General features: G+C 50.7%; 215 protein-coding genes, 3 tRNA genes, 2 pseudogenes and 1 riboswitch (2 of these 221 cut by a window edge). Of the genes and pseudogenes, 112 read left to right on the top strand and 108 right to left on the bottom strand.

Annotated features, from left to right (window positions below; translation table 11 throughout):
- A protein-coding gene (locus tag O4H47_RS04365) for a pyridoxal phosphate-dependent decarboxylase family protein (RefSeq protein ID WP_269392716.1) crosses the window boundary here: on the bottom strand, window positions 1-1,015 show its 5' portion. 452 nt of this gene lie to the left of the window's left edge; the window shows 1,015 of its 1,467 coding nt (coding positions 1-1,015); the start codon lies at window positions 1,013-1,015; the stop codon falls past the left edge of the window.
- A 256-nt stretch (window positions 1,016-1,271) separates the two neighbouring features.
- Here O4H47_RS04365 and O4H47_RS04360 point away from each other — a divergent pair, with 256 nt between their 5' ends.
- Window positions 1,272-2,843 (top strand): putative bifunctional diguanylate cyclase/phosphodiesterase, encoded by a 1,572-nt coding sequence (locus tag O4H47_RS04360; protein WP_269392715.1) that lies wholly within the window; start codon window positions 1,272-1,274, stop codon window positions 2,841-2,843.
- Between the two features lie 15 nt (window positions 2,844-2,858).
- Here the strand turns inward: O4H47_RS04360 and O4H47_RS04355 are convergent, their stop codons facing one another.
- Window positions 2,859-3,344 carry a TspO/MBR family protein gene (locus tag O4H47_RS04355; protein WP_269392714.1) on the bottom strand — a complete coding sequence of 162 codons (486 nt, stop codon included), beginning with the start codon at window positions 3,342-3,344 and terminating at the stop codon, window positions 2,859-2,861.
- A 288-nt stretch (window positions 3,345-3,632) separates the two neighbouring features.
- Here O4H47_RS04355 and O4H47_RS04350 point away from each other — a divergent pair.
- Window positions 3,633-5,057: pseudogene (locus O4H47_RS04350) on the top strand (NAD-dependent succinate-semialdehyde dehydrogenase); the annotation flags it as partial.
- A pseudogene (locus tag O4H47_RS18160) lies at window positions 5,042-5,101 on the top strand (hypothetical protein); the annotation flags it as partial. The pseudogenes O4H47_RS04350 and O4H47_RS18160, both read left to right, overlap by 16 nt.
- Here O4H47_RS18160 and O4H47_RS04345 read toward each other — a convergent pair.
- Window positions 5,098-6,108 (bottom strand): zinc transporter ZntB, encoded by a 1,011-nt coding sequence (locus O4H47_RS04345; RefSeq protein WP_269392712.1) that lies wholly within the window; start codon window positions 6,106-6,108, stop codon window positions 5,098-5,100. The pseudogene O4H47_RS18160 and the gene O4H47_RS04345 overlap by 4 nt on opposite strands.
- A 114-nt stretch (window positions 6,109-6,222) precedes the next feature.
- Between O4H47_RS04345 and O4H47_RS04340 the strand changes: the two genes are divergently transcribed.
- The 3 genes from O4H47_RS04340 to O4H47_RS04330 all read left to right on the top strand — a co-directional run bounded on the left by O4H47_RS04340 (window position 6,223) and on the right by O4H47_RS04330 (window position 8,805).
- Window positions 6,223-7,572 carry a mechanosensitive ion channel family protein gene (locus tag O4H47_RS04340; protein ID WP_269392711.1) on the top strand — a complete coding sequence of 450 codons (1,350 nt, stop codon included), beginning with the start codon at window positions 6,223-6,225 and terminating at the stop codon, window positions 7,570-7,572.
- A complete protein-coding gene (gene pcp, locus O4H47_RS04335) occupies window positions 7,569-8,213 on the top strand; it encodes a pyroglutamyl-peptidase I (protein ID WP_269392710.1) in 645 nt (214 codons plus the stop codon). The genes O4H47_RS04340 and pcp overlap by 4 nt, the downstream gene beginning before the upstream one ends.
- 112 nt (window positions 8,214-8,325) lie before the next feature.
- A complete protein-coding gene (locus O4H47_RS04330) occupies window positions 8,326-8,805 on the top strand; it encodes a tryptophan-rich sensory protein (RefSeq protein ID WP_269392709.1) in 480 nt (159 codons plus the stop codon).
- A 24-nt stretch (window positions 8,806-8,829) separates the two neighbouring features.
- On the opposite strand, the gene O4H47_RS04325 is transcribed toward O4H47_RS04330, so the two are convergent.
- From O4H47_RS04325 to O4H47_RS04275, 11 genes are all read right to left on the bottom strand, one after another.
- Window positions 8,830-10,218, bottom strand: a complete 1,389-nt coding sequence (locus O4H47_RS04325) for a serine hydrolase domain-containing protein (protein WP_269392708.1) — start codon at window positions 10,216-10,218, stop codon at window positions 8,830-8,832.
- A 347-nt stretch (window positions 10,219-10,565) separates the two neighbouring features.
- A complete protein-coding gene (locus O4H47_RS04320; RefSeq protein WP_269392707.1) occupies window positions 10,566-11,840 on the bottom strand; it encodes an NAD(P)/FAD-dependent oxidoreductase in 1,275 nt (424 codons plus the stop codon).
- Between the two features lie 70 nt (window positions 11,841-11,910).
- On the bottom strand, window positions 11,911-13,041 hold the full coding sequence (locus O4H47_RS04315; protein WP_269392706.1) for a Gfo/Idh/MocA family protein: 1,131 nt from the start codon (window positions 13,039-13,041) through the stop codon (window positions 11,911-11,913).
- 8 nt (window positions 13,042-13,049) lie between these two features.
- On the bottom strand, window positions 13,050-14,108 hold the full coding sequence (locus O4H47_RS04310; protein ID WP_269392705.1) for a sugar phosphate isomerase/epimerase family protein: 1,059 nt from the start codon (window positions 14,106-14,108) through the stop codon (window positions 13,050-13,052).
- Window positions 14,108-15,751 (bottom strand): glycoside hydrolase family 43 protein, encoded by a 1,644-nt coding sequence (locus O4H47_RS04305; protein WP_269392704.1) that lies wholly within the window; start codon window positions 15,749-15,751, stop codon window positions 14,108-14,110. Before O4H47_RS04305 ends, O4H47_RS04310 begins: the two co-directional genes overlap by 1 nt.
- 21 nt (window positions 15,752-15,772) lie before the next feature.
- A complete protein-coding gene (locus tag O4H47_RS04300; RefSeq protein ID WP_269392703.1) occupies window positions 15,773-16,894 on the bottom strand; it encodes a Gfo/Idh/MocA family protein in 1,122 nt (373 codons plus the stop codon).
- Window positions 16,895-16,907: 13 nt separating this feature from the next.
- A complete protein-coding gene (locus O4H47_RS04295; RefSeq protein WP_269392702.1) occupies window positions 16,908-17,654 on the bottom strand; it encodes a sugar phosphate isomerase/epimerase family protein in 747 nt (248 codons plus the stop codon).
- 27 nt (window positions 17,655-17,681) lie between these two features.
- Complete coding sequence (locus O4H47_RS04290; protein WP_269392701.1) at window positions 17,682-18,758, bottom strand: ABC transporter ATP-binding protein; 1,077 nt, start codon at window positions 18,756-18,758, stop codon at window positions 17,682-17,684.
- A 2-nt stretch (window positions 18,759-18,760) separates the two neighbouring features.
- Complete coding sequence (locus O4H47_RS04285) at window positions 18,761-19,675, bottom strand: carbohydrate ABC transporter permease (RefSeq protein WP_269392700.1); 915 nt, start codon at window positions 19,673-19,675, stop codon at window positions 18,761-18,763.
- A complete protein-coding gene (locus O4H47_RS04280) occupies window positions 19,665-20,561 on the bottom strand; it encodes a carbohydrate ABC transporter permease (protein ID WP_269392699.1) in 897 nt (298 codons plus the stop codon). The genes O4H47_RS04285 and O4H47_RS04280 overlap by 11 nt, the downstream gene beginning before the upstream one ends.
- 123 nt (window positions 20,562-20,684) lie before the next feature.
- Window positions 20,685-21,920 carry an ABC transporter substrate-binding protein gene (locus O4H47_RS04275; RefSeq protein ID WP_269392698.1) on the bottom strand — a complete coding sequence of 412 codons (1,236 nt, stop codon included), beginning with the start codon at window positions 21,918-21,920 and terminating at the stop codon, window positions 20,685-20,687.
- A 207-nt stretch (window positions 21,921-22,127) separates the two neighbouring features.
- Between O4H47_RS04275 and O4H47_RS04270 the strand changes: the two genes are divergently transcribed.
- Window positions 22,128-23,147, top strand: coding sequence for a LacI family DNA-binding transcriptional regulator (locus O4H47_RS04270; RefSeq protein ID WP_269392697.1), 1,020 nt, complete (start codon window positions 22,128-22,130; stop codon window positions 23,145-23,147).
- Here the strand turns inward: O4H47_RS04270 and O4H47_RS04265 are convergent, their stop codons facing one another.
- The 5 genes from O4H47_RS04265 to O4H47_RS04245 form a co-directional block, all read right to left on the bottom strand.
- Window positions 23,148-23,957, bottom strand: a complete 810-nt coding sequence (locus O4H47_RS04265; RefSeq protein ID WP_269392696.1) for a pentapeptide repeat-containing protein — start codon at window positions 23,955-23,957, stop codon at window positions 23,148-23,150.
- A 92-nt stretch (window positions 23,958-24,049) separates the two neighbouring features.
- Entirely contained in the window at window positions 24,050-25,705 is a 1,656-nt protein-coding gene (locus O4H47_RS04260) for a U32 family peptidase C-terminal domain-containing protein (RefSeq protein ID WP_269392695.1), read from the bottom strand.
- An 83-nt stretch (window positions 25,706-25,788) separates the two neighbouring features.
- A complete protein-coding gene (locus tag O4H47_RS04255; protein WP_269392694.1) occupies window positions 25,789-27,966 on the bottom strand; it encodes an EAL and GGDEF domain-containing protein in 2,178 nt (725 codons plus the stop codon).
- Window positions 27,967-28,208: 242 nt separating this feature from the next.
- Window positions 28,209-29,147, bottom strand: a complete 939-nt coding sequence (locus O4H47_RS04250; RefSeq protein WP_269392693.1) for a helix-turn-helix transcriptional regulator — start codon at window positions 29,145-29,147, stop codon at window positions 28,209-28,211.
- A gap of 552 nt (window positions 29,148-29,699) precedes the next feature.
- Window positions 29,700-29,774 (bottom strand) — tRNA-Thr (locus O4H47_RS04245).
- A gap of 169 nt (window positions 29,775-29,943) precedes the next feature.
- Here O4H47_RS04245 and O4H47_RS04240 point away from each other — a divergent pair.
- The 23 genes from O4H47_RS04240 to O4H47_RS04125 all read left to right on the top strand — a co-directional run bounded on the left by O4H47_RS04240 (window position 29,944) and on the right by O4H47_RS04125 (window position 51,104).
- Window positions 29,944-30,093: a hypothetical protein gene (locus O4H47_RS04240; protein ID WP_269392692.1), complete on the top strand. Its 150-nt coding sequence runs from the start codon at window positions 29,944-29,946 to the stop codon at window positions 30,091-30,093.
- Window positions 30,094-30,244: 151 nt separating this feature from the next.
- On the top strand, window positions 30,245-31,537 hold the full coding sequence (gene murA, locus O4H47_RS04235) for a UDP-N-acetylglucosamine 1-carboxyvinyltransferase (RefSeq protein ID WP_269392691.1): 1,293 nt from the start codon (window positions 30,245-30,247) through the stop codon (window positions 31,535-31,537).
- Window positions 31,538-31,653: 116 nt separating this feature from the next.
- On the top strand, window positions 31,654-32,088 hold the full coding sequence (locus O4H47_RS04230; protein WP_269392690.1) for a DUF2948 family protein: 435 nt from the start codon (window positions 31,654-31,656) through the stop codon (window positions 32,086-32,088).
- Between the two features lie 15 nt (window positions 32,089-32,103).
- A complete protein-coding gene (gene hisD, locus O4H47_RS04225) occupies window positions 32,104-33,396 on the top strand; it encodes a histidinol dehydrogenase (RefSeq protein WP_269392689.1) in 1,293 nt (430 codons plus the stop codon).
- A gap of 82 nt (window positions 33,397-33,478) precedes the next feature.
- Window positions 33,479-33,859 (top strand): hypothetical protein, encoded by a 381-nt coding sequence (locus O4H47_RS04220; RefSeq protein ID WP_269392688.1) that lies wholly within the window; start codon window positions 33,479-33,481, stop codon window positions 33,857-33,859.
- Between the two features lie 35 nt (window positions 33,860-33,894).
- Window positions 33,895-34,854, top strand: a complete 960-nt coding sequence (locus tag O4H47_RS18125) for a UPF0262 family protein (RefSeq protein WP_331283664.1) — start codon at window positions 33,895-33,897, stop codon at window positions 34,852-34,854.
- 63 nt (window positions 34,855-34,917) lie between these two features.
- Window positions 34,918-35,136, top strand: a complete 219-nt coding sequence (gene infA / locus O4H47_RS04205) for a translation initiation factor IF-1 (RefSeq protein ID WP_269392687.1) — start codon at window positions 34,918-34,920, stop codon at window positions 35,134-35,136.
- 34 nt (window positions 35,137-35,170) lie between these two features.
- A complete protein-coding gene (locus O4H47_RS04200; RefSeq protein WP_269392686.1) occupies window positions 35,171-35,806 on the top strand; it encodes a Maf family nucleotide pyrophosphatase in 636 nt (211 codons plus the stop codon).
- A 1-nt stretch (window position 35,807) separates the two neighbouring features.
- On the top strand, window positions 35,808-36,026 hold the full coding sequence (locus O4H47_RS04195; protein WP_269392685.1) for a DNA gyrase inhibitor YacG: 219 nt from the start codon (window positions 35,808-35,810) through the stop codon (window positions 36,024-36,026).
- Window positions 36,027-36,207: 181 nt separating this feature from the next.
- Window positions 36,208-36,282 (top strand) — tRNA-Phe (locus tag O4H47_RS04190).
- A gap of 204 nt (window positions 36,283-36,486) precedes the next feature.
- Entirely contained in the window at window positions 36,487-37,479 is a 993-nt protein-coding gene (locus O4H47_RS04185) for an MDR family oxidoreductase (protein ID WP_269392684.1), read from the top strand.
- Between the two features lie 232 nt (window positions 37,480-37,711).
- Entirely contained in the window at window positions 37,712-38,641 is a 930-nt protein-coding gene (locus O4H47_RS04180; RefSeq protein WP_269392683.1) for an MraY family glycosyltransferase, read from the top strand.
- Between the two features lie 84 nt (window positions 38,642-38,725).
- Complete coding sequence (locus O4H47_RS04175; RefSeq protein ID WP_269392682.1) at window positions 38,726-40,603, top strand: polysaccharide biosynthesis protein; 1,878 nt, start codon at window positions 38,726-38,728, stop codon at window positions 40,601-40,603.
- Window positions 40,604-40,743: 140 nt separating this feature from the next.
- Window positions 40,744-41,655: a carbohydrate kinase family protein gene (locus O4H47_RS04170; RefSeq protein WP_269392681.1), complete on the top strand. Its 912-nt coding sequence runs from the start codon at window positions 40,744-40,746 to the stop codon at window positions 41,653-41,655.
- Between the two features lie 238 nt (window positions 41,656-41,893).
- The gene (locus O4H47_RS04165) at window positions 41,894-42,685 is read left to right on the top strand and encodes a GntR family transcriptional regulator (protein ID WP_269392680.1); all 792 of its coding nucleotides are present in this window, start codon (window positions 41,894-41,896) and stop codon (window positions 42,683-42,685) included.
- Complete coding sequence (nagA, locus tag O4H47_RS04160; protein WP_269392679.1) at window positions 42,685-43,878, top strand: N-acetylglucosamine-6-phosphate deacetylase; 1,194 nt, start codon at window positions 42,685-42,687, stop codon at window positions 43,876-43,878. Before O4H47_RS04165 ends, nagA begins: the two co-directional genes overlap by 1 nt.
- Complete coding sequence (locus O4H47_RS04155) at window positions 43,878-44,798, top strand: ROK family protein (protein ID WP_269392678.1); 921 nt, start codon at window positions 43,878-43,880, stop codon at window positions 44,796-44,798. Before nagA ends, O4H47_RS04155 begins: the two co-directional genes overlap by 1 nt.
- Window positions 44,798-45,547 carry a copper homeostasis protein CutC gene (locus O4H47_RS04150; protein ID WP_269392677.1) on the top strand — a complete coding sequence of 250 codons (750 nt, stop codon included), beginning with the start codon at window positions 44,798-44,800 and terminating at the stop codon, window positions 45,545-45,547. Before O4H47_RS04155 ends, O4H47_RS04150 begins: the two co-directional genes overlap by 1 nt.
- A 174-nt stretch (window positions 45,548-45,721) precedes the next feature.
- Window positions 45,722-46,921: a Gfo/Idh/MocA family protein gene (locus O4H47_RS04145; RefSeq protein WP_269392676.1), complete on the top strand. Its 1,200-nt coding sequence runs from the start codon at window positions 45,722-45,724 to the stop codon at window positions 46,919-46,921.
- Window positions 46,922-47,812, top strand: a complete 891-nt coding sequence (locus O4H47_RS04140; protein ID WP_269392675.1) for a carbohydrate ABC transporter permease — start codon at window positions 46,922-46,924, stop codon at window positions 47,810-47,812. It abuts the gene before it with no gap.
- Window positions 47,809-48,651, top strand: a complete 843-nt coding sequence (locus tag O4H47_RS04135) for a carbohydrate ABC transporter permease (RefSeq protein ID WP_269392674.1) — start codon at window positions 47,809-47,811, stop codon at window positions 48,649-48,651. The genes O4H47_RS04140 and O4H47_RS04135 overlap by 4 nt, the downstream gene beginning before the upstream one ends.
- A gap of 42 nt (window positions 48,652-48,693) precedes the next feature.
- Entirely contained in the window at window positions 48,694-49,908 is a 1,215-nt protein-coding gene (locus O4H47_RS04130; protein ID WP_269392673.1) for an ABC transporter substrate-binding protein, read from the top strand.
- 71 nt (window positions 49,909-49,979) lie between these two features.
- The gene (locus tag O4H47_RS04125; RefSeq protein ID WP_269392672.1) at window positions 49,980-51,104 is read left to right on the top strand and encodes an ABC transporter ATP-binding protein; all 1,125 of its coding nucleotides are present in this window, start codon (window positions 49,980-49,982) and stop codon (window positions 51,102-51,104) included.
- Between the two features lie 76 nt (window positions 51,105-51,180).
- On the opposite strand, the gene O4H47_RS04120 is transcribed toward O4H47_RS04125, so the two are convergent.
- A complete protein-coding gene (locus O4H47_RS04120; protein WP_269392671.1) occupies window positions 51,181-51,570 on the bottom strand; it encodes a nuclear transport factor 2 family protein in 390 nt (129 codons plus the stop codon).
- 166 nt (window positions 51,571-51,736) lie between these two features.
- On the opposite strand from O4H47_RS04120, the gene O4H47_RS04115 reads away from it, so the two are divergent.
- Window positions 51,737-52,183, top strand: coding sequence for a PaaI family thioesterase (locus O4H47_RS04115; RefSeq protein ID WP_269392670.1), 447 nt, complete (start codon window positions 51,737-51,739; stop codon window positions 52,181-52,183).
- Between the two features lie 3 nt (window positions 52,184-52,186).
- On the opposite strand, the gene O4H47_RS04110 is transcribed toward O4H47_RS04115, so the two are convergent.
- The 3 genes from O4H47_RS04110 to O4H47_RS04100 are packed head-to-tail and all read right to left on the bottom strand — an operon-like array spanning window position 52,187 to window position 55,281.
- Window positions 52,187-53,278: a D-TA family PLP-dependent enzyme gene (locus tag O4H47_RS04110; RefSeq protein WP_269392825.1), complete on the bottom strand. Its 1,092-nt coding sequence runs from the start codon at window positions 53,276-53,278 to the stop codon at window positions 52,187-52,189.
- A 24-nt stretch (window positions 53,279-53,302) separates the two neighbouring features.
- Window positions 53,303-54,784 carry a M81 family metallopeptidase gene (locus tag O4H47_RS04105; protein ID WP_269392669.1) on the bottom strand — a complete coding sequence of 494 codons (1,482 nt, stop codon included), beginning with the start codon at window positions 54,782-54,784 and terminating at the stop codon, window positions 53,303-53,305.
- An 11-nt stretch (window positions 54,785-54,795) separates the two neighbouring features.
- Complete coding sequence (locus O4H47_RS04100) at window positions 54,796-55,281, bottom strand: hypothetical protein (protein ID WP_269392668.1); 486 nt, start codon at window positions 55,279-55,281, stop codon at window positions 54,796-54,798.
- A gap of 109 nt (window positions 55,282-55,390) precedes the next feature.
- Here O4H47_RS04100 and O4H47_RS04095 point away from each other — a divergent pair, with 109 nt between their 5' ends.
- The 7 genes from O4H47_RS04095 (at window position 55,391) to O4H47_RS04065 (ending at window position 62,878) form a co-directional block, all read left to right on the top strand.
- Window positions 55,391-55,789 carry a RidA family protein gene (locus tag O4H47_RS04095; RefSeq protein WP_269392667.1) on the top strand — a complete coding sequence of 133 codons (399 nt, stop codon included), beginning with the start codon at window positions 55,391-55,393 and terminating at the stop codon, window positions 55,787-55,789.
- 8 nt (window positions 55,790-55,797) lie between these two features.
- On the top strand, window positions 55,798-56,664 hold the full coding sequence (locus O4H47_RS04090; RefSeq protein ID WP_269392666.1) for a MurR/RpiR family transcriptional regulator: 867 nt from the start codon (window positions 55,798-55,800) through the stop codon (window positions 56,662-56,664).
- Between the two features lie 27 nt (window positions 56,665-56,691).
- Window positions 56,692-57,471, top strand: coding sequence for an SDR family oxidoreductase (locus tag O4H47_RS04085; RefSeq protein WP_269392665.1), 780 nt, complete (start codon window positions 56,692-56,694; stop codon window positions 57,469-57,471).
- Between the two features lie 54 nt (window positions 57,472-57,525).
- Window positions 57,526-59,445: a beta-N-acetylhexosaminidase gene (locus O4H47_RS04080; protein WP_419719595.1), complete on the top strand. Its 1,920-nt coding sequence runs from the start codon at window positions 57,526-57,528 to the stop codon at window positions 59,443-59,445.
- A gap of 13 nt (window positions 59,446-59,458) precedes the next feature.
- Window positions 59,459-60,910, top strand: coding sequence for a M81 family metallopeptidase (locus O4H47_RS04075; protein WP_269392663.1), 1,452 nt, complete (start codon window positions 59,459-59,461; stop codon window positions 60,908-60,910).
- 109 nt (window positions 60,911-61,019) lie between these two features.
- Window positions 61,020-61,952: an AEC family transporter gene (locus O4H47_RS04070; protein WP_269392662.1), complete on the top strand. Its 933-nt coding sequence runs from the start codon at window positions 61,020-61,022 to the stop codon at window positions 61,950-61,952.
- A complete protein-coding gene (locus tag O4H47_RS04065) occupies window positions 61,949-62,878 on the top strand; it encodes a 2-hydroxyacid dehydrogenase (RefSeq protein ID WP_269392661.1) in 930 nt (309 codons plus the stop codon). Before O4H47_RS04070 ends, O4H47_RS04065 begins: the two co-directional genes overlap by 4 nt.
- A gap of 56 nt (window positions 62,879-62,934) precedes the next feature.
- On the opposite strand, the gene O4H47_RS04060 is transcribed toward O4H47_RS04065, so the two are convergent.
- Together O4H47_RS04060 and O4H47_RS04055 are read right to left on the bottom strand one after the other, a co-directional pair.
- Window positions 62,935-64,104: a M20 aminoacylase family protein gene (locus tag O4H47_RS04060; RefSeq protein ID WP_269392660.1), complete on the bottom strand. Its 1,170-nt coding sequence runs from the start codon at window positions 64,102-64,104 to the stop codon at window positions 62,935-62,937.
- A gap of 133 nt (window positions 64,105-64,237) precedes the next feature.
- Window positions 64,238-65,068 carry an FG-GAP repeat domain-containing protein gene (locus O4H47_RS04055; protein ID WP_269392659.1) on the bottom strand — a complete coding sequence of 277 codons (831 nt, stop codon included), beginning with the start codon at window positions 65,066-65,068 and terminating at the stop codon, window positions 64,238-64,240.
- A 146-nt stretch (window positions 65,069-65,214) separates the two neighbouring features.
- Here O4H47_RS04055 and O4H47_RS04050 point away from each other — a divergent pair, with 146 nt between their 5' ends.
- Window positions 65,215-66,402, top strand: coding sequence for an aromatic amino acid transaminase (locus tag O4H47_RS04050; RefSeq protein ID WP_269392658.1), 1,188 nt, complete (start codon window positions 65,215-65,217; stop codon window positions 66,400-66,402).
- A gap of 138 nt (window positions 66,403-66,540) precedes the next feature.
- Complete coding sequence (locus O4H47_RS04045) at window positions 66,541-66,894, top strand: DUF1801 domain-containing protein (RefSeq protein ID WP_269392657.1); 354 nt, start codon at window positions 66,541-66,543, stop codon at window positions 66,892-66,894.
- A 20-nt stretch (window positions 66,895-66,914) separates the two neighbouring features.
- Here the strand turns inward: O4H47_RS04045 and O4H47_RS04040 are convergent, their stop codons facing one another.
- A complete protein-coding gene (locus O4H47_RS04040) occupies window positions 66,915-67,346 on the bottom strand; it encodes a MarR family winged helix-turn-helix transcriptional regulator (protein ID WP_269392656.1) in 432 nt (143 codons plus the stop codon).
- 77 nt (window positions 67,347-67,423) lie between these two features.
- On the opposite strand from O4H47_RS04040, the gene O4H47_RS04035 reads away from it, so the two are divergent.
- Window positions 67,424-68,095: a glutathione S-transferase family protein gene (locus O4H47_RS04035; RefSeq protein WP_269392655.1), complete on the top strand. Its 672-nt coding sequence runs from the start codon at window positions 67,424-67,426 to the stop codon at window positions 68,093-68,095.
- Here O4H47_RS04035 and ctlX read toward each other — a convergent pair.
- Window positions 68,092-69,057, bottom strand: coding sequence for a citrulline utilization hydrolase CtlX (gene ctlX, locus O4H47_RS04030; RefSeq protein ID WP_269392653.1), 966 nt, complete (start codon window positions 69,055-69,057; stop codon window positions 68,092-68,094). The genes O4H47_RS04035 and ctlX overlap by 4 nt on opposite strands.
- Window positions 69,058-69,062: 5 nt before the next feature.
- Complete coding sequence (locus O4H47_RS04025) at window positions 69,063-70,130, bottom strand: ornithine cyclodeaminase (RefSeq protein ID WP_269392652.1); 1,068 nt, start codon at window positions 70,128-70,130, stop codon at window positions 69,063-69,065.
- Between the two features lie 156 nt (window positions 70,131-70,286).
- On the opposite strand from O4H47_RS04025, the gene O4H47_RS04020 reads away from it, so the two are divergent.
- The gene (locus tag O4H47_RS04020; RefSeq protein ID WP_269392651.1) at window positions 70,287-70,724 is read left to right on the top strand and encodes an Lrp/AsnC family transcriptional regulator; all 438 of its coding nucleotides are present in this window, start codon (window positions 70,287-70,289) and stop codon (window positions 70,722-70,724) included.
- Window positions 70,725-70,835: 111 nt separating this feature from the next.
- On the opposite strand, the gene O4H47_RS04015 is transcribed toward O4H47_RS04020, so the two are convergent.
- Complete coding sequence (locus O4H47_RS04015) at window positions 70,836-71,372, bottom strand: hypothetical protein (RefSeq protein ID WP_269392650.1); 537 nt, start codon at window positions 71,370-71,372, stop codon at window positions 70,836-70,838.
- Between the two features lie 238 nt (window positions 71,373-71,610).
- On the opposite strand from O4H47_RS04015, the gene O4H47_RS04010 reads away from it, so the two are divergent.
- Both O4H47_RS04010 and O4H47_RS04005 read left to right on the top strand, forming a co-directional pair.
- Window positions 71,611-72,333, top strand: a complete 723-nt coding sequence (locus O4H47_RS04010; RefSeq protein ID WP_419719586.1) for an ABC transporter ATP-binding protein — start codon at window positions 71,611-71,613, stop codon at window positions 72,331-72,333.
- Window positions 72,333-74,879, top strand: a complete 2,547-nt coding sequence (locus tag O4H47_RS04005; RefSeq protein ID WP_269392648.1) for an ABC transporter permease — start codon at window positions 72,333-72,335, stop codon at window positions 74,877-74,879. The genes O4H47_RS04010 and O4H47_RS04005 overlap by 1 nt, the downstream gene beginning before the upstream one ends.
- Window positions 74,880-74,897: 18 nt before the next feature.
- Here O4H47_RS04005 and O4H47_RS04000 read toward each other — a convergent pair whose 3' ends face one another.
- The 9 genes from O4H47_RS04000 to O4H47_RS03960 all read right to left on the bottom strand — a co-directional run bounded on the left by O4H47_RS04000 (window position 74,898) and on the right by O4H47_RS03960 (window position 81,700).
- Window positions 74,898-75,986 (bottom strand): acyltransferase family protein, encoded by a 1,089-nt coding sequence (locus O4H47_RS04000; RefSeq protein ID WP_269392647.1) that lies wholly within the window; start codon window positions 75,984-75,986, stop codon window positions 74,898-74,900.
- An 87-nt stretch (window positions 75,987-76,073) separates the two neighbouring features.
- Entirely contained in the window at window positions 76,074-76,805 is a 732-nt protein-coding gene (locus O4H47_RS03995; RefSeq protein WP_269392646.1) for a DsbA family protein, read from the bottom strand.
- Window positions 76,806-76,815: 10 nt separating this feature from the next.
- Complete coding sequence (locus O4H47_RS03990; protein WP_269392645.1) at window positions 76,816-77,292, bottom strand: c-type cytochrome; 477 nt, start codon at window positions 77,290-77,292, stop codon at window positions 76,816-76,818.
- A 7-nt stretch (window positions 77,293-77,299) separates the two neighbouring features.
- Window positions 77,300-77,977, bottom strand: coding sequence for a L,D-transpeptidase (locus O4H47_RS03985; RefSeq protein WP_269392644.1), 678 nt, complete (start codon window positions 77,975-77,977; stop codon window positions 77,300-77,302).
- Window positions 77,978-78,050: 73 nt separating this feature from the next.
- Entirely contained in the window at window positions 78,051-78,377 is a 327-nt protein-coding gene (locus tag O4H47_RS03980; RefSeq protein ID WP_269392643.1) for a hypothetical protein, read from the bottom strand.
- 63 nt (window positions 78,378-78,440) lie between these two features.
- Window positions 78,441-79,847 carry a multicopper oxidase family protein gene (locus O4H47_RS03975; RefSeq protein WP_269392642.1) on the bottom strand — a complete coding sequence of 469 codons (1,407 nt, stop codon included), beginning with the start codon at window positions 79,845-79,847 and terminating at the stop codon, window positions 78,441-78,443.
- Window positions 79,834-80,733 carry a c-type cytochrome gene (locus tag O4H47_RS03970; RefSeq protein WP_269392641.1) on the bottom strand — a complete coding sequence of 300 codons (900 nt, stop codon included), beginning with the start codon at window positions 80,731-80,733 and terminating at the stop codon, window positions 79,834-79,836. The genes O4H47_RS03975 and O4H47_RS03970 overlap by 14 nt, the downstream gene beginning before the upstream one ends.
- Entirely contained in the window at window positions 80,733-81,308 is a 576-nt protein-coding gene (locus O4H47_RS03965) for a c-type cytochrome (protein WP_269392640.1), read from the bottom strand. The genes O4H47_RS03970 and O4H47_RS03965 overlap by 1 nt, the downstream gene beginning before the upstream one ends.
- A 44-nt stretch (window positions 81,309-81,352) precedes the next feature.
- Window positions 81,353-81,700, bottom strand: coding sequence for a hypothetical protein (locus O4H47_RS03960; RefSeq protein ID WP_269392639.1), 348 nt, complete (start codon window positions 81,698-81,700; stop codon window positions 81,353-81,355).
- A gap of 194 nt (window positions 81,701-81,894) precedes the next feature.
- Between O4H47_RS03960 and O4H47_RS03955 the strand changes: the two genes are divergently transcribed.
- The gene (locus O4H47_RS03955; protein ID WP_269392638.1) at window positions 81,895-83,145 is read left to right on the top strand and encodes a type IIL restriction-modification enzyme MmeI; all 1,251 of its coding nucleotides are present in this window, start codon (window positions 81,895-81,897) and stop codon (window positions 83,143-83,145) included.
- Window positions 83,146-83,172: 27 nt separating this feature from the next.
- Window positions 83,173-85,119 carry an Eco57I restriction-modification methylase domain-containing protein gene (locus O4H47_RS03950; RefSeq protein WP_331283666.1) on the top strand — a complete coding sequence of 649 codons (1,947 nt, stop codon included), beginning with the start codon at window positions 83,173-83,175 and terminating at the stop codon, window positions 85,117-85,119.
- A gap of 1,375 nt (window positions 85,120-86,494) precedes the next feature.
- Here O4H47_RS03950 and O4H47_RS03945 read toward each other — a convergent pair.
- From O4H47_RS03945 to O4H47_RS03935, 3 genes are all read right to left on the bottom strand, one after another.
- Window positions 86,495-87,454 carry an MBL fold metallo-hydrolase gene (locus O4H47_RS03945; protein WP_269392636.1) on the bottom strand — a complete coding sequence of 320 codons (960 nt, stop codon included), beginning with the start codon at window positions 87,452-87,454 and terminating at the stop codon, window positions 86,495-86,497.
- Between the two features lie 12 nt (window positions 87,455-87,466).
- Window positions 87,467-88,042, bottom strand: a complete 576-nt coding sequence (locus tag O4H47_RS03940) for a TetR/AcrR family transcriptional regulator (RefSeq protein WP_269392635.1) — start codon at window positions 88,040-88,042, stop codon at window positions 87,467-87,469.
- A gap of 228 nt (window positions 88,043-88,270) precedes the next feature.
- On the bottom strand, window positions 88,271-88,789 hold the full coding sequence (locus O4H47_RS03935) for a hypothetical protein (protein ID WP_269392634.1): 519 nt from the start codon (window positions 88,787-88,789) through the stop codon (window positions 88,271-88,273).
- Between the two features lie 203 nt (window positions 88,790-88,992).
- Between O4H47_RS03935 and fsa the strand changes: the two genes are divergently transcribed.
- The 3 genes from fsa to O4H47_RS03920 all read left to right on the top strand — a co-directional run bounded on the left by fsa (window position 88,993) and on the right by O4H47_RS03920 (window position 92,269).
- Complete coding sequence (fsa, locus tag O4H47_RS03930; RefSeq protein ID WP_269392633.1) at window positions 88,993-89,646, top strand: fructose-6-phosphate aldolase; 654 nt, start codon at window positions 88,993-88,995, stop codon at window positions 89,644-89,646.
- 44 nt (window positions 89,647-89,690) lie between these two features.
- Window positions 89,691-90,743 carry an Mrp/NBP35 family ATP-binding protein gene (locus tag O4H47_RS03925; RefSeq protein ID WP_269392632.1) on the top strand — a complete coding sequence of 351 codons (1,053 nt, stop codon included), beginning with the start codon at window positions 89,691-89,693 and terminating at the stop codon, window positions 90,741-90,743.
- Between the two features lie 377 nt (window positions 90,744-91,120).
- Complete coding sequence (locus O4H47_RS03920) at window positions 91,121-92,269, top strand: Shedu immune nuclease family protein (RefSeq protein ID WP_269392631.1); 1,149 nt, start codon at window positions 91,121-91,123, stop codon at window positions 92,267-92,269.
- A 64-nt stretch (window positions 92,270-92,333) separates the two neighbouring features.
- Here O4H47_RS03920 and O4H47_RS03915 read toward each other — a convergent pair whose 3' ends face one another.
- Both O4H47_RS03915 and O4H47_RS03910 read right to left on the bottom strand, forming a co-directional pair.
- Window positions 92,334-93,428: an ATP-dependent DNA helicase gene (locus O4H47_RS03915; RefSeq protein WP_269392630.1), complete on the bottom strand. Its 1,095-nt coding sequence runs from the start codon at window positions 93,426-93,428 to the stop codon at window positions 92,334-92,336.
- A gap of 74 nt (window positions 93,429-93,502) precedes the next feature.
- The gene (locus O4H47_RS03910) at window positions 93,503-94,252 is read right to left on the bottom strand and encodes a hypothetical protein (RefSeq protein ID WP_269392629.1); all 750 of its coding nucleotides are present in this window, start codon (window positions 94,250-94,252) and stop codon (window positions 93,503-93,505) included.
- Between the two features lie 82 nt (window positions 94,253-94,334).
- Here O4H47_RS03910 and O4H47_RS03905 point away from each other — a divergent pair, with 82 nt between their 5' ends.
- The 5 genes from O4H47_RS03905 to O4H47_RS03885 all read left to right on the top strand — a co-directional run bounded on the left by O4H47_RS03905 (window position 94,335) and on the right by O4H47_RS03885 (window position 99,482).
- On the top strand, window positions 94,335-94,883 hold the full coding sequence (locus tag O4H47_RS03905) for a MarR family winged helix-turn-helix transcriptional regulator (RefSeq protein ID WP_269392628.1): 549 nt from the start codon (window positions 94,335-94,337) through the stop codon (window positions 94,881-94,883).
- A gap of 16 nt (window positions 94,884-94,899) precedes the next feature.
- Window positions 94,900-95,586 (top strand): MOSC domain-containing protein, encoded by a 687-nt coding sequence (locus O4H47_RS03900; RefSeq protein ID WP_269392627.1) that lies wholly within the window; start codon window positions 94,900-94,902, stop codon window positions 95,584-95,586.
- A gap of 295 nt (window positions 95,587-95,881) precedes the next feature.
- Window positions 95,882-97,183, top strand: a complete 1,302-nt coding sequence (locus O4H47_RS03895) for an ABC transporter substrate-binding protein (RefSeq protein ID WP_269392626.1) — start codon at window positions 95,882-95,884, stop codon at window positions 97,181-97,183.
- Between the two features lie 113 nt (window positions 97,184-97,296).
- The gene (locus O4H47_RS03890; RefSeq protein WP_269392625.1) at window positions 97,297-98,295 is read left to right on the top strand and encodes a carbohydrate ABC transporter permease; all 999 of its coding nucleotides are present in this window, start codon (window positions 97,297-97,299) and stop codon (window positions 98,293-98,295) included.
- On the top strand, window positions 98,295-99,482 hold the full coding sequence (locus O4H47_RS03885) for a carbohydrate ABC transporter permease (RefSeq protein WP_269392624.1): 1,188 nt from the start codon (window positions 98,295-98,297) through the stop codon (window positions 99,480-99,482). The genes O4H47_RS03890 and O4H47_RS03885 overlap by 1 nt, the downstream gene beginning before the upstream one ends.
- A gap of 67 nt (window positions 99,483-99,549) precedes the next feature.
- Here O4H47_RS03885 and O4H47_RS03880 read toward each other — a convergent pair whose 3' ends face one another.
- The gene (locus O4H47_RS03880) at window positions 99,550-100,551 is read right to left on the bottom strand and encodes an SH3 domain-containing protein (RefSeq protein WP_269392623.1); all 1,002 of its coding nucleotides are present in this window, start codon (window positions 100,549-100,551) and stop codon (window positions 99,550-99,552) included.
- 369 nt (window positions 100,552-100,920) lie between these two features.
- Window positions 100,921-102,009 (bottom strand): LacI family DNA-binding transcriptional regulator, encoded by a 1,089-nt coding sequence (locus tag O4H47_RS03875; RefSeq protein WP_269392622.1) that lies wholly within the window; start codon window positions 102,007-102,009, stop codon window positions 100,921-100,923.
- Window positions 102,010-102,236: 227 nt separating this feature from the next.
- Between O4H47_RS03875 and O4H47_RS03870 the strand changes: the two genes are divergently transcribed.
- Both O4H47_RS03870 and O4H47_RS03865 read left to right on the top strand, forming a co-directional pair.
- On the top strand, window positions 102,237-103,895 hold the full coding sequence (locus tag O4H47_RS03870) for an alpha-glucosidase family protein (protein WP_419719585.1): 1,659 nt from the start codon (window positions 102,237-102,239) through the stop codon (window positions 103,893-103,895).
- 23 nt (window positions 103,896-103,918) lie between these two features.
- Window positions 103,919-104,920, top strand: a complete 1,002-nt coding sequence (locus O4H47_RS03865; protein ID WP_269392620.1) for an ABC transporter ATP-binding protein — start codon at window positions 103,919-103,921, stop codon at window positions 104,918-104,920.
- 181 nt (window positions 104,921-105,101) lie between these two features.
- On the opposite strand, the gene O4H47_RS03860 is transcribed toward O4H47_RS03865, so the two are convergent.
- From O4H47_RS03860 to O4H47_RS03795, 14 genes are all read right to left on the bottom strand, one after another.
- Window positions 105,102-105,515 carry a hypothetical protein gene (locus tag O4H47_RS03860; RefSeq protein ID WP_269392619.1) on the bottom strand — a complete coding sequence of 138 codons (414 nt, stop codon included), beginning with the start codon at window positions 105,513-105,515 and terminating at the stop codon, window positions 105,102-105,104.
- Between the two features lie 69 nt (window positions 105,516-105,584).
- Window positions 105,585-106,139, bottom strand: coding sequence for a hemerythrin domain-containing protein (locus O4H47_RS03855; protein ID WP_269392618.1), 555 nt, complete (start codon window positions 106,137-106,139; stop codon window positions 105,585-105,587).
- An 83-nt stretch (window positions 106,140-106,222) separates the two neighbouring features.
- Entirely contained in the window at window positions 106,223-107,581 is a 1,359-nt protein-coding gene (locus O4H47_RS03850; protein WP_269392617.1) for a diguanylate cyclase domain-containing protein, read from the bottom strand.
- A gap of 204 nt (window positions 107,582-107,785) precedes the next feature.
- Entirely contained in the window at window positions 107,786-108,145 is a 360-nt protein-coding gene (locus O4H47_RS03845) for a helix-turn-helix domain-containing protein (protein ID WP_269392616.1), read from the bottom strand.
- Between the two features lie 18 nt (window positions 108,146-108,163).
- Window positions 108,164-108,412, bottom strand: a complete 249-nt coding sequence (locus tag O4H47_RS03840; protein WP_269392615.1) for a peptidase — start codon at window positions 108,410-108,412, stop codon at window positions 108,164-108,166.
- Window positions 108,413-108,563: 151 nt separating this feature from the next.
- On the bottom strand, window positions 108,564-108,803 hold the full coding sequence (locus tag O4H47_RS03835; RefSeq protein WP_269392614.1) for a YdcH family protein: 240 nt from the start codon (window positions 108,801-108,803) through the stop codon (window positions 108,564-108,566).
- 200 nt (window positions 108,804-109,003) lie between these two features.
- A complete protein-coding gene (locus O4H47_RS03830; protein WP_269392613.1) occupies window positions 109,004-110,542 on the bottom strand; it encodes a dipeptide ABC transporter ATP-binding protein in 1,539 nt (512 codons plus the stop codon).
- Complete coding sequence (locus O4H47_RS03825; protein WP_269392612.1) at window positions 110,529-111,389, bottom strand: ABC transporter permease; 861 nt, start codon at window positions 111,387-111,389, stop codon at window positions 110,529-110,531. The genes O4H47_RS03830 and O4H47_RS03825 overlap by 14 nt, the downstream gene beginning before the upstream one ends.
- A complete protein-coding gene (locus O4H47_RS03820) occupies window positions 111,382-112,344 on the bottom strand; it encodes an ABC transporter permease (RefSeq protein WP_269392611.1) in 963 nt (320 codons plus the stop codon). Before O4H47_RS03820 ends, O4H47_RS03825 begins: the two co-directional genes overlap by 8 nt.
- A 38-nt stretch (window positions 112,345-112,382) precedes the next feature.
- The gene (locus tag O4H47_RS03815; RefSeq protein ID WP_269392824.1) at window positions 112,383-113,771 is read right to left on the bottom strand and encodes an ABC transporter substrate-binding protein; all 1,389 of its coding nucleotides are present in this window, start codon (window positions 113,769-113,771) and stop codon (window positions 112,383-112,385) included.
- 366 nt (window positions 113,772-114,137) lie between these two features.
- Complete coding sequence (locus O4H47_RS03810) at window positions 114,138-114,896, bottom strand: metallophosphoesterase family protein (protein ID WP_269392610.1); 759 nt, start codon at window positions 114,894-114,896, stop codon at window positions 114,138-114,140.
- A gap of 228 nt (window positions 114,897-115,124) precedes the next feature.
- Entirely contained in the window at window positions 115,125-116,783 is a 1,659-nt protein-coding gene (locus O4H47_RS03805) for an ABC transporter permease (protein WP_269392609.1), read from the bottom strand.
- A gap of 62 nt (window positions 116,784-116,845) precedes the next feature.
- Complete coding sequence (locus O4H47_RS03800) at window positions 116,846-117,877, bottom strand: extracellular solute-binding protein (protein ID WP_269392608.1); 1,032 nt, start codon at window positions 117,875-117,877, stop codon at window positions 116,846-116,848.
- A gap of 207 nt (window positions 117,878-118,084) precedes the next feature.
- A complete protein-coding gene (locus O4H47_RS03795) occupies window positions 118,085-120,970 on the bottom strand; it encodes a histidine kinase dimerization/phospho-acceptor domain-containing protein (RefSeq protein ID WP_269392607.1) in 2,886 nt (961 codons plus the stop codon).
- Window positions 120,971-121,200: 230 nt separating this feature from the next.
- Here O4H47_RS03795 and O4H47_RS03790 point away from each other — a divergent pair.
- A tRNA-His gene (locus O4H47_RS03790) sits at window positions 121,201-121,277 on the top strand.
- Window positions 121,278-121,297: 20 nt separating this feature from the next.
- Here the strand turns inward: O4H47_RS03790 and O4H47_RS03785 are convergent.
- The 3 genes from O4H47_RS03785 to O4H47_RS03775 all read right to left on the bottom strand — a co-directional run bounded on the left by O4H47_RS03785 (window position 121,298) and on the right by O4H47_RS03775 (window position 124,425).
- Window positions 121,298-123,094 carry a TadE/TadG family type IV pilus assembly protein gene (locus O4H47_RS03785; RefSeq protein ID WP_269392606.1) on the bottom strand — a complete coding sequence of 599 codons (1,797 nt, stop codon included), beginning with the start codon at window positions 123,092-123,094 and terminating at the stop codon, window positions 121,298-121,300.
- A gap of 57 nt (window positions 123,095-123,151) precedes the next feature.
- Window positions 123,152-123,796, bottom strand: coding sequence for a L,D-transpeptidase (locus O4H47_RS03780; RefSeq protein ID WP_269392605.1), 645 nt, complete (start codon window positions 123,794-123,796; stop codon window positions 123,152-123,154).
- A gap of 143 nt (window positions 123,797-123,939) precedes the next feature.
- Window positions 123,940-124,425: a response regulator gene (locus O4H47_RS03775; protein WP_269392604.1), complete on the bottom strand. Its 486-nt coding sequence runs from the start codon at window positions 124,423-124,425 to the stop codon at window positions 123,940-123,942.
- 86 nt (window positions 124,426-124,511) lie between these two features.
- Here O4H47_RS03775 and O4H47_RS03770 point away from each other — a divergent pair, with 86 nt between their 5' ends.
- From O4H47_RS03770 to hisG, 4 genes are all read left to right on the top strand, one after another.
- Window positions 124,512-125,132 carry a DNA-3-methyladenine glycosylase I gene (locus tag O4H47_RS03770; RefSeq protein WP_269392603.1) on the top strand — a complete coding sequence of 207 codons (621 nt, stop codon included), beginning with the start codon at window positions 124,512-124,514 and terminating at the stop codon, window positions 125,130-125,132.
- Window positions 125,133-125,254: 122 nt separating this feature from the next.
- Window positions 125,255-126,739: a histidine--tRNA ligase gene (gene hisS / locus O4H47_RS03765; RefSeq protein ID WP_269392602.1), complete on the top strand. Its 1,485-nt coding sequence runs from the start codon at window positions 125,255-125,257 to the stop codon at window positions 126,737-126,739.
- 4 nt (window positions 126,740-126,743) lie between these two features.
- Complete coding sequence (locus O4H47_RS03760) at window positions 126,744-127,832, top strand: ATP phosphoribosyltransferase regulatory subunit (RefSeq protein WP_269392601.1); 1,089 nt, start codon at window positions 126,744-126,746, stop codon at window positions 127,830-127,832.
- Window positions 127,829-128,560: an ATP phosphoribosyltransferase gene (hisG, locus tag O4H47_RS03755; RefSeq protein ID WP_269392600.1), complete on the top strand. Its 732-nt coding sequence runs from the start codon at window positions 127,829-127,831 to the stop codon at window positions 128,558-128,560. Before O4H47_RS03760 ends, hisG begins: the two co-directional genes overlap by 4 nt.
- 53 nt (window positions 128,561-128,613) lie before the next feature.
- On the opposite strand, the gene O4H47_RS03750 is transcribed toward hisG, so the two are convergent.
- On the bottom strand, window positions 128,614-128,997 hold the full coding sequence (locus O4H47_RS03750; protein ID WP_269392599.1) for a DoxX family protein: 384 nt from the start codon (window positions 128,995-128,997) through the stop codon (window positions 128,614-128,616).
- Between the two features lie 208 nt (window positions 128,998-129,205).
- On the opposite strand from O4H47_RS03750, the gene O4H47_RS03745 reads away from it, so the two are divergent.
- The 3 genes from O4H47_RS03745 (at window position 129,206) to O4H47_RS03735 (ending at window position 132,352) form a co-directional block, all read left to right on the top strand.
- The gene (locus tag O4H47_RS03745; RefSeq protein WP_269392598.1) at window positions 129,206-129,970 is read left to right on the top strand and encodes a TSUP family transporter; all 765 of its coding nucleotides are present in this window, start codon (window positions 129,206-129,208) and stop codon (window positions 129,968-129,970) included.
- 126 nt (window positions 129,971-130,096) lie between these two features.
- On the top strand, window positions 130,097-131,809 hold the full coding sequence (locus tag O4H47_RS03740; protein WP_269392597.1) for a globin-coupled sensor protein: 1,713 nt from the start codon (window positions 130,097-130,099) through the stop codon (window positions 131,807-131,809).
- 162 nt (window positions 131,810-131,971) lie between these two features.
- Window positions 131,972-132,352 carry a hypothetical protein gene (locus tag O4H47_RS03735; RefSeq protein WP_269392596.1) on the top strand — a complete coding sequence of 127 codons (381 nt, stop codon included), beginning with the start codon at window positions 131,972-131,974 and terminating at the stop codon, window positions 132,350-132,352.
- Window positions 132,353-132,936: 584 nt separating this feature from the next.
- On the opposite strand, the gene O4H47_RS03730 is transcribed toward O4H47_RS03735, so the two are convergent.
- Window positions 132,937-133,095, bottom strand: a complete 159-nt coding sequence (locus O4H47_RS03730; RefSeq protein WP_269392595.1) for a hypothetical protein — start codon at window positions 133,093-133,095, stop codon at window positions 132,937-132,939.
- A gap of 207 nt (window positions 133,096-133,302) precedes the next feature.
- Here O4H47_RS03730 and O4H47_RS03725 point away from each other — a divergent pair, with 207 nt between their 5' ends.
- Window positions 133,303-133,716, top strand: coding sequence for a hypothetical protein (locus O4H47_RS03725; protein WP_269392594.1), 414 nt, complete (start codon window positions 133,303-133,305; stop codon window positions 133,714-133,716).
- 60 nt (window positions 133,717-133,776) lie between these two features.
- Complete coding sequence (locus O4H47_RS03720) at window positions 133,777-134,655, top strand: hypothetical protein (RefSeq protein ID WP_269392593.1); 879 nt, start codon at window positions 133,777-133,779, stop codon at window positions 134,653-134,655.
- 590 nt (window positions 134,656-135,245) lie between these two features.
- On the opposite strand, the gene O4H47_RS03715 is transcribed toward O4H47_RS03720, so the two are convergent.
- From O4H47_RS03715 to O4H47_RS03705, 3 genes are all read right to left on the bottom strand, one after another.
- The gene (locus O4H47_RS03715; protein WP_269392823.1) at window positions 135,246-135,530 is read right to left on the bottom strand and encodes a GIY-YIG nuclease family protein; all 285 of its coding nucleotides are present in this window, start codon (window positions 135,528-135,530) and stop codon (window positions 135,246-135,248) included.
- 625 nt (window positions 135,531-136,155) lie between these two features.
- Window positions 136,156-137,802 (bottom strand): chaperonin GroEL, encoded by a 1,647-nt coding sequence (gene groL / locus O4H47_RS03710; protein ID WP_269392592.1) that lies wholly within the window; start codon window positions 137,800-137,802, stop codon window positions 136,156-136,158.
- Between the two features lie 52 nt (window positions 137,803-137,854).
- Window positions 137,855-138,145 (bottom strand): co-chaperone GroES, encoded by a 291-nt coding sequence (locus tag O4H47_RS03705; protein ID WP_269392591.1) that lies wholly within the window; start codon window positions 138,143-138,145, stop codon window positions 137,855-137,857.
- Between the two features lie 333 nt (window positions 138,146-138,478).
- Between O4H47_RS03705 and O4H47_RS03700 the strand changes: the two genes are divergently transcribed.
- Both O4H47_RS03700 and O4H47_RS03695 read left to right on the top strand, forming a co-directional pair.
- A complete protein-coding gene (locus tag O4H47_RS03700) occupies window positions 138,479-139,618 on the top strand; it encodes a glycosyltransferase (protein ID WP_269392590.1) in 1,140 nt (379 codons plus the stop codon).
- A 1-nt stretch (window position 139,619) separates the two neighbouring features.
- Window positions 139,620-141,476, top strand: coding sequence for an ArnT family glycosyltransferase (locus O4H47_RS03695; protein ID WP_269392589.1), 1,857 nt, complete (start codon window positions 139,620-139,622; stop codon window positions 141,474-141,476).
- On the opposite strand, the gene O4H47_RS03690 is transcribed toward O4H47_RS03695, so the two are convergent.
- Both O4H47_RS03690 and O4H47_RS03685 read right to left on the bottom strand, forming a co-directional pair.
- Entirely contained in the window at window positions 141,430-141,915 is a 486-nt protein-coding gene (locus tag O4H47_RS03690; protein ID WP_269392588.1) for a GNAT family N-acetyltransferase, read from the bottom strand. The two genes, O4H47_RS03695 and O4H47_RS03690, sit on opposite strands and share 47 nt — an antisense overlap.
- Window positions 141,916-141,921: 6 nt before the next feature.
- Complete coding sequence (locus O4H47_RS03685; RefSeq protein ID WP_269392587.1) at window positions 141,922-143,376, bottom strand: sigma-54-dependent transcriptional regulator; 1,455 nt, start codon at window positions 143,374-143,376, stop codon at window positions 141,922-141,924.
- A 216-nt stretch (window positions 143,377-143,592) separates the two neighbouring features.
- Between O4H47_RS03685 and O4H47_RS03680 the strand changes: the two genes are divergently transcribed.
- Both O4H47_RS03680 and O4H47_RS03675 read left to right on the top strand, forming a co-directional pair.
- The gene (locus O4H47_RS03680) at window positions 143,593-144,840 is read left to right on the top strand and encodes an EAL domain-containing protein (protein WP_269392586.1); all 1,248 of its coding nucleotides are present in this window, start codon (window positions 143,593-143,595) and stop codon (window positions 144,838-144,840) included.
- Window positions 144,841-144,864: 24 nt separating this feature from the next.
- Window positions 144,865-145,722 carry a TIGR01459 family HAD-type hydrolase gene (locus tag O4H47_RS03675; RefSeq protein ID WP_269392585.1) on the top strand — a complete coding sequence of 286 codons (858 nt, stop codon included), beginning with the start codon at window positions 144,865-144,867 and terminating at the stop codon, window positions 145,720-145,722.
- Between the two features lie 10 nt (window positions 145,723-145,732).
- Here the strand turns inward: O4H47_RS03675 and O4H47_RS03670 are convergent, their stop codons facing one another.
- Both O4H47_RS03670 and O4H47_RS03665 read right to left on the bottom strand, forming a co-directional pair.
- The gene (locus O4H47_RS03670; RefSeq protein ID WP_269392584.1) at window positions 145,733-146,371 is read right to left on the bottom strand and encodes a protein phosphatase CheZ; all 639 of its coding nucleotides are present in this window, start codon (window positions 146,369-146,371) and stop codon (window positions 145,733-145,735) included.
- Window position 146,372: 1 nt separating this feature from the next.
- Window positions 146,373-146,747 carry a response regulator gene (locus tag O4H47_RS03665; RefSeq protein WP_419719584.1) on the bottom strand — a complete coding sequence of 125 codons (375 nt, stop codon included), beginning with the start codon at window positions 146,745-146,747 and terminating at the stop codon, window positions 146,373-146,375.
- 230 nt (window positions 146,748-146,977) lie between these two features.
- On the opposite strand from O4H47_RS03665, the gene O4H47_RS03660 reads away from it, so the two are divergent.
- From O4H47_RS03660 to O4H47_RS03625, 8 genes are all read left to right on the top strand, one after another.
- Complete coding sequence (locus O4H47_RS03660) at window positions 146,978-147,955, top strand: bifunctional riboflavin kinase/FAD synthetase (protein ID WP_269392582.1); 978 nt, start codon at window positions 146,978-146,980, stop codon at window positions 147,953-147,955.
- A 344-nt stretch (window positions 147,956-148,299) separates the two neighbouring features.
- The gene (ileS, locus tag O4H47_RS03655) at window positions 148,300-151,254 is read left to right on the top strand and encodes an isoleucine--tRNA ligase (protein ID WP_269392581.1); all 2,955 of its coding nucleotides are present in this window, start codon (window positions 148,300-148,302) and stop codon (window positions 151,252-151,254) included.
- A gap of 5 nt (window positions 151,255-151,259) precedes the next feature.
- On the top strand, window positions 151,260-151,733 hold the full coding sequence (gene lspA, locus O4H47_RS03650; protein WP_269392580.1) for a signal peptidase II: 474 nt from the start codon (window positions 151,260-151,262) through the stop codon (window positions 151,731-151,733).
- Window positions 151,734-151,816: 83 nt separating this feature from the next.
- Complete coding sequence (locus tag O4H47_RS03645) at window positions 151,817-152,443, top strand: hypothetical protein (protein WP_269392579.1); 627 nt, start codon at window positions 151,817-151,819, stop codon at window positions 152,441-152,443.
- 47 nt (window positions 152,444-152,490) lie between these two features.
- Window positions 152,491-154,155: a pseudouridine synthase gene (locus O4H47_RS03640; protein WP_269392578.1), complete on the top strand. Its 1,665-nt coding sequence runs from the start codon at window positions 152,491-152,493 to the stop codon at window positions 154,153-154,155.
- Window positions 154,156-154,176: 21 nt separating this feature from the next.
- On the top strand, window positions 154,177-154,731 hold the full coding sequence (gene rsmD / locus O4H47_RS03635) for a 16S rRNA (guanine(966)-N(2))-methyltransferase RsmD (protein ID WP_269392577.1): 555 nt from the start codon (window positions 154,177-154,179) through the stop codon (window positions 154,729-154,731).
- Window positions 154,732-154,837: 106 nt separating this feature from the next.
- Window positions 154,838-155,533, top strand: a complete 696-nt coding sequence (locus tag O4H47_RS03630) for a DsbA family protein (RefSeq protein ID WP_269392576.1) — start codon at window positions 154,838-154,840, stop codon at window positions 155,531-155,533.
- 30 nt (window positions 155,534-155,563) lie between these two features.
- The gene (locus tag O4H47_RS03625; RefSeq protein WP_269392575.1) at window positions 155,564-159,022 is read left to right on the top strand and encodes a chromosome segregation SMC family protein; all 3,459 of its coding nucleotides are present in this window, start codon (window positions 155,564-155,566) and stop codon (window positions 159,020-159,022) included.
- Window positions 159,023-159,276: 254 nt separating this feature from the next.
- Here the strand turns inward: O4H47_RS03625 and O4H47_RS03620 are convergent, their stop codons facing one another.
- Both O4H47_RS03620 and mutL read right to left on the bottom strand, forming a co-directional pair.
- Window positions 159,277-159,768, bottom strand: a complete 492-nt coding sequence (locus O4H47_RS03620) for a GFA family protein (protein WP_269392574.1) — start codon at window positions 159,766-159,768, stop codon at window positions 159,277-159,279.
- A 198-nt stretch (window positions 159,769-159,966) separates the two neighbouring features.
- On the bottom strand, window positions 159,967-161,835 hold the full coding sequence (gene mutL / locus O4H47_RS03615) for a DNA mismatch repair endonuclease MutL (protein ID WP_269392573.1): 1,869 nt from the start codon (window positions 161,833-161,835) through the stop codon (window positions 159,967-159,969).
- A 100-nt stretch (window positions 161,836-161,935) separates the two neighbouring features.
- Here mutL and O4H47_RS03610 point away from each other — a divergent pair, with 100 nt between their 5' ends.
- Window positions 161,936-162,391 (top strand): nucleoside deaminase, encoded by a 456-nt coding sequence (locus tag O4H47_RS03610; protein ID WP_269392572.1) that lies wholly within the window; start codon window positions 161,936-161,938, stop codon window positions 162,389-162,391.
- Here O4H47_RS03610 and O4H47_RS03605 read toward each other — a convergent pair.
- A complete protein-coding gene (locus O4H47_RS03605; RefSeq protein ID WP_269392571.1) occupies window positions 162,354-163,226 on the bottom strand; it encodes a patatin-like phospholipase family protein in 873 nt (290 codons plus the stop codon). The two genes, O4H47_RS03610 and O4H47_RS03605, sit on opposite strands and share 38 nt — an antisense overlap.
- A 146-nt stretch (window positions 163,227-163,372) precedes the next feature.
- Here O4H47_RS03605 and O4H47_RS03600 point away from each other — a divergent pair, with 146 nt between their 5' ends.
- Window positions 163,373-164,269: an aminoglycoside phosphotransferase family protein gene (locus O4H47_RS03600; RefSeq protein WP_269392570.1), complete on the top strand. Its 897-nt coding sequence runs from the start codon at window positions 163,373-163,375 to the stop codon at window positions 164,267-164,269.
- Between the two features lie 58 nt (window positions 164,270-164,327).
- A complete protein-coding gene (locus O4H47_RS03595) occupies window positions 164,328-164,741 on the top strand; it encodes a cytidine deaminase (RefSeq protein WP_269392569.1) in 414 nt (137 codons plus the stop codon).
- An 18-nt stretch (window positions 164,742-164,759) separates the two neighbouring features.
- On the opposite strand, the gene O4H47_RS03590 is transcribed toward O4H47_RS03595, so the two are convergent.
- From O4H47_RS03590 to purD, 3 genes are all read right to left on the bottom strand, one after another.
- Window positions 164,760-165,536: a crotonase/enoyl-CoA hydratase family protein gene (locus tag O4H47_RS03590; protein WP_269392568.1), complete on the bottom strand. Its 777-nt coding sequence runs from the start codon at window positions 165,534-165,536 to the stop codon at window positions 164,760-164,762.
- Window positions 165,529-167,175: an AMP-binding protein gene (locus tag O4H47_RS03585; RefSeq protein WP_269392567.1), complete on the bottom strand. Its 1,647-nt coding sequence runs from the start codon at window positions 167,173-167,175 to the stop codon at window positions 165,529-165,531. Before O4H47_RS03585 ends, O4H47_RS03590 begins: the two co-directional genes overlap by 8 nt.
- A 153-nt stretch (window positions 167,176-167,328) precedes the next feature.
- Window positions 167,329-168,597, bottom strand: coding sequence for a phosphoribosylamine--glycine ligase (gene purD / locus O4H47_RS03580; protein WP_269392566.1), 1,269 nt, complete (start codon window positions 168,595-168,597; stop codon window positions 167,329-167,331).
- 108 nt (window positions 168,598-168,705) lie between these two features.
- Between purD and xseA the strand changes: the two genes are divergently transcribed.
- The 3 genes from xseA to O4H47_RS03565 are packed head-to-tail and all read left to right on the top strand — an operon-like array spanning window position 168,706 to window position 171,600.
- Window positions 168,706-170,196 carry an exodeoxyribonuclease VII large subunit gene (xseA, locus tag O4H47_RS03575; protein ID WP_419719594.1) on the top strand — a complete coding sequence of 497 codons (1,491 nt, stop codon included), beginning with the start codon at window positions 168,706-168,708 and terminating at the stop codon, window positions 170,194-170,196.
- A gap of 47 nt (window positions 170,197-170,243) precedes the next feature.
- Window positions 170,244-170,450: a DUF2093 domain-containing protein gene (locus O4H47_RS03570; RefSeq protein WP_269392564.1), complete on the top strand. Its 207-nt coding sequence runs from the start codon at window positions 170,244-170,246 to the stop codon at window positions 170,448-170,450.
- Window positions 170,451-170,463: 13 nt separating this feature from the next.
- Window positions 170,464-171,600 (top strand): hypothetical protein, encoded by a 1,137-nt coding sequence (locus O4H47_RS03565; protein ID WP_269392563.1) that lies wholly within the window; start codon window positions 170,464-170,466, stop codon window positions 171,598-171,600.
- Here the strand turns inward: O4H47_RS03565 and O4H47_RS03560 are convergent.
- From O4H47_RS03560 to O4H47_RS03550, 3 genes are read right to left on the bottom strand one after another with little or no spacing between them, the layout of a single operon-like run.
- The gene (locus O4H47_RS03560) at window positions 171,597-172,313 is read right to left on the bottom strand and encodes a lysophospholipid acyltransferase family protein (RefSeq protein ID WP_269392562.1); all 717 of its coding nucleotides are present in this window, start codon (window positions 172,311-172,313) and stop codon (window positions 171,597-171,599) included. The two genes, O4H47_RS03565 and O4H47_RS03560, sit on opposite strands and share 4 nt — an antisense overlap.
- A 4-nt stretch (window positions 172,314-172,317) precedes the next feature.
- On the bottom strand, window positions 172,318-172,548 hold the full coding sequence (locus tag O4H47_RS03555; protein ID WP_269392561.1) for a DUF4170 domain-containing protein: 231 nt from the start codon (window positions 172,546-172,548) through the stop codon (window positions 172,318-172,320).
- 23 nt (window positions 172,549-172,571) lie between these two features.
- Window positions 172,572-173,390, bottom strand: coding sequence for a 3'(2'),5'-bisphosphate nucleotidase CysQ (locus O4H47_RS03550; protein WP_269392560.1), 819 nt, complete (start codon window positions 173,388-173,390; stop codon window positions 172,572-172,574).
- 246 nt (window positions 173,391-173,636) lie between these two features.
- On the opposite strand from O4H47_RS03550, the gene O4H47_RS03545 reads away from it, so the two are divergent.
- Entirely contained in the window at window positions 173,637-174,146 is a 510-nt protein-coding gene (locus O4H47_RS03545) for a DUF6101 family protein (RefSeq protein ID WP_269392559.1), read from the top strand.
- 42 nt (window positions 174,147-174,188) lie between these two features.
- Here the strand turns inward: O4H47_RS03545 and ubiA are convergent, their stop codons facing one another.
- The gene (gene ubiA, locus O4H47_RS03540) at window positions 174,189-175,118 is read right to left on the bottom strand and encodes a 4-hydroxybenzoate octaprenyltransferase (protein ID WP_269392558.1); all 930 of its coding nucleotides are present in this window, start codon (window positions 175,116-175,118) and stop codon (window positions 174,189-174,191) included.
- Between the two features lie 72 nt (window positions 175,119-175,190).
- On the opposite strand from ubiA, the gene O4H47_RS03535 reads away from it, so the two are divergent.
- Together O4H47_RS03535 and O4H47_RS03530 are read left to right on the top strand one after the other, a co-directional pair.
- Window positions 175,191-175,943 (top strand): 16S rRNA (uracil(1498)-N(3))-methyltransferase, encoded by a 753-nt coding sequence (locus O4H47_RS03535; RefSeq protein WP_269392557.1) that lies wholly within the window; start codon window positions 175,191-175,193, stop codon window positions 175,941-175,943.
- Between the two features lie 90 nt (window positions 175,944-176,033).
- Window positions 176,034-177,404, top strand: coding sequence for a glutamate--cysteine ligase (locus O4H47_RS03530; RefSeq protein WP_269392556.1), 1,371 nt, complete (start codon window positions 176,034-176,036; stop codon window positions 177,402-177,404).
- On the opposite strand, the gene O4H47_RS03525 is transcribed toward O4H47_RS03530, so the two are convergent.
- On the bottom strand, window positions 177,401-178,273 hold the full coding sequence (locus O4H47_RS03525) for a LysR substrate-binding domain-containing protein (protein WP_269392555.1): 873 nt from the start codon (window positions 178,271-178,273) through the stop codon (window positions 177,401-177,403). The two genes, O4H47_RS03530 and O4H47_RS03525, sit on opposite strands and share 4 nt — an antisense overlap.
- A 132-nt stretch (window positions 178,274-178,405) precedes the next feature.
- Between O4H47_RS03525 and O4H47_RS03520 the strand changes: the two genes are divergently transcribed.
- Window positions 178,406-178,675, top strand: a complete 270-nt coding sequence (locus tag O4H47_RS03520) for a DUF1127 domain-containing protein (RefSeq protein WP_269392554.1) — start codon at window positions 178,406-178,408, stop codon at window positions 178,673-178,675.
- Window positions 178,676-178,746: 71 nt separating this feature from the next.
- Here O4H47_RS03520 and O4H47_RS03515 read toward each other — a convergent pair whose 3' ends face one another.
- Entirely contained in the window at window positions 178,747-180,129 is a 1,383-nt protein-coding gene (locus O4H47_RS03515; RefSeq protein ID WP_269392553.1) for an MATE family efflux transporter, read from the bottom strand.
- A gap of 133 nt (window positions 180,130-180,262) precedes the next feature.
- Window positions 180,263-180,928: an invasion associated locus B family protein gene (locus tag O4H47_RS03510; protein ID WP_269392552.1), complete on the bottom strand. Its 666-nt coding sequence runs from the start codon at window positions 180,926-180,928 to the stop codon at window positions 180,263-180,265.
- Between the two features lie 192 nt (window positions 180,929-181,120).
- Here O4H47_RS03510 and coxB point away from each other — a divergent pair, with 192 nt between their 5' ends.
- The 11 genes from coxB (at window position 181,121) to O4H47_RS03455 (ending at window position 193,526) form a co-directional block, all read left to right on the top strand.
- Window positions 181,121-182,047: a cytochrome c oxidase subunit II gene (gene coxB / locus O4H47_RS03505; protein ID WP_269392551.1), complete on the top strand. Its 927-nt coding sequence runs from the start codon at window positions 181,121-181,123 to the stop codon at window positions 182,045-182,047.
- Between the two features lie 81 nt (window positions 182,048-182,128).
- The gene (gene ctaD / locus O4H47_RS03500; RefSeq protein WP_269392550.1) at window positions 182,129-183,784 is read left to right on the top strand and encodes a cytochrome c oxidase subunit I; all 1,656 of its coding nucleotides are present in this window, start codon (window positions 182,129-182,131) and stop codon (window positions 183,782-183,784) included.
- A gap of 72 nt (window positions 183,785-183,856) precedes the next feature.
- On the top strand, window positions 183,857-184,789 hold the full coding sequence (locus tag O4H47_RS03495) for a heme o synthase (protein WP_269392549.1): 933 nt from the start codon (window positions 183,857-183,859) through the stop codon (window positions 184,787-184,789).
- Window positions 184,789-184,944 carry a hypothetical protein gene (locus tag O4H47_RS03490; RefSeq protein ID WP_269392548.1) on the top strand — a complete coding sequence of 52 codons (156 nt, stop codon included), beginning with the start codon at window positions 184,789-184,791 and terminating at the stop codon, window positions 184,942-184,944. The genes O4H47_RS03495 and O4H47_RS03490 overlap by 1 nt, the downstream gene beginning before the upstream one ends.
- 10 nt (window positions 184,945-184,954) lie before the next feature.
- Window positions 184,955-185,503, top strand: a complete 549-nt coding sequence (locus O4H47_RS03485; RefSeq protein WP_269392547.1) for a cytochrome c oxidase assembly protein — start codon at window positions 184,955-184,957, stop codon at window positions 185,501-185,503.
- 17 nt (window positions 185,504-185,520) lie between these two features.
- A complete protein-coding gene (locus O4H47_RS03480) occupies window positions 185,521-186,357 on the top strand; it encodes a cytochrome c oxidase subunit 3 (RefSeq protein WP_269392546.1) in 837 nt (278 codons plus the stop codon).
- A 73-nt stretch (window positions 186,358-186,430) separates the two neighbouring features.
- Window positions 186,431-187,213: an SURF1 family protein gene (locus tag O4H47_RS03475; protein WP_269392545.1), complete on the top strand. Its 783-nt coding sequence runs from the start codon at window positions 186,431-186,433 to the stop codon at window positions 187,211-187,213.
- Between the two features lie 31 nt (window positions 187,214-187,244).
- A complete protein-coding gene (gene thrC, locus O4H47_RS03470; protein ID WP_269392544.1) occupies window positions 187,245-188,648 on the top strand; it encodes a threonine synthase in 1,404 nt (467 codons plus the stop codon).
- Between the two features lies 1 nt (window position 188,649).
- Window positions 188,650-189,912: a M16 family metallopeptidase gene (locus O4H47_RS03465; RefSeq protein WP_269392543.1), complete on the top strand. Its 1,263-nt coding sequence runs from the start codon at window positions 188,650-188,652 to the stop codon at window positions 189,910-189,912.
- Window positions 189,913-189,933: 21 nt separating this feature from the next.
- Window positions 189,934-190,533, top strand: coding sequence for a GNAT family N-acetyltransferase (locus O4H47_RS03460; protein WP_269392542.1), 600 nt, complete (start codon window positions 189,934-189,936; stop codon window positions 190,531-190,533).
- 77 nt (window positions 190,534-190,610) lie between these two features.
- On the top strand, window positions 190,611-193,526 hold the full coding sequence (locus tag O4H47_RS03455) for an EAL domain-containing protein (protein WP_269392541.1): 2,916 nt from the start codon (window positions 190,611-190,613) through the stop codon (window positions 193,524-193,526).
- Window positions 193,527-193,529: 3 nt separating this feature from the next.
- Here the strand turns inward: O4H47_RS03455 and O4H47_RS03450 are convergent, their stop codons facing one another.
- A complete protein-coding gene (locus O4H47_RS03450) occupies window positions 193,530-194,111 on the bottom strand; it encodes a YqgE/AlgH family protein (RefSeq protein ID WP_269392540.1) in 582 nt (193 codons plus the stop codon).
- A gap of 124 nt (window positions 194,112-194,235) precedes the next feature.
- Between O4H47_RS03450 and O4H47_RS03445 the strand changes: the two genes are divergently transcribed.
- The 7 genes from O4H47_RS03445 to gcvPB all read left to right on the top strand — a co-directional run bounded on the left by O4H47_RS03445 (window position 194,236) and on the right by gcvPB (window position 200,996).
- The gene (locus tag O4H47_RS03445; RefSeq protein WP_269392539.1) at window positions 194,236-195,096 is read left to right on the top strand and encodes a protein-disulfide reductase DsbD domain-containing protein; all 861 of its coding nucleotides are present in this window, start codon (window positions 194,236-194,238) and stop codon (window positions 195,094-195,096) included.
- 47 nt (window positions 195,097-195,143) lie between these two features.
- Window positions 195,144-195,656 (top strand): peroxiredoxin family protein, encoded by a 513-nt coding sequence (locus O4H47_RS03440; protein WP_269392538.1) that lies wholly within the window; start codon window positions 195,144-195,146, stop codon window positions 195,654-195,656.
- 11 nt (window positions 195,657-195,667) lie between these two features.
- Entirely contained in the window at window positions 195,668-196,252 is a 585-nt protein-coding gene (locus O4H47_RS03435) for a hypothetical protein (protein WP_269392537.1), read from the top strand.
- Between the two features lie 43 nt (window positions 196,253-196,295).
- Window positions 196,296-196,381: riboswitch (glycine riboswitch) on the top strand.
- Between the two features lie 159 nt (window positions 196,382-196,540).
- Window positions 196,541-197,677, top strand: a complete 1,137-nt coding sequence (gene gcvT / locus O4H47_RS03430; RefSeq protein ID WP_269392536.1) for a glycine cleavage system aminomethyltransferase GcvT — start codon at window positions 196,541-196,543, stop codon at window positions 197,675-197,677.
- 27 nt (window positions 197,678-197,704) lie between these two features.
- Entirely contained in the window at window positions 197,705-198,073 is a 369-nt protein-coding gene (gene gcvH / locus O4H47_RS03425) for a glycine cleavage system protein GcvH (RefSeq protein ID WP_269392535.1), read from the top strand.
- A gap of 17 nt (window positions 198,074-198,090) precedes the next feature.
- The gene (gcvPA, locus tag O4H47_RS03420; RefSeq protein ID WP_269392534.1) at window positions 198,091-199,431 is read left to right on the top strand and encodes an aminomethyl-transferring glycine dehydrogenase subunit GcvPA; all 1,341 of its coding nucleotides are present in this window, start codon (window positions 198,091-198,093) and stop codon (window positions 199,429-199,431) included.
- Window positions 199,431-200,996 (top strand): aminomethyl-transferring glycine dehydrogenase subunit GcvPB, encoded by a 1,566-nt coding sequence (gene gcvPB, locus O4H47_RS03415; protein ID WP_269392533.1) that lies wholly within the window; start codon window positions 199,431-199,433, stop codon window positions 200,994-200,996. Before gcvPA ends, gcvPB begins: the two co-directional genes overlap by 1 nt.
- A 101-nt stretch (window positions 200,997-201,097) precedes the next feature.
- Here the strand turns inward: gcvPB and O4H47_RS03410 are convergent, their stop codons facing one another.
- Window positions 201,098-202,237 (bottom strand): fascin domain-containing protein, encoded by a 1,140-nt coding sequence (locus O4H47_RS03410; RefSeq protein WP_269392532.1) that lies wholly within the window; start codon window positions 202,235-202,237, stop codon window positions 201,098-201,100.
- 317 nt (window positions 202,238-202,554) lie between these two features.
- On the opposite strand from O4H47_RS03410, the gene O4H47_RS03405 reads away from it, so the two are divergent.
- On the top strand, window positions 202,555-203,007 hold the full coding sequence (locus O4H47_RS03405) for a GNAT family N-acetyltransferase (protein ID WP_269392531.1): 453 nt from the start codon (window positions 202,555-202,557) through the stop codon (window positions 203,005-203,007).
- Between the two features lie 7 nt (window positions 203,008-203,014).
- On the opposite strand, the gene O4H47_RS03400 is transcribed toward O4H47_RS03405, so the two are convergent.
- From O4H47_RS03400 to O4H47_RS03360, 9 genes are all read right to left on the bottom strand, one after another.
- On the bottom strand, window positions 203,015-203,449 hold the full coding sequence (locus tag O4H47_RS03400) for a VOC family protein (protein ID WP_269392530.1): 435 nt from the start codon (window positions 203,447-203,449) through the stop codon (window positions 203,015-203,017).
- Window positions 203,450-203,724: 275 nt separating this feature from the next.
- On the bottom strand, window positions 203,725-205,278 hold the full coding sequence (locus tag O4H47_RS03395; protein WP_269392529.1) for a hypothetical protein: 1,554 nt from the start codon (window positions 205,276-205,278) through the stop codon (window positions 203,725-203,727).
- A gap of 151 nt (window positions 205,279-205,429) precedes the next feature.
- The gene (locus tag O4H47_RS03390; protein ID WP_269392528.1) at window positions 205,430-206,764 is read right to left on the bottom strand and encodes an 8-oxoguanine deaminase; all 1,335 of its coding nucleotides are present in this window, start codon (window positions 206,762-206,764) and stop codon (window positions 205,430-205,432) included.
- A 159-nt stretch (window positions 206,765-206,923) separates the two neighbouring features.
- Window positions 206,924-207,412, bottom strand: a complete 489-nt coding sequence (locus O4H47_RS03385) for an ATP F0F1 synthase subunit B (protein WP_269392527.1) — start codon at window positions 207,410-207,412, stop codon at window positions 206,924-206,926.
- A 5-nt stretch (window positions 207,413-207,417) separates the two neighbouring features.
- A complete protein-coding gene (locus O4H47_RS03380; protein WP_269392526.1) occupies window positions 207,418-208,035 on the bottom strand; it encodes a F0F1 ATP synthase subunit B in 618 nt (205 codons plus the stop codon).
- A 153-nt stretch (window positions 208,036-208,188) separates the two neighbouring features.
- Window positions 208,189-208,416: a F0F1 ATP synthase subunit C gene (locus tag O4H47_RS03375; RefSeq protein WP_269392525.1), complete on the bottom strand. Its 228-nt coding sequence runs from the start codon at window positions 208,414-208,416 to the stop codon at window positions 208,189-208,191.
- An 81-nt stretch (window positions 208,417-208,497) separates the two neighbouring features.
- Complete coding sequence (locus tag O4H47_RS03370; protein ID WP_269392524.1) at window positions 208,498-209,265, bottom strand: F0F1 ATP synthase subunit A; 768 nt, start codon at window positions 209,263-209,265, stop codon at window positions 208,498-208,500.
- 17 nt (window positions 209,266-209,282) lie between these two features.
- Window positions 209,283-209,684, bottom strand: a complete 402-nt coding sequence (locus O4H47_RS03365) for an AtpZ/AtpI family protein (RefSeq protein ID WP_269392523.1) — start codon at window positions 209,682-209,684, stop codon at window positions 209,283-209,285.
- Window positions 209,685-210,034: 350 nt separating this feature from the next.
- Window positions 210,035-210,328 carry a DUF1330 domain-containing protein gene (locus tag O4H47_RS03360; protein ID WP_269392522.1) on the bottom strand — a complete coding sequence of 98 codons (294 nt, stop codon included), beginning with the start codon at window positions 210,326-210,328 and terminating at the stop codon, window positions 210,035-210,037.
- A gap of 95 nt (window positions 210,329-210,423) precedes the next feature.
- Between O4H47_RS03360 and O4H47_RS03355 the strand changes: the two genes are divergently transcribed.
- The 3 genes from O4H47_RS03355 to O4H47_RS03345 all read left to right on the top strand — a co-directional run bounded on the left by O4H47_RS03355 (window position 210,424) and on the right by O4H47_RS03345 (window position 213,280).
- A complete protein-coding gene (locus O4H47_RS03355; RefSeq protein ID WP_269392521.1) occupies window positions 210,424-211,041 on the top strand; it encodes a TetR/AcrR family transcriptional regulator in 618 nt (205 codons plus the stop codon).
- A gap of 83 nt (window positions 211,042-211,124) precedes the next feature.
- On the top strand, window positions 211,125-212,111 hold the full coding sequence (locus O4H47_RS03350; protein WP_269392520.1) for a Gfo/Idh/MocA family protein: 987 nt from the start codon (window positions 211,125-211,127) through the stop codon (window positions 212,109-212,111).
- Between the two features lie 326 nt (window positions 212,112-212,437).
- Window positions 212,438-213,280 (top strand): carbohydrate ABC transporter permease, encoded by an 843-nt coding sequence (locus tag O4H47_RS03345; RefSeq protein WP_269392519.1) that lies wholly within the window; start codon window positions 212,438-212,440, stop codon window positions 213,278-213,280.
- Between the two features lie 167 nt (window positions 213,281-213,447).
- On the opposite strand, the gene O4H47_RS03340 is transcribed toward O4H47_RS03345, so the two are convergent.
- The 8 genes from O4H47_RS03340 to O4H47_RS03305 form a co-directional block, all read right to left on the bottom strand.
- Complete coding sequence (locus tag O4H47_RS03340; RefSeq protein ID WP_269392518.1) at window positions 213,448-214,692, bottom strand: RNA polymerase sigma factor; 1,245 nt, start codon at window positions 214,690-214,692, stop codon at window positions 213,448-213,450.
- A gap of 2 nt (window positions 214,693-214,694) precedes the next feature.
- The gene (locus tag O4H47_RS03335; protein WP_269392517.1) at window positions 214,695-215,057 is read right to left on the bottom strand and encodes a YciI family protein; all 363 of its coding nucleotides are present in this window, start codon (window positions 215,055-215,057) and stop codon (window positions 214,695-214,697) included.
- Window positions 215,058-215,096: 39 nt separating this feature from the next.
- Entirely contained in the window at window positions 215,097-215,522 is a 426-nt protein-coding gene (locus tag O4H47_RS03330; protein WP_269392516.1) for an MAPEG family protein, read from the bottom strand.
- 1,308 nt (window positions 215,523-216,830) lie between these two features.
- The gene (locus O4H47_RS03325) at window positions 216,831-219,959 is read right to left on the bottom strand and encodes an efflux RND transporter permease subunit (RefSeq protein ID WP_269392515.1); all 3,129 of its coding nucleotides are present in this window, start codon (window positions 219,957-219,959) and stop codon (window positions 216,831-216,833) included.
- A complete protein-coding gene (locus O4H47_RS03320) occupies window positions 219,956-221,314 on the bottom strand; it encodes an efflux RND transporter periplasmic adaptor subunit (RefSeq protein ID WP_269392514.1) in 1,359 nt (452 codons plus the stop codon). Before O4H47_RS03320 ends, O4H47_RS03325 begins: the two co-directional genes overlap by 4 nt.
- Entirely contained in the window at window positions 221,311-221,913 is a 603-nt protein-coding gene (locus O4H47_RS03315; protein WP_269392513.1) for a TetR/AcrR family transcriptional regulator, read from the bottom strand. Before O4H47_RS03315 ends, O4H47_RS03320 begins: the two co-directional genes overlap by 4 nt.
- On the bottom strand, window positions 221,910-222,329 hold the full coding sequence (locus O4H47_RS03310; RefSeq protein WP_269392512.1) for a hypothetical protein: 420 nt from the start codon (window positions 222,327-222,329) through the stop codon (window positions 221,910-221,912). The genes O4H47_RS03315 and O4H47_RS03310 overlap by 4 nt, the downstream gene beginning before the upstream one ends.
- A 258-nt stretch (window positions 222,330-222,587) precedes the next feature.
- Entirely contained in the window at window positions 222,588-223,097 is a 510-nt protein-coding gene (locus O4H47_RS03305) for a DUF721 domain-containing protein (protein WP_269392511.1), read from the bottom strand.
- A 67-nt stretch (window positions 223,098-223,164) separates the two neighbouring features.
- On the opposite strand from O4H47_RS03305, the gene mutY reads away from it, so the two are divergent.
- The gene (mutY, locus tag O4H47_RS03300) at window positions 223,165-224,256 is read left to right on the top strand and encodes an A/G-specific adenine glycosylase (protein ID WP_269392510.1); all 1,092 of its coding nucleotides are present in this window, start codon (window positions 223,165-223,167) and stop codon (window positions 224,254-224,256) included.
- Between the two features lie 147 nt (window positions 224,257-224,403).
- On the opposite strand, the gene O4H47_RS03295 is transcribed toward mutY, so the two are convergent.
- The 5 genes from O4H47_RS03295 to O4H47_RS03275 form a co-directional block, all read right to left on the bottom strand.
- Entirely contained in the window at window positions 224,404-225,558 is a 1,155-nt protein-coding gene (locus tag O4H47_RS03295) for a site-specific DNA-methyltransferase (protein ID WP_269392509.1), read from the bottom strand.
- A gap of 123 nt (window positions 225,559-225,681) precedes the next feature.
- Window positions 225,682-226,332, bottom strand: a complete 651-nt coding sequence (locus tag O4H47_RS03290) for a ribonuclease HII (RefSeq protein ID WP_269392508.1) — start codon at window positions 226,330-226,332, stop codon at window positions 225,682-225,684.
- 39 nt (window positions 226,333-226,371) lie between these two features.
- Window positions 226,372-227,346, bottom strand: coding sequence for an NAD(P)-dependent alcohol dehydrogenase (locus O4H47_RS03285; RefSeq protein WP_269392507.1), 975 nt, complete (start codon window positions 227,344-227,346; stop codon window positions 226,372-226,374).
- Window positions 227,347-227,386: 40 nt separating this feature from the next.
- On the bottom strand, window positions 227,387-228,217 hold the full coding sequence (locus tag O4H47_RS03280) for a DUF2306 domain-containing protein (protein ID WP_269392506.1): 831 nt from the start codon (window positions 228,215-228,217) through the stop codon (window positions 227,387-227,389).
- A 93-nt stretch (window positions 228,218-228,310) separates the two neighbouring features.
- Window positions 228,311-229,510: a multidrug effflux MFS transporter gene (locus O4H47_RS03275; protein WP_269392505.1), complete on the bottom strand. Its 1,200-nt coding sequence runs from the start codon at window positions 229,508-229,510 to the stop codon at window positions 228,311-228,313.
- A 167-nt stretch (window positions 229,511-229,677) separates the two neighbouring features.
- Here O4H47_RS03275 and O4H47_RS03270 point away from each other — a divergent pair, with 167 nt between their 5' ends.
- Window positions 229,678-230,686: the 5' portion of an AraC family transcriptional regulator gene (locus tag O4H47_RS03270; RefSeq protein WP_269392504.1), read on the top strand. It continues 5 nt past the right edge of the window; 1,009 of the gene's 1,014 nt are visible here — the first part of the coding sequence; its start codon is at window positions 229,678-229,680; its stop codon lies off the right edge, out of view.

The raw sequence follows: 230,686 nt of genomic DNA, 5'->3' as shown, positions 1-230,686 counted from the left end.
GAGAAGGGGCGTTCGCGCCATCTTGGTAATCAACAGAACCCTCTAAGTAATCGGCGGGTTCTTGGGTAAAGGCGCGGTGCAAAATTTCCCTGTCTCGAATAAAGGTGGCTGCAATGCCAACGCATGCCCCCAGCCATTTGTGCGGGTCGACAATCACGCTGTCAGCCAATTCAAGGCCCTCATAAAGATGGGCAATTCGCTCATCTAAAATGCCAGGCAATCCATAAGCGCCATCCACATGGAACCAAATCTTGTTGGCGCGGGCGATTTCGCCAATTTCTTTTATGGGATCAATCGCGCCTGTGTTTGTGCTGCCCGTATTGGCCACAATAGCGATGGGTAAAACATTTGCTGCCAAATCTTCTTTGATGGCCGCAGCCAATGCTTCGGGCAGCATCCGCTTTTGTGCATCGCATTGGATCAAACGCACGGATCTGCGCCCTAGTCCTAAGACGCCGGCGGATCGTTGGATGGTGTGGTGACATTCTGCACTGGCGTATATCCGTGTAGGGCGGTCAATGCCCAATGCGGACACATCATGGCCCACTTGTTCAAATGCCCATTGGCGCGCCCCACCAAGCGCGATCAGATTGGCCACCGATCCGCCGGTTGAATAGATGCCTTTCATATCTGGCACACCGCACATTTGTGCCAACCACTCAAGCGACAATTCTTCCAAAAAGTTGAAGGCGTTTAACGTATAGCGTTGGGGGGAACCAATTGACCCAGCAACGGATGCAATGGCCGAAGCGGTTGTGCCACCTGTTGTAATGAACGAAGTGAAACCGGGTCGAATAATAGCTGAGCCATTTGCAATGACATCGTGCACCAACAGTTCGCTCACAGCTTCCAGTCCAACGCCTTGTTGAGGCAAGGGTTCACTCAGTTTTTCTCGCCACACTTTACCAGGTGCCAAAGCGTCTTCATGTTCAAATTTCACAAACTCATCAAGACCTGCGCCGATCTTTGAAAGGTAGGATTGGAAGTCGCCAGTTTCTGCAAAGTCTTTGGACATCAATTAAGCCGCTCATCATTGGTGAGGATTCGGTGGGTGTTTGAGTTGAACGACTTCGGTCGGCAATTTCAACTCTAAAATTTGTATCAGTCACGCGCCGGGGCCTTTTGTTGCAAAGTGGGTCCCAGAGCTTGGCAAATATGTAAAGCTTTAACTATCGCAAGAATTAGCACAATCACGTCAAATCGCTTTTCGTGAAAATTAACGACACCCGCCTTACCCTGACCCTAACGTATGAAGGCCATCGGGGAAATTCATGGGCAAGGGCATAGGGCCAAGTCGAAACAGTGCGAGAAATGAAATATTTGTCATTGCCGCTATTGTGGTTGCGGCATGGTACTGTTTTGCTCAACTAGATGTGTTTGAATATGTCATTGAGTTCATCCATGAGATGGAAACCTATGAATTAGATGAAGTGGTTTTAGGCATATTGCTCGCCGGAATTGGTGGCACTGTTTACGCATTTCGCAAGCACCGTCAACTTAAGCGAGAATCTGCAAAACTTGAACAAGCGGAAGAAGAAGTTGTTTGGATGGCGCAGCACGACCATTTAACTGGTCTGCCGAACAGAAAGTTCTTGCACCAACTTTGTGAACATCCCGACTTCAAGAGCTGCGCTGAAACTGGCCAATCTCATGCTGTTTTGGTTTTGGACCTTGATGGGTTTAAATCGATTAACGATCTATTTGGCCACGCTGGCGGCGACGATTTGTTGATACAGGTTGGTGATCGATTGAATTGGCTGATGGCAGAACAAACTGTCCTAAGAGTTGGTGGCGACGAGTTTGTGATTGTATTGCGAAATGTTGACACTGCTCAGGCGAAGTCCGCCGCAAGAGAAGTTGTGAAGGCGCTGAACGAACCATTTCAGATCAACGGAAATCAAACAGAAGCGAGTGCGTCCGTCGGCATTGCTATGATGCCGGATCATGCACCAACGCTTGAAATTGCAAGGGTGAATGCTGACGTTGCGCTTTATGAAGCTAAGCATCGCAGCAAGGGCTCATTCAAGATGTTTACCAAACAGCTTGGAACGGCCATGTCAGAGCGTTCGCGAATAGAACAGCAATTGCGCGGTGCCATTCGCGATGGCCAATTGTCGGTGCACTACCAACCCTACATTGACCTGCAAACCAAAGAGATTATTGGATTTGAAGCGCTTGCGCGCTGGGAACAAAGCGATGGCACATTCATCCCGCCTTCCACCTTTATCGATATTGCAGAAAAGTCGGGCCAAATACTGGAACTATCTGAACTCCTTTTCCGCAAGGCCTGCAAGGATGCCTACAATTGGCCGGGCAACAGAACCCTGTCGTTTAATCTGTCCGCCTCCCAATTGCGGGATCGGCTCATGGCAAAGCGTGTCTTTAGGCAACTTGAGCAATCAGGTTTGTCGCCCGAACGTTTAGAGCTAGAAGTGACAGAGAGCTGTTTTGTGCATGACCATGAAGCGGTCATAGCGACGCTGATCGACCTCAAAAACGCAGGCGTGCGTATTGCATTGGATGATTTTGGCACCGGATATTCAAGCTTCTCTCGGTTAACAAAAGTCGAGTTCGACAAGATCAAGATAGATCAACTGTTCGTGCAGGAGTGCAATGATAGCGCGAGAATGAAAAAGATCGTGGGCGCCATTTTCGCCTTAAGCAAAAGTCTTGACACCACCATCGTCGCTGAAGGAATTGAGACACACGAGCAGTTGCAAACGATGCAACAGTTTGGTTGTGATATTGGGCAAGGCTATTTGTTTGGTCGCCCCGTGCCCGCTGAAAAAGCGTTGGAATTGCTTGCCGCTGACCAGATCGTGATCAGCGACAGCGCTGGTTGAAACCCATATTGGCGATTAGCCGTTCAACATCCAAAACGATGCATTCAATATGCTCGCAAAGCTGATCCACGCCAAATAGGGAATGGCCAAATAAGCGCTAATTCGGTCTTTATTCCAAATCAGTGCAATAAACGCCAAAACCACCACATCAAGCGCCACAATGTAAATGAGTGCCGCGCCCAAGTTGTAGGCACCAAAAAAGACCGGGGTCCAAATTGTATTTAGGCAGAATTGCAAGGTCCAAAGCGCAATAAGTAACGGCTTCCAAGCATCCTTTGCCATGTAAACCAGGCGAAATCCAATGGTTGCAACGAATACATATAGGATTGTCCAAACGGGCCCAAACAACCAATTTGGCGGCGCAAATGAAGGCGATGTCAGTTCAGCATAATAGCCCTTGATGTCCCAAAGGCCCGCGCTACTCGCCGCAACAATGGTTGCGGTGTAAAAGGTTGCCCATGTGGCAATCTTAAAAAGTCGTTCTTTATTTTGGTTTTCCATGACTTGCTCCCAATTGCCCATGTTCTCATTGTCTACGGTGCCCATAGTGTACCGGATCATGTTGGGGTCAAGTTGATTTCGTCTGGTTCAATATTATACCCAACAGACCGGCTCATGAATGTTTGTGAATGTGTCATTCAAAATGATCATGAAAATTTTGATCAAATTCTTGCGAATGGGCGTGACAGGCGTCAAATCACTCGCTAGGCTCACAGCTCTTCTTCAGTTTTTCCATCAACAATGATCATGCGCAAATCGGGATGGCGCGATTGTTGAGAAAGGTATGTCATGTTGGATATAGTGTCGAAATTCAAAAAGTCTGAGGCCTATATTGATGGTCAATGGGTGGGCGGCAGTTCAGGCAAAAGCTTTGCTGTAACCAATCCAGCCAACGCTGAGCACTTGGCAGACGTTGCTGATACCACCGGCGATGATGCACGTGCAGCTATTGCAGCTGCCAAAGCGGCATTTAAACCTTGGGCCGCAAAAACCGCCAAGCAACGATGCGATATATTGCGCAAGTGGAACGATTTGATTTTGGCCAATGTGGACCAATTGGGCGCTCTATTATCTACCGAACAGGGTAAACCATTAGCGGAAGCAAAAGGCGAAATTGTTTATGGCGCGAGCTATATTGAGTGGTTTGCTGAAGAAGCGCGACGGGCTTATGGAGATATTATCCCAGAAGCACGCCCCAACACTAAGATCGTTGTATTGAAACAACCGGTGGGTGTTGTCGCAGCGATTACACCGTGGAACTTCCCCAATGCCATGATTGCCCGCAAAGTGGCACCGGCCTTGGCCGCAGGGTGCACAATCGTTATCAAGCCAGCCCCAGAGACACCGCTTTCTGCGCTGGCGTTGGCCGTGTTGGCACAAGAGGCAGGTATTCCCAACGGCGTCCTAAATATTTTGCCAACCACACACACCGTTGAAGTCGGAGATGTACTGACCAAACACCCAGATGTTGCCAAAGTGTCTTTTACGGGCTCGACAAATGTGGGGCGTCTAATCATGAGCAACGGTTCACAAACCGTCAAAAAGCTATCGCTCGAATTGGGCGGAAATGCCCCGTTCATCGTTTTTGACGATGCAGACTTAGATGCGGCGGTGGAAGGGGCGTTGAACTCCAAATTTCGCAATTCTGGCCAAACATGTGTTTGTGCGAACCGTCTTTATGTGCAGGCGGGCATTTATGATGCATTCGCCACCGCGTTCGCAAAACGTGTGGAAAGCCTAAAAGTTGGTGACGCCTTTGAAGAGGGGGTGACGCAAGGCCCCTTGATCAATACCAACGCGCTCAAGAAGGTTGAGGAATTGGTGGCAGACGCGCGCGATAAGGGCGCAATTGCTGCAACTGGGGGGAAGCCGCACGAACTTGGTGGTCTTTATTATCAACCAACAGTGTTGCGCGACGTGCCCTTGAACGCACGGGTTCTCAAAGAAGAGATTTTCGGACCGGTCGCACCGTTGATCAAATTTGAAACAGAAGAAGAAGTTATCAACCTCGCCAATGATTCAGAATTTGGCCTTGCGGGTTATTTCTTCGCGCGGGACATCGGGCGGGTGTGGCGCGTTGCCGAAGCGCTTGAATGTGGCATTGTTGGTGTAAACGAAGGCATCACATCAGCGGTTGAAGCGCCGTTCGGCGGCGTCAAACAGTCAGGTCTTGGCCGGGAAGGCTCCCATTACGGTTTAGACGACTATATGGAAGTGAAATACGTGCTTATGGGTGGTTTGGGCAAATAACCGGCTAGACCAACCCAATCTTTTTGAAAAGCCAAAATTGAAATCCCCCAACTGCCAGCAACAATGCGCAGACAATGGAAAAAGCATAAGGGTTGTCGACCCCCGGCATGCCGCCAACATTTATGCCCAACAGACCTGTTAGAAGCCCCAAAGGCAAAAACAGTGCAGCGACAATGGACAAAACCAGCATTTGCTTGTTCATTGTCTCTGCACGTTTATCCATCAACTGATCGTGCACCACTTGGGAGCGGTCGCGAATGGCATCCAAGTCTTCGCCCAAGCGGGTAACCCGCTCGCTGGCTTCGCGCAAACGACTGCGATCACGTTCTTTCAGCCACGCCAGATCTTCAATCAACAATGTGGTCAACGCATCGCGCTGCGGCAGCATGTAGCGCCTCAAAACAATGGATGTCCGACGTATGTCGGCAAGCGAACCGCGTGATGTCTCGGCGACTGCATCCAGCACTTTTTCCTCTAGATCATCAATTTGGCTGTTGATATCAGCCACCAGCGGTTCAACCTCATCAACCAAACGAAGCGCGAGTTTTGCCACCAAATCACCTGGCGATTTGGGCGCTTGATCGCGGGCCATCGCGCTAATCAGATCGTTAAGAGCTTTCAGAGGACGCTGGCCGACACTCAGAACGCGACCTTCAGTGATCCACAAGCGTATTGAAACCATGTCCTCTGGTTGGGCGCCATGTTCGATGTTGATGCCGCGCAGGATCAACAATGCGCCATCGCCATGGACGGTGCAACGGGGACGCGTTTCTGCCGCGGTAAGGGCATCAACAACAAATTGATCGCCGGCAAGGGTCAGAAGTTCTGGCCGTGTGCGCTCATCATTGCGCAAGAAATGCTGCCATTGAAAAGCGCCGCGAACAGGCTTGCTCTTGCTCTCTTTGAGTTGATTTTGCGGGTCATCGGCCAACGCGTGGCCACGTCCATCAAGCATGTAAGAAAATGCGGTGGGTGTTGGTAGCTTGGGTTCATTTTGGGCTTGTTGTTCGGTCATACTGGGAAAATTGCACTTTGCTGGAGTTTTGTCATTCCTTTTTGATACTTGCCGCAATTTTGACGTGATAAAAACCATATTTCGTATTTCAAATAAACCCGATATGGTGCCCATATGAATGAGTTGAATCCACTATTAGAAGAAATCGTGAGGGCGCTGAACGGATTTTTAAAAATCTTCGGCTTGTCTTTGACCCAAGGCCACCTGTTCTGGGGGGCTGTTCAGCTGGCTGCGGCCATTGTCTGCTACCTTTTGGCCAAGTTCTTGGCTTCAAAAATCGAACCGCGCTTAGAAACCCGCTTGCGGGCCATGTCCATAAAAGGTGGTCGATTGCGCATGGCCGCTGTTGCGCTGCGCCGCACCCGCTGGGTCATTTTTGTGTTTCTTGCTTGGATTGCTGTGTGGATATTGAAGGTCGGCACGTGGGACAGTCGGTCATTTCTGCTAACAGCGATTGCTAGCCTTGCAACGTCTTGGCTCATCATTTCCTTTGCATCGCGTTTGATCAGAAATAAAACGCTTTCAAGGCTTGTAGCCTTGGCTGGCTGGGCAGTTGTTGCTCTCTACACGCTTGGTATTTTGCAACAAACCGTTGCCCTGTTCGACGAACTTGCGATTGAAATGAGTGGTTTCCGCTTGTCGTTACTTATGGTCATTCAAGGCATCGTGCTATTGTCCATATTGTTTTGGGCGGCGATGGCCCTGAGCCGATTGCTTGAAAAGCAATTCCATACGTTCGACGACGTGTCCCCGGCCATGCGGGTTTTGGTGGGCAAGATATCAAGGTTCATTTTGCTCACAATGGCGGGCGTGATCGGTCTGTCCATGATCGGTATCGACTTCTCTGCGCTTACACTGGTCTCTGGTGCCATTGGTTTGGGCATCGGCTTTGGTCTGCAAAAGGTCGTTTCAAACTTGATTTCGGGGGTAATCTTGCTTCTTGATCGCTCGATCAAGCCTGGCGATGTCATATCCGTTGGCAACACATTTGGTTGGATTACCTCACTCAACGCTCGCTATGTTTCCGTGACCGCGCGTGATGGGCGCGAATACCTTATTCCAAACGAAGATTTGATTACACAAAGGGTGGAAAACTGGTCATTTAACGATCCTTATATCCGTATCGAAATCCAATTTGGCGTGAGCTATAACGCGGACCCACACCTTGTACGCAAAATCGTTGTTGAGGCTGCACTGGCGCACCCGCGCACCATACGGGCGACGGGCGAATATCAGACTGTCTGCCACGTAATTGGCTTTGGTGAGAGCTCTATTGATTTCACGCTCCGCTTCTGGATTTCCGATCCGACAAACGGAATTACAAATATTCGAGGCGACGTTTTCTTGGCTGTTTGGGATGCGTTCAAGGAGCACAATATCGAAATTCCATATCCGCACCGCCATTTGATAATGGACCCATCGCTCAAAGCCGATTTGCAAAAAGCTGGGTCGACTGCACTGTGAAACAAAGGATCCTAGTAACAGGCTTTGAACCCTTCGGCGGGGAGGAAAGTAACCCCTCAATGCTGATCGCAAACGCCTTGGATGGTGAATGCCACGAGGATTTTATTATTCGCTCTGCCATTTTGCCTGTTGAGCGATTTCGAGCCGTGGAAACGGCGGTGCAGCTTATCAATTCGCATCGCCCACGTGTTGTTATTGCGCTGGGCGTGGCTGTTGGGCGCACCGATATTACGCCGGAAAAAGTGGCCATCAATTTTGATGACTATCGCATTGCAGACAATGGCGGAAACCAGCCCATTGGTGAGCCGATTGTAACTAAAGGGCCAGCTGCGTATTTTTCTACATTGCCCATCAATCGCATGTGCCAGGCAATGCAGGACACGGGGATGCCCAGTTCCGTTTCCTTTTCCGCAGGCACCTTTGTGTGCAACCATTTGATGTATGGTATTTTGAACCATATTGCACGCAACCAGCACGATATTCGCGCGGGGTTTATTCATGTGCCCCAAGCAAAGGAGTTTGCAAGCAACGACACGCCTTCAGCGCCTTTGGAGCAAATGATCAAAGCCGTTCGCAGTGCGATACTGGTTTCAAGATCCAGCGCGACGGATGTGCGCAAAATTTCGGGTCAAAGTCACTAGTCAGCTAGTGCAAAAATCCTGAGGGAGAAGGTTCGCTCAACCAAGGCGCTTAACTAAAACCTGCACAAAACTATGTAGCCTAGCCTCGATTTTGGTTTTTGGGAGCAGACTGGTGAGTGATGCGCAAGGTCAATTTGAAGCCCATGCGGCGAGCCGAGTTGGCAGCACATTCGTGGTGTTTGCGCTAACAATTTTGCCAATTCTGGTCGGGCCTCGGTTCATGGCTGACGTAGATTGGTTCCGATCAATTGATTGGCCCCTGTTTACACCACTTAGCAAATTCTGGGCCATCGGGTTTTTGCTTTCCCACATTTTGGTCGCTTATGGTGTCGCGACAGAATGGTTGGAACACCAAAATAGGTTCACGGTACTCCTATGGGGCGCGCAACTCGTTTTGACGTGGGTTTTTGTGCTCGTGTTCTTCGTTGGCCAAAACTTAATGCTTGCAAGCATCAGTGAGTTTTTGCTGGCAATGGGTTTTTTGGTCGCCATTTTTATTGCACGGACCAAATGGTATTTAGCCGCCGTGACATATCTACCGGCCGCTGCTTATTGCGGATTTGCCGCCTACATCCTCATCAATACAATTTGACAAATGGGTTGGCCCGCCTTCAGCTTATTCTTTTAGCGACTTTATGATCTGAGACACCATTTCTTGCGGGCGATAACCTAGACCAGATGGGGTTAAACCCATACGCACCACCACCAAACCTTCAGATGGAATAATGGCAATGGACTGACCATCATGCCCCAACATCCATCGGATATCGCTGGGTAGGTCAAATCCCGCATCGGGGTCTTCCCCTTCTGGAACGCCCGCATCTGGCCCGTGCAACCAAATCTGCCCGTTGCCATATTCAGGACGCCCCCAACTGGCTGTTGACGATTGTGCTGCTCCGGTCATCCAATTGATGTAGTCGGTGTCGATCAGCTGTTGAGCGTTCCATTGACCACCATCAAGAATGAGTTGTCCAAGACGCGCCCAATCCAGTGCGGATGCGTAAAGATAAGATGAGCCCGCAAAGGTCCCCACCGCATCCGTTTCAAGCGTGGCGCTGCGCATACCCAATGGGCCAAATAGCTTCTCATGGGGGAAAGAAAGAGCTTTATCACCGATCAAATTTTGCCAAATACGAGAGAGCAAGACAGTTGTTCCAGATGAATAGTGGAAAGGTTCAGTTTCACCTTCCTTGGCAAGTGGCAATGATGCACCAAATGCGGCCATATCGGGTTCCAAATAGAGCATGCGCGTCACATCAGAAACGCTGCCGTAGCCCTCGTTCCATTGCAGACCCGAACTCATGCTCATCAAATCCTGAATGCGGATTGCGCGTCGTTCATCATCTTGCCATTGTGGAAACAGGTTAGCAGATTCAACATTGAAATCTTCGCCCAAAACCGCTCCCATGATGAGGGCCGTCACCGTTTTGGTCATCGACCAGCCCAAAAGCGGCGTCTCAATATCAAAACCAGGCCCATAGGTTTCAGCAATAAGCTCTGCGTCCTTAATGACCACAACGGCACGCATTCCAGGACCAATTAGCTCTTCGTTGGCGAGAATATTGTCCATCTTCAGGTTATGAGCACCCATTGGCCATTTTGAGGTGCGGGTGAACTGCTCAATGTTTTGGTTGGCTAGTGAGATGGATTTGAGCCTTGCAATATCGCCATCTGGCGCGCTGGCGCAGCCTAACCCCTCTCGATATACCGCTGTGCCAGTTGCAAAAAGACCCAGCAGTCGTGCAACAACAACGCCTGAGGGTTCATCTATATCAATTGAAATATAGCCAAGGATAGGGTGCCCACCTGCCTGCACATCTATGTCTTGAACTTCAACGGGATCGCGCCCAGCCAAGAACACGTTGGAACAGACCATTTTTGCAGAATAATTGGTGGCCACACGCAGCAAGTCAGGTGGCGCCACAAACAAATAAATGCATGTCGCCAATACCAACAACGCAAAAAAGCCCGCGAGAGCTTTAGTGCAAAGAACAATCCACCGCATTTGCTCCGCCTCCCAGAGTAGAACAATTGGGGCGCATCAAACCACATTTGACGCAAGGTGCAAGCACTTTATCTATTGGTAAATCTGGGAAGGGGAATGGGTTTAAAGCTTCTTAGTTGATTTCCAGGACCAAAAACAGGCCGCTGGCCCAAACAATCAGTGCACCAACAATTACGCAAGTCATGCCAACTCGATATTTGCGCCCTTTTGAATCAATAAACAAGCTTACGAAATCTCTCATTGCAAACGACCACTCAGTTTCTCTTTAAAAAAACCATGATGCAATTTGAGGGCCAAAAAAACAATAAACAATAGGTTTAGTACTTAACAGGCGTCCTTAACTACAATTATCGTTCATCCCACGCGTCTTGTAGTTGCATGCCCCAATAGGCCATTTGTGCAGCCACTTGGCCAAACGGGCCCCCGTTCCATTGTGCTTTGAAAGGCGCGAAAAGCTTGTACCGATCCGATTTTTGAGCAATTGCCTCTGCCACCACAATGCCAATTGCCGCTGTTGTGTTCAATCCATGCCCCCCGGTGGCGGTCGCCGCCCAAATACCGGGCTCCAATTCGGCCAAAATAGGCATCTTGTGTGCACAATAGCCCATAAGACCAGACCATGCTTTGTCAATTTCGAGCCCTGATAATTGAGGGTAGATTGCCTCGATGTCCCGCCTGAGAAGATTGGACAAAGCCTTTGGCTCCGACTTCTGCGTTGTAATGCGGCCGCCCCAAAGCAAGCGATCACCACCTTCAATAAGGCGATAATAATCCCCCGCGCGCCGATTGTCAGAAATGCATCCCTTATAGGAAATCGCTTCTCTTAGTTTGTCTGGCATCACTTTTGTGGTGACCACATAAGTAGCAACGGGCAAAACGGCGGCTTCGAATTTTGGAAATAGGTCGTGCATATATGCGCTGCCACATAAGACCACTTGCCCCGCTTTTACTGAGCCATGCGCTGTTTCAATCATGAAATGGCTGTGGTGCTTATGCAGTGCGCGCGCTTGTGTTTCTTCAAATATCACGCCGCCACCGGCTTGGATGTCTTTTGCCAGTGCCACGCAATAGTTGAGTGGGTGGATGTGAAATGCGGAACGGTCTTCCAACGCCTGAAAATAGCGGTTGGACTTTAGGTGCTGGCGAACCTGATCCGTTGACCAATAGGCATAGTCTGCACCATAGACGGTCGTTAGTTTTTCGACCGACTTTTCAAGCTTGTCGCCAACATCGTGGCGCACCACGCCGAGCCAGTGATACTGTGGGTCTTGCCCGTCTGCGGCAAAGCCCTCAATGTTTTGCCGCACATATTTCGTACCCTCACGGCTGATGTTAAACAGAGCTTTTGCGTGTTCAACCCCAAGCTTCTTTTCAAGGTTCAGCACGTCTTCAGCGTAGCCGTCTGAAACAAAGCCACCATTGCGACCCGATGCGCCAAACCCCACTTTGTTGCCTTCCAGCAAAACAACAGATTTTCCAAGCCTTAATAGCTCGCGGGCTGTTGTCAAACCCGCCAATCCACCACCGACAACACAAACGTCTGCTTCAATGTGGGTTGTAAGCGGTTCAAAGTCGCAAGATACGGCTTGCGTGGCGGCATAGTAACTGTCGATGTGCGGCATGGAGTTGGTCTCAACGTGTGACGATTGAGCGACATTTGCACATCAACTAAGTGCTGGAAAGTCCAATCTATCAACCAAGAGGTGTCCATTGTGCATTGGCGTTAGATGATCTAATCGCCGCATCGATGAACCGCATCCCCAAAATTCCCTCTTCAATCGTGGGGCTTAGGTCGCTTGGCTTGCGCCCACTTCGAATAATGTTGGCCGCTTCAGTATAGATTGTCGCAAAGCCTTCTAAGTAACCTTCAGGATGCCCGGCGGGCACGCGCGTAACACTCTTCGCCAAATCGCCTGTGCGGTGACCGCCGCGGGTCAGCAGTTGTTTGGGCTCCCCAAGCATGCTCACCCATAATTGGTTTGGGTTTTCCTGGTGCCATTCCAAGCCGCCGTTTTCGCCAAATATGCGAATGCGCAACCCGTTTTCGTTACCCGGGCAAACTTGGCTGGCCCAAAGATACCCTTTGGCCCCGTTTTGATAACGCAACATCATATGCGCGTCGTCGTCCACCAATCTTCCAGCAACAAAACTGGTCAAGTCTGCAGCCAACTCCTTTAGCGGTTCACCGCAAATAAAATCCGTTAGTTGAAACGCGTGGGTGCCAATGTCTGCGATCGCTCCGCCCAGTCCGGAACGTTTTGGGTCAGCCCGCCAATCGGCTTGTTTGTTTTCGCCTGCGCTAATCGATGCACTCAACCAGTCTTGCACATACTCGACATGCACTTTGCGCAGGTTGCCGATTTTGCCAGAGCGCACCATCTCGCGCGCTTGGCGCACCATGGGGTAACCTGAATAGTTGTGGGTGAGTATAAACTCAGCGCTGGAGTCTTTGGCAATTTCGCCAAGCGCAATCGCATCCTCCAACGTTGAGGTGAGGGGTTTATCGCAAATCACGTGAATACCCGCCTCCAAAAAGGCTTTGGCAACTGGATAATGCATATGGTTGGGTGTCACCACAGAAACCGCTTGAATGCCATCTTTGCGTGCGGCTTCAGCCTTTGCCATCTCTTCGAAAGACGCATAGGAACGTACCGGATCTATGCCAAGTTCCGCACCAGACGCTGCTGCACGTTCAGCGTTTGAAGAAAGGGCACCTGCCACCAACTCAAACTGATCATCAAGCCGCGCCGCCATGCGGTGCACGGCACCGATAAAAGCGCCTTGTCCGCCGCCAACCATGCCCAGTTTTATGCGTTTATGCATATCGTATCCTACTCTATGCCCATCATTTTGCGCAAAGCCGCGCGATCAACTCCGCTATCCGCAAAATCGTCAAAAGCGCGTTCTGTGCGCCGGATCATATGGTGTTCGATAAAAGGAGCGCCTTCGCGCGCGCCGTCCTCCGGGTGCTTTAAACAGCATTCCCATTCCAGCACAGCCCAACCTTCATATCCATAAGTGGCAAGTTTTGAGAATATGGCGGAAAAATCAACCTGCCCATCGCCAAGGGAGCGAAAACGTCCCGCTCGGTTGAGCCAGGGCTGATACCCAGAATAAACCCCTTGGCGTCCGTCAGGGTTGAACTCTGCGTCTTTTACATGAAAGGCGGATATGCGTTCATGATAGATGTCGATAAAGGCAAGATAGTCCATTTGCTGCAACAAAAAGTGCGACGGATCATAATTGATCATGCACCGTTTGTGACCATTCACCGCGTCCAAAAACATCTCAAAAGTAGCGCCATCAAAAACGTCTTCACCCGGGTGGATTTCATAGGCAATGTCGACGCCATTTTCTTCATAAACGTCTAAAATCGGCGTCCACCGTCGCGCCAATTCAGCAAATGCTTCTTCCACCAAACCGTCCGGGCGCTGGGGCCAAGGGTAAATATAGGGGAAGGCAAGGGACCCGGTAAAAGACACTGAAACATCAAGGCCAAAATTGCGTGAAGCCTTTGCGGCTTTTACCATTTCGCCTGTTGCCCATTCTTGGCGCGCCTTGGAGTTGCCGCGCACCGCGTCAGGAACAAACCCGTCAAACTGCGCATCATATGCGGGGTGCACAGCCACCATTTGTCCAAGCATATGAGTGGACAATTCAGTTATTTCCACCCCGTTTTCACTACAAATACCTGCAATTTCATCGCAATAGGTTTTAGATGTCGCCGCCTTGTCAAGATCGAATAGCCGGTCATCTCCCGCGGGCATTTGCACACCCTTATAGCCCAATTCACCTGCCCACTTCGTGATTGTGGAAAGGGAATTAAAAGGGGCTTCATCGCTCATGAATTGCGCAAGAAAAATGCCCGGACCCTTCATATTATTCGCCATCATTTTTCTCCAATTGTTATTGCCGCACATAGCGGGTCATAGATAAAACTCTTAAAATCGGCCGTTGCGGCGCGACCGGATGTGTCAAATGCGGCCATGCCCACAAAATTGCCGGTAAACGAAGCATGTTCACCGCGTCCGCCTTCATCCGAAAGCTCGGAAGCGTCTAGTTCTGGCCCAACCATCGTCCAATTGTTGGCTTTGCTTCGCCAGAAAAACTGCAGCTTGTCGAAATTAATGGAAAGGCCAAGTTCAATCTCTTTGTCGTCGCCCAATGAAATGATTTCCTTCAGGGGAAAGCTTAGTCGACATTCTGGCCAGTCGCCATCGCAGCTCAAAATGGTGAGAATGCGCCCAACATCAGCGTCGTAGCTGATGCATAAATAGTGAAACTTGTGCCGATTGTAGTAGGCAACAAGGCCTGCGCTTTGTTGGTAGTCCTTGGCATCAAAACTGACAATCGTTGTGGCGTGCAACGCAAAATGTTCTTGCCGTCGTGCCACCAACGATTGTTCAAACCAACTGCCGATGCTTTCGCGACCGATGAGGCGCAATGCGTCTCCGGTTAGGGTGAAGATGCGGTCGGGTTCTGGCGTTCGAAGCCATTGGAAATCGAGCGGCAACTCATCTGTAAATGTGTAAGTGATGGCTTTGTTTTTGTCAGCGCCTTGCACATAAAAAGGTGCCTGTTCATCTACTTCAGGCAACATTGTTCCATTCGCCAAATACAACCAACCATCGTCACGCCACTCACATTTGGCTATACCGGTTTCTCGCCCCAATGGACATCTGTTCTGAGGTGCCGGGCCGTTTAACGCCAACGGGCGGCCACACAAAAAAGTGTGATATGTTTCCCCGGTTGGTGTGTCGATAATTTGCCCGTGCCCAACGCGCTGAAGCGCCGACGAAGGACTGCTCGCCGCTGTCATTAGATGCTTTTTGGGGTGCAACTCGTATGGTCCGTTGATCGATTTCGAACGCGCCATCGTCACCGCATGTTGATAGCCGGTGCCACCTTCTGCAACGGTTAGATAATAGTAGTCGTTTCGTTTAAAAAGATGCGGAGCTTCGGTCAATCCAAGATCGCTCCCCGAAAAGATACTTTTGATGTCGCCAACCAACTTGCCGGCGCGCTCATCAAACTCTTGGCACACGATACCATCAAATGCTGGGTTGGCTTTATGTGCCCATGGCGCTTCTGATCGGTGGTTCCACTTCATGTTGACGAACCACTTTTTCCCATCATCATCATGAAAAAGGGAAGGGTCAAATCCAGATGAATTGGCATAGACGGGGTCGGACCATGGACCCTCAATTGCCGGCGCGGTTACGATATAATTATGTGCATCTTTAAAATCGCCATCATAGCGTTTCACATCGGTGTAAACGAGCCAGAACTTGCCATCAGCATAGGAAAGGCAGGGCGCCCAAACACCGCAACTATCAGGGTTGCCGCGCATATCGAGTTGGCTAGCGCGGTCCAAGGGGCGTTTTACAAGCGCCCAATTGACAAGGTCTTTGGAGTGAAAAATCTGCACGCCTGGATACCATTCAAAAGTAGACGTCGCGATGTAATAATTCTCACCAACCCGACAAATGGAGGGATCAGGATTAAATCCTTTTAGGATTGGATTTTTGATCATTTGCATCGCGACGACCTAACTCTACACTTGCAGTGCTTTTGCCGCATCCGGGCCAAGTGGCGCCGGGCGTTCGCAACTGGTGGTCATTTCTACGAACTGTCCTTTTTCGCCGGAAATCAACACACTGGTCATCACCTCAACAACATGCAATGCAAGCTCTTGTGAGCAGCGATGTGGCCGGTTCTGCGCAATTGCAACAGCCATATCAGAAAGGCCCGCACAACGATAATTGGCGTTTCCATCATCATTGACCACAGCAAATGGGTGATCCCAATTGCCTGGCAGGTCTGCGGCCTCTTCTCGTTTGGTGATGCGGATTTCGCCGCCAAAGAAGTTTGGATCAGGTACATGGACGGTGCCCTGTGTGCCATATAATTCCATGTTCGTATGGCCATGTTCCCAAACGTCCCAACTTGTGACCATCGTCACCACCGCGCCGCTTTGAAATTCCAGCAGCGAATGAATGGTGGTGGGCGTATCAACAGGGATCTTTTCGCCGTTACGCGGTTCAGAAGTGATCAGACGTTCTTTGGACGGCGTCGATGTCAAAGCGCCAACCCGTTTTACCGGGCCCAGCAATTGCACCAAATTGGTCACATAATAGGGTCCAATGTCCAACATTGGACCGGCGCCAGGCTGATAGAAGAAATCAGGGTTTGGGTGCCAATGCTCCATGCCATGTCCCATCACAAAGGCCGTGCCGGACGTTATGGTGCCCAAATCACCTTGGTCGATCATGTGCCGGACATGCTGGTGCGCACCACCCATGAAGGTGTCAGGGGCTGAGCCAATGCGCAGGTTTTTCGCTGCAGCGATATCTGCGAGCGCCGACCCTTCCTCCAAAGTCAAAACATATGGCTTTTCGGAATAGACGTGCTTGCCCGCTTCCAAAATGCGCTTTGATACGTCAAAGTGGGCGGCCGGTATGGTGAGGTTGATGATGATTGAAACATCATCGCTTGCCAACAACCCTTCAACGGTTTCCGCGCGCACACCAAATTCTTCGGCACGGGCCTTGGCCGCATCCATGTTGATATCAGCAACAGCACGCACTTCAATGCCCACAAAATTTGGTGACAAGCGCAGGTAAGTTGCGGAAATATTGCCGGCGCCAATAATGCCGACTCCAAGTTTTTCAGTCATAATGTCTACTCAACTAAAGTGTTTTTGCGTAGGCGATTGAGTTCGCCCCAAAGGCGATCGCATCGGCAGGATTATCATGCTCCATGACAAAGATTTTTGCAGGTGTGTTGGATTTTATCGCGCTCATCAAAACAGCCCAATCAATGGTGCCACTGCCAACATCGGTCCAGCCATCTTGGTCCAAATTTTCACCGTCAGGCGCCTTATCTTTCATATGTACAGCCGTGATGCGGTTGCCATATCTCTTTATCCATTCGATCGGATCTTGGCCGCCAACAATGACCCAAGCAATGTCAGCTTCCCATGAGATATTTTGCGCATTGTCCAAAAGGATCGCCATCGGTATTTGGCCATCGGGCAAAGCGACGAACTCAAAGTCATGATTGTGCCAACCAAAGGTAACGCCATAGCCTGCTAACTTGTCGCTGACTTTGCTCAAACGCTGTGCAAAAACTTGCCATCCTGCCGCGTCAGTTGGGCGTTCTTCTTCCACCAAATAGGGGGCATAAACCTGTCGGACAGCCAGCGTGTTGATGATTTCAAGCGCCGCGTCAAAATCATCTTCCAAAAGCTCAAGCGCCAAATGAGTGCTTGGCATCTTCAAGCCCACATTATCAAGGTCGGCGGCCAATTCCGCCACATTGTCGAACATTCCGCCAAAGCCTTCAACCTGTGTGTAGCCTTGATCTGCAAGCGCAGAAAAAACCTTGGACCAAGGTGTTGCATTTCGTGCGCTATAAAGTTGATAACTCAAATCCATGAGCATGTTCCTTAGTAATCTTGGGGTCTAAACCCGCAATTCAGTTTCTTTGTCAAAAATTGAAGCCCGCGCAGGATCAAAACCCAACGTGAAAGCGTCGCCAGTAGAAATTTTTGCTTGCCCGTCCATCCGTACACGGAAAGCCTGATCTTCGATCTTGGTCCACACAAGCGTGTCAGAACCCATTGGCTCGACAATCTCTGCGACCACCTGGAATGTTGCAGGTTGATGCTCCGCACCTTCGCCGGCAACCGCATGCTCGGGCCGAAAGCCGAACCAAACAGGGCTGGCAACGGGACCATCCACATAGTCGTAACCCTTAAGATCAATCACAGTACCACCAACCTTGAATTGGCCCTGACTGCTCAATTCACCTTCCAAGAAGTTCATGGAAGGGGACCCAATAAAATCGGCCACATATTTATTGACCGGGCGATTGTAGATCTCAGCTGGGCTATCCAATTGCTGAATTAGTCCGGCTTTCATAATCGCTATACGATCCGCCAATGTCATCGCTTCCACTTGATCGTGGGTTACATAGATCATCGTGTTGTTCAGCTTTTGGTGCAACCGTTTGATTTCAACCCGAAGGTCAGCCCTAAGCTTCGCGTCAAGGTTGGATAGTGGCTCATCAAATAAGAAGACATCAACATCGCGCACCAAAGCGCGACCAATCGCAACCCGCTGGCGTTGACCGCCAGAAAGCGCTGCGGGCTTTCTTTTTAGCAAGGGTTCAATTTGCAAAACCTCAGCCGCACGTGCCACGCGTTTGTTGATTTCGTCTTTTGGAACTTTTGCGTTCTTGAGACCAAACGACAAATTGCCCTCGACGGTCATTTGTGGGTAAAGCGCATAGGACTGGAAAACCATTCCAATGCCGCGATTGCTCGGCTCTTCCCAAGTGACATTGTTTTCGTTGATGAAAATCTGTCCATCACTCACATCTAGCAGGCCAGCAATACAATTGAGCAATGTTGACTTGCCGCACCCTGACGCGCCTAGAAGAACCAAAAACTCTCCGTGGTCGATCTCAAGGTTGAGTTGCTTGAGAACTTTTACCGACCCAAATTGTAGATCGAGATTGCGAATAGAAACACTGGTCATGATCAGCCTTTCACCGCGCCAGCGGCGATGCCGCGGACAAACAGTTTGCCAGAAACAAAATAAATGATGAGGGGAACAACACCGGTCAAAAGAGTGGCTGCCATATTGACGTTATACTCTTTGACCCCCTGAACGGAGTTCACAATATTGTTCAATTGCACCGTCATTGGATAGGTGTCCGGTTTGGTATAAATAACCCCAAACAAGAAGTCGTTCCAAATGCCGGTGACCTGCAAGATCATTGCCACCACAAAGATGGGCAATGACATGGGCAGCATTATGCGGAAATAGATGCCCCAAAACCCTGCGCCATCAACGCGCGCCGCTTTGAAAAGTTCTTCAGGGAGCGAGGTGAAATAGTTTCGGAACAACAGCGTCAGTATGGGCATACCAAAAACGGTATGCACGAGCACAAGGCCACCTAGGCTGCCAAAAAGTTTCAGTTCACGCAATATGATTACGATTGGGTAGATCATAACCTGATAGGGGATGAATGCGCCAAAGATCAGAATGGTGAAGAAGACATTTGCACCTTTGAATTTCCAATTGGCAAGCGCGTACCCATTTACCGATGCGATGGCGATTGAAAGGGCAACAGATGGCAAAAGAATACGAACAGAATTCCAAAAACCGCGGCTCAAGCCTTCACAGTTTAGCCCTGTGCACGCTTCGGACCATGCTCTAGTCCAGGGGGCAGTTGTAATCTCAACTGGTGGTGAGAAAATGTTGCCCAGCCGAATTTCTGGCATGCCTTTAAGCGAGGTCACCACCATCACATACAAAGGCAACAAGTAATAAAGTGCGACAACAATCAAGGTGCCGTAAAGCATGATGTTGCGAGGTGAAAGCAGCTTGGTTGGCTTTGGACCACGAGGGCCTGCCATTAGCGTTGAAGTCGTCTCAGTGTTATTTGTCATTTTTACGACCCCCAAATTCTAGATATGCCCATGGGATCAGGATCACCAACACGCTCACAAGCATCATGGTTGAAGCGGCAAAGCCTTGGCCCAGGTTTTGGTTTCTGAACATGGTGTCCATTACATATTTGGCTGGAACCTCAGACGCGATGCCCGGACCACCATTCGTTTGGGCGATCACAAGGTCGTAGACCTTAACAATGCCCGCAGAGATCAGCACCAGTGCTGTAATGAATACGGGGCGCATCATCGGGATAACGACGAATAGGTAGGTCTTCCATTTTGGAATACCGTCCACGCGAGATGCTTTCCAAATGTCCACATCGATGCCACGCAAACCGGCAAGCATAATGACCATAATGAAGCCCGTGCCTTGCCAAAGCCCAGCAATCAAAATGCCAAAAATTACGATCTTAGCATCGTACAGCGGATCAAAGGTGAAATTAGAAAAACCGATGCTGCGAATAACATTTTGGACGCCAAACTCTGGGTTCAAAATCCACTGCCATACAAGGCCCGTCACCACAAAGCTCAATGCAAATGGGTACAGGATGATGGTCCGAAACGTGTTCTCAAACCGGATTTTTTGATCCATAAGCGCTGCCAGCAAAAAGCCGACTGCAAATGAAAAGATCAATGAACAAATGCCGTAAATCGCTAGGTTCTCAATAGAGATCAACCAACGCCGAGTGGCCCAAAGGCGCTCATATTGTGCAAACCCTACAAAGTCGAGTTTTGGCAAAAGTTTGGAGTTCGTAAAAGAATGCACAACAGTCCAAATCGTACAGCCAACGAAAACCACCATTGCTGTCAGGACCATCGGGATCGCTGCGATTTTGGCGTTGACGTTTCTAAAGATTTGGTTTGGCCTCACGGATCTAGCCATGACTAACCACCTTTCAACTCAGATGAATTGTTCGTGCCGGGGCAACTAGACCCGACACGATGCTACGCTTCAATGAACGCTTGCCCCAAATCATTTTTGGGACAAGCGGTTCACGCGGGAGGATTATTCCGCTTCTGAGATAATTTGAGCGTATTGTGCTTGGGCGTCAGCTGGTGTCATGCTGGTGTCGTTCCAGAACTCAACGAGCAAGTCTTCAACACGTGATGTTGTATCAGGTGTGAGTACTTGAGCACCGTCTGGCATAATGTTGCCAGCAGCCAAGATTGATAGGCCTTTTTGCATGCAATCGTTGGCTGTGCTCATGTCGATATCACCACGAACAGGCAGCGAACCTTTTTTCAAGTTGAACGCAACTTGTACTGGTTGTGAAATCATCAGCGCGGCAAGTTCTTTTTGTGCGGCTGTAATCGCTGGATCGTCATTCTTAGGGAAGTAGAATGCATCACCACCAGTTGAGATGATTTCGTTCACACCCAAACCTGGAAGACAGCTGTAGTCCACTCCAGCAGTTTGACCTGCAACTTGGAATTCGCCTTGTGCCCAGTCACCCATGATTTGACCGCCAGCTTGACCGGTGATCACCATGTTTGTGGCTTGGTTCCAGTCTTGAACATTTGAACCGGCAGAAAGTGAACGTGCTGCACCAAAAGCTTCAAACACCTCTGCCATTTCTGGGCTTGCTGCTGCCTCGGCGTCTTTATTCACATTGATTTTGGTCCAAAGATCCAAGCCACCAATGGCAACGTTGATCACGCCAAACGCGCCTGAAGTTTGCCAAGACTGCTGACCCATAGCAAGCGGGGTGATGCCTTTTGCTTCAAGTGCGGGAGCGGCTGCAACAAACTCGTTCCAGTTTGCAGGAACATCAACACCTGCGTCTGCATATGCTTTGTGGCTCAACCAAATCCACTGCCAAGAGTGAATGTTCACAGGCACACAATAGATTTTGCCGTCAACAGTGCAGCTATCAAGCAAGCCAGTTGGGTTTACAACGTCGCGCCAGCCACCTGCGTCTGCAATATCGGTCAGATCGAGCATCAAACCAGCTTCAATAAGCTCTTCTGCTTGACGGCCGTGGTTCAACTGAGTGGCACCCATCGGGTCGCCGCCCAAAATACGGCTAACGATAATTGGGCGCGCCGTGCCGCCAGAACCAGCGATCGCACCATCAACCCAATTGTTGCCGGTGGCATTAAATGCCTTTGCAAACTCAGCAACCGCTGCGGCTTCGCCGCCTGATGTCCACCAATGAGTTACTTCCAAATCAGTAGCGTAAGCGCCAAATGTCGTACCGCAGATTGCCGTGCTGGCAACCAGTAGTTTTTTTAAAGACTTCATTTCTTCCTCCCTGGGGTGAGGCATGTGCCTCGATATAAACAAGATGCCAAAATCAAATTTCTCAACATCTCACTCAAATTCTGCAATCGATTACATTGAGCGCTGCAACACTCATTTGTAATCGATTACATAATATTTCACTACAGATTTGCATATGTCAAGAAAATGTTTACAACTGTTTATAAAGCGAAGGTTGGAATTTCCGATATGAATGCAAAAGGCCCAAGAATTCAAGAAGTTGCAGTGGAGGCAGGTGTGTCCACAGCAACGGTTAGTCGTACGCTTTCAAATCCAGATTTGGTGTCGGAAAAAACAAGGGAAGCAGTTTTAGCTGCGGTTGAAAAGACCGGTTATCGCATAAACAGGGCTGCGCAAAACCTGCGGAAGCGTCAAGCTGGTGCGATTCTGGTGCTGCTGCCAAACCTTGGAAACCCGTTCTTCTCTCAAATTCTTTCAGGCATAGAAAGTGTTTTTGCAACTTCAGATTTAAGTGTGTTGATCGCGGATACAAATGGGATCAAACAAGATCAACTCACGGGGTACTTTCGCGATACGCGTGCCGATGGCGTTATTCTGCTCGATGGTGGCATTCCGCGCGCGGTATTGAATGAATTGGCACAAACAACCCCTGATAATCGCATCGTATTTGCTTGCGAATGGAAGCCTGGAACAGACTTGCCTTCCGTTCGCAGCGACAATCGGGGCGGTGCGCAGCAGGCCATTGCGCATTTGGTGCAGCTCGGACACAGCAAAATTGGCCATATTGCGGGCCCCCGAAACAACGTTTTGACAAAAGAACGTCTAGCCGGTTTTGAAGCCGCGATGCGCAACCAAGGCTTAGAGATTGTGCCACGCTGGGTGGTTGATGGTGGCGACTTTTCGCTGGACGCGGGTGCGCAAGCAGCACGTCAATTCATCGAAATGGACGAACGGCCAACCGCTGTATTTTGTGGGTCCGATTTGATTGCCATGGGCTTCATTTCCGAAATGCACAAACGAGGCATATCCGTGCCCAACGATTTTTCCGTTGTTGGGTTTGATGACATTGAAATCGCCGACCGGTTTATCCCTTCGCTCACCACCATCAGGCAAAACCGCACCCAACTCGGCGTGTTGGCCGCAACCACTTTATTGGGGCAATTGTCTGGCCGGGCTGTTGCCGCACAGGACAATGTGCAATTGGTTGATGTGTTGCTGATCAAGCGGGGCAGCACCGCTGCGATTTAATTAGTCGTTCTTGATTTGGCAATTGTTGGCAATCGGCGTGATTTTGCCAACGTATTGGGGAAGAATTGTGGTTTCATCAAAACACGCCAAGGCAAGCTGAGTGCTTGTCAAACCAAGCGCCTTACTTAGATCAGTAAACCGAATATCCGCGTGGGCAAGGTTTGCTTTGTCCATAATTGTGTTCTCAAATGATGCAAAATGCATTGTCGTGAACTTGAGATCTGCGCCGGAGAAGTTAACCGCCTCCAAGTCTGATCGGATCAGGCTTGCGCCTTCAAGATCTGCTCGAACAAAGCGCACCCGGTCGAATTCTAGTCCATCAAGATTGAAGCCTTTTAGCTCTGCATTGGTGAGGTCAATTCCTTCCAAATCGGGAATGAAGTCTTTTAATCGACCGAGCTGATCAAGAAACGACAAAACGCGCCCGGCACGTTCTTGGCGAACTATTTGCAAGATGGCAGCGGTGTGCGCCTGCGCAACCGCATTTGTAACAGTTGCGTTGTGATCAAGAGGAGAAAGCACTAGGTTTGAAATTCGATCAATATATTGCTGGAATGCGCTCTCTTGTATGGTGGATTGGTTGGACTGCGCCTGGACATGGTTGACCACCAAAGTGGCCGTGGCAATGATCGAGGGGACCAGCAATAGCGACATCCAATCCCACAGTGTTTTGCCTTTGAAGCCTAACCAATGCGGCCGTAAAAAATGCAGAACAAGCAATGCCATGCCAGCAACGATCAACACTAATATCATGTCGAACCCGTCAGGTATAACAGATCCGATCGACAAATCGCTGTCTATGTCAAACAAAGCTTGGTCCCTAATTGTACGGGTGTAAACATTGGTTTACAAATTGCATGTGGGCTTACTTTTGTCCACACATACTGCCCGAAGTGATCCCGCTACTCCGCAGCCCCCTTCATGGCACTGGCCTCCGCACGGCTCAACAACTCACCCTGTTTGCGTTTTAGAACCTCTTCTCGCGCTTTGGCGTAAAGGTCGTCTTGCCAGAACATCATGCATCCGTTGCACCCTTTACCGCAGCACCCGTCTGTGCCCACGCGGTTAGTCTTGAAGCGGGTTGCATTGCCGCCTTCTTGAATGCTGGCCACCAAGGCATCGCGTCGCTTTTGATAAGCCGCGTCATTCGGCTGGCCTTTGATTTCGGCTTCTTGGGTAAGTTTGTCGAACTTGATCCGTTTCCATTGTTCGTCTGTCAATGCGCGCTCTTTGCGCATCACGGAATATTCGGGAAACCAAGCTTTCAAGTCACTGGTGTCTTCATGGTCAAACAGCGAGAAGGGCAAGCGGACGACGGTTTTGGTGCCCCCATGCACAGCATCCACTTTTTCGCCCGTTTCCGCACGTTCAAAATCATAAACCCGCAGTAAGATCGTGTGCCGCGCAATTGGGGAGATGAATTCGAGCACATCACCAGCCTCGAGCTTGTTTTTCACTTCAACCAAAAATGCTTGGTCTTCGACCTTGGTCACCACACCTGCATATTCCCACTGCGCGATTGAGGCGGTGTGTTCGTAATCATGCGCGTAATTGGTCAAACGACCTTCGTGAAAGGCGAGGGTGTAGCCCCGGTTGCCGACGGCATCCAACTCGGCCATATAGGGCTTTGGATTCCAGCCTTCTGGGTCGGCATAATAATCGTCAATTGCCATACGATAGGCGCGGGCCACAACGGCGCAATAATACTCAGACTTGCCGCGCCCTTCGACCTTTAGACTGTCCACACCGATTTTGAGGTAGTCATCCAGCTTGGGCATAATGCTCAAATCACGCGAATTCATGATGTAAGAGCCGCGTCCATCTTCTTCAATCGGCAAAAACTCTCCCGGTCGACAGCCTTCTTCCAGCAAGAACTCAAACATGTCCTTGTTGTCTTGGTTGATTTCAAGCTCTTCCACCGTGCCGTCTTTTAAGCGCATTTTCAGCTTGTAGTTCCAGCGGCAAGAATTGGCACAATTGCCTTGGTTCGCTCCGCGCTCCGCCATGAAGTTCGACAGTAAACAGCGCCCCGAGTAAGTCATGCACATGGCCCCATGCACAAAGGCCTCTAGCTTGATGTCGGGACACTTTTCCCGGATTTCCACCAACTCGGCGTAAGAAACTTCCCGGGCTAAAACACATAAGGACGCACCTTGATCTTGCCAAAATTGAACGGACAACCAAGAGCAAATGTTCGCCTGCGTGGAAATATGCAATTCCAACTCTGGGGCACGATTTTTGACATATTGAAAAACCCCCGGATCAGCGATGATCAACCCATCAGGTTTTACCCGCCGCACCGTTTGCACATATTCATCCAGCTTTGCGATGTCTTTATTGTGCGAAAACAGATTGAGCGTTAAATAGGCGCGTTTGCCGTGTGCATGACAAAACGCAACGCCTTCAATCACTTCTTCCAAGCTGAATTGGGATTTGGTGCGCAAGCTCATATCAGGCGTGCCCAAATAAACCGCGTCCGCGCCATATAGAATGGCCATCTTCAGTTTGCGCAAGTTGCCCGCTGGCATCAGTAGTTCAGAACGGTGATCTTTTTTCATGTCGCTTCGCCTCGCTGAAAGCGAGGCTTTTGCGCTCAAAACCGTTGAATTGCGTTGATTTGGGTCAATTGGAGCAAGGTGTTCTAAACCGCCAAAACATCAGGTAAATGGTGGATGGCATAACGTTCGCCACCTTTGCTCATCAAATCCGTCAACACATCCGCAGAACTTGGCACACCATAATAAAAGCCTTGAATTTCGTCACAGGCACATTCTTCTAAGAACTCACGTTGCTGGTCAGTTTCAACGCCTTCCGCAATGGTCGAGATATTCAAGCTTTGCGCCAATGAGATAATGCCGCGCACGATGCGTTGATCGCTGGCGCTCCAGTTCACATCTTTGATGAACGAGCGATCAAGCTTGATCCGGTCAATTTCAAACCGGCGTAGATAGCCAAGTGAAGAATAGCCTGTTCCAAAATCATCCAATGCAACACGGGCGCCAAGCTCTCTAATCGCATCCAGCGTCGCCTTTGTTTGGTCGGAATTATTCAAAAACAAGTTCTCTGTCACCTCAAGTTCCAGCATGTCGGGAGAAATACTATGCGTGCGACAGGCATTCGCTATGTAATCGACCAGCTTGTGGTCGTCGAATTGTCGAGACGACAAATTGACCGAAATGCGGAACGACTTATCAAATGAGCGGTTTAGTTTGGCTGTCTCAAGGCAAGCACGGTCCAAGACCTGTTTGCCCAGCTCATTTATCAGGCCCGTTTGTTCCGCGATTTGGATAAAGAGGTCGGGGCGAATGGCACCAAATTCGGGGTGTTGCCAGCGCGCGAGTGCTTCAAAGCCAACAAGCTGCTCGCCCTGAACAACAACTTGGGGTTGAAACGCAACGCCAAGTGATCCTTCGTTAACAGCCTTGCGCAAATCTTGTTCCAACTTGTGTCGATAAGCGGCTTCCTCGGCCATTTTATCTTCGAACTGCATGATGGTCTGGGTGGTTGATTTTTTGGCCCGATAGAGCGCAATATCGGCAGACTTATAGGCTTCAGCAATCGGTGTGGTGCTGTTTTCAATCATGAATATGCCAAAAGAGCAGCCAACAAAGACCTCACAGGATCCCAGTTTGATTTTTGCCGCAAGCGTACGTTCTATGTCTTCACAAATCTGCTTTGCGCCCGCCGCATCAATTTCTGTCGATATGATGCAAATGCCAAATTCATCCCCCCCAAGTCGGGAAACCAAAGTCCTGCCATCCATACGTTGCTTCAACCGTTCTGCAACAATTTGCAAAAGCAAATCACCCGCCGCATGCCCGTAGCAATCGTTAACGTTCTTAAACCCATCTAAATCCAAAACGATAAAGGCCGCTTTCAGATCTCCGCTTTCAGCAAGTCTGACTTCTATTTGTTTTACAAAAGCAGTGCGATTAAGGGTTCCGGTTAAAACATCATGGTTTGCCATATGCTGAAGATCCGCGGTGCGTTCTTCAACCCGCAGTTCAAGTTCGTCACGGGCGCGCAGAAGTTCAATTTCGGTGGTTTTTTTGTCGGTAATGTCCTGCAATGTGCCTGCATATTCAACAGGTGTGCCATCATTTCCCATCAAAGGTTCCGCAATTTCGCGCACATGTCGTTCAACCCCATCGCTCAACAAAATGCGATATTCAATGTCGTAACCGCCAAAGCCGATTTCGCCTTTTCGATTGTCAACTTCGCGAACCAGTTGGCGATCATCGGGGTGAATGATCTTATCGGCGCGGTTCTGCATGGTTGAAAATGCTTGGGTAAATGAAACACCCAAGATATTCGCAAATTGCTCAGAACATGAAATCAAACATTTATCGCGCACAGACCAACGCCAATTGCCTAGCTGTGCCATTTGTTGGGCTTGTGCCAAAGCTTCTTCAGCCATCGACTTCTCGGTGGTTTCAAAGGCTAAGCAGCCAAGACCGACCGGGTTGCCCTGTTCATCATTAACCACAAAACGGTTCTCTTCGTGCACCTCAAGTGCGCCAGATTCGTCACACGGCACAACCCGTTGCAACAATCCGTCGTTCATTACTTTGCGGTCCATAATCCGAACACGTTCTGCGCGGTCAGCACCAAAAACATCCTCAGGCGTGCGCTCAACAAGCTCAGCCTTGGTGCGCCCCATAGTGTTGGCGAAGTGCTTGTTTACATATCGGTATTGACTGTCTTTGTCCTTGAACCAAAGATCGAATTTGCCGTGCTCATCCAATGCGCGCAGCCATGACTCATACATGGCACATTTTTCGCGCAACGCCTGCAAATCTTCTTTTTTGCCTATTTTCATTTTGTTCCCCGTAATGGAGGAATAAAAGCAAATCCAAATGAGCGCTTTGTTAAATGGCGCCGTTAGATTGAAGGGATGGTTAAAAGAGTGAAAACCAAACCATCATGAGCATGACAGACCGTTGAAAGCAGCAGCCATTTTGAAATGCTCCTCCACAGCGCGCGCAATAGTTGCGACAATGGCGGGTTGATAAGTGAACAGCGAGTTGAATTGCTGCAAAAAGCTGGAACCAATTGGCCGTTCTAGCCAAGCGTATCATTTCTAAAGCTGCCCAGAAGGCGCACAAATTGGGTTCGTGTAGAGCATTGGGTTTTGCTCAAAATCGTCTTTGTGTGGAACTTAATCGTTTCGCTTGAGCGGTCGATCTTCTCCGCTATCTCGGCGTTCGTCAGGCCCTGACTTAGCAACCTAGCAACTTTGGTTTCAGCGGGGGAAAGGCGAAAGCAGGTCGCAACAGTATTGAAGTCAAAATCGAGTGGCTTGCTCGTGTCTTGACTGAAGACTATTGCGCCCGCATGCGATATTGTGCCCAGTTCATCAATTTGGTGTGTCGGAGAAACCTCAATGCACAAATATCCACCCGTTTGGGTTGCCACAGCCTCTTTTCGGGGCCTTGCGCCAAATTTGCCATTATTCAAAGCATCTGCTCTTAGTTGGTCAAATTTTAGCTGATCGGCCGATGTTTTAAAGTAGAGCTTTCCATCGTTGCCAATGGCAAAAACGCCATATTGATCAGCTTGGCGCACAAATTCGACATTCTGAGCAACGGCGCTTCCAAACTCATCTAAAACGCAAACCCCAATTGTAAGCTGGTCCATGGCCAACAAAATGCCATGATGCGCTTCAGAAATCTTTTTGATCGGTCGCCCGAGGTCCAACGCTTTTGCGATATGAGGCAATAAGGTCGCCAGCTGTTCTGCTTCGTCAGGCCGAATGGGGCCCCTATGATCACCGAATTGGAGCGTGAATTGTGTCCTGTTCAAATTGTCCTTGTTGAGGAACGAAATCGCCCTGTGTCTTAGCCCGAGCTCTCGAAGGTATTTCACATTATCACGGTCCAAAAACTCAGCGTAATCTGAGTAGGTGACTTCATCGCTGAGCACTTCAACACCGTCGGAACGTGAAAGGGCCAGCTTTGCTTGTCCCCTATCATTCAATTCTTGCTCTAGGAAACTATCCACATAAGCGTCCATTCCAAATTGTGAATATGTATTTGAACTGTGTGAGAGCGTGAAAATCTCTGATGTTGGCGCCCCAACTTGATCGAAAACTGCACTGCTTTGTGCCCCAACCGCGTGCGCGCACTTGTCCAAAACATCAGGCCACAAAGATTGATCTGCAACCGTGTCATATATTTGTAAAATGAGCTCGTTTAGCGTTTTCGTTGGAATGGTTTTTCTTTCGTCTATGCACTGTTTCAAAGAGATGACGTTGCGTTTCGATTTTGGCTCAAAAAACCAGCATCTCCAAGAGAAAATGCACTTTTGCCGACCAAAGAGACTGGGCATAGCCACCCATTTGGGGGTGGTGCACACAACTGTCTAGCGCTTAGCATTCAACAGTAAATGGCAGAATGCAGCAGCCAACAGTTGTACAGATAGACATTGGGATAGTTTGGATCATGGCAATGACTTCCGTTCAGGGTCTATTGCCAGGCGAAAATGTAGATGCCGAGACGCCTATTGTCGAAGTCGATAGAAGGGACAAAAATTGCAACGCTATTTCAGCGTTAATGGTGCTGCCGGAGAGACTCGAACTCTCGACCTCCTCATTACCAATGAGGTGCTCTACCGCTGAGCTACGGCAGCACAAGCCCTGTGAGGTTTCTCAACAAAGCGCCGTGGTAGTGCCACAAGCTTTTCAGCAAAGCAAGAGGGTTCTGGACCTGAACCCCAAAAATGTGCAAAAAAGCAGTTCCGCTGATCGGCGATCGTTTCAGCATTGATCTGCACAACACAGCAACTTATAGCCATATCCATGAATGAAAAACGTGAAAACACCGTCGAGACAAAACGCAAAGCCCGTGAAGAGCGGCTGACCCAGCAGTTGCGCGCCAATTTGCGCCGCCGAAAACAGCAAGTTAAAGCGCGCACTGACGCGGACAAGAATGCGCCCAAGCAGGATTGACCGCTGGACGGCGGACTTCAAATCACCTCTATATAGACCCAATTGGGCCCTCAATTGACCAAATTCTCAATCAAACATTCATCGCACTGGTAATTTGTGAGAGATCGCTATAATTAACGGCGAGCGACACGCGCCTTTTAAAGGAAAAAACATGGATCGAATTCGTATTGTTGGTGGTAATGAGCTTCGTGGAGAATTGCCAATATCGGGCGCAAAAAATGCCGCACTTCCGCTGATGATTGCGAGTTTGCTGACCAAAGAGCCGTTGACATTGAACAATGTGCCGCGTTTGGCTGACGTTAAACAGCTCGAGCGTATTCTGGAAAATCATGGTGTTGATTTGGCGGTACAAGGTCGCCGCCGTGGTGAAGATGAAATGCGCGGGCAACGGATCACGTTTTCAGCAGCAGACATTGTTGACACTTGCGCCCCGTACGAATTGGTTGCCACCATGCGCGCCAGTTTTTGGGTAATTGGCGCCTTGTTGGCCCGCGAAGGGGTGGCCCGCGTGTCCATGCCTGGCGGTTGCGCCATTGGCACACGTCCTGTGGATTTTTACATCGATGGGCTGCAGCAATTGGGTGCCGAGATTGAAATTGACGGCGGCTATGTTAATGCCAAAGCCCCCGGCGGTCGCCTAAAGGGCGGGTTGGTGAAACTGCCACGCATTTCAGTGGGTACAACCCATGTGATTATGATGGCGGCAACTCTAGCCGAAGGCACAACAACCATTGAAAACGCAGCGATGGAGCCCGAAGTGGTCAACCTCGCTGAATGTTTGGTGGCAATGGGCGCAAAAATTTCTGGCATTGGCACACGTACGCTAACGGTAGAAGGCGTTGAGCAACTGCACGGCGCAACCGTAGATGTGATCCCTGATCGCATTGAAACCGGCACATATGCGATGGCTGTTGCCATGACGGGTGGCGATGTTTTGCTCAAAGGCGCAAATGCTGACCATTTGGACGCAGCGCTTAAAGTGCTCGAGCAAACCGGCACCACGGTGACACGCGAAAAAGATGGCCTGCGCATCACTAAAAACGGCACGGCCATTCACGCCATCGACGCTGAGATTTCTGAATATCCGGGTTTCCCAACAGACTTGCAGGCGCAATATATGGCGCTGATGACCCGTGCCGACGGTACCGCCACAGTGCGCGAAACCATTTTCGAAAACCGCTTTATGCATGTGGCCGAATTGATGCGCTTTGGCGCAGATATTAGTGTTGACGGACAAAAAGCCCATGTGAAGGGCGTGCGAGAACTCAAAGGCGCTCAAGTCATGGCAACAGATTTGCGGGCTTCAGTTTCCTTAGTAATCGCAGGACTTGCGGCAAAGGGCGAAACAATTGTTAACCGCATTTACCATCTGGACCGTGGATTTGAGCGTTTGGAAGACAAATTGAGCCGCTGTGGCGCGCAAATCGAGCGGATTAGCGGTTAGCATAGTCAAAAAGCGCAGGCCTTTTTCATCCCGCTACACTTGTGAACTGCGCAGACGCGCATTAGGTAGTCAGGTGAACAGAATGGCCCACGCCCTGAATAGGAAGTTGTTGATCTATGACCGATCTCAAATTGCTCGCCTTAGATAGTGAAGATTTGGAAGTAATCTCTGCGCATACCCAAGACGCGGTTATCCGCGTGGGTGAAATGGGTTATGTGGCGGATGATCAACGCTTTGCCTTTTTGATGAACCGGTTTGCTTGGGAAGCAGATAGCAAGCGCGGCAAAGGCCAGCGCAAACGCGCTGCGATCCATTTTGATCGAGTGACCCAAGTCAAAGTGTCTGGGATTGATCTGGACGCAAAAGATGGCGTGTTGGAACTGCTTACGATGACCTTTGAGATTGCTGACGAGCCTTCGGGCGTTGTGCTTTTAGCCTTTGCTGGTGGTGGTTCAATCAAACTCAGCGTTGAGTGCCTTGAAGCGCGCATGCAAGATTTGGGTGCCGCTTGGGGGGCAAAAGGCACCCCGCAACACGATCTAACAAACTAAAAGAGTAGCGCAAATATGCCGGTAAGACTGGAACAGGCCGCAGCTGATTTTGAACAACAGTTTGCTGTGCTTTTGGGCGCAAAACGCGAAACCTCGATTGAGGTGGGTGACGCGGTTGAGAAAATCATCAATGACGTGCGTATGCGCAAAGATGCAGCCCTTGTCGATCTAACCCAAAAATTTGATCAACTAAATCTAAAAGAAACTGGCATTGCTTTTACCCAAGATGAAATTGACGCCGCCTACAATGAGACCTCAAGTGCTCTCATTGGCGCGCTCAACCATGCCTACAAACGCATAACCGCCTATCACGCGCGCCAGTTGCCAAAGGACGAATTGTACACCGATGAAGCCGGTGTAACTCTGGGTTCAAAATGGAACGCGGTCGATGCTGTTGGCATTTACGTGCCGGGCGGCTTGGCCAGCTATCCCTCATCCGTTTTGATGAACACGGCGCCTGCACGGGTAGCAGGGGTAGAGCGTATCGCCATGGTGGTGCCAACGCCGAACGGTGTGGTCAATCCAACTGTTCTGGCCGCTGCAAAGATTGCCGGCGTAACAGAAATATACCGGGTAGGGGGCGCACAAGCCATTGCAGCGCTTGCATTTGGCACGGAGACCATCAAGCCGGTCAATAAAATTGTTGGCCCGGGCAATGCCTATGTAGCGGCAGCAAAACGCCAGGTCTTTGGCACAGTGGGCATCGATATGATCGCGGGTCCATCTGAAGTTTTGGTGATCGCGGATAGTTCCGCAAACCCTGCATGGATTGCCGCTGATTTGTTGGCGCAAGCCGAACATGACAAGTCGGCACAATCAATTCTGATCACGCCTGATGCGGCACTGGCCGACGCGGTAGAAAAAGAAGTTGAGCGCCAACTAGCCATATTGCCCAAGAAGCATCTGGCTGGCCCATCATGGGAAGATTTTGGCGCGGTGATTGTGGTCAAAGACATTGATGCAGCACTTGATTTGTCCAACCGCATGGCGCCCGAGCATTTAGAACTAGCGGTTGATGACCCCCAATCATTGGTCGCAAAAGTGCGCCACGCTGGGGCAATTTTCCTTGGCCATCACACACCAGAAGCCATCGGCGATTATATCGGAGGCACAAATCACGTGCTGCCCACCGCCCGCTCTGCGCGCTATGCTTCAGGGCTGAATGTGCTTGATTTTATCAAGCGGATATCGATCCTTGGGTGTACGCCATCTTCACTTAGTGCGTTGGCACCAGATGCGGTTGCATTGGCAGAGGCCGAGGATTTGCAAGCCCATGGCCGTTCAGTTTCTATTAGGCTTAATCGCTAATTCGATCGACCTGTTTATTCTTGCAATAACCCAACTCTGTTATGCTGCTTAGTGAGTGGATAACAAAGGTGGTTTTTCAATAATGGCAGATGCAACCCGCGGCGCAGAAGACTATTTAGCAGAAGTTCAACAGCTGGAAGACTTGCTTTCACGTCAACTAAGCGAGGTTGAAGGTGAGGGGGTTTTGGCTGAGCTAAAGCGCAACGATTTCCGCGCAGCACATGAAGTCTTGGTTGAAGACGGGCCGGTGCGCACACTTGATGACAATGACACTGAAGCAACAGGTGTGTTACAAGGATTTACCACACGCGCCCGAAAATTTGCCCAGCAAGCCGTGTTCAATCAGCAGGCGCTGGCCCAATTTATGGTTGAAGAACAAAAGGCCACGAAAAGCTATCGGGCGTTTGTATTGGCACTTTTGGGATTGATTGTCGTCTTGCTTTGCGCTTTGCTGCTTAGATAAAGTCGGCACATCTCGATTCACTTTTTTGAGGCCTAATGGATATCGCACATCCTGACACGGATAAGCTGGTCACGGTCACACTCGATCCAGAAACAATCATTTCGATTGATCCGGACGAAGTGCATGAGCGCCGCATTGCCGTTTTTGATCTGGTTGAAGAGAACCAGTTTGCCCCCATTACCTCCATTTCAGAAGCGCATGGACCTTACGCTTTACACGTGTCGATCCGCGGAAACCATTTGGGCTTGGATGTGCGTAACCCCACGACCAACGAACCCATCGCTGCCCATTTTTTGTCTTTAACCCCGTTCCGTCATCTCATTCGCGACTATTTTCGTATTCGAGAAAGCTATTACGATGCGATCAAAAGCGCGCAGCCCTATCAAATAGAAACCGTGGATATGGCCCGTAGGGGGCTGCACAATCAGGCTGCAGAATTGTTGCGCCACCGTTTAGATGGCAAGTTGGAAATGGATGAGAACACAGCGCGACGCTTGTTCACCCTCATTTGTGCGGTGCAGCCCTACGCCGATCAGCGCGCTGACACCAAATCGGATATGCCAACGGTTTTGTTTGTGTGCTCGATGAATTCAGTGCGCTCGCCAATGGCCGCGGCATTGGCCCGTCGGGCCTTTCCAACGCGCATAATTGCCCGCTCGGCGGGAGTGCGTTCTGGCAAAGTTGATAATTTTGTCCATGAGGTCATGGAAGAAATTGGCGTTGATATGTCGGTGCACACCCCACATACGATGGACGAGTTGGTGGCCAATTCGTTTGATTTGATTGTCACCTTGTCCGACGAGGCACCAGAAGCTGTTGACGCACGCAATTATGAAGTTGGCAAGCGCTTGCATTGGCAGGTTGATGATCCAACTTTGATCGATGGAAATCGAGCCCAAAAACTAGATGCATATCGTGCCTTGCGCGAAGACCTAAACAACCGTATTAACACCGAGCTGCAATCGCTGGTGACAAATGGTTCACAAATCGTTTGAATTTGTATAGGTTGCCGCCAATTCAAGCGCTGTTGCGCTTGAAGGTGCTTATCAGGAGATAGAATGGCCAAAGAAGAAATGCTCGAATTTCCGGGCGTCGTACAGGAATTGTTGCCAAACGCGACATTCCGCGTGAAGCTCGAAAATGAACACGAAATCATCGCCCACACTGCGGGCCGCATGCGCAAAAACCGTATCCGTGTTTTGGCAGGCGATAAGGTGCTTGTTGAAATGACACCTTACGATCTTACCAAAGGCCGGATCACCTACCGCTTCAAGTAAGCGGTGCGTGCCCGAACATGAGCGATAAAACATAATGGTCGCAGCTCGTCCCGAACTCATTCTCGCCTCTGCATCACCGCGCCGCTTGGCGCTGTTGAACCAGATTGGTGTTGAGCCGGATCATCTGATCCCCGCGGACGTGGACGAAACTCCCTTAAAAAACGAGATACCGCGCAAGCTTGCCGCGCGCTTGGCGCACACCAAGGCGCTGGCAGCGCAGCACAAGGCGCGCCAAACCGGTATTGGCGACAATGCGCTGGTTTTGGGTGGTGACACCGTTGTGGCGGTGGGTCGGCGCATTTTGCCAAAGGCAGAAATGCTAGACGATGCAGCCGCTTCGTTGCGCCTGCTGAGTGGTCGTTCGCACCGCGTTTTCACCTCGATTTGCTTGCTCAACCCAGCAGGCGGCGCCAAACGCCGCGTGGTGGAAACCCGCATTCGGTTCAAGCGCCTTTCCAATGCTGAAATTGACGCTTATCTGGCCAGCGGCGAATGGGAAGATAAAGCTGGCGCTTACGCCATTCAAGGCATAGCGGGTGCATTTGTCATCAAGTTGCAAGGCTCGTTCCACGCGGTTATGGGCTTGCCCCTATATGAGACGGTGCAGCTTTTGCGCAGCGAAAACTATCCCATCGAGTTCAACTGGCTCAATTCCACATCAGGAATTTAAGATGAGCGACACCTCTAACCGTTCCAATATTACCGGCTTGCGCCCATCAAAACCCTGTGTGATGTGCGAAAAGCCAAGTGTACGTGCGTTCCATCCATTTTGCTCGAAACGCTGTGCGGATCTTGATCTGGGCAAGTGGCTGAACGGTTCCTACGCCATTCCCGTGGTCGAAGAAGATGGTGCTCAGCTTGACAATTATGACGACGAATTCGACGATTGAGTGATCGAAAACTGTCGCTAACACGCTGAAAATCGGTGCGTTTTTCTATTAGAGCGGGAAACTTTCAATATAAGTGATATTTTTTGTCTTTGACCGCTAGACAATATCAATTTCTCACCCTATAAACCCGCCACAGCATGTATGAATTGGTTGAACAAACGTTCCTGATTCACTACAGGATGCCCGGGTAGCTCAGGGGTAGAGCAGCGGATTGAAAATCCGCGTGTCGGTGGTTCAAATCCGCCCCCGGGCACCATCTTTTCAAAAACACAGTTCATTGGTATTCCGTCTTCTGGCTGCGCCAATATTGTGCTGCGCGCATGGTTGCGAAATCTCCGACGCTTAGCCGTGATTTAAATTGTCGCATGGTTTGAAGACCGATTTTTCACATTTCGATTTGCTCTTGCATGTCATCCACGCCAAACTGGTTTGAACAATTGGTCAAATCGGGAGTGGTTATATGACGTTCAATGCAATGGTGGTTCGTAAGGACGATGAGGGAAAAACATCGGCCAAGATCGAACAGCTCGAAATTGATCAGCTACCCGAAGGTGATGTGACCGTTGCTGTTGAGTATTCAACACTGAATTACAAAGATGGATTGTGCTTGGGCCCAGGCGGAGGTTTGGTCCGCAATTATCCTCATGTGCCCGGTATTGATTTTGCGGGCACCGTCGAAACATCCAGCGACGATCGTTATAAACCGGGTGACAAAGTTGTTTTGACCGGATGGAACGTAGGTGAGAACTGGTGGGGCGGCTACGCACAAAAGGCGCGGGTAAAAGCGGATTGGTTGGTGCCGCTGCCTAAAGGATTGAGCACCAAAGATGCCATGGCCGTGGGCACCGCCGGCTTTACCGCTATGTTGGCGACAATTGCGTTGGAAGATCATGGGTTGTCACCGGACAAAGGTCCCGTTCTGGTTACCGGCGCTGCCGGCGGTGTTGGTTCGGTCGCCACGGCGATTCTTTCTAACCTTGGCTACGAAGTGGCTGCGGTTACAGGCCGGCCAGAGACGGCTGACTATTTGAAATCGCTCGGGGCGACAACCATCGTGCCCCGCGATGAGCTGAACGAAACAACCAAGCGTCCGCTGGAAAAGGAAACTTGGGCCGGGTGCATTGACGCAGTCGGTGGCTCGATGCTGGCGCGTTTGCTCGGACAAATGCAATATGGCGCATCAGTTGCCGCCGTTGGTCTTGCAGGCGGTGCACAACTGCCCGCAACCGTGATACCGTTCCTTTTGCGGGGGGTGAACTTGCTGGGCATTGACTCAGTGCGCCGCCCTTATGAGGATCGTGTGCGCGCATGGCAACGTGTGGCCAACGATTTACCGATGGAAAAATTGAATGCCATGGTGGAGCCTGCTGCACTTGCCGATTTGCCCGACTTAGGCAAAGCGATCCTTGCTGGGGAAGTGCGTGGCCGCGTCGTTGTGGATGTAAACGCCTAATGCGCAATTTGACCAGATCTATGCGCTTGCCAGAATTTTAAGCGCTAGTATAGCGGTATATAAGCGACGTCTTGCGCCCACGGCGTTAAAAAGCTACCAACGGCCTCAGCATATTTCCGTTGGACCGATATAAAACCAAATGATGACAATTACGCCCATAGTTTTGCTGTCCCTGTGCAGTTTTATTGCGGCGTTTGGTTTGACGTATCTATTGTTCCGGTTGGCGCCAAAATTGCAATTGTTGCAGCATGCGAACGCCCGGTCGTCCCATAGCAAACCAACCGCCACCGGAGGCGGCGTTTCATTTGCCTTCATCGGGTTGATGGTCGGGTTTGCGTTTTGCTTCATGCAGCCAAAAATGCTGCCCTATATGTTGTTTGCTGCGCTGCTGACAATTGTGGGGTTGCTAGATGACTTGTTTGAGGTGCGTGCACTTTGGCGCTTCGCAATCCAGTTCTTGTCAACAATTGTACTGTTTTGGTCAGTCGGGACCATTGATTTTACCGTCAGTTTGCTCGGCCCCGGCCTTTTCTTTTTTGCACTGCTCGGTTGCCTCTTAGCTGCGATTTGGTGGCTAAATCTGGTCAATTTTATGGATGGAATTGATGGTTTGGTTGCGACACAATCTGCCGCAATCATGTTTTGCGCGGTGTTGCTTGGCTCTATAGCTGTTGGCACACCAATGGGCATTTTCGAGCTTTGGGGCGTCATTGTAGCCAGTGCCATCTTAGGTTTCTTAATGCTCAATTTCCCACCTGCTCGGATATTTATGGGTGATGCGGGCAGCTATTTTATTGCGGCTGCCATGTTGGCCATGTTTCTTTTTTCAAGTTTTCAAACACCGCATGTGATTGTGGCGTGGTTACTTCTCGCTGCCCCTCTGGTTTGTGACGCAACTGGAACCCTTGTTGTTCGCTTCTTGCAGCGCGAGAAATGGTATGCGCCGCATCGCCAGCATCTCTATCAAAAACTGAGCAGGCGTTGGTCTAGCCATCGTTTGGCCACGCTAACCTATTTAGCCGCAACGCTCTTCATCATGCTACCTTTGGCCGTGCTGAGCATCCTTTTGCCAGAGGTTGCGGTAATATTGCTGCTTGTGACTTATAGTGTTGGGATGGCATTTGTTATTATTCTGGGGGCAGGTCGCCCCGAACACGCGTAACTATGGTCCATTTTGCCAGCGTGCTCTAAAGTGCGCAACAAAACAAATGGGCGCAAAACAAAGAGTTTTGGGGAAAATCAGTTAATGAGACAATGGCTGCGTAAATTTGCGATGGCGATGCCAAGGGCGCAAAAAAGGCTCATCTTCTTGTGTTTTGATTTCATAACGCTGTTGGGCATTGTTTGGCTTAGCTATTCCTTGCGCCTTGGGCAATTGTTTGAGCCAAGTCTCAAGCAGCTCATGGTGATGGTTGCCGCCCCTATTGTTGCAATACCGATCTTCATTCGACTTGGCATCTATCGAGCGGTTATTCGCTATCTTCCAGACCGTGCAATTTGGACGATTCTTTTTGCAGTTGGCATTGCCACAGTGGCTTGGGTTTTCATCGCATTCGCCACTGAAATGACAGGTGGCGATGGTGTGCCCCGTTCTGTGCCAATTCTTTATTTCGCTTTTTCAGTTTTGGTGATTGGCGGCAGCAGGTTTTTGGCCAAAGCAATTGTAGTTGGGTCCAGTGGTTCCAGCTTGAGCAAAGACGCCGTGTTGATCTATGGGGCTGGGGACGCCGGTTCGCAATTGTGCTCAGCAATGATTGCTCAAGGCCACAGATATGTGGCGGGATTTGTTGACGATGACAAAACGATTTGGGGAACCGAGGTTGTGGGGGTGCGTGTGCATAGCCCCGAGCGCATCGATAGTTTGATTTCCGACTACGGTGTTAAGGAAATCATTCTATCCATTCCAACCCTTTCGGCAAACAAACGTCGTGAGATTGTTGACGGGCTTTCAAAACACAATGTCAAAATCCGAACGCTGCCCTTGCTGTCGGACTTGGTCGAAGGCAAATATCTGATCAATCAGATCCGGGTTATTGACATTGATGAACTGCTTGGACGCTCTTCCGTTCCCGCTCAGCCTGACCTCTTAGAGAGCGCGCTGCAAGACAAAACGGTGCTGATAACGGGTGCCGGCGGATCAATTGGTGCGGAGTTATGTAAACTTGCCATCAAATGGAAACCCAAAAAGATCGTGCTTTTTGAAGCAAACGAATTTGCATTGTACACCATCCAACAAACCCTGTTGGAGCGTGGCTATAAAGATATCGTTTCGGTGCTTTCCTCGATTGAAAATCGCTCCACCTTGCGCGAAGTAATTGAAAAAAATGACGTTGAAGTAGTGTTTCATGCCGCCGCGCATAAGCATGTGCCACTACTAGAAGAAAATGTGATCGAAGGCGTGCGCAATAATGTGATGGGCACACGCGCCGTGGCAGAAGTTGCGGCAGAAGAGGGGGTTGAGCGGGTCATCTTGATTTCTTCTGACAAGGCGGTCCGGCCAACGAATGTCATGGGGGCGACCAAACGTTGGGCAGAGGAAATCATCCGCCATCAGTCCAACCTGGCCGAAGAGCGAGGAACAGGACAGGTTTTTGCCTCAGTTCGGTTTGGCAACGTTTTGGGTTCAAACGGCTCCGTTGTTCCAAAGTTCAAGGCTCAAATTGAGCGGGGCGGCCCCATCACGCTTACCGACCCGGCAATGACCCGATATTTTATGTCTATTCATGAAGCGGCAGAATTGATTGTGCAGGCAAGTTCATTGGCCACAGGTGGCGACATATTCGTGCTTGAGATGGGCAAACCAGTGCCCATAACGGAACTGGCGCGCAACATGGTTCAACTGGCAGGGCTCAGCGTGCGCGATGGAGCAAACCCAAATGGCGATATTGAAATTGTCCAAACGGGCATTCGTCCCGGAGAGAAGCTTTTTGAAGAGCTTTTTTATGACGAAGGCTCAGTGAGTGTGACATCTCATTCCAAAATCATGCGTGCGAAAACCAAAAGCCAAAACTCGAGCAATAAATTGCCCGCAGAACTGGAAAAGCTGGAGGCGGTGCTGGCGAAAAAAGATGAGGACGCCGTGCGCAAAATCTTATTTGGATTCGTTGAAAATCGTACAGACTAAAAGCGCTTTAGGGCGCGGGTGCGATTTTGTTGAGCAAAACAGCTGATTTGCAGGAAAAATTGAACGGTTGGTCGATAATCCTTTGACAAGTTGGCCTGAAACAATAGCCTTGCCTTCGAGTCGAAGTTTCGGGGAACAAAATGGCGACACCACCACTGTTGGTTCTAGGAAATGTAAACCTAGAACTGATCTTAGGCACATTGTCAGAATGGCCTGAGTTTGAGAGCGAAACAATCATGTCGACCTCGAACTTTCGAGCAGGTGGCGCTGCGGGCAATACAGCACTTGCGCTTGCGGGATTGAGCGTAGAACATCGATTGATCGCAGCCATTGGAAATGACGAACTTGCCACATGGCTAAAAGGTGAATTCCAGCCCAGCACAACCTCGTGGACTGCAGTGCAAGCAAACACGTCTGTGTCGGTGAGCATTTTGCACGAACAGGGTAGGGTCTTTCTAACTTCGCAAGGTCATTTGAACGCGGCAACCGTTGATACGATGATCGACGCGATACCGCCGGCCACTTCAAGGTCTTCATTTGCTCTGCTTACCGGCATAAACTTAATGCCAGGTGTGACCGCTGGCATGTCCCAATTGCTGACAATGCTCTCCACCATGGGGTGGACTACTGTTCTAGACTATGGTCGCCCCCCGGAAGGGTGGAACGAAGATACGATATCAGTTTATCGCAATTGGGCACGCGCTTCAGACGTGGTTATCATGCTTGAAGATGACCTGCGCACAATCATGCATTCTGACGATACCGATACAGCAATGAATGAGTTGGCTGCTACACTTGCAACACATCAGATATTGGTGGTGTTGAGAGGATTGACCCGAGTTGATGCGGTTAACCAAGGAAAAATCGCAACTACAACTTGTGACAAATTTGCTGCCACAGATACGGTTGGTTTTGGGGATATTTTTAACGCAGGGTTCCTCAATTCACTCATGTCAGGTGAAGGTGTGCAAATGGCAATTGAATCTGGCCTAACGGTGGCCAAAATCGCCGTCACCACCTCGCCCAGGCTTTACGGTGTATTTGTCGATTGATCGGCAAATTGCGCCCGATTTCATCTCCCACAAACGAAATCGCTCAAGTATAGGCTGGGTTTTGCCCATCTTATGCAATTTTTTATATGCGACGCCGATCGTATAAATTCCACATGTTTTCAATATGTTAGATTGCTTGCTCTGCATGGACAATGCATTGCGTTGTGTTCATTGGTAATTTTTTGGTTGCATAATGGTATCTTATTGGTTTTATTTAGAGCCAAGGGAGGCCTTTCGGATGCAAAACAGCGCGATTGGCGGTGAGACAAGTTTTGATCGTTTGAACGATCTTATTTCCGCAATTCAGCCACGAGCTGAAATTGGAAATCAACTTTCACCGCAGAACAAAAAACTGCAGTTTGCCGTACGCCACGCGATTGATAGTGGCGTGTTGGGGCACGGTGACAGATTGCCGCCTGAAAACGAATTGTCTCGTGCATTTGGAATGCCTGTGAAATCCGTCAAACGGGCACTCGACAAAATGGTGGGTGAGGGCGTCTTGCGCCAAAGTGCCACCAGTGAAAAATTCGTTGCTCACCGCTATGCTACAACGCTTTCAACCTCCAATGGGTTTAGTTCGGATGCGGCGGTAAAGGGCCATGCCACGCGATTTGAAATGTTGAGCAAAGAAGTTGGGCAGCCCACAGAGCTTGAATTGGACATGCTGGAACTATCGCCAGGCGATTTGGTAACACGCATTCATCGAGTGCGTTTGGCCGATGAGAAACCGGTATGCGTTGAATTAGCGTGCCTTCCCTCCCGCATTTTGCCGGTTGAAAGCGATATCTCCCAATCTCTCTATGCGTTTCTCGCAGAACGAAACCTGCGCCCAGTTCGTGGCGTGCAAAGAGTTCGTGCTCAGGTGATGCAAGAGCGTGAAGCCAAGCTTTTACAAGTCGCACCGGGTTCACCTTGTTTGTTTGCAGAGCAACAGAGTTTCTTGAAATCTGGCGAGCCAATTGAATATGTGTGCACCCATTTTCGGGGTGACGCCTATGATTTTATCATTGAAATGAAAGTGGGCGGCTAATGGTGTTTAATAGTAGCCCAACCTCATCCAAAACCGTTGCTTCAAGCGTTGCAACGCTTCTGCGTAACGGACGGATATTTGACGGCACTGAATTTGTTGAGGGCAAGGCAGTGCTTGTCGAAGATGGTAAAATTTCTGCGATTATTGATGATGGTGCTAGCACCCAAGATTGCCAAATTGAAGATTTAGGCGGCAAGTTGCTTGTGCCCGGCTTTGTTGATGTGCAAGTCAATGGCGGTGGCGGCATGATGTTCAACGATGAGCAATCAGTCGATGCTCTTGAGACTATCGCCAACGGCCATCGCAAGTTTGGTACCACCACACTTTTGCCCACCTTCATCACCGATAGCTTCTCCCAGATGCAAGCGGCCAGCACGGCCATGCGCCACGCCATTGGCCAAGGTCTGCCTGGTGTCCGTGGTGTTCATTTTGAAGGTCCTTACTTCTCCATGGAGCGCAGAGGCGTCCACGCAGAACAATTTGTTCGCTCGGTAGATGAAGGCGCTTTTGACCTGTTCACTCAAACTGGCATGGGCGTGGTGCTTGTCACACTTGCGCCAGAAGTCGTGCCGGTAGATTTTGTTACAAGACTAAGCAGCGCTGGCATTCGTGTTTGCGCCGGGCACACCAATGCGACCTACGATCAAGCAACAGCTGGGTTCGCCGCTGGTATTTCAGGTGTCACGCACCTCTACAATGCCATGCCACCGATTATGAACCGCGAGCCGGGCATAATCGGTGCCGCTTATGACAATAAGGACATTTATTGCGGGCTCATTGTGGATGGGCATCATTTGCACCACGCAACCGCGCGAACTGTCATCGCCTGCAAGGGCACGAGCCGCATCATGTTGGTGACTGATGCAATGGCCACCGTGGGATCGAACAAGTCCAGCTTTAACCTATATGGTACCGAAATCTTTGCCAAAAATGGGCGCCTTGCGACCAAAGAAGGCAAGCTGGCTGGTTCAGATCTAAACATGATGGATGCCGTTCGATTGACCCGTGACGAGTTGGGGGTCGACTTTGGTGAGGCTTTGCGCATGGCTTCACTTTATCCCGCGACGTACCTAGGTCTAAACGACCAGATTGGCAAAATCGCAGCCGGCTATGATGCTGATTTTGCCCTAATCGATGAGGCGACCGACCAGGTTGTGCGTACGTGGATCAAAGGTGTGGGGGGCAATAGCTGATGCCTTATTGCTTTGACATTGGTGGCACGAACATTCGGTTTGGTATGCCAGAAGCAAACGGCAATGTGCCCGTTATTGCTTCTGTTGCAACACCAACAAAAAGTCTTGCGCACTTTGTTGAAGCAATTGAAAACCTGATCCAAACACATGGAAAAACGCGACACAATTCGATTGCTATTTCGCTGACAGGTGTTGTGCATCCAAAAACGCAAAAAGTGCGCGTGGCGAATATTCCTGCCATTGATGGTGTGAATATCTCACATGAAATAACCAAGCGATTGGGGCTACCGACAGTTGTTGCCAATGATGCGGACTGTTTGGCGCTAGCAGAGGCGCGCGTGGGCGTTGCCAAAGGGGCGAAAAATGTTTTCGCCATCGTTTTAGGCACAGGCGTTGGTGGTGGCGTTGTTGCAGATGGCCACATTGTTGCTGGCAGCAATGGCGCTGCAGGCGAATGGGGGCACGGACCTGTTGTTGACCCAACTGCGGGCGGCAAAATACCATCAGTTGGATACTTTGAGTGTGGCTGCGGCCAAGTGGGTTGCCTTGATACAGTTGGTGGCGCGCGCGGTATGGAAAAACTGCACAAAGCGCTTTGCGGCAAAACTCTTAAGAGCGAAGAGATTTCCGCCGCATGGATTATGGGTGAACCAGATGCATGCACAACGATTGATATTTGGTCCCAAATTCTTTCTGGCCCCCTTGCCATGATCGTCAACCTATTGGGTCCTGAAATTGTGCCTGTCGGTGGCGGTTTGGCAAACGCCGTTGAACTGATCTCTCTACTCGATGCCAAAGTGCGCGAGCGTGTGCTTTTCCCAACTGACCAAGCGCTTGTTGTACCCGCCACATTTGCAAAGAGTGCGGGCCTTGTTGGCGCGGCCCAACTTGATGTTGCTTCATTCAAAGGGGTTGCATAATGGCTGGTGTCATTCTTGAAATCTGTGTGGATAGCTTAGCTTCTCTAGAAGCAGCCGTTGCAGGTGGCGCAAATCGAATTGAACTTTGTGCTGCTCTTAGCGAGGGGGGATTAACCCCGAGTTATGGCTTCATGCGCGCCGCCCAGCGTTTTGATGTTTGCGTTCATGCGATGATCCGACCGCGCGGCGGCGACTTCTGCTATTCGATGTCCGAAATCGATATTATGTGTGCCGATATCGTGCAGGCGAAAAGCTTGGGTCTTGCCGGTGTTGTGTTGGGTGTTGCCAAGTCTGACAATAGGCTTGATCTAGATGCATTGGCAAAATTGCGAAGCGCAGCAAGCGGCATGGAATGTACCCTGCATCGTGCAATTGATTTAACGCCGGACCCCGTTGCAGCCGTTCAACAAGCACAAAGCGTCGGCATTGATCGCATTCTGACATCAGGTGGCGCAAAAACTGCCATTGAAGGCAAAGACACAATTGCTCAAATGGTTGAAGCTGCAAAAGAGCAACTTGAAATTATGCCCGGTTCGGGCGTTGATCTTTCCAACGTTGAAACGCTTTTAGGTATTGCTGGCATCAACAACATCCACGCATCATGCTCGGCGTGGCAAAAGTCATCATCAGGCAAAGTGGAGGCCATGTCTTTCACTCCCGCTCAAGGCGTGCGTCAAACGATAACGAAAAACGTTAGCAACCTGCGTCAGCTCATCGATTCTGTGCGTTTGGAGGTGGCCAATGTTTAGCGTCGCCATGTCAAAATCCGAACGGATTTTTGGATATCCGTCATATTCAATAGATGGAAATGTAAATAAATTTCACAATACACCCAATGTACGTGCCATTTTCGTTGACCTAATGAAAATATTCACCCAATATGAGAAAATAAATTACATAGGGTGCGATGGGAGGTCGACGCTGTGACAAAGATTGGAATAGTTGGTCTTGGTTATCGATTGGGCTATCTGGCGCAAGTAATCGGTCAAACCCAAACGGACGTAGAATTTGTCGGCTATGTCGATCCGTCGCCTGCTGGTTTGCCACTTGTAAAAGGTGAAGGTGTTGAGGGATTGAACATTGATCCTTCTACCCTGCGCGTGTTCAATCCTGGTCGTCAATTTGACAGCCTAGAGCAGATGATAGAAGAGGGCGACCTTGATCTATTGATGATCGGTTCCCCCAACCACATGCACCTTGATCACATTCGCACAGCGCTCGAAGCGGGTGTGAAAACTTTTACCGAAAAGCCGGTGGTAACCACCGAAGAGCAAACGTTTGAATTGCTTGATTTGTTGGCCAAAAATGGCGGGAACACCGATCAATTGATGATCGGCTTGGTGTTGCGTTATGCGCCGCTCTATCGCGACCTCATCAAGGCGCGCGACCAGGGCGTGTTGGGCGATATCGCTTCAATTGAAGCCTCTGAGCATATTGCACCCTATCACGGTGGATTCTTCATGCGTGACTGGCGCCGCTACTCGAAATTTTCGGGTGGTTTCATGCTTGAAAAGTGCTGCCACGACATCGATCTGTACAACGGTCTTGTGGGCACACGTCCCATGCGTGTAGCCAGCTTTGGTGGCCGCAAAAGTTTTGTGCCTGCGCGTGAAACTGAAAACGACATTGAAGTTTACCAGTCTAAACCTTCTGGCTGGATGGGGTCAGATAAAGTCTTTGGTGGCGACGGCGACATCATCGATTATCAAACCGCAATTATTGAATATGAGGGTGGTGCCAATCTGTGCTTCCACACCAATATGAATGTGCCCGACGAGTTTCGCCGCTTTGCCGTAATTGGTTCAAAGGGCATGGCGGAAGGCGATTTCATTCGCAACTACTTCAAGCTCACCGATGCCAAGTCTTGCGAAACACTAGAAGACAAAAGCTATCAAAGTTCGGAGCTTTCCGTTCATTATGGAGCTGATGAACAAATGATTGCAGACATCTTTGCGCATATGCGCGAAGGCACGCCCCTTCCAGTTTCCATCTTGGATGGGCTGGCAGCGGGTTTAACTGCAATCAAATTAGACGAAGCCTGTCAATCGCGCCAGGTCGTGGACCTCACAGCAATGTGGGCGCGGTTCGACAATTTTAACCTGCGTAATGGGGAGGTTGCATAAATGCAATCACTTGGGGGACGCCCAAACATTTTTCCATATCTGCTTCTGGTGCCAGCGCTGCTTATCACGCTGCTCATCGTTGCATGGCCACTTACTCAAACGTTCTGGCTGTCCTTTACCGATTCCTCACTGAAGCCGGTCACCAATTTTGTCGGGCTTGATAACTACGAGAAAATCTTTGCGAAGAAATTTCCAGAGGTTGTAGCCAGAACATTCTATTGGATGACGCTGTCTGTGGTCTTTAAAATGGTTGTGGGTATTGCCGGTGCGATGTTGTTAAACTCAGCCGTCGCGGGCCGTGGCTTCTTCCGTTTGTTGGTGATGCCGCCATGGATTGTGCCAATTGCGATTGGCGTATTTATGTGGCGCTGGATGTACAACGGCCAGTTTGGCATGATTTCAGGCGTGGCGCAGAATTTGGGCATCCTTTCAGGTCCATTTGAATTCCTTGCAACAAGAGATTCAGCCTTCTATTCGACAATCGTTACCGACGTTTGGGTTGGAACGCCGATGGTCACGATTTACCTTCTCGCTGCAATGCAGTCGATTTCGACCGACCTGCACGAAGCCGCTTGGGTTGATGGTGCAAGCCGATGGTATCGTTTCCGTCGCATTACTTTGCCACTGATCATGCCAGCGGTTGCCACAATGGGCTTGCTGTCAGCGATCTGGACCTTCAACTCTTTTGACATCATCTGGATTTTGACTGAAGGCGGTCCACGCGACGCCACAACAACGATGATTATTGATACTTATAAAACCGCGATTTCGCGCTTCAAATACGGTGAGGGCTCAGCCCGAGCGGTGATGATCGTGATCTTCTTATCCTCATTTGCCGGATTCTACTTCTACATGATTTCGCGCTTTGCAAAACGGAGCTTGGGCAAATGATCAACAAGTACAAATGGTGGGAAAAAGTCGGCATTTACGCAGGCATTGCGGTCTTCCTAAGCTTTACGCTAGCGCCGTTCTTTGAAGCATTTTTGGTGTCGCTGCGTCCGCTGAACAAAATCAATTCAGTGCCGTACAAAATCATCACCGAAAATATGAGCTTTGATGCCTATTTCACAATGTGGAAAAGCGTGCCCAAACTGCACGTCTACATTCTCAACAGCTTCTTCATTGCCACAGCGGTTACTGTGATTGCATTGATTGCGGTTATTCCGGCGGCCTGGGCGTTTGCCCGCTTCCAGTTTAGAGGTCGCGATGCATTGCTTGGCACATTCCTTGCCATCAACATGGTTGGCGGTGCTGTGCTGATTATTCCATTGTTTAAGCTGATGAGCGCTTTTGGTTGGTTGAACACCTATTGGGCCATGATTGTCCCAGGGGCAGCGTTCTTGATCCCAACAGGCATTTGGCTGTTGCGCTCATACTTGATGAAGATACCACGTGAGCTTGAAGAAGCCGCATGGGTTGATGGCGCATCACGACTATACATTTTGCGTCGTGTCATCATTCCAATTGCGATGCCCGGCATCGTGGTGGTGGCTATCGCCACTTTCATTGGGGCGTACGCACAACAGTTCTTGTTCGCATTGACGTTCAACTCGTCAACAGACCTACACCCACTACCCGTAGGGATCTACCAGTTCTTTGGTCGTCAGACCGTTCTTTGGAACGAATTGATGGCTGCGAGTTTGGTTGGCATCTTGCCAGTGCTAATCATCTACATCTTCCTTCAGCGATACATCATCGCAGGCTTAACCGCTGGTGCGGTGAAAGAGTAAGGACCGATGTTACAATCTTGGCAACAAAAAGGGAGTTCACAAATGAAACTAGCAAAAATTTTGCTCGGCACCGCGCTCGTTATGGGCGCAGCCACTGGAGCATCAGTCGCTGAAGACAAAGTCCTGCACATGATCCAGTGTGGCGACAATACTTGGGGTGGAGATTTCGCTGAAGCTCACATGGCTGAGTGGGAAGCTGCTAACCCAGGTTACAAAATCAACCTTGAGTATGTAGCTTGGGGCCAGTGTCAGGATAAAGCCACAACCTTGGCTGCGGCCGGCAACCCACCTGCGCTTGCATACATGGGGTCACGCACACTGAAGCAACTTTCAGCCAATGGGTTGATCGTTCCGCTTGAGTACACTGACGAAGAAAAAGCAACCTATGCTGCACCAGTTCTTGGAACTGTCACAGCAAATGGTCAGATTTGGGGTGCACCACGTGCGTTCTCAACCAAAGCGCTCTACTGGAACAAAGATTTGTTCGCAGCAGCTGGCCTAGATCCAGAAGCTGGTCCAAAGACTTGGGACGAAATGTATAACGCAGCGGCTGCCATTAAAGAAAAAACTGACGCCGATGGCTTTGGTTTGGCTGCTGCTTCTTTCGATAACACTATGCACCAGTTCATGAACTACGTTTACACAAACGGTGGTGAAGTGATCAACGCAGACGGTGATATCGTATTCAACTCACCAAACAACGTTGAAGCGCTAGAATTCTATGGCGTCAAAATGGCTTCAGTTGCTCAGCCTGGCCCTATTGCTTATGACCGCGCAAAACTGACACCATTGATGGTTGAAGGCCGTATCGGTATGTATATCGATGGTCCTTGGGCACGTGCTCGTCTTGCTGACATCAACTTCGGTGTTACTGGCGTTCCAGCTGGTCCACAAGGTGGTCCTGGTACACTGTTGATCACTGACTCATTGGCAGTGTTTGCAAATTCAGGCGTTGAAGAACAAGCTGTTGATTTGGCTAAATTCCTAACCAACCCAGAAAACCAGTTTGCCTTCGAAAAAGCTGCTGGCCTTACACCACTTCGTAACGTTGCCGGTGTTGCTGACTTGGTTGCAGAAGATCCAACTTGGTCTGCGTTCCTTGACACAATCCCAACAGGTGGTCCTGAGCCTTTCGTAACTGATTATGTTGGTCTTCAAGACGTAATCAACGAAGCAATTCAGTCTGTTATTTTGGGTGAAGCTACTGCTGCGGATGCTGTTGCAAACGCTGCAGAAGAACTCGAAGAATACAAATAAGCAAATAGTGAGATCCGGCGAAATTGGCCGGGTCTCACCCTTCAAGAATTCTAGTAATTGGGAGAATGGCCGTGGGTCAACTCAAGCTCGATAATGTAAAAAAGCGGTTCGGTACAGCTGAAGTCATCAAGGGTGTTTCACTAGACGTGAAGCACGGTGAATTCATCGTATTCGTTGGGCCATCTGGCTGCGGCAAATCAACCTTGTTGCGCATGATCGCCGGGCTTGAAGAAATCTCCGAAGGCGACGTGCATATTGACGACCTGATCGTAAATGCACTGGCGCCAGCAAAACGCGGAATTGCCATGGTGTTTCAATCCTATGCGCTTTACCCGCACATGACAGTTTATGAGAACATTGCGTTCCCGCTTCGCGTCGACAAACTATCGAACGAAGAAGTCGAAAAGAAAGTGATGATTGCATCAGGCATTCTAAAGCTTGATGATCGTTTGCAGCACAAGCCAGGCGAATTGTCCGGCGGTCAGCGCCAGCGTGTGGCCATTGGTCGAGCCATTGTGCGCGAACCAAGCGTTTTCTTGTTCGACGAGCCTTTGTCAAATCTAGATGCGGCGCTGCGGGCGACCATGCGCGTAGAATTGACAAAACTGCATCACGACCTAGATGCCACCATGATCTATGTGACCCACGATCAAGTGGAAGCCATGACCATGGCCGACCGCATTGTGGTTTTGGATGGCGGCATGATCGCACAAGTTGGTACGCCGCTTGAGTTGTATCACAAGCCTGACAATCTTTTCGTCGCCGGGTTTATCGGCAACCCAAAGATGAATTTCATTCAGGTTGAATGTACCGGCGCCACCAAAACCGGTGTAAAAGTCAAAGTTGCCGGTGCGGGTGAAGTAACCATTCCCGTCGCCCCACGTGACGGCCTTGAAGGCAAAACACTCACCCTTGGCATTCGTCCAGAGCACACGCGTTTGGAAAAATCAGACCTAACGTTGAGCCTGCACGCGAATGTAGTTGAACGCCTTGGTATTCACACGGTGACCTATGCCAATTTGCCAGGTGATGAGGAAGTGTTCTGTACTGTTCAAGAAGGTACGGCCCCCATCAGAGCCAATGCGGATTTCACTATCGGCGTTAACGCAGCAGATTGTCACTTGTTTGATGAAGATGGCAGTGCTTTTGAGCGCAATGTTGATCTATCGACTTTGGGTGTTCCCGAAATCGCCTAAGGGCGGTTCGGACAACCCCTAACGTTCCTCCCCACGACCCTAAAAAGCCCCGTTTTTGACGGGGCTTTTCTTTTGACTATTCGTTGTACTCTATCTCTGTTTTCCCTTCCAAACGCCAAACTTTGGAAACGATCTGCCATCCGTTTTCACCCAAGACCAAAGCCAGATGGTCAGCAAAAACATTGTCATGTGCGTGCAGCCGTAACTTCACCGTTGCGCTTATTGGCGACAACCAATCAATGGTGATGATTTCATCTTTGCGTTTTTGGTTGATGCTGGCAGGTGAGGGCCGGGACGCGACATCCGCACGAAAGCTTGCAATCGGGTCTACAAATATTTTGCCCTCGTCAGCATCAAAAAGGCTAGAGGCGGGGTGGAACACCTTGTCCAGTTTCTCCACGTCGCAGTAATAAATAGCGTCGAGATAGATAGACACAGCGTCCAATAGGTCTTGGTGTTGGTTCATAAGTCAGCTCCTTTGTTGGAGCCAATTTCCGCTAAAATGATCGATGTTGCTAGTGGCTTAAACGACAATGATCGTCAATATTACGCCAAAACGGACGGAGTTTACACCGCCAGCATAGTTGTTCTAAACTCGATGTAATTGAACAATCGTTCATAAAAGGTGGCAAATGATACCCGCGGTTGAGAAATTTGAAGAACGTGTTCGCAAGAGTTTTGCGCTGCAAGCGGCCTGCAAGTCGATTGGATTGACGATGCGAAGTGTTGAGCCGGGCAAAGTTGTTCTGGATCTGCCCTTCAATTCCAAATTCACGCAGCAACACGGGTTTATGCATGCGGGCATAATCACCACTGCCCTAGATACCGCGTGTGGATATGCGGCTTTTTCGCTGATGCCAGAGGATGCGGCTGTCTTGAGTGTTGAATTCAAGACTAGCCTTTTGCGGCCAGCGAGTGGCGAAACATTTACGATTGTTGGCCGGGTTATCAAACCGGGTAAAAACATTAGCTTTTGTGAAGCCGAAGTAATCGCGTTTGACCGCGACACAAAGTCAAAAACAGTCGCCACTATGACCGCCACAATGATGGCGGTCTTTAATCCAACTATTCGTGACTAGTCCTCACCAAACTTTGCCGCGCGCAGCCACGTCCAATTTGCGATCAAATACACCACTCTTGTGCACATATATGTGGCTCATCAAGTTTGAAACCACGCATGTATGGTTTGGAATGATGCGAATCTTCTCGCCAATTTTGGGTTTTTTCGAACAAGCTGAAAGATCAACAACCGCATGTTCCTCTGACAGGCCGGTAATCACGGCTTCGGGATAATCAACCACATAACCAAAATCGGCGAAGCCCAACAGGTCTGAGGTAAGGGCCTTAGAGCCAGCATCCAAAACAGCGCGGTCCTGCGTTGGACGCGACACAACGGTAGTCAGGATATGCATGGCGCAATCATCAAAACCGCAATGGCCAGCACGCACGAGTGATCGATCGTTGTAGATATAGGTGCCTGCGCGATATTCATTGGCAATGGTTGCGCGCTCAGCACTAAACAGGCTTGGCGATCCCCCGGTTGAGAAAACCTCGCACTCAAGCCCAGCTTCTTTTAACAGTCCAGCAGTCTGTTCGAAGAACGCTTCTACATCGTCTTCAGCGTTTGGCATTGGGTATGTCATCAACCCAATGAATGTAAGGCTTGGTTTGTCGGCTATATATTGCGCGAGATCACGTGCTTCGCGCGGCGTTTGCACGCCACAACGTTGACCGCCTGTGTCGCATTCCACCATCACCCGCAAGGGGTGTTTTTCGTCCATCGTGGCGGCTAAGCCATCAACAGTTTCACGGCTATCGGCGACAACCGATAGCGTGATTTGTTCATGCAAAGCTTTGAGGGAATCAAGCTTTTCAGCTCCCATAATGTTGAACGTCAACAAAATGTCAGTGATCCCAGCATCTGCAAAAATCTGCGCCTCAGAGATCTTTTGGCACGTAATGCCAATAGCGCCCGCGGCCAATTGCTTTTTTGCGAACTCAGGAATTTTGTGGGTTTTGATGTGCGGCCGCGCCTTCAAGCCTGCTTGGTCCATGTAGTTTTGCACCCGCATAATGTTCTTATCGACAATGGTTTCGTCGATCAAAACAGCTGGTGTGGAGAGGGAATAAATTGAACCTTGTTGTGCCATGGGTGCATACCGCTTCTTGCAAATATCAGTGACCTAGTGTCAAACAAATTAAACCGCGCTTGAAAGTCCATGTGGATCTTCAATCATAGGCCAAATGTCTTTTGGCGCTTTAATGTAAGCGTTGGTCGCTGGGTTGTTTGGATAGGGTCGTCCTGCGGAGCAATATAATATCTTTGCAGCGATTGGTGCAAATGAATCATAGAAATGATTGGTTGATTTTATCAACAAAATGTCTTTTGCCGCATAATCAATGCCCGCAACAGTGAAAAGGCTCTTATCAAAACTCTGCGCCCGCGTGGAATTCAGCACCACTTGAATGCCATCAAACTCGATGGTGGCGATATCGCCCATGGGCACAAAACTATCACCGAATCTCTGCTCGGCACCGGCGACCAGTTTCTTAATCGTCACACTCTTATCGATTGGCGAACCGGTATGCGGGGCTGATTTGGCGCCAAACCGCAAGGGAACGGTTGCGCCTTCGCCAGCAGCGAAACAAATCTGCACCGCAATCGGGTCCCAAATGGTGCCAACAGCGACATTTTTGGCCCCCTTCGCGATGAGTTCTGCAAGTAGTACGGTGGCGTCGCCCGCCGTGCCACCACCCGGATTGTCCCACACATCGGTGATCACAACCGGCTTATCGCTGGAGGTTTGCATGGCCTCCTTAACGGCCTGCACTTCATCCATCTGCTCGGGCATAACTTTGCCGCGCATGTCAAATAAACGCATGCCCAAATCGTGGGCCAACTTGTCGCCTTTTGCTTTATTGTTGTTGGTCACCACAACCAACTTGCTGCCCATTTCAGGCACATCGGACGCCATGAAGCCGTGGATGATGGAAACAGACAGCACTTCAGTGTCGGCATCTTCTAGCTTGATGATGTCATCAACAAATGAACGCATTGGCTCAAATGATGTCGGGAATACATCTATCATTTTGCAGTCAAATACCGACACTGAAGGCGTAACGTTGCCCGCAAGAGTCTCATCAAGTATGCGCAGCAAATCTTGCGCCCGTTCGACAAAATCAATATGCGGGAATTCTTTGAACGCGAGGAAGAAATCAAGCGCATCCACGCGCTGCTTTGTCAGTTGGCTGTGTGGATCAAACGTGGCACACACAATGACATCTGGTCCAACAATCCCACGAATGCGCGACAACAAATCACCTTCTGGATCGTCATACCCGTTCGCCACCATCGCGCCGTGTAAACCCAGCACAACCCCGTCCACCGGCATGGCTTTTTGAAGTTGCTCTAATATCTCATCTCGCAGCCCTTCATAGGCCTGTCGATTGATCAATCCAGCTGGATCTGCCCATGCGGCCGTGCCTTCGATCCACTCATAACCGCGTTCGGCTGCCCATTTTCGCCCTTCGGTCAAAGGTGCAGAACAAAGCGTTGGTGTTTCTGGGTGCTCGCCAGGGCGGGCATAAAGCGATGCTTCAAACCCACGCCGATCAATGGCGATAGGCGAAAACGTATTGGATTCGGTGGCAAGAACAGCGGTAAAAAAGCGTTTGGTCATAATAGGTGGGCCTAACCCATTGGGTTTGGCAAATAGCCATTAAAGCCAGCAATCTTCCAAGTGCCGCCAATTCGGTGACAATAATAGACTGTTTGCCAGTTCAAAATGTCTTTGCTGCCATCAGTTTTGGTGATGTGGCCGCCAAACTTCTTGTGCACAATCGCGCGGTCGCCATTGATTTCAATGTCGCGCAAAACAGTGGCAGAAAAAATTGCTGTCCGCGGGTCGTCTTGGTAGCTCTCTTTTTGGAACTCCTGCGCTTGACGCAGCCACTCGTCACGATATTCGTCAAGGGAAGGGAATGCCAAACGCCAGTGATCTGGGTTGGCATTATTATGACCATGTACGCCCATGAACCGATCTGGCGCGAAGTCATTTTCGACCGTTGACCAATCTGCCGCCAAAAAGGCAGTGATATCGCGCTCAACAAGCATCTCCCAAATCGCAGAACGATCTGGATCGGAATTTGGAAACGGATTTGTAAATTGTGATGACATGACAAATTATTTTCATTTTTTGTGTTTTTTCTATGGAAAAACTCGCCTAATTCTGTTGATATGTCAATCAACAAGAAAATAATTTACATAAATTCGTTGGAGAACTGAAATGTCAATCATCCGTTATGGTGCCGAAAAAAGCGGCGCAGGTGGCCAAAATCTCCCCTTTGCGCGGGCCGTGGAAGCCGATGGTTGGCTGCACGTTTCTGGTCAGGTTGCCATGGTAGACGGTGAAGTCGTTGGTGGCAATATTGTTGAGCAGACACATGTAGCAATCAAAAACTTGTTGGCAATATTGGATGAGGCTGGCTACGGCACAGAACATATCGTGCGCATTGGCGTTTGGCTTGATGATCCGCGTGATTTCTGGTCGTTCAATGGCGTATATAAGAGCTATTTTGGCGAACATCCGCCCGCGCGCGCCTGTGTGCAATCCGCGCTAATGGTTGACTGCAAGGTAGAAGTGGATTGTGTTGCTTTCGATCCCAATCGAAAGTCACGAGGCTAAATAGCAATATGGTCGATATTCTAGGTACATTAAGCCAAGAAATGGATGGGCTATCACGCTCAGAACAGCGCATAGCGGGCATCATATTTGATGATCGCCCCTTCGCGGTGAACGCGTCCATTATTGAGTTGGCAGCTCGTGCTGAAGTATCGCCACCAACGGTTACACGTTTTTGTCGCCGGCTTGGGTGTCAGAGTTTTTCTGAGTTCAAGGTCCGTTTGGCGCAGAGCGCCTTTATCGGTCAGCGATATGAAGAACCCCAATCTAACGCCACCAACGTGCAAGAAGTTGTCGAAACCATCTTAACCCGCGCCCAGTCGGTGCTACACTCTTTGCACGATCATCTAGATATGGACGCGATAGACGCAGCTGCGACAGCTATTGCCAAGGCTGATATGGTCTATGCTTTTGGTTCAGGCGGTAACTCGTCTTTGTTCGCTGGTGAGTTGCAAAACCGCTTATTTCGATTGGGTTTGCGCACATCCTCTTCAAATGACCACTCGATGCAACTGATGACCGCATCGACCGTGTCCGCAAATGACGTGGTCATTGGTCTATCCATTTCTGGACGCAATCGAGAATTGGTGCGGGCATTGGACGTTGCATCTGGCTATGGTGCGAAGGTGATCACGATCAGCAAACCAAATAGTTTGGTGGCGGAGACCGCAGCAACAAATATCGGCATCGATTTGGCTGAGGGCGTCGACGTATTGCGACCTTCTTCTGCACGTTTCGCCTTTTTGGCTGCCATCGACATTGTTGCCCATTTGGTTGCGATCAAGCGCAAAGACTTGGCGATCGAGCCACTGCGGCGGATCAAGAGCCAACTGGTCACTCATCGCGATGGTGATGATTCTCAACCTTTGGGCGACTAGCGCCATGACTAAATAGGGATACGATTTGTGAGCAAACAAGTTGCAATTATCACAGGGGCTGGCGGCGATATTGGCCGAGCAATTGCTATTCAGCTTGCAAATGATGGGTTTGCCGTTCTGTGCTTGGATATTCTTGAGGATCTCAACAAAGAAACTATCGATCTTTTTACCAAAAATGGCGGTACGGCCCGTGCACTTACATGCGATATTCTGAACGAGCAAGATCAGCAATCCATGTTGGCTGTGGCACAAGAACTGGGTACGCCAAAAGCGTTGGTCAATAATGTCGGTGCAATTACAGGCGCTTCCATTCAAGAAAGCACAATTGACAATTGGCAGCGTGATTTTGACATCAATCTAAAAGGCGCGGTTGCCTGCTTTAAAACACTGGAGAGTGCATTCAAAGCAAACCAAGGCATTGTTACCAACATTGCTTCGGTCAATGGCTTCGGTGTTTACGGGCACCCCGGCTATAGCGCCATGAAGGCGGCACTGGTGCACTTCACCCGGTTCGCATCGGTTGAATACGGCAAGTTCGGCATGCGCATTAATGCAGTTGCTCCGGGCACGGTGCGCACCCAAGCATGGAACGACCGGGCTAAACAAAACCCGCAAGTCTTTGAAGAAGCAAAGCGTTGGTATCCCTTGCAGCGCGTCGCGGACCCACAAGACATCGCTGATGCAGTGAGTTTTCTCACCAGCAATAAAGCAAATGCAATTACCGGGATTTGTCTGCCCGTTGATTGCGGTTTGACGGCAGGTCAAGCTGAATTGGCAGGCACATTTTCACAATCATCTGACTTCTAAGATCAGAGATAAACAAACGTTCACAACCATAAAACGCCCGTAAGAGGAGTTTATATCATGACATCACAGTTCCGTCTTAACGCCATTTGGCGAGAAACAGATCCAAAGAACGGGTCGATGATCCTTACCCTGACCAATCTGTCAGAGAAGCCCGTAAGTGGTTTTCGATTGGCTTACACCTCGCTGTTGCGCGTGTCCAAGGACGTGATCACTCACAACGCCACATTCATCCGTCGGTTTGCCAACTTCCACGAATTCGACCCCATCGATGGTTTGGTGCTTGCGCCGGGCGAAAGCTGGACATTTGAACTTGAAAAACTCACCCATATTCCAAAGCACCGCAACGACGGGCCAAAATCCGCCTATCTAACACTTGCTGACGGAACGCACGTCACTGTTGCCACGGGCGACATGGCGCTTGAAGGGCGACCAAGCAAAACAGCGGGTGTTTTGGTGCCAGAAGGTAAGTTGGAGTTGCCGATTTCGCTGTCGCCTTGGCCAAACAAAATCTCTGTTTCACAGTTCGCCGACGCACCTGTTGCACTGACCGTAGCGCGCGCCACAAGAGCAGAAAAAGCCGCCGCCGCAGATGTGAATGGCCTGAGCGATCGTTTGTTCACGGACATTCCAAACCCGTTCTCATTGATTGACGTACCGGCAGGTCTGCCGCTTAACCTTGAACAAAATGAAAAACTTGCTGAAGAAGCCTATGCAATCAAATTCGCTTCAGATGTTGTTTTAATGCAGTATGGTTCAGCCAAAGCGCTGATCAATGGCTTGATTTCCCTTGCACAGATCATCAATGGTCCAAAAGAAGACCCGAGCAAATTCCAATTCCCATCCGCTGGCTCCATTGAAGATGCGCCCCGCTTTTCGTGGCGCGGTTCTCACTTAGATGTTTCTCGCCAATTCTACCCCTTTGAAAGTGTAAAACGCTTTGTCGATATTTTGGCGTGGAACAAAATGAATGTGCTGCATTGGCACCTGAGCGACGACGAAGGTTGGCGCGTGGAGATTAAGGGTTATCCTGAACTCACTAACGCTGGCGCAAAGCGCGGCGCAAACGAAGCCATGCCCGCCCAATTGGGGTCGGGTTTTGAAACCTATGGTGGGTTTTATACGCAAGAGCAGATCAAACAGTTGATCGCCCACGGCCAGAGCTTGAATGTTGAGATTGTGCCCGAGCTGGATATTCCGGGACACTGTACGGCTGTTTTGGCGGCCTATCCCGAACTTCGCGACCCAGATGAGCCACAAGAAAGCTATCGCTCTATCCAAGGTTATCCAAACAACGCTATCAACCCCGGTCTACCGCAGACATATAAATTCATTGAAACGGTAGTTGAAGAGATCTCAGAACTCTTTCCTTCTAAATTCATCCATGTGGGTGGCGATGAAGTGGACGAAAACTCTTGGATGGAATCTCCAGCGGTTGAAGCCTTGATGAACGAAGAACGTTTGAACGGTACGATGCAGGTGCAAGCTCACTTCTTGGGCAAAGTGCAAAAGATGATCAAGAAGAAGGGCAAAATCGTTGCCGGTTGGGACGAAGTCTCACACGGCGGCGGCATCGACAAAGAAGGCGGTACGCTCATGTTCGCTTGGCAAAAGCCTGAAATTGGCATTGCCTTGGCCGAGGAAGGTTATGATGTGGTGATGACACCGGGCCAAGCCTATTACCTTGATATGGCACAGTCCGAAGAATGGCAGGAACCCGGCGCAAGCTGGGCCGGCACCGCTTCACCGCAAACCACATATGAGTATGAAGCCGCAGGAGATTTCCCTGACGAGCATCTTGAGCGCCTTAAAGGCGTGCAAGCGTGCATTTGGTCTGAACATTTGATCACACGCGAGCTGTTCAACCACATGGTGTTCCCGCGTCTTAGCGCCATAGCAGAAGCAGGGTGGACACAGCCGGAGAACAAAAACTGGCTGCGCTTTGCGGCGCAATCACGTTACTTGCCGCGCCTTTAGGGGAGCCAAGTTTATGCGCATTGCCGTAGGCGGTTTGCACACAGAATGCAGCACATACACAGATGTGCTGCAAAAAACAGATGACTTCAAAGTGTTGCGTGGCGACGATTTGATGATCTCTGATTTTTTCAGCTTTTTGCCCCGATCAAAGGCAGAAATTGTGCCGCTTATGCATGCGCGATCAACCCCGGGTGGTGCGGTCAGCCGCTCCACCTACGATCTGTTCAAACAAGAGTTCCTATCAAGGCTCGAACTCGCCTTAACCGATGCGCCTATCGATGGCCTCTATTTGGCCATGCACGGCGCAGTGCATGTTGATGGTTTGGAGGATGCGGAAGGCGATTGGATAGAAGCCGCCAGAAAACGTGTGGGGCCAAGTTGTCCAATTTCCGTTTCATTCGATTTGCATGGCAACTTGTCGCAAAAGATCATCGACCAAATCGATCTGTTTACAGCCTTCCGGCACGCCCCGCATATTGATACGCTTGAAACAATGGAGCGGGCGCTCAACAATCTGATTAATGTTGTTGAAACTGGCGAACGACCATTTGTTGGGTGGGTACCCATTCCGGTGCTATTGCCTGGCGAACGCACCAGCACTGTAGATGAACCTGCAAAATCGCTATATGCACAACTCCCCGGTTTCGACAAGATCGATGGTATCACCGATGCATCTTTGATGGTGGGCTACGTGTGGGCAGATGTGGAACGCGCAAACGCCGCAGCGGTAATTACAGGCACGAACGAAGTTACTGTCAGGCAATCCGCCGAGCAATTGGCACAAAGCTATTTCGACGTGCGAGCTGAGTTTAAGTTTGGGCCCGTCACGGGTTCATTGTCCGATATGCTGGCCAAAGCAATCAAAAGCCCAACGCACCCAGTGGTGCTAACAGATTCGGGTGACAATCCGGGCGGTGGTGGCGTGGGTGATCGCGTGTGCGTGTTGCGATATTGCGTGCAAAACAATGTTCGTGGAGCGCTCATCATCGGCATTGCTGACGCACCGGCGGTGCAACAATGCTTCAAATTGGGGGAAGGGGTGTTCACCGATATCTGGCTGGGTGCCACACTGGACCCAGCCCGTTCAACGCCATGGCAAGGTCATGTGCGCATTGAGAAAATTGCCAAAGACAATAAGCGCGGCAACAGGATTGCATTGCTCAACTGTAACGGCATCAGGATTGTCATCTCAGACAGGCGGTACACATTTCACGAACCTGAAAATGTCGAACCGCTTGGCCTTGACTTAACCAAAGAGCGGATCGTCGTTATCAAGTGTGGCTATATTTCCCCCGCCATGGCTCAAATCGCCAATCCCAACCTCATGGCGCTAACCGATGGAGCGGTGAACCAAGATATAGCCTCGCTGCAAAACTTGCATCGGCCAAAACCAACCTATCCGTTTGAGAGTGACTTTGCGTTTAGACCAAAGTGCAAAACTTCCGCGCGTGTGACATCAAAATAGGTTTGACCAATTGACGATCTGAAATTGCCCGATTAAGCTTTGCTGGCTTCTTTCCCCATTTGGTTGGGTTGGTCCAATTGGACACTCTGCCAGAAAGCCTGCCAGCTTTATGTATTTCGTCATAGATGTTATCGCCCCCGTTTTTGTGATCGTTCTGATCGGCTATGTGGCGGTAAAGCTCAAGATCTTCCCCGGCAGTGGCATCAGCGCGCTGATTGCATTCACGAATAATTTTGCAGCGCCAATGCTGTTGTTCCGCGCCATGCTGACGCTCGATTTTGCGACAGCGCTAGACCCAAAAATCATTGCGCCATTCTATGTTGCGGGTTTGGCGGGCTTCGTGTTGGGCATTGTGCTGGCGCGCAAAACCTTTGCCTATCGTCCCGGTGAGGCGGTGTCTGTTGGATTTTCTGGCTGGTTCACCAATACAGTATTGCTCGGCATTCCAATTGTGCAGCGCGCTTATGGTGTTGAAGCATTGCCGATCATTTTTCTTATTATTGGTTTTCATGCACCCAGCTTGATGACCATCGGCATGATGACCATGGAGCTTTCACGGCGCGACGGCCGCCCACTTGGTGTCGCCATAATTGATGCGCTTAAGCGCATCGCAACCAATCCTTTATTGATCGGCATCGCCTGCGGCGTCACCCTGAACCTGAGCGGCCTGTCGCTGCCAAAGGTTTTGGATGACGCCACTATCATGATGGTCGCAGCAGTGCTGCCAACAGCTTTATTCGGTCTTGGTGCAGCGCTCACGCAATACTCAATCAAAAAGGCCGTGTGGCCCGCAGCAATGATGTCGCTGATTAAAACGCTGCTACATCCGTTTTTGGCGTGGGTAATCCTGGTGCCCATTTTAGGGGTGCCGCATGAGGTGTCGCGTGCGGTTGTATTGTTGGCCGCTATGCCGTCGGGCATAAATGCCTATATTTTTGCCACCTACTATAACCGTGCGCTTGACGTGGCCACCAGCACTGTGCTGCTTTCCACATTGATCAGCGTATTCTCAATCTCATTCTGGCTGTGGTTTCTATCATGAGAAAAATCCTGCTGGCGGGGCCTCTCCCGGCCGATTGTATTCAAATGTTGGACGCGCAATTTGAACTGTTCAAATTGTATGAAGCGGACAATCGAAGCGCATATTTGTTGGAACACGGCTATAAGATTGAAGGATTGAGTGGCGGCAAGGTGAGTGCTGAGCTAATTGCTCAACTCCCCAACCTTGAAATCATCGCAAACTATGGCGTTGGTTACGACAATATCGATATTGACGCCGCAAGAGCGCGGGGCGTCCGCGTTACCAATACCCCAAATCGTTTAAACGCTGCTGTAGCGGAATTGACTGTTGGTCTAATGGTATCGCTCGCCCGTCAGATCCCACAAAGTCATGATTATGTACGCACTGGCCGTTGGTCAACTGATGGGCAATGGCCCCTTACCGGTCAGCTTGCCGGTGCAAAGGCAGGAATTTTGGGGCTAGGGCGGATCGGCAAAGCGATCGCTACGCGGTTGACGGCATTTGATATGGAAGTCGCCTATCATGGGCGTACGCACCAAGAGGACCAACCTTACCATTATTTCGATAGTTTGCTCGACATGGCCAGCAATGTTGATTGGTTGGTGGTGATCGCGCCGGGCGGCGAGGGGACAAACAGAATAATCTCCCGTAAAGTTCTGGAGGCGTTGGGTTCAAACGGTTCGTTTGTCAATATCGCGCGCGGCAATATGGTGGATCAAGGCGCGTTGATTGACCTGCTGACAAATGGTGGTTTGCGCGGTGCAGCGTTGGATGTGTTTGATGGCGAGCCTGAGGTGCCACAAACTTTGCGAGAACTCAACAATGTCATCCTGTCGCCGCACAACGGCAGTGCCACCCGGCAAACCCGTGCACAAATGAGCAGTCAGGTCGTTGAAAACCTGATCGCCTATTTTGAAAATGGCGAACTGCTCGACAAAGTGGTCTGAGCAAAAAAATGCCCCGCACAATGGCGGGGCGAGTGGCCTCTTCGGTCAGGAAGCTGCTAATTTGCGGGCATGGCCGTTTCAACCAATTGCGCCCAATACGATGATCCGTAGGGGATCACTTCATCGTTGAAGTCGTATGTGTCTTGGTGAAGGCCAGCGGTGTCGCCATTGCCGATCATGATAAAGGCGCCAGGGCGCGCATTGGCCATGAAGGAAAAGTCTTCGCCACCCATGGTCGGCTCAACGTTCGTATCCACACGCTCTTCGCCCACCAATTTTTGCGCAATTGATGCGGCAAACGCGGTTTGCGCTGGTGCATTCATGGTCACTGGGTAGCCATCTTTATAGTCAACGTCAGCTTTGCCGCCAAAGCTTGCTGCAATTGCTTGTGCGGTCGAGATCAGCCGTGCTTTCACGTTTTCACGCACTTCAGGGTCGAGCGCCCGCACCGTGCCACAAATCTCCACGTTCATTGGAATAATGTTGAACGCCGAGCCACCATTGATTTTGGTGGTTGAAAGAACCGCCGACTGAATTGGGTCCACATTGCGTGACACAATCGTTTGTAATGCTGTGATGATATGCGCAGAAATCACAACCGGATCAACAGACAGGTGGGGCATAGCCGCATGGCTATCAACACCAGTGACTTTTATTGTCCACTGGTCCGCCGCCGCCATGATGCCGCCCTCGCGAATAGCAAATTGACCAACGGGAATGCCGGGGAAATTGTGCATGCCAAACACTTCTTCAATGCCAAAGCGCTCCATCATGCCATCGTCAACCATGGCTTTGCCGCCCGCGCCACCTTCTTCAGCTGGCTGGAAAATCACAGCAACCGTTCCGTCAAAATTGCGGGTTTCCGCCAGATATTTAGCAGCGCCCAAAAGCATTGCAGTGTGCCCATCATGCCCACAAGCATGCATGGCACCATCGGTTTTAGAGGCGTGCTCTAATCCCGTTTTTTCAAAGATCGGTAGCGCATCCATATCGGCGCGCAATCCAATGACACGGCCAGAGCCGGTTTTATTGCCTTTGATTATGCCAACGACGCCGGTTTGGCCAATGCCCGGCACAACTTCGTCACAGCCAAAGCTTTTGAGCAATTCCTCAACCTTGCCGGCGGTGCGGTGCACCTCATACAAGATTTCTGGGTTTTCATGCAGGTCGCGTCGCCATGCAGTAATCTCGTCATGAAACTCGGCGATACGATTGATAATAGGCACTGTAATCTCCCCGTAAGTCTTTTGTTATTCGCATGCATGCTCTTTTAAAGAGTTAGCCTTTGCGCAGTGGTTGGACCATTATTGTGCACCAACCTTTTCGCATTGAAAAGGGAAATGTCAGACAATAATCAACTTAATGCAAGCCTATCTCATGCTGTGCACCATTTTCTAGCGTCACAACGACAATATATCGCTCGTTCTCCAATCTAAGCACAAAATCGCCGTCGATAGGGGCGTTCAGCGGCCATTGCGCAATCACGTTTGGCGTAGGCAGCAATGACACGGCGTAAAGCACATTCCGGTTTGGACCGGGCAGTACCAAATCGGATACGCCGTCTTTGTTCACATCCACGACGGCGCTCATCTGCTGATGGCGCGACCCATTGCGATGGTTAGAATATCCATCCAATTCGGCAACCCGCTGCAATTTCCCATTTTCCAATCGCCAGAATTCTAGTCGCTTTGTCAAATGCGGCTTTTGCACCAAGGCGATTTCAAGAAACCCGTCGCCGTCAAAATCGGCGATGCCTGCTGGGTTTAGCCAACGAAACGGCAACCCAATATGCGGCGTTTGAGCCAGCAATTTTATGTCGTCTTTGATGGCAAAAACCGCCAGCGATGCCCCTTGCACTGCCGAACTCATCACAACGATCAATTCGTCATTCCCATCATTGTTTAAGTCAGCTAACCGAACATGACGATCCTCGAACACCAAATGTTGGGGCAAATCATATTGCAAAATGTCGCCATTCCGCATTTCAGCAACAAGGCTCGCGGCTTCATATCTGTCACCCAAAACAAAGTGCTGATAGCTTGTGGTTGGGTTCGCAAGCCACGCACGTGCCACCTGGTTTTCGCCAATTGAAACAAAGCTGTTTGGCAGTGGCGTTGGAGCTTGGGCCATCGCTGGCAAGCATGCCGACAATAGAAAAAGTAAAATGCCAGGCAGGGAAAAGAAGCGCATAGACGTGAAATCCTGATCAACTGGTCCAGAATTCTTAGTCTGAATAGAACGAATGGACGAAGCAAATCACTTGCTTGTTACGTCTGCGCTGGTTAACACAAATACCGTGCCAAAAACGGTACAAACATCCAAACCGGAACAAGGTCATGTTTGAAAATCTATCACCCGCACCACAAGACAAAATCATTGCGCTCATCGCTGAATTTGCTGCAGACGAGCGTGACAATAAGATCGATCTAGGCGTCGGCGTCTATAAAGACGCGACGGGCAATACGCCCATTATGACGGCTGTGCAAAAGGCGGAAGCCAAACGGGTGAAAGACCAAACCACCAAGACCTACGTAGGTATGGCGGGCAATATTGGCTTTAACAATTCAATGGTCGACCTAATTTTGGGCGACAGCGTTTCGCGCGATCGTGTGCGGGCAGCCCAAGCTCCCGGCGGCACTGGCGCTTTGCGCTTGATCGCAGATTTGCTCAATATCGCAAAGCCTGGCGCAACCGTTTATATTTCTGACCCAACCTGGCCAAACCACATTCCGTTGATGGAAGCTGCGGGTCTTAAAACAGCAACATACCCCTATTTTGACGCAGAAAAGCGTAACGTGCGTTTTGACGATCTTTGCGCCGCTGTCACCAAAATGACCAGCGACGATATCTTGTTGCTACACGGTTGCTGCCATAACCCAACTGGCGCAAACCTGACCAACGATCAGTGGGACAAGTTAACTGACATCATTGAAGATGCTGGTGTGTTTGTGCTGGTTGATATCGCATACCTTGGTTTTGGCGATGGCTTGGAAGAAGATGCGTACGGCTTGCGTAAACTTGCTTCAACCTTGTCTGAGATGGCAGTGGCGGCATCATGTTCCAAAAACTTTGGCCTTTACCGCGAACGTGTCGGCTGTGCCATGATCATCGGAACAGATGAGAATTCAGCCAACACAACCTTCTCGCAATTGCTTGGTGCGGCACGTGCCAACTATTCAATGCCACCCGATCACGGTGCGGAAATCGTCAACATTATCTTGAACGACAAAGACCTGCGCGCCGAATGGGAAGCCGAATTGACTGACGTGCGCAACCATATGGTCACGATCCGTGAAAACCTGGCAGAAGCCATGCGTAAACGCTCCAACAGCGCGGATTATGATTTCATTGCTCAGCACCGTGGCATGTTCTCTTTGATCGGCATTTCGCCAGAAGACGTGGCCAAACTGAAAAAAGACTATGGCGTCTATATGGTGGGTAACTCACGCATGAATATCGCTGGTCTTGGTGTTGATAAGATCGACATTTTCGCCGATGCATTGGCCGATTTGGCCCGCAAGTAGGCACCAAAGCCTAAATGAATTACGGGGCCTTCGGGCCCCGTTTTTGGCTGTCACCCTCTCTGCTTCCCTTTTTGAGGTGCGTCAATTATGAAAAGCATGCGGTGTGCTAACTTCTTTTAAAAATGGAGGTTAATCACAATGCCAAAACCCACTGACAGCGTCGACGCGTATATTGCGGACAAGAGTGAAGTTGTGCAGACGCTGCTGGTCAGTCTGCGCGAACTCGTAAATACGCACTTGCCGGATTCAAAAGAGGGCATGAAGTGGGGCGCACCTGTTTACAAGAATAAACACGACACACCTGTCGTCTATCTTTATGGGGGCAAAGACCACGCCAACTTGGGGTTTGTGCATGGCGCAAAACTAGATGATCCAGAAAACCTTTTAGAAGGAAAAGGCAAAGACGGGCGGCACATAAAGATCTATGCACAAAGCGACATCATAGTTCCCCACCTGATCCCACTATTGCACCAGTGTGCTGATATTACTTAGCGAATTTTGGGAGGGCAAGATTAGGTGAGTTTTTTCAACATTGTTGCTAATTGTACCATTTCATTTTCGCTGAGTTTTTCGCCCAACGCTTTTTGCATCGCCGGGCCGTAAACGGCCCACATTTTAAGCCGCGTTTTTCGTCCTTGGTCGGTGATGGACAAGGCAACCCCACGGCCGTCTTCTGGGCAGTCGTGTTTGGCAATCAGCCCCTGTGCTTCCATCCGATTAATCAACCGCGACATGCCATATTGCGGCAACAATAATTTTGGTTGCAGCTCAAATGCGCGCAGGCCGCATTCAGAGGTTTGTTCAAGTTCCCACAACACATCATACCACGACAAGTTGGGAAGTCCGGCCTTCTTTAGTTCAGCTTCAATTGCCTCATGCGCCAGTGTGTGCGCCCGAAACAGTGCCGCCCATGCTTTTTGCGTATGCTCACTTGGTATCACCATAATGTGAAGGTAGATGCAGTTGCATCTAAATGCAAGTCCATATAGGTAGATGCAGTTGCATGTTTATGGAGATGAAAATGCCTAACTACAAATTGATAAGCTTCCCACTTTGCCCCTATGTTCAGCGCGCTCTAATCGTATTGGCGGAAAAAGACGTACCCTTCGAGCGGATTGATATCGACCTTGCCAACAAACCGGATTGGTTCTTGAAGCTCTCACCCTTGGGCAAAGTGCCGGTGCTGCAAGCTGATGACAACGTTCTGTTTGAAAGCCAGGTGATCGCAGAGTATCTTGATGAAGTTACCCCGGGTTCGCTGCACCCAACAGACCCGCTGCAAAAAGCCAAGCACCGCGCCTGGATCGAATTTGCATCCCAAACATTGGCAACCCTATGGGGGTTATATACCGCAGAAACACAGGAAGTGTTTGAAACAAAACGCAAAGAGCTCTTAGAAAAATTCGCGCGAGTCGACGAACAGATCGAAGGCCGGTTTTTTGCCGGTGACAATTTCCACCTGGTGGACGGCGTTTGGGGAACCGTTTTCCGCTACATCCAAACATTTGAAACGCTTGGCGACTTTGATTTTTACCAAGGGTCTGAAAAATTGCGCGCGTGGCACAATGCCGTTTTGGCCCGCCAGAGCGTAATCGATGCGGCGCCATCAAACTATAACGACCAGCTATTGGCCTTTGTTAAAAAGCGAGATGGCTATTTGGCAACTTTGGTCAAAACGGAAATCGCGGCCTAACTTGGCGGCAGTTTTACGCTTTCGTTGTTGAGGCGAGGCGTCAAATGAATACCCGCAATCATGCAACGCACAGAGCCGCCGGCCATTTCAATGGTCGGCACGTTCAAAGGAAGTAGCTTTGCGCTTTTGCTAATGATGCGTTTTTGATCCACGCTAAGTGCGTCAATTGCAGTCTGAGATAGCGCCAATAGGCGACCATCGGTGCCCGATAATTCGATCGCATTTCCCGCGAACGACGCGATCTGATCTGCGCTTAAATTAATAACAGTGCGGCCCGACTGCTCAAAGCGTTCAATAATTTCGGCGCGGCGCACTGGGTTGACAATCATATCGGTTGAAATCAGCACAAAGTCAGTGGCGATGCACATCAAAACATTCGTGTGGTAAACATCGGCGCCACTTTCATCTTGTGCCTCAAACACCATTGGCTCGTAACCAAAATGCGTGCAGAACCGTTCGAGCGCGATCGGATCGAGGCGGTTGGATTTGACCGCATAGGCGACCCGTTCAACATGGTCCAAAACCATTGCTCCGGTGCCTTCAAGAAAAATATGATCTGGCTCTAGGCCAGAATAATCCACGACTTCTTGAACGCGATAACAGCGCTTCAGTTCTTCGATAACGTCGGCCCGGCGTTCCTTGCGGCGGCTTGGCGCATACATTGGATAGATAGCAATGTGCCCGCCCGGATGGGTGGAAAACCAATTGTTTGGAAAAACGCTGTCCGGCGTTTCAGTGCCTTCATCATCAAATAAATGCACCCGTACGCCATATGTTTCAAGCTTGGCGACGGCCTGGGTCACTTCGTCAAACGCACGTTTGGCAATCTCATTTGCGCTCACGTCTGTCGGGTGCTTTTGAAATTTATTGTCGCCTGCGGTTTCCGTATTTGGGTGGAAATGGTGCGGGCGCACCATCACCACCGCGCTCGGAGCTTGAACGCTTCGCCGTTTCTGCAACATTGGTTTTAGCTCGCTGCCTGCTCTGGCGTTTTGGCGCGCTGCACCATGCCGAAAAGATCACGTGGATCGTCCGGGTCGGCAATCATGTCCAAATCTTCATAAAAGCCAGTGGCTTTATAGTGATCACGCAAATAGCGTAACGCAGAGAAATCCTCTACTGCAAAGCCAACACCATCAAACAGTGTGATTTGCCCATCATCTTTACGGCCCTGTGCTTTGCCCGTAATCACTTCCCACAATTCAGTCACCGGATAATCATCGTCCAATTGCTGAATTTCGCCTTCAATGCGGGTTTGCGGTGTATATTCCACAAAAATGCCAGAGCGCAGCAAAATGTCTTTGTGCAACTCAGTCTTGCCCGGGCAGTCGCCGCCAATGGCGTTAATATGCAAGCCGGCGCCAACCATATTGTCGGTCAGGATCGTCGCATATTGTTTGTCGGCCGTGCAGGTGGTCACAATGTGAGCGCCTTCAAGCGCTTCTTGGGAAGAAGTGCAGCTCACCACTTTCAGCCCACGACCGGCCAAATTGCGCGCGCACTTTTCAGTGGCAGCGGGATCGATGTCAAACAATCGGACCTCTTCAATGCCCAATATGGTTTTGAACGCCAACGCTTGGAATTCTGATTGCGCACCATTGCCGATCATCGCCATTGTTTTGGCACCCTTGGCCGCCAAATGCTTTGCAGCAACCGCTGAAGTGGCTGCAGTACGTAGAGCGGTCAAAATCGTCATTTCAGACAATAGAACCGGATAACCGGTTTCAACGTCCGCCAACATGCCAAATGCTGTTACGGTCTGCAGACCTTCTTTAGTATTGGCAGGGTGCCCGTTTACATACTTAAAGCCATAAACTTCACCATCGCTGGTGGGCATCAATTCAATGACACCTTTTTCGGAGTGGGAAGGAACTCGAGGCGTTTTGTCAAAAAGCTCCCACCGCTTAAAATCGTCCTCAACATAACCGGCGATGCCCTTGAGCATATTCTCTACGCCGATCTGCAACACGATTTTCATCATGTGATCCACACTTACGAACGGCACAATATTTAGCGAATTGGGGTCAAACTTCATTGATTTATGGCCCTGATGTTGCAACCCATAGGTTGTCAGAATTGGTAAAGACCAATTCTAGCGTGTGAAAATTTCAAAGAAAATGGCAAAAGCTTGCAAAATTTCGCATAAAACTATAAAAAACGTCAGACCAATATGTAAAAATGGCAGGTGTTTGTGCAAAGCGACAAATTCATCCTTGATTCACTGGACCATGAACTGGTTTCCCTTTTGCGATCCGATGGGCGCGCGTCCTTGGCCAAACTGGCGGAAGTGCTCAAAGTTTCGCGGGGCACCGTGCAAAACCGTCTTGACCGTCTGATGGCGTCCGGCACCTTGCTCGGCTTCACCGTGCGGGTACGCGAAGACTATGACAACGATCAGGTGCGTGCGGTTATGATGATCGAAATTGCTGGCAAATCCACAGCTGAAATCGTGCGCAAACTGCGGGGTCTGCCTCAAGTGAGTTCGATTCACTCCACCAATGGCAATTGGGACCTCATCGCCGACATTCGCGCCGGATCATTGTCCGAATTCGACAGCGTCTTGCGCAAAGTACGCATGATTGATGGGATCTTAAATTCGGAAACAAATTTATTGTTGGCTGCGGTCTAAGCTTGGGCGTTCTTTAAAAGGCGCACAGATCTTGGCATTGAATAAGCATCAAATGGTTCACCGCCCGGTGCGCCGCTGATCAAACCATCATGTGCCATGGATATTGAAGGCTTATCTTGCAAAGGGGACATCGGCCGTCATTACATTGCCAGAATCGTTGAACTCGACTTCAAAATAGACGATGATCGTTCCACCCTCGAGCACAAGCCTTGCGCCAATTCGCACATCGCTTCCGCTGCGGTCCTTCTTTTTCTCTTTCAAGTTGAAGCTGATGGTATCGCCCCGTTGGATACCAACGGCCAAACCTGTAAATCCAACATTTGTACTCATGGCACCTTCATAGCGACGGTTCTCTTCGACATATGCAATGGTGCCGTTGACGGAAAGAGTTGTCGTGATCAAGGTGCAACGACCTGAATAGTTGATTTTTGCGTCTTTGCCTTCTGTCACGGAAAGCCGACAGCGGAACGGATCGGGTTTGTCGCTTCCCACCAATATGCTTTCGCCGCGCCAGTTGCCGACATAGGAATTGAGCAAAGTTTGTTCTCTACTGCCTGACTGCGCAGCGGTTGCCCCAACAACAGTCAAACAAAAGGTCAATACAACTAAAAAGGACTTGGATATTTTCATCACGATTCGTTGGTCCATACATTCACAAGAGACAGACGTTGCACATATTTGCGTATATTAAACAGCAAAGCCGACTGCCTTTGAATAAAAAACACGAATTCTACAACTTCGTGAAGATTAAATACGAAAAACTTTGAAGAATGATGGACAACAGCGGCGAAAGACGCATTAATTTGCATTAAACGTATGTCCAAATTTATTTTCGCTTCCCAAAAACATCGGGTAGCATCGAAGGGGTTTAAGTGAATCGTGTTTTATGGAGCCGGATCAAGTGATTAGTTCAGGCGCCCCAATTATCAATGTCGCAGATGTGAATTACAGTTTGGAGATAGCCTCCGGCAAATTGCAAATCCTGCGGAATGTGTCCTTACAAGTCGAACCTGCCGAGGTTGTGGCCATTGTTGGCCCATCGGGAAGTGGCAAGACTTCTCTTTTGATGTTGCTGGCCGGGCTAGAGCAAGCAACTTCAGGGCAAGTGATTGTAAATGGCGAAGATCTTACGGGGATGAGCGAAGATGAACTCGCCCGCTTTCGGCGCAATACGCTTGGCATTGTTTTCCAGAGCTTTCATCTCATACCTTCATTGTCGACCCTTGATAATGTCGGACTGGCGCTCGAAATTGCCTCGCCTGAACTCTCATTGTCCGAAGTTCATAAATTGGCAACTCAGGCCCTTGCTTCTGTTGGGCTAGAATCTCGACTTGACCATCGTCCAACGGCTCTATCGGGGGGCGAACAACAACGTGTCGGGTTGGCGCGAGCAATGGTGGCCAATCCGCCATTGTTGCTGGCGGACGAGCCGACCGGAAACCTTGATCAGAAAACCGGCGAATTGGTCATTGAGTTACTATTCGACCTTGCGCGAAAACGCGGCACATCGGTTGTTTTGGTCACGCACGACCCGGCCTTAGCGGCGCGCGCGGATAGGGTCGTCACAATGACCGCAGGCGAATTGTCCGAAACCTTGGATGCACACTAATGACCGCTATTCGGGCTGCCATTCGAACTGGTCTGTTGGATATGCGCGGCGACTTGCGCCGATTTATACTGCTCGTGGTTTGCCTTGCCGTCGGGACGGCACTGATTGCCGGTGTCAGTTTTGTGGGGGCCAGCATCACCCGAGCGGTCGATTTGGATGCCGCCAAGCTGATGGGCGGAGATCTTGAACTCTCGCGCGCTGACCGGTGGGCAACCAACGAAGAACTGCAAATATTGAGCGGCTATGGGGCCATTTCGACCGTAATGGACACAAATGTGCGCGCCCAAGCAGGGGCGCGTGATGCATTTGTGGATTTGATGGCCGTTGGTGAAACATATCCGCTGCTTGGACAGGTTGTTGGTCAGCCATTGCCAAGCAAAGCATCTGTTTTTGAGTTTTTGTCAGAACGAGACGGCGTTTTTGGTGCGTTGGTCGACCCCCTTATGCTGGACCAGCTTGATTTAAAAGTGGGCGACACTTTCAGGCTTGGTGGCACTGATTTTCAGGCGCGCGGACAGCTGCTGCAACTGCCTGATGGGCCGGTGCGAGGCTATAGACTGGGCCTAACCACACTTATTAGCACCGCAGGGCTGAAAACCATATCTGATCGCTCATCTCCATTGCCGGGGTTGGGCAATTGGCTTCGCTATAAATTGCTCCTAGTTGATCATGACCGTAACGACGCAAAAGCTAACCTTGATCGCATCTTCGCCAGCTCAGGTTGGACCGTGCGCACTGCGCGCGACGGTTTGGGCGCGATGGTGAGATATTACGATCAATTCATGCGGTTTCTAGTGATCGTCGGGCTCGGGTCCTTGTTGATCGGTGGCGTCAGTGTTTGGACCAGCATGCAAGCCTACATTGCTGAACGTTCAAGCATGATTGCTGTTATGCGCAGTATGGGCGCTAAGCGATCGCGCATATTTGTCCATTTTTTTTCGCAAGTAACCATGTTGGCAAGCGTTGGTGTTGCCATAGGTTTGGCCGTTGGGTTGGGCTCTGCAGTTGTGCTTCTGCCGTTCGTCGGCGAAGCCATTGGTGTAAAACTTGTCCCTACCACTCAAGTGCAGCCAGCATTGGTGGCCGCCGGAAGTGGTTTCCTCACAGCCTTCGCATTCTCCTACATTCCATTGCAACAAGCGCAAGCCGTGCGTCCGGTGCTTTTGTTCCGCGCAAAAGGGTTGTCAGCCCTTCCTGTCAATTGGGGTGCGCTTGCAAGCCCTTGGCAGATATTGCTGATTGTGATCTCCATTGTCGCATTCGTCGGTCTGGCCTTCGCCATGACGGGTGATTTGGTTTTGGTCGCAGCATTTGGAGCTGCAAGCGTCTTGTCCGCAATTGCGCTGCAACTCTTTGTATGGCTTGTTCGTTTTATTCTGTTGAAACTGCCCGAGCCGCCAACAAAAATCCTGCGTCAAGCATTAAGGGCCATACTTGGGGCCGGGTCTAATGCCTCCGCCGTTGTGGTTTCAGTCGGCATGGCAATGGCAATGCTAATTCTTGTGATGGTATTGCAAGGCAACTTGAGGCAAGAGTTTTTGGGAGCCTCCGCATTTGACGTGCCAACATTGGTTGCGGCTGATCTATTTCCGGATGAAGTCGAAATCCTCGAAGAAATGGTTGGGCCAGCCAGTGGCATTACGTTGCTCAGCTCCACGCCAATGTTGCGCAGTGCGCTTGTTGAAATCAACGGCGCTGCTGCAACAGATGTGCGCACGCGCGGCCCAGAGGCTGGATTTCTGCTTTCAGGTGAAGTGCCCGTAACCGCTCGCCCCCAACTGCCCGCATCATCAAAGGTGGTTGCAGGTGAGTGGTGGCCACAAGATTACCAAGGGCCCGGACTTGTTTCCCTGCACCAAAACCTGCGTTCAGGGTTGGGCGTCGACATTGGTGACACCCTAACATTTTCATTTTTTGGCGAGCTGCTAACCGTCAAAGTCGCCAGTTTTCGCGATTACTCTTGGCAAGGCGGTATCGACTTTCTTGTAACGTTTTCTCCCGGCGTCGTTGAACAATATCCATCAACCCTGTTCGCAGCGGTCACAGCAGCGCCAGGTCAGGAAAATGCTGTTGAGCGCGCACTCGCTGCAGCTTTGCGCGACGTCCGCTTCATCGCCATTGGTGACACACTTGAGCAGATAACAGGCGCATTGAGCCAAATCTCAATTGCTGCATCGCTTGTTGGGGGGCTGGCTGTTGGCAATGGCTTGCTTGTCTTGATAGGCAGCTTGGCCACAGGCCGACGACAGCGCGAAACAGACACTTTGATCACCAGGGTGCTTGGCGCCACGCGGGGCACGCTTATCATCACTGCCCTCGTGCAATATTTGATACTTGCCGCCATTGCCGCGCTGCCAGCAACTGGAATTGGTGTGGGGCTAGGTTGGATCGTTAGTCTTTTGATGCTGGACGTCGATTTCACTTTGGACTTTTACGTTCTCGCAATTGTATTGCTTTTGGCGATCGTCACAACTGCGTTGCTCGGAGGCACGACAATCCTTCGTGCCGCGTCAGCGCGTCCCGCTAGATTCCTGCGAGATCTTTAATTTGCATTGCAGAAACGCTTATTTTCTCAAAGTGTTCTGCCCAAACCATGCTTGCATTCTGTCGGCAAAATCATGTCTCCAGCTTAAGGCTGGTTTTTCAACAAAGTAGTATGATGCGGCGGCAAGTGCGATTGTTATTGGAGTGGCAATTAGAAACAGCGAAGGCGCGCTAAGCCAAGGCAACACAGAAATCGCCATCTGTTTTACAGTAAATCCATAGATGTAAATGCCATAAGAAAAATCACCCCAATTATTGAACATTCGAATGGTTCCAGAAGGGACATATGCGGCCCAGATTGTGCCGTATCCAAGAGATACAATAAGCGCGAACTGATACGCGTCGGTTTTACTTAAGGCAAATGTTACAAGGCACAGCGCAAAGACCACCGGCAGATTCAAAGGCAACTTGTCTCGGTAGATATACCCAGTTGCGCCAACCAAATAGCACAAACCAAAACGCAGCATGTGATCAAAGGGTGCGAAATTGTCTCGCAAATCAGTGGCAACCGAAATCAGAATATATGCAATAGAGAAAGCGCCCAGAACGGCTGCAAATTTCTTCTTATCTGCCAATATGCCGAAAAGGCCCAGAAAGGCCACGCCAATGTACGCTGCGGCCTCCCATCTTAGTGTCCAAAGTGGGGTATTGATCTCACCTGCGGCAGGCAAGTTGTCAAATACGCCCGGCAAGAGCTGATTATCATCAACTAGGGAACCCGTAATTGGCACATACAGCCAAGTTTGCAGCTTTGCGAAATACTCCAAAAAACTCAACTGGGTGAAAACTGGGCCAAACACAAAAGCAGAAAGCAGCGCGGCAACAAATAGCCCTGGCAACAGGCGCAATATTCTTGCTGCAGCATACTTCCAAATGCTATTCGATCGCACATAGCTTTGAGCCATAAGGAAGCCGCTTATGACAAAGAAAACATTCACCGCCAAACTGCCCAACGTATATCCAAGTTCCACAGAAAGCGGTTCAATAGCGTCATTGCCGCCAACAACAATCGCAGCGTGGCTCCACACGACGCTGAGCGCCGCCAAAAACCGCAACAGATTGTAGTTATTATTGCGCCCGTCCATATAGTATTCGATAGTTTTAGCCATAATATCGATCCGTATCTGTTCCGCTGAATAAAGTGCAAAACGACGAGTTTCCTTGGTGCTGTTACTTGGTTGCGCTTTTGAACTCGCTCATTGGCGTCGCTGCCTTTCGATATCGACCAACTTTTGCATCTCGACCAATGGTATCGCGCCTGGCGCGATTTGATCGCCAAAGACAAATGATGGTGTGCCAGAAAAACCGATTGCATTTGCCAACTGCATCGAAAGGGAAATGTGTTGGTCTATTGCTTCACTTTTCATGTCTTGCTGCAGTTTTTTTAGGTCTAGATCTAAGTCTGCAGCGGCCGCTAATACTGTTTGCGGATTTGCTTGGCGCAGGCTCATCAACGCCCAGTGCATGGCTTCATACTTGCCTTGTTCCCTTGCTGCCAATGCAGCTCGTGCCGCAAATACTGAGTTTTCGCCCAAGACCGGCCACTCGCGGTACACTAACTTGATGTCGGCGTCGTGATTGATTAGCTCAAGGACATCTGGCGCGACTTGTTTGCAGTAGGGGCAATTGTAGTCAAAGAACTCCACCACGACGATGCTCCCATCTGGATTACCCAACACAGGCGCATTTGGATCGTTTTCAAGTTCCTTGCGGAAATGATCGAGCTTTGACTTAACGTTTTCCATTTGGCGTTGCTCATCTTGGGCACGCAAAAGGGTAATTGCTTGGGCTATTATTTCTGGATTTTCAAGTATGGCTTCCAAAGCCAACTGTTTGATACGAGCATCATCGTTTTGGTCGGCGATCGCGAATGACGAGAACGCTGCAAACAAGGCAGCAAAGAGGAAGGATAAGCTGGTCTTAAACATGGGTCGTTTCCTATTTCGATGGCTCATTCATTGCGTCATGTCGCAATTGAATTTCGGCGGGCCATTTTGATTTGATGTAAGCGAGTGCAGCCAGGATCTCTTGATCTTCCAGGACCCCATCATAAATGGGCATATCGGTTTGATAGTCAGGATTGTTGGTGAGTTTGGCAAGACCAAACTTGGTTATGGCGATGAGTAATTCGTCACGGTGATGCCAAGTGTGCCCGGTTTCATCGTGCGGAGGCGCTGGCAGTCGTCCCGTGTCCTTGCGCGTTTGCCAATTTGGCTCACCTTGCAACTCGTCGCCGTGACACGACGCGCAATTCTCGTTGTAAACGGCCTCGCCCAATCTCACACTGCTTTCGTCCGCATAGGGTATCACGGATGCTAAAGGGGAAGCGTTTTGGGAAACGCCAATGCTCGCCCACAAAATGGCTGTTAGCCCAACCGCACTAACGCCGCCAATGACCATTGATTTCATCTTCATATTGTCCTCACACCACAATGATTGGAGTTTTATTTGGAACCCGCTGATACAGGTCGATAATGTCATGATTGAATAGGCGCACACATCCGCTTGAGACGGCTTTGCCGATGCTCCAATATTCGGGCGTGCCGTGTAGTCGGTAGAGCGTGTCTTTCCCACCCTGAAAAATGTACAACGCACGTGCGCCCAATGGGTTTTCCAAACCAGGCGGCATGCCGCCATTCTCGTAGCTGTATTTTTCAAGCTCTGGCTGCCGGGCAATCATTTCTGTCGGGGGTGTCCAGGTTGGCCACTTTCGTTTCCATTGGATTACAGCGCGACCGGACCATGCAAAACCAGCGCGGCCTAACCCAACCCCATATCGAATTGCCCGCCCTTTGGGCTGGACCAAATAGAGGTAGAAGGCTGAAGTATCAACAACAACTGTGCCGGGTTGTTCGCTGGTGCGATATAGCACTTCTTGGCGATAGAAGCGGGCTTCGATTTTATCGGCGTCTATTGCGGGAATTGCAAATTGCTCACTTGGCAAAGGCCCATACATTGCATTTGCCGCATCGGATAACGGCGTTGGGTTTGTTTGTATGCCTTTGCTTGAAGCGCAAGCGCCAACTAGTCCAGTAATCGCCAAAGCGGAACCAGTTTGAATAAACCTTCGACGTGAAGGGGTACGCGTTTCATTCGTCATAAATATTGCCACATAGCTTTGCGGTCGCGTCCAAAAGACACGCAACCATTTGATTGAGAGTTTTGAGTGTTTGCTATGGAGCGATCGTGATCGGAGGTGGGGCGTTCAGAGCTAAAACGATGGCACGAAGTAACTTGCCGGTTTGGCGCTCTAACTCTGGCTTGTGCTGTCCAGACATTGCAGTGCCCAGACCAAACATGGCAATTGAACAATCGCTGGCGCAACGTGATTTGCTGTGATCCATTTTCTCGGTTTCACAGCAGTCTGTGTCATCCATTTGCATAATTGTTGCGATGACGAGGTCATGTTCGGCAGAAGCAGCGCGCGCACTTGCCATTGCCGCCACCAATTGGGTGGACAACAATATACAAGCAACAATGATAGTGATCAAAACGCGCATATTTCCCTTTTACTATGTCTCTAACTTCATTTCTACTGAGTTGAGGAAAACGTGATTACAAGTTTAACTTAATACCTTGAACCACGACGTCATGCCAGCTGCGGCATGTTCCAGCATGTGGCAATGAAATAACCATTTCCCAGGATTGTCGGCTACAAACGCAATTTTGGTGCTTTGCCGAGGGCTAATCAAAAACGTGTCCCGCCAATGATCCGGTTGTTCCACGCCATCACCGTCGCGATCTTCAATCAAGAAGTGATGCCCGTGCACATGCATGGCATGCATAAACGCTGTATTGTTGATGACTTCCAATTCGACGGTTTCAAACCGCCTTGCAATGAGCATCGGCTGTTCAGCCAGGTTTGCCGTTCCGTTGAATGCCCAAAGCTGCTTGGTACGTTGAAAATCTTCGCCTTCAAGTTTTTTACCTTGATAGGTGATGTCGCCCATCATGCCCATTGCGCCGCCGGTCATGTTGATTTGGAACTTCAAACGGTCCTTGGGGTGGGGAAGTGGGATTTTGTTTGGCTTGGGATGCACATAGGGCGCCGCTGGTAAGCCGCCGGTTCCAACTTCGAAAAAGCAGAACGGAAACGGTTCTCCAGAAACCTCTTCAAGCGCGAACTGTTCACGAGGTTGCACCAGAAGATCGACACGCTGCGCAGGGCCCAACAATAATGGCTTATATGCCAGTTGTTTGGGCTCGCCTTTAACGGGTTGCCCATCATACCCAACAATCTTTGCGCCAAAACGGATTGGATCAATTTCTAATATCCGTGCGTTGCAGGCATTGACCAGTCTTAGCAGCGTTGGCGCGCCCTGTTGAAGCTTGATTTTGGGCAGGCTCTGGCCATTAACAGTCAACCAATTGCCCATGCGCCCGCCGTGGCTCCAATCCATCAACGCGCCCAGGCTCTGCTCATCAAATCGCCCATTTGCATCAAGCCGCCAATCGTCCAACATAAGAACAATATCTTGCTCTGCAGGCAGCGGTGTGTGCTCAACAGGATCCACAATCAATGGTCCATAAAGTCCTCGGGCAACCTGCGACCAGCTGTTGTTGTGCGCGTGATACCAATAGGTGCCAGCGTCGGGCAATTCGAACTCATACTCAAAGGTTTCGCCCGGTTGAACCGGCGCTTGTGTTAAGCCAGACACGCCATCCATTGCGTTGACAATTCGGATGCCATGCCAGTGAACAGAAGTCGGTTCCACAAGATTGTTCGTGAAGCGGATGCGGGCGGTTTCACCTTGTTTGTATCTTAACGTTGGGCCACAGATTTGCCCATTGTACCCCCATAAATCGGAGGGTAGTGCTTGATCCGAATTGTGCAACTTGTGTTTGGTCGCACGAGCATCCAATTCGAGCCAGTTCCCATTTGGGGTGGCAAACAATTGCGATGGTGATGTTGCAACTGCAGCCGCGGCGCCGATAAGCTTCAATGCACTTCTACGGTCAATTTGTGACATTGGCTTCTCCAAGCAAATATGTTGCAATTGCTTCTCGATCGTTTGCCGACAGAAACGACGTGCCGTCACGAACGACTTCCACCATTGAGCCACCAAACACATCCCCGTCGTTTTTTACGCCAGTTTTTAAGGCATAGGCGAGGGAGTTTATTGACCAGCCTTTTTCCCTTAAAGCCGCAGAATTAATCGCTGGTGATTTTCCACCGTCGGGCAATTTGTCGGCACCGTGCAATTTTTGTTCGACCTGTCGCGCGCCGGCAAAGTTGCGCGGTGTGTGGCATGCACCACAGTGCGCTGGACCTTCCACAATATATTTGCCCCGGTTCCACGCTTCGGATTTGTTGGGATCCTTTTCAAATTCAGAAAAGTCCAAATAGGCTTGTCGCCAGAGTTTTAGCCCGGGCCGAAAACTAAATGGAAACGGCATGCCATGTGCTTTTGAGGGCTCTTCAACTGCGGGCACAGTTTTGAAAGCTGCCCACAAATCTGCCATATCTTGGTCAGTTAGCTTTGCATAAAACGGGTAAGGAAAAGCCGGGTAATATGGCTCACCTTGCGGCGAAACGCCTTGGCGCACGGCCTTCGCAAACATCTCTATTGACCAACTCCCCATACCAAATTCAACAGAGGTTGTAAGGTTGGGCGAATAAAATGTGCCAAAATCTGTTTTGAGTTCTAGCCCGCCAGCCAGCGGCGCACCGCCTTTCTCCGTATTTGTGTGACAGGCGATGCAGCCGGACATGCGGGCAAGATAGGCGCCCCGGCCCGCATCGCCCTGCAAAGTGGACATTTCAACTGGATTGCCGATGGGCCTGAGCGCAAGGGCGATTGCAGACGCAACGGCCATCGCCGCTGCGCCCAATAAAAGCATGAACCACTTTTTCATTACTTTTTCTCGATCCGGAATTTTGCATGGCAACTTGCGCAGGTTTGGGCGAGCATGTTGAAAACACCGTCAGCAGGCATGTCCGCAAGGGCGTCCAAATCCATGTTCGGTGCACTGCCCATCATCATCGCGCTATTGTTGCCCATCATCCCAGAACTGGTGGTGCCCATCATATCGACTGTTGAGGGCTGTTGCATCATCAAGCCGTTTGGCGCGGCCTGCTCAAGCGCTTTGGCATAGAGTTGCAGCTGGTTTGATATTTCTTCAAATTCAGCCCAATCGCTCCACACCGTTGGTTTTGCTTCAGATGGAGCACCGCCACTTCCGGTGGGAAACAGGCTTGTAAGCGTTTCGCCGGCATGAGTTTCAATAACCGCAGCTTCGCGTTTAACTTGCTCGGGGTCATATTCAACCTCACCGCGCATCATCATTGATAGGGTTTTGACAGCCTTGCCCATTGCGGACATGCCATCCATCCGTTCCTTAACGATGCCCGTTGCACCACCGTGTGCCAATGCAACGCCGCTCGCTGCAAGCGCCATGGTTAGTGCCAATGCCAGTTCAAATTTTTTCATGATTTTCTCTCTTGTTGAAATGCTGTTGAATGCTGCAATTCAACTCAGAGGCGAGGGGGTGGCAGTTCCTGGGCAATATCGATTGAAAGCAACCAGAGCAAACCAATTGGGGCGAACAGCGGTCGCAGCTTGAAAACTGCAGGCGAAACGCCATCTGCAGCCGCCATAATGTTCGAGCCGCAATGCAGCCCCGAACCATCATCACAAGAACTTTCGTACCCAACTGAGGCGTCGTGTGCGTGCGTTTCTGCATAGGCTGTTTCATGCCCATGGTTTGCTGTTTTGAGCAAACCATCAAACGAGGGGGCCGAAATCACAAACGCAAGCAGCAATGACAACCAAATGAATGCCAAGCTTTTTTGACGCTGCGTTTTGTGGGAAGTGTTAATCAATGCCGCTCGCTACCTTTGGTTTTCGACTGCAGGATACTATGGCGTTCATTTCTATTTCGTCAACGCCCTCAATGTGTGGCATGTCGGCTTACCGCCGGCGACGTTGCCGCCAACACTGAAGTGTTTGTAATGTGCGCTCAATCAGATTACCAATAATGACATAACCAACAAACCGCCTTCCTTAGAGTGTTCATTTGCAACTTTTTAATTCCAAAACCCTTGCCCGCCACATTAAGCCCGACTTTGCCATTCCCGCCGCCCATCGCGACGCGATTGAGAAATGGGTGGACTTGATTAAGTCAAATCGCATTAATTCCCTCAAGGAAGTGGCGCTGCACGGCGATTTTAAATCCATAATTGTCGAAGGCATTTTGGGCTACACAACTGCCGCCGCAGGCGAGCAATTCACCGTTGCAACCGAACAGAACATTCTCAAAGGATCTGTCGATTTGGCGCTCGGCAATTTCGGCGGCGAACGTGACGAAATAATTGCGCCGTTTGAACTCAAGGGCGCAAAAACCAAAGACCTTGATGCCATTATGCCGGGCAGGGCAAAAAGCCCCGTTATGCAGGCGTGGGAATATGCCACAAACGCGCCGGGCGTTAAATGGGTGATCGTTTGCAACTATCTCGAACTGCGCCTTTATGGCTTTGGCGAAGGCACGCAGGCCTACGAGCGGTTCGATCTTGTTAAGCTGGCTGATCCAAAACACTATCAACGCTTTATGCTGCTGCTCAGCGCAGAAAACTTGCTATCTGGCCGCTCCCTAGAAATTCTGGAGCAAAGCCGCAAAGAAGATAAAGACATCACCAACGCACTTTATGCTGACTATAAAGTGCTGCGCGATAGCCTGATTGATGCCGTGCAACAAGCCGCACCCCAAATTGAACCGCTGGCCGCCATTTCCGCCGCGCAAACTATTTTGGACCGTGTGCTATTTACCGCCTTTGCCGAAGATACAGGGCTGCTGCCAAATCGTATTTTGGAGCAAGCATACGAACATGCAGACCCGTTTAATCCACGCCCGATTTGGCAAAACTTTAAGGGCCTGTTTCGCTCTATCGACAGCGGCAACAAACAACTCAACGTCCCGCCCTATAATGGCGGGCTGTTTGCGCCGGACCCAACCATTGACGCACTCGAATTGCCAGATTTGGTGTGCGAAGGCTTTAAGCGCATTGGCGAATATGATTTTGCATCCGAAGTTTCGGTTACCGTTTTGGGGCACATCTTCGAACAATCCATTGCCGATGTGGAAAGGTTGCAAGCCATTGCACGCGGTGAAATTGCCGAAGACACCAAAAAGTCTGGCACCAGCGGCAAACGCAAGCGCGATGGGGTAGTTTACACCCCCGACTATATTGCCCGATTTATTGTCGAGCAAACCCTTGGCACTCATCTGCTGGAATTGTTTGAAACATCTTTTGTGCCCTTCATCAGCTAAACCAGTTCGGTTGATGATTACGAAAACATAAAATGGAAAAACAAAACCGCCGAAGCCAAAGCCTGGGCAGCATATCGTGATGCCATCAAAGCATTGCGCATTGTTGATCCAGCATGTGGGTCGGGCGTTTTTCTGGTCACCGCATTTGATTTTCTTAAAGCCGAACTTGCCCGCGTAAACGACAAAATCGCTGCGCTCTCGGGCGACCATTTGGGCGATTTGCTGGACCCAGATAGCGAGATTTTGACCCACAACCTTTATGGTGTGGATGTGAACGCAGAAAGCGTTGAAATCGCCAAATTGTCGCTCTGGATCAAAACCGCCAAAAAGGGTAAAGCGCTCGATAGTTTAGATAAGAACCTGTTGGTCGGTGACAGCCTGATTGAAGACAGCAATTTCGCCCATCTCAGCCACGGCTTTAGCTGGCAAACAGCATTCCCCGAAATCTTCGCCGCTGGCGGTTTTGATGTGGTGTTGGGCAACCCGCCCTATGTGCGCCAAGAACTGCTTTCGCCGCTAAAACCATATTTAGAAAATCGCTTTGAAGTCTATCACGGCGTTGCCGACCTTTATTGTTATTTCTTTGAGCGCGGGCTGCGGTTGCTCAAACCCGGTGGGCGCATTGGCTATATTTCGTCGTCGACATTTTTCAAAACCAATTCGGGCAAACCTTTGCGCGAATATCTGGCCAAAAATGCCACACTGGAACATGTGGTGGATTTCGGCGACCATCAAATTTTTGAAGGGGTCACCACCTATCCGGCCATTCTGACCATGGTCAACCACACGCCGAAAAAGGATCATCAGATCAGTTTTTGGACCATTGACGACATGCCAAAAACAAACTTTCGCGCAACTTACAAAACAAAAGCCCAAACCTATCCGCAACATCATTTAGATGGACAAAGCTGGGAACTAGAAGACCCACGCCTAAAAGCCCTGCGCGACAAAATCCGCAAGGACAAACCAACCCTTAAAGAGGTCTATGGATCGCCCCTATACGGCATCAAAACTGGCCGAAATGAAGCTTTCGTCATTGACCGCACCACACGTGATCGGTTGGTGGCCGAAGACCCAAATTCGGCCGAGATTTTGAAGCCGTGGTTGGAAGGAAAGGATTTAAAGCGTTGGCGTGCAGAAAGTCGTGACCGGTTTCTAATCCTTTTTCCGAAGAGCTGGACAAAAACACAGTTTGGTGAGCTACCGGAAGGGGAGGCCTGGTTGCGCCTCTCAAAATTGCATCCAGCTATATCCAGACAACTCGCGCCGTTCGCCGAGGTCTGCCGAAAGCGCACTGATAAAGGTGACTATTGGTGGGAACTGCGCGCCTGCGATTATTATGACTCATTTGATAGGCCAAAGGTTCTTTATCGCGACATTGCCGACAGTCCGCCGTTCCAATTGGATAAAAGCGCGTCGCTGACAGCGAACACTTGCTACTTCATGCCAACAAATGAGCACCATTTGGTCGCTTTTCTGAATTCGATGCCGCTTTGGTTCGTATATATTCATATGAGTTCGCAAATCAGGGGAGGGTTTGTAAGGTTCTTTAGCCAGTTCGTGGAAAAACTCCCAATCCCACCCACAAACGACGCCCAAAAGCAGCAACTCGCCATCCTTGCCGAACAATGCCAAGCCGCGGCTGAACAGCGCTATCAATTGCAGCAGGGGGTGCGCCGCCGCATTCCGGACCTGTGTCCGCCAGAACGTGAAGCAAAACTAAACAATAAGCTGAAAAGCTGGTGGGAATTCCCCAATTTCGCTGCCTTCCGCACCGAAATCAAAAAAACCTTCAAAGCCGATATTCCCCTTGCCGACCGATCGGATTGGGAAGACTGGCTGAACAAAGACAAAGCCGATATTGCCCGCCTTAGCGGTGAGATTAAACAGCACGAAACTGCGATCAACAAACTCGTTTACGACCTGTTTGACCTGACCCCGGACGAAATCGAGCTTTTAGAGGCCAATATATGACTTTCCCAACAGATAAATAAACGCCAAGGTCTGTATCCCCGCGCAGTCGGGGATCCAGGTCGGACTGTTTACAAACCCAAGGGTTATTGATCTGCTTCACATTCAGCACTGGATCCTCGGGTCAAGCCCGAGGGTGACGGGGGCGGGTTGCATCTGGTACGTACAGATTTCACTTTTGGGCATTGTTGGTTGCGGCGCGATAACTCCGGCGTGCGCGCCGTTTACCGCAAAACACATCGGTTGCCCTAAGTTCTATTGATCCCGCATCTGCCCGCGTGGCGCGAACGCCACTTGGTTGTGCGGGACGGTGCAATTTGTCACCCTGACCGTTCCCCCTCGCACCGCCCCGGACTTGATCCGGGGCCAGGTTTCCCTCCCCTTGATGGGGAGGGATTAAGGGTGGGGTGCACGGTTTGCGTGCGGCGGCGGTTTTCCCTTGTGCCCTTTCTTCGCAGCGATGAGCTTTTGGGCATTGTTGGTTGCGGCAGGATAGTTTTGGCGTGCGCGCCGTTTACCGCAAAACACTTCGGTTGCCCTTAGTTCCATTGGTCCCGCATCAGCCCGCGTGGCGCGAACGCCACTTGGTTGTGCGGGACGGTGCAGTTGCCACCCCGACCGTTCCCCCTCGCACCGCCCCGGACTTGATCCGGGGCCAAGTTTCCCTCCCCTTGATGGGGAGGGATTAAGGGTTGGGTGCACGGTTTGTGTGCTGCTGTGGTCTTTCCTTGTGACCTTTCTTCGCACCGATGAGCTTTTGACGTTCATTGTGATTTACGCCAAAAATATTTATCCCCGCCCCAAAACACCATGCCATACTGCCACCGTCTTTCGTTTAGCCACGCAGCTTGCTGACGAGCAGGGGGTGGCCGGGTGGTCCTTTAGTGGTTTTTACTGGGGTGATCCTGTCGGAAGATGGTGGTGGGTCGTGGCGACGGTTGCGGTACACGCGTTTTTGAAGCATCTGTCCAGTCAGACACCAATGGCACCTGTAGGCCGCTTGGCGGGTATTGTTTAACCGCCTTTTTGGGGCGTAAACCCCAAAATCATCCATTGGGCCAAGGCCCAAAGCAATATGGGTGGAGCGCAGGCAAAGGGGATAGAAGGGTAAGCACCCCGGGGTAGTTTGCCTCAAGCAACGCACATCACCACATGCGAGGTCCTTATGGTCTCTTCATTCTATTTCTAGCGCAAAACGAGACGATAAAGACCTCGCATGCTGCAAGAAAAATTCAACCGCGGTGCTCAATTGAGCATGGCGGCACTTCGCGTGGGTTTAAAAATGCCCCCCGGATCAAGTCCGGGGAACGGCGCAAAATTTGCCAGGTGGCGTAAACGAAAGTGGGGCCGTCCCGGAAATGATCCCGGGACCAGCCATTTATTCAAACTTAGGGAATTGCGCCAATAGGTCCACAATGGGGCCATCGTGGGTGGGCACAAATTGAATTTCGGGATTGTCCTTATAGACCTCGTGCAACAGCGCCAAAGTCAATTCAGTTTGTGCTTTATCGTGGTCCACTAGGCCCTGCACCAGCGGAATTTTGGGGTTGGCATTTTTAACCGCATCCAGCGACCAGCTGGCATCGCCGATAAAGAAATAGCGCTGGCCCTGATCTGTGGTGACGAAAACACCGATGCTGCCATTGGTGTGGCCGCCAAGGGGCACCGCCACAATGCTTCCATCCAAAAACATGTCAAAGCTTTGCTTGAATGGGCCATAGGGCACATCGCTAAGATCAAATGGCTGCCAATTGGTGTTTTTACGGTTCAAATGCTCTTCAAAAATCGAAAAATTGGTGGGGGCTTCAGCGCGGGCAAAGGCCAATTCTGCATTGGTGGTCATAATCGGTACGCCATCAAAATCTGGAATAACCGCCCCATGGTCCCAATGCAAATGGGTCAACAAAACCCTGTCGATTTTGCTTGGATCATAGTTTGCCCCAATCATCCGCTCTCTTGCAGTTTGCGTTTTGGTATAGGCAAACAATTGGCGCTCAAACGCATTGAAATTGGCCGCATGTTCTGCCCCAATATTTTCACCCACGCCACCTTCAAGCAAAATCGTTGCTTTTGGATGCTCGATGATGAAACCCGAATAAACGCTCTTATGGGTCTCAAAAACACTGCCGCCGCTGTAAATTACCGCTTCTGGGCTTTCATTATAGCCAGTGGAAAAGGCAGAAATTCTAACCCCGGTTGAGGTTGTGGGTGCGGGAATTTTTGCGTTTATATCTGCCAATGTTTCCACCGTGCGTGGCCAAAACTGATAGGTGAAAAACGCCAATAAGCTGATCAGTAGGACCGCCAAAACTGAGCCGGTAATTTTTAGAATGCGCATGTGATACTCCTTTTACGCAAATAGGGAATTGAGTTGGGTTGCAGCCCTCTCAATCGGCAAAGTGCTTTTTTGCGCCCGCGCCAAAACCATCGCGCCCTCAATGGTTGCGAACATAAATTCAGCTTTAGGGTAGGGGGATGCCATGCCCTCTTGCTCAAGGCGGTTGGCGCAAATGCTGATCCAATGTTCAAACGCTTGCGCACACGCCAAGCGGATCGGCTCTGATTCAGAGGCCATTTCCAAATTGATTGTGGTTATCGGGCACCCTTTGGTGAAATTTGAATTGGTGAGATTGTGACCGAACCCCGCAGCGACCAGTTGCATGAATTCGCCAATAGACTTTGCAGCGTCCGCCGCCGCTTCGAGTTGAACAGCAATCTCGCGCTGTGCCGCTTCAATCACGGCAACGGCAATCTCTTCTTTGCCCTTGGGGAAGTGATAATAGACCGACCCCTTGGGCAGTTCGCCCGCCGCACATATCTCGTTTAGCCCAATGGCATGGAATCCGCGCACCTGAAACAGATCCGCCGCCACCGCCACCAACTTCTCCCGCGTCACTTCGCCTTTGGTTTTCTTTTGTTTCGGCATCTAGTTTCCGTTTCGCTCTCATCAATCAACCAGTGCTTCATAACGGATAAAAATAGACCAGTCTATATAAAAATGACAATTATTAGGCTTGCGCAGTTGATCTGTTGTGGTTTGGAGGAACAATTGTGGTTTTCGGTATCCGTACGTGCGTTCAACATCTGCACGGCGATTGCATTTTGAGCGTCAAACAAACTGCAAAGCAGTTTTCAATCTGGAGTAGGCTTTCCCCTAAACCCGATCCCTTAACCCCGCGAAGAACGCACGAATTTCCTCAAACGTGCCGCAGGTTTGAAATGCGATTAGCGTGGCGCTGGTCCAAGGGGAGGTGGGGTTGAGTTCCGTTTCAAACGCTTCGATTTGGCTGATTTGAACTGCGTCGAGTTTTAACTTGCGCGCAGCTTGCAGCATGGCCAAAAACTCGTGCACATTGTGCATCACGCGGTAGGCATCGAACATGTCTTGTGCTTCGCTCGGATGGTCGCGCCATGAGCGTCCCTCAAATATTTCGCGGAACACCCGCTGCCCCGCGCCAAAGCAATTGTAGCGGATGCAGCCTTTAAAGCCTTGAGTGTCCAAATCATCGTGGATGGTGCAGCTGTGCGCTTTGTCTAAATGTTTGCAGGGTTCTGCCGCCTGCTTGTCATAGGCGAACATATTGGAGCGATCAAACGCCAGCGCCACGCAGCAATAAGCGGCGCAATTGGTGCAATCTGGTTCAAGTTTGATATTTGGCAAATTGGCAGGCATGGGCCAGTGCTATCCGACATGAAGAGAGATCGCAACATAGTTAAAATTTGACCATTTGATAAATAAATCAACTTCAATTATGGTCGCCGCCAGTCTTAGGGCAATTTCCGTATCAGTAAATGCGGATTTGCGCCTTGCGACAGGGGGGTAATTTGTGAGACAACGGCCCCACATTTTGACGCCAAACCCAAATTAGGTGAGCCATGAAATTTTTCGTCGACACTGCAGAAGTTGCAGACATTAAAGAACTCAATGAAACCGGTCTTTTGGACGGTGTAACCACCAACCCAAGCTTGATCGCAAAGTCTGGCCGCGACTTCTTAGAAGTGGTCAAAGAGATTTGCGATATCGTTGAAGGTCCCGTTTCTGCCGAAGTTGCCGCAACTGATTATGCTGGCATGGTCGCAGAGGGCGAGCACCTCGCCAAGATCGCTAAAAACGTTGTCATAAAATTGCCATTGACCATGGACGGCCTGAAAGCTTGTAAGTATTTCTCAGGCAAGGGCATCAAAACCAACGTCACATTGTGCTTTTCTGCTAACCAAGCATTGTTGGCCGCCAAAGCAGGCGCCACTTACATTTCACCCTTCATTGGCCGTTTGGACGACATCAACCTTGATGGCATGCAGTTGATCGAAGATATCCGCACCATTTATGACAATTACGGCTACGAAACTGAAATCCTTGCAGCGTCAATTCGCTCTGCAAATCACGTTTCGGATGCTGCCTTGTCTGGTGCTGATGTGGCCACCATTCCACCAAGCGTTATCCGCCAATTGGTTCAGCACCCATTGACCGCAAAAGGCCTAGACGCCTTTGTGAAAGATTGGGCGTCAACTGGTCAAAAAATCCTTTAACTGACCGGAGCCTAGGCTCCAACTTAGAGCGAACGGAATAAAAGATGAGCGATAAAGCTTTGGAAGATGAAGTGCGCGCAGCGCTAGCCACTGTGCAATTGCCCGGCGGTGCCCCATTGGCAGGCTATGCAGGCATGAGCGATATCATCATCACCAAAGGCGCCATCGCGTTCGCCATCACTATCGCACCGGGACTAGAGGCATCTTTTGCCCCGGTGCGCGACCAAGCTCAAGCAGCGGTCAGCAAAATCGCTGGTGAGCGCAAGGTGATGATTTCGATCACCTCAGATCGACAACAAGCGCAAAAAGCTACCGCGGCCCCACGCCAACCCGGCCCGCCGCCAAAAGAGCCGGTAAAAGGCATCAAATCCATCATCGCCATTGCTTCAGGCAAAGGCGGTGTGGGTAAATCTACAACGGCAGTAAACTTCGCGCTGGCCCTACAAGCCAAGGGCCAAAAGGTCGGCATTTTAGATGCGGATATTTACGGCCCGTCTATGCCCAAATTGTTGGGCCTAGAAGGCAAACCCGCCATGCGCGACGATGGCATTTTTACGCCGCACGAAGCCTATGGCCTCAAGGTTATGTCCATCGGCTCCATGCTCGAAGGCGACCAAGCCGTCGTGTGGCGCGGCCCCATGGCAACCTCCGCCCTGCGCCAATTGCTGCGCGAAACAGATTGGGGCGATATTGATACCCTCGTGGTTGATCTGCCCCCCGGCACAGGCGACGTACATATTTCGCTCGTCCAATCCGTGCCCCTTACTGGCGCAATCATCGTATCCACCCCGCAAGACTTGGCCCTCATCGACGCCAAAAAAGCCATCGACATGTTCGCCCGCACCAAAGTCACCATTTTGGGCATCGTCGAAAACATGAGCTATTTCCTCTGCCCATCCTGCGGCACCCGCTCCGACATTTTTGGCTCTGGCGGGGCACAAGAAACCGCGAAAAAACTAGGCGTCCCCTTCCTCGGCGCAATCCCCTTGCACATGGACATCCGCGAACGCTCAGACGCTGGTACGCCGATTGTGGCGACCGCTCCGGACAGTGCAGAAGCGAAAGCGTTTATGGATATTGCTGAGGTGGTTGGGTGATTGGTTATTGCTGAGGCGGTTGGTTAGCGAGTTGCCTATTTAGTTAGTGTGTCAGCCTTGATCCCGCATCAAGTGCGGGAATGCCCCATAGGGAAGCGCTGCATAACCTCTTGGCATCCCCGGACTTGATCCGGGGTCAGTTATTCTTTGCCGTGCCACTGGCACATATATTCCCGAACGCTCAAACGCATAAACACCTATTGTAGCGAGAAAATCGGAAAACGCAGTGGCGAACCCTATCTTTTGACGTCGCGAAGTTGGTTTGTGCTTGATTGACACATAACGCATTGAATTGGGCCGGCCATTTGGGCACTTTGCGGATATTATCAATATTGTAATGCTTGCGCGGCGATAGTTTGTGATTACAATATCCAAGTATGGATGAAGTAGATTTTTTTAACTTACGACGAGCCGCGAAGACTTATATCTCCAAGGTATTTAAGTTCAACGAGCAGAATGCCGAGCGCGTTCGGCAAGTGCGGATGGTACTCGAGGGGTCTGATAGGCTGCATTTGGGCGAGATCGAAGGGGCGTTGTGTCTGCGTCTAACCGGAGAGAAACGTAAAACCCAAGTCACTGCTTTGGTAACGCAGGATGACCGACAGGTCCGCCGTATATCACTGCAAACATATCAGTCCCGAAAAAACGATTGGTTTCAGGGCTACGACAAAGACGAGTTTACTTTCCGCAGCGACGAGTTCGCACGGTTATTGGCCTTTCTGCGACAAATTGAGTTTGTGGATTTGTCTAATGAGGAGACTTTCCAAATTGAGGACATATCGCAGAAGGCTGGACCAAAGGCAATTATAGATGCTTCTGATCGCGGTATCATTGAGCAGATGCGCAGAATGGACGTAAGCCAGCGCGAAGCCACGCTCGAGGCACTTAGCGCTTCTTTGACCTCAGAAGAAGTCAACGTACTCCTTGGACGCAGGCAGGGACTGAATGAATTCAAAGAGAAAATGGACGTCGGCGGATGGAAGGAAGCGGATTGGCAGGACTTCTTCGAGCGTGAGCAATGGGTTTTTGGGTATGGCCTCGACTATCGGATTATGCGGCAGTTTGGTCGTGAGATGGTCGTTGGTGTGGGCGGTGGTACAGACAACAGGGAAAAGCCGGTTGTTGACTTTCTTGGGTCGCTTACCGATTACACGATCCTTGTAGAAATAAAACGGCCTGACACCAGAATTTTCAAGCAGACTAAAGGAGGCCGTGCAGGGACCTGGGAGTTCAGCACAGAGTTTACTAGTGCCGTTTCTCAAATCATTCAACAAAAGGCAGAGTGGTTAGCATTTGCTCAGGGCAAAGATCACTGGAACAAGGATGGAAAGAAGCTAACTGCCCGAACCCGTAATACGAAATCGGTTTTAATCATCGGCTCGCGGAGTGAGTTTTCCAATAATGAACGTGACGCGCAGATTATGTATGACACGTTCGAGCTGTTCAGGCAGGAGACACGGACGGTCGACATTTTGACATTTGACGAGTTGCTGGAACGAGCCGAGTTTATTACGCGGAACCAGTGAACGAGTCGAGCGTTAGTAACACCTTTAAATCGGCATCGCGAAGACACTCTCTCACCCTCACCACCTACCGCACCACCGTAATCTTCTCCGCCGCCCGGGTTACCGCCGTATACAAATGCCTTGCGCGGTCTTCGCGGAAGGCCCAGCTTTCGTCGAACAGGTACACATTGTCCCATTGGCTGCCTTGGGATTTGTGTACGGTTAGGGCATAGCCGAAATAGAATTCATCGTACTTTTTGCGTTCGCCCCAGCCCAATTCAGCTTCTTTGCCGTGGAAGAATTTTTCGTGGGTGGTGACGTTGGCGCGGTTTAGCCTGTCGCCTGCATCGTCTGGGTTGAGCACCATGTCTAAGACGCCAAGGCCTTTATATTCAACGTCTTCGGCGATCCACAATTGGCCGTTTAACAATTGCTTTTGGTGGTTGTTGCGCAAGCAGATCAGGCGATCGCCGACAACTGGTGTTTGCGGGGGCAGGTTTTTGAGCGCACGCACGCGATCATTATAGGAGAGGCGGGTGGCGTTGGTGCCGCACAATATTTGCTCGGCCTCCAACACCTCTTCGCGCGCCACCTGATTTTTGCGCACCACTTTGCTCTCGCCGTAAGTGCCGTAATCCAAGCGACCATTTTCGCGGATTTCTAGTGACAATCGCACAATCGGATTGTCTTCGGCTTGCCGATGGATTTCGGTCAGCATAAAATCGGGTTCTGCTTCGGTGAAATAGCCTGTGTCATGGATCGGGGGCAGTTGAAACGGGTCACCCAACACCAAGATTTTGGTGCCAAACGACAATAGGTCTTCGGCCAATTGCTGGCCCACCATCGACACTTCGTCGATCACAATCAATTCGGCGTCGCAAATGTCGCTATCATCGTTCAGCTTGAACTGCGGCGTGCCTTCTTTGTCGTTCACAAACTTATAGATCAGGCTGTGGATGGTGGATGCACCCTCGCATCCGCGGCGCCGCATCACCAAGGCCGCTTTGCCCGTAAAGGCAGCAAACACAACGCTGCCCACCCCTTGCGCCAAATGCACCGCAAGGGTGGATTTGCCCGTGCCCGCCCAGCCAAACAGGCGAAACACTTGCGGCCCGTTTTTGTCTTTCAACCAGGCGTCAACTGCCTTTAAGGCTTCATCTTGTTGGGGCGACCATTGCATGTATGTTGGCTCGAATTGGTTTTGTGAACTTGCACCTTAAAGGTGCAAAAGATTCGAGCCAACATGCAGATTGCCTATTTAATCTCGCCCGGCAGGCTCAGATCACCAGATGCCACGTCAAATACATCTGTGACACACAATAGCGGTGCATGAAGATTGGCGTTCACCCGCAAAGCAGAAGTCACGCCATCGTATTTTGTGCCTGCCAATTGAACGCCTGCGCCAAATGGCACGGTGACTTTTACTTCTTCCCCGTCAAAAACTGGGGTGTAGCCCGGGCTATCAATAAACAGTGGCAAACCCGGCCAGGTGAGGGGCAGTTTGGGCGATGTGCCTTCTTTAATGTCACGCACAGCCAATGCGCCTGGGCCACAGGCTTGAGTTGGGGTCAGTACAACCCAGTGCGAGTGCCACAAATCGCCATCATTGGCCAGATCACCATCTTGGTTTTCGTCATAAAGAGGCGTGTCATCAAAATCGGGGTGGCTTGTTGCTGCAAGTGCCAAAATGCCGCTTTCATCCTCAAAACCGACAACGAGAGGGTCAAGTGAGGTTGGCCACACATAAGCATAAACCGGTGCGCCCGCCAGATCGCCTACGCTGCTGGGTCTTTCGCTGCCAGCTTGGCCCGCCGTGCTCATGTGGAACGTGACCAAATTCCCTTTTTGGTGCGCGTGGGCGGCCAAAATATCAAACGCAGCGTGCACTGCACCATTATGCTCAGATTTTACCGCATCATCCATGGCCGTGGCGTGTGTACCATCCGCAAAACTTGGGGCGCTGAACGTGGCAATCAATCCTGCCACCAAAACGAAGTTTTTCATTTCAATCTCCTTTGTTGAAGATGCGTTTATAGTAGCGAGTCGAAATTATTGCAATAGTAATTTCGATTCGCTACTATAAGGGATGAGAAAAAATGTATATCGAATCAGTGAGCTCCTTGATCGGTTGGCGCGGCTCAACCAATCAGAGTTGTGGACAAATGACCTGAATCCCGCACAAGTCGCGGCTCTAAAATATCTGATGGCCGCAAACCGGTTTTCCCGGGCACCATCTCATGTCGCAGACTATTTGGGCGCAACACGCGGCACCGTGTCCCAATCTTTGAAAACATTGGCGAAAAAGGGACTTATCGAGCAAATTCGGTCAGCAGAAGACAAAAGATCGGTCCGCTATGACGTAACAAAAACCGGCCACTCAGTGGTGGCAATTCGTACCAATTTGGATGAGGCGCTTGCACAATTAGATCAAAATGAAAGCGCAAATATTGCATTATTGTTAAGTAATGTGTTGCATAGCACATTGGCTGCTCGGGGCGGGCGAAGTTTTGGAATTTGTAAAAGCTGCAAACATCATGACAAATCAGCAAATCGGCCATACTGTCGTTTGTTGAATGTCGAATTGGCAGAAGAGGAAACAAGCCTCATTTGCCATGAACATGATAGTGCAGCCTGATATTTGAGAGCGCATTATGAAGTTTAATACAGCAATACTGGGTTTATATGTCGGCAAAGCCAAACAACGCTGGCAAGGCAAGCCGCCAAGCGCAATTGCAAAATTTGACGCGAACGGTGCGCAACAGCTTATAGAAACAGGTTTTATTTCTGACGCTCAGGCAGATTTGCGCCTACATGGGGGCCCCGACAAAGCTGTTCACCACTATCCTGCAGATCATTATTCAACTTGGCAGGCGCAAAAATTTGAAACCTCTTTTGCGTTTCGACCGGGCAGTTTTGGTGAAAATCTGTCCACGGCAGGCGTTGTTGAAAGCGATGTCTGTTTAGGGGACATTTTCGAGCTTGGCACGGCCCGCGTTCAAATCTCCCAAGGGCGTCAACCTTGCTGGAAGTTGAACCTACATTCTCGGGTTCCAGAGATGGCAAAACTGTTGCAGCAATCGGGCAAAACGGGTTGGTACTATCGTGTGTTGCAGCAAGGGGAAGTCAAAGTTGGTGACAAATTGAAGTTGATTGAAAGGCCACTTGAGAGCTGGCCACTTGATCGGCTTATTGCCGCGCGCTTTGACAAAGAACTACATCGCGCAATCGCAAAAGAGTTGTGTGAATTGCCTGAGTTGGCCAAAAATTGGCGACAATATTTTTACAAGCGCGCGTTTTCCGAATTTGTTGAAGATCATCAGCCCAGACTAGTCGGCTAGCGCCAGTTGTTCTCCGTTTTTTGAAACAGGACGGGTCGATATATCCATCTAATCATATGAATTATAAGCACTAAATCATATTTCATCGACCACCTAATTTTTGCTTGGCAATTTCTAAAAGATGTGTCAGCCTAAAGGGGAACCACCATTTGCGTGTGTTTGGGTCGAGTTTCCAAAACGTTTTGGTAGAATGAATTTCTGGCAAAATTGGCGCTCTAAATATCCAGACAAAATGCAAGGGAATGGTCGTGCAACTATCTATTGAGTTATGCTCGGCATGCGACGGGAGGAAAGCATGAAAATGAAATTTATCACTGGTGTTTCGGCAGCGGCTCTATTGTTGGCAGGTGGCGCAGCAGCGTACGCTGACAGCCATATGGACCTAAAAGGCGAAACCATTAAAGTTTTTGGACCTTGGCTTGGTGCCGATAAGGAACATATTGAAGCGGTGCTCGCGCCCTTTGAAGCCGCAACAGGTGCCAATGTAGAATATGCGGGCTCAGACAGCTTCGAACAGCAAATCGTCATCGACTCGCAAGCGGGATCTGCGCCAAACGTGGCCATTTTCCCTCAACCCGGTCTAGCCGCTGATTTGGCGTCCAAAGGCTATTTGACGCCTTTGAGTGGCGAAACTGCTGATTGGGTGAAAGAGAACTACGCCGCAGGTCAATCTTGGGTTGATCTAGGCACCTATGCTGATGAAAACGGCAACCCAGAGCACTATGGTTTCTTCTATAAAGTCGATGTGAAAAGCCTTGTTTGGTATTCACCAGAAAACTTTGAAGATGCGGGTTACGACGTGCCAGAATCCATGGAAGACCTTTTGGCCCTTAGTGACCAAATTGTTGCCGATGGCGGCACCCCATGGTGCATCGGTCTAGGTTCGGGCGGCGCAACCGGTTGGCCTGCTACAGACTGGGTAGAAGATATGATGCTTCGCACCCAGCCACCAGAAGTTTACGACCAATGGGTGAAAAACGAAATTCCATTCAACGATCCGCGTGTTGTTGCTGCAATAGAGCAATTCGGAAAATTCGCTCTAAACGACGAGTGGGTTGATGGTGGTTCAGCTGCAGTTTCTGCAACTGATTTCCGCGATAGCCCGAAAGGTCTATTCTCTGTGCCGCCTAAGTGCTACATGCACCGCCAGGCTTCCTTTATTCCTTCCTTCTTCCCTGAGGGTACTGAATTGGGCACAGACGCGGACTTCTTCTACTTCCCAGCCTATGATGGCCTAGCGCTTGGCTCGCCAGTTCTTGGTGCGGGCACATTGTTTGCCATCACCAATGAATCAAAAGGGGCACATGCCCTAATCGATTACCTCAAAACCCCTGAGGCACATGAAATCTGGATGGCACGTGCTGGCTTCTTGACCCCACACAAAGGTGTAGATTTGGACAAATATGCCAATGACACATTGCGTGGCCAAGGCCGTATATTGCTCAATGCAACTACATTCCGCTTTGATGGTTCCGACCTAATGCCAGGTGCAGTGGGTGCAGGTTCATTCTGGACCGGCATGGTGGACTACGCTGGTGGCAAACCAGCAGCAGAAGTTGCCAAAGAGATCCAGGATAGCTGGGACTCGATCAAGTAGATCGATCAACAAAAATAAGCTTGGTGGGCGCCAAATGGTGCCCACCTCGCCACAAGCCACCAATCGGTGCATGATGTTGGCAGTCAATTGCCAGTGTTTTGGGGGGAGACCAAATGTTTGATCAAGTGCTAAGCGCACTCACCACAGTTGTCATCGGCGTTGGCGTCTGTGTTTTGTATTTTTGGGGCGCAAATTGGGTCCTAGACCGCCTCTTGGGTGGCGACAATGAAACCTCAAAGAACGATGGTTTGCGCACCTCAATCCGCCCTTGGATCTTTCTGTTCCCCGCATTGTTTTTCCTCTCGCTCTATTTGATTTACCCCGTGTTTGCCACAGTCTGGCTCTCCTTGTTTGATTCAAGCGGCAGAAAGTTCATTGGGCTTGGCAACTTCATATGGGCCATCCAAGACGGCAATTTTTTGCAGTCGGTTTATAACAATCTGCTATGGCTAATTATTGTGCCCATCGGCGCAACCATATTTGGTCTCATTGTTGCGGTGATGGCCGATCGGCTTTGGTGGGGCAACTTTGCAAAATCCATGATCTTTATGCCGATGGCGATTTCGTTTGTTGGTGCATCGGTGATTTGGAAATTTGTCTATGACTATCGAAGCGGCGACAGCGAGCAAATCGGCATCTTAAATGCAATCGTCAACGGGCTGGGGATGGAGCCCCAAGTTTGGCTGCAAATTCCATTTTGGAATAGCTTCTTTTTGATGTTGATTTTAATCTGGATTCAAACTGGCTTTGCCATGGTGATCTTGTCCGCTGCGTTGCGAGGTATCCCCGAAGAAACGTTAGAAGCCGCCCGCATTGATGGGGCAAATGACTTGCAGATATTCTTCTCCATCATGATCCCGCAAATCTTTGGCACCATTATCGTCGTGTGGACCACCATCACGATTGTAGTGCTCAAAGTGTTCGACATCGTTTTGGCCATGACCAATGGGCAATGGGACACGCAAGTGCTCGCGAACCTAATGTTTGATTGGTTGACACGCGGCGTGGATTTTGGTCGCTCTTCAACCATCGCTCTGGTGATTATGATTGCGGTGTTGCCCATCATGATTTGGAACATCCGTGAAGTGAATAAAGAAGAGGGGACACGATAATGGCTAATGTCGCTGTTGCGGATTTGCCCGCAAGCAAACCTTCATTCACGCTCAATATCGATTGGTCCAAGCTCGCCACCCACATCGTTTTGTTGGCATTGGTGATCATTTGGACCTTGCCCACCGTTGGGCTGCTTGTGTCTTCCGTTCGGGATAAAGATCAACTAACCGTTTCTGGATGGTGGTCAGCCCTTACAACCACACAACGCACAGGTGGCGGACGCACATTGGCGGCCGACGCGCAGGTGCTGGAAAACGGTGTGTATGTAATTTCCGGCAATCTTTTATCTGAAGACGAGCAGGGGCGAACCCTTTCTGCCTATGGTCTGACCAACAACACATTTGGTGACAATCCAGTTGGCACAAGTGTGGCGCCCAAAGAAGGCGGGGAACTGACGGTGAATGCGGATGGTTCATACACCTGGGTGTCAGAGACTGAGTTCGACTTTAAGCGCGGACAGCGTGTGCTCTACACAGCGCAAATACCACCGCGATTCACATTAGACAACTACCGTGAAGTGCTGACATCTGAAGGTATTGACCGCTCGTTCATCAACTCTTTCACCGTCACTATTCCCGCAACCATCATTCCTATTCTAATTGCGGCATTTGCGGCCTACGCATTGGCATGGATGCAATTTCCAGGGCGTGGGTATTTGGTGGCCATTGTGGTTGGACTTTTGGTGGTGCCCCTGCAAATGTCGCTCATTCCGATCTTGCAGCTCTATAACGGTGTTGCGCCAATGCTGGGGGTCGAGGCTAAATCCTATCTCGGTATTTGGCTGGCCCACACCGGGTTCGGTCTGCCGTTGGCGATCTATTTGCTGCGCAACTATATGGCCGGCTTGCCAAAGGAAATCATGGAATCCGCCCGCATGGATGGCGCATCTCATTTTAAGATCTTCACCACAATGGTCTTGCCGCTTTCCTTCCCCGCGCTGGCAAGTTTTGCCATCTTCCAATTCTTGTGGGTGTGGAATGATTTGCTGGTCGCCACGGTGTTCTTAGGTGTTGGCGACAATGAGTTGGTGCTTACCGGTCGCCTGCGGGAGCTAATTGGTTCACGCGGTGACAATTGGGAAATCCTTACGTCAGGCGCGTTCATTTCCATCATTGTGCCGCTGATCGTTTTCTTCTCACTTCAACGTTATTTCGTGCGTGGACTGCTGGCCGGTTCGGTGAAATAACATAGTTCAAATGAAGTTAGGGAAAGGCCCGGGTGCAACCCGGGCCTTTTTTCTTTGCTCGCTCAACTCAGTTTGCCCAAGTTGTATATCCAAGTTTCATGGTGGTCCCAGAATATCCATTCAAACGGAATTGAGAGATACGACCTTGGCTGGTCTTGACGCAGACATAAGAGCCTACAGGCAGGGTCCAAATAGAGACCTGAGCAGAAGAGTAGCTCGCAACTTTACAGCCTGAATATCCGCGATTTGATTTGTTGCCTACAGCCAGTTTTGCGCCGTTGATGGGCTTGATGTATTTTTGCACTGCCGTCACAGCCCGGTACCAAATATCAGCTCCACCGCCGCCAATCGCACCATTGTCCAAATTCGCGGTATAAGTTTGCTGCAGGTTGATCGGACCGGTCGAATGGGTGACAGGGGTCACCGGTGGCAACGGAATGACGCCGGTGAAGATGCGAACAGATGACGCTTTGTTGCGAATTGTAATGGGCAAAACAGATTTTGATGTCGTGTATGTTTTGCAGGTGCCCGTCAAGTTTGCATTGCGGCAGAGTTTGGCCTTGGCGCTACCGTATAGTTTTACAGACGCAATATTGTCGTTAAACGTTGCATCCAATGTGTTCAGCGTTGCTGGCCCATGGCAGAATTCGGACCCCGTGTAGTTTGTGCCAGTGTAAAAACAAGCAACGTTGCCAGCCGGAGGCGTTGGTGTGGGCGTTGGCGTGTCCCCGCAAGAGATCGAAAGGCTTGGACCGCTTGGTGTTATGGTGAAACTAAACCCGCAATCCGGTTCTGCGGAACCGCCGCTAACTGGAGAGAGGTAGTTTGAACTGACCCAGCCGTCTGGACCTGTATGCTCAATATAGCACCAGCCGTTCGTTGCGCACTCGTTGACTTCGACGCGTTCGCCGGGCGTTAACGTATCAACAACGCCATATGACGTTCCAGGACCCGAGCGCACGTTGAGGGCGGTGGTTGCTTGCGCATCGGTCGCAAACGAAGCGCCGGTAGTAATGATAATGCTTGTGGCCGCAAAGGCGGCGGAAACTATTGCCTTGATAGGTGTCATGTTTCTCACTCCCAATCAGTTGTCATGCCCGGTATTGGGCTGGCCCCGCTGGAGATATGAAAACAAAAACGGCCTGAACCCTAAATGAACGCGGCTTTCACAGATCCTCATCTGAAAAAAATCCAAGCTCCAAACCGCCACGACGTTCCGCGCGGGCGAGTGCTCTATTAACGTGTGCAAACCCACTGAGACTGCTTGCACGCCGTCAATGGTCGCGCGCCAAAACAAACTGCGCATTGCGTCAGATCAATTTCTGGATTTTGCCTATGCTATCTTGCGCAACTCATGCTGCGTTCTTCTTGCCATCAACCGGTCCATTTTGGTGAATTTCATCAAGCGGGCACGCTAGTAAGGCAACAAACGCGTCGGTCAGGCGTCCTCAACCTCAAAGTGAGGCGGAATTTGTACGCGAGGTAAGTTTGGCCGCAGGCTGAACCGAGCTGGAATAAGTTCGCCTTCGGGCGGGCCCTTCTTTTGGATTTGCTTCATCAACTGCCGCACAAGAGCGTGCCCACTTTCGTTCAACGGTGAACGCACGAAACTAATTTGCCCTTCAAGCGAGGTCAGGTCCACATGGCGCAATTCATCATCCATTGTGGCAATCTCCAGGTCCTTGCCGATTTCGCGCCCGGAACTTGCTATTGCAGCTTGCCCCTCAACAGCCATAACTGCGGATGAATACAAAATGGCAGTGACCTTGGGGTCCTCAAGCGCTTTGGTGGTCAGTTGATAACCCGCATGCACCATCGGGTGAACGGCGTTGTATACTTTCAGCGCGTCACGTGTTGCGCCCATCGCTTCCAACCCTCGTTCAGCGCCCAAGCGCCGCTCGACGGCAAACGAATAGTTCTCATCGCCATTTATGAAGGCGATCTTTTTGTGCCCGGCATCCAGCATCACTTTGGTCAGCGTTTCAAACATCCCAAAGTTGTCGATATCAACCCATGCATATTGGTCTGAACGCTCTTCGCGCCCGTGCACCACAAAGGGCATGCCGGATTCAAGCAAATAGGTGATGCGCTTGTCATTTGGGCGCGGCAACTCCAAAATAAATCCATCAACGCTTTGGTCGCGCACATAACGATCAAACAACGAAACCAAATCTTCTTCGGCACCTGATGCAAATACCACATCATAGTCATAGTGTTTTACTTCGCGCAGAACCCCAGCGAACACTTCCACGAAGTGCGGATCAACAAAATGCTGCGACCCATCGCCTTTGATCCATCCAATTGAATGGGAGCGCTGGGTCACCAATCGTTGTGCATTCCGGTTCGGCGTATATCCCATCTCTTGTGCTGCTTTTTGCACGCGGTCACGCGTTTTTGCCCCAACATCGCTATAGCCGTTGAGAGCACGCGAAATGGTGGTGATCGACAAGTCAAGCTTGCGCGCGAGGTCTTTAATGGTGACCTGATTTTGCTCTTTGTTGCCGATTGGGTGATTATGTTGGGGCATAAGCTCCTGCGATTTTTTCAGCATTTTGTAGGGTATTGCGTGCGTAAGTGCAAAATCTCACCATCAACTTTCAACAATTGGTTGACGAGAGCAATCCATCTTGGGTAGAAATAGTTTACCAAAACGTTTTGGAAGCCCGATAACCAACGATACTCAACTTGGTGGAAACTGGCAACCTTTGCCCGGACCGCCCCAAGAAGTGGCAAGAAAGACCATTGATGAATCATATGACACAGCCTGATTCCCATTCCGCTGTCAGACTGACGAAGCAAAAAGACTGGTGGCGCGGCGCGGTCATCTATCAAATCTATCCACGTTCGTTTCAAGACAGCAATGGCGACGGCATTGGTGATTTGAATGGTATAACTGACCGCTTGGATTATGTGGCGGGTTTGGGCGTTGATGCGATATGGCTTTCGCCTTTTTTCACCTCCCCGATGAAAGACTTTGGGTATGATGTGGCCAACTATCGCGGCGTTGACCCGATTTTTGGCACATTGGAGGATTTTGACAAGCTTTTGGCCAAGGCGCATCGGTTGGACCTGAAAGTAATGATCGATCAGGTGATTTCGCATACCTCGGACGAACATGAATGGTTTAAACAAAGTCGCATCTCACCTGACAATCCAAAATCGGATTGGTATGTGTGGGCAGATGCGAAGCCCGATGGCACGCCGCCCAACAATTGGCTTTCGATTTTCGGCGGGTCCGCTTGGACATGGGACCCGCGTCGCTGCCAATATTATTTGCACAATTTTCTGACTTCTCAGCCTGATTTGAATTTTCACAATGCTAATGTGACAGCCGCATTGCTGGAAGAGGTTCGCTTTTGGCTTGATCGCGGTGTTGATGGCTTTAGGCTCGATACGGTGAACTTTTACGTTCACAATCAAAGCTTGGCAGACAACCCAGCACTGCCCAAAGATCAGATCAATGCAACCATCGCGCCGGCGGTAAACCCTTACAACTGGCAAGATCATATCAATGATAAAAGCCGACCTGAGAATATTGATTTTCTAAAGCGTCTCCGCGCGTTGCTTGATGAATATGACCATATCACCACCGTTGGTGAAATCGGCGACGCGCAGCGCCAGCTCGACATTATGGCCGCATATACTTCGGGCGGGGATAAGTTACATATGGCTTATACCTTTGATTTCCTGGGCGGTGACTTCAACGCCAAATATTTTGCGCTAAAGATCAGCGAACTTGAAGCCATCTTGACCGATGGCTGGCCGTGCTGGGCGTTCTCCAACCACGATGTGCAACGTCATATCTCGCGTTGGGGCATTGCCCCGGATCGGCAAAGTGACTTCGCCAAACTGTCCGCCGAAGTGCTTTTGTCGCTGCGTGGCTCTGTCTGTCTTTATCAAGGTGAGGAATTGGCCTTGCCAGAAGCCGAAGTGGCTTTTGAAGATCTTGTGGATCCTTACGGTATTGAGTTCTGGCCAAACTACAAGGGCCGCGATGGATGTCGAACGCCAATGGTTTGGGAAGTGGACGGCGGGCAGGCCGGGTTTACCACCGCCAACCGCACGTGGCTGCCCATTCCGGTTGAACACCAAAGCCATGCGGTTGATGCCCAGGGCGACGGTTCTGTGCTCAAGCACTATCAAGAGTTTCTTACCTTTCGCCGTGCAACATCTGCGCTGCGTGAGGGTGACATCAAAATCATCGACGCCACCGAACAAGTTTTGGCGTTTGAGCGGCAACTGGGCGAAGAACGCATATTGTGTGTATTCAATATGAGCGATCAACCCGCAACCATTGAGCTGGCGGCGTTTGAGGACTTTGACCACGCTGCCCGGCACTCAAATGCAACGCTTGAAGGCACCCGGCTTTCTTTGCCCAGCTTTTCATCATATTTTGGCGTGAACGCCAGCTAATCCATTGTTTCAGGGGAGGGAACATGGCTGACATTAAAATAACCAATCTCGATAAGTCATACGGCAATGTCCGTGTGCTTAAAGACATTAATCTCGACATTAAGTCGGGCGAATTCATTGTATTTGTGGGCCCGTCGGGTTGCGGAAAATCCACATTGTTGCGCACCATTTCAGGGCTCGAGAGCATTTCTGGTGGCACCTTGGAAATCGACGGGCGGGTGGTCAATGATGTGGCCCCCTCCAAACGCGGCATCGCAATGGTGTTCCAGTCTTATGCGCTTTATCCGCATATGACTGTGTTTGATAATATGGCCTATGCACTCAAAATCCAAAAGTTCTCTAAAGAAGAGATCAAGCAAAAGGTGGAAGCCGCAGCCGACAAATTGCAGCTGACCGATTACCTTAAACGCCTCCCCAAAGCTCTGTCTGGTGGGCAACGTCAGCGGGTTGCCATTGGCCGCGCAATTGTGCGCGACCCAAAAGTCTTTTTGTTCGACGAGCCATTGAGTAACCTTGATGCGGCGCTACGCGTAAAGATGCGCATGGAAATTGCGGGCCTCAAAGAGCAGTTGCCCGGCACCACCATGATCTATGTGACCCATGACCAAGTGGAAGCCATGACCATGGCCGACCGTATTGTAGTCCTCAAAGATGGTGTGGTCCAACAAGTGGGCACCCCGATGGAACTTTATGAGGCGCCTCAAAGCCTGTTTGTTGCTGGCTTTATCGGGTCCCCCAAAATGAATCTTTTGACCGGCGCCCACGCGGCTAAGTTTGACTGTACCACCGTTGGCATCCGCTCCGAACATCTCGATATTGTTGAAACGGGCGGCGACTGGGAAGGTGAGGTGGTCCACACTGAAATCCTTGGCTCGGACACTTACATTTACCTCAATATTGGCGATGAGGAATTGTTCGTTGTGCGCCAAGAAGGCAATGCGCCAATTAAGGTCCACACCAAAATCGCCATTAAAGCCAAAGAAGGTCGCCTGCACCGTTTCAATGCAGACGGAGCACCTATCTAAACCTTTCTTCCCCACATCGGCTCTTTTCCCCAATTGGCGGGGGTGCCGGGGTCGGGAGCGAAGCGGCCAACGGCGGCGCGAAAAAATGCGGGTGCCGGGGTCGGGAGCGAAGCGACCAACGGCGGCGCGAAAAAATGCGGGTGCCGGGGCAGGTCCAAGGGGCCGACGGCGGCGCTAAAAACTAGCTCACGGTTTTGGCGGCCGCTTCAAACAGCGTCTGCCAACCCACCCCCGCGGTAAAAATGGCGGCCAATTGCACCAAAATCGGTTTGTCCGGCGCGAAGCTGTTTTTGTAAACGCCGGGCAAAATCATGATGCCCATGACAATTGAAAAGGCCAACAATGGCCCAAGTGCGCCAAGGTCCATGCCAAAGCTTTTGGTGGCGATATAGTTTTTGATAAAAGGGTCCGCCACAATGCCCAACACCAACGCAATATACTGAGGCCAAACGGGCGCGAACTGCGGCGCCGTTGTCGCTTCTGGTGCACCTGGCGACTTGGTGTCCACCATGGTTTGCAAACCCAAATCCCGCGCCGTTTTCTGCTTTTTGCGCTCCTCAGATTGTAAATCGAAATAATCAAAAATGCTGCTCACAATGCCCTCCCAATGCTCAAATTATACCTAAACTATAAGGGGCGGGGACAATTGCGCAAATGACTTGCCTCAAATGCCCACGTCGTACAGGCCGAGCGCTGGCCCCACGCTGTCTTCTTCATAGCCGAAGTGGGAGAGCAACAAGGTCGCCAACCGTTCGTGAGCCAGAACAGTGGCATCGAACTGGCTTTCGCTCGGGTCTTTGATCAGCTTTTCGGCTTCCCCCGCCAGTTTAATCAGCAGCGCATGCACAACCTCATGCTCTTCGCGCAACCGTTGCACAATTTTGTCGAGTGCAGCGTTCTTTCCCTCAAGCGCTGGGAACATATGCGCGTCTTCAATCGAATGGTGTCCATTGACCAATTGGCAGTGCTGCCCGCACAGATTGCCGAACACCCGGTAATTTTCAACAATCGGGTTATCTTTGATATGGGCATGCAATTCGCTGGCGCTGGTATCGCCTTTGCGTACGCCTTCTAACATGCCTGCCATCATGCGCATATTGCGCCGATGATGCTCGTGTATCGCCCGCAAATGCCGCATGGGCTGGCGTTGTTGTTCGGTGAGTTCGGTTTGCGGGATTTCAGGCCGGGTACTGTCGTCGGGTATAATGATATCGTGCATATGGTCTATTTCGGTGTGAGAATGAAGCATTCAACTGAAGATGATTATCGAAACTAAGAAGGCGAAGTTGTGGCGGCAAGCGATCAAGCCGCATAGCAAACATATGTGCCGCGGCCCTGCGCTTTAGCGTCATACAATGCCTTGTCGGCGCGTTCCTGCAAATCGTCCAACTCGCCGCTCGTTGAAACCGCTATGCCGATGCTTATGCCATAACTTAGCAAATTATCGTCAAATCGCACTTCTCTCTTGCAATCATCGAGCAGCCGTTTGGCGATTTTTTCAGCAGCTCTTTGGGCATTCTTGGATAGTAAAACGACCACAAATTCATCCCCGCCAACCCGCGCAATAAAATCTTCAGATCGAGTAGATTTTCGCAGAGCGTCTGCGACCTTGCACAGCACCAAATCGCCCGCAGCATGCCCATACTCATCGTTGACCTCTTTGAAATGGTCTAGGTCGAAATGGATGAAGGCAACTTCAAAATCGGTCTTACCCGGCTTTGCAACCTGTTCAAGAAACCTTGTTAATCCACGACGGTTCCCAACGCGTGTGAGAGGGTCAGTCAGACTCGCTATTTCCGCTTCTTTTCGCGCTTTTTCCAGCGATATGGTCAGCTTCTCAAGCTCTTTCTTCTTTTGCTGGAGTTCTGTGACGTCCGTCCGCAAGCCGACAATATCGCCGTTCTCTGTTTCAATATCGTGGATCAGAATATGACGGTCGCCAGGCAACTCACGCTCCAAAGGTTTCGTCGAGCTCCGTCTGCGATCAAGGTGCCATTGAAACCAATCTTGCAACCATTCTTCTTCTCTGCCTTTTGCCTCAGGATATTGGCCATTTTCAACGCCGTAGCGCATAATATCCACGAACGAAGCACCCGGGTAAATCGCTGGCGCGGATGCCGCATAAAACTCCTTATATTTGTTGTTGCACACCACCAATCGGTCGTTGATGTCATACATAACAAAAGCATCGGGGAGCGCTTCAATAGCATCCCAAAGCCGCCGCTTATATAGTTTGAGTTCTTGGCGCGCTGTTTTGAGATCATTGCGCATGCTGTCGTTTTCTGTGTCGTCCCGCTGCAGCCCGATCCAGTATCTATTGGGGAACTTTTTGTCTTCAACTGGCCGAAGCGACAGGCAGACTTGGTAGCCCGTACCGTCTTTTGCGACGTTCTCAAAACGTTTTTGTATTGGCGTGGGTTGTTGCATTCGATCTGCTATCTCCACGAAAACTTTAGCGTCCTTTTGCCCGCCGATAATTCTGTAGAGTGGCTTCCCGCGCAGCTCTGAACTCTTGTAGCCAGATTGTTTACAGGCAGAACTGTTGCACCAAAGAATAGTGGGGAAAGACGAGCCGTCATTCACTAGTTCCGCCACGAAAATTCCGTCGCTTGCGAACTCGGCAATTTGGCCAACTAGTCTATCGATATCAATGGCGCTCATCCACTGTTTAAAACACGATCATTGGGTGTAAGCCTAGCTAACATTGCGTTAAGTGCAAGCCGAAAAAGTAACTATTATTTGAGTGCCATGTATTCGCGGTTACGCCGGGGCGATGACACTGGGCATAATACGTTTTAAATTGGACAATAATGCTCATCTTCTTCAAGAGAATAGCAAATCGTTTGTTCCCCCAAAAATGCACTCTTATGGTCCTTCGCAAACGACAGCCATCGCCGGTTTGCCAGCGATATGTAAAATACCCACCTGCAATGTTTCGCCATCGTCGCTGATGTGCCGCAATACGCGCAATGTCGCAAAGTGATTTTCTGCCTGGTAATCCATCAGTTGCAACACAAGAGACTCATCATCACCTGAAAACTGCAAAATATAGGCTTGTTGTGCCTTGTCATCGGCCATGCGGGGATTATAGCCATTCATTGCCGCGCTATTGCGCTTCACTTCTCGCGATATACTCGATGGCGCGCGATCCATAATTGTTGCACTTCGTTTGAAACTTCGGGGGATCCAGGTCTGACTACCGGCAAATTGATGCGCTGCGGTCATCAAAACGAAGACCAGCCCTCAAACACCCAAAACAAAATACCGAGCGATCCCATAAATGTAGAGTGCTGAGAATATGATGTTTATGTATTTTAGTTGTCGTTCGGTACGCAGCCAGCCGCAATATATCCAGATCAGACAGAAGGGCAGGCCAAACAGCATTGCAGCCAACTGCCAGCCTTGCACGATGGAAATTGTGCTGCAAAGACCCAAGCCGAGGGCGAGCCACTTCAGCATTTGTTCGACGTCAACTGGTGTCGAAAGTTTCATTTTTTTGGAATTTCCCGAAAATCAGCGCCGTGAACCCGGCGATCTGATTTGTCCTTCTACCAAAGCGCGGCCCGCAACGCAATTTAAGTTGTTGCGGGTTGAAGCCAACAAATTGGCTTGCGCTTTGTGGCCGGTGAAAAGGGAGTGCTGTTCACTCAGCTTTCAGCAAAGCGTAGATTTCATCTTTTAACACCATGCGTTGCTTGCGCATTTCTTCTAGGTTGGTGTCATCAGTGGGTTCAACATCTGTTTCAGCCCGGTGGACCGAGCGGTTTACGTCATGATAGGCGTCAAACAGTTTGCCGAAATGCGCGTCGCCTGTTTTTAGCTCGTGAATACGTGCCGAAAACTCGGGGAATTCTTCGTGTAACTCGTGTGGGGTGTGAGACATAAGCCTATCCTTTAGCCTGCGATCAAGAACGAAGCATTTCGCTTCGTTTAGGTGGCGCGAAAAACTGCTTCCCGAACCGTCAAACAAAGGCTACACCCGCTTGCAATGGCTGGTTTTGATGTGGGTCAAATGGTGCGGGTCGTTCTTTCTGACGCCGCCGGTTGGAGGTGCCCATTGTAGCGTCACAGCAATTGTTGCTGCTAAACCCCCAACCGTGCCCCCAACAGTTGTTGGGTAATCCTCGCCTTTGGCGCATCAAATACCGTGTCCACGTCGCCCTGCTCAACAATCTCACCTTTGTCCATCACCAACACCCGATCAGCCACAGCGCGGACCACGTCTAGGTCGTGGCTGACGAACAGATAGGCGATGCCAAAATTCTCACGTAAGTCCGCAAGCAACTCCAGCACATCGCCGCGAATGGAGACATCGAGGGCGGAAACGGGTTCGTCGAGCACCACCAGTTTGGGGCGCAGCACGAGGGCGCGGGCGATAGCGAGGCGTTGGCGTTGGCCGCCCGAAAAGGCATGCGGATGACGGCCCAACATGTCCGGCGTTAGGCCAACCCGTTCAAGCGCCATATGCACCCGCTCTTGGCGCTCAGCGTGGCCCAATTCAGGCATCAAATACAGCGGTTCGTAAAGTGATTGCGCCATGTTCAAGCGGGGGTCAAAACTGCCAAATGGGTCTTGAAACACCATCGAGAGTTCGCGCCGCGCCGCGTGGGGCATTTCCCCCAATTTGCGCCCATAGGTGTGTTGATCAAACGCAATGGTGCCGCGCTGGGCGGTTTGCAGCCCGGCAATAATCCGCGACAAGGTGGTTTTGCCACAGCCCGATGGACCAACCAAACCCACGCATTCGGATTCTCGAATGGTCAGCGAAATATCATTGAGCGCCTGTACATAAGCCTTTTGTGCCCAAAAGGGGCCGGGCAGTTTAAAGCGTTTTGAGATGCCATCAAGTTCGAGCAGTGGTGCCCCAATTTCCCGAGTTTTCAGCCGGCGGCGGGTAGGACGCGCCGCAGCGATTAGACGTTGCGTATAGGCTTCTTGTGGGGCTTTGAGCACCGTTTCAATTGACCCGCTTTCTACGCATTTGCCTTTTTCCAGCACATGCACATGTTCGCAAAGCGCGGCGACGGCCCCAAGGTCATGCGAGATGAACAAAAGCGCCATATTGTGCGTGTCGCACACCCGTTTGATCAGCGCGACAATCTGCGCTTGGGTGATCATATCAAGGGCCGATGTTGGCTCGTCCGCGATCAGCAGTTCAGGCTCTCCCGCCAATGCAATCGCCAAACCGATGCGCTGGCGTTGCCCACCCGATAGTTCGTGCGGATAGCGTTTGGCCACGCTGGCGGGCAGATCAACTTCGGCAATCAGTTCGCTAACCCGCGCGGTAAAATCAATGTCGGGCAGGTGCAATTCAAGCGCTTCGCGGATCTGATCGCCCACCCGCATTAAAGGGTTCAGCGCCGTCATCGGCTCCTGAAAAACCATGCCAATATGTTTGCCGCGTAAGCTTTCACCCGCAGGCACGTTGCGGATGATTTCGCCGGTTGTGTTGGCGCTTTCGGGCAGCAGGTCAATAATCGACAAAGCGGTAAGGCTTTTGCCCGATCCGCTTTCCCCCACAACGCCGACCCGTTGGCCGGGGGTAATGGACAATGACATTTGGTGCACCACCGTGTGGTCGCCAAAACCTATGGATAAGTCTTTCACCTCAACCAGCGACATCAACGCCTCCGGCTTTGGTGAGTTTGGGATCAAGCGTATCGCGTAAGCCATCGCCCAGTAGGTTGAAGCTGATCACAAACAGCACAATTGCCATGCCGGGGATAATCGCCTGCATGGGGAAGCCGAAGAAGAAACTCTGCGCCTCTTTTAACATCAATCCCAAACTGGTGTCCGGCGGTTGTGTCCCCAACCCAATGTAGGAAAGGCCAGCTTCGGCCAAAACCCCAAGCGAGAGTTGAATGGTGGCCTGTACAATCAGCAAACTCGCCACATTGGGCATGATATGGCGCAAACTGATCTGCGCGTTTGAAAGTCCTGAGAGTTTCGCTGCGTCCACATATTCAAGCGTCCACAGGCTCAGCGCGCCGCCGCGTGCAACCCGGGCGAAAACAGGGATGTTAAAAATCCCAATCGCCACCATCGCATTAATCGCGGAAGGGCCAAAAAGTGTGGTGATGATGATCGCCGAAATGATGGCAGGGAAAGCGAAAATGAAATCATTGAACCGAAGAATGACAGCTTCCAGCCAACCGCGCTGCGCCGCTGCCATCAGCCCCAAAGGCACGCCGATCAAGGCGCCAATCGCCACGGCCAAAAGCGCGACTTTTAAACTCGACGCGATGCCAACCATCAATAAACTCAATTGATCGCGACCTAGATAATCCGTGCCCAGCCAATTGTTGGCGTTGACGTTTGCGAACCGATTTGGAATGTCGACAATATCAGTTGGGTGGGGCGTCCAGACCAGCGAGATCAGCGCCAGCAAAACAAATAAAGCACTGCCTAAGAGACCTAGTCGAAAACTGGGGTGGTGCAGCGCGCGGACGAACGTGGATTGCTCAGCCATCGTCTTGCCCTCCACCAGTGCGGATGCGCGGGTCAACCAACGCATAAGCCAAATCAACGATGAACATCACCAAAATCACCATAGCCACCAATACCAATATGGCGCTGCGCACCACAATTAGGTCGCGGGCGGAAATGGCGCTGAAAATCAATCGGCCCAATCCGGGCAGGTAGAACACGTTTTCAACAATGATGGTGCCGGCGATCAAAAACGCGAATTGCAATCCCATGATCGTCAGCACCGGAAGTAGCGCATTGCGCACCCCATGCCGCCAAATGGCTTGACTTTGCGAGAGGCCCTTGGCGCGCGCCGAGCGGATGAAATCGGCCTGCATCACATCCACCAATGATGTGCGCATCACCCGTGCCAAAATAGCGGCTTGCGGCAACGCCAATGCAATCGTGGGCAACACCAAAGAGCGCAGCGCCAGCAATGGGTTCTCACCCCACGGCACAAAACCGCCGGGCGGGAGTATGCGCCATGTGACAGCAAAGGCGAGCACTAAAAGCATGGCGAACCAAAAGTTGGGGATGGCAATGCCGATCTGCGCCAAAACCATCGCCAATGTGTCGCCCAATTTGCCACGATGTTGCGCGGCGAAAATGCCGATGGGCAATCCAATGAGGGTGGAAAGGGCAAGCGCCCCAAGTGCCAGCGGCAAGCTGACTTGCAACCGTTCGGCCATCAATTGAGTGACGGGCATCCGTTGTGAAAAGCTGATGCCAAGGTCGCCTTGAAACAAGCCCAAGAGCCAAATGAAGAACCGATTGAAAGCGGGTTGATCTAAGCCCAACTCGGTACGCAATGCAGCCACCGCGTCCTCGGTAGCGTTGATCCCCAGCATAAACCGCGCCGGGTCGCCGGGCAAAATATCCAGCAGAAAAAACAGGATCGCCGCGGCCACCAAAAGGGTAACCGCGACGCCAAATAACCGTTTTGCTGCAAAGCCAATCATAGGGGGCAATCGGCCCTGCTAGCGCTGTAAAGTCAAGCTCAATTTGTCCAGCGAACAGCGGTCAAATCATTGCCTTCGACCGGGGAGTTTGGCCACATGCCTTCAAGGTTTGTGTTCCAAACGCCGGTCTTTGCCAGTTGGAACAAATAGCCGTTCACCGCATCTTCAGTCAAAATGCGTTGGGCAGCACGGGCCAACTGTTCGCGCTTGGCTTCATTAGCGGTCACATTGAGTTTTTCAATGATCGCTTGAAACACCACATTGTCATATTGGAAATAGTAATCCGGGTTCGCATAAATGCCGATATCAAACGGTTCCACATGGCTGACAATCGAAAGATCATAGTTTTTGGTTTTGAACACATCTTCAAGCCACTGGCCCCACTCGACGTTGATCAACTCCAACTCAATGCCAATCTCGCGCAATTGGGCGGCGATAATCTGCCCACCACGACGCGCATAAGTTGGCGGTGGTAATTTGAAGGTGGCTTCAAACCCTTCTGGGTAACCCGCTTCTGCCAGCAAAGCTTTGGCCCGTTCAATGTCACGCGGATAAGTGTCTAACAGATCTTCGTAATAGGGGTGATGCGGTGCAAAATGTGTGCCGATTGGTGTGCCATAACCAAACATCGCCCCATCGATAATAGCTTGCCGATCAAGCGCATGAGCAATGGCTTGGCGCACGCGTTTGTCGTTGAACGGCGCTTTGGCGTTATTGGTGGACAAAATGGTTTCGCCCTCTGTAGAGCCGCGCACCACTTGGTAACGTGGGTCTGCTTCAAAAATCGCCAGACTTTCAGGCGCAGGGAAGTTGGCAAACCCGTCCACATCACCAGCAAGCATGGCGTTTTGCGCCGCGTTCGGATCAGAAATAAACACGAACCTCGCCTTGTTCATAAACGCTGGTGTGCCGGTGTAATTAGGGTTTTTCTCCAAAATGACGCGGCTGCCTTGATCCCATTGCACGAACTTAAAGGGGCCAGTGCCAACGGGGTTGGATTGGTTGGTTTCAGCACTCTCAGGCGCAACAATAACCGCGTCGCCCCGGCCAATATTGAACAAAAAATCGCCCTGCGGCTGCGCAATTTTGATCTCGATGGTGGAAGGATCAACGGCCGTCACAGAGGTGATCGGGGCAAAAATGCCTTTTTGCGCGTTGGTACTATCTTCAGCGCGCGCACGGTCATAGGTGAACACCACATCGTCAGCATCAAAACCGGTGCCGTCATGGAAGGTGACGCCCTCTTTCAACGTGAATGTATAGGTCATACCATCGTCCGAAATGGTCCAAGACGTGGCAAGCGAAGGCTGCACCCCGCCATTTTGGTCGATCCGGGTCAAACCCTCGAACACATTGGCATAAACAACTTCATCAATCGCAGCGGCTGCGCCAGCGGTCGGATCAAGGTGAGGCGGCTCCAGCACCATGCCGACACGAATGTCGCTGGCAAAAGCACCAAATGTGGAAAGGCCAACAATCGACGCTGCTAGGAGCGTTTTTTTGACCGTCTTTTCAATAATTTGCACTGTTTCTCATCCCTGATTTGTGTGGGTCAAACCTGAACCTAGTTCTAGCGGAATTAGCGCAATTTGCAAAAGCCAACTTTGGTTGGTGGGGATGAAAGCTTCGTGATGCAGTATTTTTGCTTAAGAGGTGCGGTTGAGTTTTGGAGGTTTGAAATTCTGTATCGTGGGGGCTAATCGTTCGATTGGTCTGATGGCAAGTTGTTTCAAAGTCGGTTTTGCGGACGGAGCTGCCGCTGCCCAAATGGCCGGTTTAGGGGAGTAGCAGCCTCAGTTAACCCAGCCCGTCGCCAGTCTACTTTCCCAATTGGGATGATTGGCAGTCTTCGCTAACTCAATCATCCTGTTCGGATCGTAGGGTACGTGTCGGAAAGTCGTCGTCCATCCGACTTTCGCCCTCTCGACCAGCGCATAGCACGCCGCACTAGTACCCGTCTGCACCACATGGTGCACTGGGGTGTCGTCAATATAGCCAGGACACCCAACACTGCCGGGGTTCAGGATGATACGGCCATCGGGTAGGTCCATCCGGCGGGGAAGATGCGTGTGACCACATAACATAAGACTTGCCTTGATCCCAGATGCCTCGGATGAGACTGCATCCCGTGACCTGGTAACAACCTCGCCCTCCGGCGAAACCTCCTCCATCCAATAAGCTGTGTCGCTACTCGGAGTTCCGTGACAGGCGAATATATCGTCAGACAGCCAGAGCGTCGGCTGCAAATCCCGAAGCCAGGCCAAGTGGCGGGCGTCAAGTTGGTCGAAAGCGGCCCCATCAATCGAGATCATGTCCTCGCGCTTGTTCTCAACAAGCCAGCGGTCATGATTGCCTCGGATCGACGGCATTTCATGATCCAAAAGTAGTTCTGCGGTTTCACGAGCAGCCATTGGGCCACTCAGATGATCCCCAAGATTGACGACGCTTCTGATACCTTGTGCCGAGATGTCCTGCAGGACAGCCTTCAAAGCGTCAGAGTTACTGTGAATGTCAGCAATCACGGCGAAACGATTGAGATCAAAATCTTTCATTTGGGCAATCTAGTAACGCCTAAGCTGGTTGGCAATAGGCTTCCTGATTACTCCGCATCTCTTTCGGCTCCTGCCAAAAAGTGACGGTTTGCGCAGTCGAGCAGCAGCCCAGACGTTTTGACCGTTGGAAAAGCCATCATTCGCCGCACCCTGATGAATGCGCAATCTGTGCTCAAACCAGACCTGACAAAACAACTGGCGGAACAAAAGCCCAACGCTAGCCTAACCTTACCGCTCACCACTCTGCATTTTGCCGCCCAAAATGGCGGGTACCAAGCCGATGGTGATGATCAATAAGGCGGGCACGGCAGCGCTTTCAAAGTTCTCAAGGCTCGCTTCGGCGTAAACATAGGTCGAAAGGGTTTCTAGCCCCAAGGGACGCAACAATAGGGTGGCGGGTAGCTCTTTGATGCATTCGACAAATACGAGTGTCAGCGCTGCCACAAGCGCGGGGCGCAGGGTGGGCAGGTCAACCTCAATTAGGGAGCGCCAGCGGTTCGCGCCCAACACATGGGCTGCTTCGAGCAAATTGACGCCACGCTTTTTCATGGCCGCCTCGAGTGAGTTGTGGCTGACGGTGAGAAATCGGACAGAATAGGCGTAAAGGATGGCAATGGGTGAACCCGAAAGGATCAAACCAACGGTAACATTAAACCAAGCGCGGGTCGCGTCGTTGATCACACCGTCTAGGAACCCAAGCGGTACCAAAACGCCGATCGCCAGCACAGTGCCGGGCACCGCATAGCCAAAAGTGGCAAGATAGGAAAGGTTGCGGCTGCCATCTGCATTGACCATGCGTCGGGCCGTAAAATAGCCGATTGCCACACAAATGGCCGCGCCCACAAGGGCCAGCCAGACGGTGGTCCAAAGCGCTTCAAATATCTCAGCGCCGATCACGCCGCGCATGACCCTAACCATTGCGGTGGACATCAGTTCGGAAACGGGGACCAAAAAACCAAGGCCTACAATGCTCATGCAGAATACCAAGGCGCCAGCGGCAACGATGGGCGGCAGTTTGGAGCGGGAAGGTGGCACACGGCTATCGCGCTTGGTGAGATAGTCGAGTTTGCGCCGTTCATGCTGCTCAAGCCAGATCAATCCAGCGATAATGATGACGGTGGTGACCGCCAATTGCGCTGCGCCGGGCAGGTTGGATTGGTTCAGCCATGTGGCATAAACAATGGCGGTGAGCGTGTTGACGCCGAAAAACTCAACGGCCCCCACATCATTGATCACTTCCATCAAGGCAAGTGACACCCCAACGATCAGGGCAGGGCGCGCCAGTGGTAATATCACATCGCGGAACGTGCGCCATGGCCCCGCACCTAGGGTGCGGCTGGCGGCAACCAAAACGCCAGATTGCATCAAAAAGAACGCACGGCAGCTCAGATAAACATAGGGGTATAAAACAAGGCTCATCACAAAGGCCGCGCCGCCGATCGTGCGAAAATCAGGGAACCAATAATCGCGCATTGAGGTGGCGCCGGTCAGCATGCGGATGGCGGTTTGCAACGGGCCGGTGAAATCCATCACTTCAACCCAAGCATATGCAGAAATGTAGGTGGGAATGGCGATGGGCAAAATCAGCGCCCATTCAAACAATTTTCGTCCCGGAAACTCAAAACTAGAAACAAGCCACGCGCTGAATAGGCCAATGAACCCGGTGAACAAGCCAACGAGAAGAAGAAGGAGTCCCGTCTCTCTTAAGGCAACAGGCAACATGCGCGAGAACAAGCCGCCCTCAGTGCCAAAGGCGCCAACCGCAAGCCACCCGAGCGCCAAAGTTGGCAGGGCCATAGAAAAAATGACAATGAGCTCAACAAAAGACAGGCGCGAAATCGCGCCTGCAATAAAGTTGTGAGCTTTGCCGCTTTGACCAGCGATCATTCTTCTCCAATCAAATCCGCTATCCCTGTCTTGGTATAGCGGATTTGGAATTTGTGCAAAGCCTAGTTTTGTGGGCCTTCGTCAAACTTAACTTCGTCCACCAATTTGCTGGCTTCGTCGCGTTTGTCAGCAATTGATGCAAGCGGCAATGTGTCGGCGTGCAATTCACCCCAGCTTGCAACCAAGTCAGAAGAGGCAACACCTGGCACCACTGGGAACTCAAAGTTGGTTTCCGCATAGATGGCTTGTGCATCATTTGACAAAAGGAACTGGATGAATTTCTTCGCGTTTTCAAGGTTCGGTGCATTTTTCGCAATGCCAACACCTGAAATGTTCACGTGGGTTTTGCTTTGCTCAGCACCCGGGTAGATCAAGCGAACAGAAGCGGCCCAGTCTTTTTGCTCTGGCTCTTTGTCGTTGGTGACCATTTTGCCCATATAGTAAGTGTTGCCAATTGCAATGTCGCACTCACCAGAATAAATCGCTTTAACTTGTGCACGGTCGTTGCCTGTTGGTTTGCGGGCGAGGTTGTCCCGAACGCCTTCAAGCCACGTTTTTGTCGCTTCTACGCCATTATTGGCAATTTGTGCTGCAACCAGACCAATGGTGTAAGAATGTTGGCCAGAGCGGGTACAAACGCGACCTTTCCATTTCGGATCTGCCAAGTCTTCATAAGACATTGCTGTTTCTTCAACGCGGTCCTTTGAGACATAGAAGATGCGGGCGCGTAGCGACAATGCTGCCCATGCGCCGTCTGGATCAACAAATTCTGCTGGCAAGTTTGCCGTTACATCCGCAGGGATGGCTTGCCAGATGTCGGCTTTTTTCATGGCATCCAAACGACCAACATCAACGGTCAGCAAAACATCGGCTGGCGAGTTTTGCCCTTCTGAACTTAAACGGTCCACAAGACCATTTTTTGCAAACAACACATTTGTTTTGATGCCTGTTTCAGCTTCAAATGCATCGGTGAGTGGTTTCAAAAGTTCTGGCTGACGATAGCTGTAAACATTGATTTCGTCGGCGACGGCAACGGTGCCGAAGAATGATGTGCCTGCAATCAAAGTCGCTGCAAGTGATTTGGACAAATTCATTTACTCACTCCATGTGTTGGCTTGAAAGTCCTTGTGTTGCAGGGGTTTTGTTCGCTTTTCCTTCGCGCGTCAATGCGTCAGATCAAGCAATTATGGCCTATTTGAGCGGGCTTTTTGGAACCATTCTAAACTGGAGTACAAAACTCTATATATCTTGGTGTTTACGCACAATGAGAATTGGCTAGTTGGTGCGACAGAATGTCGCAACTAGTTTAACGTGCCCGTCACCCGATCCGCGGGAATGGCCAACTCCATAAGCATTCCTGAGCGCCCAATTTGGTCCAGCGACAGGGAGAATGCATTGGCCTTGGCCAGCGCTTGCGTTAGCGAAAGGCCAACCCCGGAGCGCACAAAATCTGCTGGTTTCTCTTGATCGCCAACAGGCTCATGGTAGACAATAAATTGTTCGTGCCGGTTTTGCCCGTGCTCACCCATGTCGCGCACGTGGATCATCAGATCACCTTTGTCGTCACGCACAGCGCTTAGCACCACGTTGCCCCCAGCGGGCGTAAGGGTGACCGCGCTGGCCAAAAGGTTCATGATGGTTTGGGTCAGCAGTTTTTCGTCCGCTTCAACAAAATAGCTGGTTTCTGGTATCGCGCTACGTACAAAAACCTGTTGCGCATTGGCTTGGCCACGAATGCGCACGATGCACCGATTGAGCATCAACCCCAAATCGATATGATTGTTCGTCAGTTCAATTTCACCAATATTGAGGCGACTTAGGTCATCAATTTCACCAATCACCTGCTCGATTTGACGGGTCGCAGCGTGAATGTCGGCTATATATTCTTTATAGCGATCGTTCTCAATCGCACCATAGGCTTCGTCTTTCATCAGACTGTTGAAACCGGCAATGGAGGCCAATGGGCGGCGGATTTCGCGGCTCAAAATGGGTAGAATGCTGTTGAGTTCGTCCTTTTGGTGGTCAATTTGTTCCTGATCCGCATGCACTTTCGTCACTAGCCCAAAAATCGAACTAGATTGATCTTCGATGTCTTGCAAAAACAGCTTGATCTCGCAATGTTCAGCCCCTGCAAATACCTTGATGGTACCCGTTTCCGCGTCGCCCGAAAGCACGCTCAGGTAAGCGCTTCGTGTGTCGGTAGACACATATTCAAGAATGGGGCGATTGCGCAGCAAGTCGATTGATGGCCCGAATAGTTGGCTGCCGCGCGCATCCAAATCCAAAACATAGCCAGCGCGATTGAGCTGAATGCACCCTTGACCAAGGGCAGCTGATATCTTGCCAAAATCGATTTGTGCGCCGTCACGCCCTTGGGAAATAATGCCATTGCTCGGCCGCGTGGAAGGCTCTTCCCGCGCCGTCAACATATAGGCGTTTTGGCCATGCCAAATCGTTGTTTGCAAACGCGCCACAACATCAACGCTTTCACCGTCTTGGCGCAAGATCTTAGCCACAGGGCCAAACTCGTTGCCCGCATCATCCGCTCGGGGCAGGATTTCGTCCAATCCCGCATCACGCAGATCATTTGTAGTGTTGTAGCCCGCCAAATCCGCCATTGACCGATTGGCAAACAGCACCGTTTGGTCTTTAAAAATCAAAATGCCCAATGGCAATTTGTTCAAAACCAAGGCTTCGTCGCTCAACGCCACCAAAGATGATTTGCCGTTCGGCGAAACGGGTGGCTTTGGCGTCATAGATATGACTTTGCCTGCTTCGCGCTCAGACGCTGCTTTTGTCTCGTCTTTTTGCTTTTTTGGTGATTTTGTTGATTTGCGCGTTTCTTCTGTGTTTACGCGTTCGCGCAGAATGCGTGACAATTCATCAAAATTGTATTTTGACGTTTTATCCTCATCTTGATTGATCGCAGACGATGTTGTTGTTTCAACATCGCGTGTGACTTCACTGGCTGAAATGCTCCACAGGCTCGTTTCTTCCTGCTCAGCCTCGCCATCATCAAGTGCTGCCATCTCGTCGCGCACCTCTTCAAGCGGGGTGCTGAGCCGATCTATTTCTGCTTCGGGCAAAGTTTCAATGTCTGCCAATGCGTCATCGGCAAAGTCGACCTCAGCATCAATGCGGTTTTGCGCCAGCAGGTCTGCATCATCCAACTCCGAGGTGGTGATATTGCCGCCAGATTTATAAAGGTGATCGATCAAATCGGTGAGGGCAGAAGGAGCGCTCAAACCATCATCTGTTTCAGCCTGTTCCTCTGAAGCATTGTCTTCGCTTTGAGCCCGCGTTTCTTCGGTTTGATCAGTTAGAGCGTCCATCGTGTCCAGATGCGCCATATCATAGGCGTCATCTTCCACTTCACTTTGTTCCTCGGCGGTTGGCTCTAATAGCGCTTGCTCTTCATCGGCTTGTGCACCATCAAATTCGTTGCCTTCAAGCAGAGGGGGCTCTTTTACAGTTGGTTCTGCGCTTGTTTGTTCGTCGGCATCGATTTCTGTTGGAACAGCAGAATCTGTTGCATTCACGTCATCTGCTAGGATGGGTTGGGAGAGCACAGGTTCGTCAGTCGGCGCCAATTGACCCAAGTCCAACATCAACAACGACGCACCCGCTTTTAAGCTGACGTCAAGTCGAGAAGCCGCGCTTAGCGCTTCAAACGGCAGAGCCAGCACATTTTGAAGTTCATCAGCGTCGCCAGAAGATGTGGCGCCTGCAACGATTTCGCGTTCTGCGTTAATGATTACATAGTCTTGTGCGGGGGAAAACAATTGCTCATCCGCAACCAAGGCAAATGCGTCGCCATCAAACAAACCAAAGTCAACACTATCTGTTGAGATGACCAAAAGACCTTTTGATCCATCTTCGGTTTTAAGAGGCACACATGAACAGGTGGCAGAAACTGGCTTTTTGCCCATCTGAAACCGCATCCGTGAAACCGACGCGCGACCATCGTTGCCCAAGCGAATTAAGCGCGTCACTTGGCCCTTTAGCGGCACCGGGTCGGGCAAAAACTTTAAGCCCTTCTTTTTGAATTTGGAGCGGAAAAGCTTGGCAGCAAGGTTGCGCCAAATGAGTTCGCTTCCATCCCCATTCCAGAACCAAACAGGACGCGGATCAAGTGCGTAACCCAATACGCGCTTTCCCACTTCGGTATAAATCCAGTCCTGCTGCATAACTACTCTTACTTCCCTGTGCCAAACTGAAACAATCTTGGCGCATTAGTTTACTCTTATTTAAATATCGCGCATCAAGGGATTGGTCCATAAAAACCGTGTTCTGTGCCCAAACAGTCCGGTTTCATGGTTAAGATGGTCAGGGTGTGGAAAAAAAGTGTAATTTGGCCTAAAAGCACTCTTGCAAAGATATGATGTGGGCCTTATGTATCGGCGCACAAAATGGATAAGCCGCCTTAGCTCAGTTGGTTAGAGCACTAGTTTGTGGAACTAGGGGTCCCCCGTTCGAGCCGGGGAGGCGGTACCACCTCCCCAAGCCATTCTCTCTTATTTCGAAAGACGCAAGTCTGACAGCTGGTTTGCGATCGTTTCAAACGTGGAAACCAAATCCGACGGCGTTGACGGGAAATAGGCATGCCCAGCATCCGATGCACAGGCAGATAGCATTTTCCCGTTGGACGAGCTTTTCGAAATGCCCAAGCCAATCGTGTAAATTTCTATTTCGGATGGTTTTGCCTTCGCGTTTTCACACGCTTCTTTGGTGCGTTTATCCATTTCAGCAATAATGGACGAGTTCGACCACCCTACGTCACCAAGGCGTTTGTTGTAGGGCCAAGAATAGGCCGGGTAATAATATGCCCCGTTAAAGCTTCCCCATTGTGACGAATAGTTCTGGCCATCCGTCATGATGATCATAACCTTGCTTGCACCATCATTGTAAGCCACACCCTCATCGTATGGAGCGGTGGGCGACAATACACGCCAGCCCCAAATGGTGCCCATGTGTATGTTCGTGCCCCCACCTGCCACCATGGCGGTGATATTAGTCTTCAGGGTCGATTTTTTGTTGGTCAGCGGCAAAATCTCGCGACTGATACAAGTCCCGTTGGGAGAGTGATCCCCTGAACTTGGCGAAGCCGAAGCGCCATTATATTTACATAGCCGTTCTTGGTATTCACGGGGTGACAAAGATGATGAGCCAGATGTGTCACATGTGACCTGTGTGATCATTCCCTTTTTCTTATCATTCCAAGTAGTCGTAGATGTGATCGTTTGCCCGTCGCAGCTACAAGCATCGGTGCCTGATGTTGAACTCCCTTTGTCAGGATTCCACCAACTATACTGCCCAGGCGCTCTGCTGCCCTTTTTCTTCTTTGTTCCAGGCCAGCTCCGAAATGTGCATTCGCCCGGCTCTGTTGGCGCAACGCATGTGCCGCCATCATCGTCCAAATAATCAGCGGTCGTTGATGCGCCGCTGTCTGGTCCATCTGGATTAAACATGGGTACAAAGTAGGTGTCGCCGTTAGACGCGTTGGGTGTGGCATCATTGGTATCAAGCGGATAGGGTCGCGCTTCCACACATCCCTTCCAGCTTACGTTCTTGAGCTGATCATAAAGCGCAAATCGTGAAAACCTATCGTTCACGTCGGTGACGTCGTGTCCGGTGTCTTCATTGTCATCATTATCAAAATTGTCCCAGTTTGCTGACGATTGGCCCAGTGTGTCCATCCACGTCGCTGTCTTTTTGTCCGCGCCAACATTTACGTTCATGGTAAAGGGGACCAAGCCGATAAACACTTTTTCGGGCTCATCTTCCGCACCCATCAAAATGTCGACAGCCAACTTGGCAGCCGTTTTGAGATTGGAGATACGAGAGCCAGACATAGATCCCGAATTATCCAACACCATTGCCACTTCAAGACGGTTTTTCGCCCGTGTGGCCTCAGAAATCAGCCGGGCACTCATATCATTTATGCCAATGAGTCGAACAAATAAGGTGGGTTGAGAAATATCTGCAGCGATGTAAAGACGTCCAGCTTCCTTATCAATTTCCACGCTGCTGATGGACATTGCAACGCCAGTGCCCAACAGACCTTCTTCAATGAGGTCGTTGGCCCTATTGGTGATCCAGCCTTTGCTTTTTTTGTAGATTTCTGGCTGAAGGGCCAGAACCGTTGCGTCTAGGCTGATTTGCGTCGTCTTGCGGCTTTGCTGGATGTTCACAAAGTCAACGGCAGCGCCGCCCGTGGCGAGCAGTACAATGGCGATGACGCCGAAAATAACAGCAAAAGCGCCACTTTCGTCGCGCCCAAATTGCCTAATTCTTGAAAGAATGAAGTCCATTTATCGTCGGCCAAATTTGTTGAATATTCGGCCGTAATGTTGCGCGTTAAAGGTAAATTAAATAACAACCACGCGCGTGCCAATTGAAACTCTTGTATATAAATCCTTAATATCTTCGTTCGTAAGCCGAATGCAGCCCGAAGAAACCTTTTTGCCGATGGATCGTGGCTGGGTGGTGCCGTGCAATCGATAAAGTGTGCTGCCAATATATAGGGCGCGGGCACCAAGAGGGTTATTGATCCCCCCTGGCATATAAGCGGGCAAATGCGGTTCACGCGCGCGCATTTCGGCGGGCGGTGTCCAGCCGGGCCATTCGCGTTTCGCGGTGATTTTGTGGGTGCCTGACCATTCAAACCCAGATCGCGCCACGCCAATGCCGTATCGCATAGCGCGCCCATTGCTCAACACGAGATACAAAAACCGCGCATTGGTATCCACAACAACGGTGCCTTTGGAATATTCGCTATTGTAAGCAACAACTTGGCGCAAAAACTCTGGGTGCTGACCGTAAGGGTTTTTTACCTCGAGCTTATGTTTTGGGGTGCCCTTGGTCACGCTCATGCCTTCGGGCGGCAGCACGTAAATAGTCTGCCCAAAGCTATTTTTTGTTTTGATCAAGCCACCATCGGCAAACCCGGCGCCCACAAGCGACAAAACAAAAGCGCCAACCAAGGCTGGAAATACCACCAAAAACTTACGCATTACTCAAACTCACGCTCAGCCCGCATCAAATACGTGCAGTTACAATTTGAGATAAACCTTAGTTGATCACCCGCAATAAACGGTGAAAGAGCGTGGTAAGTAAGGACTTAGCAAGAATGGTTTACAGAAGATGAAGGTGCAGATCAAAGCATGACCATGCCATCATCCTCCTCTTCGTCTTCTTCCATCACTTCGTCATTGGCCGGAATGCTCTGGTTTTTTTCTTTTTTGGTGATCGCCTTGGCAATCGCTTTGCCCAAGTCGGTGCCATTGACCGGCTTTATCACCACTTCATCGGCACCAAGTGCCAAAGCACGTTCAATATTGTCACTGCTGGCGTAGGCCGTCATAACCACAACAGCAATATTGCTATTATCGCCAAATCGGGGGTCACGTATAACGCCCAACAGCCCCGCGCCGGACACATCTGGCATGTACCAATCGCTCAATAAAACATCAAAGTCCTTATGCATCAGCTGCAACAAGGCTTCGGCGCCCGAGGCCACGCTTTTGGTTTCACCAATGCCTAGTTTTTTCAGTTGTGCAGCAGCCAGCGCACATGCATATTGATTGTCATCGACAATCAAAACTTTCATTTGATCTGGCGATTTTGTGACTTGATTTCGCACGACGGACCCTGAATTAACGCAAGTGTTAATGAACTGTCGAAGGAATTTAGTGAAAATCGACAAGATTGCAACCGTTAAATATTACAATGAACGAATATGTTGGCCGTTGTTTCTGGGGAAGCAACGATGAAATGTACATACGCTACCATGATACAGAGTGGGGTTATCCCGTAGATAACGACATTCGGCTGTTCGAAAAAGTGTGTCTTGAAGGCTTTCAGTCTGGCCTTTCCTGGTTGACCATCTTGCGCAAGCGCGACAATTTTCGCGCCGCATTTGATGGGTTTGATTTCCATAAAGTCGCTCAATATGGACCTGACTATGTAGATCGGTTGCTCAACGATGCTGGCATTGTTCGGCATCGCGGCAAAATTGAAGCAACCATCAATAATGCCGCGCGTGCGATTGAACTTGAAAAAGAGTTTGGCACCTTGGCCGCCTATTTTTGGCAGTTTGAGCCAAGTCCTAAGGACCGGCCCCAACATGTAACAGAAGCCGAGGTGCGCAAATTGGCGCAAACGGACATGTCAAAAGCCTTTGCAAAAGACCTGAAAAAGCGCGGCTGGAAATTCTTTGGACCAACAACCGCCTATGCCTTTATGCAGGCAATGGGGTTGGTCAATGATCATACAGAAGACTGTTTTTGCCGTCAAAAGGCGCTGGATGCGCGGGCCAAGTTCACCCCGCCAAAACCCAAACATGGCTAGGCAATAAGCCTAAGCATAATCCCCATTTCTCACCAATACTTGTGTCCTATGGCGTGATCGGCTAACAACCCACTCGAAGCGCCAAATGGGCGCGTACTTTTCTTTTCATTTCAGAGGCACCTATGGCCAAGAAAACCAAACGTTTAGCACCAACTTTGCCCCGAGGCTTTGTCGATCGTGATGCGGTCGAAATCACAGCTTTGGAGCAAATGTTCCATCGCATTCGTTCGGTTTATGAGCGCTATGGTTTTGACCCCGTTGAAACGCCGCTGTTTGAATATACCGAAAGCCTTGGCAAATTTTTGCCCGATACGGACCGCCCAAACGCGGGCGTGTTTTCGCTGCAAGACGACGATGAAAAATGGATGAGCCTGCGTTACGATTTGACCGCGCCGCTCGCTCGCTACTTTGCACAAAACTATGACGCCCTGCCAAAGCCCTATCGCTCATACCGACAGGGCTATGTGTTCCGCAACGAAAAACCAGGACCGGGCCGTTTCCGCCAGTTCATGCAATTTGATGCAGATAGTGTTGGCGCACCTGATCCAGCAGCGGACGCTGAAATGTGCATGATGATGGCTGATGTGATGGACGAATTGGGCCTTGGCGGCAAATTCATCATCAGGGTCAATAACCGCAAAGTTTTGGATGGTGTACTAGCTGCAGCCGGTTTGGCTGAAGAGCCGGAAAAAGCACTCACCGTTTTGCGTGCCATCGATAAAATGGATCGCCTCGGCGAAGAGGGCGTGAAATTGTTGCTCGGCGCTGGCCGAAAAGACGAAAGTGGCGATTTCACAGAAGGCGCTGGTCTTGATAATGCGCAAATTGATCGCATTCTTGCCTATGTGATGGCAGATGCGGACGCCGACAAAATGTTTGAAGTTCTCGCCGCACAAGTTGAGGGCAGCGAAACAGGGGCCGCCGGCGTCGCAGAACTAAAAGAAATGCAAGCTTTGTTTGATGCCGCAGGTTACCCACGCGACAAAGTCAAAATCGACCCATCCGTGGTGCGCGGCCTTGAGTATTACACGGGTCCAGTATTTGAAGCCGAATTGACCTTCCCTGTAACCAACGAAAAAGGCCAAACCGTTGTGTTTGGTTCTGTTGGTGGTGGTGGCCGTTATGACGGTCTGGTGTCGCGGTTCCGCCCAGAACCAGTGCCTGCAACTGGCTTTTCCATTGGTGTGAGCCGTTTGGCCCACGCGTTGCAATTGGTTGGCGAGTTAGACGTTACTGAAAAGCAAGGCCCGGTTGTGGTGCTGATCATGGATAAAGATCAAATCGCTTCTTATCAGGCAATGGTCGCCGACTTGCGCAAAGCGGGCATTCGCGCTGAGCTCTATTTGGGCGCGTCCAAAAACATGGCCAAGCAAATGAAATATGCCGATAAGCGCAATGCGCCTGCGGTGATCATCGAAGGTAGCCAAGAGCGCGAAGCAGGCGAAGTGCAAGTCAAAGACTTGGTTGCTGGTAAATTGGCGTCGCTTGAAATTACTGACAACGCAGAATGGCGCGCAGCGCGACCCGCGCAAGCGAGCGTCAAGCGGGCAGACCTTGTTGCGCATATCCATGCCTTGCTTGAACCAGACAGCGCAGACGGGGAATAGCCCCATGAGCGATTTTTCAGATCAACGCGCCGAGCTGGCCAACCGTATTGGCACCTTAGCTGAATTGGTTTCGCCAGATATCTTGCAGCCAGCCGATCTATTTTTTGATCTCGCGGGTGAGGACATTGGTCGGCGTTTAATGTTGACCAATGGCCCAGATGGCACGACCTATTGCCTGCGACCAGATTTTACGCTGCCCATCGCGGCGCAATATTTAGCTGGCGATGCCGTCGGACTGTCAAAAAACTTTGGTTATCTTGGCCCAGTCTTCCGTCAACGTGACTATGGACCATTTGAATTTGACCAAGCTGGCTTGGAGTTTTTGGCTCCAAAAGACAGCGATAAGACATTTTCAGAGGTGATGCATTTCGCCATTGAAGCAAGTGCACTCTATGGTGAGACAGCGCCGCGCCTGCACCTTGGCGCAGTAGATTTGTTTGAAACACTATTGGCCAAAATTGATTTGCCCGATGTGTGGCGTCCGCGGGTGCGCGACCGGTTTGGCCATGATGCGGCCATGGGCCGCTTGTTGGATCGTTTGGCTGTGCCTGAGCAATTTGATGGTGCAAATGATTTGCCAAGCGATGATGCCGAGCTAACCCAAAAAGTCGCCGCCGAAATGGACGCTGCGGGTCTATCGCCCTATTCAGGTCGACAAGCGGAAGAAATTGTGGCGCGTTATCGCGAAAAGCAAATGCTGGCCCAAGCCGCTGTGTCCCCGAAAACTGTGCGTATTTTGCGCGAGTTTTTGTCGATTGCTGGCCCTGCATCCGAACAGGCGTTTCGCGTGGCTGGATTGGCAAAAAAGGTTGGTATTGACCTTGACGAACCGCTTGAAAAACTGATGACCCGTTTAACCGAACTAAAAGCCACCGCACCTCAGATCGCGGTGGAGTTTGATGCCGGGTTTAGCCCAAGACTCGACTATTATACCGGTCATGTGTTTGAGCTAACCGCAAACAAAACCGGCGAAGTTTTAGCATCTGGCGGGCAATATGACCGCTTGCTCGAGCGCATGGGCGCATCGGGTCGCATCTCAGCAGTTGGCTGTGCAATTTGGTTGGATCGGTTGGAGTTGGGGGCAAAACGATGAGCTCATTATTGTTGGCCGTACCGTCCAAAGGTCGTCTTGAGCAAGACACAAGAGACGCATTTGAAAAAGCGGGTCTAAAAATTGATCGTCCCGGTGGTGCCCGCTCGTACCTTGGCACCATTGATGCCATGCCAGAAGTGACAGTGCGGTTCTTATCCGCCAGCGAAATTGCGCGCGAATTAATAAGCGGCAAAATCGATTTGGGAGTAACCGGTGAAGACCTGATACATGAGGCTGCCGAAACGGGCATAAATCAAGTGGTGATCGCAAAGCCGCTCAATTTTGGGCAGGCCGATGTTGTGGTGGCGCTGCCAAAATCTTGGATCGATGTGACAGCCATGCGCGACTTGGCAGATGTAGCATCAGACTTTCGCCACCGTCACGGCCAATGGCTGCGGGTTGCCACCAAATATGTAAACCTGACGCGGCGTTATTTCTCAGCACACGGCATTGCCGAATATCGCATTGTTGAAAGTCTTGGTGCCACCGAAGCTGCGCCTGCCTCAGGCGCTGCAGAGCTGATTGTTGATATAACGTCGTCGGGTTCAACCCTTGAAGCCAATCAGCTCAAAGTGCCAACTGACGGGCTGATTTTGAAATCTGAAGCAAACCTTGTCGCCTCAAAGACTGCGGATTGGTCGGCGGAAAAAAAATCTCAGCTTGTTGCGCTTCTGGATCAATTTAAACCCGGCCTGGGTGAGCAAGCCTTGCACACTTTGACGTCTTAGAAAAAGAACGCCGCGCCATTTGAGTGGGCGCGGCGTGTTAGAGAGTTGATTGACTATTTTTTGTCAACTGCCATGCCGCCTGGGCCATGTACCCAAAGCAGCAAGAAGCCACCGGCCAGACCCAAGTTTTTCATAAACATGATCATTTGTGTTTGATCAGCAAAATTGGTGTGGGCCAATACGGCGCTGGCAATGCTAAACACAGCAAATGCCAAGGCCACGTTCCGTGTCTGATAACCTGCCACGATCGCGATCCCGCCAACCAGCTCAAACAAGCCAACAAGATAAACAGAGACACCCGGAAGTGGGATGCCAAGAGCGCCAAAATAACCCGCCGTGGCTTCGGCACCAGTAAGTTTGCCGATACCGGCCATTATAAACAATATTGCCAAGAATATGCGCGCAATAAGCGGCGCAACCTTTTGTAGTCCATCCATCTATCTGTTCCCCATTGTTCGATAGAACGAAGCGGACACTGCACCAAATGCCCCAGTGTTTAAATATCGTGAATAATAACAGCATGTTTACCAATTCAACACCAATCAGATATCGACATGGATTTTGCGCGAAATCTCCGCCATTGACGGATCGCAATGCTGGGGCTAGCTTCCCACCATCCTGCCTCTTTTAAAAAGCTATACGACATTGGAACTTGATCTTTTTGCTTTGCTATTTCTAGCCGGTGCTGGTTTTCTAGCTGCGTTTTTGGACGCGATTGCTGGAGGCGGCGGCTTAATCAGTCTGCCAGCCCTTCTGTCTGTTGGGGTGCCGCCACTTTCGGCGCTTGCCACCAATAAATTGCAGTCGGTAGTCGGAACAACGGTTGCGGCAATTACCTATTGGCGGCGCGGTTTTATTCAACTCAAAACGCTGATAATGCCGGTTATACTGACGTTTTTGGGGTCAATGATCGGGGCGGCAACCGCCAAATCGATGGACACCGATATTCTGACGCTGTTGGTCCCCGTTTTGCTCATTTTTGTTTCGCTATACTTCATGTTTTCGCCCAAAATGACAGATGAGGCCAGAACGGAGCGACTGGCGTTTGCTATTTTCGCCCCGATCATGGGCTTTGCAATTGGCTTTTATGACGGCGTGTTCGGGCCGGGCACTGGCTCATTCTTCATTGCTGGTTTTGTTACACTATTTGGTCTTGGGTTGACCCGAGCGGTGGGCAATACCAAGGTTCTCAATGCCGTTTCCAATTTCGCTGCCCTGATGTTTTTCATTCTGGGTGGGGATGTTGTTTGGCTTGCCGGTGGTGCCATGATCGTTGGGCAAATCGCTGGTGGATACTTGGGCGCACGCACGGGGATGAAGTTTGGTGCAAGTTTAATCAAGCCGCTCATTGTTGTGATTTCCATGACCATGGCCATACGCCTGCTTTGGCCGATTATTTTTGGTGCCTAGACAAGTTTTTATTAGCAACGCGCGCATGGTTAATGCTGTCTTAAACATGTTCTTAAATACTCGCCCGTGAATAGTATTTGCTGATTCTGGTTTGAAACAATCAGCAATCGCCGTCGGGAGTAGGGCATGAACAACGAACAGGATCAAAAGTCCGTCAACGAACGCCGTGATATTATGGAATTGGACGACGCCAGTTGCGCGCGTATAAGGTCCGTCAAATCTTCTGTTATGTCGCATATGCCCGATGCGCTTGATCGGTTTTACGAGAAACTGAGCGGAATTGATCACCTCAATAAGATGTTTAGTTCCGACGCTAGTCGCAACAACGCTAAGGCAAAACAACTCGCCCATTGGGAGCGGATTGCTGATGGTGACATCGGTCAGGACTTTCTGCGCGCGAGCCGCCGAGTTGGCGACGTACATGCAAAAATTGGCCTTGAACCTAAACATTATATTTCAGGATATGCACTATTGGTGGAAACGCTGATTGAAGGCGTGATCACAGATCAGTTGGCCGCTGCTGGAGGCAAAAAAAGCTTGTTTGGCCGTGGCGGCTCCAATGTGGACGCCAAGGAATTAGGCAAAACTGTTTCAGCCCTTATGAAGGCCCTTTTGATGGACGTGGAGTTTTCCATCAGCTCATACATTCATCAACGCCGCCTTGAAACTGAAAATGTAAACGCAGAAATTCAACGGGTGGTGAAAGCTGCTCAAGAAGGCGATTTCACTCAGCGTGCACAAGCTGACGTGGAGAACGAATATCTGGCCTCCCTTGTGGACAGCACCAACAACCTCATGCACTCGGTTGATGATGGTCTTTCCCGCGCGGACGAGGTTTTGAGCGCGCTGGCGGAAGCTGACCTGACTAAACGTATGGATGGCAACTTCAAAGGCTCATTCGGTCAACTCCAGTCAAACATCAATACGGTTGCCGATCAATTGTCAAAACTGATCTCGCAAATTCAAGAAACCTCGGGTTCACTAAAAACGGCCACCAGCGAGATCTTGTCTGGGGCCAACGATTTGAGCGAGCGCAGCACGCGACAAGCCTCGGCAATTGGTGAAACTTCTGCGACCATCAAGAACCTTTCTGAAACGGTGGGTGAAAACACCAAAGAAGCCAACAAAGCCATGCAACACGCTGACGATGTGCGCCAAACAGCGGAACAGGGCGGCGAGGTGATGACCAACGCCAGCTCCGCCATGGAGCGCATTACGTCTTCGTCTGAAAAAATCTCCAACATTATCGGCATGATCGATTCTATCGCGTTCCAAACCAACTTGCTGGCGCTTAACGCCTCGGTGGAAGCGGCACGGGCCGGTGAAGCGGGCAAAGGCTTTGCGGTTGTGGCGGTTGAAGTGCGCCGCCTCGCGCAGTCCGCTGCCCAAGCCTCTTCAGAGGTGAAAGCGCTGATCGAACAGTCTGCAACTGAGGTGGGTGAGGGCACCCGCCTTGTGAGCGAAGCCACCGAAAAGCTGCAAAAAATGGTTGAAGCAGCCCGCAAAAACAACGAGTTAATGGCCTCCATCGCCAAAAACTCGAGCGCGCAAACCAACGCCATTGACGAGATCAAAGCCGCCGTTGCGCAAATCGATGAGATGACTCAGCACAATGTGGCGCTGGTGGAAGAAACCAACGCCGCAATTGAACAAACCGAACAGCGCTCGACCGAATTGGACGAGATTGTTGAAGTGTTCAAAATTGATGGCAACCGCGTTAGCTACGCCGCGCCTGCAAAGGTGAAGGCCCAACCAAGAGCAACCGCCCCGCAAAATCTAAAAGCCGCCTATGGCGTTAGCGGTAGTGCAGCGATAAAGGAAGAATGGTCTGAGTTTTAAACGGGCCATACTCTTAAATCTTTCAAAGGCGGTCTTTTGGCCGCCTTTTCTTTTGGTGTTGAAAATCTGAGTGCGGCCCCCATATCCCAAAAACATATTTTCGTGCATTTTGCCCTATCTGTTCATCACGATCTGTAGGGCGAACCAACAGGAGCCGCCAATATGAAAGGCAGATTTATGATGGTCAGGCGGGCTCTGATCACCGCCATTGCAGGCTTTTTGATCTTGCTGCATGTGGTCGGGCTTTACGACACACATATACGCGGCGCGCTTTTTGACCATCCCGCCTTGACCAATGTCCAGTCGTTGCTATCTCTTCTCATCATCATCAGCCTAACCCTTGTGATAATGGCCAAACGCATGGGCCTTGTTGCCATGTGGATCAGCATCACGGCGCTTATTCTCACCCAATATTGGGCGCATTTTGGTTTTGTTGACGCGGACTTCACCGCGGGCCGTTCCCTCTTGTCCTATCTGCGCGGCTTCATAATCCCCACGCTCATTACGGTTTTATTTTTGTTCCCGTTCAAGGTGAAACGATAAAGGCTCGCTCTGCCTCACGGTGCGCAACACAGTTTTCATGACGGCCTGAAACCGGCCTATGAAAACTGTTGGACCTCCGGCGGGGCGGCCAAAAAGTTGGCCGGGGTCCTCAACAACGAGTTGTTTCGTCCGTCTTTTCCCACACTTGCTCAGCATCGGTGTTGGGCACCAATCGGCGGGGGTGCCGGGGTCGGGAGCGGAGCGACCAACGGCGGCGCGAAAAAAGAGCCGGGGGTGCCGGGGTAGGCCCGACGGCGCGAAGGAATGGCTAAGGCACCTAACCATTTCTGGGGCGGCTCAGCCCGAAACCTTTAGGTTTCGCGCCCGAGCAGGTGCAGCCAATCGCATAGCGCGGTTTTAGCGCGTCATGCGGTTTGCGGTACGCACCGCGAGCGAAAACTATTGCAGCATGCGAGGTCTTTATGGGCTCGGTTATGCGCTAGAAATTGTTCAAATGAGACCATAACGACCTCGCATGAAATGATGTGAACCTTTAACCCAATTGCCCCCGGGTGCTAAACCCTTTTATCCCTTTACCTGCATCGCGATCTGCTGTTGCGAGCGCATAAACTAAACGCTCCAAATCACACCCGTTTTAGGGCAAATGGGAACAGACCCATTGATGGCTTATGGCTGCCTTCGGTGTCTGGCAGGACAATCGATGTTAAAGGCTCCAAGCCACAAACGTCTTGCGACCCATCACCATCTTCCAACAGGTTGGTCTGACTAAGCCAGAATGCCAACCCGACCACATCCCACCCGTCGGCAAGCTGCGTGGTTAAATGAAAGACACGGGGATGATGGCATGGGTTTGTGGGGGCGGGGATAATATTTTTTGGGGGGCTGCGTTAGCAAGTGCTTGCGGTTTGCGTTACGTTGAATGATGATGGACTATACTTTTCATCAGCGACATACTGCCCGACATAATAACCAGGAAGTGAGATTAGATCGTGGATGTATCAGCAGTAATAAGCGGAATCTCGACATCTCTAACCATAGTTAAAACCATTAAAGATATCGACAAGAATTTTGATGCAGCGCAGTACAAGCTGCAAATTGCTGAGTTGATTGGCAATCTGGCCGAAACGAAGATTGCAATGGTTGAATTGGCTGACACTCTTGCAGCTCAAGAGGTTGAAATAGATAGATTGAAACAATTCGCCGTGGACATCGACAAACTGCGAAAATATGGCGACAATTTTTATCCAAACCCAAATGAACAGGGTCTGCGTCAGTTTCCATATTGTCCACATTGCATTGATAAAAAGAGCGGGTTCTTTCAACTTCATCGTGATGATGGCCCAAGGGGGAACTGCAGCTGCCGCAATTGCAAAAGTAAATTTATAGCGATGAACATGATCTGATCTGGGATTAGCGATTAATCTTACAAGCGCGTATGCGAACTTATAAAATCGAGAAGAAAATTGGCAAAACAAACTGATAAATCTGACAGCATAGACGTCAAGGATACACCAGAGTGCTTTGTAATGATGCCAATTAGCGACTGCGATGGGTATGATCAGGGCCATTTTAATCACGTTTACAAGGATCTGATTGAACCTTCTTGCAAGGACGCTGGCTTTCGGCCAACCCTAGCGAGTGAGGTTAACAAATCAAACCTCATTCAACTAGATATCATTCAACGGATTGTTGAAGCTCCCATGGCCGTTTGTGACCTTACGACCAAGAACCCCAACGTTATGTTTGAGCTCGGCATACGGCAAGCCTTTGACAAACCGGTAACGCTGATAAAAGAACGAGGCCAGTCAACAATTTTCGATATAGCACCTCTGCGGTATGTCGAGTATTCTCGCAACCTGAAATACCATGAGGTGTTGAACGAACAAGGGAAACTGGTAAAAAGCCTGAGAGAAACCTTCGATGCGGTTGGTGACAATCGTAATGTAAACTCAATTGTTAAGCTACTTGCAATCAACGGCGGAGCTGCAACTGTGCCAAATATCGAAGGCGGAGCAAAGGAAGACGCTCAGCTGCGCTTTATTATGGATGAGTTGCGGCAGATTCGAAGGCTCTTCAACCGAAATTCACCAGACAAAGTACAACAGAAATTCTCGGTTGAGCCATATCTAGATATGCAACGTCTCAGCAAGCTCATGGATCAACTAGTTGGTACAAAATTGAGAGTGCTAAAAAAGGGAGACGTATTCGCAGCGCAAAACCTCATAAAAGCTGTGCTTAAAAATGATACTTTGTCATCTGAAGATGAGTTTCGTTTGTTAGGTCATTTAGAGACCACGGACGACTTGTTGCGAGTTTTAGCCGAACAAGATTTTGATGAGTAAATCACATTTCGTCGCCTCATCATGGACCCTCGTGTCGAGCACGAGGGTGACGCAAGGGGCGATTTCCGGAGCTCGGCAAACATCTGCAATGGCAGTAGTTGGCGGGGATAAGGAATGCAGCGTCTGTGGGCAACGGGACTCACTATTCTACACCCGAAATATTCGAGCTTGACCCGAGCATCCATTATGCATTTCCGATTTGTTTGAGCGGTTCGGTTTTGTCGTTTCGCCTCCTCATCATGGACCCTCGTGTCGAGCACGAGGGTGACGAAGAGAAGGTGCGACAGTGACAAGGTGGGGGCATAGGAGGCCACTCGAGATAAGTTGGCGTTGGGCGCAAGTCGGCTTGGTCACGAAAACCTTAGCCTACGGTTCGCTGCGTGTCATTTCCCCACCCGTCATGCTCGGGCTTGACCCGAGTATCCATGATGCATTTCGCCTATAGTAAGCAGTTCGGCTTTGCCGTTCCGCTGCCTCACGATGGACACTCGTGTCGAGCACGAGTGTGACGAATGAGAGTACGTGGGTGACGAAAAGGGGCGTGAGTGCGGCTGTGGAGTTGGCGCTACAGTGACGAAGGGGGTGGGTGATCACGCGAGTTGGTCAAATAAATCATCCCACTTGGGATTACGTCCCTCAATCAGATCGATTTTCCACTTGCGGAGCCAGTGCTTGATGTTTTTCTCGCGCTGGATGGCGAGGGGCATTGTGGCGTGTTCTTCCATATAAACGAGCATTTTTAGACTGTGGCTTTTGGTGAAGCCATCGACCACGCCTTCGCGATGTTCCCAAACGCGACGCGGCAAGTTGTTTGTCACGCCGACATACAGCGTGCCGCGAGGTTTGTTTGTCATGATGTAAACCCAACCACTCATGTGCAAATTGTGATGCCACATGGACCCTCGGGTCAAGCCCGAGGGTGACGAGGAAGAGAGCGTGATGAAGAGGGATAGGGGGACGAAGTGGGTGAGGAAGGGGGGGATGTCAATGAGCCGAGAGTATTGTGAAAAGTTGTGGGCATGGATGATTACTCGGACAGCACTTGTTTTAGGCACTAGTCGGCGGGAGCCACGAACACTAGGACCTCGGATTGCGGCGCTTTATACCCCCCCGTCATGCTCGGGCTTGACCCGAGTATCCATGATGCATTTCTCTTAATTTAATCAGTTCAGCTTAGCCACTGTGTCGCCTCACCATGGCCCCTCGTGTCTAGCACGAGGGTGACGAAGGGGAGTGGGAGAGGATTTGCACCCAAATATGGCTTGGGCGGCGCAGCCCGAAACCTCCAGGTTTCGCGCCCGTGATGCTGTCCCTCACTTGCTCAGAATTGGTGACACGCACCAATTGGCGGGGGTGCCGGGGTCGGGAGCGTAGCGACCAACGGCGGCGCGTAAAATACTCGGGATGTAGAAACAACCAACGAAATATATGTTCTTCAACCACAAAAAAAAGGGCGGTCTTGCGACCGCCCTAATCTCACAAAACGTTTGAGTGCAGAGCTTAGAAGCCCATGCCACCCATGCCGCCCATGCCACCCATATCAGGTGCGCCGCCACCGGCTGCTTTTTCTTGTGGAATTTCAGCAACCATAGCTTCGGTTGTGATCAACAAAGAAGAAACAGACGCAGCGTCTTGAAGTGCTGTGCGCACAACTTTAACAGGATCGATGATGCCCATTTGGATCATGTCGCCATATTCAGATGTTTGTGCGTTGTAGCCGTAAGTTTCTGAAGCGTTTTCAAGAACTTTGCCAACAACAACAGAAGCTTCGTCACCAGAGTTTGTAGCGATCTGACGGATCGGAGCTTGAAGCGCGCGCTGAACGATCTTGATGCCAGCATCTTGATCAGCATTTGCGCCTTTAACAGTTAGAGCAGATGAAGCGCGAAGTAGAGCAACGCCGCCACCAGCAACAATGCCTTCTTCAACCGCAGCGCGTGTTGCGTTCAATGCATCGTCAACGCGGTCTTTGCGTTCTTTAACTTCAACTTCAGTTGCACCACCAACTTTGATAACAGCAACGCCGCCAGCAAGTTTAGCCAAACGCTCTTGAAGTTTCTCGCGGTCATAGTCAGAAGAAGTGTCTTCGATCTGAGCTTTGATTTGACCAACGCGACCTTCGATGTCGTCTTTAGTGCCCGCACCATCAATGATGGTTGTTGTTTCTTTAGTGATGTCAACGCGCTTTGCAGTGCCCAACATGTCCAAAGTAACTGTTTCAAGCTTGATGCCAAGATCTTCTGAGATCACTTGACCACCAGTAAGGATCGCGATGTCTTCAAGCATTGCTTTACGACGATCACCAAAACCTGGAGCTTTAACAGCTGCAACTTTGAGGCCGCCACGCAAACGGTTCACAACCAAAGTTGCAAGCGCTTCGCCTTCAACATCTTCAGCAATGATAAGAAGTGGACGTGAAGACTGAACAACAGCTTCAAGGATCGGCAACATAGCTTGTAGGTTTGAGAGTTTTTTCTCGAACAACAAGATGTATGGATCTTCAAGTTCTGCAGTCATTTTTTCTGTATTTGTAGCAAAATACGGAGAAAGGTAACCGCGGTCGAACTGCATGCCTTCAACAACATCAACAGTTGTTTCAGAAGTTTTAGCTTCTTCAACAGTGATAACGCCTTCGTTGCCGACTTTTTCCATTGCGCGTGCAATTTCTTCGCCGATAAACGCTTCGCCGTTAGCAGAGATTGTGCCCACTTGAGCAACTTCTTCGCTTGTTGAAATGTTTTTCTTTGCTTTTGCAAGATTGGCAATAACTTCAGTTACAGCCAAATCGATGCCGCGCTTAAGGTCCATTGGGTTCATGCCAGCGGCAACCAATTTCACGCCTTCAACAACAATTGATTGCGCCAAAACTGTCGCAGTTGTTGTGCCGTCACCAGCAACATCGTTGGTTTTTGAAGCCACAGAACGCACCATTTGCGCGCCCATGTTTTCAAACTTGTCTTCAAGATCGATTTCTTTAGCAACAGAAACACCATCTTTGGTGATGCGTGGTGCGCCAAAAGACTTGTCGATAACAACATTACGGCCTTTAGGACCCAATGTAACTTTTACAGCGTTTGCAAGGATGTTGACGCCTTTAAGCATCTTATCGCGGGCATCGGTGCCGAATTTTACTTCTTTAGCAGACATTCAGTTTGCTCCTTAGAGATGTAGAAAAATGGGGGATTAGAAAAGGCTCGGATTAGCCTTCAATCACGCCCATGATGTCGCTTTCTTTCATGATCAACAGGTCTTCACCGTCGATCTTAACTTCTGTGCCAGACCATTTGCCGAAAAGCACACGGTCGTTGGCTTTAACGTCTGGCGTGATGTGCTTGCCATCTTCGTCGCGGGCGCCTGGGCCAACAGAAACGATAACGCCTTCAGAAGGTTTTTCTTTAGCTGTGTCTGGAATAATGATGCCGCCTGAAGTTTTTTCTTCAGAATCGACACGACGTACGACTACTCGGTCGTGAAGTGGACGGAAGCTCATGCTCGTTCCTTCAAATTGTTATCTGTTAAGTCAAAATCAAAGGTCGTTAGCACTCTTGGTTGGTGAGTGCTAACAACCAGCGTCACACAAATAGTAAGCCCCCCGCACAGAGTCAAGGATAAGCAAACAAACTTTTTAGTCGGATTTTTAAAGAACCCTTGCAAAACCCGCGCTCAGCAGTGCCAAGAAAGCACTTTGCCCGAGGATATCTTTCGTGCAAGCGTGGTTTAGTTTGCTCAGCAATTGCCTTTTTGAGCGCACCCGGTTAAGCCTTTGCGCGATAAATGGGGACTGTTTCCCCAAAACCGCCGTATATTGACCAAGAGTGACCTGATGGATCGCACCAGCGAAACGCAAAGCCAATCCGCAAACACAAAAATTGAGCCACAGCTTTCGCTTGTGGTCCCAACCTTTAATGAAGCGGGAAATGTCGCTTTGTTGGTGGAAAAGCTCGAGGGTGTTTTGGCCGATATCCAATGGGAGATCACCTTTGTTGATGACAATAGCCCAGACGGCACCGCGGATGTCGTAAAAGAATTGGGTAAGTCCAAATCCTATGTGCATTGCATCAAGCGGATCGGGCGGCGCGGCCTATCTTCAGCCTGCGTTGAAGGCATGGCTTCAAGCAATGCGCCTATAGTTGCGGTGATGGACGCAGATTTGCAGCACGACGAAACGGTGCTGCCTCAAATGTTTGAAATGGTTACTGGCGGCAAAGACCTGGTGTTGGCCTCTCGCTTCTATGGTGGGCAAACCGCTGAAGAGGGTTTGACCAAATTCCGCGAAGTGGGATCAAACGTGGCCAATTGGATCGCCAATTTGGTAACGGGCACAAAAATCACCGACCCAATGACCGGGTTTTTCATGCTGAAGCGTGAACGGTTCGAGCATGTGGCACCAAAACTCTCGAGCGAAGGCTTTAAGATCCTCCTCGATATTATCGCCACCGCCCGCAATATGGGATCGCCATTAGATATTGGTGAAGTCGGCTTTAAGTTCCGCGCGCGACATGACGGTGAAAGCAAAATGAGCCCGCTTGTTGCGGTCCAGTTTTTTGGTCTTGCCTTATCAAAAATGACCGGCGGGCTATTGCCGGTGAGCTTTTTGCTCTTCGCGCTAGTTGGTGCATTTGGCGTGGTGGTACATTTGGTGGCACTAACGCTCGCCAGCAGCCTGTTTGGGTTCAACTTTACCAACGCTCAATTGTTTGCCACCTTGGTGGCGATGACATCCAATTTCCACCTCAACAATATACTCACCTACGCAAATCAGCAGCTACGCGGCCCAAAATATTGGCGCGGGCTTTTAAGCTTTTATGCCGTGTGCGCAATCCCCGCGATTGCCAACGTATCGGTTGCCGCTTTTATCTTTGAAAAGAACTCGCTCTTTTACGTGGCCGCAATTGCCGGCATCTTGATCAGCATGGTGTTCAATTACGCCATGACCCGCATATTCACGTGGCGCATCAAGTAATATGCAAACGGGCGCACAAGAATTACGGCACCGCATAAGAGCCCCCCAAGGGCAAATTAGAAATGCTGTCATTTGGTTGATTGTCGCCACCACGATTTACCGGCTGTGGGGGGCATGGGCCATCGATCTGGTGATCGGCGAAGCTTATTATCTCAGCTCCGCCCGGCAACTGCACCTGAGCTACTTTGATCAACCCCCGGTCTTTTTGTGGGTGATTTGGCTCACCAAAACACTGACCGGTTCCGAAGCGCCAATAATTTTGCGTCTGCCCTTTGTTTTGATGTTCTCAGGCGCCACCTGGATGTTCTATCGCATCGGGGCGCGCTTTCATTCCGAACGCGCAGGCCTATTCACCGCAATCATTGCCAACATCCCCATATTGTTCACGCTCTCCATCGGATCTTGGATGCAGCCCGAAGCGCCGTTGACCCTCCTATGGTTGGTCGCTGTGTGGTTGCTCATGGACATCTTCTTTGGCCCTTATAAGCGCAGTCCCATCAAAAGCTGGTTGCTTGTTGGCCTTGTGCTTGGTTTGACCTTTATGACCAAATATCACGCGGTTTTTTTGGTCTATGGGGCAGGGCTGTTTGCGCTGTTCAACAAAGATGCGCGAAAGTGGATCTTGCATCCTGGACCATATTTGGCTTTTGTAGTTGCAGCCATCATTTCGCTCCCGGTTTTGATCTGGAACCTGCAAAACGATATGGCCTCATTCGCCTTTCAAGGTGGTCGTGCGCTCGGTGACCAGTTCCGCCCAGAATGGTTGTTGCGCATGATCGGCGGGCAATTGATTTATATGACGCCCTGGATTGCGCTGCCGGCGCTTTGGGTTGGGGCCAAATCCCTATTCAAGGGACCCACGGCCGTTTATCCTTTAGAGACCCAAAGCGGCATGAGCTTTTTCTTTGTGATGTTGGCGCATGGGCCAATTTTGTTTTTTACCGCAGTTGCGGCGTGGTCTGACACCCAGTTTCATTTTCACTGGCAAGCGCCGGGCTACATGATGTTGTTCCCGATCTTGGGTGCTAGTTCAGCAATCTTGTGGGACAAACATCGCAAGCTGGTTCTGGGTTGGTTGGTCGTTGGGGCGGTGCTAAGCTTTGTTGTGATGACAGCGCTCATTTCGCACACTGTCACCGGATGGGCGCGGGATTATTTCCCCCCGGGCGAAGACCCCACCAACGGCGCGTTGCGCTGGCAGGAGCTTGAGGACTTCTTTGATGCCGAGGGTGTTTTTGAAAAAGAGAACACGTTCACTGCCGGGTATTTTTGGACCGAATGTGGCATGATCGACAATGTGGTGCGTGGCAAACTGCCTCTTGCCTGTTTAAGCGATGATCCGCGAAATATTGCATTCAACATATATTTGACAGAACATCAAGGCGATGACGCTTATGTGGCGGCAGTATTGCACGATGATGCAACTGTTATGGATGACCTGTCAAAAGTCTTTGAATCGGTGGAGCGGGTTGGCGAGGTTGTGCTGATGCGCAATGGCGCGCCAGCCATGAACCCGATCCGCATATATAAAGGACGCAGCCTACGCGTTGATCGGGAATTCAAAAAGCTAGAAGCTGACAATGTTGAATTTGCAATGCTGCCCCGTACTCAGATTGTGGAGTTGAAAGGCAACTTGTCGCGCACGGCAAACGATGGCTCCGAAACGGTTAACCTGCTGCTCGATGGCAAGAATATTGGCCAGGTTGAAATGAACGGGCCGGAGGCAGAATTTGTGATCTACCCGCCACACAATTGGCAGATTGGAATGCGTGATGTCTTGTTAGAGTTCAAGGCCGAAAGTGGCGCGCCGATTAAGATTGATTATCTGACTGTGGACGTGGCAAACCTGCATTTGTAGGGCGCATCATTATAGTTTCAACTTCGTCGCTGTTGGCAACCGTAAAGCCAAATTTGGCATAAAATGCTTGTGCCGGGCTTTGGTTTAGAACAATCAGAACAATGTCCTTTTGCGCTTTGTCAGCAACATCTATTGCGCGTTCAAGCAAAAGCTTGCCAATGCCTTGACCTTGATAATCAGGCAGCAAATAGAAATGACCCAAATATAGTTGATCTTGTTTTGGGATAATGGCGTAACAGCCGATCAGCTTGTCTTCATCAAACACAAGCGTTGTGCACTCAGGCTGAAATTCCCCTGCGAACCGTTTGCGAGCCCGAACGGGGTCAAACCGCCCAAGCGCCTCTAGGCTCGGGCGCATTGTGATCAAACGAATGTCAACAAGCCGCTCATAATCATCGCCGGTGGCTGGGGCAAATCTTAGATTAGGTGGGATTGGCATAAGCCCCTACGCGGCGCTACGTTCCTGTGCTTCCAACTTTTCCCAAGATAGCTTTTTGCGATAAATCGTTGAAGGGCTGATCTCAAGCGCAGCAGCGGCCTGTGAAATATTGCCACCAAATGCAGCCAATGCATCTTCAATAATCTTTTGCTCTTGCTTCCATAAGGGCAGCATTTGTTCGCCAACAGATTGGGCGTGACGGTTTGGAATGTGTGTGTTTGGCACGGGCGCAACAGCCATGGCCGCATTGGCTTCTACATCGGCCAATCGCACCATGCGTGAGGTCACCAATTCCCCATCGTGCATCACAACGATACGGCGAATAAGGTTTTGAATTTGGCGCACATTGCCTGGCCATTCTCGATCCATGAACTGATCAGCGGTTTCCCGGTCAAAGCCAATGAATTGCTTGCCTTCTTCTTGCGCATATTGCGTCAAGAATTTCTCAGCGATGGGCATAATATCTGCAGGGCGCTGGCGCAATGGCGGCAAATGGATGGGTAAAACATGTAAACGATAAAACAAATCTTCGCGGAACTGCTTTTCCGCAATCATTTGCATGGGGTTGCGGTTGGTGGCGCAAATAATGCGCACATCCAGTTCACGCGGCAAAGCCTCGCCCACGCGGTTGATCGAGCGGGTTTGCAAAAAGCGTAACAGCTTGGCCTGCAGGCTCAAATCGAGTTCACCGATTTCATCAAGGAACAAAGTGCCGCCGTTGGCGATTTCTGCTGCGCCTTCGCGATCTTCCATCGCTCCAGTAAAGGCACCTTTTGCCACACCAAACAGTTCGGTTTCCATCAAGTCGCGTGGGATCGCCCCACAGTTGATGGCAATAAAGCGCCCTTCTTTGCGCGGTGAGCGCGCATGTAGAGCTTCGGCACATACTTCCTTGCCAGTTCCGCTTTCACCCGTGATGAAAACTGGAGCTGCGGAGGGAGCAATGCGGCCAATTTGCTCATAGATGACCTGCATTTCAGCAGAAGTGCCGACGAATCCTTCAAAATCCACATTTTCGCCATTTGACTTTGGCGGTGTGAATTGGCGGCGTTTGCCGTGACGTACAGATAATTCATCCAAACGCTCAAACATGGTGGCCGCCGAGACAGGTTTTGCAAAATAGTCATGGGCACCTGAACGCATGGCCGCAACGGCCATAGAAACAGAACCACCATCAGACAATGCCAAAACAAGTGCGCCCGGTGCTTGGCTGGTGATGCGCAATAGCGCAGCTTCAGCGTTTGGATCAAGGTCGCAAAGCGTGTCTAAGTCACAGATAACAACGTCAAATTCGTTGGCTTTGAGGGCGCAAAGGGCGGCCCGTCCACTGGTCACATGTGCACAAGGTACATCATCCCCCCAATCCTTGGAAAGATGTGCAAAACACTCGTTTTGGACCAAATTGTCACGATCAATGACGAGAACTTGGGTAGGACATGATAAGCCATTTGCGACAGGCATTATGGCATTACTCCCGATTCTGGGTCTTCTTTTCGCATTCTTGCTTGCCCCAATTCTTTAGGAATAGGGTAAACAAAGTGTTTGCAACTGCCGCATAATTGAAAAATAGTTTGTGAATGTGCCAAACTTAGCCCGAAATGCCCCTCTTTGAAGGTGGGCTTTGAAATGCTATGACAAGTGAATGACGGATTCTCGTTAATAAGGGAACGAATAGTCTTGCGTGCGATCGTTTTGTTTTTTTTGGCTGTGGCCTGCCTGAGCATAGGGATAACGACCTATTTTGCGCTCGGCTTTACGGTGATCGAGTCGTTCCTTGTAACCATCGTGGCGTTGCTTGCCAGCTTTGTGTTTATTGAAGCTTTGTTTCGGCGCCGTACCGAAACCTATTTGGTCAATCAAACCGAATCCATTGCCCGGCAACTTTCAAACGTTGCTAAAACCTCTGAAATGCTAAGCGATCAAGTCAGCTTCTTGTCCGGTTTGAATATGAAAGACCGAACGGATAATCTTGAAGCCGATGTATCTGTTTTGGGCACAGTGGTGCGCCAACTCGCAGAAGCGGTAGCGGAAATGGAAGAAGCCCAAGCCGCTGGCGTGACCGGGTCAAACAAAAACTCGGCTGACGACAGATACAAGGGCGACGAGGACAGCGGACGCGGCGGCGGATTTGAATTTGTTGATAATGGCCCTGTTGTGCCCATCGAAGCGGTTCAGCACGCCTTGGCAAATAATGAGATCGAGCAATTCTTGCAACCGATCGTATCGCTGCCACAGCGGCGTACGCTGGGCTATGAATTGATGCCAAAACTACGCACTGATGATGGTGTGTTGCATGAAGCAGAAGACTTTTTGCATTATGAAGACAACACCGGCACAATTGCCGAACTCGAGCAATTGTTGATCCGCCAAGCGGCCAATATTGTGCATCGTGCCAACATTACTGGCGATCCAACAAATCTATTTGTGCCTATTTCTCTTGCCCTGTTACGGGATAAAGAAAACTGTAGCACCATGGCGGGCCTATTGGCCTCAAATCGTGCTGTTTCAGCCAGTCTGATGCTGACCTTATCTGAAGCGACATTTGACTCTTTGAACGCCTCTGACAAAAAATCTTTGGCTGAGCTGGTACGAGCCGGGGCTGGGATCTGCCTGGACAATGTGCGCTCTTTGCGGCTTACGTTCCAAGCCATGTCGGAGCGGGGCGTCAAATTTGTGAAAGCTGATGCGCAAGCATTCATCAACAATCCGCTCGATTTTACCGATTTTCATCGGGCTGACCTTGCCGACTATGTGGAACGATTTGGCATTGGCCTTATCATGGACAATGTCACAAGCGAGGACCATGTCTTAGAATTACTCGACGACAAAATTCCTTATGCGCAAGGCAAACATATCGCTCAGCCTTCCCCCGTGCGGCCAGATTTAGCATCGGAAAAATCGTCAAAACGCAGCGCCACGCGCTAATTCACAAAAAGGTATTGCTCAAAAATGACAACGTCTATTCGCCGGCGTGGCCTTGATGCCGTTCATACCGATTTCAACGTGATTTTTTGTGACGTTTGGGGCGTGCTGCACAATGGCGAGCGCGTGCACCCCAAAGCGGTTGTGGCTTTACAAAACTTTCGCAAAACCGGCGGAGCTGTGATTTTGGTCACCAACGCGCCACGGCCATCAGCCGAAATTGAAAGTGAATTGCTGGCAATGGGCGTGCCTCAAGACGCGTTCGACGGATTGGTGAGTTCTGGCGAAGTCACCCGCGATCTGATCGCAGATTATCACGGTAAAACCATCTATCGATTAGGGCCGCAGAGCGACGATGGGCTTTTTGACGGCATTGAAGTGCATTTCGGCTCGCTCGACGAGGCCGAAGCCATCATTTGTTCTGATCTGGAATATGGCCGTACGCCGCATGATTATGATCAAGAAGTCCTCGATTGGAAGGCGAGGGGCCTGCCCTTCATTTGCGCCAACCCGGACAAATTTGTCGAAATTGGCGATCAATTGATCTATTGCGGTGGTGCATTGGCCGATGTTTATCAAGAAGCAGGCGGCGAAGTGATCATGGCGGGCAAGCCGTTCATCCCGATTTACGAAAAAGCCAGCCAATTGGCACTTGCGAGCCGCAATATTGCACTCAAGGATCAAAAGGTCCTCGCCATTGGAGATAGCGCCAGAACCGACGCCACGGGCGCGGCGCTTATTGGGGCGGGCTTTCTTTTCGTGTCCGGATCAATCCACGCGCAAGATTTGGGTGATCTATACGCGCCTGATGAGATGCAGATCCAAAAACTATTGGCGCCAACGGGCGCCAAAGTGGTGGGCTATTGCCCTTTTCTGGAATGGTAACAAACAGAGCCTAGAACATGGCGTCCACAGCGTCTTGATCAATGCCTTCGCCCTTATTGGCTGGCCCCTTGACCAATCGCGCGCGGTTTCGCTTTTCAGTTTCGCTTATTTTTGGCGCGTTGGGGGTGATCTGATTGTTCTCAATCATGCGGCACAAAACGCCAATGCGTTCTTCAATCACCTCGACGGTTTGAATGACGCGCGTCACCCGCTGCCCCGTGAGGTCTTGAAACGTACAAGCTTCAAAAATGGCCAACATATGTTGCTCAACAAATTTGGCGTAAGCCTCTGGATCAGATTTATCCGCGTCCATCACCTGCTCAGCGATGTTCATAATCGAATTTGTGGCCACTTCGGTGGCGGAAACAATAGCGCTTAGTTCGCGACCCATTTCCGGGATGCGACGAGAAAAAATATCGTCCGGGTCAACTTTCGAAAGGTCACCGCGCAGCTCCTCAATGCAATTTAGCATGTCCCTTAGCTCGCGATACATGGATTTGTCCAAGCTGCGTACCAAGGGCTTAAGCGCTGAGGTGACTTTTTCTGCCATTGCAATGACCTCCCGCAAGGGGATCGCATTATCTTCGCGAGACGCAAGCTCTTCGCTATGGTCTGGCACGGGGTCGTCCAATTTTTCAGCCGTGTTCATATTATGCCACCTGCTGTTCAAACACAGTTTCAATTTTGCCTTGCAAAATCTCAGATGTGAATGGTTTGATAATATAATTGTTTACGCCCGCTCGCTTGGCCGCAATCACATTTTCTGTGGCGCTTTCCGCGGTGATCATGATGAATTTTGTGGCATCGGTTTCAGGGTTTGCCCGCACAGCGCGCAACAGATCGAACCCGGTCATCGGCTCCATGTTCCAGTCCGATATCACCAAGTCATATTTGTTGGTTTCAAACTGTTTTAGGGCCGCTTGCCCGTCAGAGGCTTCGTGTACATTTTCAAAACCCAATTGCTTTAAAAGATTGCGCAAAATACGCAGCATGGTGGCGTAGTCATCAACAATTAGTATACGCATATTTCTATTCAATTGCATGGTTGGTCCCCAGCACATTTCCAACATGAATGAGGGGCCACAATAGCGCCTTGTGCTGAAACCCACGTAAACCAAGCCTTGCGGGAAACTACATAGACCAATAAGCATCGAATTCGGTGAATCTGTCGCTTGCAAATCCGCAACGAAAAGGGCAGTTTGCACCCCAACATTCTAGTCTGTGCCAGAAATGGCGAAAAGGAACTGCGAAAACTATGGCGTTTTCCCTTATTGAGGATATTTCTCAATTCCCACCTGCTTTGCGTGGTGCCACCATTGCCATTGGCAACTTTGATGGCTGCCACCTTGGGCACCAAGCAGTGTTTGATGCTGCAAAGGAAAAAGCCAAGCGAGAAGGTAAACCCGCGCTGGTATTGACGTTTGAGCCACATCCTCGTGATGTTTTTGCGCCCCAGCCTTTCATGTTTCGCCTGACCGAGCGCGACCAAAAAGCACGGCTTGTTGAAGCTTTGGGCTTTGATGGCATCATCGTTATGCCGTTCAATAAAGACCTGGCGGGCAAAACTGCAGAGGAGTTTGTGTCCGATTTCCTTGTCGATTCGATTGATGTAAGTGCTGTTGCGGTTGGCGCCGATTTCCACTTCGGCAAAGCACGCGCGGGCACGCCTGACTTTTTGGCGAAATCTGGCGAATTGCACGGCTTTGATGTTAAGATTTGCGGCATGTTGGATGATGGCAGTGAACCTGTTTCATCCTCACGCGTGCGCGAAGCATTGCGCGAAGGCGATGTGCCAGCCGCCAATGCGCTGCTCGGCTATCACTTCTTTATTGCCGGTAATGTGAGCCACGGCGACAAACGGGGTCGCGAATTGGGCTATCCAACCGCCAATATCGCTTTGTCGCCATTTGAAGGGCTACAACACGGCATTTATGCGGTGCGCGTGCTGCATAAAGGCAAGGCCTATGACGGTGTTGCCAGCTATGGCCGCCGCCCTATGTTTGACAACGGCAAGGCCCTGTTTGAAACCCACATTTTTGATTTCAAAGGTGAGATTTACGGCGACAAGCTAGAAGTCGCTATCACCAAATACTTGCGCGGCGAAAAGAAATTTGACGGTGTTGATGATCTAATTGCGGCAATGGACCAAGACAGCATTGAAGCGAAAGAAAATTTGGCCCAAGAAAAAGCCATTACCGCTTTGGATGAAAAACTGGGGTTTTTCAGCCTCTAGTTCTGCCATCAAAGCCAAGCATTGGTTGACTTCTTTGCCGTTTGTGCATTATTCGATCAGGGACCAAAACCAAAGTTTTTGAGCAAATGAACCGTACGATTGTATTGAACAAAATTCATCTGGCCGCGCGCACGGGAGCGTGCGCTGTGATTTTTGGTGCATTTGACCCCATACCACGAATTACCAGCCGGCCTTCGTGAGCTGACGCTAACTGCGCAGCACGAAGTGTCGGATGACCTCATAAATCGCCAATAAATGCTTCATGTATGTGGGGTGGCCAAAGGCCGCTCAACCAAAGCAACGGGCGAGACCACGAAAATTCCAAAATATGGATTTGATCCAAGATGACCGATAATCAAACAACCTCAAACGAGGCGCAACAAGCTGACAAAAAAGACTATTCAGCGACGCTGAACTTGCCAAAAACCGATTTCCCCATGCGGGCCGGATTGCCAAAGCGCGAGCCAGCTTGGCTTAAACGCTGGGAAGATATGGACCTTTATGGGCAATTGCGCGAAACTTCAAAAGACAAACAGAAGTTCACGCTGCACGATGGCCCTCCATATGCGAACGGCAATATCCATATCGGCCACGCGCTTAACAAAATCCTCAAAGACATCATCGTGCGCTCCATGCAGATGCAAGGTTTCAACGCAGCTTACGTGCCGGGTTGGGATTGTCACGGTCTGCCGATTGAATGGAAGATCGAAGAAAAATACCGCGCCAAAGGCAAAAACAAAGACGAAGTGCCAATCAACGAATTCCGAAAGGAATGTCGTGAGTTTGCTGGCCACTGGGTTGATGTGCAACGCGAAGAGTTTAAGCGCTTGGGCGTAAACGGTGAGTGGGACAATCCCTACATCACCATGAGCTTTGACGCAGAAGCACAAATCGCCCGCGAACTAATGAAGTTTGCAACATCTGGTCAGCTATATCGCGGTTCAAAGCCCGTTATGTGGTCAGTTGTTGAACGCACTGCCTTGGCTGAAGCCGAAATCGAATATCACGACTATGAAAGTGATGCGATCTGGGTGAAGTTTCCGGTGAAAGGCGCTGGTGGAAATCAGAGCCAAGAAGGTTTGCTAGAACATTTGCTCGATGCGGCAGTTGTGATCTGGACCACCACCCCATGGACCATCCCATGTAACCGCGCAATCTCTTATTCAAATGCCATTTCATATGGCCTTTATGAAGTAACAGAGGCACCCGAAGACAATTGGGTCAATGTCGGCGAAAAGCTGATTTTGGCTGACAATTTGGCCGCGGACGTGTTCGCCAAAGGTCGCGTTGACGCGTTCAACCGCCTTGCAGATGTGCCGGCAGACGTTCTGGCAACAATTGAATGCGAGCACCCGCTTGCAGGTCATGTTGATGCCTACAACCACACAACGCCTTTGCTCGACGGTGACCATGTTACTGACGACGCCGGTACGGGTTTCGTGCATACAGCACCGGGCCATGGCCGAGACGATTTTGAGATTTGGATGAACAATGCGCGCGATCTTGAAGCACGTGGCATTGATCCAAATATCCCATTCTGTGTGGATGATGGCGGCTATTACACCAAAGATGCGCCGGGCTTTGAAGGCGCACGCATCATCGACGACAAGGGCAAAAAGGGCGATGCGAACCAAAAGGTAATCACCGAATTGGCCGCCCGGGGCAACATGGTTGCCCGTGGCCGCGTGAAGCACCAATATCCGCATTCTTGGCGCTCTAAAAAGCCGATCATTTTCCGCAATACGCCACAGTGGTTTGTTTATATGGATCGCGACATTGGCGGTGAGGGTGACACATTGCGTTCACGCGCATTGAACGCCATCGATCAAACGCGTTTCGAACCCAAAGCGGGCCAAAACCGATTGCGCAAAATGGTTGAAGGTCGTCCAGACTGGGTGCTTTCGCGTCAACGTACATGGGGCGTGCCAATTTGTGTGTTCGCCAAAGATGACGGCACTGTACTTAAAGACGAAGCAGTCAACCAACGCATTGCTGACGCATTTGAAGCTGAAGGCGCTGATGCATGGTTTGTTGAGGGCGCGGCAGAACGCTTCCTTGGCAGCGAATATGATGCAAGCGAATGGCACAAAGTAACAGACATCTTGGACGTCTGGTTTGACAGTGGTTCAACCCATGCCTTTGTTTTGGAAAAACGGGATGACCACGCTTGGCCCGCCGATGTTTATCTAGAAGGGTCAGATCAACACCGGGGTTGGTTCCAATCTTCCTTGCTTGAAGCTTGTGGCACACGTGGCGTTGCGCCGTTCAAAACCGTGATCACCAATGGCTTCACGATGGATAAAGACGGACGCAAGATGTCGAAGTCTTTGGGCAATATCGTCGCTCCTCAAGACATCATCAAGCAATATGGTGCGGATATCCTGCGTCTTTGGGCCTCGTCAATCGACTTTACCGAAGATAGCCGTGTGGGCGATGAAGCCATCAAGACAACCGTCGATGCATACCGTAAAATGCGCAATACGTTGCGTTTTCTGTTGGGCAGTTTGGCCCACTTTGATGAGAGCGAAAAAATCGACGCAGCTGATATGCCAGAGCTTGAGCGATATATGTTGCATCGCATTGCCCAAATGGACAAAGAAGTGCGTGACGCTTACGCCAATTATGACTTTAAACGCGTATTTTCAACGCTGTTTAATTTCATGACGGCAGACCTTTCAGCGCTATATTTTGATATTCGTAAAGACGCGCTTTATTGCGATCCAAAATCGAGCAACACGCGCAAATCTTCAATGACCGTTCTGAACACGCTTTATGAATGCCTTACCGCTTGGCTTGCGCCAATCATGGCCTTCACCATGGAAGAAGTGTGGCTAGAGCGGAACCCAGAAGAAAGATCGTCCGTTCATAAACGCCAGTTCCCAACAATTCCAAGCGATTGGCTCAACGACGATCTTGCAGCTAAATGGGCAAAAATCCGCAAGGTTCGCCGTGTGGTAACGGGTGCGCTTGAAATTGAGCGTCGTGAAAAACGCATCGGCTCGTCGCTTGAATCAGCGCCTGACATTTATGTGGCAGACGCTGACTTGTATGTGGCATTGCATGGCCAAGACGCGGCAGAAATAGCCATCACCAGCCAAGCCAATGTGTTGCAAAATGAAGGCCCGGCTGAAGCTTTCCGCCTCGACGAAGTTCCCGGTGTTTCTGTGGTGCCTAAAAAGGCAGAAGGCAACAAGTGTCTGCGTTCTTGGAAAGTCTTGCCTGAAGTGGGCACCGACGCTGAGTACCCGGATGTAACCTTGCGCGACGCGCAAGCCTTGCGCGAATTGGCAGGAGCATAATTCAGATGAAGGCAAATTTCGCCCATAAATCGATCTTTGCCTTCATTTTGGCCGCGCTGATTGATCAGCTGCATAAGTTTTACATGATCAAAATTGTCGGGTGGCAAGGTGGTGAACTGATCACTGTTACGCCATTTTTTGACTATGTTTTGGTGTGGAACCCTGGCATTTCCTATGGTCTGTTTGCGGCCATTCCGGCCTGGGGCCTGATTGCCATTATGCTAGTGGCCTGTGCAGGCCTTACCTATTGGTGGGCCACATCCCCTTCCAATCTGGTGCGCTGGGGCTTGGCGGTTACCTTAGGTGGAGCGGTTGGAAATGTCATTGATCGCATGGTCTATGGAGCGGTCGCAGACTTCTTTTCGTTTCATGCCTATGGCTATAATTGGTATATTTTTAACCTCGCTGATGTTGCAATTGCCCTTGGCCTTATCGCGTTAGTGTGGGATATGTTCACATCAAAAGGCGAAAAGGCCTAAAATCGCCTGATTTCAGCATTAGCGAGATCAACGCAAATATTTGAAGGCCGCATTTCGGTGAGTTGGAGTTAAGGACGCAACCTATGAGTTTTTCATCTTTCAAACGATCGGCTTTGCGCGCCATCCAATTCGCAACGCTTGGTGCAGCTGTTTTTGCGGTTGCAGCTTGTACCACGGTTGAAGGCACCAACGCCTTCAAAGACGGCGAAACCTTTGAGCGCGAAGTGTTGACCGCAACGGCTCAAGGCATTGGGTTGATTGAAAAGGAAAAGAAAGAGGACGTTAAGTCTGAGCGTGCACCTTTGGTTTTGCCCAAAGATGCAGCTGTTCTGCCCATTCCAACAAAAAGCACCCAAACCGCATCCCTGCCTGAAGACAGCGACAAAGTCTTGTTGGACAAATCCAAACTGACTGAAAACGAAATTCGTCTACTGCGCGGCGCGCGTGTTGTGGATCTTGGTGCCGTTAAGGGACGTCCGTTCACACCAGAGGAAATGGCCGAAGTTGCACGCCGGTTCCGCGAGCAGCGTGAGGCATATGCAAAAGCTTTGCAGTCGGGCACAAATCGCCCCCTCTATTTGCCGCCAGAACGCTATTTCACTAAAGTTGGTGGGCAAGACCTGATTTGTTTGGCTGATAATGGCGATTTGGTGCCTTTGGACAGCCCATTATGTCCTGAGGACATAAGAGCGGCATTGCAAGGCAACTAACAAACCGCTACACCGCGCCAACACTTTTATTCAATCGGAGCCAAAAAATGGCGACTGACAAAAAAGGCGCGCCTCAAAAAACGCGCGAAGGCGAACGTATCGCCAAAGTAATTGCTCGTTCGGGACATTGTTCGCGCCGCATGGCCGAAACATGGATCGAAGAGGGCCGTATTGCGATCAATGGCAAGGTAATTTCTACCCCTGCCTATAATGTGACCGACAAAGACAAAATCACAGTCGATGGCAATCGCTTGGCCCAAAAAGAAGCCACACGCATGTGGCTCTATTACAAGCCAGCAGGCCTAGTGGTCAGCGAAAGCGACCCTGATGGTCGCCCCACAGTGTTTGATGATTTCGAAAAAGCAGGCCTGCCGCGCGTTTTGACCGTGGGCCGCCTAGACATCAATACTGAAGGTTTGTTGATGCTGACCAATGAAGGCGGCCTCAAGCGCGTGCTTGAACTGCCCTCAACAGGCTGGACCCGTCGGTATCGGGTGCGGGCGCATGGTCGCATCACCCAAGAAAAGCTGGATGAGCTCAAAGACGGTATTACAGTCGATAAGGTTCACTATGGTCCCATCGAAGCTTCACTTGAGCGCCAACAGGGCGCAAATGCGTGGATCGTGATCTCTTTGAAAGAGGGCAAAAACCGCGAAGTGAAGAACGTGTTGGCTGCGCTTGGGTTAGACGTAAACCGTTTGATCCGTATCTCCTATGGCCCCTTCCAGCTGAACGAAATGAAGGTTGGTGAAATCTTGGCGGTTAAGTCCCGCGTGCTCAAAGACCAGTTGAGCGCCAAATTGGCCCAAGAAGCTGGTGTTGATTTTGATGGACCGATTGTGCCGGTTGAGATCAAAAAACCAACCCGTAACCAGTTTCAGTCTCGCGGCAAACCACAAGAGCCAGTCAAACCGGCAGGCAAACCCGTTGGGCGAGTTGATCGCCCGGTGCGCCCGGTCCGCAAGAAATTCGAAGAACGCCCAACCGAAGATTTTACACCCAAGTCCAAAGTGTTCTTTGATGATGGTCGAACTGAAATAATCGACACACCTGAAAAACGCAGCAAAGACGATGATGACCGCAAGGGCGGCAAGCGCCGGGACGACGATCGCCGTGGCGGCGATCGCAAAGGCTTTGGCGACAAAAGGCCCTATGGCGACAAGCGCGCGGGAAGTGGCGGCCCAGGCCGTCGTGAGCCAAGTCGTGGACAATCTGATGCGCGCAATAAACCTGCTGACAGGGATCGGAAGCCTTCGGGTGACAAAAAGCCTTATGGTGATAAGAAATCATTTGGTGATCGCGATCGCAGGCCATCGGGCGAAAATAAGTCGTTTGAAGAACGCGGTGGCCGTCCTCAATCGGCAAAAACGCGCGGTCCACGTCGTGACGACCGAACCGCAAATGATCGCCGTGGCGCATTTGTGCAACGTGACGAGCGCCCATCAGGTGATGGAGATCGCGGTCGCAACTCAGCACGCCCAGAAAGCCGCGGCCGGGGTGGCAAAAACAAGACCTTTGTTTCCGCCAAGCCAGACGATAGCCGAGGCTATGGCAAGCCGCGCAGCGGTGGCCGTCCAACTGGGGGCAAACCTGGTGGTAAGTCGGGTGGTAAACCCACTGGTCGTCCAGCAGGCAAACCAGCAGGCTCACGTTCGAGTAACCCAAATGCCAATCCAAACAGGCGTGCTTCGCCACCAAAGTCGCGCAAGTAGCGGCAGGCAAAAGGGCCAATTATGCGCATTGTAGCGGGTAAATTTCGCGGCAAGAAATTGCACACCCCAGAAACGGACGAAATCCGTCCCACATCTGATAGGGTGCGCGAAAGCCTGTTTAATATCCTTGCCAATCATTTCGGCCCCGCATTTCATCAGGTGCGGGTGCTCGATCTTTTTGCGGGCACTGGCGCTTTGGGTCTTGAGGCTTTGTCGCGTGGGGCAGAGCATGCAACCTTTGTGGACACTGGCGTTGAAGCCCGGGCATTAATGCGTGAAAATATCCAAGATTTTGGCGTGGCGGGGCAGGCGCGCATGTTGCGTCGAGACGCGACCGATTTGGGCCAAGTTCAGCGCATTCCGCCCTGCAATTTGGTGTTTCTTGACCCACCCTACAATAAGGGTCTGGGTGAAAAAGCACTGAGCGTTGCATTAGACGGTGGCTGGATTGCGGATGACGCAATCATAGTTTGGGAAGAGGCAAAATCTGCTGACCTGACAATTCCTAATGGTCTGACCGAACTTGATCGCCGCAATTATGGTGATACGCAAATCGCAATTTTACAGCGCGGATAAGAACGATTTCACTTCAATGTGAGGATCGGTGAGGCCTTTGCCCTCTTGCGGCCACGTTTGACATATGTAACATCACTCAACGATTTTATTTGAGGAGTTTGGTGTCGTGAAAATTAGCCGCAGAACAGCCCTGTTAACAGGTGCAAGCTTTGGTGCATTGTTTCTTGCCGGTTGTGACAACACAGCCACGAGTGATGAAACGGCGAACCAAACCAAAATAACTGCTGACAATACAGCATCTGGCGGCGAGGAAATTACACGCACAGGCGATTTGATGAAACCCTTGGGTTTTGAAGATAACTGGTTGGGCGATGAAAACGCCAAAGTGACCATAATCGAATATGCGTCACCAACTTGCCCTCACTGCGCAACCTTCCACAATCAAGTGTTCCCTGAGTTCAAGAAAGAATTCATAGACACCGGCAAAGTCCGCTTTGTAATGCGCCCGTTCAGCCGTTCGATTTTGGATGCTGTTGTGTTCATGGTGGCCGCATGTGACGAACCAGCAGCCGACTATTACAAACTCACGAGTGCCTATTTTGAAACCATGCGTTCTTGGGCAGTAAGTGACAATCCGAAGGCCCAAATGGCCCAAGTGGCAATAAATAACGGATTTACACAGGAAACATTCGAAGCTTGCTTGACAAACCAAGAGCTTTTCAAAGGATTAGAGAAGACTCGTAATCAAGCTTTGGAAGAATTTGGCTTGGAAGCGACACCAACGTTTTATGTGAACGGCAAGAAGCTGGCTGGAGTTATATCGGTTGAAGAATTCGCCAAAGAGATCGAACCGCTGCTATAGCGTTCATCGCTGCCCGAAACGGGGGGCGCGATGAAATTTTCGCGCCTGCGGCTCACTGGCTTCAAATCATTCACCGATTCCACTGATTTATATCTAGAACCGGGTCTCACTGGAATTGTGGGACCAAATGGGTGTGGAAAATCCAACCTTGTTGAAGCCATGCGCTGGGTGATGGGGGAAAGCTCCTATAAAAACATGCGCGCGTCTGGCATGGACGATGTAATTTTTTCCGGCAACACCAATCGCCCTGCGCGCAACAGCGCCGAAGTCACCCTTTTCCTCGACAATAAAGACCGCACGGCCCCTGCGGCGCTAAACCACGAAGATGAACTTGAAGTCACCCGCCGCATTGAGCGCGAACATGGCTCCGTTTATCGCGTCAATGGCAAAGAAGTGCGCGCCCGAGATGTGCAGCTTTTGTTTGCCGATGCCTCCACCGGTGCCCGATCTCCTGCAATGGTGCGCCAGGGCCAAATCGGCGAATTAATATCTGCCAAACCCAAGCAACGTAGATTGATCCTGGAAGAGGCGGCAGGCATTTCAGGACTTCATTCCCGCCGCCACGAAGCTGAATTGCGCCTAAGGGCCGCTGAAACGAATCTTGAACGTGTTGACGACATCATTGCCGCGGTTGATGGTCAACTTGAAAATTTAAAGCGTCAGGCCCGCCAAGCCACCCGTTATCGCAATATTTCAGGCGATATCCGCAAAGCCGAAGCGACCTTGCTGCATTTGCGTTGGGTTGCCGTGAAGGTGAAAGAAAAAGAAACGCAAGCCGAACATGCGCGTTTGGTCAATTTGTTGGCTGATGCAACCCATTTGGATCTTGCGGCCAAAAAACGGCTTGAGGCATCTGATGAGCAATTACAGCCCTTGCGCTTGGCAGAAGCGGAAGCTGGCGCGGTATTGCAACGCTTCAAGATTGCACTGACCCAACTCGAAGAAGACGCCAAACGCGCCAATCAACGCAAAACCGAATTAGAAGGTCGCTTGGTGCAGGTCAAAGTTGACGCGGCGCGGGATACGGACTTGATCAGCGAAAGTCGCGAATTGGTGGCGAATTTGGCTGACGAAGAAAAACAGTTGAACAGCGATGCGGCCAATGCTGCGGCAGACAATGTGCAAGCCCTCCAAGATGCAGAACGCACCAAACAAACTGTGTCTGAAGCCGAAATTGCATTGCGGGCCAAAGCCGACAAGTTGAGCGAACTGCGCGCCCACAAATCCTCAACCCAACGCACATTGGACGACGCAAAAGCGCGCCTAGATAAGCTTAATCAGCAGCTCGCAGATGTAGCGGATGAAGCGCAAAAGATCATCAAAGCCCTGTCTGAAGATAAGACATTGCAGGCGCGCCAAGACGCACTAGCAAATGCGCGCACAGAGGCTGAGCGCGCTGAAGCAGATGCCGACAAAGCCGAAGCGGCGACGCGGCAAGCCGAGCAAGACTTGCACGAAGCGCGACCAACACTAACCGCAATTGAATCTGAAATCACCAAACTTGATGCAGAAGCCCAAGCGATCTCCAAGATGCTGGAGCTGCATGACCAGTCTTTGTGGCCATCAATTGTTGATGCGTTGGAAGTTGAAGCCGGGTTTGAAACCGCCCTTGGCGCTGCAATAGGGGATGATCTAGACGCCTCTTCAGATGAAGCGGCCCCCTTGTTCTGGTCCCAGCCCGGAGATGACAGCGCCGATGCTGCCCTGCCAGCCGGCGCAGACCCATTGAGCCAATTTGTGCGCGGCCCGGCTTTATTGACCCGTCGCTTGAACCAAATCGGCGTTATCGAAAAGTCTGACGGCGAGCTTCTGATGAAAGCGCTCAAGCCCGGTCAAACATTGGTCACGCGTGAAGGTGACCTTTGGCGTTGGGATGGGTTTGTGGCGCGTGGTGACGCGCCTACAGCCGCCGCACAGCGGCTCGCACAGCGCAACCGTTTGGCGGAGATTGATGCAGAACGTCAATCCTTTGGGAAAAAGCTTTCAACGGCGCGCACCAACGTACAGGCAAAATCCGAGCAATTGGCGGCCAGCCGCGAGCAGGAGCGCCAGCGACGCGATATCTACAAAGATGCCCAACGCGCCATCAGCGCCGCTCAGGCCGCTGTAGAAGCCGCACAAAAGGGCCTTGTGGACCTCACGTCCCGCCGCAGTGCGCTGGAAGAAGCAAATGTGCGCCTCAAATCAAGCCGTGATGAAATGGTGGCGGTGGTCAAAGACGCTGAAAACGCCCTGAGTGTTATCGAGGATGATCAGGATTTGGCCCGGGCAATTGAAGCCGAGAATATGAACCTTTCTCGACTGCGCGAACAAGCAGATCAGGCAAGACTGCGCCTTGCAGGGTTTGAAAATGCGGCGCGGATGCGCGAGCAGCGTTTGGCGCGTATCGAAACCGAGCGGGGATCGTGGCAAAAACGGCTCACTGATGCACAAAGCCATTTGGCTTCGCTTGTTTCTCGCCAGCAAGAAATTGAAACTCAACTCGAGGAGTTGAACAGCGCACCGGACGAATTCGCCAATCAGCGTCGCACGTTAGAAGATAAAATTGAAGATGCCGAGCAGGACCGCAAACGGGCAGCAGACGCGGTGGCCAAGGCCGAGCAAATGCACCGCGAACAGGACCGCGACGCACGGGACGCCATTGCCGCCTTATCCAAAGTGCGCGAAGAAATCGCTCGCATCGAAGAGCGCTTGAAATCGCTTGGGCAACAACGTTTGCAGGTTGAGCAAAATGTGGTTGAATCTCTTAACGTTAGCGCAAATCGCACAGCTGAAATCGCAGGCATCAAGCCAGAACATCAGTTGCCAACGGAAAGCGCAACTGAAGCCAAGTTGGATCGCTTGAAGCGTGAGCGTGAACGGTTGGGCGGCGTCAACCTTCGCGCAGAGCGAGAAGCGACGGAAACCCAAGAAAAACTCGACACGATGGTGGCCGACCGGGAAGACCTTATCGCCGCAATCGCCAAGCTACGCACCGGTATTTCCAACCTCAATCGCGAAGGCCGTGCACGACTAACCGAAGCCTTCCATAAAGTGAACGCGCATTTCACCGAACTATTTACCCAATTGTTCGGCGGTGGCACGGCAGAGCTGACTTTCGTTGAAAGCGATGATCCGCTTGAAGCCGGTCTTGAAATTATCGCCCGCCCACCGGGCAAGAAACCACAGACGATGACCTTGCTTTCAGGCGGTGAACAAGCCCTTACAGCCATGTCGCTAATCTTTGCGGTGTTCCTCACCAACCCGGCCCCCATCTGTGTGCTCGACGAAGTCGACGCGCCATTGGACGATGCGAACGTTGAGCGTTTCTGCAACTTGCTCGATTCAATGCGCGAAAAAACCGAAACCCGCTTCGTGGTCATCACCCACAACCCCATCACCATGGCCCGCATGGACCGCCTATTCGGCGTCACCATGGCTGAGCGCGGTATTTCCAATTTGGTGTCGGTTGATTTGACGACGGCTGAGACGTTTTTGGAAGCGGTTTAGAACCAACACGTTAAAAGCCCTCATGGTGAGCTCGTCGAACCAGAAGGTTCTAATTTCCGCGCCCTTCGACAAGCTCAGGGTGAGGTTGAAGGTTTGCGGCTTGCCGATCCCGGCTCAAGGCCGGGAATGTCCCGTGGGGATATGCGGGCTATCCTTCTGGCATCCCCGGACTTGATCCGGGGTCACGTTACTGCAGCAAATGACGCTCAATCAGCATCTCAGCACCCACTTTGCACAAATGTTTTTTCATTGTTTCAACCCTGAGCAGCTTCGCGTTGAACTTTTCGCCGTTCAATGCTCTCCGGCCGCCACGTAGTATTCACATCATAGTATGTTTCAACCGAAGGGGTGTCGGGGGGTAAGATCACCCAAGGATGCTTGGTTTTTGTATAGATGTGGACATCGGGCGGGAAATTCGCAGAATCGTCCAACGTGCCAACCCTGACGAAGCGAACAAGGTCGCCAATCACAAGATAGTTGCTCCAGAGCGCGACTTGGCATCTGGGACATCGGGCAATGCGTTGCCCACTACCGCCTGGTGATTGGACCAAGATTTCGTTGACCTCGCCTTTTGTCACCACCACGCGATCTTCTTCAATCAAGGCATTCACCGCGAAGCTCGCGCCCGTTTGTCGTTGGCACCAGGTGCAGTGGCATCCGTGTACGATCAATGGTTCAGAATGCATTTCGTAGCGCACATGGCCGCACGTACAACCACCTTCAAAACTTTTCTTTTCTTCTGACATCGTGTGCTCCTCCCAGGCTCTTCAATATAAGTGGGCACGACCTACCATTGTCAATGTGAACTGTAAGCTTGTTCGGGTAATGGATTTTGTATGCGGTTGATCGGGAATGCCCCTGTGGTGAAGGAACGCACATCATCTCTCGGCGTCCCCGGACTTGATCCGGGGGCACATTGCCGCCGCAATGAGCCTCAGCAATGACTACCGCCGCCCAAACAGTTTCTCAATATCTACCTTACTCAACTGCACATAGGTGGGACGTCCGTGGATACATTGGCCCGAGTGCGGTGTCGCTTCCATTTCGCGCAAAAGCTTGTTCATTTCTTCGGCTCGCAAACGGCGGCCAGAGCGGACGGAGCCGTGGCAGGCCATGCGGGCGGCGATTTCTTCTAAGCGCTCCATGACAATGGAAATATTGTCCCATTCAGCCAGCTGATCAGCGACGTCATTGATCAGCTTATGCACGTCAGAATTGCCTAAAAGGGCAGGGGTTTCATAAACCGCAACAGCGGCAGGGCCAAATCGTTCAAGACCCAATCCGACGTGTAACAGCGCTTCGGATGCATCCTCTAGACGCGCGCAATCTTCTTCAGGCAAATCTATCACCACCGGGATGAGGTGCTTTTGCGCGGGCACGGGACCATCGTTCAATTCTGCCTTAAACCGTTCATAGACAAGTCGTTCGTGCGCCGCGTGCTGATCCACAACAATCAAATTGTCTCTGGATTGCGCGACGATGTAGTTCTCAAACAATTGCGCGCGGGCAACGCCCAAGGGGTGCTCGTCGCTCATCATGTCCTGGGCAGCAGCTGTGTCCGCGCTGTCCAAATCTTCCATCCGTGCACTTGGGGTATTCAACCCATCCATGCGCGGCATGTTGGGCGAAAGGACCGAGGGGCGATAGCCATAATCACCCTGATATTGCATGGTGCGATTGACTTCCGGATCAATCGAAGGCTGCCCCGTTTCGCTCATCCCATATGAAGAGGGAGGTGGAAAACCAGAAGAAGTGGGTTGCCCGGTAACACCGGGTTGAAACGCTGCAAGAGTTGCATCTGAAACGGTTTTTGAGGCACGAAAGCCCGCTTCGTCTAAGGCGTTCATCAAGCCACGGATCACCGCCGCGCGAATGAAACCAGGGTCGCGAAACCGCACCTCAGACTTTGCCGGGTGCACATTCACGTCCAAATCAGCCGAAGGCATATTGATAAATAGCGCCACCACCGGAAAACGATCCCGGTGCAAAAAGTCAGCGTAAGCACCGCGCACACCGCCAATCAAAACTTTGTCGCGCACGGGACGGCCATTGATGAAATAGAATTGCGCTAGCGAATTGGCCTTTGTGTAAGTTGGCAGCGCCGCCATGCCAGTTACGTGCACTGGGCCTCGGTGATAATCAATCGGCACGGCATTGGTGGCAAAATCATTGCCCATGATTTGCCCGAGGCGGTTCTTGGCGGCATTTTCGCCCGTCTGCGCAGGCCAATTGGTGGTTTGCCGATCAGACCCCTGCAACACAAATTGCACATGCGGTTCCGACATTGCTAAGCGCCGCATCACATCGGTGATCGCGTTGGCTTCGGCGCGGTCAGATTTGAGGAATTTCAAGCGCGCCGGCACATTCTTAAAAAGGCTGTGCACTTCCACCACCGTGCCATGCGGCATCGGGTTTGGAGAGATTACAATGCGCGGGCCCTCAAAGCTCAATTTCAGGCCAAGTTCTTCGTTCGTGGCGCGGGTCGCGATGGTCAGTTCAGCAACCGCACTGATTGACGCCAAAGCTTCGCCACGAAAGCCAAGTGTTTGAATGTCATCTAGCTCATCGTCTTTCAACTTAGACGTTGCATGGCGCGAGACGCTGAGGCGCAAATCATCTTCGCCCATGCCAAAGCCATTGTCTTCGATGCGGATCAAGCTTTTACCGCCCGCGCTGGTGGTCACCACAATGCGGGTCGCTCCTGCGTCCAACGCGTTTTCCACCAATTCTTTGACGATGCTTGCCGGGCGTTCAATAACCTCGCCAGCGGCGATTTTGTTCACCAGATCGTCGGGCAGTTGCCGAATACGCATGAATGTGATTCTCCTATTGCCGATAGCCTAGCGCCAACGAACAGGCTTTGCATCTTTGGCGTGCTTATGGCAAAGCTTCATCAACAAGCAAAGTGATGTGATGACGACCAACAACAATCTCACCCCCATGCAACAAGCGCTGCAATTGGCGCAAATAGCGGCCAACAATGGCGAAGTGCCCGTGGGGGCCGTTGTGGTGCATGATGGGGAAGTGATTGTAAAAGTCGCCAACCAAATGAAAGCCTTGAACGACCCAACAGCCCACGCTGAAATGCTGGCGATCAAACAAGCATTGGCGCTTGTGGGTACCGGCAGGCTCGCCCAATGCGATTTATACGTAACGCTGGAGCCTTGCACCATGTGCGCTGGTGCTATTGCACACGCCAAATTGCGCCGTGTCTATTATGGGGCGGATGATCCAAAGGGTGGGGCGGTGGACAATGGGGTTCGGTTTTTCAACCAACCCACATGCCACCATCAACCTGAAGTAATTGCAGGGCTAAATGAACGTGAAAGCGCTAAACTGCTTCAGCAGTTTTTCCTTGATCGACGATAAACCGATCCATCTTTTCGGCCAATTTATATTTGAATTGGTCTTTCACCGCATCGCCAGCTTCTAAGATTTCGCGCACGCGCCAAAATTCATAGGCGCCAAAATCGCGCACATTTGGCTTCACATAGATGTCTGGCGGATAGGCGCCCAAAATTTGGGCGGTGAGGGCATGCATCATGATTTGAGCAGCGCCCATGCCAATATCAATGGTTGCAGGTGTAAAGCTGGGGTCGGTTAAAACCGGATCACCGTTCACATCCACCCCAATAACAATGTCCATGCCTTGGCTCGCGTGATCCAACGGCAGCGGGTTCACAACACCACCATCCACCAACAAACGGTCTTCGTGAATGACCGGCTTGAAAAGGCTTGGAATGGCAATGGAACCGGCAAGCGCCCAATCCAGGCGACCTTTGTGAAAAACAGCTGGGTGCCACGACCGATAGTCAGTGGCGATCACCCTTAAAGGAATTTGCAATTGCCGAAAACGGCGCGGAAAAGGCTGCGGCGAAAAGGCCCCAAGAACGCGCAATGCGTCAAACTGCATCGAAATGCCGTCCTGAAACATTTCGCGAATGTCATAGACTTGTGTGCGCCAAAGCCGAGAACTCAGGGCGCGCATACTGCCCAAAACGTCCAAAGCATGTTCACGGATCTCGCGTCCCTGCATGCCAGACGCCCAACCAGCGCCGATGTAAGCGCCTATAGAAGTACCTGCAATAAGGCTTGGCTTGAGCCCCATTTCGTCCATCGCTTCGATAATGGAAATATGGGCTAAACCGCGTGCTGCGCCACCACCAAGGGCGACGCCAATTCGAGGACCGTACAAGGTCGTCATATTCGCCACCTAACTCTACTTTACTGCTTAAAAGCCTATCACACTGAGGTTAACAATTTTACGAAGTGCAGCAATTTTGCAACCACCATTGGACGTATCTTGGTTACAAACAATGTTTTATTCAACGCAACAATTGGTGAAAAGAGTTGAGTTTAAGCATTGCTTTTGGCGCTACATTTGATGAGGTGGGGATCAAAAATGCCGTTGCAAGTATGTGGCCAAAATATTCTTCATTACAGCTGAAACAAATCGCTTCGGGTGGCACAGACAATTCAATGTATCGACTTGGCAAAAGTCATGTGGTGCGGGTGCCATTGCACGAATATGCGGCGAAGGCCTTGCAAAGGGAAGTCTCAGTTTTAAGGCAACGTAAGTTCCGTACGTTGGAAGTGCCAACGGTTTGTGAGTATGCAAAAGTGACAGACCGTGGTGTTCCTATCGCGCTGTATTCCTGGATGGATGGTGAGGACTATTTCACCGTGCCGCCGCACTCGCCGGATGAAGCCGCTGAGCGGCTGTCCCGTTTTCTTCTCGAGTTACGTGCCAACAAGGCCAGTGACGAATACTTGAGCGAGAAATCTGACAATAGACGCGGCGTACCGTTGGAAGACAGGGACCCGGCCACGCAAAAATCTATTCTTGAGATTGCCGATGAGTTCGACGCCAAGCGGCTCCTCAACGTCTGGAAAGATGCACTTGCCGCCAAGCCGCACAATGGTCCTCCGGTCTGGTTGCATGGGGATTTGCACGCGGGAAATTTGATCACTCAAAATGGTGTGTTGGCAGGCGTCATAGATTTTGGACTGTGTGCCGTGGGAGATCCCGCCGCCGATATACCCCCGGCATGGTGGCTTTTTGACGGCGAAGCGCGTCAAGTGTTCAGACGTACCCTGAAAATCGACGAAAATGAATGGCGACGCGGGCGCGGTTGGGCGCTACATAATGCCGTCATTGCCTATTCCTATTATCGCGATAAGGATAAGTTGCAACTCATCCGAATGTCACGGGACGCAATTGTACGGTTGCTTGATGAGGCAAGTTAGTCTTGGGGAATAGCAATTAATTTAAATGAAGATTTAGAAAAAAAGCAGCGGTCGCACCATGGAAAATACGAGCTTTGAGAAAGAGATCTACGCTGCAGCGGTCAGTCTCATTGAACGTCGCTATCCTAAAGGCTGGGGCGGTGCAGCGGCGGTACGCTTGGAAACCGGGGAAATTATAACAAGTGTTTCTCCAGATACTGAGTTGGATGTACTGTCTGTTTGCATGGAACTTGGCGGGTTCCTTGAAGCGCACAAGCAAGATGTGCCCGTAACACACAGCCTATGTGTGTTCAGAGAAAGCGAAGACGCTCCATTTACAATATTGTCACCCTGTGGCGTATGCCAAGAACGGCTGCGGTTTTGGGGCGTAAATGTTCTTGTGGCGGTCACGAATTCCAGCAATGAATTGCTGTTTCGACCGCTTTCTGATTTGCAACATCACCATTGGTCGGCTGCCTTTAATAAGGACTGAAGCCGCGCAAAAGATTTGCTATCGACCACCCCAAACTGGCGCGCGCTTTTCGACGAAAGCTGCGGGACCTTCCTGTGCGTCACGGGTGGTGCTGATCATCTCCATTTGCCTGTCGTTTTCTTCCCAAAGCGCGGGTTCAATTTGACTGCTTGCCAGATCAGTTAGCGCTAAGCTTGCCCTAAGCGACAAGGGGGCGTTGTTGGCGATTTGCTCGGCCATTTCCATCGCAGCAGCCAAGGCATTGCCATCCGGCACAACTTGATTGACCAAACCCCACTGCAAAGCCTCATCCGCGCCAAACATGCGGCCGGTGAGCAAAATCTCGTTGGCGATTACTTTTGGCACACGTTGACCTAATCGGATCGCGCCGCCACCAGCAGCGACCAAGCCCAATTTGCTTTCGGGTAGGCCAAATTTGGCACTTTTGCCGGCAATTACCATGTCGCAGGCCAGCATCAATTCAAAACCACCAGCCAGCGCTGCCCCGTCCACAGCAGCGATCACGGGTTTGGTGCGCTTGCGTTTAACAAAACCGGCAAAACCATATTCACCAAACAGGATACGATCTGCATCCCCAGCTAGAAAAGCCTTCAAGTCCATTCCAGCACAAAATGCAGGGCCGTTGGCTTGCAACACTGTACACAAAACAGAAGGATCTGCTTCGATTTGGTCAATGGTTTGGCGCATCTGCGCGCACATAGGCGCATCAAACGCATTGCGTTGCTCAGGGCGGTTAAGCGTGACAATTGCCACTGCGCCAAGTTGTTCCAACAAAATGCTCGTTTCGCTAGGCATTGGCGGTTTCCTTCTCAATACGGTCTCGCAGCTCAGCGCGGATGATTTTGCCAGAGGTGGTCATCGGCATGTCGTTGATAAAGCGGATAACACGCGGATACTCATAGGCCGCCAGGCGGTTTTTTACGTGGGTCGCAATTTCATCGGCAAGCGCGTCGTGTGCTTCATATCCATCCGCCAATTCAATAAAGGCGGCCACAATTGAGCCACGCACCTCGTCGGGCTTGCCCACAACGCCTGCCATTTTGACAGCCGGATGGGTGAGCAAACAGTCTTCGATTTCCGCCGGGCCAATGCGATAACCCGAAGAGCTGATCACATCATCATCGCGCCCCACAAATCGAATGCGCCCGCTTTTCGTTTTTTGGCCTTTGTCGCCCGTTATCAGCCATTTTGTGCCATCAATTTCGACGAATTTTTTTGCCGTGGCGGCTGGGTTGTTCAAATACTCCAAAAGCATAACTGGATCAGGTGCTTTGGCTGCAATGCTGCCTTCTTCCCCAAGGCCTGAAAAGGTCAGTGTCTCTTCATCTATGACTTCAACCGTATGACCGGGGACTGCAAAGCCCATAACACCCGGTTCCGCAGGTGCGAGCGCCGCACATGAAGATACGATCATGTTGCATTCGGTTTGGCCATAAAACTCATTGATCGTGGTGCCAAATACCTTCTCACCCCATTCAATCAGTTCCTTGCCCAAGGTTTCGCCGCCACTGGCCACCGAGCGAAGCTTGAGGTTCCAGCTTTCAGCGTTTGGGTCTTGCCGCATCATCTTAAGCGCGGTGGGCGGCAAAAATGCATTGCGCACATTGAATTCTTGCATCAATTCAAACGCCGCGCTGGCTCTAAATTTTTCAAATCGCCGCGCAATCACGGGAATGCCGTGGTGTAAGGCAGGCATCAAAACATCAAGCAAACCACCAATCCAAGCCCAATCGGCGGGGGTCCAAATCAGGTCGTCTGGTTGGGGTAAAAAATTGTGGCTCATTTCAACACCCGGTAAATGGCCAAGCAGCACCCGATGTGCATGCAGTGCCCCTTTGGGGTTGCCTGTGGTGCCAGAAGTGTAGATCAGAATTGCGGGGTCTTCTGCTTTGGTATTGATCGGAGTGAAATGGGTTGATTGTTCAGCGCACACGGCATGTAGATCAATTGCGTCTTCAATTGGCCCATCGACGCAAAACACCTGTTCAAGTGCTGGAAGCTCTTGCCGGATTTGCGCAATCATTGCCACGCCAGCGGCATTTGTAATGATGACCTTAGCACCAGAATCGCTCATTCTGTGCAACAGCGCTTCAGGCCCAAACAAAGTGAACAGTGGCAGTGAAACCGCGCCAATTTTTGTAATGGCAATATGGGCTGCAGCGGTTTCAAAACTCTGCGGCAGCGAAACCGCAATGCGGTCACCCAATTGCACGTTGCGATCCAACACATGTGCGAGCTGATTGGAAAAATCGCGTAATTGACCAAAAGTGTGGTTCTGAACGCTTTTGTCTTGTGCAATGTCGATGATGGCCAAGTTGTCGGGGTTTTGGGCCGCGAGCCGATCACAAATATCAACGCCAATATTATAATGCTCAGGGATTTCCCACTTAAACCCATCACGCGTTGAGCGCACGTCACCCCGGTTTTTCAGCATTGTCAATTTCCTCCCCAAGCAAATGAACAGACGTTCATTTAATGCAACCTAACGAGTAAACCTCAATCGGTGGAGAATTGAAAGTGCTCCCTCATACAAAAGGCCCGCCGGGTGTGGGCGGGCCAAATGGAAGTCAGAAAACTAAAAGGTGATTTACCCGCGTTCAATGGCGCGCCACGCAATGTCTGTGCGGCAAAAGCCTTCAGGCCAATCGATCTGATCAATTGCCGCATAAGCGCGGTCACGGGCTTCTTGCACGGTTCTACCTTTGGCGGTGACGTTCAATACACGTCCGCCGTTTGAAAGCAATTTGTCGCCGTCGCGTTTGGTGCCCGCATGGAAGATTTTGACATTATCGCCATCAATGGCATCGAGCCCTTTGATTTGTGTGCCCTTTTTATATGAGCCGGGATAGCCGTTCGCCGCCATCACAACCGTCAGGGCAACCGCGTCGTCAAACTCAGGTGTTTCTTCACCAAGCGTACCATCGGCACAGGCTGTCAAAAGCTCAACAATGTCAGATTTTAGGCGCATCATAAGCACTTGGCATTCAGGGTCACCAAAACGCACATTATATTCGATCAGCTTTGGCCCCTTGGCTGTAATCATCAACCCGATGAATAAAACGCCAGTAAAAGGCGTGCCACGCGCGGCCATGCCCTTAATGCTGGGCTCAATAATTTCTTTGCGCGCACGCTCGAGCATTTCAGCGGTCATAACAGGGGCGGGGGAATAGGCGCCCATGCCGCCTGTGTTCGGTCCCTTATCGCCATCAAACGCGCGTTTATGGTCCTGAGCGGAAGGCAACAAAACAATGTCTTTTCCATCGCTGAGCGCAAACAAGGAAGCTTCCTCGCCGACCATGCATTCTTCAATGACAACTGACGCGCCAGCATCTCCAAAAGAACCATCAAAACAATCGCGCAGCGCTGCTTCCGCTTGTTCAAGGGTTTCGGCAACTGTAACGCCTTTACCCGCGGCCAAACCATCGGCCTTGATCACAATTGGCGCACCTTGGTCTGCCAAATAGGCAAGTGCAGGCTCTAGCGCATCAAACTGTTTATATTTGGCGGCTGGCACATTCATTTCATCGCACAATTGATGGGTGAAATGCTTTGACCCTTCAAGCTGGGCAGCAACTTGGGACGGGCCGAACACTTTCAACCCGCATTCGCGCAACACATCCGCCATGCCATCAACAAGGGGTTGTTCTGGACCAATCACCACAAATTGTACGTTTTCGTCGGCGCAAAACTCGGCAACAGCTGCGTGGTCATCCACGTCCAAATCAACAATCTTGCCACATTCTTCCATGCCCGCATTCCCCGGCGCAATGAATAGTGTGTCTGTGTGTTTCGACTTAGCAATCGCCCATGCCAAAGCGTGTTCGCGACCGCCAGAACCAATCAGCAAAATGTTCATAATATGTGTCCAGATATCTGTGAATGTTGCCCGTTGGCGCTCCCATATCATGTTGATGGCAGCGCGTCACCCTTGACGGAACCAAATATCCAAGGCACCAGTTCAATTATGGAAGAATTGAAATCAAACGCCCACGAATTCACAGTCACCGAAATCTCTCAATCGATCAAAAAGACGGTTGAGGACAAATTTGGCCATGTGCGGGTGCGCGGCGAAATCACCGGCTATCGCGGTCCTCACTCGTCGGGCCATGCCTATTTTGCGCTTAAAGACGAAAAAGCCCGCATGGATGCCGTGATCTGGCGCGGCGTTTTTTCAAAACTAGCGGTCAAACCCGAAGAGGGGATGGAGGTTATTGCCACCGGCAAATTGACCACTTTCCCAGGGTCTTCCAAATATCAAATCGTCATCGAGCATATCGAACCAGCAGGCGCTGGGGCGCTAATGGCGCTGTTGGATAAGCGCCGTAAGCAACTGATGGCCGAGGGTTTGTTTGACGCTGACCGGAAACAAGAGTTACCCTACTTACCTCAAACCATTGGTGTGATCACGTCGCCAACCGGCGCGGTAATCCGCGATATTTTACACCGTTTGGATGATCGATTTCCAACACATGTGATCGTGTGGCCCGTGCGTGTGCAGGGCGATACCTGCGGGGCTGAAGTTTCGCGTGCCATCGATGGATTTAACGCCATTCAACCCGGCGGCCCGATCAAGCGGCCAGATCTGTTGATTGTCGCGCGCGGAGGCGGGTCAATTGAAGACCTATGGGGCTTCAACGACGAAGTCGTTGTGCGTGCGGCCGCAGCTTCGCAAATCCCTTTGATTTCAGCGGTGGGCCACGAAACCGATATCACCCTGATCGATTACGCATCCGATAAAAGAGCGCCAACCCCGACTGGGGCTGCAGAAATGGCCGTGCCGGTAAAAGCAGAATTGGTCGCCTATGTTGAGGACCTTGGGTCGCGAACCCGCAACGCCCAATTGCGCACGCTTTCAAACTTCAAGGACCGGATGCGCGCGATCACCGCATCTATGCCAAAGCCGCAAGACCTCACAGCAACCGCCCGGCAACGACAAGATTTGGCGACGTTGCGTTTGGGCAATGCACTCACCCAGTTCATTCAGCAAAAGCGCGCAAAACTGGGCACAATAGCGCCGCGCGTTTCAGCCAATGCGCTCGAGCAGAAAAACCAAAACCTGCGCGAACGTTTGACCACTTTGGGTGGGCGCTTGGATCAGGGGCTGAAACAACCAACCAGCCGTGCCCGTTTAAAGTTGGAGCCATTGAGCAAATCGATGGATCCTGCATTTCAACGTTTGCTTGATAAACGCAAAGCAGTGCTGGACACACAATCCAAGTTGCTGAATTCCTTCAGCTACAAAGGTGTATTGAGCCGCGGCTACGCATTGGTTTTGGATGCAAGCGGGCAAGTGGCGCGTTCAGCAGGGGCGTTGAAAAAGGGTGAAGGCGTAACATTGCGTATGCACGATGGTGACCTTGGGGCGGTGATCGCGGATGCGCCGACGCCAAAACCAAAGAAGGTGCCAAAGCCTGAAGCGAAAAAAACAAACGACGGACAAGAAAGCTTGTTTTGATTTTTTGTTCGCACTCTCTTATATGTGGGCGCAGCTAAGAGGATAAGATGAATATATTTGAACCCAGTTTTGGCCAACGCGAAGCGAAACTGCGCTATTTAGACGCCGACATTGCCGTCGTTGAGCCCGGTCACTATGTAACCTGTGCGGTGACGGGCCAAAAAATTCCGCTTGAAGAACTCACCTATTGGAGTGTCGACAAGCAAGAGCCCTATATCGACGCCATGGCTTCGATGAAAGCCATCACCAAGTAGTCGGGTCGCAAACATGCGTGTATTGGTTATCTCAAACGGTTATGGCGAAGACGCAATGGCCGCCATGTTTGCACGTGAACTTTCAAAACATGTTGATCTTGTTGAAGCGCTGCCAACTGTAGGCGCTGGCAAGTCATATGAAGGCGTTTGCGAAACTGTTGGTCCGCGCGGAAGCTTGGCCAGTGAAGGCCATCGCAAGGTGGGATCACTTCTTAAAGACTTTCAAAACGGTCTTGCCTTCACTGCGATGAAACACATCAATTTCTTGCGTAACAATCGTGGCCGTTGGGACAAAGTGGTCACCGTTGGTGATATTGTTGGACCGCTGCTCAGCGTGGCGGGCGGTCAGCAGGTCGACCTCCATATCGATGTCTATAATTCGGGTTATGCACGTCAATATTCAGCGGCAGAGAAGCAAGCCCTAAAGCGTTGTACGCGTAAAGTGCTGTGCCGGGATGATATATTGGCTGGCTCGTTGCGCGCGATGAATATCGACGCGGGATTTGCCGGAAATTTGATGATGGACACCGTGCCTGAACTGGACTTTGACATTGCGCCGCTGATTGGCGAAAAAATAGCCGTGACACTTTTGCCCGGCAGTCGCGAACAAGCCGTTGAGGTTTTTGCCATAGAAATGGATGCGATCAATCGGCTATCCCAGCGTTACCCGATGGTGGTTCTGGTGCCGGTGGCGCAAAACGTTGATATAGCAACACTCATTCAAAAGGCGGGTTTGCGCAATCTTATCGAGCAAAACTTGATTGGTGGCCAACATCTGGCCATCTCAGCCTCATTTGACCAAACCGAAATTCATTTTTTCGACAAAGGCATTGGAACACTTGCCAAGCATTCACGCGCAATTGTTGGGCAGGCAGGCACGGCTGTTTTTCAAAGCGCGGGACTTGGTGTGCCGGTTGTTGCATTGGTGCATGATGATGCCCGCCCACAACGTGTGCGCCGCAACGAAAGACTAATGGGGGAGTGTCGCGTTTCGTCGCCATTGGACGCCAGTCAAATCGCCAACAAACTCGAGCCATTGCTTAAAGACGCAAAAGAAGCGGAACGGCGCGGCAAAATCGGTATCGATCGGATTGGACCACCCGGCGCGCTAGACGCTGCTGTGCGCATTATCTCTGGAGCTGGCGCTTAGGACTTTTGGTCCGCCAACTCAAAAGCCCGCGCCGTGGTGCGATCAAGCTTCATCGCCAACTCTTTTGAATAGGGTTCTAGGTCTTTTGCCGTCTTGGGTACCCAAATTGGTTCGTCAATGCAGGCCGATATCCGCGAAAATGGATGATTGATTTGCATTTTGTCCCAAACATTTTCCAAAACAGAGCGCCGCGAACTGGAAACCGCATAGGGAATAATCGGGCGACCAGAAAAACGCGCCAACAGTGCTATACCATCGCTCACATTGCGGCCCGGAATTGGGGGGATATCTGCGGTGACGCCGATCGATTGACCGCGCTTCATCTCACGCAACATTTCGCGCATTGCAGCCATGCCGCCTGTTCCCTCATCCTGCTTAAAGCTAGCGCCAGACCCATTGACGGTGGAGCAACCAAAGCTTTCAGCCGCAGCAGCAACAATTTGCCCATCTGGATGTCGTGATGTGAGGATAGAAAGCTGCTTGGCAACAGGCACCAATTTCATGCCCAGCATGCCTTGCCCGTGCCAGCAACAAAAAATCGCTGGCATCAAATCAGCAGAAATGTCGTGCGCATTTGGCGGATCATAGATAAATTTTGACGAGGCGGAGGTGAACCGCAGATAACCGCCAAGAACGTGCCAACCCAAAAAGCGTCGGAACCCAGCGCTTTGTAAAAAGCCCGATTTTTCAGGTTGGCTCAATTCAGTGTTCATCGATCTATTTTTTGCCCGGATCAAGCAGACGGTGCATATGCACAACAAAATAGCGCATATGTGCATTGTCGACGGTCATTTGGGCTTTTTGTTTCCAAGCGGCAGCAGCCGTTTCATAGTTTGGATAAATCCCAACAATATCGACTTCATCAAGATTACGGAATGTAATATCATCAAGGTCTTCAAGCTCGCCACCGATGACCAGATGTAGAAGCTGTTTTTTGTCTTCGCTCATAAAGTTCCCACTTCACTTAAAAGCTAGTTGTCTATTGGACATCCATAAATGTTTCGCAGCACCTCATGGATGTCGTCTTTTAGACTGTCCTCAAGCATTGCCGCAATAGCACCATGGCGAATTTCTTCCTTATTAAAGGTCGGAGGGCCGCAACACACATCTTCAAGGCTTATGCCGCACTCCTGTAGGATCAAGCTGGCAGAAGCAATGTCCCAATCTTGCGCCCCACGCCGCGACACAGCAATATCTAAAACACCCGTTGCAACCTGCACCAACCGAAGCGCCAGAGAGCGGATTGCTGGACCACGCACAAAAGAAATGCCCCGCGCTTCCAATTCGCGATGCACAGCGCCGGGCGCGGGCATAATGGGGCCAGCGTTGCCCAACCGCGCGCGTCGGCGAATGGGTTCACCATTCAAATAGGCACCGCCATTTGCAATGGCTTCATAAAGTTCATCGCGGATGGGGGCATAAACAACACCGGCAACTGGCTTGCCTTTTTCAACGACTGTAATGCATACCGTCCAACTGTCATCGCCCTGCAAATAGCCGCGCGTGCCATCAATTGGATCAACGACAAATATTCGATCTTTATTCATTCGATCCAAATCGTCGGCTGTTTCTTCGCTCAGCCACCCATAGTCGGGGCGTTCAGCACACAAGGTTGCTTTAAGATAACGGTCAACCGCCAAGTCGGCTTCAGAGACCGGGGACGCATTTTCTTTTGTCCAAGTTTTTACATCTTGACGAAAAAAACCTGTCGCGATGATCCCAGCGCTCACAGCTGCAGAACGGATCAATTCCAAATCATCTTCAAATTCGAGCGCGCTCTCTTGCGACATCCATGGCTCCTTAGCGGGCACAACGCCCGGTGAGACTGATATTTGACCTTGTTATAAGACGCAAGCATACCGTTTCGGTTAATCAGCCGTTATACCCGGTCATAACCTGCTAACCCTCTTTGAAACAACGAAAATTTAACCGCATTTTTTAAGCGGATTGAGAAAACTCTTCGGTAGTTTGGGTCTCAACAACGAGAAGCGAAAAATTTAAAAACAGCTCTCGAGTTAACAGGAAGGCACAAGAACATGCTGCAAGGCACAACAGTTAAAGGGTCCAAAGTGATCCTAAACGGAAAGAACGGGCAAAACCTGCCTGCACTCCGACCGGCAAATGACAACGCACCTAAAGATGATGTGAAAACCGTAACGGTTCGCAAAACATTGACCCAAAGCGGCGTCCCCATCAAAATCAAAGTCCCGGTGACCGAGTATGTGGGTGTTGCCGTTGCAACCACCATTTCAGATGAAGGTGTGCTCACCAGTGCGATTGAGCTTATTCACACGGACAGTGGTTTAAATTATCGCGTGTTTGAAGAAGAAGGTAACCACGCCGTGGTTGCTGAGTGGCAAAACTGGGGCAAAAAACTCTGTTTGCCTTTGTTCATCCGCGCCGGAAACGGTGATTTGGTGCCCTATACGCAACATGTTGGTGGCGTGCTTGTGGGCAATCAAACAAACCGTCGTCAGTTCGCACCGCAAGCGAACCGTCGTCCTCGCTTTCTAAATAAACGCAAGCTCGGGTTGGTCTCTGGCTAAACTAACTACAGCACTTTGGGTCGAGGTTTTGTATCTCCAAATTCAAAACCTATATTCGATGAATAAACTAAGTGCCAGTGCCAGCCCGACCCAATGATTTGCTTTAAACCGGACGAGGCAGTTCAAGCCTTGATCCGGTTTTAGCGTTGCGATTTGCCACGCCAAAAGCAATGGCACAGTCCACGCGGCATAAAGAAATAGTCTGCCCACCCCAGCGCCATCCGCAGCAAACCACCACAATATCAATGCGCCCACATAGAAGGCTGCGGTGATTTCTCGCGCATAATTACCAAACAACCGCGCTGTGGATTTTACCCCAATCATCGCATCGTCCTCGCGATCTTGCAGCGCATAAATTGTATCATACCCTATGGTCCACAAAATCGATCCCGCATAAAGCCAGAGCGCTGGATAGTGCAGGGTGCCAAACATAGCAGCCCATCCCATCAACGCACCCCAATTAAACGCAAGGCCCAAAAACAACTGCGGCCAATAGGTGATGCGCTTCATAAACGGATAGATGACCACCAGGATCAGCGATGAAATGCCCAAAAGTTTGGTGAAATCATTGAATTGCAGCAGAACGAGCAGACCGATCAAACATTGAATGACCAGAAAAACCACCGCTTGCTTAACGCTCACTTGCCCAGATGGGATAGGGCGGGAGCGGGTGCGTTCAACTTTATCGTCAATATTGCGGTCAATAATGTCATTTAAGGTGCATCCTGCGCCACGCATGGCCACCGCGCCGACAAAGAATAGCGCTAAATAATAGAATGAAAACCCGGTTTGTGGACGAGCAACGGCGGCAAGCCCAAGAGAAAACGCGCAAGGCCAAAACAGCAACCAATAACCAATCGGACGATCCAAACGCGCCATGCGCAAATAGGGGCGGATTGGGGCTGGAGCAAATAAGTCCACCCAGTTTTTTACGTCAGCGTCAGCAACGCGGTCAGATTTTTGTTCACTCATAATCACATTTTCTATATCAGCAATTAGGAACGCTAATAGGCGTTGGTCTTTTGTTAAGCAAGCGTGAACCCTATGCCTCGTCATCACAAGAACTTAAATCGTCTTTTTATTGATGCAGACCTGCGAGTTGGGAAATCCTTTAAACTCGACATGGCCCAAAACAACTATTTGCTCAACGTTATGCGCAAAAAAGAGGGTGACCAAATCATACTCTTCAACGGCCGGGATGGTGCATTTCTAGCTGAAATCGCTGAGGCGCATCGCAAAGGGTCAACCATTGCGGTGATCCAAGCGCACGCAAAGCAAACGCCGACATCCGACCTTTGGTATATGTTCGCACCGCTAAAATCTGGTCGCCTCGATTATATGGTGCAAAAAGCAACTGAAATGGGCGTTGGACACCTGCAACCGGTGATTACCCAGCACACGCAATTGGTGGGATCGTTGAAAATTGATAAAATACGCGCAAACGTCATTGAAGCCGCCGAGCAGTGCGAAATCCTCAGCGTGCCAAAAGTTCACGACCAAGTCTCGTTGGTGAAACTGATCGAGCAATGGCCAACAGAACATGCGGGCCGCAAATTGGTGTTCGCTGACGAAGGTGCGCCAGTTGATGGGGCTGCACCCAGCTTGATGGAAATCAAAGATCAGCCCATCGCTTTGCTGGTAGGACCCGAAGGTGGCTTTTCTGCGGATGAGCGCAAACTATTGTTGGATCAAGAGTTTTGCGTGCCCATTAGTCTTGGGCCGCGTATTTTGCGCGCCGACACCGCAGCCGTTGCCGCTCTTGCGATCATCCAATCAAATATCGGTGATTTACGATAAAAGGATTGAAACTATAAATTTGCCCGCTATGGTCGGGGACACTTTTGGTCAAATTCGGGTTGACGCTCGAACTAACGTACGGACTTTTTCATGTCAGCTTCACCTGTCGCCAGCCCACTGATCGAATCCAAAGCAGATTTGATTGAAGCCTTGTCAAAAGGCTCCAAGCCAAAAGCTGATTGGCGCATTGGCACAGAGCACGAAAAGTTTGTGTTCGGTCGCAAAAGGCATTTGCCCGTACCATATGAAGGTGATCGCGGCATCAAAGCGATTCTTGAGACCGTTCAAGAACAAACAAAATGGACGCCCCTGCTGGACAAGGGAAATATTATTGGCCTGAAAGATCCTATTGGCGGCGGATCAATTTCGCTTGAACCGGGCGGTCAGCTTGAGCTTTCTGGCGCACCGCTAGAAACGATCCATGAGACGTGCCAGGAAACCGGCAACCACCTCAAAATGTTGCGCTCCATAACTGACGATATGGGTCTTGAGTTTTTAGGGCTTGGCGTTGCGCCCACTTGGTCGCTCGACGAAATGCCCACCATGCCCAAATCGCGCTATGGCATTATGAAGCCCTACATGAAAAAAGTGGGCACTCTGGGCACTTCAATGATGTTTCGGTCTTGCACGGTGCAAGTCAATTTGGACTTTGCCTCCGAGCAAGACATGGTGAAGAAGCTTCGTACCAGTTTGGCGCTGCAACCGATCACAACCGCGATTTTTGCCAATTCGCCGTTTATTGACGGCAAGCCGTCGGGCTTTTTGTCCTACCGCAGCCATATCTGGCAAAACACAGATCGTGACCGCACTGGCATGCTGCCTTTTGCCTTTGAAGACGGCATGGGTTTTGAGCGCTATGTCGATTATGCGCTTGATGTGCCTATGTATTTTGTTATCCGTGATGGCGAATACGTCAATTGCGCCGGTGAAAGCTTCCGTGCCTTCCTTGATGGAAAACTGCCACAGCGTCCGGGCGAATTGCCAACAAAGGCGGATTGGGAAGATCACCTTTCAACCATTTTCCCGGAAGTCCGATTGAAGTGCTTCTTGGAAATGCGGGGCGCTGATTCAGGCCCATGGGAAGGTATTTGCGCTATGCCCGCACTTTGGGTTGGTGTGCTTTACGATCAGTCTTCGTTAGATGCTGCATGGGACTTGGTAAAAGACTGGACCGCAGAACAGCGTGACCAGCTGCGGGTGGATGTTGCAAAAACGGCATTCCAAGCCGAAATTGCCGGCCGAAAAGTAGGTGAAATCGCGCGCGACATGCTTGAGATTTCGCGCAATGGTCTTGCTGCACGGGCAAAAACCAACTGGGAAGGGTTTGACGAAAGTGTTTTCTTGCACCCGGTGGAACGTGCACTGAAACTGGAAAAAAGCCCTGCCGAAGTCATGCTAGATGCCTACCGCTCCACTTGGGGCGGCGACATCGACAAAGTATTCACCGAGAGCCTGTTCTAGGCCGCGTTTTCAATGACCGTTTCTAAGCTTTCTTTGATGTGTTCGGCCAGCGCGTTGTAAATGCCGCCATAGGCATTGCTGGCCCGCAACATGGCGATATCCGCATCGGGCAGCGGTGGCATGCCGTCCGCGGCACCAAGCACGCGCATGTCCTTTGTAATTGAGCTCTCACACAATACACCCACAGCAAGCCCTGCATTAACCGCGCTGGTGATCGCAGTGGCGTTTGAAGATGTGTAGGCGACCCTGTAATCTATGCCCGCATCATTTAGCGCATCTTCTGCAGACAAGCGCCAACAGCAATCTTTACTGCCTGCGGCAATAGGTAAGGGGGTCTGTTTGTGGACTTCAGACCCGTTCCCCACCATCCAATGCATTGGTTCAGAACGCAGCAATTCACCAAACTTTTGGCTGGTGCCTTGTGTAAATATGATCATGTCATATTTACCCGAGCGCACGCCCACCAACAATTCCTCTGATGGTTGGCATTTCACATCGATCTGAATTTTAGGATGAGATTGTTGGAACGAGCACAGCAACAATGGCAGTACCCGCACCGCATAATCATCGGGAATACCAATGTGAATGGTCCCCGACAGGTCTTCTTTTGAAAAAAGGTCCACAATGTCGGCATTGATTTGCAACATCCGTCGCGCGCGGTGGTAAAGGGTTTCCCCTGCATGGGTCACCGTTACGCGTCGGCCTTCACGGATCAAAAGGCTGGTGCCCAATCGTTCCTCGAGCCGCTTAATTTGCATAGAGACGGCGCTCTGTGTCTTGAACACCCGCTTTGCCGCTTCAGTGAAACTGCCGCAATCTGCAATTACTGCAAATGTCTGTAGTTGATCTAAGTCTAAAGGCGTTGCCATCACTATCACCAAAATTGATCGTACTTATGATTTCTATTTGTTAGACGAATGATGAGTTTGTCAATATGTTGATGAGTGTAAATGATCTTTGCCTGTTTTTAAGGCGCCCCAAAACATCTATGGAGATTTGATATGGCGTTTGTCTCAACAAGCCGTCGTTCAGGCTTCAGCTTCGGCACGACACAGCTGATGACCCTGGCAACAAACCTGTCGCTATTCGCAGAGCGCATTGCGCTTTCGTATCGTCAGCACAAGACATTTAGTCAATTGAGCGCTTTGGACGCGCATCAGCTGGCTGATGTGGGTCTCAATAAAGCTGATCTGCATGAAATGATTGAAGTGGGTCACGATCAAGCCATTTGGCGTTTGTCACTTGCTCGTAAGCGCGCAAGCCAACGCTAGCCATCCGTTTTCTAACCCCCAAAACTTATAGCCGAACCCACATGTCAAAAACATGTGCGTTCGGCTTTTTTTTAGGTGGCGACCGGTGTCGCGTCCAAAGCTTCTTCTTTTTCTATGGTCAGTTTTTTGATCAGGGCAAAAGCCGAGATCACCGGCAACACCCCAAAGACAACAGCGCCAGCGGCGATGCCCCAATAGATGCCCGGCAAACCAGCCCATTGTGCGCCGAAATAAACAAATGGCACCACGCCAAGTGTTTGGCGCGCCCAATTGAACATTGTTGCATAAAGCGGTTTGCCTAAATTGTTGAATGCTGCATTTGAAACAAACAAAAAGCCGTTGAACAAGAATGAGCCGGCCATAATTGTACAGAACAAGCGGATCACCAATTCCATATCGCCAGAGGCATTGTAGGTTTTGACCACATAATCTTGTGCCAAGAACAATGCCGACCATGCGATCAAGACATAAACCAGATTAAAGATCACCCCATCTGTAAGCGCTTGGCGCACGCGATCCATTTTCGACGCGCCAAAGTTTTGCCCAATGATAGGGCCCACGGCGCCTGAAAGGGCAAAGATAACCCCAAAAGCCAAAGGCACCAAACGGTCCACAACCGATTGACCCGCAATTGCGGCATCGCCAAAATCCGCAACACCTTGTGCGATGAGAAACGCACCAACGGGGGCTGCCAGATTTGTCGCCACGGTGGGCAACGCGATTTTGAGGATGTTGCGAAGATCTTTGCCAAACCGTTCCAATGTGGGCATTGCAACCATATTGTGAATGCCAATAACAAAGTACAGACCCAAGGCTGCAAAGGTCACGCGCATTATTGAGGACACAACGGCGGCGCCGATCACGTCCCAACCGAATACAAAAATGAAAATCGGATCAAGTGCAGCGGTAAGGGCGCCACCAATAAGGGGCAAATACATAGACCGTTTCGCATCGCCTTTGGAACGCAGCAAACCCATTGTGACCATGCCAACGCCCAAAAACGGCATGGAAGGCAGAACGATATACAAATAGGTCCGTGCGTATTCGAGGGCTTGCCCTTCAGCCTTGAGTAGCGCCATCAACCAATCGGTGAGCAGAAAACCAACGATTGCGACAATGATCCCAAATGCAAATGCAGACAGTAAAGACGTGCCTGCATAAGACCGGGCTGCTTCATCGTCGCCAGCGCCGATTGAGCGTGCAACCATTGCTGAAGCACCAATCATAAAGCCAACGGATAGGCCAATAACAAATCCAAGCACATAACTTGCCCGGCCAACGGCTGCGGTTTGCGCCGCGTCATTAAGTTGAGAAATATAAAACAGCGTGATCGCATCAACAAAGAAGATCGACATCAAACCAATTGCAGATGTTGTTGTCATAACAACAACATGGCGCATGGTGGACCCTTCGGTAAAAACGGCTTTCATGCCGCCTGTGCTCGGCTTGGACATAGTGAGGCTTTCGTTCGATAGCGGCACATTCTAGCCCCGCTTTGTCTGATCAGGCATAGTAAATGGTCTTTTGTCGCCAAAAGATCAAGTCAACAACTGGTGAATTTGAATTCGACGAACTGCCGCTGCAGGACTATGGGAGTTGATCGTAGCCTTCACTCAACCCATTCAACGACACTGGAATGCCAATGCCTTCTTCGGGCGTCTTGAAGATGACAAACAGAGCGCTCTGGTTGGCGCGCAGTTGGGTCAAGCTTGCATCATCAAGGGCAACTTCCGCAACGCATCCGCTCGGCAGACATCTGACCCAAGGCATCCAAACCATATCTTGATTGTCAAGTTTAACACCCAAATCCTTGGTCAACAAAACCCCCAATGGTGCCCAAACCCGCAACAGCGTATATTTCGCATCTGCTGTTTTGATCACATAGACGTTGAGTTTCAACCCAGATTGCGAATCGTCGGAAACAATTTGAACCAACGCACATTGCTCGAAGCTGGCTCCGGGTGGGGTTTCACACGTAAGTTCCCAGTCTCCGTGTCGTGATTTCAACATGCCTTGGGCAAATACAGTGCCACCAATCAAGGAAAACAAGCCAATCAAACTAACAAGGGCGAAGGTAAGAGCGCGCAAAATGATTCCCCAAAAGACCAATAAGAAGTTGTAATGTTCTTGCGCGTTAGCAACCCAATAGTCAATTTGGCCAATGGGTTTCGCACGTTTAATTTTTGACGTTTGGATTGCGGCATCTTCATGGCCAACTGGATTTTTTTCGCTAAAACCCCAAAAACTGTGCAAAATTGCACTCTTGCGGGCATTTGCCGCACTGTTCGCCGATCAATTGGAATTGCCTAAATTGTTCTGATATGATTTACGTCAGCAATGAGATTCTGCCAAATTTGGGGATGGGCGAATTGACAAGCGGAGGTTACTCCACTTATGCGTATGCCCAGCAATTAGGCGTTAAACATGTCGCAAAGGGAGACTGACGTGAGCAAACTTCTTGCACGTCTGGCTAAAGTCATATCTGTAATCATCGCTTGGGCAGTGCCCGCAACCGCTTTTGCCCAAGAAACTGGTGATCCAGTTACCGGGCAGCCAACAGACGGAGCGATTGGCTTTCAGCCATCCGTAACAACCATAATGGATGCCACCGAAGCGTTCCATAACGCTCTGCTTATGCCGATCATCACTTTTATAGTGATTTTCGTCACCGCGTTATTGATCTGGGTCATGGTGCGCTACAATTCAAAAGCAAATCCAAAGCCAGCGCGTTTTACGCACAACACAGCAATTGAAATTGCTTGGACGATCATTCCGATTTTCATTTTGATCGTGATCGCCATTCCATCATTTGGCGTTTTGTCAGATCAAATGACAACACCTGATGGAGAGCGGACATATTTGGGCAGTTCAATCTTCTCGCGTGAAAATGGTGACAAAGTTCCAGCCGCTGAGGTGACCATCACCGCGACGGGCGTTCAATGGTCCTGGACATACACATACAACGATCTAGATGAAGCAACATATGATTCATATATGCTTTCGGAAGACGAGATCGCTGCACAAAAGCCTGGTCAACCTCGCTTGTTGGCTGTTGATAACGAGTTGGTCGTTCCAGTGAACACAACAGTTCGCATGTTGGTAACAGCGTCTGACGTTATTCACGCGTTCGCGGTTCCAGCCTTTGGTGTTAAAACCGACGCTGTTCCAGGACGGATCAACGAGACTTGGTTTAACGTGCGCAAAGAAGGCATGTATTACGGACAATGTTCTGAGCTTTGCGGCAAAGACCATGCGTTCATGCCAATTGCGGTTCGCGTTGTGTCAAAAGAAGAGTACAAAGCTTGGTCTGAAAAGCTCAAAGCTGAAGATGACGTTGAAGCAGCCAATATGACATTGGCAAGCTTGAACTAAAGCATCTATTTTTGGAATTAGGGGCTCTTCGTCTTTTTAAAAGAGACGAAGAGTTGAATGGGAAAAAGGCAAGGAAAGCAAATGGCAACCGCAACTGCTGACCATGATGCGCACGCAAACCCTACGGGGTGGAAGCGCTATGTATATTCAACAAACCACAAAGACATCGGCACGATGTATCTTATCTTTGCCATTATGGCTGGGATTATCGGTGGTGCTCTCTCAGGCTTTATGCGCTGGGAATTGGCTGAACCAGGCATTCAGGTCTTTCCTGGTCTTGCCTCTATGGTTTATGGCCACGAATGGCAAAGTGCTGCTGCGCTAGACGCTGGCAAGCATATGTTCAACGTGTTCACCACAGCCCACGGCCTGATCATGGTGTTCTTTGTTGTGATGCCTGCCCTCATTGGTGGTTACTCTAACTGGTTCGTGCCGTTGATGATTGGTGCGCCAGATATGGCGTTCCCGCGCATGAATAACATTTCATTCTGGTTGCTGCCTCCAGCATTCATCTTGCTGTTGATGTCAATGTTCTTTGAGGGCCCTCCCGGTGGCATGGGCACAGGTGGCGGTTGGACCGTTTACCCACCGCTTTCAACATCTGGCCAGCCTGGACCTGCGATGGATTTTGCGATCCTTTCGCTTCACATCGCTGGTGCTTCATCAATCCTTGGTGCGATTAACTTCATCACCACAATTTTCAACATGCGTGCGCCGGGCATGACTTTGCACAAGATGCCATTGTTCCCATGGGCAATTCTTGTAACCGCGTTCTTGTTGTTGTTGTCATTGCCTGTTTTGGCTGGTGCGATCACCATGCTTTTGACAGATCGTAATTTCGGTACATCATTCTTCTCACCTGACGGTGGTGGTGATCCAATCCTGTTCCAGCACTTGTTCTGGTTCTTTGGTCACCCTGAAGTGTACATTATGATTTTGCCGGGTTTTGGTATCGTGTCGCACATCGTTGCAACATTCTCCAAAAAGCCAGTCTTTGGATATTTGGCAATGGTTTACGCGATGGTGGCGATTGGTTTCGTTGGCTTTATCGTGTGGGCGCACCACATGTATACGACAGGCATTTCGCTTGATACGCAGCGCTACTTTGTGTTCGCCACAATGGTTATTGCGGTGCCAACAGGCGTGAAAATCTTCTCTTGGATTGCAACAATGTGGGGTGGCTCCTTGTCATTCCGCCCACCAATGCAGTGGGCCATTGGCTTCATCTTCTTGTTCACCGTTGGTGGTGTAACCGGTGTTGTTTTGGCCAATGCGGGCGCTGACCGTTCATTGCACGACACATACTATGTGGTTGCTCACTTCCACTATGTGCTTTCACTTGGTGCGGTGTTCTCAATCTTTGCGGCTTGGTACTATTGGTATCCAAAAATGTTCGGCCATATGTACTCAGAAACATTGGCGACCATTCACTTCTGGATCATGTTTGTAGGCGTGAACTTGATCTTCTTCCCACAACACTTCCTTGGGTTGAACGGCATGCCACGTCGCTACATCGATTATCCTGAAGCGTTTGCTTGGTGGAACCAAGTGTCGTCTTGGGGCTATTTGGTGACCTTGGTTGCTGTGCTTGTGTTCTTGTACACAATCGTTGAGGCCGTCATGAAAAAGCGCCCAGCTGCGGATAATCCGTGGGGCGAAGGTGCAACCACTCTTGAGTGGACATTGCCTTCACCACCACCATTCCACCAGTTCGAAACACTACCTAAAATCAAGTAGTGAAATGAAAAACATCCCGTCGCGCAATTGGCGCGACGGGATTTCAAAAACCGATCAAGGCATGATCCGATAATGGCATTTGTCAGCGACCAAAATGAACGACCTCTTTATTCTTCTGCTGATGTGGAAGACTATTTCGCGCTTTTAAAACCGCGCGTGATGTCGCTTGTGATTTTCACGGCGATTGTAGGGTTGTTGGTAGCACCAGGCGCGGTTCATCCCTTGATCGGCTTCACGGCCATCTTGTGCATTGCAATCGGGGCAGGGGCCTCAGGCGCGCTAAACATGTGGTATGATGCCGACATCGATGCGGTGATGAGCCGCACCGTCAACCGCCCAATTCCAGCCGGCAAAGTCACCAAGCAAGAAGCTTTGGCCTTTGGGTTGGTTCTTTCTGCCTTTTCAGTTCTAACGCTGGGCCTTTTGGTCAATTGGGTTGCTGGCGGTTTGTTGGCCTTCACCATTTTCTTTTACGCTGTCATCTACACCATGTGGCTGAAGCGTTGGACACCACAGAATATCGTTATTGGCGGGGCTGCTGGTTCATTCCCCCCAATGATTGGCTGGGCGGCGGTCACTGGCACCGTCACCATTGAGAGTGTCATCTTGTTTCTCATCATCTTTTTGTGGACACCCCCACACTTCTGGGCCTTGGCGCTTTATAAAAAAGGCGACTACCAAGAAGCGGGTATCCCGATGTTGCCGAACGTCAAAGGTGAACGGGCCACTCAAAACCAAATTTTCATCTATTCTTTGTTGCTTACAGCTATTGCGCTTGCGCCGACTTTGCTCGGCTTTGCAAGCTATGCTTATGGCGCAGCCGCTGCACTATTGAGCGCAGGCTTTGTGTTCTACGCAACAAAGCTTTGGCGTGAGAATGACCTTGTTGAAATGAAAAAGGCAGCCCGTAAGCTGTTCGCCTTTTCGCTTGTTTATCTTTTTGCAATTTTCCTTGTGTTGGCAGCCGATATGGGCGCAACCAAAGTGCTTGGGAGCATGATCTAATGTCTGAACTGACACCTGAGCAAACCGAAGAGCTGAAAAAGCGTCGCCGTAAGCGTTCTATTGCCTTGGCACTCGTCCTAGGCGCGCTTGCGATTTTGTTCTATGCGGTAACTATCGTGAAGATTGGCCCTGCCATCTTCCAGCGGCCGCTTTAGGGGATAAATCATGGCCAACGTAAACCTAACCACACAAGCACCAGATGCCCGCAACAAAAAACTTGCGATCATTTTGTTGTGCGTTGTTGCGGGCATGGTGGGCTTGGCTTATGCGGCAGTGCCGATTTACCAGATTTTCTGTCAGGTCACAGGGTATGGCGGTACCACACAGCGCGCTGATGAAAGCGCAGCAGTGGGTATAATTGAGCGAGAAATGGGCGTGCGTTTTACCGCAAGCGTTGATGCAGGTCTTGCACTAGAGGTCAAACCTGCCAAGATGTCAGTCGATAAAATTGGCTCAAAGGTCACTGTTGTTTACACAGCGATCAACTTGAGCGACCAGCCGCTCAGCACAACGGCAGGCTTCAATGTGGCCCCGGCGGTTGCAGGGTCATATTTTAACAAGATTGAGTGTTTTTGCTTCACCGAGCAAACGTTGGCGCCAGGTGAAGTTAAGGAAATGCCGGTTGTCTATTATTTAGACCCGGAGTTGGATTTAGACAAAGAGCTTGATACCGTGAGGGAAGTCACGCTCTTTTACGCATTCTATGCTTCGTAAGGATTGGGAGAAGCTTAATGGCGGCACACGCTAAAAATCATGACTATCACTTGGTTGATCCAAGCCCGTGGCCATTTGTAGGCTCGGTTGCTGCATTCATCATGGCAGTTGGTGGCATCTATTGGATGCGCGCTGATGTTCCTTGGGTGTTTCTGATCGGCCTAACAGGCGTTCTCTACACCATGTTTGGCTGGTGGGCCGACGTGATCAAAGAAGCTCACGCGGGTGACCACACTCCGGTTGTTCAATTGCACCACCGCTATGGCATGATCTTGTTCATCGCCTCAGAGGTCATGTTCTTCGTGGCATGGTTCTGGGCCTATTTCGATGCCTTCTTCTACTATGATGAAATTCAACAATATGGCCGCGTAGCCGCAACCGGTGGTCATTGGCCCCCAACAGGCGTTGAATTGTTCGACCCTTGGCACCTACCAATCTTCAACACATTGTTGCTTGTGACCTCTGGTATGACCGTCACTTGGGCGCACCATGCTTTGTTGGAAAACGACCGTGAGGGCCTTAAATGGGGGCTCGTGCTTACCGTCATTCTTGGGGCAATCTTTACCTTTGTTCAAGGCGTAGAGTACGCATCAGCCGGCTTTAGCTTCTCTGGAAACATCTATGGCGCAACATTCTTCATGGCCACAGGCTTCCATGGTTTCCACGTTCTTGTTGGTACCATCTTCTTGTTGGTTTGCTTGTTCCGTGCATTGAATGGCCACTTCACACCCAAACAACACCTCGGGTTTGAGTTTGCCGCATGGTATTGGCACTTTGTTGACGTGATCTGGTTGTTCCTGTTTGCTGCCATCTATGTATGGGGCTCATGGGGCGTGGCAGTTGGTCACGGCTAAGCCGAGCACTTCGAATTCAAGGCGCGGGAAATACTCCCGCGCCTTTTTTGTTTGTCCAATTGGAAACGAACCCATGTCATCAAACTCCAATCGCAATTCAACCATTGGCACAGTGATATTTGTTGCGGGCATGCTGGCCGCTGCGCTTTTGTTCGTAACTCTTGGATTCTGGCAAATGGAGCGCCTCGGTTGGAAAGAGCAATTGATTGCCTCTGCGACTGAGCGAGCCAACGACCTCCCCACAAATGTCCCCAGTGCAGATCTTTGGGCCACCCTCGACCCTGAAAGCATAGATTTTCAACCGGTAACGCTTAAGGGTAGTTTCTTGGAGCATGGCGAAGCACGTATATTCATTTCCTTGCCACAGAAACGAAATCGTCATAGTGGGCCGGGCTATTGGATCGTGACCCCCTTTCAATTGGCCGACGCGGGTATTGTTTATGTGAACCGTGGGTTTGTGCCTCAAGAGCTGGCGTTCAACGCCGGTTATGCCGCAGCACCTATTGGGCAGATGACAATAACAGGTGTCTTGCGCAAACCCGAACGGGTAGGGGCCGCAACCCTTGAACCTGATTTGGCGAAAAATGTTGACTGGGTTATCAATCCTGCGCGCCTTTCAACTGTGCTGTTTGGTGATCTGGGCACGGTGGCGCCGTTCTATATAAATTGGCAACCCGCTGAAGAAGTGAAACTACCCCAGCCTGCGCAAACAGGTGAAATTGAGTTCTCCAATAAACACTTGGAGTATGCGCTGACGTGGTTTGCCCTAGCTGCCATGACGCCCGTTCTGCTTATTTTTTGGCTGTTGCGGCGCAAAAGAAACCAAAGCCTTGCAACTGAGCAAAGCGCGGACTAGGGTGCGCGCGAATAATTTCATGGATTGAATAATGCAATATATCAGCACCCGTGGCCTTGCGCCGCGCTTGGGTTTTTGTGACGCAGTTCTTGCCGGGCTTGCGCGCGATGGCGGTTTGTACTTGCCAGAGACATGGCCTCAAATTGATCACGCACAAATCGCTGCAATGGCCAATAAGCCCTTTGCCGACGTTGCGTTTGAAGTGATCTTGCCATTTGTCGACGGAGAAATCCCAGCCGACAAATTGCGCCAAATGCTCAATGATGCATACGGCACGTTTCGCCACTCAGCTGTTGCCCCTTTAGTTCAGACAGACGAAGGCCACTTTGTGCTCGAGTTGTTCCATGGCCCAACACTGGCATTTAAAGATGTGGCGATGCAATTTTTGGCACGCGTTATGGACCATATTTTGGGCGAACGCGATCAGCGCGCGACCATTGTGGGTGCAACCTCTGGCGACACCGGCTCTGCCGCAATTGAGGCGTTCCGGGGCCGCGAAAATACCGACATCTTCATTCTGCATCCCAAGGGCATGGTCTCGCCGGTGCAGCAACGTCAAATGACGACCGTACTCGACGCAAATGTGCACAACATCGCACTTGAAGGAAACTTTGATGATTGCCAAACCATCGTCAAAGACATGTTCAACAACTTGCATTTCCGTGATGGCGTTAGCCTTTCAGGTGTGAACTCCATCAACTGGGGTCGCATTGTGGCTCAGGTTGTTTATTATTTCACTTCGGCTGTTGCCCTTGGCGCGCCGCACCGCGAAGTCAGTTTCACCGTACCAACGGGCAATTTTGGTGACGTTTTTGCTGGTTTTGTTGCCCAAAAGATGGGTTTACCGATCAAGAATTTGATCATCGCCACAAACGAGAACGACATTTTGCGCCGTACAATGGATACGGGCCGCTATGAAATGGACGGCGTAAGCGCCACCACAAGCCCATCAATGGATATTCAAATCTCGTCAAATTTCGAACGTTTGTTATTTGAAGCCAACGATCGAAACGCCGAAGAAACCAAAGCGCAAATGGACGGGCTCAAGCAGTCTGGTAGTTTTGCTTTGTCTGAAAAAGCTTTGAAGAGCATCAAAGCAAAGTTTCAAGCGGGCACCTCCGACCAAGCGCAAACAGCAACTGTTCAACAACATGTGCTTGAACAATCCGGATACCTCATGGACCCGCACACAGCGGTTGCCTACAAAGTGGCACAAGAATTTGCCGAAACAGATGTGCCGATGATCACATTGTCGACCGCACATCCTGCCAAATTCCCCGCAGCCGTTAAATCGGCCACTCAAATCGATGCGGCATTACCCGCATGGCTTTCCGACCTTTATGAGCGCGAAGAGCGCTATGATGTTTTGGAAAATGCACAAGATGCGGTCGAGGCTTACATCAAAGCCCGCGCCCGTGCCAACAAGGAGCAATAATTTGCCAGTTCGTTCTACCACACTAGATAATGGTATGACCGTTATCACCCACTCTATGCCAAGTCTTGAAAGCGCATCTGTTGGCGTGTGGGCAAAAGCTGGATCGCGTTGCGAAACGGCTGAGGAACATGGCATCTCGCATTTGCTCGAGCATATGGCGTTTAAGGGAACGACCACACGTTCATCGCGCCAAATAGCGGAAGAGATCGAAAATGTGGGCGGCGATGTGAATGCCGCCACGAGTGTGGAGAACACCGGCTACTTCTCACGTATCCTAAAGGAAGACGTGGGCCTCGCCGCTGACATTCTATCGGATATTTTGCAGAATTCACTATTCAGTGCTGAAGAATTGCAGCGTGAAAAACACGTGATTGTGCAGGAAATCGGGGCCAGTCACGACGCGCCGGACGATTATGTCTACGACCTTTTCCAAGATGCAGCTTTTCAAGATCAGCCCATCGGGCGTTCAATTTTGGGTACCGTGGACTCTGTAGAAAGCTTCACGCCAGACGCAATCCGATCTTACATGGAACGCACCTATGTTGGTGACTCAATGGTCATGGCAGCAGCAGGCAACGTCAACCATGACCAGCTGGTCGACATTGCGGCCAAAAAATTTGATGGGCTAAAAGCAACAGGCGCTCCTGAACCCGTGGCCGCAAGGTTTGACGGCGGTGATATCCGCCTTGATCGCGACCACGAACAAGCGCACGTTTTGATCGGTGTTGAGGGCCGCGCCTATCATTCTGATGGCTTCTACGCCAGCCAGATTCTCGCCAGCATATTAGGTGGTGGCATGAGCTCACGCCTTTTCCAAGAAGTGCGCGAAAAACGTGGACTATGCTATTCGATCTATGCTTTCCACTGGGCCTTTGCGGACAGCGGTATTTTTGGCATTTCTGCGGCAACTGGTGACGATGATTTGGCTGAATTGGTGCCGGTCGTTCTTGATGAGCTTAAGCAGGCAACCTTGGACATTACCGAAACCGAAGTCGTGCGGGTACGCAACCAAATCCGCGCAGGGCTTTTGATGTCTTTGGAGCGCCCATCGTCTCGTGCGGGTCAATTGGCGCGGCAACAGCTGTTGTGGGGCCGACCTATCCCCATGGAAGAAACAATTGAGCGCATCAACAACATTGATGCTTCTCGCGTGATGGAAGTCGCTGAGCAATTGTTTAATGGTGCAAAACCTGTGGTGGCTGGTATCGGTCCGATGGCGAATCTTGCAGACTACGATAAGATTGAAAGCCAATTGAAATTCTAAGAACTCAATTTGAGGCTAAAGGTGCTGCGCACGCTCTTTAAAAAAGGACAACCAATTGAGCTGAAGTCAGACAGCTTGATTTTGCGCACGCCTACACTAAGCGATTATGAGCAATGGCGAGCGCTGCGCGAAGCCAGTCGTAAATATCTAGCGCCGTATGAGCCAACTTGGAACGAGACCGAATTGGCCCTATCCTCTTTTCGCGAACGTGTGCGTCGTGCCGAGCGTGAAGCTGTCGCGGAAGCTGCTTTCGCATTTTTTATCCACGATATATCAGGGGCCTCCCCTAAGCTGGTTGGGGGCATCAACCTCTCTGATATCCGTCGTCGTGTGGCCCAAACCGTCAATATCGGATATTGGATGGGGGAGCAAAATGCCAACCAAGGCATTATGACAAAAGCTGTCGGCATGGCATTGCCATTCATTTTTGAGCAGTTGAAGTTGCACAGAGCATGTGCAGCCTGCCTTGTCGACAACCAACGTTCTGTGCGTGTTTTGGAAAAAAATGGCTTCGTGCACGAAGGGCGAGCAGAAGGCTACCTAAAAATAAACGGAAAATGGCAAGATCATTTGTTGTTCGGCCTTACAAAAGAACGATTTGAATTCAATAGAACCGGCTAATAACTCGGGTAAACAACTATATCTGGTTGAAGCCGTGGCCATTTCTCGCTACGAAAAAGACCATTGGGAGTAGCTATATGCATCTTAAGCGGTTGCAGCGCGCAATTTTAGTGTTGATCGTGCAAGTCTTTTTGGTTTTTTCTGCTGCAAATGTGTGGGCCCTGGAAACAGTCACCATTCATGAAAATGTGGATGCGCTGGATCTATCTTTAGCGCTTGAAAACCGTGAAGGCAGCGACGGGCGCGTGCAATTGTCGACCGCGCCAGATGCTGAAGGCATCGTGCGGCGCATCGAAGTGCAAGCTGCAGAGCAGGGCTCAAACCCCAATTGGGCGCTGATCGCCATATCAAATCAAAATGATGTGCAGTTGGAACGTTTGCTGGTGGCACCGCATTTTCGCCTTCCCGGTTCTGGGGCGTTTGCGCCGGATTTGGGCGGCAAACGGATAAATGTTATTACCCCCAGCCAAGGCTTTCGCCCTGAGCGGGTGGTGGACAGGGAAGCTGATGTCTTTTCGATCACCATCGATCCGGGTGCCACAGTTACATTCATTATGGAACTTGAAGGCGCAAATGTGCCCGAACTCTATATGTGGGAACCCTCCGCCTATCGAGATTATGTAAGCTCATTCACTCTTTTTCGCGGCACATTGCTTGGGGTCTCCAGCCTTTTGGCCGTGTTCCTCACCATTATGTTTGTGGTCAAAGGCCGCGGTATATTCCCCGCCGTTGCCATGTTCGCCTGGGCAGTGCTGTTCTATCTGTTGGTTGATTTTGGCCTGATTGGAACCATCTTCGAGCTGTCGCCTGATCAACTGCGCACTTCGCGTGCCACCGCCGAGGCAGCCCTCGCCACCACCCTATTTGGCTATTTATTCATCTATCTCAATCTACACCGTTGGCACTTGCGCTTTATGCATTTGGCGTTGGCTATTGGTGTGGCACTTGCAGCCTTGATGGTGCTCTCATTCTTCCAACCGGTGCTCTCGATCGGCATTGCGCGCGCCATTTTGGCCGTCGTGGGTATGTTCGGCATCGTCGTGGTCGGTTTCCTCGCCATACGTGGCTACGACCGCGCCATTATGATCGTGCCCACCTGGATCATCACCGTAGCGTGGCTGGTGTTCGCATATATGGTGGTTTCTGGCAGCGTCAGCAACGACATTGCGCAATCTGCAGTAGCTGGCGGATTGGTGCTTATTGTAATGCTGCTCGGCTTCACCGCTATTCAACACGCATTTACAGATGATCAGGTTTCCGTTGGGCAAGTGTCCGATGTTGAGCGCCAGGCGTTGGCACTGATCGGCAGCGGCGATTTTGTTTTTGACTGGAATGTGGATCGCGACCGGGTTTCTGTTTCAGAAGCGCTTGCTGTGCGGCTTGGGGAAGCCAATGAAAGCTTGCAAGGCGCAATCAAGGGGTGGCTTGATCGGTTGCATCCAGAAGATCGTGACCGGTTCCGCACCGCGCTTGATACATTGGTCGAATTGAAACGGGGCAAAGTTTCCAGCGATTTTCGCATCATTTCTCACGATGGTAGCTATCGCAGTTTTCGCCTTAGGGTTAAGCCGGTTGTTGGCAACAATGGCGATGTAACGCGCTGCGTGGGCACATTGCAAGATGTCACAGACGAACGTAGTGCACGTGACCGTTTGATGCATGATGCTGTACATGACAGTTTGTCTGGCCTGCCCAACAAGCAATTACTGCTCGACCGTTTGGAGCGCGCCTTGGTGCGTTCGCGCGACCAAAAAGAAAACAAACCTGCCGTCTTTTTGGTCGATATCGACGGGTTTGGAAACCTTGATGAACGGATTGGCCATGTGGCCGCAGATTCTATTCTGCTGGCGATATCCCGCCGGCTTTCGCGTTTGATGCGACCATTGGATACATTGGCACGGATCAATGGTGACCAGTTCGCGGTGGTGCTTGTGTCCGAACAGAGCGCCACAAAAATTGCCGCCTTTGCCGAGCAGATGCGCAAGTCGATCCGCGAACCCATTAAATTTGGTAATGATGAATTGTCGATTTCTGCTTCCATTGGCGTGACGATTTACGACAATAAGCCAAACTCCGCAGACAATATTTTGCGCAATGCTGAATTGGCGATGATGTACGCAAAGCGCATGGGCGGTGATCGGATCGAAGCCTACCGCGCCAACACAAATGAATTGGGCGTGACGCAAAACTCGTTGGATGCAGACCTAGAACGCGCCATAGATCAGCGCGAAGTGCAAATGAACTTCCAGCCCATTTATGACCTTGCAAGCGGCCAGCTGGCCGGGGCTGAAGCCCTAATGCGCTGGAACCATCCGAACCGAGGTGCCATTAGCCCTGAAGAGTTTATACCGCTAGCAGAACGCAGTGGTTTGATCGAAAAACTTGGGCAAGTTGTGATTGAGCAAACAGCTATTCAATTGCGTGAATGGATGAAAGCAACAGAGCTGCCAGAGAAGTTCTTTGTGTCGCTCAACCTGTCAGCGCAACAATTGGCCAACGAAAATCTCTTGAATGAAATGCGGACATTGATTGCAACGCATGGCGAATTGGTCGACAAAATGTTGCTCGAGGTGACAGAGAGCCAAGTCATGTCCTCCCCAGAGCAATCCGCATATATTCTTGATGCGCTCAAAGGCATGGGTTTCCGTCTTGCGTTAGACGATTTTGGGGTGGGGCACTCGTCCCTGTCGTACCTCCACCGGTTCCCCTTTGACTTCGTCAAAATCCCGTCAACATTTGTTCAGATGGAAGCAAAGCACGGGATCATGCAAACCCAAATGCCCATCATGCGGGCTATCGTCACTTTAGCAAAAGAGTTGGATTTGCGGGTGATCGCAGAAGGGGCGGAGACCCCTGAAGAAGTAGAACGCTTAGAACTGCTAGAATGCCGTTATGTGCAAGGTTTCGCTTTTTCAAAGCCCGTAACCGGCCCGGAAATGGTCCAGCTGATCAAACGCGGGTTAAAGAAAGACGTCATTTCCAAGGTTGAGTAGAGCTTACGCGTGGCCAGCGGTGCTGGAAAGAAACGCAATGTCGATGCCCGCATATTTCAGTGCTTGGGTGTAGCGTTTGTCCATTGGGGTCGAGAAAATCAAATCTGATGACGCTGGTGTTGTGAGCCAGCCGTTGTCGCCGATTTCGTCCTCTAACTGCCCAGGTTCCCATCCGCAATAGCCAAGGGCCAAAAGCGCGTGGGAAGGGCCGTGACCATCAGCAATAGACTTCAAAACGTCCATCGTTGTGGATAGGCACAAGTCGTCGGATATGTTGATGGAGTTTTCCGGTGTTTCAAAATCTGCCGTATGCAACACAAATCCACGTCCTGTTTCAACAGGACCACCAACTACAATTGGTTGATCATAAGCCGATTTTTCGGGGTCGTTTTCTTCGACAATCTTTATATCAAACTGAGCCATCAGGTCGCCGAAATGCAGATCGGGCATCAGTTTGTTGACCACCAAGCCCATCGCCCCGTCCTCTTCACTGTGCGAGCAGACATAGACCACTGTATGCGCGAAACGCTCGTCTTCCATATCTGGCATAGCAACCAAAAACTGGCCGCGAAGAGAGAAACTCACCTGAAACTCCTATAGTTTTCTAGTTTCTATATATTTAGGCTACGCGCAAGTGGTAAACTTTCGATCACCAAAAGCTGATGACGATATGCTTCTATTTCTAATCTAAACAGTTTATCAAGAGCCCATGAACGCCCGGTATACCTGCTATTTCGCCCTCATGGCCGTAATATTGTTGCTGAATGCAACACAAACCGTCTTTGCCAGTGAAACAGAGTGGCAAGAAGTGGCCCCCGGTGCGCAATTGCGGCTTATTTCTTCCAACAGGCTCTCAGCAGATGGGCATGTGAAAGCCGCAATGCAGCTGCGCATGGCGCCTGGGCTCAAAACTTATTGGCGTGTACCAGGTGAAACGGGCATCCCGTTGGTTGCAACATGGCTTGGTTCTTCCAACGTTTTAAAAGGCTCATTTGACTGGCCATTTCCCAAGCGTTCGCTTGACTATGGGGTGATGGATTATGTGTTTGAGGGCGACATAACGGTACCCCTTAAACTTGCCCTTATTGATAATTCTCAAACCGCTAAACTGGTGGCTGCACTCAATCTTGGAATTTGTTCAGATATTTGCATTCCAGTGCGTTGGACCGGCCGACTTGATATCGATTTGCAAAAGGCCTCAGCCGGCCATGCATTCCGCATCAATGCCGCCTATGCCAATGTGCCAGCTCAAGATGATCGAGTTCATGCGCCGTTTTCGCGCATTGGCTATGACGCTCAATCCAATCGTTTGGTTATGGCAAGGGCTGCTGACCCTCTTTCCAACGAAAGCTTAATTGTTGATTTACCAAAAAATACGCTTTTGTTTGATGCGCCTCATTCTGCACCAGAATTGGGCCTTATGACGGTTGCAAGTTTGACGGATTTTGATTTATCCACTCTGGTCGATCAGCAAATTCGTTTGACATATGACAGCGCCGAAGGGCCATTTACCAAGATGGTTCGTGTTGAGGGCCTTTCGGTGGTCGACGGCGCGCTCATTTTTGAGTAGAAACGCTTAGAGCGACCCGAGCAAGTTTAGAACGCGAGTATAACCACATGCCTTTAGCAATTGGCGACAAGATACCCTCTGTTGGTGTCAAACTGATCACCCCACTTGGCCCCGAGGATATAGATTTTGCGCAATATGTTGGCAAAGGCACGAGTGTGCTTTTTTGCTTGCCCGCCGCATTTTCGACCACTTGTCACAATAACCATTTGCCAGGCTACATCGCATATGCGGAAAAGTTTGCAAAACTGGGGGTAAACCGTGTAGCCTGCCTATCGGTTAACGATCATTTTGTGATGTCCGCTTGGGCTGACCAAACGGGGGCCATGGGCACGATAGATATGATTGCAGATGGCAACGCTGAATTGGCGGTTGCTATGCACTCAGAAATTGATGCCCGAGCAGGGGGCATGGGAACACGATTTGCACGACTGGCCTATATCGTAAAAGACGGTGCAGTTGCTAAGGTGTTTGTTGAGACAGCAAAAGGGTCCACCGCCCAAACCGGCGCGGAGAACCTGTTGGCTGCAATTGAAGAAATGAACGTGGCACTTCCCGCGTGAATGAGAATAAAGTGAGTAGCTACATGTTGGCAATCAAGTTGGTCAAAGCGTTTGCAGTTGCGGCTGTTGCATCCGTTTCGCTGAGCGCGTGCGTTGGGTCATTTACCGGTGGAAATGGCAGCAGCCAGCTTCAAAATAAATCGGCAACACAAACTGAAATCGCCAACTCAGCACCAACAGCTTTTCCAATTGTTGCTAGCGAGTGTCCCGAGATTCGCGTTCGCCCAGGTGCAGAGGCATTTATGCTTTATGCCAAAGGCCAAGCCGGCGAAGCAAAAGGTTTGCGTTATCAGGCAGTGCTCGACAAACAGTCCCGTAATTGTTTGGTTTCAAACGGTTTGATTACCGTTAAAATGGGCGTGGTTGGCCGGTTGCTTGCCGGACCAAAAGGCGGCAACGACACGGTTAAAGTGCCCGTCCGGTTTGCTGTTGAGCGCGATGGACTATCTGTTTTTTCTCAAAAATACGATATCCCCATCACAATTACGCCACCTAATCAGGGCGAAGAGTTCATAAAAGTCGTCGAAAACGTAGCGATTCCTTATGTTGGCGGCGAAGAAATCATCATTTGGGTTGGCTTTGATCCAAAGGGATAAGTTCAAACTGATTGACCTGCGCCAGATTCCTAGCTAATTTGGCGCTGCATTAGCGGGAGAGACTGGTCTTCCAGCGCCGAAGGAGCAACCGCCCCGGAAACTCTCAGGCAAAAGGACCGCTAAGCACACAAAACTCTGGAAAGCGGAACGGGTCCATCCCAGTTCCCACCGAAGGACGTAGCCGGGAAAATATCCCCGGGAAATCTCTCAGGTAATCCGACAGAGGGGGCGCCAATGCGACACTGGTAAGTCGCGCTGGTACCTTTTGTCGAGTTTTACGAGGGATTTATGGCTGGGGCTTCAAACGAAAATCTACAAACCACTCCACTAAACGACACCCATATTGCTTGGGGCGGTCGCATGGTTGGTTTTGCTGGCTTCTCAATGCCAGTGCAATATAAAGGCGTCATTGCCGAGCACGAACAAACGCGCTCATCTGCAAGCCTTTTCGATGTTTCACACATGGGGCAAGTTATTGTAACTGGCCCAGACCATGAAACCACCGCACAAGCCCTTGAAAGCTTGATGCCGGGCGATCTGGTTGGTTTAAACCCAGGTGAAATGCGCTACACCCTGTTGCTGAACGATCAAGGCGGCATCGAAGACGATCTGATCGTCACCCGCCCGATCGAAGAGGGCACCGATGGTGTTTTGATGATCGTTTTCAACGCTGGCCGCAAAGACCACGATGTTGCGATTTTGCGTGAAAAACTAGATCCAAGCATTAAGGTTGAGACCTTTTGGGACAAAGCGCTGATGGCGCTGCAGGGCCCAAAAGCAGCAAGTGTTTTGGCCCGCTATTGCGATTTGCCCACAAAGCTCTCGTTCATGAACGCCGCTGCAACAAAAATCGAAGGCATGGACGTTTATGTGTCGCGCTCTGGTTATACGGGCGAAGATGGCTTCGAGCTTTCAGTTGAAGCAAAAGACGCTGTTAAATTGGCTCAGCTGCTTGTGGGCAACGACGAAGTAGAGCCTGCCGGCTTGGGCGCGCGCGACAGTTTGCGCCTTGAAGCAGGCCTTTGCCTATATGGCCACGATATGGACGATCATCGTGATCCGATCAGCGCAGGCTTGATTTTTGCCATCGGCAAAGGTCGTCGTGTTGAAGGCGGGTTCCCCGGTGCATCAACCATTCAAAAAATCATCAAAGATGGCGCGACACAAAAACGTGCAGGCGTACGTTTTGAAGGTCGCATGCCCGTGCGCGAAGGCGCAGAAATCGTTGATGCTGACGGCAACAAAATTGGCGTGGTCACATCCGGTACTTTTGGCCCAACAATTGGTGCACCAGTTGCATTTGCCTATGTACCTGCAGACCTTGCCAAGCTAGGTACTGAATTGACCGCCATTGTGCGCGGCAAGCCCGTCAAAGGCGTGGTTGAAAAACTTCCATTTACACCTGCAAACTATGTGCGTTTGTAGAATAGATATCGGACCAAGGGGGACCAAATGAGCAATACACATTACACCGAAGACCACGAATATATCGCAGTTGATGGCAACACAGGCACAGTTGGTATTTCCGACTATGCACAAAATCAATTGGGCGACGTGGTGTTTGTTGACGTGCCAGAAGTTGGTGCAAAATTTTCAAAAGGCGACGAAGTTGCTGTTGTTGAATCAGTAAAAGCTGCGTCAGAAATTTACGCACCTGTTTCAGGCACCGTTATCGCTGTAAACGAAAAATTGGCTGATGAGCCTGGTCTTGTGAATTCAAGCCCAGCGGGCGACGGCTGGTTCTTTAAAATCGAAATCGATGATGCTGGCGACCTTGAAGGCTTGATGAGCGAAGACGCTTACAAAGCCCACACTGCCTAAGTTCAAAGGGAAACTATATGCGTTACCTCCCGCATTCAAATAGGGACAGAAAAGTGATGATGGATGCCATTGGCATCCAGTCGTCCGATGAGCTGTTCGCAAAAGTGCCAAGCAAAGTGTTTAACACTGCAAAGCTTGATTTGCCTGACCACCAGCCAGAGTTTGCTGTTGAAGCGACCATTCGTGGGTTTGCCAACAAAAACCGCGCAGCCGGCGACGGGCCATTTTTCGTGGGAGCTGGCGCATATCGCCACCACGTGCCAGCCAGCGTTGATCATTTGATCCAGCGTTCTGAGTTTTTGACCGCTTACACACCGTACCAACCAGAGATTTCTCAAGGTACGCTGCAAATGCTGTTTGAATTCCAAACACAAGTGGCCAACCTAACCGGCATGGAAGTGGCAAACGCTTCAATGTACGACGGCTCAACCGCTACGGTTGAAGCTGTGCTGATGGCACGTCGCTTAAAACGTCGTCCGGGCATTGTTTTGTCTGGCGGCCTTCACCCACAGTATCGCGACACTGTTGCGACATACATGGGCGACGACGAGGGCTTTGTTTGCTTGCCTTCTGATCCAACAGCGACAGAAGACATCATCGCCCAAATCGACGACACCACAGCGGCGGTTGTTGTGCAATCTCCAGATTTCTTCGGCAATTTGCGTGATCTACGTCCGATCGCTGAAGCTGCGCACGAAAAAGGCGCTTTGCTGATTGCGGTTTTCACCGAAGTGATCTCCCTTGGTGCCATTGAATCTCCTGGCGCTCAGGGCGCGGACATTGTGGTTGGCGAAGGCCAGTCTATCGGCAATCCTTTGACATTTGGCGGACCTTACGTCGGCCTGATGGCAACCCGTCCGAACCTTGTGCGGCAGATGCCAGGCCGTGTTTGCGGTGAAACCGTAGACGCTGAAGGCAACCGCGGTTTCGTGTTGACCTTGTCGACGCGTGAGCAGCACATTCGACGCGACAAAGCCACATCAAACATTTGCACCAACTCTGGTCTTTGTGCATTGGCGTTCTCTATCCACATGTCATTGCTCGGCCAAAAAGGCCTTTCGCAAATGGCAGCATTGAGCCACCAGCAAGCTTACAAAACCGCAGATGCCCTAACGGCAATTGAAGGCGTTGAGTTGGTCAATGAGCATTATTTCAACGAGTTCACCGTGCGTTTGCAAAAAGCGGCTGCACCAATTGTTGAAGCTTTGGCTGAAAAAGGCGTTTTGGGTGGTGTACCGGTTTCTCGTTTGGAGCCGGGCAAAAAGGAACTTGAAAACTTGCTTGTGGTTGCCGCAACGGAACTGACAAGCGATGCTGATATCGCAGCCTTTGCCGCTGCATTGAAGGAGGTCATCTGATGTTGAACAATCAAGGCCGTCCAACAAACGTAGATAACGTTAATTCAAATGTAGGTGCCTCGAGCGGCGCTGCTTTGTTGCCATCTGAGCCCTTGCTCTTTGAAGTTGGCGACAAAAACAAATCTGGCGTGGATCTACCAAAAACAGACACCGACTTCTCCTCCCGTCTGGGTGGATTTGCACGCCAGACCCCAATCAACTTGCCGGGTCTGACAGAGCCTCAATCAATGCGCCACTATGTGCGCATGAGCCGATTGAACTATTCAATCGATGCGGGCTTCTACCCGCTTGGGTCGTGCACTATGAAGCACAACCCACGTCTGAACGAAAAAATGGCGCGTTTGCCCGGTATTGCCGACATTCACCCGCTTCAACCTCAATCAACTGTGCAAGGCGCAATTGAATTGATGGAAGAATTGGGTCGTTGGTTGATGGAATTGACCGGCACAGGTGCTGTTGCTATGGCACCAAAAGCGGGCGCCCACGGCGAAATGTGCGGCATGATGGCCATCAAAGCTGCGCACGAAGCAAAGGGCCAAGGCCATCGCAAACTCGTGCTGGTGCCAGAAAGTGCACACGGTACAAACCCGGCAACTGCCGCCTTCCTTGGTTATAAAGTGAAGGAAATTAAGGCCCGCAAAGATGGCACAGTAGACGTACAAGCGGTCAAAGACGCTTTGGACGAAAACGTAGCTGGCATCATGCTCACCAACCCAAATACCTGTGGTTTGTTTGAGCCTGACGTGATCGAAATCGCTGATGCGGTTCATGAAGCTGGTGCATACTTCTATTGTGATGGCGCGAACTTTAACGCCATCATGGGCGTTGTTCGCCCGGGCGATTTGGGCATTGATGCAATGCACATCAACTTGCATAAAACCTTCTCTACCCCACACGGTGGTGGTGGACCAGGTGCGGGGCCGGTTGTGCTTTCTGATGCATTGGCACCCTATGCGCCATTGCCTTATGTCAAACGTGATGGCGATGCGGTCTCCTTGGTTGAAAACCAAGACGGGTCTGATGATCACCTTGGCCGTATGTCAGCGTTCCATGGCCAAATGGGCATGTATGTGCGCGCGCTGACATTCAAACTGTCACATGGCGCAGATGGTATCGAGCAAGCAGCCCGCGATGCGGTGTTGAACGCGAACTACCTTAAAGCCAAGCTTTCAGATGTGTTTAATGCGCCATTTGATGGTCAGCCTTGTATGCACGAAGTTCTGTTCGACGATTCAAGCCTTAAGGGCACAGGCGTTTCCACGCTTGACCTTGCCAAAGCGATGATCGACGAGGGCTATCACCCGATGACCATGTACTTCCCATTGGTGGTGCATGGCGCCATGTTGATCGAGCCGACAGAAAGCGAAAGCTTGCACACGCTTGATCAGTTTATCGGCACCATGCGTGAATTGATGGCAGATGCGAAAGCGGGCAATATCGACCGCTTCGTCAACGCCCCGATGAAAGCGCCAATGCGCCGTTTGGATGAAACTCAAGCTGCTCGCTCACCGCATTTGCGTTGGGACGAGCCAGAAGATGACGCAGCGGTTGCAGCTGCCGAATAATCTTCAAAACCAACAAAGAGCGGCAAAACAATAATAAATAGCCGCTTTCTTAGGCGGTGGGTTCTGCAGAACCCACCGCCTTTATTTTGCGTCCGGTCCGGCTATGCGCTGGCGAAACAGGAGGTTTTCACTTTCTCGGCATCTTCAACGACTTCCGCAATATCGGTCACCAGCAACATAAGCTGCGCAATCAGAGCGATGCCTTCAGTGGCAAACCAAGCGATGAGCTGGGCAACGAATGTGATCGCAAATTTGATCTTGTCCCAAGTGCTCGTGATGGCTGATGATACTGCGGACAACAATATCTGGAAAAAATTACCGTTGTAGACATCTCCAAGCAGCTTGAATATCTGGTAAGCCTTTTGCGAATTGGAAGTTGCAGTTTTTAGGTTTTCGATGGTTTCCTTGAGATCATGCATGCCATCAATTTCAACCTTTAGTGCAAGTCTTTCCGCAATGGACGCCTTGCCCGGGATTCTCAATCCCATTATCCCGATCACCGTAACAAAAGCATCAACAAAGAGCGAGGCAGCAGCTGATTGGCAACTTGTTGGGGCAGGAGGCGGTGTTGTACTCGTTTCAGGCTCAAGATCGAACATGCCTTCAAGCTCCACCAATTCGGTGTCCGTTGGCGTTGTCCCTTCAATAATGTTCTTGATGATTAGTTCATTATACTTGTCGAGCGATTTGTCATATTTCGGATAGAGTTCGCCGAGCTTGTCAATTGCTGCATTGAGGTTTAGGCCGAGGTGAAACTTCTCCCAAGGGCCCGCTGTGTATTGACAGTTGACCGTGCCAGCGCCGCTTGGGTTCGGCGCGGTTACGCCAGTTCCGTCCAACCGCAAATAGACACCAGGAAACTGGTTTGATTCAATGGTAACGATATTGCCGTGCGCCTCGCTTGTTTCAACAATGGCAATATTGAATTTCTCCCACGGTCCCGCTGTATATTGGCAATTGATTGTGCCGCCGCCATTTGGGGTGGGCGCGACCACCCCGTTCCCATCCATCCGCAGGAATACGTTTGGAAATGTCAAAGAGCGGAACGAGAACGTGCCATCATCGTTACGCTCCAGCGCATATGTCTCCCACGGTCCCGCTGTATACTGACAGTTTACAGTGCCAGCGCCGTTTGGTTCGAATTTGGTGACACCAGTGCCGTCCATGCGAACAAACACATCCTGGAAGTGTTGAGATCCGATTGAAACGGGAAAGAAATCTATTTGGCCAGTTACGGTCATGTGCAATCTCCAAAAAACAATTCAAAAAATACCCTGCTGCGCCGTTCGTTTTCGTGCAATTGAACGAAGTTTGTGAATCAAGGTTTGTGCAGATTATGGGGCTGTTTTTGGTGCAACAAGACGTGGTCAATACCTAGTGCGGCGTTCAAAAAAAGTTAGTGTTTTTCCGAGATTCGCGGCATTGACAACGCGCTTGTGGAATAGTGAATGCTTTGAGGTTGGAACTTTACCCCGCAGGATAAGCTGATAAACTGTTCACTTGATCAATTGATGTGGTCAATGATGCGTGCCCACATAATGCCAATACAGGATGAAAAATGAAAATTCGAAAAGCCTATGGGCACGAACTGCCATTGCTTTCTGAACTTTGCCTGCGCTCCAAAGCATATTGGAAATATGATCACGCGTTCATTGAGGCATGCCGTGAAGAATTGACCCTTACACCTGAAAACTTGGCCGATGACTATGTGATGGTTGCTGAGGATGAGGGGCGTGCCGCTGGGGTCGTCCATTTGGTATTAGAAGGCACGACTGCTGAACTGGAAAAGTTGTTTGTTGATCCGAAATGGATTGGCAAAGGTGTCGGCCGTCAGTTGTTTAGTTGGGCCTTGGAAACAGCCCGTGCAAAAGGGGCGACACTGATGAATGTGGTTGCCGATCCCGGCGCCGCTCCGTTTTATGAACGTATGGGTTTCAAACAATTTGCGACGGTGGCGTCCGGGTCAATCCCGGGGCGAACCTTGCCGCATATGCGCCTTCAACTCGATTAATTGTTTGCTACAGGATCGACTTGCCGGGTTCTGGGGGCTTGGCCACCGTTTTGTGGCCCAACTGCCAAGAGAGTCCAAACCTGTCGATGACCCAAGTGTATCTTGCTGAAAACTCATAGGAATCAAGAGGCATCAGGACCTTTCCGTGGGCGGACAACGCTTTGTGGTACTCGTCGACTTCCGCAATGCTTTCACAATTGACAAAGAAAGACTGCGAGGGGCTAAACGCAAACTTGTGTGTAATCGCGCTATCAATAAAGATCATCTTTTGTCCGGCAATGAACAGGGTAGAGTGCATTACCGACCCTTCGGCGCCCATGCCATCGACCCCGTAGCGTACAATGCTCTCGAGCCGGCTGCCTTTAAAAACCGACAAGTAAAAGTTGATTGCTTCTTCAGCTTGGCCGTTAAACATGACAAATGGGGTTACCGCACTAGGCATTGTCAATTCCGCAAGATTGAGGTTCGTTTGGGAACGATCATAGTTGGAAAGAGTCAACACAAGTTTATCATGGCGCTCTGGATCAAGGTTCAAAAGATACTGCTCAGGAACAATATGTCGAAACCCAACAACAATAACCGCTACATGCCGCTTGGCAGACTTCCGTTCTGGAATGCTTTGAAGCCATCAGACAAGCAAAAGCCAGTAGAATGCACGCGTATTTTGCAGCTTACGTTCTCGCTTAAACCACTTCGAAATCGTCACCGATGAAGAATCTAGCCCCGGCATTTGTTTGGCTTTAGCCTGTCGGGTTCGCACGTCAAAATATGCTGTTCTTCAGCGCTTGTGCGTGCATAGCCGCCTAAGATTTCAATTTGCCGCGCAAGGTTTCTGTCAGCGCTCGGCAGTTTATTTCGTTTTGCATACACAAGGCGCAGCATGTCAGCAATACATGCTGTTGATGTCTCACGAGGTTGTTTGCGCATGCGGCTGAAACTCTTGTTGCCGCACATGTAAGTCAGTGTCACATCACGGATTTTGGTGTTTGCAGCTTTGTTCAATGTGTTGCTTTTTGAAGAACCAATTGTGACTTGTATGGTCTCTTTGCCGTCACCTCTATTGAGCTGACGTGCCTCGACCCAATATGGATAACCTGATTGAATGGTGTCACGCGATTTGCAAAAGGCGACTTCTTCGCTCGTCGCATCGCGTCCGTATGAGGCCCAATTGCTAACGTTCGCGCAACTATTGAGGACATGGACTGCATCAGGCGAACCAAAGACATTTGTCGGTCTAACACCTGTATAAGTCTCAAGCTTTTGTCGATTGCGCTCATCTGCAAGCATTAGTTGGAAACAATACATTGTCGACATTTCAGTGCCAAAGGTGCCTCTCTTGCTAAAGTGCGAGCAGGAACGAACCAGAGCTTCATCCAAATAGATTTCAATCTCGCCCTTGTAGTTGTCACCTTTGCTTTTCAGGCTGTTGACCACAGATTTGCAGGCCGATGATCCAAGATTGAGTGCAACAACGGCGGGGTTTGGTGCTGATGTCGCTACGAGCTTTGTTCTAACTTTGAAACCGCATTGCGCAGTAAAAATTCTTAAGTAACTTTTTGGATCGCTCCAGTCGAAACTGTCGTCCTTGGGTGGATTGAACGGCTTGTAATCAGTTGAAACAACAAACCTTTTTCCGCTCGTGTTTTGAGCAGAAAGGCAGGAATATGCTCTAACCTTGTCGCCCCGGAACGTTGTGTTGGTCACACTCCAATTGTTCTTGTCCAGACAGGTCCAGAGTGGTGTGTCGGAGATTTGTGGCTTCCTCGTCGGAGCTATGCCCACCGCAGGGTGATGACCTGAGACTTGCAAAACCGGTTGATCCTTAGGAGGTTCGTTTGCCGGCATTGATTGCAAAATTGAGTTGGCAATTTGCTCGGCTGTTTCCGCTTTGGCCATGTTCAGCGCTGTTCGATCAAAATTGCCGGAACAAGCGTTTGAGCATGTGATTTCGGTGATCGTACATTCAAATTCTTTGTTGAGGACTATTGATGGGTCAGCTTTGCTTGCCTTGAGTTCTTTTGCGCTGGCATAGCAAGCTCGTACTTCCGGGTTCGCGCCGCAACGATCTGAACACTCCTTCTTGGCCATGAATTTGGCGAAGGCTTTCTTTTGGATTTCTGCCTTCGTAGCGTTCCACTGTGCATCATTGCAAGTTGGGCAAGTTTGTGCGCGGTACTCTGCTTCGCTTAGTCTTGTGCCGAAGCAACCAGACAAAACAAACGACAATACGACTGCCACAGCGGCAAGCCGCAAACCTGAAAAAAACGACACGAAATACTCCCTTTGCTCTGCCAGCTGATCTGCAGGCAGAGACACCCCATATACGCATTATCGCCTAGTTTTCCTCGGAAAGCCACCCACAGATCGAATGACTTTTTTGCCAAAGCGCAACGCGGCGATCAGAATGTGTTGGTGAGTTACTCTAGCTCGCAAGAACAGCGGCGAGTTTGTTGTGACGTTCGATGAGGTTGCCGATATCTTGGCCAAGCAATTGGCCATCGCCAACAACCTTGCGACCCTCTACGAACAGGTCTCGCACATTGTGTGGGCCCGTAAGAACCAGAGCAGCTACTGGGTCCCAATTGCCGGCGCCGGCAACATTGTTCAAATCCCAAATGGCGATGTCGGCGCGTTTGCCCACTTCAATAGACCCGCAGTCGCTGCGCCCAAGAACCTTGGCGCCGCCCAACGTGGCAATCTCTAGTGTTTCGCGCGCAGACATGGCGTCAGCACCATTTTTGACCCGTTGCAACAACAAGGCTTGGCGCGCTTCACTTAACAAATGAGCCGCATCGTTGGAGGCTGATCCATCAACCCCAAGGCCAACCTTAACGCCCGCATCGCGCATTTGACGCACTGGGGCAATGCCCGAGCCCAATCGACAATTGGAGCAGGGGCAGTGCGCAACCCCAGTGCCTGTACGGCTAAAAAGTTCAATCTCGCTAGAATCGAGTTTAACACAATGGGCGTGCCACACATCTTCGCCAACCCAACCAAGATCCTCAGCATATTGCCCCGGGCGGCAACCGAACTTTTCAAGGCTGTAGGAAATATCTTCGTCATTTTCGGCCAAATGAGTATGCAACATAACTCCCTTGTCGCGCGCCAACAGGGCACTGTCGCGCATCAGGTCGCGACTTACCGAGAAAGGAGAGCAGGGGGCCAATCCAACCCGCACCATGGCACCCTCGCTGGCGTCATGAAACTGATCAATCACCCGTATGCTGTCTTTTAAAATGTCAGCTTCGCGTTCCACCAGTTGATCGGGTGGCAAGCCCCCATCGCTTTCGCCAATCGACATAGAGCCGCGTGTGGCGTGAAACCGAAGACCAATGGTTCTTGCTGCTTCGATCGTATCGTCAAGTCGCGCCCCATTGGGATATAAGTACAGATGATCGGACGTCATGCTGCAGCCCGATAGGGCCAATTCTGCCAAGCCAACCTGTGCGGACACGAACATATGTTCAGGCCCCATGCGTGACCAAATCGGGTAAAGCGTTTGCAACCACCCAAACAACAATGCGTCTTGCCCACCCGGTACCGCTCGGGTCATCGTTTGATAGAGGTGGTGGTGGGTGTTGACCAACCCCGGCGTTACCACACAGCCTTGCGCATTCACCTGCACTTCAGCACTCAAATTGTGACCAATCTCGGTTATCACACCATCGTTGATGCGGATATCCACATTGTTAAGCTCACGACGCGTTGTATCCATTGTTACAAGGGTCTGCGCGTTCTTAATGATCATGCTGGGCATATTGTGGGCACTGGGTTTGATTAAAAATCAGAATTTGGTGCATTGTTGCGTTTTGCCAAATCAAGCACAAGTCAATTTTGTCCAATTGATCAAATGCGCGCGCACAAAAAAACGGGCTCCAAAAGGAACCCGTTAAATCTGTTCGATGTTTGAAGCGACCTAGTTCAGGCTTGCTGAAACATCTTTGATAGCTTGGCTTATAAGGTCGTCGCCTTTTTCACCCATTTTGTCGACCAATACGTGCCGAGCAGCCTCAACCGCAATATCGGCAGAACGTGCACGCACGTCAGCAATGGCTTGGCTTTCCGCTTGAGCGATCTTTTCTTCAACCGCTTTTGTGCGGCGGGTGATAAGGTCTTCCAAAGAAGCCTGAGCTTCTTGTGTAAAGCGTTCGGCTTGTGTCTTTGCAGCCTCAATGATTTCTTGAGCTTCGTCTTCAGCCGCTTTGCGCTTGCGCTCATACTCAGCAAGAAGGCTTTGTGCTTCTTCGCGTAGGCGCTTTGCTTCGTCCAAATCATCAGCAATTTTCTTAGACTTTGCGTCTAGCATGCCAAGAACGGTCTTTGGCACACCAACGTAAACAAGGATGCCCAGAAATGTAATCAGGCCGATTGTGGCCCATACGGTTGCGAGTGATGTTGCGTCCATTGCCCTTATCCCTTCACAACTTTAGCTACAGCGTCTTTGGTGGCCTTTTGCGCCGTGCGGCCCAAAAGATTTGTCACCATTGCGTGTGCTGTGTCAGATGCGATTTCATCGACATGGCCAAGCGCTTCAGTCTTTGTGGACTGGATGCGGCTTTCAGCCGTTGCCATTTTCTTAGCCAAATCTGTTTCAACATCAGCGCGCTTTGCATCAAGGTCTTTGCGAATTGCTTCGCGTGACTCTTCTGCAATGGTGTGCGCTTTTTGTTTCGCATTTGCCAAGTCAGTTTCGTAGGCTTCGATGGCTTGGTCAGTTTTTTGGCGAAGACGTTCTGCTTCTGCCAAATCCCCTTCAATTCGATCACGTCGAACTTCCAAGATTTCGCCAATCCGTGGCAATGCAATTTTGCTCATCAAGATGTAGAGCGCTGCAAAGCTTAGGGCCAACCACAAGAGCTGAGAGCCAAAGCTTGCCGGATCGAACGGTGGAAATACGTCACTATGTCCGCCACCATCCGCCGCAGTGGACGCATGTGTGTCAGTCGCAGTTGCATCTGTGGCATGGCCATCAGTTGCTGTTGCGTTGGTGGCTTCCGTATCGTGTGATGTGGTTGTATTGCTTGCCATCTGGATACCTAAAATGAGTTTGCTGGCCCCTTGATATGCCCTAACGGAATATCCTGCCAGCGTCTGTGCCTGATCAATCAGGTCGGTAAGTTTAGGCAGCCCGAACATATCAAAGACATGTGCATGGGCTGCCTAAATTCAGTTGCCGTGGAATTAAACGGCGAACAATAGCAATAGGGCAACCAAGAATGAGAAAATGCCCAAAGCTTCTGTTACCGCAAAACCAAAGATCAAGTTACCGAACTGGCTTTGTGCGGCTGATGGGTTGCGCAACGCGCCTGACAAAAAGTTGCCAAAGATGTTACCAACGCCCATTGCTGCTCCGGCCATGCCCACACAGGCGATACCGGCACCGATCATTTTCGCTGCTTCCGCTTCCATTTTAAAATCCTTTCAAAGCTTCAAATGCGATATGTTTTGTCATCGAACCGGCATTGGCCGATAACGGGTTCTTCAACTCAATTAGTGCGATGGATGTATCGCATCATTGAGATACATGGAGGTCAAAACCGCAAACACATAGGCTTGCAAAGCCGAGACCAAAAACTCAAGTGCTGTCAAAGCAACAGTCATCGAGAATGGCAAGATGGCGCCAAGCCAGCCCACAAATCCAAAAGATGACAATGTAACGATAAAGCCAGCAAATACTTTTAGCGTAATGTGACCCGCCAACATGTTGGCGAACAAACGAACAGACAAGCTGATCGGACGTGAGAGAAACGAAACGATCTCAATCGGGATCACAATCGGCAAAACGTAGCCAGGTACGCCAGCCGGAACAAACAATTTGAGGAAACCAAGGCCGTTCTTCATGAAACCATAAACAAGTACCACGGTAATCACCAACATTGCCAAGGCAAAGGTGACGATGATGTGGCTTGTGATGGTGAAGAAGTAAGGCACCATGCCAAGCAAGTTGGCCACAAGGACAAACATGAAGAGTGAGAACACGAATGGAAAGAACTTCATGCCTTCAGAACCGGCAGAGCTGCGCACCATATTGGCCACAAACTCATAAAGCATTTCCGACAAGAGCTGCAAACGACCAGGAACCAATCCGCGACCGCCGGTCGACAGGATAAGAAATGCTGAAATCGCCAAAACAGTGATCACCATAAACAAAGCAGAGTTGGTGAATGCAATGTTGAAACCACCACCTTCACCACCGATTGAAAATATATCGGTGATCGCAAACTGGTGAATTGGATCGACTTTATTCGGATCTGCCACGTTTTAGGCCCTTATTTCTATTTAACCGGATCGACGTCGTCGTCTTCCGGTCCCAAATCCATATCCGGTGTAATTATGGCTGAAGCGTTCATTTCAGAGGCGCTGCGCACCACATTCAAAACGCCAGCGGCAAATCCCACCAACACCATTACCAACATGAGCCATGGCGCCGTGCCAAAGATCAGATCAGCAAAATAGCCAATGCCAAAACCCACCAGAATTGCAGCGATAAATTCAGTGCCCAATCGCACCGCCCGCGCATGCCCAGTGAGGTGGCTTTCCGATTTGTTCTCAACCATCAAACCCGCATCTTTTTTCGCCAACTTTATCTTGTCAGCAAGAGCGCGCGTTTCATCAGATCGAGACCCAATCGAAACAGATGCCTTCGTATCGCTTGTTGGTTTTATAGAATTGGACATCGACCAAACCCCTTTAAACCAGCCAAATCCGCGATGCAAAGGCACCCCTCAAAGTTGGCCGCAACATAAGGGGAGAGGATTTTTGTGTCAAGCAAACTTGTGATTTGCTGTCCGGTCGAAAAACACGATTAAAAACAATAGTTTACATGATGCGTTAGACGAAGGTGTGACGTCGCATCTGCGACCGAACGGCGCATTTTGCGTTCGCGCTAAGGATTCGCATTGGCATTACAAGGGTGGATGCCAAGATTTGTGCAATTTTGTACATATATGTAGGAAACATGATTGCGTGAAAATGGCCCAACATTGAGCATTGATGTTGGGCCATGTGGCGGGTCTATGGGTGTGTATTATGCTGTCGGAACCATGTAACTTGTGATCGTCATGTCGCACGCTTCGTTTCTGAGCGGCACAATAGCTTGATACTCGGGGGAGCTGAACCAAGCATTCAACGCGTCCAAATTTGGAAACTCCAGTACGGCAACCACACTATGTTCGCCACTGCCGGTCAGAGTTTCGGCATATTTACCGCGTTTGGCCAGCGTGCCCCCGTGGGTTGCTAGGGTCGCCGTGGCGGCCTTGCCGTATGCTGCATACTTCTCGAGGTTTTTGATGATGGATGTGGCAACTACAAATGCACTCATTTTAATCTCCATTGAGTTCTGGGTTTAAGTGTTTTATACAGGTGTGTATATAAAAACGAATTGTTTTGTACAGTCAAGTACAAAAAGGAGTTGAAATGGGACGTCCATCAGCATTTGACAGAGAGCAAGCGGTTGACGACGTGATGCATATGATCTGGCGCGATGGCTATGAAGCTTCGTCAGTCAAAGCCTTGTCTGAAAAACTGGGCATCACCCGTTCAAGTTTTTACAACGCCTTTGGCACCCGCGAAGCCTTGTTCAAGGAAGTGCTGGAACAATATTGCAAGCAATCACCCGATTTTGCTTTGGCTTTGGCCACGCCGCCAATCGATGTAAAAATGCTTTTAACTTTGGTCTTTCGCGAAGCATGTGCCGCCCGTGCGGCAGACCCAGAGGGGCGAGGCTGCCTTGCCATCAATTCGGTGGCCGAGCTGTGTAACCAAGATGAAGAGCTTGGCCCGGTGCTTGAAAGCTTAGTGCTTGGCTCCATCAACCAAATTCAAACCGTGCTGAACTGGGGAGTTGCCTCCAAAGAATTCCCGCGCGATCTGGATACCCACGCCTTGGCGCTTTGCCTGCAAAACCTGCTGATCGGCCTCAATGTCATGTGCAAGGTGGTCAAAGACGAAGCCGAACTGCTGTTAACAGCAGAAACGACGCTTAAAGCCTTGGGCATGTATGAATATGGTTTGGATGAGGTGGATGAGGACTAGATCATTCGAGTAACTCCAATCTTGCCATTCCAGTAGATGTAATCGATAACATGTCTGTCATGATCAGAGAAGGCGGGTTGGCTATGTTACGTTGGGGAATTCTTGGGACGGCGAAAATTGCGCGCGAACGGTTGGTGCCGGCCATTCATGCATCAAACAATGGCACCTTGATGGGTATCGCCAGCCGAACACAACAAAGCGCTGATGCATTTGCGCAGGCCCACGGCATTCCGCTTGCCTTTCCCACTTACGAAGCAATGCTTGCAAGCCATGCCATAGACGCGGTCTACATACCGCTGCCCACCTCCCAACATGTTGAATGGACCAAAAAGGTTTTAGCGGCGGGCAAGCATGTGCTGTGCGAAAAGCCCATTTCGCTTCATGCTAGTGAAGTGGATCAACTCATCGCAGCGCGAAACAAAAGCGGCAAAGTGGCGGCGGAAGCGTTCATGGTCACCTATCACCCTCAATGGATCAAGGTGCGCGACTTGCTGGCGGAAGGTGCAATCGGCAAGCTGCGTCACATCCAAGGGTCGTTCACTTATTTCAATCGCGACCCAGACAATATGCGCAACAAGCCAGAACTTGGCGGCGGCGGCCTTTTAGATATTGGTGTGTACCCAACGGTCACATCGCGCTTTGTAACAGGGCAGGAACCAAAACGCGCCTTGGCAACACTTGAACGCGACCCAGCCTTTGGCACGGACATCTTTGCCAATTGCCAATATCAATTTGATGGATTTGATATGAGTTTTTATTGCTCAACTCAACTCGCGGCCCGCCAATCCATGATCTTTCATGCAGATCAGGGTTTCATAGAAATCAATGCGCCCTTTAACGCAGAGATATTCGATGCGGTCACGGTCACTCTGTCCAACCAAGCGCACAACAGCGCCCAAAGCTGGTCGTTCAACGCCACGCAGCAGTATACGCTGCAAGTCGAAGCATTTGGCCGCAAAGTGGCTGGCGATATGGTGGACCTATTCACCCTAGAAAACTCAAAGAAAAACCAAGCCGCCATCGATGCACTGTTTGCATCTGGCGAAAGCGGCGATTGGGAAAGCGTTTAGGCCGGGATCGGGGCGTTAGTCGCTTTTGATCTCGGCCCAGAATGCGGCCCTGCGCCGATCGCAGAAGACCTTATCCTGAGCCTGCCGAAGCATATCAATTAAAAATACCAAAACCAGACCAATTTTCAGTTTACTTGCGACCAAACTTCTGCAAGCTTTCTTCAATAGTTGGACGCGGTGATTTGCTAGTGTTTAGCGGATGAACCATTGGGATTTTTCTTATTGGCGATAACTCTACCGCCACTCAATCAAAAAATGGCTCAAATTGTTTTGCGATTGTTTTGGGCTGATTGGTTGGCGGAGAACGCGAGGCAGGGGGCCGTGAATTGATCAACAAATATCGCTGGTACGAAAAAGTTGGCATTTATCTCGGCATTGCTGTTTTTCTCACCTTTATACTCGCGCCATTCTTTGAAGCATTTTTGGTGTCCCTGCGCCCATGGCGAAAAATCATCTCAATTCCTTACGAAGTGATCACCGAAGGCATGAGCTTTGATGCCTATTTTTCGGTTTGGCAAAACGTCCCCTTGCTTTGGCTTTATATCTGGAACAGCTTTTTCATAGCCACTTGCGTCACACTGCTTACCCTCACCGCGGTGATCCCCGCCGCATGGGCATTCGCCCGTTTTGAGTTTTGGGGCAGCCGCGCTTTGCTCACCAGCTTTCTGGCGGTCAATATGGTGGGCGGCGCTGTGCTCGTTATCCCGCTGTTTAAAATCATGATGAATTTGGGCATGCTCAATACCTATTGGGCACTGATCATGCCCGGCACCGCCTTTCTGATCCCAATCGGCATTTGGCTGCTGCGCGCCTATTTAATGCGCATACCCCGCGAACTGGAAGAAGCCGCTTGGGCCGACGGTGCCTCCCGACTATACATTTTGTGGCGGGTGATCATCCCCATTGCCATGCCTGGCCTCGTCGTGGTCACCATCGCCACCTTCATCGGCGCCTACTCACAACAATTCATCATTGCTATTTCGTTCAACTCCTCACAATACCTCCACCCGCTCGCCGTGGGCCTCTATCTACAGTCCGGCGGTTCACTTTCCGCTTGGAACGAAGTTATGGCTGCCAGCATTATTGGTGTTTTACCGGTGATGATTATCTTCTTCTTCCTACAACGCCACATGATTGACGGCCTAACCGCCGGCGCTGTAAAGGCCTAGAGCGGCAGCGTCCTGCACTAGATACGGACCCTACTTGAAGGGCGACTTTCGGCTTAGGACAAGACTTCGCAACTTCGTGGTTTCCCAAAAAAGCGGAGCGCTCTTATTTGATTTCCACATTCAATGTAAGCGAGGCTTCGTGAGCAAATTGCAGCTCGGCACCAAAATCAGCTGTTGGATCCATGCTTTTGCGCAGCGGTCAGTTTTGCTGCAAGGAATGCTCTTGAGGGGGCGTCGGGAGCAGTTTCAATGGCTGTCTTGTATGCCGTTGTTGCCTCTTCAAAGTGTCCCAATTTCAACAAGATGCTCGCACGGGCGGCATGCCATGGTTGAAAGGCCGATAAATCGCCCTCAAGGCTGTCGATCTTCTTAAGCGCCGTTTCCAGGTGACCAAGTTCAGCCATGACCACGGCCCAGTTCAACGCAATGACGGGCGTTGGCTCAAAATGCCAAAGAGATTGGTACAGGAGTGACATTTGCATCCAATCAGGCGAACCCTTGGTCATATGACAATCTGCAATTGCCGCTTTGATCTGGAAGGCTTGAGGGGACCGACGGGCGACGGCATTGCGAAGAAACATCCTGCCTTCTTCAATCAATGTTTCTTGCCACAGTGAGCGATCCTGTTCCTCAATTGGTTTGCTTAGACCGTCCGCGCCCACTCTGGCCGGCAGACGCGCATGTGTGAGCAACATCAAAGCGAGAATGCCTTCAATTTCTGGTTCATTTGGTTTCAAGTCATTGAGCAATCGGCCCAGAAAAATTGCTTCTCCGCAAAGGTCTCTTTCAGCCTCATCTTCAATCACGTAGCCAGTGGTGAAAATCAAATAGATGGTCGCCAGAACAGCATTTAAACGGTCATCCCACATTTCAGATTGTGGAACCGCAAACCCGATGCCTTTTGCTTTGATCTTTGACTTAGATCGGGTCAGCCGCTGCCCCATCGTCTTTTCGGTGTCCAAAAATGCATTTGCAATTTCGCGTGTTGTAAGACCACTCACCGTGCGCAGAGTTAGCGCCACACGAGATTTTATTTCAAGCGCCGGATGACAACAAGCAAAGATCAGCCTTAGGCGTTCGTCTGGAATTTCTTCTCTCGTTGTGGGGTGTGCAACATCACTCGTTACAAAACTGAATTGCTCAACTTTGTGGCTTTCTCGCATCTGAGATCTAAGGCGATCGATGCCTTTGTTAAGAGCCACTTTCATTAACCATGCAGTCGGCGCGTGAGGGATACCAGAGCGCCCCCAATGGCTTAACGCCGAAATCAACGCTTCTTGCAAAGCGTCTTCGGCAAGCTGAAAGTCAGAAAGCCTTGAAATAAGGCCCGCCAGCAGCCGCCCCCTGTCATTGCTCATTACATCGTTTATGGCATTCTGAATGGCAATGGCTTTGGGGGCGGCGGAACTCATGTCTAATTGCCTGCCGGGTTGTAATCCATCAACGGGCGAACCTCGATCGTGCCAAAATTCGCCGATGGAATTAAGGCCGCATAAGATAGAGCAGAATCTAAGTCTGCCGTATCAATGACATAGTAGCCCCCCAAATGCTCGCGCGTTTCCGCAAATGGGCCATCCATTGTTTCCACCTTGCCAGCCTTGATCCGCAAAGATGTTGCCGTTTCAATGCCCTGCAGGCCTTCTCCTCCACACAGAACGCCATCAGCTTTCATTTTTTCATTTGCGGCGAAAAAATCGGACATCATTGTATCAAACTCGGGCGTTCCATAACTTGGTTCAAGTGCAGGGTCATTAAAGATCAAAAGCATATATTTCATAAGTCGGTTTCCTTTAAAAAAAATCTGATTGTGCGTCGTTTAAAGTCCAAAAATATTGAAGACCAAACAAACCATTGCGCTCAGGGCAGCAAGAATGTTGGTTCCATTGCCAACATATCGGAGGGGATGGGCAGCGTTGTCAATTTTCAGTCCGAACGGATGAGCAATTCGTCCGATGATCAACAGGACACCCGAGATATGCAAGTAGATTGATGGCGCGTTCATTCCCTCAGCAAGAATCATAAGTATAAGAATGAAAGTGGACCATTCGAAGCAGTTTCCGTGTTGCCGTATGCGTTGTAAAAGCATTTGATCCCCTCCGTCGCCTATGGAGATAGCCTTCGCAGATCGGTAGGCAGTAATGCGGAACCAAAGCGCCAGATAGATAACAGCGACGACTAACGCATAGAACGGTGTAACTTCAAACATTGCGTAAAATCCTTTTAATTGTGTTTCGATGACCATAGGACGATTGCCAGCTCGTGAATCCTACATCTCACAGAAATTTTTTTAAAAAACTGTTCAAAGCATCCGCTGCGCTTAATTTTCAACCAGCGAAACGCGTCCTTTGCCCGCCGCAGCTGATGCTGGCTCAAGGCCGGGAATGCCCGGTGGGTGCGGCAAGGCCGTCGCAAAGCCACTTGGATGTCTCGGACCTGCCTGCGCAGGGCAAGCACCCAAATGTGGCCTTGGACCAACCTGAAAGGCACAACACCCACCACACCAACGCCGTCATCCTCGGGCTTGACCCGGGGATCCATGCTGCGTTTCCACAGGGTGCAACGGCGGTTTCTATTATCATTGCTGACCGCGCTTCGCCTCACCATGGCCCCTCGGGTCAAGCCCGAGGGTGACGAAAGGGGATGTTTTCAGCGAAAACGAAAACTCGCCAACACCAACACCGTACCTGAGCGCAAACAAAGCCCCATCCTGAGCGCGGGTAATGCCTAATCCTGAGCTTGTCGAAGGATGGTCTGCGCGCACTCGCTGTTGACCCTTCGACAAGCTCAGGGTGAGGGTGGTGTTGAACGCCCATCAGTTTGCTTTGTCCCTAACCAACCCGCTCCGCGAGAGCGCTGAAAAGCTGTCAGGGACCAATTGTGGCGCACCGCACCCACCACACCAACACCCGTCATCCCTGCGCAGGCAGGGACCCAGGCCGGACTTTCCAAAAACCGCAGCTCATAATTCTGCACGCGGCGAAACTAGTCCAGCTGATCCCGGCTCAAGGCCGGGAATGCCCCGGTGGGGGGGCAACACCGTCGCAAAACCACTTGGCTGCCCGGGACCAGGCCGCGCAGGCGCAGGGCAAGCACCTAAATGTGGCCTTGGACCAACCTGATTGGCACAACACCCACCACACCAACACCCGTCATCCTCAGGCTTGACCCGGGGATCCATAAGGCATTTCCACAGGGTGCAACTGCGATAGACAACAGCGCCACTAGCCGCATTGCATCTCATCATTTTTCTTTGGGTGCAAGAAAGTCAGCTTTGTGGACAAAGTTACCAAACGTAAAAATCGGCGAATAAGTGATATGGGCGGAAAGTGGAAGTTCGCGGCGCATTTTTGAAGTGTTATTAAACTGATCAAACTAAGTCAGGCTATTCATTTGTGTGGAACACTCAAATGCCGACATAGCTTCGACGCTCTGCCGTGGAACAAGATGACGCTGCGCATTGAGACGCAGCAAGAGCTAAACGAGTTTATTGGCCGACAACATAATTTTACCGAACGGTTTAGAAACCAAGAACTGAGCACCTCGTTGATGATCAGTCTTGCGCGAACGTTCCCTTTTCCGCCTTTTCCCCGCGCTCTCTTGCCAACGTACTCAACCCCATATCATCTAAGATTGCATAAATCGCCGGCAACACGAATAAAACGATGATGCCCGCAGCCAACAAACCGAAAACAAGACTGGCAACCAGCGGAATAAGGATTTGTGCTTGAAGGCTGGTCTCCAGCAGAATTGGAAGCAGCCCAGCGACGGTGGTTAGAGACGTTAAGAATATGGCTCTAAACCTTGCGCGTGCGGCGCGCGACGCTGCTTCAGCGACGGTTTTAGAGGTGCCATGCTCGTGCTTGACAAAATCCACCAACAGGATTGAGTTGTTCACAACCACCCCGGCCAAAGCTACAAAACCGAGCATGCTAGGCATTGAGAAATCCAAACTCATGGCCATGTGACCAAAAACCGATCCAGTCAAAGACAATGGGATAATCAGCATCACGACAATCGGTTCAATGTAGGAGCGGAACAAGAAGCTCAATAGCAGAAATACCCCGATCAAGCCGATCATAAACCCGACAAGCATCGATTTTTGCGTTTTGCTCGCCTCTGCGTTTTGTCCTTCAACATCAAGCGTTATGCCGGGGTAGCGTGAGAGCAGCTCGGGCACAAACCGCGTCAAGGTGTCGTTGACAACTGCGTTCGCGTTGGCAATTCGCGTGTCAATTGCGCCCTGTACCGTTACCGTGCGTATCCCGTTTTCGCGGTTGATGCGGCTGAAACCTTGTCCCATTTCAACGTCCGCGACGACAGCCAACGGCACAAACGAACCGTCAGCTCGCGCAATAATGAAACCGTCAAATTGAGAGATGCTTATCTGGTCCTGAACGGCGAATTGCGCGGTAACCTCTAGCAATTGGCCGTTCACTTGCATTTCGCTGACAGTAGTGCCGAAATAGGCTGCCCGTAGTTGATCGGCAACCATTGCAGCTGTTACGCCCATTGGGCCAGCGGCGTCATTTAACCGGATGCGCATTTCACGTTTGCCGGGGCGCAGGTCGTCGAGCACGCTGGTAACGCCTTCATATTGCCAAATCCACTCTTGCAACTCGATCGAAGCTGCTTTCAGCATGTTCAGATCATCGCCCTTTATGCGCATGTCGATCGCAATGCCGGCCGGGCCGATTGTTGCCTCGGCAAACTTCAGGCTGAGCACGTCGGGTACTGGCCCAACGACCGCTCGCCAACGTTCCATTATTGCGTCGGGACGAGACTTGCGTAGCGCGGATGGGAGCAGGTCAACGCTGACGGTTGCCACATGCGCGCCCGTTTCAAAAGCATCTCTGTTCACGCCATAAAATACAGACACATGGCGGATCAACTTCGCACCATCTGGCTGGTCAGGTGACAATTCCATATTTACTGTTTCCAGCCCAGCTTCCAAGGTCGCAACAACTTCTTGCGTGCGGGCTAGGGGCGTTCCTTGTGGCAGCAAAACTCGTGCCACGATCGTGTCGCCATCCAGCTCTGGAAATGCAGTAAATTTCAAATAGCCGCCAGCAAGCATGCCGACCGCAACAAGAAGAACTGCAAAACTCAATCCCGCCGTTGCATAGCGCCAGCGAATGGTAAAATCCACCAACGGCCCAACAGCTTCTTCTCGCAGCCAATTCATTCCGGTTTCAACACGCGCACGCATCCCGCGGGGGTTTGCCAGTTTTTCAATGCTGTGCACGAGGTGGTGTGGCAGAATTAGAAATGCCTCAATAAGGGAAATCGACAGAACAAACAGCATGACAACAGGGACCACTCGTAGCACCGCACCAAGATCACCAGACAAGAACGCTAAAGAACCGAAAATCATGGCTGTTGTTGCAAAAGAAGCCAACACATTGGGAAAGACCTGCCTCGCTCCCTCCACAGCGGCCTCAAACGCGCTCAAGCCCTTTTCTCGTAGACGTGCAATGTTTTCAGCGATGACGATGGCGTCATCCATCAACAAGCCAATGACAATTAATAATCCGAGGGTTGTCATCAGGTTCAACGAGTAGCCGATCACACCCATCAGCGCTACACCGCCCATGAACGAAACGGGCAACCCCATCGCTACCCAGAACGAAAATCGGAACCCGAAGAAGAGCCATAACACAAGGAAAACCAAGCCAAGCCCTTGTAGGCCGTTGACCACAACCAGGGTCAATCGTTCGCCCACAACGGATGCGGCATCAGTGGCTATTTCCAAGGTTACGCCAGGAGGCGCTTGTTGGCGCTCTGCGTCTAGGAACGCGTTTAGTGCGTCGACTATGCGCAGGGAATCTTCAGCGCGTGTTTTGGTAACATCAAGAATTGCAGCTAGTTTGCCGTCGAACATGATATGGTCATCTTCTAGCGCGAACCGCTCAGTGATATCTGCAATATCACCCAATCTAACTTGGCCGCCGGTGGCAGAAGAACGCACGACTAATGCCGCCAGATCGTGGCGTTCACGACGCTCATCGTTGACCCTTATCAATAAGGTTTCGGTGGATGTTTGAATGCTGCCTGCGGGCAAATCGAGACTGCTTGCCTGTACTGCACGACTGACGTCGGAAACTGATATGCCAAACTGCTGCAGGGCTGCGGTGTTCAAGCCAATGCGTAGTTCACGGGTCGAAAAGCCTGTAATGTCAACTTTTGGAATGCCACCCCAACGCAACATTCGGGTACGCACCTCCTCAGCATAGTCTTTGAGGTCTGTGCGCGCCTTTGGACCCGTTATCGCAACAGAAGCAACAAAGTCAGTTTGCCCAAGTGGCTTGGTCCGAGGTGTCTCAGCTCGATCTGGAAAATCCGAAATCGCCTCAACTTCGGATTTGATGTCGGCAACAAATGTTTGAAAATCTGCACCTTCGCGCATGGTGATCACCACACGTGCCGACCCTTCGCGCGCCTCGCATGATTGTCGCTCAATGCCATTCACCGCGTCTAGAGCCCCCTCCAGCCGTTCGCAAATTGCGCTTTCCACATCTTCAGGTCGCGCACTTGGGTAGGGCACATTCACTTCGACTTTGTTCAAATCAGCATGCGGAAATGTTTCCCGCAACAAGCTTGGGCCGACAAGAAACCCGGCGGCAATAAACAAGATCATCAATAGGTTGGCAATCGTTGGATGGCCGGTAAAGAACCTAATCATTTCGCAGTACCTGCCGTCGCCAGCTGCGCCATCAACTTCGTGTCTTCGGTCACATTGAGAAGCATCCCAGCGATCACCGGACTTGGCGCGCTGACAACAACACGTGCTCCGGGTGCCAGCCCCTCAGATATCACTGCAATTTCGTCCTGCACAAATCGAGTAGTTACCGTGACCATTTGCAGTCTGTCAGCGCTGTCCGCTAGCATCAGTTTTCCGTCCCGCAACGCACTTCGCGGCACCACGAAACCTTCAACAGCTGGCCCATTTATCGCGGCTTCAATGAACATTCCCTTGGTCAGCGGCGGACGCTTGCCGATCTGTGTGCCCGAATAGGCGGTGTCAATACGAACGATTATCCCGAGCGTGCCGGATTTTTGATCAATGGTGTCACTTATGCGGTCAACGGTAGCGGGCCACTCCAAAATATCCTGCCCCAAACGCAGTCGCACCACAGCGCTTAGGCCAAGTTCGCGCATGATCTGTGTCATGGTTTTTGGGTCAAGGGTGAGGTCTAGGGCTTTGGTGTCCGTTGATTGCATGAGCAGTCGCAGGTCTGCAGCAGAAACTTGCGCTTCAACTTCTGCGGCTTCAATGCCGTCCAATATTGCTATTGTTTGGCCCGCGCGTACAAATTGGCCAACTTCGACAGTTGTTGTCGCAACGCGTGCGTCAAATGGTAAAGTTAGTTCAGTCCGTGCCAAATTAAGCATTGCTGTTTCTAGATTAACTTGGGAAAGCGCAATTTGTTCGGCCTGCACAGCGCGTTGGGTTGGCAGTAAAGCAAGCGAGCTTTGCACCGACAAAACCTTCTGGCGTTGTGACAGGTGAGCTATGCGTGCTGCGTCCAGTGCTGCTTGTGACACAGAGCCGCCCGCGAAAAGGGTCTCAGCTCGTCCTAGATCGGACGTCTTCAATGCGAGCGCCTCTTTTTCGATGGCCAGTGCAGCGGAAAGATTGGTTTCGGAGACTGAGAATTCGGCGAGCTTTGCTTCAGCCGCGCGAATGTTGCCTTTTACCTGTGCGATAGCGAGTTTGTAGTCCGCTTGCGACAAGCGAGCAAGAACGGATCCCGCCGGCAAAATAGCTCCTTTTTGCATAGCAGGGTTCACGTAATCTGCGGTCCCACCCACTTGAGCAATCGCTTCATAGGTGCGCGTTGGGCGCACAATTCCGTATCCGGTCGCTAACGGCACAACCGGTTGCTTGTTGGTGATGATCACCCGAACCGCCGTCGCGCGTTCTGCCAGCAAATTGCGTTCCGGTGCCGGTCGGTTCACAATGATAAAGGCGACAAAAGCTACGCCAATCAGTATTATTGGCAATGTAACCAAAATCAGCTTCAAACTATTTTTCATCGACTTACCTCTGAATGTGCAAAGCCCGAAAGCAGCAAATCTAACAATCGCGTGCCGTCTTGCGTCAGAATATCTGGATCGCGTGCCAGCAACATGCGTAACACCAAACTCTGAATAATCCCGAAAACAAGTGTGCTCGCATCCGTGGGATCCAAATCATTTCGGAAAATTTTTTGCTCTACAGCGCCGGCAACATTGGTGACCAATGCATTGCGAAATTCAGCCATAACTGTTCGCATTTGGGTCTGCAAAGGGCCATGCGCATTCTGCAAAGTCCGCATAACCATTATTTCGGGCAATGCTGGATTGTCCCGCACCAAACGCAGATGTCCAATAACCAACATTCGCAAACGATCGTCATGGGAGTGAGTGTCTGTGGCCGCTTGAGCGATGTTTTCATATACGCGGGCACAGACATGATCTGCTACAGCGTTCCAAATATCATCTTTGCTGGGGAAATGTTTGTATATGGCAGGTTGCGATAGTCCCAGACGCTTTGCGATCATGCCAGTGGTTACCTGATCAGGTCCAACTTCGAACGCCAAATCCAACACTGTTCTTGAGATTTCGACCTTTCGATCCTGAGCGGTTTTTCTCATCTATGAGCGTTCCGTTTTGACCAGTACAAGGCAATTGTGATTGCCGCCCAGAACCCAATGCGGAGCACAAGCGCGGCGACTGTACGCAATTCAAAAGGCCCACCTGCGATGGCATGAAAAGCAAATGGAATGGCCATAAATGCCGTCGTCAGCGCAATTAGTCCAGATAGAGGATAGGCCCACGCACGCTGGAGCCAAATGCCGATTGCTGCCATGACATAGAAGAAACCAGCGGCGAAGTTGAACCAGACGACAAATTCGACGTAGGCGCCTGCCATTTCTTGAGAAACTGAAGGGCCGAAAAGTACGCTACCGGCGGAAAACAAAGTCATCACACCGAACACCAATGCTACAATTGATGCAATCCTAAGTCCGAGGGACAAGGGGGGCTTGTTGCCTAGAGAAGCTGCATTCATGATCCTAGCCTCCGATGCAGTGTGTTAATTAGGAGTATTAGTTATAGACTTATAACCAAGCAACTACAACAAGTATTTTCCCGCAAACATGTCATAAGAAAAGGTTGGTTTTCTTGGAGTCAACAGCGGTGCTGTGAACGGCAGCTTTGGGCCGAAAGTGTCGAACAACTTCGCAAATCAAATGTCTTCAAAGGGCTCCAACCAGACATTCAACGAAGACGAACAACCAAATCAAATCCACCTTCGCGTTTGGTATACCTAACCCCGCCCCTTCATCCCGCGCCCCAAATTCAACAAACTCTCGCGCAACTCAGGGTTCTCAATCTTCTCAACTTGCGCGGCCAGCGATTGCTCTTCTTTCTCGCTCAACCGGCGCATGGTTGGCTTTTTTGCTTCTTCGAGTTGTGGCACAAAGGGGCGGCGGCTGGGTTTGATTTTATCGACCAGATAAAAGCCAAAATAGCGATTGATGGAGGCTTTGATCATTTCTGTTTCGTGGGTGAAGGCGAGGGCGTGGATGGGGTCCACCCGAACGGTTAGCACCGCGCCCACATGCGGGTTGTTGCCCATATCGCGTGGCCAGTGCAATTTGTCTGGCACCACGCCCTTGTCGTATGGCGCGTCGACAATTGTGGCCCAGCGCATCAGCAATTCAGAGTTGGCAAAGCCGCGTTTTTGCACCAAGGGCGCAATCGCCCGTTCGGCCAGTTCGGCAATCGAAACGGAGCGGCGCAATCTCTTTGGTGTTTTTGGCTTTTTTTCGCTCATCTTCAATCCGGGTTTGGGGCAGCTAACCTATCTTGTCTAACGCATTCAAATCACCCATAACCCCATCATGCCAGAAATCAAACGCCACAAAAACGCCAAATCTGAATTAAAGCCGATTGACGCGGCCGCTTTGCTGAAATGGTACGATAAAAACGCAAGGCAATTGCCGTGGCGCACCAGCCCGCAAGACCGGGCGGCGGGGGTAAACCCAAATCCCTATTTCGTGTGGCTATCCGAAATCATGTTGCAACAAACCACCGTACCAACCGTGGGGAAATATTTCGCCGCCTTCACATCCCGTTGGCCAAGGGTGCAAGACCTTGCCGCGGCAGACCGCGATGATGTTTTAAAAGAATGGGCAGGCTTAGGCTATTACGCGCGGGCCCGCAATTTACACGCTTGCGCCAACAAAGTGGTGGACGAATTTGGCGGCACGTTTCCAACCACCGCCGAAGCACTGCAAACCCTGCCGGGCATTGGCCCCTACACAAGCGCCGCAATTGCTGCGATTTGTTTTGATGAACAGGTGGCTGTGGTGGATGGCAATGTGGATCGAGTGGCAGCGCGGTTTACGGCCTTGGCCGAACCGGTGCGCGAAGCAAAACCGTTTATCCGCTCTTTCATCCAGCAATCCGTGCCAAAACGAGCAGGGGATTTTGCGCAAAGCTTGATGGATTTGGGGGCGACAATTTGTGCGCCAAAACGCGCCAATTGTTTGATTTGCCCAATCTCAAAAAACTGTCTTGGCACCAAATCATCTGACCCGACGAATTTTCCGGTGATGCCGCCCAAAAAGCAAAAACCAATTCGGGTTGGCCATGCCTATGTGGTGGAAAATGATAAGGGTGAGATTTGGCTGCAGCAACGACCAGAAAAGGGATTGTTGGCCGCAATGACTGAAGTGCCGGGCAGTGAATGGCACAAAGTTGAGACACTTATGGAACGTCCCGCGCCAACTCATCCGCTGGATACCCATTGGATTGAATGTGGAAACGTGGACCATATCTTCACCCACTTCGCACTCAACGTCACCGTTTGGAAAGCAAACGCAACAAAACCGCCTGCTTCAAACGGTTGGTGGGTAAAAAGGGCGGACCTGAATGGTGAGGCATTGCCCACAGTTTTCAAGAAAATCTTGGCTGCCGCATTGAACGAGTGAGCTGGCACAGTGTTCCAGCACTTTGACGAAACAAACCGTCACAAATAGGGACGTTTTACCCCACTTATCCCCGGTGCAGATCGAACAAAAAAAGACCGCTGATCAAATGACCAGCGGTAAGTTGCCTGAAATTCTTTGGAGGTCGTGTCAGGCCGAAAGTCTGTTCATGGTCGCCCGGATTTCGGTGCGTAAATCGTCAATAAGGGTAATGTTATCGCCGTCTTCAAGGTGCCAATAGGTCCAGCCATTGCATGAAGCTGCGTCTTGCACCAAGGCGCCAACCTTGTGGATCGAGCCTTCATGGCCGTCGCAAATTAGCGACCCGTCAGCGCGCACCGTGGCTTTGAATTTTTTCTTTGAGTCCCAAAGGGTTGCGCCGGGCATAATCATGCCTTGCTCAATCAACGAGCCGAACGCAACGCGCTTTTCCGCCCGTTTGCCCTTCACCGTTTCAAGTACGATATTCTCAAGCGTTTTGATCGAAGCAATGCGTTTTAACGCCGCGTTGATATACTCGCTTTCACGCTCACAGCCGATGAAATGACGACCCAATTTTTTCGCCACAGCGCCCGTGGTGCCGGTGCCAAAGAACGGATCAACAACAACATCGCCCGGCTTGGTTGTGGCCATAAGTATCCGATATAACAGACTTTCTGGCTTCTGCGTCGGGTGCACCTTGTCGTCATTTTCGTCTTTTAAACGTTCATTTCCCGTGCAAATCGGGAACAGCCAATCAGAGCGCATTTGTGTGTCGTCGTTCGACTGTTTAAGCGCGTCATAATTGAAAGTTGGCTTGCTAGACTGGTCGCGTGTTGCCCATATCAGTGTCTCATGCGCATTGGTAAACCGTGTGCCGCGAAAGTTCGGCATTGGGTTGGATTTGCGCCAAATAATATCGTTCATCATCCAGAACCCCAGGTCCTGCAAAATTGCGCCAACGCGGAAAATATTGTGGTAAGAACCAATCACCCAAAGCGCGCCATTTGGCTTGAGGATGCGCTTTGCGGCTGTCATCCAATCGCGGGTGAATTTGTCGTAATGCGCATAGTCGGAAAACTTATCCCACTCATTATGCACACCATCTACATTAGACTGGTCAGGGCGGGTAAGCCCTTTTTCCAATTGAAGAAAATAAGGTGGATCAGCAAAGACAAGGTCAACCGAACCTGCTGGAAGCGAGTTCATATGCTCAATGCAATCACCCACCAAAATGGTGTCCAATGGCAGATAATCAGAACCCTTTTCGCCCGTAGGACGAAGCGACGCAACACTGCGCGTCGACGAATGCTTGTTACGCAACATTCTATGTACCTTGTACGCTTTACTACGCTTTCATTTGTAATTTCTTAGGGTTAAGGGGGCGCTAAAACTTATGGTAAACCAAACGTAAAACATGCAATTTGCACGCTAAGACGCTGTTTTGAATCAGCTTTTGTTAGCTATAATTTCTGCAATTGGTTTGAAATCAGCCCTGTGATGGGGCGTTGCACCGTGGTTTTGTAGCGCTTGCATGTGCAACGCTGTGCCGTAACCTTTGTGTTTGCCAAAGCCATATGCGGGCAGGGATTGGTCCAATAGTACGCACATCCGGTCGCGTGTCACCTTGGCAATGATAGAAGCCGCGGCGATGGACAAGGATCGGCTGTCGCCCTTGATCAGCGCTTGCCCGCGACAAGGCAGTTTGGGTGGAATATCTCGCCCATCGATTAAGGCAATGTCAGGAGTTATTGAAAGCGATTTGACCGCCTGCGCCATCGCGTGAAGCGTCGCACCACGTATATTGCGCTCAAAAATGGTACTGGGTGGAGCCGATGCAATGCCCACATGGGCGTTGGCCATAATGAGGTCGTAGAGTTCGTCGCGCTTCTTGGCGCTGAGCTTTTTGCTGTCGTTCAAACCATCCGGAATGTGATCTGGGTGCAAAATAACGGCGGCGGTGACAACAGGTCCCGCCAACGGCCCACGCCCCGCTTCATCAACTCCACACACAACCAGCCCCTTCGCCCGGAATTGATCTTCGATTGAAAAATCAGGCCCATCGCCAAACAGGGAAGGTTGTGAATCAGCATTGTTCATGCCCTCAATTTGGCATTACCTCTTGTTTGCTCCAAGTGTTTATTCAGATCCAGCGTCAAGGCGCACAACAATCTTTCCTTTGGCGCGAACCGTTGCTAAATGGTGCATGGCTTTTGGGGTCATCTCGAAAGGATACGCCTTGTCGATGGTGGCCTCTAGGTCACCCGTAGCTGCCAAATCTGCCACAGTTTGCAGATCAGCTTTGTCAAAACTTGCCATCATCACGCCAACTTTCTGGGTGGAGAAATTTGACGATAAAGGACCCCCAATCAACGCGCGGAACATGGAAGCAGGAGTGGAAAACCCAACCATCAGGCATTTGCCATTTTTTGATAGGCACGAGCGCATGTCTGAAAGACTACGGTTGCCAACAAGGTCGATGATCAACTCATATGATCGGCGCGTGCGGGTGAAATCGCCTGTATGATAATCAATTGCATGGTCAGCGCCAAGCTGGGTGACGAGGTCTATGTTTTTGCCACTGCACACAGCTGTGACTTCCCCGTCAAAATGCTTTGCCAATTGCACTGCATAAGTGCCTATGCCGCCAGAAGCGCCATTGATTAAAACGCGCATCCCCTTGTGTACGTTGCCATTTTTGGTGACCGCTTGCAGGGCCGTCACACCAGCCAAGGGCAGGGCGGCAGCTTGTTCAAACGAAAGAGCCTCTGGTTTATGGACCAGACGATCTTGGGGCACACAAGTGAATTGCGCTTGGCCTCCCTTATTTGCGCGGCCCATCACCTTGTCACCAATCTTGAAGTCAGAAACAGCATCGCCAATCGCTTCAACCACTCCCGCAATGTCGGCTTTTAGACACAAGACCTTCGGACGCCTGAAACCCGTTATTGGCCGCACCGCAAACATGCCGTGCATCATGTGCATTTCTTCGGGGTTGAGCGAAAAGGCATGCACCTTTATCTGCAATTCGTTCGCCGCTGGCTCGGGTTTTGCGACTTCACTAAGGCGCAACACATCTGCTGGGCCGTAGTTGTGGTGGATGAAAGCTTTCATGGTTCTAAACTCATTTACGCGTTGATTGAAATAAAGGGAACTAGCCAAGATGGGGCAACCACATGAACATAAAGGCACCAGCCGTGCCACCAGCCAAAAGCAGTGTGATCACGAATAAGCCAAGGCCAAAGGCGAGGCGCCAGATTTTGTTGCGCGAGGTTTGTGAGCGCAAATAGGCTTCCATAACAGCGAGTGGCAGCAAGAAGTGCCCAAACGCCCAAAAGATGTCGAACCAGCCGGTTCCCGCATCATTCATTCCTGCAGGGCCTTGGTTGATCATGAACCAAACAATCATACCGACACGCAAAAACCAGACGCCGTGGATCAAAACGAAGGCGCGTAAAACCCAGCGGCGGTGATCAGCGATTTGACCTTTAACGGCCAAGCGCCAAGCCATGATGCAAAACACCAGAATAAGGATGCCATTGAGGCTGTTGCCAAGCCCCATAGTGAAGCCCGAAACATTGCCGCGCGTGATGTTGATGTAAAGACCAGAAAGCGAGACAATGATGGCGCTGATCATAAACAGCCGTCCGTTCCATCGGTGAAACGGTGCAGCTTTCGCGCGGATTTTTGGCACCAATTGCAGCGCGCCGCCAAATGTTAGAATGGCGGCAACAATCATATGGGCGGCAAACGCAACATTGCCCCAAGTGTCGCCTGGCACAAATCCATGACCGGTTGGCAGCACTGTATTCCAAGAAGTCCAATCCCCTTGCAATGCGCCTGCACTGTAGACTTTGACAATGTAATAGCCAAAAACTGCGAAACCAATGGTGGTGACCACAAACCATACTTTGGCAGATAATTGCAGGGTTTTGTTTGGGTTTAGAAAGCCCGTCTTGCGGGTGGAAGTTAACGTGTCGCTCATGCTGGATCCAGTGTTTGAAAATACTGATCAAAACCTAGCTCTTGGCATCAATTCATTGAATGGCCGCAGCGATCAAAGCCTTAGCACTTGCGTTCATAGACTTGGTTTTACTGTGAGGGTTTCATCATGTGCCAGACGTTGATTTAGAATTTGGACGAGAAGTCCCAGAACGGCGCAGGCGAACAACCCAATCGCCATAGATTGGGGAGAACCATCAGAAACGATGCCGAACAGGCCGATGACCGCACCGCCAATCAGCATTTGCAAGGTGCCACCAACCGAGGATGCGAGCCCTGCGCGCTCACCTTGTTTGTTGAGCGACAATACCATGGCAAGGGGGATCAAAAGCCCCAAAAATCCGTTGGATAGGAACATTATGCCAATCAGAGTTTCGATTTTGAGCAACCCAATTAAAGCAAGCAAAACCATTGTGCCCGTTGAAGCTGCATATCCAGCAGCACCTACCATCAAAATGGCGTTGTTCCCAAATCGCGCTGCCAAGTTGGAAGAAAGCAAAGCCGTTGCAAAAAACGAAATGGAGTTGGCCCCAAGCACCAAGCTAAACTGCAACGCGGTTAGGCCAAAAAATTGCTGATAAACAAACGCACCCGACGCGATGTGGACGAACATGCCAGCGAACCCAAAGGCACCCAAGAGCGTCATCACGACGAAATTGCCATCCTGAAATATCGCTATGACGTTGGACCAAGGCGTTGCAGCTTTAAGCACTGAACGGGCCAGCAGTGGGTTGGTTTCCTCAAGCATTGTAAGCGCAATAAAAAACGCCAATAGGGTCAGCACTCCAAGTCCGCCAAATATCCAACGCCAGCCCCAATATTGTGCGATCATGCTGCCCAAAAGTGGTGCAATAAGTGGTGAGATAGCGGTGACCATCATTACATACCCCATCAATTTTGCAGCATCCGCACCTTGATATTTTTCGCGCACCACTGCCCGCATCAGTACCATTTGCGAAGCGCTGCCAAGGCCTTGGAGACCACGACCTACGATCAGCCAAACAACACTTGGCGAAAGCGCACAAAGCACGGTGCCAACAAGGAATATGAGCAACCCAAAATAAAGCGGTGGCTTGCGCCCAACCCTGTCTGACCAGGGGCCATAAAGCAGTTGAGCGACGCCAAAACACAAAAAGTAGACGGTGAGTGTTGTCTGAATGCTAAGGGTCGTTGCACCTAAATCATCGGCCACGTTTGGCATCACCGGAATGTAAATATCAATGGCGATCGAGCCGACAAAAATGATAACACCGAGTATGAGACCAAGACGCAACATAGGCATTCTCCAAGAGTATCAGAACGGTGCGACGTGATATAAATCGGTGCGCATCCACTTTAAGCTTGGACAAGGGGTACCCATTTATGTGCAATGGGGACATGGCTTTACAGGTCAAAATTTGGCCCGATGGGATCAGAGCGTTGCAAAGGAAATTTGGGGGTTAGATGAAAAGTGCAAGTGTTTCGGCGGGATATGTAAATGCATTTTTGGCTTTCGCCCAAACCAAAGGTGCTGACCAACCCGAACTTTTGCGCCAAAGCTCCATTCAACCCGTAATACTTGAAGACGCGGACAATCGCGTGCCGCTCGACGCCTATCAATCGCTCATGCAGCACACACAAATCATGTGCCAAATGCCAGAAATTGCACTGGCGTTTGGCGCGGGGACAGACCTCGAGCAAATCTCAGTTCTGGGCATCATCTCACAAGCGTCCAACACCATGGCGGATGCTTTTGCCATGGCCAATAGATATGGCCCGCTGGTGGATGATGTCGCTTTAGCGGGCGCTGGTGATCGGTTTGCTAAAATTGTCGACAAACAGGGCGTGTGGTTTGTTGACCAACGGGCCACCCCAAACGCCTTTCCGGAGCTGACTGAAACAACGTTTGCTCGCATTGTGAGCGACATCAACCGCCATTTTGACGGGCGGCCAAAGGTGATTAAGGTCTTGATGACTCACGCAGCGCCCGCGCATGCCGAAAAATATCAAGACTATTTGCAAAGCCCGATTGAGTTCTCTTCCAACAAAAATGCACTGCTGTTTGCCGAGGACTGGAACGCCATTCCGATGCCGCGTTCTAACCAATATTTGTTCGGTGCATTGGCAAGCCACGCAGAGGATTTGCTGTGCACGCTCAAAGCTGCCGACACGGTGCGGGCCAAGGTGGAGCAAATACTCTTGCCGTTGCTGCATACCGGCGATGTTTCAATGGAAACAGTGGCCAAACAACTCAACCAAAGTCGGCCAACGCTTTATCGAAAACTAAAAACTGAAGGCGTGAATTTTGAACAAATTCACGATCAATTGCGCAAAACTATGGCGCTTGATTATCTGAGCAGCCGCAAGGTTTCTGTCAACGAAACCGCCTATCTGGTGGGCTTTGCGGACGCCAGTTCTTTTTCGCGTGCGTTCAAGCGATGGACGGGCGATAGCCCACGCCAGTTCAAGCCCG

Origin of the sequence: Maritalea porphyrae (assembly GCF_027213965.1) — a bacterium.
GTDB lineage: Bacteria > Pseudomonadota > Alphaproteobacteria > Rhizobiales > Devosiaceae > Maritalea > Maritalea porphyrae_A.
The sequence above is the reverse complement of the archived record's forward strand: the minus strand, read 5'-3'. Positions and strand labels throughout refer to the sequence as shown.

Coding starts and splice junctions, on each gene's coding strand:
- O4H47_RS03985 (WP_269392644.1), bottom strand. CDS start 77,977: ATGACGAATGAAACGCGTACCCCTTCACGTCGAAGGTTTATTCAAACT.
- O4H47_RS03840 (WP_269392615.1), bottom strand. CDS start 108,412: ATGAAACTTTCGACACCAGTTGACGTCGAACAAATGCTGAAGTGGCTC.
- O4H47_RS04065 (WP_269392661.1), top strand. CDS start 61,949: ATGAGAAAAATCCTGCTGGCGGGGCCTCTCCCGGCCGATTGTATTCAA.
- O4H47_RS03880 (WP_269392623.1), bottom strand. CDS start 100,551: ATGACACCTATCAAGGCAATAGTTTCCGCCGCCTTTGCGGCCACAAGC.
- gcvPA (WP_269392534.1), top strand. CDS start 198,091: ATGCGTTACCTCCCGCATTCAAATAGGGACAGAAAAGTGATGATGGAT.
- O4H47_RS03350 (WP_269392520.1), top strand. CDS start 211,125: ATGTTACGTTGGGGAATTCTTGGGACGGCGAAAATTGCGCGCGAACGG.
- O4H47_RS03910 (WP_269392629.1), bottom strand. CDS start 94,252: ATGAAAAACTTCGTTTTGGTGGCAGGATTGATTGCCACGTTCAGCGCC.
- O4H47_RS03330 (WP_269392516.1), bottom strand. CDS start 215,522: ATGGTCATCGAAACACAATTAAAAGGATTTTACGCAATGTTTGAAGTT.
- fsa (WP_269392633.1), top strand. CDS start 88,993: ATGAAATTTTTCGTCGACACTGCAGAAGTTGCAGACATTAAAGAACTC.
- O4H47_RS03980 (WP_269392643.1), bottom strand. CDS start 78,377: ATGCGCGTTTTGATCACTATCATTGTTGCTTGTATATTGTTGTCCACC.
- hisS (WP_269392602.1), top strand. CDS start 125,255: ATGGCCAAGAAAACCAAACGTTTAGCACCAACTTTGCCCCGAGGCTTT.
- xseA (WP_419719594.1), top strand. CDS start 168,706: ATGGAAGAATTGAAATCAAACGCCCACGAATTCACAGTCACCGAAATC.
- O4H47_RS04270 (WP_269392697.1), top strand. CDS start 22,128: ATGAATGCAAAAGGCCCAAGAATTCAAGAAGTTGCAGTGGAGGCAGGT.
- gcvT (WP_269392536.1), top strand. CDS start 196,541: ATGGCTGGGGCTTCAAACGAAAATCTACAAACCACTCCACTAAACGAC.
- rsmD (WP_269392577.1), top strand. CDS start 154,177: ATGCGCATTGTAGCGGGTAAATTTCGCGGCAAGAAATTGCACACCCCA.
- murA (WP_269392691.1), top strand. CDS start 30,245: ATGGATCGAATTCGTATTGTTGGTGGTAATGAGCTTCGTGGAGAATTG.
- O4H47_RS03740 (WP_269392597.1), top strand. CDS start 130,097: ATGAACAACGAACAGGATCAAAAGTCCGTCAACGAACGCCGTGATATT.
- O4H47_RS03645 (WP_269392579.1), top strand. CDS start 151,817: ATGAGTTTTTCATCTTTCAAACGATCGGCTTTGCGCGCCATCCAATTC.
- O4H47_RS04295 (WP_269392702.1), bottom strand. CDS start 17,654: ATGGATTTGAGTTATCAACTTTATAGCGCACGAAATGCAACACCTTGG.
- O4H47_RS03925 (WP_269392632.1), top strand. CDS start 89,691: ATGAGCGATAAAGCTTTGGAAGATGAAGTGCGCGCAGCGCTAGCCACT.
- O4H47_RS03780 (WP_269392605.1), bottom strand. CDS start 123,796: ATGCGTAAGTTTTTGGTGGTATTTCCAGCCTTGGTTGGCGCTTTTGTT.
- O4H47_RS04280 (WP_269392699.1), bottom strand. CDS start 20,561: ATGGCTAGATCCGTGAGGCCAAACCAAATCTTTAGAAACGTCAACGCC.
- O4H47_RS03335 (WP_269392517.1), bottom strand. CDS start 215,057: ATGAAATATATGCTTTTGATCTTTAATGACCCTGCACTTGAACCAAGT.
- O4H47_RS03285 (WP_269392507.1), bottom strand. CDS start 227,346: ATGAAAGCTTTCATCCACCACAACTACGGCCCAGCAGATGTGTTGCGC.
- O4H47_RS03685 (WP_269392587.1), bottom strand. CDS start 143,376: ATGCCTGTCGCAAATGGCTTATCATGTCCTACCCAAGTTCTCGTCATT.
- O4H47_RS03620 (WP_269392574.1), bottom strand. CDS start 159,768: ATGTCAGAAGAAAAGAAAAGTTTTGAAGGTGGTTGTACGTGCGGCCAT.
- O4H47_RS03535 (WP_269392557.1), top strand. CDS start 175,191: ATGCCTCGTCATCACAAGAACTTAAATCGTCTTTTTATTGATGCAGAC.
- O4H47_RS03695 (WP_269392589.1), top strand. CDS start 139,620: ATGCAAACGGGCGCACAAGAATTACGGCACCGCATAAGAGCCCCCCAA.
- O4H47_RS03815 (WP_269392824.1), bottom strand. CDS start 113,771: ATGGTGCTGGAGCCGCCTCACCTTGATCCGACCGCTGGCGCAGCCGCT.
- O4H47_RS03355 (WP_269392521.1), top strand. CDS start 210,424: ATGGGACGTCCATCAGCATTTGACAGAGAGCAAGCGGTTGACGACGTG.
- O4H47_RS03855 (WP_269392618.1), bottom strand. CDS start 106,139: ATGCACGATATCATTATACCCGACGACAGTACCCGGCCTGAAATCCCG.
- O4H47_RS03610 (WP_269392572.1), top strand. CDS start 161,936: ATGACGACCAACAACAATCTCACCCCCATGCAACAAGCGCTGCAATTG.
- O4H47_RS04120 (WP_269392671.1), bottom strand. CDS start 51,570: ATGAACCAACACCAAGACCTATTGGACGCTGTGTCTATCTATCTCGAC.
- hisD (WP_269392689.1), top strand. CDS start 32,104: ATGCCGGTAAGACTGGAACAGGCCGCAGCTGATTTTGAACAACAGTTT.
- O4H47_RS03530 (WP_269392556.1), top strand. CDS start 176,034: ATGTCAGCTTCACCTGTCGCCAGCCCACTGATCGAATCCAAAGCAGAT.
- O4H47_RS03975 (WP_269392642.1), bottom strand. CDS start 79,847: ATGTCACAAATTGACCGTAGAAGTGCATTGAAGCTTATCGGCGCCGCG.
- O4H47_RS03365 (WP_269392523.1), bottom strand. CDS start 209,684: ATGTCCAATTCTATAAAACCAACAAGCGATACGAAGGCATCTGTTTCG.
- O4H47_RS03485 (WP_269392547.1), top strand. CDS start 184,955: ATGGCCAACGTAAACCTAACCACACAAGCACCAGATGCCCGCAACAAA.
- O4H47_RS03905 (WP_269392628.1), top strand. CDS start 94,335: ATGAGAAAAAATGTATATCGAATCAGTGAGCTCCTTGATCGGTTGGCG.
- O4H47_RS03525 (WP_269392555.1), bottom strand. CDS start 178,273: ATGGCAACGCCTTTAGACTTAGATCAACTACAGACATTTGCAGTAATT.
- O4H47_RS03760 (WP_269392601.1), top strand. CDS start 126,744: ATGAGCGATTTTTCAGATCAACGCGCCGAGCTGGCCAACCGTATTGGC.
- ctaD (WP_269392550.1), top strand. CDS start 182,129: ATGGCAACCGCAACTGCTGACCATGATGCGCACGCAAACCCTACGGGG.
- O4H47_RS03865 (WP_269392620.1), top strand. CDS start 103,919: ATGGCTGACATTAAAATAACCAATCTCGATAAGTCATACGGCAATGTC.
- O4H47_RS03455 (WP_269392541.1), top strand. CDS start 190,611: ATGCATCTTAAGCGGTTGCAGCGCGCAATTTTAGTGTTGATCGTGCAA.
- O4H47_RS04045 (WP_269392657.1), top strand. CDS start 66,541: ATGCCAAAACCCACTGACAGCGTCGACGCGTATATTGCGGACAAGAGT.
- O4H47_RS04155 (WP_269392678.1), top strand. CDS start 43,878: ATGCCTTATTGCTTTGACATTGGTGGCACGAACATTCGGTTTGGTATG.
- purD (WP_269392566.1), bottom strand. CDS start 168,597: ATGAACATTTTGCTGATTGGTTCTGGCGGTCGCGAACACGCTTTGGCA.
- O4H47_RS04255 (WP_269392694.1), bottom strand. CDS start 27,966: ATGAAAATAGGCAAAAAAGAAGATTTGCAGGCGTTGCGCGAAAAATGT.
- O4H47_RS04070 (WP_269392662.1), top strand. CDS start 61,020: ATGTATTTCGTCATAGATGTTATCGCCCCCGTTTTTGTGATCGTTCTG.
- O4H47_RS03820 (WP_269392611.1), bottom strand. CDS start 112,344: ATGATTGGCTTTGCAGCAAAACGGTTATTTGGCGTCGCGGTTACCCTT.
- O4H47_RS03360 (WP_269392522.1), bottom strand. CDS start 210,328: ATGAGTGCATTTGTAGTTGCCACATCCATCATCAAAAACCTCGAGAAG.
- O4H47_RS04320 (WP_269392707.1), bottom strand. CDS start 11,840: ATGCCGCACATCGACAGTTACTATGCCGCCACGCAAGCCGTATCTTGC.
- O4H47_RS04185 (WP_269392684.1), top strand. CDS start 36,487: ATGACGTTCAATGCAATGGTGGTTCGTAAGGACGATGAGGGAAAAACA.
- O4H47_RS04140 (WP_269392675.1), top strand. CDS start 46,922: ATGCAATCACTTGGGGGACGCCCAAACATTTTTCCATATCTGCTTCTG.
- O4H47_RS03440 (WP_269392538.1), top strand. CDS start 195,144: ATGCCTTTAGCAATTGGCGACAAGATACCCTCTGTTGGTGTCAAACTG.
- O4H47_RS03945 (WP_269392636.1), bottom strand. CDS start 87,454: ATGCGCATTCTAAAAATTACCGGCTCAGTTTTGGCGGTCCTACTGATC.
- O4H47_RS03640 (WP_269392578.1), top strand. CDS start 152,491: ATGGCGACTGACAAAAAAGGCGCGCCTCAAAAAACGCGCGAAGGCGAA.
- ileS (WP_269392581.1), top strand. CDS start 148,300: ATGACCGATAATCAAACAACCTCAAACGAGGCGCAACAAGCTGACAAA.
- O4H47_RS04240 (WP_269392692.1), top strand. CDS start 29,944: ATGAATGAAAAACGTGAAAACACCGTCGAGACAAAACGCAAAGCCCGT.
- O4H47_RS03475 (WP_269392545.1), top strand. CDS start 186,431: ATGTCATCAAACTCCAATCGCAATTCAACCATTGGCACAGTGATATTT.
- O4H47_RS03700 (WP_269392590.1), top strand. CDS start 138,479: ATGGATCGCACCAGCGAAACGCAAAGCCAATCCGCAAACACAAAAATT.
- O4H47_RS04090 (WP_269392666.1), top strand. CDS start 55,798: ATGGTCGATATTCTAGGTACATTAAGCCAAGAAATGGATGGGCTATCA.
- O4H47_RS03625 (WP_269392575.1), top strand. CDS start 155,564: ATGAAATTTTCGCGCCTGCGGCTCACTGGCTTCAAATCATTCACCGAT.
- thrC (WP_269392544.1), top strand. CDS start 187,245: ATGCAATATATCAGCACCCGTGGCCTTGCGCCGCGCTTGGGTTTTTGT.
- O4H47_RS04035 (WP_269392655.1), top strand. CDS start 67,424: ATGCCTAACTACAAATTGATAAGCTTCCCACTTTGCCCCTATGTTCAG.
- O4H47_RS04170 (WP_269392681.1), top strand. CDS start 40,744: ATGGCGACACCACCACTGTTGGTTCTAGGAAATGTAAACCTAGAACTG.
- O4H47_RS03690 (WP_269392588.1), bottom strand. CDS start 141,915: ATGCCAATCCCACCTAATCTAAGATTTGCCCCAGCCACCGGCGATGAT.
- O4H47_RS03320 (WP_269392514.1), bottom strand. CDS start 221,314: ATGAAAAATAGTTTGAAGCTGATTTTGGTTACATTGCCAATAATACTG.
- O4H47_RS18125 (WP_331283664.1), top strand. CDS start 33,895: ATGGATATCGCACATCCTGACACGGATAAGCTGGTCACGGTCACACTC.
- O4H47_RS04025 (WP_269392652.1), bottom strand. CDS start 70,130: ATGAAGTTTGACCCCAATTCGCTAAATATTGTGCCGTTCGTAAGTGTG.
- O4H47_RS04005 (WP_269392648.1), top strand. CDS start 72,333: ATGACCGCTATTCGGGCTGCCATTCGAACTGGTCTGTTGGATATGCGC.
- O4H47_RS03795 (WP_269392607.1), bottom strand. CDS start 120,970: ATGCAGCAGGACTGGATTTATACCGAAGTGGGAAAGCGCGTATTGGGT.
- O4H47_RS04175 (WP_269392682.1), top strand. CDS start 38,726: ATGAGACAATGGCTGCGTAAATTTGCGATGGCGATGCCAAGGGCGCAA.
- O4H47_RS03665 (WP_419719584.1), bottom strand. CDS start 146,747: ATGCGTATACTAATTGTTGATGACTACGCCACCATGCTGCGTATTTTG.
- O4H47_RS04115 (WP_269392670.1), top strand. CDS start 51,737: ATGATACCCGCGGTTGAGAAATTTGAAGAACGTGTTCGCAAGAGTTTT.
- O4H47_RS03315 (WP_269392513.1), bottom strand. CDS start 221,913: ATGAGAAAAACCGCTCAGGATCGAAAGGTCGAAATCTCAAGAACAGTG.
- O4H47_RS04075 (WP_269392663.1), top strand. CDS start 59,459: ATGCGCATTGCCGTAGGCGGTTTGCACACAGAATGCAGCACATACACA.
- O4H47_RS03965 (WP_269392640.1), bottom strand. CDS start 81,308: ATGAAAAAATTTGAACTGGCATTGGCACTAACCATGGCGCTTGCAGCG.
- O4H47_RS04165 (WP_269392680.1), top strand. CDS start 41,894: ATGCAAAACAGCGCGATTGGCGGTGAGACAAGTTTTGATCGTTTGAAC.
- nagA (WP_269392679.1), top strand. CDS start 42,685: ATGGTGTTTAATAGTAGCCCAACCTCATCCAAAACCGTTGCTTCAAGC.
- O4H47_RS03715 (WP_269392823.1), bottom strand. CDS start 135,530: ATGAGTGGTTGGGTTTACATCATGACAAACAAACCTCGCGGCACGCTG.
- O4H47_RS03830 (WP_269392613.1), bottom strand. CDS start 110,542: ATGTCGCTGGTTGAGGTGAAAGACTTATCCATAGGTTTTGGCGACCAC.
- O4H47_RS03280 (WP_269392506.1), bottom strand. CDS start 228,217: ATGAGCGACACGTTAACTTCCACCCGCAAGACGGGCTTTCTAAACCCA.
- O4H47_RS04290 (WP_269392701.1), bottom strand. CDS start 18,758: ATGACCAGTGTTTCTATTCGCAATCTCGATCTACAATTTGGGTCGGTA.
- ubiA (WP_269392558.1), bottom strand. CDS start 175,118: ATGAGTGAACAAAAATCTGACCGCGTTGCTGACGCTGACGTAAAAAAC.
- O4H47_RS03305 (WP_269392511.1), bottom strand. CDS start 223,097: ATGAGCGAAAAAAAGCCAAAAACACCAAAGAGATTGCGCCGCTCCGTT.
- O4H47_RS03385 (WP_269392527.1), bottom strand. CDS start 207,412: ATGGACGCAACATCACTCGCAACCGTATGGGCCACAATCGGCCTGATT.
- O4H47_RS04275 (WP_269392698.1), bottom strand. CDS start 21,920: ATGAAGTCTTTAAAAAAACTACTGGTTGCCAGCACGGCAATCTGCGGT.
- O4H47_RS04325 (WP_269392708.1), bottom strand. CDS start 10,218: ATGCGGTGGATTGTTCTTTGCACTAAAGCTCTCGCGGGCTTTTTTGCG.
- O4H47_RS03805 (WP_269392609.1), bottom strand. CDS start 116,783: ATGATCGCTGGTCAAAGCGGCAAAGCTCACAACTTTATTGCAGGCGCG.
- O4H47_RS03750 (WP_269392599.1), bottom strand. CDS start 128,997: ATGGATGGACTACAAAAGGTTGCGCCGCTTATTGCGCGCATATTCTTG.
- O4H47_RS04200 (WP_269392686.1), top strand. CDS start 35,171: ATGGTCGCAGCTCGTCCCGAACTCATTCTCGCCTCTGCATCACCGCGC.
- O4H47_RS04015 (WP_269392650.1), bottom strand. CDS start 71,372: ATGGACCAACGAATCGTGATGAAAATATCCAAGTCCTTTTTAGTTGTA.
- O4H47_RS03940 (WP_269392635.1), bottom strand. CDS start 88,042: ATGCCGAAACAAAAGAAAACCAAAGGCGAAGTGACGCGGGAGAAGTTG.
- O4H47_RS03850 (WP_269392617.1), bottom strand. CDS start 107,581: ATGAGCGCCATTGATATCGATAGACTAGTTGGCCAAATTGCCGAGTTC.
- O4H47_RS04095 (WP_269392667.1), top strand. CDS start 55,391: ATGTCAATCATCCGTTATGGTGCCGAAAAAAGCGGCGCAGGTGGCCAA.
- O4H47_RS03295 (WP_269392509.1), bottom strand. CDS start 225,558: ATGTTGCGTAACAAGCATTCGTCGACGCGCAGTGTTGCGTCGCTTCGT.
- O4H47_RS03375 (WP_269392525.1), bottom strand. CDS start 208,416: ATGGAAGCGGAAGCAGCGAAAATGATCGGTGCCGGTATCGCCTGTGTG.
- O4H47_RS04130 (WP_269392673.1), top strand. CDS start 48,694: ATGAAACTAGCAAAAATTTTGCTCGGCACCGCGCTCGTTATGGGCGCA.
- hisG (WP_269392600.1), top strand. CDS start 127,829: ATGAGCTCATTATTGTTGGCCGTACCGTCCAAAGGTCGTCTTGAGCAA.
- O4H47_RS04000 (WP_269392647.1), bottom strand. CDS start 75,986: ATGGCTAAAACTATCGAATACTATATGGACGGGCGCAATAATAACTAC.
- O4H47_RS03825 (WP_269392612.1), bottom strand. CDS start 111,389: ATGGCTGAGCAATCCACGTTCGTCCGCGCGCTGCACCACCCCAGTTTT.
- O4H47_RS04135 (WP_269392674.1), top strand. CDS start 47,809: ATGATCAACAAGTACAAATGGTGGGAAAAAGTCGGCATTTACGCAGGC.
- O4H47_RS03310 (WP_269392512.1), bottom strand. CDS start 222,329: ATGAATGCAGCTTCTCTAGGCAACAAGCCCCCCTTGTCCCTCGGACTT.
- O4H47_RS03560 (WP_269392562.1), bottom strand. CDS start 172,313: ATGAACACTGAATTGAGCCAACCTGAAAAATCGGGCTTTTTACAAAGC.
- O4H47_RS03670 (WP_269392584.1), bottom strand. CDS start 146,371: ATGAACACGGCTGAAAAATTGGACGACCCCGTGCCAGACCATAGCGAA.
- O4H47_RS03995 (WP_269392646.1), bottom strand. CDS start 76,805: ATGTTTAAGACCAGCTTATCCTTCCTCTTTGCTGCCTTGTTTGCAGCG.
- mutY (WP_269392510.1), top strand. CDS start 223,165: ATGCCAGAAATCAAACGCCACAAAAACGCCAAATCTGAATTAAAGCCG.
- O4H47_RS03495 (WP_269392549.1), top strand. CDS start 183,857: ATGGCATTTGTCAGCGACCAAAATGAACGACCTCTTTATTCTTCTGCT.
- O4H47_RS03785 (WP_269392606.1), bottom strand. CDS start 123,094: ATGGACTTCATTCTTTCAAGAATTAGGCAATTTGGGCGCGACGAAAGT.
- O4H47_RS04300 (WP_269392703.1), bottom strand. CDS start 16,894: ATGACTGAAAAACTTGGAGTCGGCATTATTGGCGCCGGCAATATTTCC.
- O4H47_RS03410 (WP_269392532.1), bottom strand. CDS start 202,237: ATGACCGTAACTGGCCAAATAGATTTCTTTCCCGTTTCAATCGGATCT.
- groL (WP_269392592.1), bottom strand. CDS start 137,802: ATGTCTGCTAAAGAAGTAAAATTCGGCACCGATGCCCGCGATAAGATG.
- infA (WP_269392687.1), top strand. CDS start 34,918: ATGGCCAAAGAAGAAATGCTCGAATTTCCGGGCGTCGTACAGGAATTG.
- O4H47_RS04010 (WP_419719586.1), top strand. CDS start 71,611: ATGGAGCCGGATCAAGTGATTAGTTCAGGCGCCCCAATTATCAATGTC.
- O4H47_RS04310 (WP_269392705.1), bottom strand. CDS start 14,108: ATGGCGAATAATATGAAGGGTCCGGGCATTTTTCTTGCGCAATTCATG.
- O4H47_RS03550 (WP_269392560.1), bottom strand. CDS start 173,390: ATGTCGCAAGAGAGCGCGCTCGAATTTGAAGATGATTTGGAATTGATC.
- O4H47_RS03445 (WP_269392539.1), top strand. CDS start 194,236: ATGAACGCCCGGTATACCTGCTATTTCGCCCTCATGGCCGTAATATTG.
- O4H47_RS03970 (WP_269392641.1), bottom strand. CDS start 80,733: ATGAAAAAGTGGTTCATGCTTTTATTGGGCGCAGCGGCGATGGCCGTT.
- lspA (WP_269392580.1), top strand. CDS start 151,260: ATGAAGGCAAATTTCGCCCATAAATCGATCTTTGCCTTCATTTTGGCC.
- O4H47_RS04355 (WP_269392714.1), bottom strand. CDS start 3,344: ATGGAAAACCAAAATAAAGAACGACTTTTTAAGATTGCCACATGGGCA.
- O4H47_RS03885 (WP_269392624.1), top strand. CDS start 98,295: ATGGCTAATGTCGCTGTTGCGGATTTGCCCGCAAGCAAACCTTCATTC.
- O4H47_RS03570 (WP_269392564.1), top strand. CDS start 170,244: ATGAATATATTTGAACCCAGTTTTGGCCAACGCGAAGCGAAACTGCGC.
- O4H47_RS03770 (WP_269392603.1), top strand. CDS start 124,512: ATGAACGAATATGTTGGCCGTTGTTTCTGGGGAAGCAACGATGAAATG.
- O4H47_RS03290 (WP_269392508.1), bottom strand. CDS start 226,332: ATGAACAATGCTGATTCACAACCTTCCCTGTTTGGCGATGGGCCTGAT.
- O4H47_RS03705 (WP_269392591.1), bottom strand. CDS start 138,145: ATGAGCTTCCGTCCACTTCACGACCGAGTAGTCGTACGTCGTGTCGAT.
- O4H47_RS03515 (WP_269392553.1), bottom strand. CDS start 180,129: ATGTCCAAGCCGAGCACAGGCGGCATGAAAGCCGTTTTTACCGAAGGG.
- ctlX (WP_269392653.1), bottom strand. CDS start 69,057: ATGTTGCAGAAACGGCGAAGCGTTCAAGCTCCGAGCGCGGTGGTGATG.
- O4H47_RS03590 (WP_269392568.1), bottom strand. CDS start 165,536: ATGCCTAGCGAAACGAGCATTTTGTTGGAACAACTTGGCGCAGTGGCA.
- mutL (WP_269392573.1), bottom strand. CDS start 161,835: ATGCGTATTCGGCAACTGCCCGACGATCTGGTGAACAAAATCGCCGCT.
- O4H47_RS04260 (WP_269392695.1), bottom strand. CDS start 25,705: ATGAAAAAAGATCACCGTTCTGAACTACTGATGCCAGCGGGCAACTTG.
- O4H47_RS03275 (WP_269392505.1), bottom strand. CDS start 229,510: ATGTTGCGTCTTGGTCTCATACTCGGTGTTATCATTTTTGTCGGCTCG.
- O4H47_RS03835 (WP_269392614.1), bottom strand. CDS start 108,803: ATGTCTCACACCCCACACGAGTTACACGAAGAATTCCCCGAGTTTTCG.
- O4H47_RS04340 (WP_269392711.1), top strand. CDS start 6,223: ATGAATGAGTTGAATCCACTATTAGAAGAAATCGTGAGGGCGCTGAAC.
- O4H47_RS04040 (WP_269392656.1), bottom strand. CDS start 67,346: ATGGTGATACCAAGTGAGCATACGCAAAAAGCATGGGCGGCACTGTTT.
- O4H47_RS04050 (WP_269392658.1), top strand. CDS start 65,215: ATGTTTGAAAATCTATCACCCGCACCACAAGACAAAATCATTGCGCTC.
- O4H47_RS03810 (WP_269392610.1), bottom strand. CDS start 114,896: ATGAAAGATTTTGATCTCAATCGTTTCGCCGTGATTGCTGACATTCAC.
- O4H47_RS03935 (WP_269392634.1), bottom strand. CDS start 88,789: ATGCCTGCCAATTTGCCAAATATCAAACTTGAACCAGATTGCACCAAT.
- O4H47_RS03545 (WP_269392559.1), top strand. CDS start 173,637: ATGCTGCAAGGCACAACAGTTAAAGGGTCCAAAGTGATCCTAAACGGA.
- gcvH (WP_269392535.1), top strand. CDS start 197,705: ATGAGCAATACACATTACACCGAAGACCACGAATATATCGCAGTTGAT.
- O4H47_RS03895 (WP_269392626.1), top strand. CDS start 95,882: ATGAAAATGAAATTTATCACTGGTGTTTCGGCAGCGGCTCTATTGTTG.
- O4H47_RS04220 (WP_269392688.1), top strand. CDS start 33,479: ATGGCAGATGCAACCCGCGGCGCAGAAGACTATTTAGCAGAAGTTCAA.
- O4H47_RS03920 (WP_269392631.1), top strand. CDS start 91,121: ATGGATGAAGTAGATTTTTTTAACTTACGACGAGCCGCGAAGACTTAT.
- O4H47_RS03800 (WP_269392608.1), bottom strand. CDS start 117,877: ATGAATTTGTCCAAATCACTTGCAGCGACTTTGATTGCAGGCACATCA.
- O4H47_RS03875 (WP_269392622.1), bottom strand. CDS start 102,009: ATGCCCCAACATAATCACCCAATCGGCAACAAAGAGCAAAATCAGGTC.
- O4H47_RS04100 (WP_269392668.1), bottom strand. CDS start 55,281: ATGTCATCACAATTTACAAATCCGTTTCCAAATTCCGATCCAGATCGT.
- O4H47_RS03400 (WP_269392530.1), bottom strand. CDS start 203,449: ATGCCTAGTGCGGTAACCCCATTTGTCATGTTTAACGGCCAAGCTGAA.
- O4H47_RS03845 (WP_269392616.1), bottom strand. CDS start 108,145: ATGACCGCAGCGCATCAATTTGCCGGTAGTCAGACCTGGATCCCCCGA.
- O4H47_RS04360 (WP_269392715.1), top strand. CDS start 1,272: ATGGGCAAGGGCATAGGGCCAAGTCGAAACAGTGCGAGAAATGAAATA.
- O4H47_RS03390 (WP_269392528.1), bottom strand. CDS start 206,764: ATGCCCAGCATGATCATTAAGAACGCGCAGACCCTTGTAACAATGGAT.
- O4H47_RS03890 (WP_269392625.1), top strand. CDS start 97,297: ATGTTTGATCAAGTGCTAAGCGCACTCACCACAGTTGTCATCGGCGTT.
- O4H47_RS04305 (WP_269392704.1), bottom strand. CDS start 15,751: ATGATCAAAAATCCAATCCTAAAAGGATTTAATCCTGATCCCTCCATT.
- O4H47_RS03870 (WP_419719585.1), top strand. CDS start 102,237: ATGACACAGCCTGATTCCCATTCCGCTGTCAGACTGACGAAGCAAAAA.
- O4H47_RS03660 (WP_269392582.1), top strand. CDS start 146,978: ATGGCGTTTTCCCTTATTGAGGATATTTCTCAATTCCCACCTGCTTTG.
- O4H47_RS03565 (WP_269392563.1), top strand. CDS start 170,464: ATGCGTGTATTGGTTATCTCAAACGGTTATGGCGAAGACGCAATGGCC.
- O4H47_RS03735 (WP_269392596.1), top strand. CDS start 131,972: ATGAAAGGCAGATTTATGATGGTCAGGCGGGCTCTGATCACCGCCATT.
- O4H47_RS03900 (WP_269392627.1), top strand. CDS start 94,900: ATGAAGTTTAATACAGCAATACTGGGTTTATATGTCGGCAAAGCCAAA.
- O4H47_RS04285 (WP_269392700.1), bottom strand. CDS start 19,675: ATGACAAATAACACTGAGACGACTTCAACGCTAATGGCAGGCCCTCGT.
- O4H47_RS03480 (WP_269392546.1), top strand. CDS start 185,521: ATGGCGGCACACGCTAAAAATCATGACTATCACTTGGTTGATCCAAGC.
- O4H47_RS04105 (WP_269392669.1), bottom strand. CDS start 54,784: ATGACCAAACGCTTTTTTACCGCTGTTCTTGCCACCGAATCCAATACG.
- O4H47_RS03555 (WP_269392561.1), bottom strand. CDS start 172,548: ATGAGCGAAGACAAAAAACAGCTTCTACATCTGGTCATCGGTGGCGAG.
- O4H47_RS04150 (WP_269392677.1), top strand. CDS start 44,798: ATGGCTGGTGTCATTCTTGAAATCTGTGTGGATAGCTTAGCTTCTCTA.
- O4H47_RS04315 (WP_269392706.1), bottom strand. CDS start 13,041: ATGCATAAACGCATAAAACTGGGCATGGTTGGCGGCGGACAAGGCGCT.
- O4H47_RS03490 (WP_269392548.1), top strand. CDS start 184,789: ATGTCTGAACTGACACCTGAGCAAACCGAAGAGCTGAAAAAGCGTCGC.
- O4H47_RS03340 (WP_269392518.1), bottom strand. CDS start 214,692: ATGAGTTCCGCCGCCCCCAAAGCCATTGCCATTCAGAATGCCATAAAC.
- O4H47_RS03605 (WP_269392571.1), bottom strand. CDS start 163,226: ATGACGACCTTGTACGGTCCTCGAATTGGCGTCGCCCTTGGTGGTGGC.
- O4H47_RS03325 (WP_269392515.1), bottom strand. CDS start 219,959: ATGATTAGGTTCTTTACCGGCCATCCAACGATTGCCAACCTATTGATG.
- O4H47_RS03990 (WP_269392645.1), bottom strand. CDS start 77,292: ATGAAGATGAAATCAATGGTCATTGGCGGCGTTAGTGCGGTTGGGCTA.
- gcvPB (WP_269392533.1), top strand. CDS start 199,431: ATGTTGAACAATCAAGGCCGTCCAACAAACGTAGATAACGTTAATTCA.
- O4H47_RS03595 (WP_269392569.1), top strand. CDS start 164,328: ATGGAAAATACGAGCTTTGAGAAAGAGATCTACGCTGCAGCGGTCAGT.
- O4H47_RS04345 (WP_269392712.1), bottom strand. CDS start 6,108: ATGACCGAACAACAAGCCCAAAATGAACCCAAGCTACCAACACCCACC.
- O4H47_RS04195 (WP_269392685.1), top strand. CDS start 35,808: ATGAGCGACACCTCTAACCGTTCCAATATTACCGGCTTGCGCCCATCA.
- O4H47_RS04055 (WP_269392659.1), bottom strand. CDS start 65,068: ATGCGCTTCTTTTCCCTGCCTGGCATTTTACTTTTTCTATTGTCGGCA.
- O4H47_RS03585 (WP_269392567.1), bottom strand. CDS start 167,175: ATGCTGAAAAACCGGGGTGACGTGCGCTCAACGCGTGATGGGTTTAAG.
- O4H47_RS03380 (WP_269392526.1), bottom strand. CDS start 208,035: ATGGCAAGCAATACAACCACATCACACGATACGGAAGCCACCAACGCA.
- O4H47_RS04230 (WP_269392690.1), top strand. CDS start 31,654: ATGACCGATCTCAAATTGCTCGCCTTAGATAGTGAAGATTTGGAAGTA.
- O4H47_RS03675 (WP_269392585.1), top strand. CDS start 144,865: ATGACAACGTCTATTCGCCGGCGTGGCCTTGATGCCGTTCATACCGAT.
- O4H47_RS03520 (WP_269392554.1), top strand. CDS start 178,406: ATGGCGTTTGTCTCAACAAGCCGTCGTTCAGGCTTCAGCTTCGGCACG.
- O4H47_RS03915 (WP_269392630.1), bottom strand. CDS start 93,428: ATGCAATGGTCGCCCCAACAAGATGAAGCCTTAAAGGCAGTTGACGCC.
- O4H47_RS03405 (WP_269392531.1), top strand. CDS start 202,555: ATGAAAATTCGAAAAGCCTATGGGCACGAACTGCCATTGCTTTCTGAA.